Source organism: Caulobacter sp. FV1ye6ST, from assembly GCF_058681225.1.
Window position 1 is genome coordinate 2,688,518 of the sequence record NZ_CM178733.1, and the last position, 225,576, is coordinate 2,914,093.

General features: G+C 67.0%; 214 protein-coding genes, 7 tRNA genes and 5 pseudogenes (2 of these 226 only partly in view). 86 read left to right on the top strand and 140 right to left on the bottom strand.

The annotated features are described in order from the left end of the window. From ACW175_RS13080 to dnaK, 3 genes are all read left to right on the top strand, one after another. A protein-coding gene (locus ACW175_RS13080) for an NAD(P)(+) transhydrogenase (Re/Si-specific) subunit beta (protein WP_492100503.1) crosses the window boundary here: on the top strand, nt 1–761 show its 3' portion. It extends 688 nt beyond the left edge of the window; the window shows 761 of its 1,449 coding nt (coding positions 689–1,449); its start codon lies off the left edge, out of view; its stop codon occupies nt 759–761. A 52-nt stretch (nt 762–813) separates the two neighbouring features. Beyond that, nucleotides 814–1,893 (top strand): zinc-dependent alcohol dehydrogenase, encoded by a 1,080-nt coding sequence (locus ACW175_RS13085; protein WP_492100504.1) that lies wholly within the window; start codon nt 814–816, stop codon nt 1,891–1,893. A gap of 646 nt (nt 1,894–2,539) precedes the next feature. Continuing rightward, nucleotides 2,540–4,423: a molecular chaperone DnaK gene (dnaK, locus tag ACW175_RS13090; RefSeq protein WP_492104958.1), complete on the top strand. Its 1,884-nt coding sequence runs from the start codon at nt 2,540–2,542 to the stop codon at nt 4,421–4,423. Here dnaK and ACW175_RS13095 read toward each other — a convergent pair. Continuing rightward, a complete protein-coding gene (locus ACW175_RS13095; protein WP_492100505.1) occupies nt 4,420–4,971 on the bottom strand; it encodes a cation efflux transmembrane domain-containing protein in 552 nt (183 codons plus the stop codon). The two genes, dnaK and ACW175_RS13095, sit on opposite strands and share 4 nt — an antisense overlap. Next, nucleotides 4,968–9,287 (bottom strand): chemotaxis protein CheB, encoded by a 4,320-nt coding sequence (locus ACW175_RS13100; RefSeq protein ID WP_492100506.1) that lies wholly within the window; start codon nt 9,285–9,287, stop codon nt 4,968–4,970. Before ACW175_RS13100 ends, ACW175_RS13095 begins: the two co-directional genes overlap by 4 nt. A gap of 240 nt (nt 9,288–9,527) precedes the next feature. On the opposite strand from ACW175_RS13100, the gene ACW175_RS13105 reads away from it, so the two are divergent. Next, nucleotides 9,528–9,977, top strand: coding sequence for a hypothetical protein (locus ACW175_RS13105; protein WP_492100507.1), 450 nt, complete (start codon nt 9,528–9,530; stop codon nt 9,975–9,977). 225 nt (nt 9,978–10,202) lie between these two features. After that, nucleotides 10,203–10,703, top strand: a complete 501-nt coding sequence (locus tag ACW175_RS13110; RefSeq protein WP_492100508.1) for a response regulator — start codon at nt 10,203–10,205, stop codon at nt 10,701–10,703. A 335-nt stretch (nt 10,704–11,038) separates the two neighbouring features. On the opposite strand, the gene ACW175_RS13115 is transcribed toward ACW175_RS13110, so the two are convergent. Beyond that, the gene (locus tag ACW175_RS13115; protein WP_492100509.1) at nt 11,039–12,673 is read right to left on the bottom strand and encodes an oleate hydratase; all 1,635 of its coding nucleotides are present in this window, start codon (nt 12,671–12,673) and stop codon (nt 11,039–11,041) included. 116 nt (nt 12,674–12,789) lie between these two features. Then, on the bottom strand, nt 12,790–13,437 hold the full coding sequence (locus tag ACW175_RS13120; RefSeq protein WP_492100510.1) for a BON domain-containing protein: 648 nt from the start codon (nt 13,435–13,437) through the stop codon (nt 12,790–12,792). Between the two features lie 384 nt (nt 13,438–13,821). Here ACW175_RS13120 and ACW175_RS13125 point away from each other — a divergent pair, with 384 nt between their 5' ends. The 7 genes from ACW175_RS13125 (at nt 13,822) to ACW175_RS13155 (ending at nt 21,671) form a co-directional block, all read left to right on the top strand. Then, nucleotides 13,822–14,922: an Acg family FMN-binding oxidoreductase gene (locus tag ACW175_RS13125; RefSeq protein ID WP_492100511.1), complete on the top strand. Its 1,101-nt coding sequence runs from the start codon at nt 13,822–13,824 to the stop codon at nt 14,920–14,922. Continuing rightward, complete coding sequence (locus ACW175_RS13130; RefSeq protein ID WP_492100512.1) at nt 14,919–15,755, top strand: DUF6544 family protein; 837 nt, start codon at nt 14,919–14,921, stop codon at nt 15,753–15,755. The genes ACW175_RS13125 and ACW175_RS13130 overlap by 4 nt, the downstream gene beginning before the upstream one ends. Nucleotides 15,756–15,888: 133 nt before the next feature. Continuing rightward, nucleotides 15,889–16,902 (top strand): putrescine carbamoyltransferase, encoded by a 1,014-nt coding sequence (ptcA, locus tag ACW175_RS13135; RefSeq protein ID WP_492100513.1) that lies wholly within the window; start codon nt 15,889–15,891, stop codon nt 16,900–16,902. A gap of 16 nt (nt 16,903–16,918) precedes the next feature. Then, a complete protein-coding gene (locus tag ACW175_RS13140) occupies nt 16,919–18,388 on the top strand; it encodes an APC family permease (RefSeq protein ID WP_492100514.1) in 1,470 nt (489 codons plus the stop codon). After that, entirely contained in the window at nt 18,381–19,505 is a 1,125-nt protein-coding gene (gene aguA, locus ACW175_RS13145) for an agmatine deiminase (RefSeq protein WP_492100515.1), read from the top strand. Before ACW175_RS13140 ends, aguA begins: the two co-directional genes overlap by 8 nt. 2 nt (nt 19,506–19,507) lie before the next feature. Next, nucleotides 19,508–20,467, top strand: coding sequence for a carbamate kinase (gene arcC / locus ACW175_RS13150; RefSeq protein ID WP_492100516.1), 960 nt, complete (start codon nt 19,508–19,510; stop codon nt 20,465–20,467). Nucleotides 20,468–20,537: 70 nt separating this feature from the next. Continuing rightward, entirely contained in the window at nt 20,538–21,671 is a 1,134-nt protein-coding gene (locus ACW175_RS13155) for an alkene reductase (RefSeq protein ID WP_492100517.1), read from the top strand. A gap of 151 nt (nt 21,672–21,822) precedes the next feature. Here the strand turns inward: ACW175_RS13155 and trbF (ACW175_RS13160) are convergent. After that, a pseudogene (trbF, locus tag ACW175_RS13160) lies at nt 21,823–22,678 on the bottom strand (conjugal transfer protein TrbF). Between the two features lie 185 nt (nt 22,679–22,863). Next, on the bottom strand, nt 22,864–23,652 hold the full coding sequence (locus ACW175_RS13165; protein WP_492100518.1) for an enoyl-CoA hydratase/isomerase family protein: 789 nt from the start codon (nt 23,650–23,652) through the stop codon (nt 22,864–22,866). A 361-nt stretch (nt 23,653–24,013) separates the two neighbouring features. Between ACW175_RS13165 and ACW175_RS13170 the strand changes: the two genes are divergently transcribed. From ACW175_RS13170 to ACW175_RS13180, 3 genes are all read left to right on the top strand, one after another. Continuing rightward, complete coding sequence (locus ACW175_RS13170) at nt 24,014–24,826, top strand: SDR family oxidoreductase (protein WP_492100519.1); 813 nt, start codon at nt 24,014–24,016, stop codon at nt 24,824–24,826. Nucleotides 24,827–25,021: 195 nt separating this feature from the next. Continuing rightward, nucleotides 25,022–25,951: an NmrA family NAD(P)-binding protein gene (locus tag ACW175_RS13175; RefSeq protein WP_492100520.1), complete on the top strand. Its 930-nt coding sequence runs from the start codon at nt 25,022–25,024 to the stop codon at nt 25,949–25,951. Then, entirely contained in the window at nt 25,948–26,841 is an 894-nt protein-coding gene (locus tag ACW175_RS13180) for an alpha/beta hydrolase (RefSeq protein WP_492100521.1), read from the top strand. The genes ACW175_RS13175 and ACW175_RS13180 overlap by 4 nt, the downstream gene beginning before the upstream one ends. Nucleotides 26,842–27,145: 304 nt before the next feature. Here ACW175_RS13180 and ACW175_RS13185 read toward each other — a convergent pair whose 3' ends face one another. Continuing rightward, complete coding sequence (locus ACW175_RS13185; RefSeq protein ID WP_492100522.1) at nt 27,146–27,865, bottom strand: hypothetical protein; 720 nt, start codon at nt 27,863–27,865, stop codon at nt 27,146–27,148. Between the two features lie 426 nt (nt 27,866–28,291). Between ACW175_RS13185 and ACW175_RS13190 the strand changes: the two genes are divergently transcribed. After that, complete coding sequence (locus ACW175_RS13190; RefSeq protein WP_492100523.1) at nt 28,292–30,655, top strand: PAS domain-containing sensor histidine kinase; 2,364 nt, start codon at nt 28,292–28,294, stop codon at nt 30,653–30,655. A 13-nt stretch (nt 30,656–30,668) separates the two neighbouring features. On the opposite strand, the gene ACW175_RS13195 is transcribed toward ACW175_RS13190, so the two are convergent. From ACW175_RS13195 to ACW175_RS13210, 4 genes are all read right to left on the bottom strand, one after another. Continuing rightward, nucleotides 30,669–30,986: a hypothetical protein gene (locus ACW175_RS13195; RefSeq protein ID WP_492100524.1), complete on the bottom strand. Its 318-nt coding sequence runs from the start codon at nt 30,984–30,986 to the stop codon at nt 30,669–30,671. Nucleotides 30,987–31,010: 24 nt separating this feature from the next. Next, a complete protein-coding gene (locus ACW175_RS13200; protein ID WP_492100525.1) occupies nt 31,011–31,436 on the bottom strand; it encodes a DUF302 domain-containing protein in 426 nt (141 codons plus the stop codon). 155 nt (nt 31,437–31,591) lie between these two features. Further along, nucleotides 31,592–32,530: an MBL fold metallo-hydrolase gene (locus ACW175_RS13205; RefSeq protein ID WP_492100526.1), complete on the bottom strand. Its 939-nt coding sequence runs from the start codon at nt 32,528–32,530 to the stop codon at nt 31,592–31,594. Between the two features lie 217 nt (nt 32,531–32,747). Beyond that, entirely contained in the window at nt 32,748–33,158 is a 411-nt protein-coding gene (locus ACW175_RS13210; protein WP_492100527.1) for a winged helix-turn-helix transcriptional regulator, read from the bottom strand. 108 nt (nt 33,159–33,266) lie between these two features. Between ACW175_RS13210 and ACW175_RS13215 the strand changes: the two genes are divergently transcribed. Further along, a complete protein-coding gene (locus tag ACW175_RS13215; RefSeq protein WP_492100528.1) occupies nt 33,267–34,253 on the top strand; it encodes an MDR family oxidoreductase in 987 nt (328 codons plus the stop codon). A gap of 3 nt (nt 34,254–34,256) precedes the next feature. Here ACW175_RS13215 and ACW175_RS13220 read toward each other — a convergent pair whose 3' ends face one another. Both ACW175_RS13220 and tehA read right to left on the bottom strand, forming a co-directional pair. After that, nucleotides 34,257–34,673, bottom strand: a complete 417-nt coding sequence (locus ACW175_RS13220; protein ID WP_492100529.1) for a DUF983 domain-containing protein — start codon at nt 34,671–34,673, stop codon at nt 34,257–34,259. Between the two features lie 110 nt (nt 34,674–34,783). Then, on the bottom strand, nt 34,784–35,740 hold the full coding sequence (gene tehA / locus ACW175_RS13225) for a dicarboxylate transporter/tellurite-resistance protein TehA (RefSeq protein ID WP_492100530.1): 957 nt from the start codon (nt 35,738–35,740) through the stop codon (nt 34,784–34,786). 288 nt (nt 35,741–36,028) lie between these two features. Here tehA and ACW175_RS13230 point away from each other — a divergent pair, with 288 nt between their 5' ends. The 4 genes from ACW175_RS13230 to ACW175_RS13245 all read left to right on the top strand — a co-directional run bounded on the left by ACW175_RS13230 (nt 36,029) and on the right by ACW175_RS13245 (nt 41,369). Continuing rightward, nucleotides 36,029–37,633, top strand: a complete 1,605-nt coding sequence (locus ACW175_RS13230) for a serine hydrolase (protein WP_492100531.1) — start codon at nt 36,029–36,031, stop codon at nt 37,631–37,633. A 13-nt stretch (nt 37,634–37,646) separates the two neighbouring features. Beyond that, a complete protein-coding gene (tetH, locus tag ACW175_RS13235; RefSeq protein WP_492100532.1) occupies nt 37,647–38,447 on the top strand; it encodes a thiosulfate dehydrogenase in 801 nt (266 codons plus the stop codon). A 150-nt stretch (nt 38,448–38,597) separates the two neighbouring features. After that, nucleotides 38,598–39,083 (top strand): Dps family protein, encoded by a 486-nt coding sequence (locus ACW175_RS13240; RefSeq protein WP_492100533.1) that lies wholly within the window; start codon nt 38,598–38,600, stop codon nt 39,081–39,083. Between the two features lie 27 nt (nt 39,084–39,110). After that, a complete protein-coding gene (locus ACW175_RS13245; protein ID WP_492100534.1) occupies nt 39,111–41,369 on the top strand; it encodes a TonB-dependent receptor in 2,259 nt (752 codons plus the stop codon). Between the two features lie 42 nt (nt 41,370–41,411). Here ACW175_RS13245 and ACW175_RS13250 read toward each other — a convergent pair whose 3' ends face one another. Beyond that, nucleotides 41,412–42,587 (bottom strand): M48 family metalloprotease, encoded by a 1,176-nt coding sequence (locus ACW175_RS13250; RefSeq protein ID WP_492100535.1) that lies wholly within the window; start codon nt 42,585–42,587, stop codon nt 41,412–41,414. Between the two features lie 446 nt (nt 42,588–43,033). Here ACW175_RS13250 and ACW175_RS13255 point away from each other — a divergent pair, with 446 nt between their 5' ends. After that, the gene (locus ACW175_RS13255) at nt 43,034–45,022 is read left to right on the top strand and encodes a PAS domain-containing sensor histidine kinase (RefSeq protein ID WP_492100536.1); all 1,989 of its coding nucleotides are present in this window, start codon (nt 43,034–43,036) and stop codon (nt 45,020–45,022) included. A 76-nt stretch (nt 45,023–45,098) separates the two neighbouring features. On the opposite strand, the gene ACW175_RS13260 is transcribed toward ACW175_RS13255, so the two are convergent. Beyond that, a complete protein-coding gene (locus ACW175_RS13260; RefSeq protein ID WP_492100537.1) occupies nt 45,099–47,264 on the bottom strand; it encodes an ATP-binding protein in 2,166 nt (721 codons plus the stop codon). A 191-nt stretch (nt 47,265–47,455) separates the two neighbouring features. Between ACW175_RS13260 and ACW175_RS13265 the strand changes: the two genes are divergently transcribed. From ACW175_RS13265 to ACW175_RS13275, 3 genes are all read left to right on the top strand, one after another. Continuing rightward, complete coding sequence (locus ACW175_RS13265; protein ID WP_492100538.1) at nt 47,456–48,826, top strand: NAD-dependent succinate-semialdehyde dehydrogenase; 1,371 nt, start codon at nt 47,456–47,458, stop codon at nt 48,824–48,826. Nucleotides 48,827–48,919: 93 nt separating this feature from the next. Continuing rightward, nucleotides 48,920–49,639, top strand: a complete 720-nt coding sequence (locus tag ACW175_RS13270; protein WP_492100539.1) for a hypothetical protein — start codon at nt 48,920–48,922, stop codon at nt 49,637–49,639. Nucleotides 49,640–49,756: 117 nt separating this feature from the next. Continuing rightward, a complete protein-coding gene (locus tag ACW175_RS13275) occupies nt 49,757–51,352 on the top strand; it encodes an FAD-dependent oxidoreductase (protein ID WP_492100540.1) in 1,596 nt (531 codons plus the stop codon). Between the two features lie 103 nt (nt 51,353–51,455). On the opposite strand, the gene ACW175_RS13280 is transcribed toward ACW175_RS13275, so the two are convergent. The 7 genes from ACW175_RS13280 to ACW175_RS13310 form a co-directional block, all read right to left on the bottom strand. Then, on the bottom strand, nt 51,456–52,256 hold the full coding sequence (locus ACW175_RS13280) for an alpha/beta fold hydrolase (RefSeq protein ID WP_492100541.1): 801 nt from the start codon (nt 52,254–52,256) through the stop codon (nt 51,456–51,458). Nucleotides 52,257–52,497: 241 nt separating this feature from the next. Beyond that, nucleotides 52,498–52,935 carry a DsrE family protein gene (locus tag ACW175_RS13285; protein WP_492100542.1) on the bottom strand — a complete coding sequence of 146 codons (438 nt, stop codon included), beginning with the start codon at nt 52,933–52,935 and terminating at the stop codon, nt 52,498–52,500. Between the two features lie 285 nt (nt 52,936–53,220). Then, the gene (locus ACW175_RS13290; RefSeq protein ID WP_492100543.1) at nt 53,221–53,922 is read right to left on the bottom strand and encodes a response regulator transcription factor; all 702 of its coding nucleotides are present in this window, start codon (nt 53,920–53,922) and stop codon (nt 53,221–53,223) included. Between the two features lie 122 nt (nt 53,923–54,044). Continuing rightward, on the bottom strand, nt 54,045–54,605 hold the full coding sequence (locus ACW175_RS13295) for a helix-turn-helix domain-containing protein (RefSeq protein WP_492100544.1): 561 nt from the start codon (nt 54,603–54,605) through the stop codon (nt 54,045–54,047). A gap of 156 nt (nt 54,606–54,761) precedes the next feature. After that, nucleotides 54,762–55,736: an XdhC family protein gene (locus tag ACW175_RS13300; RefSeq protein ID WP_492100545.1), complete on the bottom strand. Its 975-nt coding sequence runs from the start codon at nt 55,734–55,736 to the stop codon at nt 54,762–54,764. After that, nucleotides 55,733–56,956, bottom strand: coding sequence for an ATP-binding protein (locus ACW175_RS13305; protein ID WP_492100546.1), 1,224 nt, complete (start codon nt 56,954–56,956; stop codon nt 55,733–55,735). Before ACW175_RS13305 ends, ACW175_RS13300 begins: the two co-directional genes overlap by 4 nt. 165 nt (nt 56,957–57,121) lie before the next feature. Continuing rightward, on the bottom strand, nt 57,122–57,880 hold the full coding sequence (locus ACW175_RS13310) for an SDR family oxidoreductase (RefSeq protein ID WP_492100547.1): 759 nt from the start codon (nt 57,878–57,880) through the stop codon (nt 57,122–57,124). A 355-nt stretch (nt 57,881–58,235) separates the two neighbouring features. Here ACW175_RS13310 and ACW175_RS13315 point away from each other — a divergent pair, with 355 nt between their 5' ends. Genes ACW175_RS13315 through ACW175_RS13330 form a run of 4 tightly spaced genes read left to right on the top strand, consistent with a single transcriptional unit; the run spans nt 58,236 to nt 63,313 of the window. Beyond that, the gene (locus ACW175_RS13315) at nt 58,236–58,691 is read left to right on the top strand and encodes a (2Fe-2S)-binding protein (RefSeq protein WP_492100548.1); all 456 of its coding nucleotides are present in this window, start codon (nt 58,236–58,238) and stop codon (nt 58,689–58,691) included. 10 nt (nt 58,692–58,701) lie between these two features. After that, nucleotides 58,702–60,864: a xanthine dehydrogenase family protein molybdopterin-binding subunit gene (locus ACW175_RS13320; protein WP_492100549.1), complete on the top strand. Its 2,163-nt coding sequence runs from the start codon at nt 58,702–58,704 to the stop codon at nt 60,862–60,864. Continuing rightward, entirely contained in the window at nt 60,861–62,198 is a 1,338-nt protein-coding gene (locus ACW175_RS13325; RefSeq protein ID WP_492100550.1) for a cytochrome c, read from the top strand. The genes ACW175_RS13320 and ACW175_RS13325 overlap by 4 nt, the downstream gene beginning before the upstream one ends. 26 nt (nt 62,199–62,224) lie before the next feature. After that, nucleotides 62,225–63,313: a Zn-dependent alcohol dehydrogenase gene (locus ACW175_RS13330; RefSeq protein ID WP_492100551.1), complete on the top strand. Its 1,089-nt coding sequence runs from the start codon at nt 62,225–62,227 to the stop codon at nt 63,311–63,313. A 212-nt stretch (nt 63,314–63,525) separates the two neighbouring features. On the opposite strand, the gene ACW175_RS13335 is transcribed toward ACW175_RS13330, so the two are convergent. Beyond that, nucleotides 63,526–63,939, bottom strand: a complete 414-nt coding sequence (locus ACW175_RS13335) for a response regulator transcription factor (RefSeq protein ID WP_492100552.1) — start codon at nt 63,937–63,939, stop codon at nt 63,526–63,528. A gap of 190 nt (nt 63,940–64,129) precedes the next feature. On the opposite strand from ACW175_RS13335, the gene ACW175_RS13340 reads away from it, so the two are divergent. Beyond that, on the top strand, nt 64,130–64,759 hold the full coding sequence (locus ACW175_RS13340; RefSeq protein ID WP_492100553.1) for a response regulator transcription factor: 630 nt from the start codon (nt 64,130–64,132) through the stop codon (nt 64,757–64,759). 82 nt (nt 64,760–64,841) lie between these two features. Here the strand turns inward: ACW175_RS13340 and ACW175_RS13345 are convergent, their stop codons facing one another. Then, nucleotides 64,842–65,273 (bottom strand): GlcG/HbpS family heme-binding protein, encoded by a 432-nt coding sequence (locus ACW175_RS13345; RefSeq protein WP_492100554.1) that lies wholly within the window; start codon nt 65,271–65,273, stop codon nt 64,842–64,844. A gap of 265 nt (nt 65,274–65,538) precedes the next feature. On the opposite strand from ACW175_RS13345, the gene ACW175_RS13350 reads away from it, so the two are divergent. Together ACW175_RS13350 and ACW175_RS13355 are read left to right on the top strand one after the other, a co-directional pair. Then, the gene (locus ACW175_RS13350) at nt 65,539–66,405 is read left to right on the top strand and encodes an aldo/keto reductase (protein ID WP_492100555.1); all 867 of its coding nucleotides are present in this window, start codon (nt 65,539–65,541) and stop codon (nt 66,403–66,405) included. A gap of 77 nt (nt 66,406–66,482) precedes the next feature. Then, nucleotides 66,483–67,196: an SDR family NAD(P)-dependent oxidoreductase gene (locus ACW175_RS13355; RefSeq protein ID WP_492100556.1), complete on the top strand. Its 714-nt coding sequence runs from the start codon at nt 66,483–66,485 to the stop codon at nt 67,194–67,196. 18 nt (nt 67,197–67,214) lie between these two features. Here the strand turns inward: ACW175_RS13355 and ACW175_RS13360 are convergent, their stop codons facing one another. Next, a complete protein-coding gene (locus ACW175_RS13360; protein ID WP_492100557.1) occupies nt 67,215–68,405 on the bottom strand; it encodes a sensor histidine kinase in 1,191 nt (396 codons plus the stop codon). 334 nt (nt 68,406–68,739) lie between these two features. Here ACW175_RS13360 and ACW175_RS13365 point away from each other — a divergent pair, with 334 nt between their 5' ends. The 6 genes from ACW175_RS13365 (at nt 68,740) to ACW175_RS13390 (ending at nt 73,101) form a co-directional block, all read left to right on the top strand. After that, nucleotides 68,740–69,216, top strand: a complete 477-nt coding sequence (locus tag ACW175_RS13365; RefSeq protein WP_492100558.1) for a hypothetical protein — start codon at nt 68,740–68,742, stop codon at nt 69,214–69,216. Nucleotides 69,217–69,297: 81 nt separating this feature from the next. Further along, nucleotides 69,298–69,822, top strand: a complete 525-nt coding sequence (locus ACW175_RS13370) for a cupin domain-containing protein (RefSeq protein WP_492100559.1) — start codon at nt 69,298–69,300, stop codon at nt 69,820–69,822. A 277-nt stretch (nt 69,823–70,099) separates the two neighbouring features. Continuing rightward, nucleotides 70,100–70,936 carry an alpha/beta fold hydrolase gene (locus ACW175_RS13375; RefSeq protein ID WP_492104959.1) on the top strand — a complete coding sequence of 279 codons (837 nt, stop codon included), beginning with the start codon at nt 70,100–70,102 and terminating at the stop codon, nt 70,934–70,936. A gap of 86 nt (nt 70,937–71,022) precedes the next feature. Next, nucleotides 71,023–71,814 carry an aspartyl/asparaginyl beta-hydroxylase domain-containing protein gene (locus ACW175_RS13380; protein WP_492100560.1) on the top strand — a complete coding sequence of 264 codons (792 nt, stop codon included), beginning with the start codon at nt 71,023–71,025 and terminating at the stop codon, nt 71,812–71,814. 126 nt (nt 71,815–71,940) lie between these two features. After that, nucleotides 71,941–72,705: a thiolase family protein gene (locus tag ACW175_RS13385; protein WP_492100561.1), complete on the top strand. Its 765-nt coding sequence runs from the start codon at nt 71,941–71,943 to the stop codon at nt 72,703–72,705. Nucleotides 72,706–72,735: 30 nt separating this feature from the next. Then, the gene (locus ACW175_RS13390) at nt 72,736–73,101 is read left to right on the top strand and encodes a hypothetical protein (RefSeq protein WP_492104960.1); all 366 of its coding nucleotides are present in this window, start codon (nt 72,736–72,738) and stop codon (nt 73,099–73,101) included. Nucleotides 73,102–73,177: 76 nt separating this feature from the next. On the opposite strand, the gene ACW175_RS13395 is transcribed toward ACW175_RS13390, so the two are convergent. Then, on the bottom strand, nt 73,178–74,023 hold the full coding sequence (locus tag ACW175_RS13395) for an alpha/beta fold hydrolase (RefSeq protein WP_492100562.1): 846 nt from the start codon (nt 74,021–74,023) through the stop codon (nt 73,178–73,180). 203 nt (nt 74,024–74,226) lie between these two features. On the opposite strand from ACW175_RS13395, the gene ACW175_RS13400 reads away from it, so the two are divergent. Then, nucleotides 74,227–75,060, top strand: coding sequence for an alpha/beta fold hydrolase (locus tag ACW175_RS13400; RefSeq protein ID WP_492100563.1), 834 nt, complete (start codon nt 74,227–74,229; stop codon nt 75,058–75,060). Nucleotides 75,061–75,093: 33 nt separating this feature from the next. Here the strand turns inward: ACW175_RS13400 and ACW175_RS13405 are convergent, their stop codons facing one another. The 4 genes from ACW175_RS13405 to ACW175_RS13420 all read right to left on the bottom strand — a co-directional run bounded on the left by ACW175_RS13405 (nt 75,094) and on the right by ACW175_RS13420 (nt 78,241). After that, nucleotides 75,094–75,228, bottom strand: coding sequence for a hypothetical protein (locus tag ACW175_RS13405; RefSeq protein WP_492100564.1), 135 nt, complete (start codon nt 75,226–75,228; stop codon nt 75,094–75,096). Nucleotides 75,229–75,521: 293 nt separating this feature from the next. Beyond that, the gene (locus ACW175_RS13410) at nt 75,522–76,982 is read right to left on the bottom strand and encodes a catalase (protein ID WP_492100565.1); all 1,461 of its coding nucleotides are present in this window, start codon (nt 76,980–76,982) and stop codon (nt 75,522–75,524) included. A gap of 318 nt (nt 76,983–77,300) precedes the next feature. Beyond that, nucleotides 77,301–77,891 (bottom strand): reactive chlorine resistance membrane protein RclC, encoded by a 591-nt coding sequence (rclC, locus tag ACW175_RS13415; RefSeq protein WP_492100566.1) that lies wholly within the window; start codon nt 77,889–77,891, stop codon nt 77,301–77,303. Beyond that, nucleotides 77,888–78,241, bottom strand: coding sequence for a carboxymuconolactone decarboxylase family protein (locus tag ACW175_RS13420; RefSeq protein WP_492100567.1), 354 nt, complete (start codon nt 78,239–78,241; stop codon nt 77,888–77,890). The genes rclC and ACW175_RS13420 overlap by 4 nt, the downstream gene beginning before the upstream one ends. A 108-nt stretch (nt 78,242–78,349) precedes the next feature. Here ACW175_RS13420 and ACW175_RS13425 point away from each other — a divergent pair, with 108 nt between their 5' ends. After that, the gene (locus ACW175_RS13425) at nt 78,350–79,273 is read left to right on the top strand and encodes an AraC family transcriptional regulator (protein ID WP_492100568.1); all 924 of its coding nucleotides are present in this window, start codon (nt 78,350–78,352) and stop codon (nt 79,271–79,273) included. 121 nt (nt 79,274–79,394) lie between these two features. Here the strand turns inward: ACW175_RS13425 and ACW175_RS13430 are convergent, their stop codons facing one another. The 15 genes and pseudogenes from ACW175_RS13430 to ACW175_RS13500 form a co-directional block, all read right to left on the bottom strand. Next, nucleotides 79,395–79,619 (bottom strand): DUF2274 domain-containing protein, encoded by a 225-nt coding sequence (locus tag ACW175_RS13430; RefSeq protein WP_492100569.1) that lies wholly within the window; start codon nt 79,617–79,619, stop codon nt 79,395–79,397. Next, nucleotides 79,616–79,783: pseudogene (locus ACW175_RS13435) on the bottom strand (TrbI/VirB10 family protein); the annotation flags it as partial. The gene ACW175_RS13430 and the pseudogene ACW175_RS13435, both read right to left, overlap by 4 nt. Nucleotides 79,784–79,886: 103 nt before the next feature. Then, nucleotides 79,887–79,963, bottom strand: a tRNA-Arg gene (locus tag ACW175_RS13440). 26 nt (nt 79,964–79,989) lie between these two features. Further along, nucleotides 79,990–80,295, bottom strand: coding sequence for an ETC complex I subunit (locus tag ACW175_RS13445; protein WP_125158123.1), 306 nt, complete (start codon nt 80,293–80,295; stop codon nt 79,990–79,992). A 40-nt stretch (nt 80,296–80,335) separates the two neighbouring features. Next, a tRNA-Pro gene (locus ACW175_RS13450) sits at nt 80,336–80,412 on the bottom strand. Nucleotides 80,413–80,477: 65 nt separating this feature from the next. Next, nucleotides 80,478–80,954: a DUF192 domain-containing protein gene (locus ACW175_RS13455; RefSeq protein WP_492100570.1), complete on the bottom strand. Its 477-nt coding sequence runs from the start codon at nt 80,952–80,954 to the stop codon at nt 80,478–80,480. Nucleotides 80,955–81,041: 87 nt separating this feature from the next. Next, nucleotides 81,042–81,632 (bottom strand): stationary phase survival cold shock domain protein CspD, encoded by a 591-nt coding sequence (gene cspD / locus ACW175_RS13460; RefSeq protein WP_492100571.1) that lies wholly within the window; start codon nt 81,630–81,632, stop codon nt 81,042–81,044. Between the two features lie 172 nt (nt 81,633–81,804). After that, nucleotides 81,805–81,879, bottom strand: a tRNA-Glu gene (locus ACW175_RS13465). Between the two features lie 54 nt (nt 81,880–81,933). Beyond that, nucleotides 81,934–82,008 (bottom strand) — tRNA-Glu (locus tag ACW175_RS13470). A gap of 101 nt (nt 82,009–82,109) precedes the next feature. Then, on the bottom strand, nt 82,110–83,939 hold the full coding sequence (gene recJ / locus ACW175_RS13475; RefSeq protein ID WP_492104961.1) for a single-stranded-DNA-specific exonuclease RecJ: 1,830 nt from the start codon (nt 83,937–83,939) through the stop codon (nt 82,110–82,112). A gap of 124 nt (nt 83,940–84,063) precedes the next feature. After that, nucleotides 84,064–85,041 carry a class 1 fructose-bisphosphatase gene (locus ACW175_RS13480; protein ID WP_492100572.1) on the bottom strand — a complete coding sequence of 326 codons (978 nt, stop codon included), beginning with the start codon at nt 85,039–85,041 and terminating at the stop codon, nt 84,064–84,066. A 63-nt stretch (nt 85,042–85,104) separates the two neighbouring features. Further along, on the bottom strand, nt 85,105–86,058 hold the full coding sequence (gene glpX, locus ACW175_RS13485) for a class II fructose-bisphosphatase (RefSeq protein WP_099578860.1): 954 nt from the start codon (nt 86,056–86,058) through the stop codon (nt 85,105–85,107). Nucleotides 86,059–86,134: 76 nt separating this feature from the next. Further along, nucleotides 86,135–87,424: a homoserine dehydrogenase gene (locus ACW175_RS13490; RefSeq protein ID WP_492100573.1), complete on the bottom strand. Its 1,290-nt coding sequence runs from the start codon at nt 87,422–87,424 to the stop codon at nt 86,135–86,137. Nucleotides 87,425–87,453: 29 nt separating this feature from the next. Continuing rightward, the gene (locus tag ACW175_RS13495) at nt 87,454–88,674 is read right to left on the bottom strand and encodes an LL-diaminopimelate aminotransferase (RefSeq protein WP_099578864.1); all 1,221 of its coding nucleotides are present in this window, start codon (nt 88,672–88,674) and stop codon (nt 87,454–87,456) included. 109 nt (nt 88,675–88,783) lie between these two features. Next, nucleotides 88,784–89,224: a hypothetical protein gene (locus ACW175_RS13500; RefSeq protein WP_099578866.1), complete on the bottom strand. Its 441-nt coding sequence runs from the start codon at nt 89,222–89,224 to the stop codon at nt 88,784–88,786. A gap of 82 nt (nt 89,225–89,306) precedes the next feature. On the opposite strand from ACW175_RS13500, the gene ACW175_RS13505 reads away from it, so the two are divergent. Then, nucleotides 89,307–91,319, top strand: a complete 2,013-nt coding sequence (locus tag ACW175_RS13505) for a class I poly(R)-hydroxyalkanoic acid synthase (protein ID WP_492100574.1) — start codon at nt 89,307–89,309, stop codon at nt 91,317–91,319. Between the two features lie 99 nt (nt 91,320–91,418). Then, nucleotides 91,419–92,051 carry a DUF1287 domain-containing protein gene (locus tag ACW175_RS13510; protein WP_492100575.1) on the top strand — a complete coding sequence of 211 codons (633 nt, stop codon included), beginning with the start codon at nt 91,419–91,421 and terminating at the stop codon, nt 92,049–92,051. A 9-nt stretch (nt 92,052–92,060) separates the two neighbouring features. Here ACW175_RS13510 and argC read toward each other — a convergent pair whose 3' ends face one another. From argC to ACW175_RS13535, 5 genes are all read right to left on the bottom strand, one after another. Beyond that, a complete protein-coding gene (gene argC / locus ACW175_RS13515; protein ID WP_492100576.1) occupies nt 92,061–93,014 on the bottom strand; it encodes an N-acetyl-gamma-glutamyl-phosphate reductase in 954 nt (317 codons plus the stop codon). 153 nt (nt 93,015–93,167) lie between these two features. After that, nucleotides 93,168–93,641, bottom strand: a complete 474-nt coding sequence (rpsI, locus tag ACW175_RS13520) for a 30S ribosomal protein S9 (RefSeq protein ID WP_125158114.1) — start codon at nt 93,639–93,641, stop codon at nt 93,168–93,170. 3 nt (nt 93,642–93,644) lie between these two features. Beyond that, nucleotides 93,645–94,118, bottom strand: coding sequence for a 50S ribosomal protein L13 (gene rplM / locus ACW175_RS13525; RefSeq protein WP_099578870.1), 474 nt, complete (start codon nt 94,116–94,118; stop codon nt 93,645–93,647). Between the two features lie 224 nt (nt 94,119–94,342). After that, nucleotides 94,343–95,887 (bottom strand): alkaline phosphatase, encoded by a 1,545-nt coding sequence (locus ACW175_RS13530; protein ID WP_492100577.1) that lies wholly within the window; start codon nt 95,885–95,887, stop codon nt 94,343–94,345. Nucleotides 95,888–95,969: 82 nt separating this feature from the next. Next, nucleotides 95,970–97,001, bottom strand: coding sequence for a COX15/CtaA family protein (locus ACW175_RS13535; protein WP_492100578.1), 1,032 nt, complete (start codon nt 96,999–97,001; stop codon nt 95,970–95,972). 149 nt (nt 97,002–97,150) lie between these two features. Between ACW175_RS13535 and ACW175_RS13540 the strand changes: the two genes are divergently transcribed. Then, nucleotides 97,151–97,402, top strand: coding sequence for a GlsB/YeaQ/YmgE family stress response membrane protein (locus ACW175_RS13540; RefSeq protein ID WP_099578874.1), 252 nt, complete (start codon nt 97,151–97,153; stop codon nt 97,400–97,402). Between the two features lie 8 nt (nt 97,403–97,410). Further along, nucleotides 97,411–97,650: a DUF2842 domain-containing protein gene (locus ACW175_RS13545; protein WP_492104962.1), complete on the top strand. Its 240-nt coding sequence runs from the start codon at nt 97,411–97,413 to the stop codon at nt 97,648–97,650. Between the two features lie 81 nt (nt 97,651–97,731). Here ACW175_RS13545 and ACW175_RS13550 read toward each other — a convergent pair. From ACW175_RS13550 to ACW175_RS13580, 7 genes are all read right to left on the bottom strand, one after another. Further along, a tRNA-Pro gene (locus ACW175_RS13550) sits at nt 97,732–97,808 on the bottom strand. 62 nt (nt 97,809–97,870) lie between these two features. Next, complete coding sequence (locus ACW175_RS13555) at nt 97,871–98,299, bottom strand: MerR family transcriptional regulator (protein ID WP_492100579.1); 429 nt, start codon at nt 98,297–98,299, stop codon at nt 97,871–97,873. Between the two features lie 12 nt (nt 98,300–98,311). Continuing rightward, nucleotides 98,312–98,614 (bottom strand): integration host factor subunit alpha, encoded by a 303-nt coding sequence (locus ACW175_RS13560; protein ID WP_099578878.1) that lies wholly within the window; start codon nt 98,612–98,614, stop codon nt 98,312–98,314. A gap of 257 nt (nt 98,615–98,871) precedes the next feature. Next, complete coding sequence (locus ACW175_RS13565; protein WP_492100580.1) at nt 98,872–99,849, bottom strand: beta-ketoacyl-ACP synthase III; 978 nt, start codon at nt 99,847–99,849, stop codon at nt 98,872–98,874. Beyond that, nucleotides 99,846–100,910: a phosphate acyltransferase PlsX gene (plsX, locus tag ACW175_RS13570; protein ID WP_492100581.1), complete on the bottom strand. Its 1,065-nt coding sequence runs from the start codon at nt 100,908–100,910 to the stop codon at nt 99,846–99,848. Before plsX ends, ACW175_RS13565 begins: the two co-directional genes overlap by 4 nt. A 94-nt stretch (nt 100,911–101,004) precedes the next feature. After that, complete coding sequence (locus ACW175_RS13575; RefSeq protein ID WP_492100582.1) at nt 101,005–101,541, bottom strand: YceD family protein; 537 nt, start codon at nt 101,539–101,541, stop codon at nt 101,005–101,007. Beyond that, a complete protein-coding gene (locus ACW175_RS13580; RefSeq protein ID WP_492100583.1) occupies nt 101,526–102,056 on the bottom strand; it encodes a ubiquinol-cytochrome C chaperone family protein in 531 nt (176 codons plus the stop codon). Before ACW175_RS13580 ends, ACW175_RS13575 begins: the two co-directional genes overlap by 16 nt. Before the next feature lie 119 nt (nt 102,057–102,175). On the opposite strand from ACW175_RS13580, the gene ACW175_RS13585 reads away from it, so the two are divergent. Both ACW175_RS13585 and ACW175_RS13590 read left to right on the top strand, forming a co-directional pair. Further along, a complete protein-coding gene (locus ACW175_RS13585) occupies nt 102,176–102,658 on the top strand; it encodes an outer membrane protein assembly factor BamE (RefSeq protein WP_492100584.1) in 483 nt (160 codons plus the stop codon). Nucleotides 102,659–102,921: 263 nt separating this feature from the next. Beyond that, nucleotides 102,922–103,464, top strand: coding sequence for a response regulator (locus tag ACW175_RS13590; RefSeq protein ID WP_492100585.1), 543 nt, complete (start codon nt 102,922–102,924; stop codon nt 103,462–103,464). Between the two features lie 97 nt (nt 103,465–103,561). Here the strand turns inward: ACW175_RS13590 and ACW175_RS13595 are convergent, their stop codons facing one another. From ACW175_RS13595 to glyA, 7 genes are all read right to left on the bottom strand, one after another. Beyond that, nucleotides 103,562–105,697 carry a sodium-translocating pyrophosphatase gene (locus ACW175_RS13595; RefSeq protein WP_492100586.1) on the bottom strand — a complete coding sequence of 712 codons (2,136 nt, stop codon included), beginning with the start codon at nt 105,695–105,697 and terminating at the stop codon, nt 103,562–103,564. Nucleotides 105,698–105,942: 245 nt separating this feature from the next. Continuing rightward, nucleotides 105,943–106,437 carry a hypothetical protein gene (locus ACW175_RS13600; protein WP_492100587.1) on the bottom strand — a complete coding sequence of 165 codons (495 nt, stop codon included), beginning with the start codon at nt 106,435–106,437 and terminating at the stop codon, nt 105,943–105,945. Nucleotides 106,438–106,505: 68 nt separating this feature from the next. Then, nucleotides 106,506–107,570, bottom strand: coding sequence for a thiamine-phosphate kinase (gene thiL / locus ACW175_RS13605; RefSeq protein ID WP_492100588.1), 1,065 nt, complete (start codon nt 107,568–107,570; stop codon nt 106,506–106,508). Beyond that, a complete protein-coding gene (gene nusB, locus ACW175_RS13610; protein ID WP_492100589.1) occupies nt 107,530–107,979 on the bottom strand; it encodes a transcription antitermination factor NusB in 450 nt (149 codons plus the stop codon). The genes thiL and nusB overlap by 41 nt, the downstream gene beginning before the upstream one ends. After that, a complete protein-coding gene (locus ACW175_RS13615; protein ID WP_492100590.1) occupies nt 107,976–108,440 on the bottom strand; it encodes a 6,7-dimethyl-8-ribityllumazine synthase in 465 nt (154 codons plus the stop codon). Before ACW175_RS13615 ends, nusB begins: the two co-directional genes overlap by 4 nt. A 65-nt stretch (nt 108,441–108,505) precedes the next feature. Then, a complete protein-coding gene (gene nrdR / locus ACW175_RS13620) occupies nt 108,506–108,979 on the bottom strand; it encodes a transcriptional regulator NrdR (protein WP_492100591.1) in 474 nt (157 codons plus the stop codon). Between the two features lie 31 nt (nt 108,980–109,010). Beyond that, nucleotides 109,011–110,297, bottom strand: coding sequence for a serine hydroxymethyltransferase (gene glyA, locus ACW175_RS13625; protein ID WP_492100592.1), 1,287 nt, complete (start codon nt 110,295–110,297; stop codon nt 109,011–109,013). A 164-nt stretch (nt 110,298–110,461) separates the two neighbouring features. On the opposite strand from glyA, the gene ACW175_RS13630 reads away from it, so the two are divergent. Beyond that, the gene (locus ACW175_RS13630; protein ID WP_492100593.1) at nt 110,462–110,905 is read left to right on the top strand and encodes a Ros/MucR family transcriptional regulator; all 444 of its coding nucleotides are present in this window, start codon (nt 110,462–110,464) and stop codon (nt 110,903–110,905) included. 182 nt (nt 110,906–111,087) lie between these two features. Here the strand turns inward: ACW175_RS13630 and hemA are convergent, their stop codons facing one another. The 6 genes from hemA to ACW175_RS13660 form a co-directional block, all read right to left on the bottom strand. Further along, entirely contained in the window at nt 111,088–112,314 is a 1,227-nt protein-coding gene (hemA, locus tag ACW175_RS13635) for a 5-aminolevulinate synthase (protein WP_492100594.1), read from the bottom strand. A gap of 177 nt (nt 112,315–112,491) precedes the next feature. After that, complete coding sequence (mmsB, locus tag ACW175_RS13640) at nt 112,492–113,388, bottom strand: 3-hydroxyisobutyrate dehydrogenase (RefSeq protein WP_492100595.1); 897 nt, start codon at nt 113,386–113,388, stop codon at nt 112,492–112,494. 75 nt (nt 113,389–113,463) lie between these two features. After that, nucleotides 113,464–114,267, bottom strand: a complete 804-nt coding sequence (locus ACW175_RS13645; protein ID WP_492100596.1) for a class I SAM-dependent methyltransferase — start codon at nt 114,265–114,267, stop codon at nt 113,464–113,466. A gap of 56 nt (nt 114,268–114,323) precedes the next feature. Continuing rightward, entirely contained in the window at nt 114,324–115,376 is a 1,053-nt protein-coding gene (locus tag ACW175_RS13650) for an enoyl-CoA hydratase/isomerase family protein (RefSeq protein WP_492100597.1), read from the bottom strand. A gap of 9 nt (nt 115,377–115,385) precedes the next feature. Beyond that, entirely contained in the window at nt 115,386–115,997 is a 612-nt protein-coding gene (locus ACW175_RS13655; RefSeq protein WP_492100598.1) for a histidine phosphatase family protein, read from the bottom strand. Further along, nucleotides 115,994–117,139 (bottom strand): isobutyryl-CoA dehydrogenase, encoded by a 1,146-nt coding sequence (locus tag ACW175_RS13660; protein WP_492100599.1) that lies wholly within the window; start codon nt 117,137–117,139, stop codon nt 115,994–115,996. The genes ACW175_RS13655 and ACW175_RS13660 overlap by 4 nt, the downstream gene beginning before the upstream one ends. A 276-nt stretch (nt 117,140–117,415) precedes the next feature. Here ACW175_RS13660 and ACW175_RS13665 point away from each other — a divergent pair, with 276 nt between their 5' ends. The 6 genes from ACW175_RS13665 (at nt 117,416) to ACW175_RS13690 (ending at nt 122,982) form a co-directional block, all read left to right on the top strand. Next, nucleotides 117,416–117,880 (top strand): DUF2147 domain-containing protein, encoded by a 465-nt coding sequence (locus ACW175_RS13665; protein WP_492100600.1) that lies wholly within the window; start codon nt 117,416–117,418, stop codon nt 117,878–117,880. Nucleotides 117,881–118,010: 130 nt separating this feature from the next. Next, nucleotides 118,011–119,510 (top strand): flavin-containing monooxygenase, encoded by a 1,500-nt coding sequence (locus ACW175_RS13670; RefSeq protein ID WP_492100601.1) that lies wholly within the window; start codon nt 118,011–118,013, stop codon nt 119,508–119,510. A 57-nt stretch (nt 119,511–119,567) separates the two neighbouring features. Further along, a complete protein-coding gene (gene hemB / locus ACW175_RS13675; RefSeq protein ID WP_492100602.1) occupies nt 119,568–120,569 on the top strand; it encodes a porphobilinogen synthase in 1,002 nt (333 codons plus the stop codon). Nucleotide 120,570: 1 nt separating this feature from the next. Next, the gene (locus ACW175_RS13680) at nt 120,571–121,434 is read left to right on the top strand and encodes a helix-turn-helix transcriptional regulator (RefSeq protein WP_492100603.1); all 864 of its coding nucleotides are present in this window, start codon (nt 120,571–120,573) and stop codon (nt 121,432–121,434) included. A 30-nt stretch (nt 121,435–121,464) separates the two neighbouring features. Then, the gene (locus ACW175_RS13685) at nt 121,465–122,550 is read left to right on the top strand and encodes a serine hydrolase domain-containing protein (protein WP_492100604.1); all 1,086 of its coding nucleotides are present in this window, start codon (nt 121,465–121,467) and stop codon (nt 122,548–122,550) included. A 36-nt stretch (nt 122,551–122,586) separates the two neighbouring features. Continuing rightward, nucleotides 122,587–122,982, top strand: a complete 396-nt coding sequence (locus ACW175_RS13690; protein WP_492100605.1) for an NUDIX hydrolase — start codon at nt 122,587–122,589, stop codon at nt 122,980–122,982. Here ACW175_RS13690 and ACW175_RS13695 read toward each other — a convergent pair. After that, nucleotides 122,979–123,551 carry a TetR/AcrR family transcriptional regulator gene (locus ACW175_RS13695; protein ID WP_492100606.1) on the bottom strand — a complete coding sequence of 191 codons (573 nt, stop codon included), beginning with the start codon at nt 123,549–123,551 and terminating at the stop codon, nt 122,979–122,981. The two genes, ACW175_RS13690 and ACW175_RS13695, sit on opposite strands and share 4 nt — an antisense overlap. A 106-nt stretch (nt 123,552–123,657) precedes the next feature. Here ACW175_RS13695 and ACW175_RS13700 point away from each other — a divergent pair, with 106 nt between their 5' ends. Both ACW175_RS13700 and ACW175_RS13705 read left to right on the top strand, forming a co-directional pair. After that, nucleotides 123,658–124,500 (top strand): metal-dependent hydrolase, encoded by an 843-nt coding sequence (locus ACW175_RS13700; protein WP_492100607.1) that lies wholly within the window; start codon nt 123,658–123,660, stop codon nt 124,498–124,500. 47 nt (nt 124,501–124,547) lie between these two features. Next, a complete protein-coding gene (locus tag ACW175_RS13705; protein ID WP_492104963.1) occupies nt 124,548–124,874 on the top strand; it encodes a GIY-YIG nuclease family protein in 327 nt (108 codons plus the stop codon). 156 nt (nt 124,875–125,030) lie between these two features. On the opposite strand, the gene glyS is transcribed toward ACW175_RS13705, so the two are convergent. From glyS to ACW175_RS13720, 3 genes are all read right to left on the bottom strand, one after another. Further along, complete coding sequence (glyS, locus tag ACW175_RS13710) at nt 125,031–127,139, bottom strand: glycine--tRNA ligase subunit beta (protein WP_492100608.1); 2,109 nt, start codon at nt 127,137–127,139, stop codon at nt 125,031–125,033. A 6-nt stretch (nt 127,140–127,145) separates the two neighbouring features. Next, nucleotides 127,146–128,045, bottom strand: coding sequence for a glycine--tRNA ligase subunit alpha (locus ACW175_RS13715; RefSeq protein ID WP_492100609.1), 900 nt, complete (start codon nt 128,043–128,045; stop codon nt 127,146–127,148). A gap of 85 nt (nt 128,046–128,130) precedes the next feature. Continuing rightward, complete coding sequence (locus ACW175_RS13720) at nt 128,131–129,069, bottom strand: fasciclin domain-containing protein (RefSeq protein WP_492100610.1); 939 nt, start codon at nt 129,067–129,069, stop codon at nt 128,131–128,133. Between the two features lie 386 nt (nt 129,070–129,455). Here ACW175_RS13720 and ACW175_RS13725 point away from each other — a divergent pair, with 386 nt between their 5' ends. The 4 genes from ACW175_RS13725 (at nt 129,456) to ACW175_RS13740 (ending at nt 132,726) form a co-directional block, all read left to right on the top strand. Beyond that, a complete protein-coding gene (locus ACW175_RS13725; RefSeq protein WP_004623580.1) occupies nt 129,456–129,794 on the top strand; it encodes a P-II family nitrogen regulator in 339 nt (112 codons plus the stop codon). A 26-nt stretch (nt 129,795–129,820) separates the two neighbouring features. Beyond that, the gene (locus ACW175_RS13730) at nt 129,821–131,350 is read left to right on the top strand and encodes an ammonium transporter (RefSeq protein WP_492100611.1); all 1,530 of its coding nucleotides are present in this window, start codon (nt 129,821–129,823) and stop codon (nt 131,348–131,350) included. 119 nt (nt 131,351–131,469) lie between these two features. After that, nucleotides 131,470–132,273, top strand: coding sequence for a lipid II flippase Amj family protein (locus ACW175_RS13735; RefSeq protein WP_492100612.1), 804 nt, complete (start codon nt 131,470–131,472; stop codon nt 132,271–132,273). Further along, nucleotides 132,274–132,726, top strand: coding sequence for an NUDIX hydrolase (locus ACW175_RS13740; RefSeq protein ID WP_492100613.1), 453 nt, complete (start codon nt 132,274–132,276; stop codon nt 132,724–132,726). On the opposite strand, the gene ACW175_RS13745 is transcribed toward ACW175_RS13740, so the two are convergent. From ACW175_RS13745 to ACW175_RS13760, 4 genes are all read right to left on the bottom strand, one after another. Beyond that, nucleotides 132,723–133,358 carry a peptidylprolyl isomerase gene (locus tag ACW175_RS13745; protein WP_492100614.1) on the bottom strand — a complete coding sequence of 212 codons (636 nt, stop codon included), beginning with the start codon at nt 133,356–133,358 and terminating at the stop codon, nt 132,723–132,725. The two genes, ACW175_RS13740 and ACW175_RS13745, sit on opposite strands and share 4 nt — an antisense overlap. A gap of 10 nt (nt 133,359–133,368) precedes the next feature. Continuing rightward, nucleotides 133,369–134,241, bottom strand: coding sequence for a 4-(cytidine 5'-diphospho)-2-C-methyl-D-erythritol kinase (locus tag ACW175_RS13750; RefSeq protein ID WP_492100615.1), 873 nt, complete (start codon nt 134,239–134,241; stop codon nt 133,369–133,371). Nucleotides 134,242–134,282: 41 nt separating this feature from the next. Beyond that, nucleotides 134,283–136,013 (bottom strand): tetratricopeptide repeat protein, encoded by a 1,731-nt coding sequence (locus ACW175_RS13755; protein ID WP_492100616.1) that lies wholly within the window; start codon nt 136,011–136,013, stop codon nt 134,283–134,285. 127 nt (nt 136,014–136,140) lie between these two features. After that, nucleotides 136,141–137,814 carry an electron transfer flavoprotein-ubiquinone oxidoreductase gene (locus ACW175_RS13760; RefSeq protein ID WP_492100617.1) on the bottom strand — a complete coding sequence of 558 codons (1,674 nt, stop codon included), beginning with the start codon at nt 137,812–137,814 and terminating at the stop codon, nt 136,141–136,143. Nucleotides 137,815–138,055: 241 nt separating this feature from the next. On the opposite strand from ACW175_RS13760, the gene ACW175_RS13765 reads away from it, so the two are divergent. Together ACW175_RS13765 and ACW175_RS13770 are read left to right on the top strand one after the other, a co-directional pair. Further along, nucleotides 138,056–138,877, top strand: coding sequence for a uracil-DNA glycosylase (locus tag ACW175_RS13765; RefSeq protein WP_492100618.1), 822 nt, complete (start codon nt 138,056–138,058; stop codon nt 138,875–138,877). Between the two features lie 130 nt (nt 138,878–139,007). Continuing rightward, nucleotides 139,008–140,570, top strand: a complete 1,563-nt coding sequence (locus tag ACW175_RS13770; protein WP_492104964.1) for a lytic transglycosylase domain-containing protein — start codon at nt 139,008–139,010, stop codon at nt 140,568–140,570. Nucleotides 140,571–140,576: 6 nt separating this feature from the next. Here the strand turns inward: ACW175_RS13770 and ACW175_RS13775 are convergent, their stop codons facing one another. The 8 genes from ACW175_RS13775 to ACW175_RS13810 all read right to left on the bottom strand — a co-directional run bounded on the left by ACW175_RS13775 (nt 140,577) and on the right by ACW175_RS13810 (nt 147,982). After that, the gene (locus tag ACW175_RS13775; protein WP_492100619.1) at nt 140,577–141,035 is read right to left on the bottom strand and encodes a cell wall biosynthesis glycosyltransferase; all 459 of its coding nucleotides are present in this window, start codon (nt 141,033–141,035) and stop codon (nt 140,577–140,579) included. A gap of 54 nt (nt 141,036–141,089) precedes the next feature. After that, entirely contained in the window at nt 141,090–142,172 is a 1,083-nt protein-coding gene (locus tag ACW175_RS13780; protein ID WP_492100620.1) for a PA0069 family radical SAM protein, read from the bottom strand. Nucleotides 142,173–142,265: 93 nt separating this feature from the next. Further along, entirely contained in the window at nt 142,266–142,805 is a 540-nt protein-coding gene (locus tag ACW175_RS13785; RefSeq protein WP_492100621.1) for an SRPBCC family protein, read from the bottom strand. Nucleotides 142,806–142,819: 14 nt separating this feature from the next. Further along, complete coding sequence (locus tag ACW175_RS13790) at nt 142,820–144,067, bottom strand: RNA polymerase sigma factor (RefSeq protein WP_492100622.1); 1,248 nt, start codon at nt 144,065–144,067, stop codon at nt 142,820–142,822. Continuing rightward, entirely contained in the window at nt 144,064–144,462 is a 399-nt protein-coding gene (locus ACW175_RS13795; protein ID WP_492100623.1) for a YciI family protein, read from the bottom strand. The genes ACW175_RS13790 and ACW175_RS13795 overlap by 4 nt, the downstream gene beginning before the upstream one ends. A 170-nt stretch (nt 144,463–144,632) precedes the next feature. Then, nucleotides 144,633–145,634 (bottom strand): acyltransferase family protein, encoded by a 1,002-nt coding sequence (locus tag ACW175_RS13800; RefSeq protein WP_492100624.1) that lies wholly within the window; start codon nt 145,632–145,634, stop codon nt 144,633–144,635. Nucleotides 145,635–145,656: 22 nt separating this feature from the next. Then, nucleotides 145,657–146,715, bottom strand: a complete 1,059-nt coding sequence (locus tag ACW175_RS13805; protein ID WP_492100625.1) for a class I SAM-dependent methyltransferase — start codon at nt 146,713–146,715, stop codon at nt 145,657–145,659. Nucleotides 146,716–146,734: 19 nt separating this feature from the next. Next, on the bottom strand, nt 146,735–147,982 hold the full coding sequence (locus ACW175_RS13810; protein WP_492100626.1) for a class I SAM-dependent RNA methyltransferase: 1,248 nt from the start codon (nt 147,980–147,982) through the stop codon (nt 146,735–146,737). A gap of 214 nt (nt 147,983–148,196) precedes the next feature. On the opposite strand from ACW175_RS13810, the gene ACW175_RS13815 reads away from it, so the two are divergent. Next, nucleotides 148,197–148,814, top strand: coding sequence for a hypothetical protein (locus ACW175_RS13815; protein ID WP_492100627.1), 618 nt, complete (start codon nt 148,197–148,199; stop codon nt 148,812–148,814). A 64-nt stretch (nt 148,815–148,878) separates the two neighbouring features. On the opposite strand, the gene ACW175_RS13820 is transcribed toward ACW175_RS13815, so the two are convergent. Beyond that, entirely contained in the window at nt 148,879–149,610 is a 732-nt protein-coding gene (locus ACW175_RS13820; protein WP_492100628.1) for a TlyA family RNA methyltransferase, read from the bottom strand. A 119-nt stretch (nt 149,611–149,729) separates the two neighbouring features. Here ACW175_RS13820 and ACW175_RS13825 point away from each other — a divergent pair, with 119 nt between their 5' ends. After that, complete coding sequence (locus ACW175_RS13825) at nt 149,730–151,217, top strand: amidase (protein WP_492100629.1); 1,488 nt, start codon at nt 149,730–149,732, stop codon at nt 151,215–151,217. 78 nt (nt 151,218–151,295) lie between these two features. Here ACW175_RS13825 and ACW175_RS13830 read toward each other — a convergent pair whose 3' ends face one another. Continuing rightward, complete coding sequence (locus ACW175_RS13830; RefSeq protein ID WP_492100630.1) at nt 151,296–153,047, bottom strand: class I adenylate-forming enzyme family protein; 1,752 nt, start codon at nt 153,045–153,047, stop codon at nt 151,296–151,298. A 198-nt stretch (nt 153,048–153,245) separates the two neighbouring features. On the opposite strand from ACW175_RS13830, the gene ACW175_RS13835 reads away from it, so the two are divergent. Then, on the top strand, nt 153,246–153,899 hold the full coding sequence (locus ACW175_RS13835) for an HAD-IA family hydrolase (protein ID WP_492100631.1): 654 nt from the start codon (nt 153,246–153,248) through the stop codon (nt 153,897–153,899). Here the strand turns inward: ACW175_RS13835 and ACW175_RS13840 are convergent. From ACW175_RS13840 to ACW175_RS13855, 4 genes are all read right to left on the bottom strand, one after another. Further along, the gene (locus ACW175_RS13840; RefSeq protein ID WP_492100632.1) at nt 153,896–156,616 is read right to left on the bottom strand and encodes a valine--tRNA ligase; all 2,721 of its coding nucleotides are present in this window, start codon (nt 156,614–156,616) and stop codon (nt 153,896–153,898) included. The genes ACW175_RS13835 and ACW175_RS13840 overlap by 4 nt on opposite strands. 126 nt (nt 156,617–156,742) lie before the next feature. Continuing rightward, the gene (popZ, locus tag ACW175_RS13845; protein WP_492100633.1) at nt 156,743–157,276 is read right to left on the bottom strand and encodes a pole-organizing protein PopZ; all 534 of its coding nucleotides are present in this window, start codon (nt 157,274–157,276) and stop codon (nt 156,743–156,745) included. Between the two features lie 129 nt (nt 157,277–157,405). After that, nucleotides 157,406–158,869 (bottom strand): TolC family outer membrane protein, encoded by a 1,464-nt coding sequence (locus ACW175_RS13850; RefSeq protein ID WP_492104965.1) that lies wholly within the window; start codon nt 158,867–158,869, stop codon nt 157,406–157,408. Nucleotides 158,870–158,994: 125 nt separating this feature from the next. Then, on the bottom strand, nt 158,995–159,567 hold the full coding sequence (locus ACW175_RS13855) for a protein-L-isoaspartate O-methyltransferase family protein (protein WP_492100634.1): 573 nt from the start codon (nt 159,565–159,567) through the stop codon (nt 158,995–158,997). A 294-nt stretch (nt 159,568–159,861) separates the two neighbouring features. Here ACW175_RS13855 and ACW175_RS13860 point away from each other — a divergent pair, with 294 nt between their 5' ends. The 3 genes from ACW175_RS13860 to ACW175_RS13870 all read left to right on the top strand — a co-directional run bounded on the left by ACW175_RS13860 (nt 159,862) and on the right by ACW175_RS13870 (nt 163,392). Then, nucleotides 159,862–160,041, top strand: coding sequence for a hypothetical protein (locus ACW175_RS13860; RefSeq protein WP_492100635.1), 180 nt, complete (start codon nt 159,862–159,864; stop codon nt 160,039–160,041). Between the two features lie 99 nt (nt 160,042–160,140). Next, entirely contained in the window at nt 160,141–161,214 is a 1,074-nt protein-coding gene (locus tag ACW175_RS13865; RefSeq protein WP_492100636.1) for a glycosyltransferase family 4 protein, read from the top strand. 15 nt (nt 161,215–161,229) lie between these two features. Beyond that, complete coding sequence (locus ACW175_RS13870; RefSeq protein ID WP_492100637.1) at nt 161,230–163,392, top strand: amylo-alpha-1,6-glucosidase; 2,163 nt, start codon at nt 161,230–161,232, stop codon at nt 163,390–163,392. A gap of 91 nt (nt 163,393–163,483) precedes the next feature. Here the strand turns inward: ACW175_RS13870 and ACW175_RS13875 are convergent. The 3 genes from ACW175_RS13875 to ACW175_RS13885 all read right to left on the bottom strand — a co-directional run bounded on the left by ACW175_RS13875 (nt 163,484) and on the right by ACW175_RS13885 (nt 164,716). Beyond that, nucleotides 163,484–163,558 (bottom strand) — tRNA-Asn (locus tag ACW175_RS13875). A 158-nt stretch (nt 163,559–163,716) separates the two neighbouring features. Continuing rightward, a tRNA-Asn gene (locus ACW175_RS13880) sits at nt 163,717–163,791 on the bottom strand. A 217-nt stretch (nt 163,792–164,008) separates the two neighbouring features. Continuing rightward, a complete protein-coding gene (locus tag ACW175_RS13885; protein WP_492100638.1) occupies nt 164,009–164,716 on the bottom strand; it encodes a glutathione S-transferase N-terminal domain-containing protein in 708 nt (235 codons plus the stop codon). A gap of 170 nt (nt 164,717–164,886) precedes the next feature. Here ACW175_RS13885 and ACW175_RS13890 point away from each other — a divergent pair, with 170 nt between their 5' ends. Further along, complete coding sequence (locus ACW175_RS13890) at nt 164,887–165,267, top strand: hypothetical protein (protein ID WP_492100639.1); 381 nt, start codon at nt 164,887–164,889, stop codon at nt 165,265–165,267. Nucleotides 165,268–165,270: 3 nt separating this feature from the next. On the opposite strand, the gene ACW175_RS13895 is transcribed toward ACW175_RS13890, so the two are convergent. The 3 genes from ACW175_RS13895 to ACW175_RS13905 all read right to left on the bottom strand — a co-directional run bounded on the left by ACW175_RS13895 (nt 165,271) and on the right by ACW175_RS13905 (nt 168,439). After that, nucleotides 165,271–165,708, bottom strand: coding sequence for a VOC family protein (locus ACW175_RS13895; RefSeq protein WP_492100640.1), 438 nt, complete (start codon nt 165,706–165,708; stop codon nt 165,271–165,273). Nucleotides 165,709–165,770: 62 nt separating this feature from the next. Continuing rightward, a complete protein-coding gene (locus tag ACW175_RS13900; RefSeq protein ID WP_492104966.1) occupies nt 165,771–167,699 on the bottom strand; it encodes an ABCB family ABC transporter ATP-binding protein/permease in 1,929 nt (642 codons plus the stop codon). Continuing rightward, nucleotides 167,630–168,439 carry a hypothetical protein gene (locus tag ACW175_RS13905; protein ID WP_492100641.1) on the bottom strand — a complete coding sequence of 270 codons (810 nt, stop codon included), beginning with the start codon at nt 168,437–168,439 and terminating at the stop codon, nt 167,630–167,632. Before ACW175_RS13905 ends, ACW175_RS13900 begins: the two co-directional genes overlap by 70 nt. A 60-nt stretch (nt 168,440–168,499) precedes the next feature. Between ACW175_RS13905 and ACW175_RS13910 the strand changes: the two genes are divergently transcribed. Next, nucleotides 168,500–169,108, top strand: coding sequence for an LOG family protein (locus tag ACW175_RS13910; protein WP_492100642.1), 609 nt, complete (start codon nt 168,500–168,502; stop codon nt 169,106–169,108). A gap of 100 nt (nt 169,109–169,208) precedes the next feature. Continuing rightward, nucleotides 169,209–169,523, top strand: coding sequence for a DUF8200 family protein (locus ACW175_RS13915; RefSeq protein WP_492100643.1), 315 nt, complete (start codon nt 169,209–169,211; stop codon nt 169,521–169,523). 146 nt (nt 169,524–169,669) lie between these two features. Here the strand turns inward: ACW175_RS13915 and ACW175_RS13920 are convergent, their stop codons facing one another. The 4 genes from ACW175_RS13920 to ACW175_RS13935 form a co-directional block, all read right to left on the bottom strand. After that, entirely contained in the window at nt 169,670–169,807 is a 138-nt protein-coding gene (locus tag ACW175_RS13920) for a hypothetical protein (RefSeq protein ID WP_492104967.1), read from the bottom strand. 366 nt (nt 169,808–170,173) lie between these two features. Beyond that, nucleotides 170,174–171,313 (bottom strand): acyl-CoA dehydrogenase family protein, encoded by a 1,140-nt coding sequence (locus ACW175_RS13925; RefSeq protein WP_492100644.1) that lies wholly within the window; start codon nt 171,311–171,313, stop codon nt 170,174–170,176. Nucleotides 171,314–171,382: 69 nt separating this feature from the next. Continuing rightward, the gene (locus tag ACW175_RS13930; RefSeq protein ID WP_492100645.1) at nt 171,383–172,597 is read right to left on the bottom strand and encodes an acyl-CoA dehydrogenase family protein; all 1,215 of its coding nucleotides are present in this window, start codon (nt 172,595–172,597) and stop codon (nt 171,383–171,385) included. Nucleotides 172,598–172,747: 150 nt separating this feature from the next. After that, nucleotides 172,748–173,629, bottom strand: a complete 882-nt coding sequence (locus ACW175_RS13935; RefSeq protein ID WP_492100646.1) for a nicotinate-nucleotide--dimethylbenzimidazole phosphoribosyltransferase — start codon at nt 173,627–173,629, stop codon at nt 172,748–172,750. 88 nt (nt 173,630–173,717) lie between these two features. Between ACW175_RS13935 and ACW175_RS13940 the strand changes: the two genes are divergently transcribed. Continuing rightward, a complete protein-coding gene (locus ACW175_RS13940) occupies nt 173,718–173,960 on the top strand; it encodes a DUF1289 domain-containing protein (RefSeq protein ID WP_492100647.1) in 243 nt (80 codons plus the stop codon). Nucleotides 173,961–173,969: 9 nt separating this feature from the next. Here ACW175_RS13940 and ACW175_RS13945 read toward each other — a convergent pair whose 3' ends face one another. Further along, on the bottom strand, nt 173,970–174,302 hold the full coding sequence (locus ACW175_RS13945; protein ID WP_492100648.1) for a hypothetical protein: 333 nt from the start codon (nt 174,300–174,302) through the stop codon (nt 173,970–173,972). 287 nt (nt 174,303–174,589) lie between these two features. Here ACW175_RS13945 and ACW175_RS13950 point away from each other — a divergent pair, with 287 nt between their 5' ends. Beyond that, the gene (locus ACW175_RS13950; RefSeq protein WP_492100649.1) at nt 174,590–175,099 is read left to right on the top strand and encodes a TIGR02281 family clan AA aspartic protease; all 510 of its coding nucleotides are present in this window, start codon (nt 174,590–174,592) and stop codon (nt 175,097–175,099) included. Here the strand turns inward: ACW175_RS13950 and dusA are convergent, their stop codons facing one another. After that, the gene (dusA, locus tag ACW175_RS13955; RefSeq protein WP_492100650.1) at nt 175,100–176,116 is read right to left on the bottom strand and encodes a tRNA dihydrouridine(20/20a) synthase DusA; all 1,017 of its coding nucleotides are present in this window, start codon (nt 176,114–176,116) and stop codon (nt 175,100–175,102) included. Nucleotides 176,117–176,242: 126 nt separating this feature from the next. Between dusA and ACW175_RS13960 the strand changes: the two genes are divergently transcribed. Then, the gene (locus tag ACW175_RS13960) at nt 176,243–177,298 is read left to right on the top strand and encodes a site-specific integrase (RefSeq protein ID WP_492100651.1); all 1,056 of its coding nucleotides are present in this window, start codon (nt 176,243–176,245) and stop codon (nt 177,296–177,298) included. A 358-nt stretch (nt 177,299–177,656) separates the two neighbouring features. On the opposite strand, the pseudogene ACW175_RS13965 reads toward ACW175_RS13960, so the two are convergent. Both ACW175_RS13965 and ACW175_RS13970 read right to left on the bottom strand, forming a co-directional pair. Next, nucleotides 177,657–177,785 (bottom strand): annotated as a pseudogene (locus tag ACW175_RS13965) (thioredoxin domain-containing protein); the annotation flags it as partial. 482 nt (nt 177,786–178,267) lie between these two features. Continuing rightward, nucleotides 178,268–179,188, bottom strand: a complete 921-nt coding sequence (locus ACW175_RS13970; RefSeq protein ID WP_492100652.1) for a LysR substrate-binding domain-containing protein — start codon at nt 179,186–179,188, stop codon at nt 178,268–178,270. 105 nt (nt 179,189–179,293) lie between these two features. Between ACW175_RS13970 and ACW175_RS13975 the strand changes: the two genes are divergently transcribed. Further along, the gene (locus ACW175_RS13975) at nt 179,294–179,779 is read left to right on the top strand and encodes a tautomerase family protein (RefSeq protein ID WP_492100653.1); all 486 of its coding nucleotides are present in this window, start codon (nt 179,294–179,296) and stop codon (nt 179,777–179,779) included. 98 nt (nt 179,780–179,877) lie between these two features. On the opposite strand, the gene istB is transcribed toward ACW175_RS13975, so the two are convergent. Together istB and istA are read right to left on the bottom strand one after the other, a co-directional pair. Beyond that, entirely contained in the window at nt 179,878–180,606 is a 729-nt protein-coding gene (gene istB / locus ACW175_RS13980) for an IS21-like element helper ATPase IstB (RefSeq protein ID WP_492100654.1), read from the bottom strand. Further along, entirely contained in the window at nt 180,593–182,107 is a 1,515-nt protein-coding gene (gene istA, locus ACW175_RS13985) for an IS21 family transposase (protein ID WP_492100655.1), read from the bottom strand. The genes istB and istA overlap by 14 nt, the downstream gene beginning before the upstream one ends. 658 nt (nt 182,108–182,765) lie before the next feature. Between istA and ACW175_RS13990 the strand changes: the two are divergent. Both ACW175_RS13990 and ACW175_RS13995 read left to right on the top strand, forming a co-directional pair. After that, a pseudogene (locus ACW175_RS13990) lies at nt 182,766–183,257 on the top strand (TraB/GumN family protein); the annotation flags it as partial. Nucleotides 183,258–183,291: 34 nt separating this feature from the next. Next, on the top strand, nt 183,292–183,561 hold the full coding sequence (locus ACW175_RS13995) for a TraB/GumN family protein (RefSeq protein ID WP_492100656.1): 270 nt from the start codon (nt 183,292–183,294) through the stop codon (nt 183,559–183,561). A gap of 450 nt (nt 183,562–184,011) precedes the next feature. Here the strand turns inward: ACW175_RS13995 and ACW175_RS14000 are convergent, their stop codons facing one another. The 3 genes and pseudogenes from ACW175_RS14000 to zigA form a co-directional block, all read right to left on the bottom strand. Then, nucleotides 184,012–184,401: a MerC domain-containing protein gene (locus tag ACW175_RS14000; protein WP_492104968.1), complete on the bottom strand. Its 390-nt coding sequence runs from the start codon at nt 184,399–184,401 to the stop codon at nt 184,012–184,014. A 90-nt stretch (nt 184,402–184,491) separates the two neighbouring features. Further along, nucleotides 184,492–184,614, bottom strand: a pseudogene (locus tag ACW175_RS14005) (DUF4880 domain-containing protein); the annotation flags it as partial. 253 nt (nt 184,615–184,867) lie between these two features. Next, nucleotides 184,868–186,094: a zinc metallochaperone GTPase ZigA gene (zigA, locus tag ACW175_RS14010; protein WP_492100657.1), complete on the bottom strand. Its 1,227-nt coding sequence runs from the start codon at nt 186,092–186,094 to the stop codon at nt 184,868–184,870. A gap of 121 nt (nt 186,095–186,215) precedes the next feature. Between zigA and ACW175_RS14015 the strand changes: the two genes are divergently transcribed. Next, complete coding sequence (locus ACW175_RS14015; RefSeq protein WP_492100658.1) at nt 186,216–187,799, top strand: alkaline phosphatase D family protein; 1,584 nt, start codon at nt 186,216–186,218, stop codon at nt 187,797–187,799. Nucleotides 187,800–187,874: 75 nt separating this feature from the next. On the opposite strand, the gene acpA is transcribed toward ACW175_RS14015, so the two are convergent. The 13 genes from acpA to ACW175_RS14080 form a co-directional block, all read right to left on the bottom strand. Next, nucleotides 187,875–189,560 carry an acid phosphatase gene (acpA, locus tag ACW175_RS14020; protein WP_492100659.1) on the bottom strand — a complete coding sequence of 562 codons (1,686 nt, stop codon included), beginning with the start codon at nt 189,558–189,560 and terminating at the stop codon, nt 187,875–187,877. Between the two features lie 23 nt (nt 189,561–189,583). Next, nucleotides 189,584–191,530: a M1 family metallopeptidase gene (locus ACW175_RS14025; RefSeq protein ID WP_492100660.1), complete on the bottom strand. Its 1,947-nt coding sequence runs from the start codon at nt 191,528–191,530 to the stop codon at nt 189,584–189,586. Next, nucleotides 191,530–193,617 carry a S46 family peptidase gene (locus ACW175_RS14030; RefSeq protein ID WP_492100661.1) on the bottom strand — a complete coding sequence of 696 codons (2,088 nt, stop codon included), beginning with the start codon at nt 193,615–193,617 and terminating at the stop codon, nt 191,530–191,532. Before ACW175_RS14030 ends, ACW175_RS14025 begins: the two co-directional genes overlap by 1 nt. 25 nt (nt 193,618–193,642) lie before the next feature. Continuing rightward, nucleotides 193,643–194,125, bottom strand: a complete 483-nt coding sequence (locus ACW175_RS14035) for a DUF3299 domain-containing protein (RefSeq protein WP_492100662.1) — start codon at nt 194,123–194,125, stop codon at nt 193,643–193,645. Further along, the gene (locus tag ACW175_RS14040; RefSeq protein ID WP_492100663.1) at nt 194,122–194,595 is read right to left on the bottom strand and encodes a DUF3299 domain-containing protein; all 474 of its coding nucleotides are present in this window, start codon (nt 194,593–194,595) and stop codon (nt 194,122–194,124) included. The genes ACW175_RS14035 and ACW175_RS14040 overlap by 4 nt, the downstream gene beginning before the upstream one ends. After that, nucleotides 194,592–195,065: a hypothetical protein gene (locus ACW175_RS14045; protein WP_492100664.1), complete on the bottom strand. Its 474-nt coding sequence runs from the start codon at nt 195,063–195,065 to the stop codon at nt 194,592–194,594. Before ACW175_RS14045 ends, ACW175_RS14040 begins: the two co-directional genes overlap by 4 nt. Further along, nucleotides 195,062–196,294, bottom strand: coding sequence for an ABC transporter permease (locus ACW175_RS14050; RefSeq protein WP_492100665.1), 1,233 nt, complete (start codon nt 196,292–196,294; stop codon nt 195,062–195,064). The genes ACW175_RS14045 and ACW175_RS14050 overlap by 4 nt, the downstream gene beginning before the upstream one ends. Beyond that, a complete protein-coding gene (locus ACW175_RS14055; RefSeq protein WP_492100666.1) occupies nt 196,291–196,956 on the bottom strand; it encodes an ABC transporter ATP-binding protein in 666 nt (221 codons plus the stop codon). The genes ACW175_RS14050 and ACW175_RS14055 overlap by 4 nt, the downstream gene beginning before the upstream one ends. Beyond that, nucleotides 196,947–197,741, bottom strand: coding sequence for a hypothetical protein (locus ACW175_RS14060; RefSeq protein WP_492100667.1), 795 nt, complete (start codon nt 197,739–197,741; stop codon nt 196,947–196,949). The genes ACW175_RS14055 and ACW175_RS14060 overlap by 10 nt, the downstream gene beginning before the upstream one ends. Nucleotides 197,742–197,819: 78 nt before the next feature. Then, a complete protein-coding gene (locus tag ACW175_RS14065; RefSeq protein ID WP_492100668.1) occupies nt 197,820–199,820 on the bottom strand; it encodes a TonB-dependent receptor in 2,001 nt (666 codons plus the stop codon). 190 nt (nt 199,821–200,010) lie between these two features. Next, complete coding sequence (locus ACW175_RS14070) at nt 200,011–201,369, bottom strand: DUF3526 domain-containing protein (protein WP_492100669.1); 1,359 nt, start codon at nt 201,367–201,369, stop codon at nt 200,011–200,013. After that, the gene (locus ACW175_RS14075; RefSeq protein WP_492100670.1) at nt 201,366–202,799 is read right to left on the bottom strand and encodes an ABC transporter permease; all 1,434 of its coding nucleotides are present in this window, start codon (nt 202,797–202,799) and stop codon (nt 201,366–201,368) included. The genes ACW175_RS14070 and ACW175_RS14075 overlap by 4 nt, the downstream gene beginning before the upstream one ends. Further along, the gene (locus ACW175_RS14080; RefSeq protein ID WP_492104969.1) at nt 202,796–203,524 is read right to left on the bottom strand and encodes an ABC transporter ATP-binding protein; all 729 of its coding nucleotides are present in this window, start codon (nt 203,522–203,524) and stop codon (nt 202,796–202,798) included. The genes ACW175_RS14075 and ACW175_RS14080 overlap by 4 nt, the downstream gene beginning before the upstream one ends. A gap of 250 nt (nt 203,525–203,774) precedes the next feature. On the opposite strand from ACW175_RS14080, the gene ACW175_RS14085 reads away from it, so the two are divergent. The 3 genes from ACW175_RS14085 (at nt 203,775) to ACW175_RS14095 (ending at nt 206,489) form a co-directional block, all read left to right on the top strand. Next, nucleotides 203,775–205,751 (top strand): TonB-dependent siderophore receptor, encoded by a 1,977-nt coding sequence (locus tag ACW175_RS14085; RefSeq protein WP_492100671.1) that lies wholly within the window; start codon nt 203,775–203,777, stop codon nt 205,749–205,751. Between the two features lie 169 nt (nt 205,752–205,920). Further along, nucleotides 205,921–206,256 (top strand): hypothetical protein, encoded by a 336-nt coding sequence (locus tag ACW175_RS14090; RefSeq protein ID WP_492100672.1) that lies wholly within the window; start codon nt 205,921–205,923, stop codon nt 206,254–206,256. Nucleotides 206,257–206,363: 107 nt separating this feature from the next. Next, nucleotides 206,364–206,489: a hypothetical protein gene (locus tag ACW175_RS14095; RefSeq protein ID WP_492100673.1), complete on the top strand. Its 126-nt coding sequence runs from the start codon at nt 206,364–206,366 to the stop codon at nt 206,487–206,489. Nucleotides 206,490–206,587: 98 nt separating this feature from the next. Here the strand turns inward: ACW175_RS14095 and ACW175_RS14100 are convergent, their stop codons facing one another. From ACW175_RS14100 to ACW175_RS14115, 4 genes are all read right to left on the bottom strand, one after another. Continuing rightward, nucleotides 206,588–207,118 carry an antirestriction protein ArdA gene (locus ACW175_RS14100; protein WP_492100674.1) on the bottom strand — a complete coding sequence of 177 codons (531 nt, stop codon included), beginning with the start codon at nt 207,116–207,118 and terminating at the stop codon, nt 206,588–206,590. Nucleotides 207,119–207,657: 539 nt separating this feature from the next. Beyond that, a complete protein-coding gene (locus tag ACW175_RS14105; RefSeq protein WP_492100675.1) occupies nt 207,658–207,792 on the bottom strand; it encodes a hypothetical protein in 135 nt (44 codons plus the stop codon). A 114-nt stretch (nt 207,793–207,906) separates the two neighbouring features. Further along, entirely contained in the window at nt 207,907–208,086 is a 180-nt protein-coding gene (locus tag ACW175_RS14110; RefSeq protein ID WP_492100676.1) for a hypothetical protein, read from the bottom strand. Beyond that, nucleotides 208,083–208,562: a response regulator gene (locus ACW175_RS14115; protein ID WP_492100677.1), complete on the bottom strand. Its 480-nt coding sequence runs from the start codon at nt 208,560–208,562 to the stop codon at nt 208,083–208,085. Before ACW175_RS14115 ends, ACW175_RS14110 begins: the two co-directional genes overlap by 4 nt. A gap of 575 nt (nt 208,563–209,137) precedes the next feature. Between ACW175_RS14115 and ACW175_RS14120 the strand changes: the two genes are divergently transcribed. Next, complete coding sequence (locus ACW175_RS14120) at nt 209,138–209,812, top strand: DUF6088 family protein (protein ID WP_492100678.1); 675 nt, start codon at nt 209,138–209,140, stop codon at nt 209,810–209,812. Continuing rightward, nucleotides 209,809–210,858 carry a nucleotidyl transferase AbiEii/AbiGii toxin family protein gene (locus ACW175_RS14125; protein WP_492100679.1) on the top strand — a complete coding sequence of 350 codons (1,050 nt, stop codon included), beginning with the start codon at nt 209,809–209,811 and terminating at the stop codon, nt 210,856–210,858. The genes ACW175_RS14120 and ACW175_RS14125 overlap by 4 nt, the downstream gene beginning before the upstream one ends. Before the next feature lie 119 nt (nt 210,859–210,977). Here ACW175_RS14125 and ACW175_RS14130 read toward each other — a convergent pair whose 3' ends face one another. From ACW175_RS14130 to trbB, 11 genes are all read right to left on the bottom strand, one after another. After that, nucleotides 210,978–211,202 (bottom strand): DUF2274 domain-containing protein, encoded by a 225-nt coding sequence (locus ACW175_RS14130; protein WP_492100680.1) that lies wholly within the window; start codon nt 211,200–211,202, stop codon nt 210,978–210,980. After that, the gene (locus ACW175_RS14135) at nt 211,199–212,398 is read right to left on the bottom strand and encodes a TraB/TrbI/VirB10 family type IV secretion system protein (RefSeq protein ID WP_492100681.1); all 1,200 of its coding nucleotides are present in this window, start codon (nt 212,396–212,398) and stop codon (nt 211,199–211,201) included. The genes ACW175_RS14130 and ACW175_RS14135 overlap by 4 nt, the downstream gene beginning before the upstream one ends. Next, nucleotides 212,395–213,183: a P-type conjugative transfer protein TrbG gene (gene trbG / locus ACW175_RS14140; RefSeq protein ID WP_492100682.1), complete on the bottom strand. Its 789-nt coding sequence runs from the start codon at nt 213,181–213,183 to the stop codon at nt 212,395–212,397. Before trbG ends, ACW175_RS14135 begins: the two co-directional genes overlap by 4 nt. Further along, nucleotides 213,180–213,866 (bottom strand): conjugal transfer protein TrbF, encoded by a 687-nt coding sequence (trbF, locus tag ACW175_RS14145; RefSeq protein WP_492100683.1) that lies wholly within the window; start codon nt 213,864–213,866, stop codon nt 213,180–213,182. The genes trbG and trbF (ACW175_RS14145) overlap by 4 nt, the downstream gene beginning before the upstream one ends. 1 nt (nt 213,867) lies before the next feature. Then, nucleotides 213,868–215,130, bottom strand: coding sequence for a P-type conjugative transfer protein TrbL (trbL, locus tag ACW175_RS14150; protein WP_492100684.1), 1,263 nt, complete (start codon nt 215,128–215,130; stop codon nt 213,868–213,870). After that, a complete protein-coding gene (gene trbK-alt / locus ACW175_RS14155; protein WP_492100685.1) occupies nt 215,127–215,357 on the bottom strand; it encodes a putative entry exclusion protein TrbK-alt in 231 nt (76 codons plus the stop codon). Before trbK-alt ends, trbL begins: the two co-directional genes overlap by 4 nt. Further along, on the bottom strand, nt 215,354–216,073 hold the full coding sequence (gene trbJ / locus ACW175_RS14160) for a P-type conjugative transfer protein TrbJ (RefSeq protein WP_492100686.1): 720 nt from the start codon (nt 216,071–216,073) through the stop codon (nt 215,354–215,356). Before trbJ ends, trbK-alt begins: the two co-directional genes overlap by 4 nt. Beyond that, on the bottom strand, nt 216,070–218,535 hold the full coding sequence (gene trbE, locus ACW175_RS14165; protein WP_492100687.1) for a conjugal transfer protein TrbE: 2,466 nt from the start codon (nt 218,533–218,535) through the stop codon (nt 216,070–216,072). The genes trbJ and trbE overlap by 4 nt, the downstream gene beginning before the upstream one ends. A 3-nt stretch (nt 218,536–218,538) precedes the next feature. Further along, nucleotides 218,539–218,805, bottom strand: coding sequence for a VirB3 family type IV secretion system protein (locus ACW175_RS14170; protein WP_492100688.1), 267 nt, complete (start codon nt 218,803–218,805; stop codon nt 218,539–218,541). Beyond that, complete coding sequence (locus tag ACW175_RS14175; RefSeq protein WP_492104970.1) at nt 218,805–219,083, bottom strand: TrbC/VirB2 family type IV secretion system protein; 279 nt, start codon at nt 219,081–219,083, stop codon at nt 218,805–218,807. Before ACW175_RS14175 ends, ACW175_RS14170 begins: the two co-directional genes overlap by 1 nt. 102 nt (nt 219,084–219,185) lie before the next feature. Then, nucleotides 219,186–220,091 (bottom strand): P-type conjugative transfer ATPase TrbB, encoded by a 906-nt coding sequence (trbB, locus tag ACW175_RS14180; RefSeq protein WP_492100689.1) that lies wholly within the window; start codon nt 220,089–220,091, stop codon nt 219,186–219,188. Between the two features lie 286 nt (nt 220,092–220,377). Here trbB and ACW175_RS14185 point away from each other — a divergent pair, with 286 nt between their 5' ends. Both ACW175_RS14185 and ACW175_RS14190 read left to right on the top strand, forming a co-directional pair. After that, entirely contained in the window at nt 220,378–220,716 is a 339-nt protein-coding gene (locus ACW175_RS14185) for a hypothetical protein (protein WP_492100690.1), read from the top strand. 368 nt (nt 220,717–221,084) lie between these two features. Continuing rightward, nucleotides 221,085–222,146, top strand: coding sequence for a D-alanine--D-alanine ligase family protein (locus ACW175_RS14190; protein WP_492100691.1), 1,062 nt, complete (start codon nt 221,085–221,087; stop codon nt 222,144–222,146). On the opposite strand, the gene ACW175_RS14195 is transcribed toward ACW175_RS14190, so the two are convergent. Next, entirely contained in the window at nt 222,143–223,789 is a 1,647-nt protein-coding gene (locus ACW175_RS14195) for a hypothetical protein (protein WP_492100692.1), read from the bottom strand. The two genes, ACW175_RS14190 and ACW175_RS14195, sit on opposite strands and share 4 nt — an antisense overlap. A gap of 143 nt (nt 223,790–223,932) precedes the next feature. Between ACW175_RS14195 and ACW175_RS14200 the strand changes: the two genes are divergently transcribed. Together ACW175_RS14200 and proA are read left to right on the top strand one after the other, a co-directional pair. Further along, complete coding sequence (locus ACW175_RS14200; protein WP_492100693.1) at nt 223,933–224,841, top strand: tyrosine-type recombinase/integrase; 909 nt, start codon at nt 223,933–223,935, stop codon at nt 224,839–224,841. Between the two features lie 486 nt (nt 224,842–225,327). After that, a protein-coding gene (gene proA / locus ACW175_RS14205; protein ID WP_492100694.1) for an anti-phage protein ProA crosses the window boundary here: on the top strand, nt 225,328–225,576 show its start. The gene runs 5,601 nt beyond the window's last position; 249 of the gene's 5,850 nt are visible here — the first part of the coding sequence; it begins with the start codon at nt 225,328–225,330; the stop codon falls past the right edge of the window.

Genomic DNA, 225,576 nt, shown 5'->3' on the forward strand with positions numbered 1-225,576 from the left:
TGATCTCGATCTATAACGCCCTTACCGGCCTGGCGGTCGGCCTGGAAGGCTTCGTGCTGCAAAATCCGGCCTTGATGATCGCCGGCATGGTGGTCGGCGCCGCGGGGCTGCTGCTGACCCTGCTGATGGCCAAGGCGATGAACCGCTCGGTCTCCAATGTGGTGTTCACCAATTTCGGCGAGGTTCCCAAGGAGACGCAGGGCGCCATCGCGGGCAGCCTGCGGCCGGTGCAGGCGTCCGACGCCGGCATCGCCATGCGCTACGCCAGCAAGGTCATCATCATCCCGGGCTACGGCCTGGCCGCCGCCCAAGGCCAGCAGAAGCTCTATGAGTTCGTCAAGCTGCTGCAGGCGGCGGGCGTCGACGTGAAGTTCGCCATCCATCCCGTGGCCGGACGAATGCCGGGCCAGATGGACGTTCTGCTGGCCGAAGCCGGCGTGCCCTATGACCTGATCTATCAGCTCGACGACATCAATGGCGACTTCGCCGCCGCCGACGTGGCGCTGGTCATCGGCGCCAATGACGTCGTCAACCCGGCGGCCCGGACCGAGAAATCCTCGCCGATCTACGGCATGCCGATCCTCAACGCCGACAAGGCCAAGCAGGTCTACGTGATCAAGCGCGGCGAGGGCACGGGCTATGCAGGGATCAAGAACGCCCTGTTCTACGGCGACAACTGCAACATGGTCTACGGCGACGCCGAGGCCGTGCTGGTGAAGATGATCCAGGCCGTTCGCGGCCTGGGCGCCGCCGCCGCCTGAGTCCCATCGAGGCGATTTCGCCTAAACCGATCTCCCCGAAAAGGATGCCATCATGACTTCCAAAAAGATGCAGGCCGCCGTCGTCACGGCGTTCGGAAAGCCTCTGGAGCTGCAGGAATGGGATGTGCCGACGCCGGGCCCGGGCCAGATCCTGGTCAAGACCGAGGCCTGCGGCGTCTGTCACACCGATCTGCACGCCCGCAATGGCGACTGGCCGCTGAAGCCCAGCCTGCCCTTCATCCCCGGCCATGAGGCGATCGGCCGGGTCGTCGCGCTGGGCGCGGGCGTGACTATCGTCAAGAAAGGCGACCGCGTCGGCGTGCCTTGGCTCTATTCAGCCTGCGGCCACTGCGAGCACTGCCTGGCGGCTTGGGAGACGGTCTGCGGCGAAGCCGAATTCGGCGGCTACACCCGCAACGGCGGCTTCGCCGAATATCTGATCGCCGATCCCAACTATGTCGCCCATATCCCGGACGGCCTGAGCGCCATCGAGGCCGCGCCGCTGATCTGCGCCGGGATCACGACCTACAAGGGCATCAAGGAAACCCGCGCCAAACCCGGCGAGTGGATCGCCATCTCTGGTATCGGCGGCCTGGGCCACTTAGCCGTGCAATACGCAAAGGCCATGGGCCTGCAGGTCTGCGCCGTCGATATCGACGACGGGAAGCTCGCGCACGCAGAGAAGCTGGGGGCCGATCTGGTGGTCAACGCCAAGGCCAAAGACGTCATCGCGGCCGTGAAGGCCGGAACCGGCGGCGGGGCGCACGGCGTATTGATCACCGCGCCGTCCCTGCCGGCCTTCAATCAGGGTGTCGGCATGACCCGCAAGCGCGGCACCTGCGTGCTGGTCGGCCTGCCGCCTGGTGACTTCCCTCTGCCGCTGTTCGACGTGGTGGCCAATTGCATCACCGTACGCGGCTCATTCGTCGGCACTCGCGAGGATATGGCCGAATGTCTAGCCTTCGCCGCCGCGGGCAAGATCAAGGCCGACATCGAACTGCAGCCACTCTCGGCGATCAACGATGTCTTCGAACGGCTGGAGCACGGAGACGTCCCCTCCCGCGTGGTTCTGGATTTCGCCAAGGCAGCCCCGGGGATCGGTGCGGCGCGACGCGAGCTGGAGACTGTGTGAGGCACGCGAGCTCAAGCCGATTTGAAGCCCCGCCGCCCGTGCGGCGGGGCGCGATTGGGTCGCGTTGGCGATACCAGCCGGTTGCGCACAGCCTCGGAAGGTACCCATTCGAGGCAGATTTTCTTCTCCGCAAGCCAGCTTGGATAGGGTGCGTAGTTTCCGGGCCCTGCGTCCTTGCGGGCGCGGCCCCAAGCTCTCCCCTCACCCGCCCAACCAAAGTGGTCGCGCGCCGCGGAGCGGGACGTAACCCGGAGATTGCCATGGTCGCCAAGAGCCTCACCGGCCCCACCGGTGACTTCGCCGAGACCGGCAAGGACACCCGGCCGATCACCACCTGGCCGCCGTATGCGGGATGTCGGTCCTGGACCATGTCCACTTTGCCGCCATCGTCCCGGGCATCACGGCCGAGGCGGTCGCGACCTGCCTGGACCAGGTGCGCGCCACGGCGTTTGCACAGTTCGCGACAGCGTCCTGACGGGGGCGCGCAAGCCAGCCAGCCGCTCTCTGCGTAGTTTCCGAGCCTGATAGGTCCGCCTCGTCGGCGACTAGGATGGGCTTCAAACCGGTCCGGTCGTCGGCGGCAGACAAGGTTGTCGACCGCGATATCCCGCCCCGGATTCTCGACAACCAGCAAGGCGAACGCGTCATGGGCAAGATCATCGGGATTGACCTGGGCACCACCAATTCCTGCGTGGCGGTGATGGATGGCAAGACGCCCAAGGTGGTCGAGAACGCCGAGGGCGCCCGCACCACCCCGTCGGTCGTCGCCGTGCAGGACGATGGCGAGCGACTGGTGGGCCAGTCGGCCAAACGCCAGTCGGTGACCAATCCGGCCAATACCTTCTATGCGATCAAGCGGTTGATCGGCCGCCAGTTCAATGATCCGCTGGTCGCCAAGGACAAGGGCATGGTGCCCTATGAGATCGTCGCCGGCCCCAAGGGCGACGCCTGGGTCCGCGCCAACGGCAAGGACTATTCGCCCCAGCAGATCTCGGCCTTCATCCTGCAGAAGATGAAGGAAGCGGCCGAGGCCCATCTGGGCGAGAGCGTCGATCAGGCGGTCATCACCGTGCCGGCCTATTTCAACGACGCCCAGCGTCAGGCGACCAAGGACGCAGGCAAGATCGCCGGCCTCGAAGTTCTTCGGATCATCAATGAGCCCACGGCCGCGGCCCTGGCCTATGGCATCGGCCTGACCGAGGGCAAGAAGATCGCCGTCTATGACCTAGGCGGCGGCACCTTCGATGTGTCGATCATGGAGATCGAGGATGGCGTCTTCGACGTCAAGGCCACCAATGGCGACACCTTCCTGGGCGGCGAGGATTTCGACCTGCGGATCGTCGATTACCTGATCGACGAATTCAAAAAGGAAACCAGCCTTGATCTGCGCCAGGACAAGCTGGCCCTGCAGCGTCTGCGTGAGGAGGCCGAGAAGGCCAAGAAGGAACTGAGCAGCGTCCTGCAGTACAGCGTCAACCTGCCCTTCATCTCGATGAACGCCGCCGGGCCCGTCCATCTCAACATCAAGCTGACGCGGGCCAAGCTGGTGGCCCTGGTCGAGGACCTGATCACCAAGACCATCGGGCCCTGCGAGCAGGCGCTCAAGGACTCCGGCTACAAGGTCTCGGACATCGACGAGCTGGTGCTGGTCGGCGGCATGACGCGGATGCCGCGGGTGCAGGAGGTCATCAAGGCCTTCTTCGGCCGCGAACCCCACCAGGGCGTCAATCCCGACGAGGTCGTGGCCTTGGGCGCGGCGATCCAGGCCGGCGTCCTGCAGGGCGACGTCAAGGACGTGCTGTTGCTGGATGTCGCGCCCCTGACCCTGGGGATCGAGACCCTGGGCGGGGTGTTCACGCCGCTGATCGAGCGCAACACCACCATCCCCACAAAGCGCAGCCAGACCTTCTCCACGGCGGCCGACAACCAGTCGGCGGTAACCATCCGGGTGTTCCAGGGCGAGCGACCGATCGCGGTCGACAACAAGATGCTCGGCCAGTTTGACCTGGTCGGCATTCCGCCGGCCCCGCGCGGCGTTCCGCAGGTCGAGGTCACCTTCGACATCGACGCCAACGGCATCGTCAATGTCGGGGCAAAGGACAAGGCGACCAACAAGGAGCAATCCATCCGCATCCAGGCCAATGGCGGCCTCTCGGACGGCGACATCGACAAGATGGTCAAGGACGCCGAGGCCAACAAAGCCCAGGACGACACGCGCAAGCAGGTCGTCGAGGCCAGGAACCATGCGGACGCGACCTTGCATTCCAGCGCCAAGGCCCTGGCCGAGCATGGCGACAAGGTCCCGGCGGCCGACAAGACCGCGCTCGAGACCGCGCTTGCGGAGCTGACGGCCGTCAAGGACGGGGATGACGCCGAGGTGATCCGCGCCAACACCCAGACGCTGATCGAGGCGTCGATGAAACTGGGCGAGGCGATGTATGCCGCCCAGCAGGGCCAGGCCTCAGCCCCTGGCGAGCCGGCGGCCGACGACAACGTCGTCGACGCCGAATTCGAGGAAGCCCACCCCTAGTCTTTAGCTTTGTCGTCGGCCGCCGCGCCAAGGCGCGCGCGGCGCGAGGCGCGAAACGAGAGGTCGGTCTGCGGCTTGATGAACAGCGCCACCACCTGCGGATAGGCGGCCCGAACCTTCTGCTCGACCGCGATGACCTGGGCTTCGATCTGGCCGGTGCGCATCTCGTCGGCGAACTTCAGACTAAGGGCCACAAGGATCTGGTCGGGCGCCAGTTGCACGGTGATCAAGCCGTTGGCCCCGGTCACGCCACGACAAAGCTCCAGAATAGAGCTCGCGGCCATAGCCCAGGGGATGCTCGATATCGGCCCGCCGGTCGGACCTGCGGATGCCGTAGAGCAGCAGAACTCGTTGAGCGTATCGACGAAGGAGTGAACGGCCTCGCTGGTCATGGCCGAACTGCCCGTCCAGGCCGCCGCCGCGGCCTGGGTCAGGGCGACCAGGAGGTTGGCGGCCAGCGCCGCGTATAAGACCCCCTTGGGCGAAAGCGGCGTACGCCAACGGCGTCGGACGGTAACCCCGTACGCGTCGGCTTTGGACGCTGTCATGCCGCGGCGAGCGCCAGCCTGGCCAAGGCCGGAAGCGATTTGGCTCCGGTCTTCTTCATGATCGTCGCGCGATGATTTTCGACCGTGCGCTGGCTGATGCCCAAATCGGCGGCGATGTTCTTGCTGGGGTGACCGGCCAGCACCAGGTTGAGAATCTCGTGCTGGCGCGAGGTCAGGCTGGCGATCTTGGCGCCCGCGCTGATGCGCCAGGCCGAGGAACTGGTGGCGTCGTGCGCCTGGTCCAGGGCGCGCGCCACCGCCGCCAGCAGATCCAGGCGCGCGATCGGCTTTTCGATGAACTCAGAGGCCCCCGCCTTCATCGCCTGGACAGCGATCGAGACGTCGCTGTGGCCGGTGATCATCATGGTCGGGAGATGGTGACCGGCTGCTGACAGCTGATGAAGCAGATCCAGGCCGCCCATGCCGGGCAGATAGGCGTCGACCAAGAGGCAGGCTTCACGTCCCGGCTTGAAGGCGTGCAGGAAGGCTTCGGCCGTGTGAAAGGCTTCCACGGCGATGTGCTCGTCCTCGAGCACGCTGCAGATCGCCGCGCGAACGCTATCGTCGTCGTCCACGACATAGACGACCGGGGCGTCCACGTGGTGTTCGAGCAGCTCGACCGGCTGACCCGCCGCCGCGCTGGCAAGGAAACCCTGGATCAGGCGGTTCAGTTGGTGAAGCTTGACCGGCTTGCTGAGGTGGACGCAAGCCTGCTGGGCGATGTCGCGCAGCGTGCCGGCGGAGATGTCCCCGGTCAGGATCGCCACGGCGACCTGACGATGCAGGGCGCCGCGCGCCTGAGCAGCCAGTTCCAATCCGTTCATGCCGCCCGGCAGATTGAAGTCCGACAGGACGATATCCGGCGCGATGACCCGATGCGCCAGCAGTTCGAGCGCTTCGAGCCCATCGACCGCGGCCATGACGGTGTGGCCCTCGGCTTCCAGCAACTGCCGCAGCAGTTCACGAATATCCGGATCGTCGTCGACGACCAGGATCGAGCCTATCCGCTCGGCCGTCTTGACCGGGGCGACGATGACGTCCCGCGCCGCGAGGCGACGTGTCGCTCCGGTCTGTGGCCGATCGACGTCAATGCAGAACACCGAGCCGCGCCCGGGTCGTGACTGGACCCGCACGGCATGGCCCATCAAGTCGCCCAGGCGTTTGACGATCGATAGGCCCAGCCCAAGTCCGCGGCTTCGCTCGCGGGCGGCGTTATCGATCTGGTGGTACTCATCGAAGATCGCGCCCAGTTGGCTCTCGGCGATGCCCATGCCGGAGTCCCAGACCTCGATACGGACCGTGTCGTGGCTGCGGCGGCAACCGAGCAGGACCTTGCCCTGCTTGGTATATTTGAGGGCGTTACCCAGCAGGTTGCGGATCATCTGCTCGAGCAGACGTGGATCGCTGTCGACCCAGAGCGTCGAGCGAACCTTGACCAGCTCCAGGCCCTGGGCCCTGGCCTGGTAGGAGAACTCTGCCTTCAAGCGCTCAAGGATGTCGTTGACCGGGAAGACGGCCTTATCGACCTGGAGGGTGCCCGCCTCGATCTGGTTGATGTCCAGAAGGGTGTTGAGCATCCCGGCCATGGCGCCCAGGGTTTCGTCCAGACGCGCGACGAGACCCTTGGCGCGGTCGGTCTCGACCAGCTTGGCCAGCAGCCCCTGCAGCAAGGACAGAGCTTGGAGCGGTTGGCGCAGATCGTGGCTGGCGACCGCCAGGAAGCGGGACTTGGCGCGGTTGGCGGTGTCGGCGACCTGCTTGGCCTCCTCCAGAGCGCGCGCGACATGCTTGCGCTCCGTGATGTCCGTGAAGGTGATGACGACACCCTCGACGCCGCCATCATGCGCCCGATAGGGCAGGATCCGCCGGACGAACCACAGCCCCTCTTCGGCTTCGATCTCCTGCTCGATCGGCACCAGCCCGCTGAGCACCACCTTGGCGTCGGCGAGCAACTGGTCGTCCTCGGTGTGCGACCTCAGGTCGGCCAGCGGGCGGCCGACGTCTCCGGGCAGGACGTTGAACAGGAGCTTGGTGGCCGGCGTGAAGAAGCGGATCCGCAGGTCGCGATCCAGGAACAGGGTCGCCAGATCGGTGCTGTAGAGGACGTTCTGCAGGTCATCCATGGTGGTGCGTTGGCGCTCCAGGGTCTCCTGCAGCTGGCTGTTGAGCGCCGTCAGCTCTTCGTTCAGCGACTGCAGCTCCTCCTTGGAGGTCAGCAGTTCCTCATTGGTCGACTGGAACTCCTCGTTGACCGACAAGGCGTCCTCATTGATCGCCTTTTGCTCCTCGTTGGACAACTCCAGGTCCAGGAGCGCGCCGCGCAACTCGGCCTTGGTCGCCTCAAGCTCGCGCTCCAATTCCGCCTCACGACCCGCGCTCGCCTGGCCGACAGCCCGAGCGGACACTACGGCCTCCCCCGGCTTTTCGATGAAGCAGACCAGGAACAGCGTATCCTCGCCGTTGCGCACAGGCTGGACCTCGAGCCTGAAGCGCTGGGTGCGACCGTCATGCTCGATGTGTCCGCCATCCAGACGGACGCGGGCGCCTTCCAGGCCCGCCTGGCGGATCGCCGAGCGCAGCTTCACCCGAATGCTCGTGGGAACCATGGCCAGGAGATCCTGGGTCGGGTGCCCCACCGGGACGTTCAGATAGGAGTCGATCGCGCCGGTCAGATAGAGGCACTCGTGCTTGCTGGTCACCAAGGCCGCGGCCGGCATGAAGTTGGCTAGCAGTTGCTCTTTGCAAAGCTCGGCGAGCGCGGCTTGGCGGGAGGGTGCGGCCGACGCGGTGATGTGGGTCTTGGCGAAGGTTCTATCGGCGTCTTGGAACAGGCCGCTCAGGTCGCCCGGACGCGCCACGCCGACCTGGCGATAGAGCCGCTCGGTCTTGGCGATCGGTTCGAACTGGCCCTTGGCGTAGCCGGCGGTTTCCGCCTTGCCCAGCAGCAGGACGCCGTCGCCGCGAAGTCCGAAGTGGAACAGCGATACCGTCTTGGCCTGGGCGTCGATGCCCAGATAGATCAGCACGTTGCGGCAAGACACCATGTCCAGGCGCGAAAACGGCGGGTCGCCGAGGATGTCGTGGACCGTGAAGACGATGGTGGCGCGCAGTTCGGCCGAGACCCTGTAGCCGTTGGGCTCCTTGACGAAGTAGGCCGCGAGCCGCTCGGGCGACACGTCGCTGGCGATGGAGAGCGGATAAAGCCCTTCGCGCGCGAACGCGATCGCGCCGGCGTCGATATCAGAGGCGAAGATCTGCGGCTTTGATGTCAGGCCGGCCGCCTTCAGGGCTTCGAGACACAGGACGCCGATGGAATAGGCTTCCTCGCCGGTGCTGCAGCCCGCCACCCAGACGCGAAGCGAACGATCTGGATGAGACGCCACCAGACCGGGCACCGTCGTCTTGGCCAGAAACTCGAAAACCTTGGGGTCGCGGAAGAAGCTGGTGACATGGATCAAGAGATCCTTGGCCAGGTCCTCGACCTCGGCCGGGTCGCCCTTCAGCGTCTCGAGATAGGCCTGGATCTGCGTCGGCTTCAGCGACGCCATCGCCATGCGACGCTCGATGCGCCGGGTCAGGGTGCCTGGCTTGTAGGCGCTGAAGTCATGCGGGGTCTTGCGCCGCACCAGATCGATGATCGCTTCAAAGGGGTCGGCGAGGACCGGCTTGGCGCCCGCCTGGGCCGTCTGGGGCGCGCCGTCGCGATGGGCGATCAGCGCGTCCGCCATCCCCATGATGGGCAAGACCAGATCCACCTGGCCGGTGGCGATGGCGCTGGCGGGCATGCCGTCATAGGCCGCCTCATCGTCTTGCGCGATCACCAAGCCGCCCGCCGCCTTGATGGCCCGCAGGCCCGCCGCCCCGTCCGCGCCGGTTCCGGAGAGCACGATGCAGGCCGCGCGGTCCTTGCGTTCAAGGGCGAGCGCGTGAAGCAGGAAATCGAAAGGCAAGCGCGCGCCGCGCGCGCCCGTCGGGGCGGTTATTTGAAAGAGCCCGGCCTTCAAGGCCAGGAAATCCCCGGGTGGAATGACATAGACATGGTCAGGCTGGATCGCCATGCCCTGCGCGGCCTGCTGCAGAGGCATCGGGGTGCAGCCCGCCAGCAGGTTGACCAGCAAGCTATCGTGGCTTGGGTCCAGATGCTGAACCAGGACAAACGCCATGCCCGTGTCAGCCGGCAAGGCTCTCAACAGTGCACGAAACGCCTCCAGACCGCCCGCAGACGCGCCCACGGCCACGACTAGGAAGGGCTTATGGCGCAGCGTCGAAGGCCGCGGCGGGCGGGCCGCGGTCGGTGTGGAGCGGCGACCGGGCATGATATGTCTCTGGGCGGTTGCGATATCCGATTGGACACGCACCCTGTATCTAGCGCACAGCGCCGCGATAGAGTTGCTTTAAATCAATATATCATTTTGACCGACCCGCGACACATCAAGACTTGTTCGGACGTAGTTTCCTGGGGTCGAGAACGGCCCGAAATCTGGCGTGAGTAATTTCCGAGCCTGATCGAGGCTTCTCAAAATCTTCTAGTTTGCGGTTTGAACAGGAGATCCACCATGAAATTCGCTCACCTCAGCCCTCTCGCCGCGTTCGTGGTCATGGCCGTCGCCTCGCCCACCTTCGCGGCCAAGGCGCCGGCCGCGCCGGTCAGCGCCACCGCGACCTTCACCGGCGACCTGATCGCCGTGGGCGTCGGCTATAGCTGGGGCAAGGGCGTCCTGACCTATCAGGGCAAAACCTATCCCTTCAAGGCCAAGGGCGTCACCGCGCTGGGCGCCGGCGCCGAGAAGATCACCGGTACGGCCGAGGTCTACCACCTCAAGGCCCTGACCGACTTCAACGGCGTCTACGGCTTGGCCGGCGCCGGCGGCGCGATCGGTACGGCCGGCGGCGGCACGGCGGTCCTGAAGAACAACAAGGGCGTCGAAATCCGACTGCACGCCCAGGACAAGGGCCTGGAGATCAACCTGGCGGTCAGCGGCGTCGACATCACCCTGGCCAAATAATTCGCGGTCCGTCCGTGAGGCCATCCCACCGGCCATGGCGGCATTTGGACCCGATTGGAGAGCGCTCGCCGTCGAGAAGCGGCGAGCGCCGACTTCGCCAAAAGCCGATGAGTCGACGGTAGATCGTCCAAGGATCGAGCGAGTGTTGCGCGGCGTTCTCGCCCGGCCCGCTGGCGCGACCTGCCCGTCCACGACCCGTCCACGATCGCCCCTATGAGGTCTCCCATGTCCAATACCGTTCCATCCGCCTTGCCGGAGCCGTCCGCCGTCTTCAAAATCCTCCAGGCCGCCGAGACCGTCTCGGCGCAAACCCAGGCGGCCCAGGCCTGGCTCAACGAGGGGGGCGCGGTCGGGGAGCCGGACGTCATCAATCCCTTGCGGATTCTGCTGGTCGAAGATGACGCGATCATCGCCGCCCTGACGGCGGAGACCCTGCAATCGATGGGTCATGAGGTTTGCGCGATCGCCGCGACCGAAGCGGACGCGGTCTCCGCCGCCGCCCGCGTGCGCCCGGACCTGTTGATCGTCGACGCCCATCTCAACCAGGGCAGCGGCGTGGCCGCCGTCCGCCGGCTTCTCCTCGATGGTCCTGTGCCGCACATCTTCATCAGTGGCGATGTGCTCAGCGCCCAGCAGCTGGACGCCAGCGCGATCCTCTTGCAGAAGCCGTTCCAGGAAAGAGATTTGGCCCGCGCGATTGCCCAGGCCTTCGCCCCCATCCCATGACACCGCCCTGCGCGGCAAGACCGCGAAGCCCGCAACAGGCGGGTCCTGGCTGTCGCCAAATAGCTCTCGCCCGTTTGCGCGACGCCGCAAGACAATCACGCGCGCACAAAATGCCAGCGCGATCACCTTGGCTTGGAAGGCCTTGCCAACCTTGAGCACAGGCGGGTGACGGGCTGGTTGGGCTTTTCACGGCGCTTGCGCTCGTCCCCGCGGCCGTCGCGACAGACTTGACGAGGAAACACCTTGGCTAAGGCCTTTGATGAGGTCGGCTCCTCGGTTGGCCGACAACTGGCGACGCCCCAACCGTTATCGACGGTTCATCGGGGCCGTCAGCGTCAGGCGTGCAGGTCGTGCAAAGCCCGATAGGCTTTGTAGAGCACGCGCGGATCGTACTTGCCCTGATAGACGGCGGGTGGCGTGCGATCCAGCCCCAGCAGCGCATAGACGGCCGTCTGGGCCGCGCGGATGGAATACTCCACGGTGAACACCACATCCTCGGGCAGCTCGCAGAACTGGCCAATGAAGGCCAGGTTCTGGCTGCCCTTGGGAACGACCAGGGGCCGGTCGCCCTTGGCGCGTTTCAGAAACTGGCTGGTGATGAACGGCATCATGCACGGGATGCAGGTCGAGGTCTCCAGGATCTTGGCGGACTGCGCCTCGATGCGCAGATGGCCCAAGATCTCGGTCATGATTTCCGCGCCGGTACAGGCCGACATCGGCGTCTTGACGAAATCCCCCGGCTTGTCGACCGACAGGCCGTAGCCCCAGAAGACGGCGACATCGCCCGGCTGCCCGATGAAATGGGGCTGGTGGGGGATCACGATCGAGGCCAGCCAGCTCGACTCCGGAAAGGTGATCAAGCCGCCTTCGCCCGGGACATTGCCGGTCAAATCCAGCACCAGGCGCAAGAAGGTCGGATCGCGCAGGGTCGTTGTGAAGGAGACCCACTTGGACTCGTCGATGTGGTCGGCGAAGGCCGAGGGGTTGCCAAACTCCGGCCGGCCCGCGGCCAGGGTCTCCCAAAGCCCCCAGGCGCCGCCATCGGACTTCTCGCGTAATTGTGGCGCGCGATCCATGGCTCCGAGATCCGAGCCCTCGGTCATTGAACCCAGGGTGATCAAGGCCAGGTCGCCGGCGGCCAAGGCGATCGAACCGGCTTGCCCCATGCGGTCATATTCGATGTCGGTGACGGTGATCTTGCCGCCGGCGTCGCTCAAGCCTAGGTCGGTGACGCGAGTGTTGTATTCAAAGATCACGCCCCGATCGGTGAGCCATTTCCCCAGGGGCCGCACCATCGAGTCGTACTGATTGTAGACCGTGCGCATGATCCCCTGGAGCCGGTCGAAGCCATCGACCATGTGGGCGAACCGCACCAGGTAGCGCTTGAATTCGACCGCGCTGTGCCAGGGCTGGAAGGCGAAGGTGGTGCACCACATGAACCAGAAATCGGTCTGGAAGAACGAGGGTTCGAACTGGTCGCTGATGCTGGTGTCGCGCAGCTTGCCTTCAGGCTCGAGCGCCAGGCGTTCGATCGTCAGGATGTCGGCCTCGCTCAGACCGAAGGCCGGCGCGGTCTGCCGCTTGCCATTACGCATCAAGCGCGACTTGGAGGACGTCTTCATCGTCTCGTTCCAGGCGAAAGTCTGCTGGGTGACGGTCTGGCTGTCGTCGAGGGTCGGAATCGAGGCGAAGAGATCGAAGGTGCACAGGTACTTGCTTTCCAGCATCCGGCCGCCGCGCAGGACATAGCCTTCCTTCGCCGATCCAGCCCCGTCGAGGCTGCCGCCCAGCGTGTCGGACTCCTCAAGGATCGTGATGTTGTGGCCCAGGACATCGCCATCGCGGATCAGGAACGCCGCGGCGCTGAGCGAGGCGATGCCGCCGCCGACCAGATAGGCCTTGATGGCGCTGCGATCAGCCTCCCGATCAGACGGCCCCTTGGGGGCGGCGCTATAGCTTTTGAGCGTCATGTCCGGTCGTCCTTAGGGCAGTCGTGGAAGCATCGGGTTATGCGATGCCGTCCGCCTGGCGCGAGGCGGCGCCGATCCTGCTGGCCTGAAAGCCAGGCCAGCAGGGGTCGCGGTCGTCAGGCGATGACGAGATCGTTTTCGACGACGGTCGCGCCGGGCGCGGCCCAGGCGGTGTTGCCCGCCAAGGTGCGCTCGCTCCAGGAATGGACCGTGCCGCTGAGCTTGACCTTGCCGCCGTCGGCCGTGACCTTGACGTTGGACGGGTCGAACCACGAGCGATGCAGGGCGCGGGTGATATCGCCGCTCACGTCGGCGGTGTTGACCCGCGACTTGACCTTGATCTCGTTGGTGACGCCGACCACGCCCCAGAGCTTGCGAACGTCCTGGGCGGCGGCGTCGTGCTCGAAGTGCCAGTGAACCTCGCCGGTCAGGGTGACCCAGCCGTTCTGCACGGTGGCCTTGACGCTATCCTTGGGAATGGTGGAGTCCCAAGCCAGGCGGGAGACAATGGCGGCGGCGATGTCTTCGTCCGTCCGCTTGACGTCGAAGGACAGCTTCACCTCGATCTCGTCGGCGATCGCCTTGACACCCTTGACCCGGCGCGCGGCCGCTTCGGCGGCGTACTTTTCGGCGAAGGTTTTCACGTGGCCCATCAGGCTGATCACGCCGTCGCGGGCGGTGACGCCGATGTGGGCGGCGCTGACGCTCGGCTCCCACAGCAGTTCGGCGAGAACGGATTCCTTCAAGAGGGTGTCGGTGGTCATGGCGATCTCCAAGTCCAGGGTGAGCGGGCCGTCCGGCACCTTGCCGATCGCCCCTAAGGTCCGAAGGCCCGTGGTCGCCCCAAGCACAGGACAGGCTTGCGGAGAAGCGACGGGACTGAGCCTTGATAGCGAGCCCTGTGCGATGGTCTCAGGATCGGAAATTACTCAATCCGATCGGAACCTTCGCCTTAAGCATTGAGTAACCGACGGCCAGGCGCGACGTCGGCGGTCAAGCCCGCTGGCGGTGACGCCTCCATGCCGAAGGACGGGCGCTAAGTAGTTTCCGACCCTGCCAGCGGCGCCCTCCGGCCCTAGGCTGCGCCATCGGCTCGTCCCGCGCATAGCCACCGAGAGTGCGTCATCGATGACATCGCAGAGGATAGAATGATGGACCGGCGAGGCTTGCTCAGCGCAGGTGGGGCCGTGGCATTGGCGGGGCTTGGCGGCGGATTCTATGGCCTGCACGGCATGGGCTCGATGGCGGAATATAACACCGCGGTGGCCGCCAGCCGGGCCGCCCTGCGCCAAACGCCGGCGATCGGCGACCTCATCCGTTTCGCGACCCTGGCGCCCAGCGGGCACAACACTCAGCCGTGGCGGTTCCGGCCGGGGCTCAATGAGATCGACATCCTGCCGGACTTCGCTCGCCGGACGCCGGTCGTGGATCCCGACGACCATCACCTCTTTGTCGGGCTTGGCTGCGCGGCCGAGACCCTGGCGATCGCGGCGGCGGCCAGATCTATCCCCGGCGACATCGGCTTTTCGGCCGAAAACGGCGGTTCTCTCAAATTTGCTTTCGGCGCGGGTCAACGGGCAGAGCCTGCGCTGTTCGACGCCATCGCCAAGCGACAATCGACACGCGCCGTCTACAGCGGCGAGGCGGTTTCGGTCGATGACTTGCGCGCCCTTGCCAAGGCGGCGATCGTCCCCGGAGTCGATCTTGTGATGATCACCGACCGACCGGGGATCGACCGGGTGGCGCAACTGATTGTCGCCGGCAATAGCCAACAGATGGCGGACCGGGCGTTCCTCGAAGAACTGAAGACATGGTTGCGGTTCAACCCCAGACAAGCGCTGGAGACCGGTGATGGCTTGTTCAGCGCGACAAGCGGCAGTGCGATCCTGCCAGGTTGGCTTGGGCCGAGGATGTTCGACCTGGCGTTTAAGGCCAAGTCCGAGAATGACAAATATGCCCGTCAGCTCGCCTCATCGGCCGGCGTCGCCATCTTTGTCTCGCAAGTGGAGGACAAGGCTGATTGGATCGCCGCCGGGCGCGCCTGTCAGCGCTTCGCGCTGCAGGCCACGGCGCTTGGCCTTAAGCACGCCTTCGTCAACCAGCCGGTCGAGGTCGCCAGCTTGCGTCCAGAACTGGCCAGCCTGGTGGGCCTGCCGGGCCGTCGTCCAGATTTGGTTATGCGCTTTGGTCATGGCGCCGCGCTGCCCTACGCCGCCCGCCGCGCCCCAGAACGGACGTTGGTCGCTTGAGGAGATCCAGTTCTCCCTCCCACCGCGACGTCGCAAGCCAGGAGCCCAGACGCAGCGGGGCGCCGCCGCCCTCGGCCGTCTTTGATCTGGCCTCGCGACTGGGCGCGGCCTCGCCGGACGATGCGCCAGCCGTTGAGCTCACGCAAGCCGGCCGCATGAAGGCGAAACTCGACAGCGCCGCGTGGATGGCGTTCACGGCGCGCCAAACCCTCTCGACCCAGCACTGCGCCTTCGATTGGCGGGCGAAATTTGGCCGCCTTGGCCTTCTGGCGGCGCGCGACGCCCTCGTCGCCGGAGAAGGCTGCTTCGAGCTCACGGCGCTGGGCCTCATTCGGCTTGCCCGCGCCAAGCCCTCATCCGCGCTCATACGCGGCGAGTTGATGCGCTATCTGGCGGAACTAGCTTGGGCGCCAGGGGCCCTGCTGGGCAACAGCGGCCTTCGCTGGCGGGCCAACGGCTCCGATCAGCTTATCGTCGGCGCCGGCCCCGAAGACGCTACGGTCGAAGTGACCCTAAACCTCGACGCCGAGGGGCGGATCGCCAGCGCGTTCGCGCCCGATCGCCCGCGTTCGGTCGGCGCGAGCTTCGTGCCGACGCCTTGGCGCGGTCGCTTCTTCGACTACCGCCGTCACGAGGGCCTATGGCTGCCGTTCGCGGGCGAGGTGGCCTGGATCATCGAAGACCAGGACGTCGTCTATTGGCAGGGTCGTCTCACGCAATGGCGGCGCTTCGACCCTGGAACCGATCCCCCGTCGCTTGTTCCGAAAAGGACAGAGGTCGACGGCGATTTCAGCGCCTTCCAACATGGCCCGCCAGCGCGGGACAATCGGTAACTCATGGGTAGTTTCCGAGGCTGCCGGTCGCCCTGCCCGCGCCCCTAGAACAGCCAGACCGACCCGGTGCGTTCAGGGCCTCGCGCCCCGGCCGCTGCACGTCGGCCAAAAACCCTCATGAAACGGCCCCAGCATGTTGGCTAAGCCCAGGCACTTCATCGACACCCAGGACTTCTCGCGCGCCGAGCTCCTGCGCCTGATCGATCTGATCGGGCTGCTCAAGGCCGCCGACAAGGCCGGCGCCTGTCCCAAGCTCCTGGCCGGCGCCTCGCTGGGCATGATCTTCGAAGAACCCTCGACGCGGACGCGTATCTCCTTCGAGGTGGCGATGACCAAGCTCGGCGGACATGCGCTCTATCTGAAGCCCGGCGAGATCCATCTGGGCGTTCGTGAAAGTCTGCGTGACACCGCCCAGGTCGTCAGCCGCATGGTCGATGTCATCGAGGCCCGCGTGCTCAAGCACCAGACGGTGCTGGATCTGGCCGCCAATTCCCAGGTTCCGGTGCTCAACGGCCTGAGCGACTATAATCATCCCACCCAGGTGGTCAGCGACGTCTTCACGATGATGGAGCACAGCCCGCCGGGAAAGCCGATGAGCCAGGTCAAGGTGACCTTCGTCGGCGATGCGACCAATGTCTGCTCATCGCTGATGATGATCTGCACGCAGATGGGGATGCACTTTACCCAGGCCGCTCCGGCCCGCTATCAGGCCCCTGAGGCCTGGCAAGTCATCGCCAAGGCCAACAACCAAGCCTCCGGCGGTTCGCTGCGCATCACCGACGACGTGGTCGCCGCCGTTAGCGACGCGGACTTCATCTATACCGATCTTTGGTGGTGGGTCGGCCAGGAGGCCGAAATCCCTGACCGCCGCGCGGCCTTCATGCCAACCTATCAGGTCAATGAGGCCTTGCTGGCCAAGGCCCCGCCGAGCGCCAAGTTCATGCACTGTCTGCCCGCCTCGCGCGGCGTGGAAGTCACCGACGCGGTGATGGATGGCCCGCAATCGATCATCTACGACCAGTCGGAAAATCGCCTGCACACTGAAAAAGGTTTGCTGGTCAGCTTCGTCTATCCACGCCTGCAGCCGGCGTCGCCGACCCTGGCCAACTATCACCGCGGCCTGATCGAAGACTTTCTTGTCCGCTGACCTCAAGGAGGCCAGCATGGCCACGCCGACCCCCACAACATCGGCCGCCGCGACCAAGCCAGCCGCGCCAAGGCCTCGCTTCGCCAAGGTGCTGCGCGGCCTGGACATGACCCTGTTCACGGTCTGCGCCATCCTGGTGATCGACCAGCTGGCGGCCTCGGCGGCCATCGGTGTCCAGTCAATTTTCTGGTGGCTGCTGACCCTGGTGCTGTTCTTCATCCCCTATGGCCTGATCACCGCCGAGCTGGGCAGCGCCTATCCGCAGGAGGGCGGCATCTATGCCTGGGTGCGCCGGGCGTTCGGGCCGATCTGGGCCGGGCGCACCGCCTGGCTCTGGTGGGTCAATGTCGCGGTCTGGATGCCGTCGGTCTTCATCCTGTTCGCCGGTGTCGCCGCCGAGCTGTTCATGCCGACAATGACCCTGTGGACCAAGATGGCCATCACCTTTGGCCTGATCTGGATGACCGTGGGCGTCAACATCGTGGCGCTCAATGTCAGCAAGTGGGTGCCCAACATCGGCGCGGTCTTCAAGGTGGTCATCATGTTGGCCATGGGGGTGGGCGGCGTCGCCTACGCCGTGGTCCACGGTGTCGCCAATCCGTTCACGTTAAAGTCCATGACCCCCACCTGGGGCGTCAGCCTCGCCTTCCTGCCGGTCATTCTCTACAACTTCCTGGGCTTCGAGTTGATGTCCGGGGCCGGCGAGGAGATGGAAAATCCGGCGCGCGACGTGCCCCGCGCCATCGTGCTGTCGGGCGCCACCATCTCGTTTCTCTACATCTTCGCGACCGTCGGCATCCTGTTGGCCCTGCCGGCCAGCGACATCGGCCTGATCAAGGGCCTGACCGACACCTTCCGTCGATTGTTTGGCGCAAGTTCGCTGGGCCAGGCCGCGGTGATGATCTTTGGTCTGATGGCGCTCTACACCTTCGTCGCCAACATGGTCACCTGGACCATCGGCGCCAACCGCTCGGCGGCCGAGGCGGCGGGACGCGGCGACCTGCCCAGGATCTTCGGCAAGCTGCACGGCAAGTACCAGACGCCCGCCAGCTCGGCGATCCTGGGCGGCCTGATCGGCAGCGGGGTCCTGGTGCTCTACGGCTTGCTGGCCAAGAGCGCCGAGGATCTGTTCTGGACCACCTTCGCCTTCTCGTCGGTGATCTTCCTGCTGCCCTATTTCCTGCTGTTCGCCTCGTTCCTGAAACTGCGCCGGGTCGATGACCATCTCCCGCGGCCCTACCGGGTTCCCGGCGGTCAGCCCGCGGCGATCGGGCTGAGCCTGTTGTGCATGGCCTTCATCCTGCAATCGATCGTCTTCCTGATCTACAAGCCCGGCAAGTTTGACCTGACCTATGCGCTGGCGGTCGGCGGCGGGTCGCTAGTCACCGTGCTGATCGGTGAATTCCTCGTCCGTGGCCGGCGCACGCCCGCGCCGCTCGCCGCGCTTCCCCTTGCCGCGTCCCCAAAGGCCACCTCCCATGTCTAAGCTCCTGACCACCACGCCCCGCCAGGACGGGTTTCGGATGCCGGCCGAGTGGGAGCCACATGTCGGCTGCTGGATGCTCTGGCCCGAACGGTCGGACAACTGGCGCGGCGGCGCCAAGCCGGCCCAGCACGCTTTCGCCGCGGTGGCGGCGGCGATCGTCGAGGGCGAGCCCGTCACGGTCTGCGTCTCGCCCGGCCAATATGTCGTCGCCCGCGAGATGCTCGACCCGGCCGTGCGCGTCGTCGAGATGACCAACAATGACAGCTGGATCCGCGACTGCGGCCCCACCTTCGTGGTGAACAAGGCCGGCCTTGTGCGCGGCATCGACTGGAAGTTCAACGCCTGGGGCGGCCTGCTGGGCGGCCTCTATTTCCCCTGGGACCAAGACGACCTGGTCGGCGAGAAGGTCATCGAGATGGAGGGGGATGACCGCTACGGCCCCGACTTCATCCTCGAAGGCGGGTCGATCGACGTGGACGGCGAAGGTTCTCTGCTGGTCACCGAGCAATGCCTGCTCAACATCAACCGCAACCCGACCAAGACCCGCGAACAGATCGAGCGGGAGCTTCGCGACTATCTCGGCGTCGAGGCTGTTCTCTGGCTAAAGGCCGGCGTCTATCTCGACGAGACCGACGGCCACATCGACAACTTCTGCCGCTTCATCGCGCCGGGCGAAGTGGTTCTAACCTGGACCGACGATCGCCGCGATCCGCAGTACGAGATTTCCGCCGAAGCCTTCGAGCGTCTTCAGGTCCTGCGTGACGCCCGGGGCCGCCCCCTGACGGTCCACAAGCTGCACCAGCCCAATCCGGCCCTGATCACCGCCGAGGAAGCCGCCGGCGTCGACAAGGTTCCCGGCACCCTGCCGCGTGAACCCGGCGATCGGCTGGCCGCGTCCTACGTCAATTTCTACATCGCCAATGACCGCATCGTCATGCCCGCCTTCAACGATCCTCACGATGACGCAGCCCAGGCCCTGCTTTCGAACCTCTTTCCCCTGCGCGACATCAGCACCGTGCCGGGCCGGGAAATCCTGCTCGGCGGCGGCAACATCCACTGCATCACCCAACAGGAACCGCTCGGGGCGCACGCGGCCACGGCCGTCGCCGCGGCCTGAGGGTGCGCATCGTCGTCGCCCTGGGCGGCAACGCCCTGCTCAAACGTGGCGAGCCGATGAGCGCGCGGCTGCAACGGCGCAATGTCGGCGTCGCGGCCGAGGCCTTGGCGGCCCTGGTCGCGGCCGGCCATCAGATCGTGGTCACCCACGGCAATGGTCCGCAGGTGGGCCTGATCGCCCTGCAGTCGGCGGCCGGTCCCCAGGATGGCGACTATCCGCTCGATATCCTGGGGGCCGAAAGCCAGGGCATGATCGGCTATCTGATCGAGCAGGCCCTGCGCGAGCGTCTGCCGCCAGGGACGCTGCTGGCCGCCCTGCTGACCCAGGTGCGGGTCGACGCCGCCGATCCGGCCTTCCAGCATCCCCGCAAGCCGATCGGCCCGGTTTATGACGCGGCCGAGGCCGCGGCGTTGGCGACGGCGCGCGGCTGGACGGTCGCCCCCGACGGCGACCATTGGCGCCGGGTCGTCCCCTCCCCGGAACCTCTCGAAATCCTCGGCCTTGGCGCCATCCGACTGCTCGTCGAGGCCGGTGTCGTCGTGATCAGCACCGGCGGCGGCGGCATCCCGGTCATCGCCCGCGCCGGCGCCGGCTTTGATGGCGTCGAGGCGGTCATCGACAAGGACCGCGCCAGCAACCTCCTAGCCGGCCAGATCGGCGCCGACATGCTGTTGATGCTGACCGATGTCGACGCGGTCTATGTCGATTTCGCGAAGCCGGACGCCAGGGCCATCGTGCGGGCCGGGGCCGGCAGCCTGCGGTCCGAAGATTTCGCGCAAGGCTCCATGGGACCCAAGGTCGCCGCCGCCCAGCGTTTCGCGACCCTGACGGGCAAGGTCGCCGCGATCGGCCGGATCGAAGACGCCAGCGCCATCGTGCGGCAGTCCGCCGGGACCTGGATCGAGGCCGGCGACGGCCCGTTGGTATTCACGCGCCAGGTCCCGCGCTTGTCGCCGGCCTGAGTGGAATCCGAGGCTGTCACGGCGACCGTCCCTGCCCTATCCCGTCACCTCCTCTTGCGGATGACAGATCATGAACAAGCCTCACGCTCCCCGGTCGGCCAGCGCGCTCTTCGAAACCGTGACGGTCGGCGCTTTTGATCTGGCCAATCGGATGGTCATGGCGCCGCTGACCCGCAACCGCGCCGGCCCGGGCCTGGTCCCAAGCCCTTTCGCCGCCGAATACTACGCCCAGCGCGCCTCGGCCGGCCTGATCATCGCCGAGGCGACCCAGGTTTCGGCCCAGGCGCAAGGCTATTCCGACACGCCAGGCTGCTACACCGACGCGCAGGTCGCCGGTTGGCGCGCGGTGACCGACGCCGTCCATGCCCAGGGAGGGACCATCGTCGTCCAGCTGTGGCATACCGGCCGGGTCTCCCACACCAGCTTCCAGAAGGATGGCCAGGCGCCGGTGGGGCCCTCGGCCATCCGGGCCAAGACCAAGACCTTCATCGCCGGACAGGGCTTCGTCGATACCTCCACGCCGCGGGCCCTGGAGCTGACGGAAATTCCCGGCGTCATCGAAGACTTCCGCTACGCCGCCAGCCGCGCCTTGGAGGCCGGCTTTGACGGGGTGGAGCTCCATGGCGCTCACGGCTATCTGCTCGACGCCTTCCTCAAGGATGGCGCCAACCAGCGCACCGACGCCTATGGCGGCAGCATCGAGAACCGGGCGCGCCTGCTGCTCGAGGTGACCAAGGCCGTCACCACCGAGATCGGCGCGGACCGGCTCGGCGTGAGGCTGTCGCCGGTCTCGCCGGCCAACGATTCCCATGACAGCGATCCCCAGTCGCTGTTCAACCACGTGGTCGAGGGACTCAACGGCTTTGGCCTGGCCTATGTCCATGTGGTCGAGGGCGCGACTGGCGGCGCGCGCGACTTCGCGCCCTTCGACTACGCGGCGCTGCGCGGCCGCTTCGACGGGGTCAGGATGGCCAATAACGGCTATGATCGCCAGATGGCGATCGACGCCATCGCCAGCGGCTGCGCCGACCTGATTTCCTTTGGACGGCTGTTCATCGCCAACCCCGACCTCGTCGCCCGCTTCCAAACGAACGCGTCGCTCAGTCCCTTGATGGCCGCCGAGACGCTCTATGGCGGCGGCGCCCACGGCTACACCGACTACCCCACCATGGCCCTGCCGACCGCCGCCCTAGCCGTCAGCTAAGGACCGGCCGGCGGGTCAGGCCGTCAACCCGTAACTCGCCGGTCCGGCTTGGGCGCCACGGACGGACAGCGCCCCGCGCGGGTCTCAGCGACCGTCGGCGATATCGGCCACCAGGCCCTCGAACCGTTCGCCGTTGGCGCTAGAGACGGTCTCACCCTCGCCGGCCTGACGGTGACGGGTGATCCATCTCAGGGATGATCTTCAGGACGGGCCAGACCGCAGGCGCCACCCCGCGGGCCCGCACGGTGATCCTGGCCACGGGCGTAGTGGAGAATAAACCGCCGCTGGCCCATCTGATGGCGGTGACGAAAACGCCAAGCGGATTGGCCCGCAGCCCTTCGGGGTCGCGCGGCGGCTTCAGGGTGATGGTGAGGATGGCGCTCCAGCGCTCGGTGGCGACGAGCTGTCCGTCGGCGTAGCGCCGCTCGGTCCAGGCGAGCCGGAAGCTGCTAGGTGAGGCGCGCACGACGCTGGTGATCCTGAACCTTGCCGACGTGAATGAATGGGTCGGCTCGGCGGGCGTGATCCCATAGAGCCGCCGCCCCATCGGCCTTGGTGAAGTCGTAGGTGCGCGGCCAGGCCTGGCGCATCAGCACCGGATCGGTGGACAGGGTGCGCACGTCGGTGATGAACCGCGCCAGGGTCCAGGCGATCAGGGCGTCGCTGGCCCGCGCGCCCTGGACGGCCGGGGCGGCGACGCGCGGCTCGCCCAGATGATCGACCTCGACGACCCAGGGCGTGACGCCGCCTCGAAGCGACAGGGAGACCAAGCCCGCCGACAAGCCGCCGCTGAGCGCCAGCAACCCCAGGGAGCTGCTGAGAGCGATTTCGGCGAACAACAGCGTAGAGTCGGCGGCTCGAGACGTTCGTACGCATGAACCGAAGTGGCGCGCCCTATTAGGTACAAGTGAGAGGTATTTTGAGAAAATTCTCATTGTGAAGCCGCGAAGGGGTTCTGGATATCGAGATATTGCTGGAAGATCTCGCCAACGATAGGCGCCATCCATCAGTGAGATCACACGCGAAACGAAAGGAATTAAAGCCAGACCTCTTCATGCGCCTATCCTTTCAGGCTGCAGTGCCAATGGACGCGCTCTTGGCGACGGAATTGGTAACGGCTGCTGTGGATGGAGCGATCGGGTGGTTGTTGGCGATACCTTCCCGAATGGCTTTGCCCCCACCCTGGCCTCTTCTAGCTACCCTTGAAATCGAACTGGGGCCGAGCTCGGCCCTTTGCGATCGCATCAACTGCTGCGGGGATTGCCCAGCGGGTGTCCGCGCTTTCGAAAAGCGGCATGGCGATGTCCATAAGCGCCTCATCCGCCGCGCCCCTGCCACCCAACTCCCATGCGCGTAACAAGGCTTTGTGCGCGGCATGCGCCAGGGTCGGCCCGGCTGCAGCCTTAGCGGCGAAAGCTATCCCCTCACGGAGAAGCTCAGCATCAGGGATCACGCGGTTGATGACGCCATGGTGGGCCATTTCCTCTGCAGGCACTTGTTCCGAAGTAAGGGCCCATTCCATGGCTTTGGGCCGCCCGGCTCGCTCTGCGACGCGGTAGATCCCGCCCAGCAGCGTGACGATGGCTATGCTCTGTTCAGGGTGACAGAAACGGGCCGTATCACCGGCAAAGATGACATCTGCTCGCAGCGCCAGTTCCAAGCCGCCCCCAAAACATTGACCCTGCACAAGCGCCACGGTCGGCATTGGCAATCTCTCGAACCGGTTCCACGCGGCGAGATATCGCTCGAAGAGAGTACGACGCTCGCGCTGGGTCATCGTTGGCCAGGGCTGAATGTCCCCGCCCAAGGAGAAATTCGGTCCGTCGGCACGCAGAACCAAGGCACGGGCTTCGCTCGAACTGACGGCATCGAGCGCCATATCGAATTCGGTGAGCATCTCGGGTGAAAGCCGGTTTTGCGGTGGGTTATGGAGCGTGATGATCGCCACCGCGCCCTGATTCTTCAGAGAAACTTGGGTCATGGGATCGGCTCCTCGGCGAAAATGTGCGCGCAACCCGTCGACCGCCGTGCTGCGCGCAGCCGGAATTGGTCAGATCGCAATCGAAGTGACCGCTTGATGGCGCACCCATAGCCTCCCGCCAATTCTACGATGGGACGTCCTTGCGCATACCCTCGTACAGGGTGGCCGCTGCAGATCGCGGTGGGCGTACCTAAGCGCCGCGGGCATGCAGGAATTCCCATGCAGATCGACTTGGCTCAGTCGCCGCGCGTTCAAGACTTTCCTGAAGTTCTGCAATCACCTGCTTGTGACGCGTCGGCGCATCCCGCTCGATACGCCCTAAGTCAGCCAACGACCCTGGCCTCACATCGGAGCGATCATTATGCCGAGCAAAATTTGGTTCATCACGGGAACGTCGAAAGGCTTCGGGCGCATCTGGGCCGAGGCTGCCCTGGCGCGGGGCGACCGGGTCGTAGCGACAGCCAGGGATATCAAAGCGCTCCAGGCGCTGGTCGATACCTACGGCGATCTCGTCCTGCCGCTCGCCCTCAACGTCGATGACAAGGCGGCGGTCGACGCCACTGTCGCCAAAGCGATCGCTCATTTCGGACGGATCGACGTCGCCATCAACAATGCCGGCTATGGGCAGTTCGGGACCATCGAGGAAGTCAGTGAGGCCGAAGCCCGCGCTCAGATGGAGACCAATTTTTTCGGTGCGCTTTGGGTCACCCAGGCTGTCCTGCCGCAAATGCGCGCTCAAGGCTCTGGCCACATCATCCAGGTGTCGTCGATCGGCGGCGTCAACGCCTTCGCCACGATCGGACTCTATCACGCCTCCAAATGGGCTTTGGAAGGGTTCAGCCAATCGCTGGCCGCAGAAGTCGCGCCGCTGGGCATCAAGGTCACCATCGTCGAGCCCGCCGGCTACGCCACCGACTGGAGCGGCCCCTCCGCGAAGACGGCCAAGCCGATCGAAGCGTATAGCGCGGCGCGCGAGGCGCGAGCCAAGTTCCGCAGCGCCGCAGTCCCAGGAGATCCCGAGGCCAGCGGCCCGGTGATCCTGAAGCTGGTCGACGCAGCGGAACCGCCGCTGCGGGTCTTCTTCGGCACGGCCGGCCTGCCGATGACCAAGGCCGAGTACGCCCGCAGGATCGAAACCTGGGAAACCTGGAGCCACCTCTCCGTTGAAGCCTAGGGAGACTTAGCGGCCAAGTCATCGGTTTAGCCGATGTGACGCTCGACAAGCCTTCCAGTCTCAAGTCCGTTCTGGAACGTGACCTCTCACGGTCCGGAACGGGGGGCTCAAGCCCTATACCAGCGTCTAGGAACTATCCTGACGTGATCCCAACTAGCCTCAGCTGATCTTACCAGGACCAGCGAGAAGATCGTAATGTCAGAGCGCTTTTCGAACCCCGACCGGCCTCGCATAGCCGTGGCGGGCGCCACAGGCCATGTCGGCGCCAGACTCATCGCCAACCTCGCCTCCGACCCGGTCGACGTCGTCGCGCTGACCAGAAACCCGAAAACCGAGCGCTTGGCTGTGGGCGTGGCGAGAGCCGCGGTGGACTTCGACGCCCCATCCACCTTGCTTGAGGCGCTGCGGGGCGTGGATCGACTCTTTCTCGCCCACGGCACCTCCGATCGGCAGGTGACCAACGAGATCGCGCTCATCGACGCGGCGGTCGCGTCTGGCGTCACGCACATCGTCAAGCTGTCGGCTATGGGGCCGCCTACGCGCCTCATGCCGTTCGCCTGGCATATGGAGATCGAGGCGCACCTCGCGCAGCAGGACACCAGCTATACGGTTTTGCGCCCTGGACCGTATGTCGACAGCCTTGCCGGAGCCGCGGGGTCGGTCGCCTCTGCCACATGGGGCGGAGCGGCCGGTGACGGCCTGGTCAATCTGATCGATACCCGTGATGTGGCCGATGTCGCGCGGGTGACCCTGGTCGATGACCGCTTCCTGGCCTCCCAGCGCGCTTATCATCTCACCGGGCCAAGCCGCCTTACCATGCCAGAGGTCGCCGAAGCGCTGTCGCGGGAACTGGGCCATAATGTCCAGTACAGGCGTCGCAGCCCCGCCGAGCATCGGGAAATTTTGATCCGATCCGGCGTCAGCGAAATGGCCGCTGATCTTCGGCTTGGCCTTGACCGCCTCTTCGCGGAGTCGGTGCTCGCCGAAACGACGGCCACGGTTTTGGACCTCATCGGCAAGCAACCCCGGTCGGTCGCAAGCTGGCTCTCCGACAACGTCTCGCTGTTCTCGACGCCGGTCGACCGCGCGCCCTCCCCCGTGACCCAGGACTCGAAATCGCGATGACCAAGAGGATCGACGTCTCGTTCCCCGCCGATGGCGGCGTGAACCTGCATGGCTGGCTATTTCTGCCCGACGGCCCAGGTCCGCATCCTGCGGTCACGATGACCGCCGGCCTTGGCGGTTCAATTCATCACGGCTTGGAGCCCTTCGCGAAAGCGTTCGCCGAGGCCGGTTACGCAGTACTGCTGCACGATCATCGCGGCTTCGGCGCCAGCGGCGGTGAGCCGCGGCACGACGTCGATCCCTGGCGGCAAATCGCCGACTGGCGGCGGGCCATTTCCTTTCTGGAAAGCCTCGACGAGGTCGACGCCAGCCGAATTGGTTTGTGGGGAACCAGCTATTCCGGTGGCCATGCCCTGATGCTCGGGGCGACCGATCGGCGTCTGCGCGCGGTCGTTGCGCAGGTGCCGACGATCAGCGGCTATGAACAGGCGCTTCGGCGCACACCGCCCGATCGTCTCCCCGCGGTCGACGAAGCGCTCATGCAGGATGATCGGGATCAGCTCAACGGCGCCCCGGCCTACCAAGCGTTGGTGAGCGCGGACCCTGAGGTGGCCGCCGCCTTTCGGACGCGCGACGCTGTGGACTTCATGCTTCAGCCGCTTCCTGAGGGCGTCTGGGAAAACATCGTCACGGTTCGCTCATCACTCTTTTCACGCATGTACGAGCCGGGCACGTTCATCGGCCGCATCTCGCCGACGCCCCTCCTGGTCATCGTCGCGCGTGACGACAGGACGACGCCGACGGATCTTGCGCTGTCCGCCTATGAACGGGCCCTGGAGCCTAAGCGTCTCGTGATCGCCCCCGGCGGCCACTACGACATCTATCTGGGTCAGAGCCATATCGCGATCGCCGCCGCCATCGGGTGGTTTCAAGAGCATCTCTCAGTTTGAGACCGAAACCTGCCGTCACTAAAGCGACGCATTGTCCTTGCCCCACAGCTGGTGTGGGTGTCGTGGGAAGCCGTCATTAGGCTTGATCTTAGCTCGATAGTCGTTGGGGGCGGTTGGCGGACGTCAGCCCCGTTCTGAAAACGGGTGCTAGGCGTCGATCCAGCAAACCAGGAGGTCGCCTCCTGGCGATAAATCTCCTGGCCTGCGCGTCAAACACAAACCGTCCGCGTTGGACCCAACTCAGACTGTGCTGGTTGATGCGCCGAGCGGACGGGCGACTGACAAGCAGCCGCCCGCCCCTAGATCATTCAAAACGGTAATCGGAAAGATCGACGCTGACGATCAGCGGTTCGGGCGCGACGGTGTCATCGGCCAGCCGCGGGAAGATCCGCATCTTGCCGGGCATGACGATACCCTGGACCTTCACCGGGTCGAGCAGGTATCGGGCGGCGGCGTTCTTGCCCTGGATGTCGACCTCGTAGTCGTGGCGACGCAGAAGGCCGTTGGTGTCGAAATAGAAGGTCTGGACCTTGCTGTGAGTGGCGATGCGGTCGGGGAACGTCACCCGCAGGCGCTGGAAGGTTTCACCGTTCTCGCTCCACGGGCCGATTTCCTCGGTCACGACGCCTTCCTGGCGCAGGATGAACGGCGAGGTCAGGTAGGTCCACATGGTGTAGCCGGCGAAGTAGCCGACTTGCGGCTGGCTCCAGTGGGTTTCCATCTCGTATCCCTCGAACGAGGCGCGGGGCTCGATCAGGTCCTCGACCACGCTCCCGTTCGGATCGACGATCTGCACGCGCCGCGGGGTATAGATGGAATGGTTCTGGGTGGGGGCGAACGGGCCGTGGGAAACCTGCTGTTCACGCGTCCAGACCGTCACCTCGCAGTCTTCCAGGACGGTCGGTTGCCCCTTCAGGGCCCACAGTACGCCGCCTTGATGCAGCTTGGCCTTCACACGGTTAAAGCGCCAGAAGGCCTCCATACCACCATGGGCCTCAATGGCCCGGTCCACGAGTTGGCTCATCTTGCGTCTTGCTCCATGACAAGGTCTGGAGGCTGACGTCGCGCTCAGCCTCGCGTGGAGTTTTGTCGATCGGGCCGAAGCCAAGCCATGGCGCCTGGGTCTAGGCGACCTATCCGGCGGTATGGCTCGATGGGTCTGGCCAGCGCGCTAGGCCATCGGCTGGCGGTCACCGGCCAATGGCGAACCATCGCAGCGAGGCGCCCCCTACCAGAGTATGGGTAGGCCGCAAGGCGCGCCCCGCGAGCCAATGGCGCATGTTACCGTTACTGGGTTGACGCTGGACAGCCTGCGAAAACCCGGGGAGCTTGCCGCACCGCCGGTCCGCAGCAAGGCGATTTGTCATCGGATCGCTGTAGCCGACGAGCGCGATTGTACGAGGGGCCACGCCGGATGTCCGAGCGAACGAAGGCAGTCTTATTTCTGACCTTGGCCGGGCTGTTGGCGGCGGTTGTCTTCTGCATCGACAGCATCGCGAAGTACGACTTCTCGATCGCCATCCTCTATCTGACGGTGCTCGTGCTCGTGTCCGCCGTCGGCGACGGCAAAGCCGTTGCGCGCGCCGCGGTCGCCTGCGTGGCGCTTACCGTTCTGGCCTGGACAAGCGCGCATTTTCACCAGCCGTCCCTGTCGAGCGTTCTGAGATGCCTGTTCGCGTGCGTCGTGATCAGTGTGACGGCGGCGCTGCTGATCAGTCGCAAGCGTTTGGAGACGGCCAAGCAGGATATCGAGCGTAGCCGGCACGAGGTCGAACTCTTCGCCAACTCGGTGCCTTACGTGTTGTGGCACTCCAATCCGCAGGGCGAGATCGTCTATCTGAATGAGAGCTGGACCGCCGTTACGGGTCTGGACCGTTGGAGCGTCCTGCCCGACGCGGGCTACAACAAGGTGATTCACCCGGACGACATCCCCATTCTCAACGAGACCGTGTCGAGGGCGGTTTCGACCCAGACCATCACTGACCTGAAGGTCCGTATTCGCCAGGCCGACGGCGCCTATCGCTGGATGCAAATCTACGACCGCCCGGCGCTTTCCCCGCTCACCGGCGAAGTTGAGCGCTATGGCGGCCTCTCGGATGTGCACAACGAGATCACGGCCAAGAAAGAGTTGCAGCGCGTCCGAGTCGAGCTGGAGACCAGCAAAGCCGAGCTGGAGGCCTTCACGGACTCGGTCCCCCAAATCCTCTGGCGCACAGGCACGGACGCCAAGATCGACTTCTTCAATCGCCGATACACCGAAATTACCGGTCGCGACGGCCGAGAGGCCATCGAAAACCAAGCCTATATCGAACACTTCCACCCGGAAGATCGAGAAGAGTTCCTGCGCCTGTTGGACGAGGCCTTCGCGGCGCGCACGGAGCTGCGGGCAAACTGCCGCCTGCGGCACTCGGGCGGTGACTATCGATGGATGTCGCTGGTGGGACGCCCCGTCAGCGTCGCCGACGGGTCCGACGACATTCGGTTCTATGGCGGCATCACCGACATCCACGAGGAGGTGATCGCCCACCAGAAGGTCCAGGAACTTAACGAGACCCTCGAGCAACGCGTCGCCGAACGAACCTCGGAGCTTGTGCGCACCGAGCTGCGCTATTCTGGGCTCTTCGACGTGAGCAACATGACGTTCGCCGAGATGGACTTCAGTGGGGCCGATCGCATCCTGGAGTCGATCAAGGCCGACGGTGTCACCGACCTTCGCGCCTACATGAACGAGCATCCCGACGTGCTGGCCCGCGCTTTGGCGGCGATCCAGACCACCCGCGTCAACGAAGCCCTCGCAAGGATGATGGGTTATGAGGATGTCGCCGATCTTGTCGCCAACCCTCCGGCGCAGAACGCCGAAGATGGTTCGGAGGTGCTCCTGCGACAACTCGAGATGTCCTATAACGGCGTCAAGCACATCGATGGGCGAACCGTCCTCTCGGGCAAGGGCGGCCGTCGCATACCGATCTACTTCACGGTGACCAGGCTCCCGGACGGCCTGCACCTTTCCAGCCACCTGGACTTATCGGAACAGGAACGCATCGAGGAGATCCGCCGAGCCGCCCAGGCGGAACTGGCGCGCGCCAACCGCGTGGCTACGGTGGGCGCGATGTCCGCCTCGATCGCTCACGAACTGAACCAGCCGATCGCGTCCATCCTGATCGACGCCAACACCGGCCTGCGCCTGCTCTCGCGCGACACGCCCGACATGGAGACGCTCACCCGCATCCTCCAGCGTGTCGACAAGACCGCCAAACGGGTCTCGGGCATCGTTCAGCGGACCCGGGACAACATCGTCGCCGGCCGGCGCTCGGTGCAAGCGATCGATCTTTGTCGCTTTGCGTCGGACACGCGCGACCTTTTGAATCACGATCTCAAACGGGCCGATGTCGAGCTGGAGATCCTCTGTCCGGACACCTCGCCCATCATCGATGGCGATCCCGTCGGATTGCAACAGGTCTTCGTCAACCTGGTCAGCAACGCGATCGACGCGATGCGCGACCAGCCGGGTCCTCGGCGGATCAAACTCGAGATCGCTCCGGCGGAGGACGAAGGCGCCCTGCGCGTTCGGGTGACCGACACCGGGCCAGGCATCCCCGAAGAACATATTGGCCGATTGTTCGAACCCTTCTTCACGACCAAGTCGACGGGCATTGGCATGGGCCTTCAAATCTGCCGAACGTCTATCGAGGCCATGGGCGGCCAACTGACAGTGGCCAATCAGCCCGGCGGCGGCGCCAGCTTCGCGTTCGATCTTCCGATGGCGTCCCAGGAGGCCGAAGCCCGCGAAACCACGGGTAGCCCTCAGACCTGAAGCCTGCGGCGCCTTAAGCCTCGACCACTTCCCCCATCGAGGGGCGATGTCTTTCGACCAGGTCGGCGTGCTCCTCGTCACGGCCTCTTCGCGCGACGTTGAGGCGGATATAGAGCCCGACCGCACCATAGGCGCCCACGGTCTCGGACCAGCGGTCTGCGGCCGAGGTCAAGGTGTTGACCGACCCGCAATAGACGACCTGGGCGACTTCTCCCGACCAGCGAACATGCACGAAATTGCCTGACGTGGCTGGCAGTTGGGTCGGATCGGCGATCCGGCGAAACCGGTAGCTGCCGCCCGATGCGCCTTTAAGGACGAGGATGTCTTGCATGGCTCAGGATAGTCGCGCGCGCATCTAGCGGGAAGCCTGGATCCGCGCCGCGGGGCCGCCAGCGGCAAGCGCCAAGCCCTGGAGCGCCCGGGCCATGCGCTCGGCGGGCTCGCCAGCGTCCGCAAGCCCGTGCCAGCGGGCAAGCTCGCGGGGGTCATGGTAGGCGACAGACGTCTTCGCCTGGCGCTCGAACACCATGATCTTGAGCGGCAGGTCCAGGGCGATGGTGGACTGGCGCTGCATCAGCAGGGTTCCGACGCGAGGATCGCCGAACACGAAGACGAGGGTGGGCTCAAGGTCGAGACCTGCCCGAGCGGCCGCGGCGGCATGGTCGAAACGCGCGACCGGCGTTACGCCCAGGTTCAAGAACGCCTGCTCGAGCCGCGCCACGACCGTCTCGAAGCGATCTTCGGTCTCGATGAGGACCGGTTGGGACGTCGCAGGGATCATGACTGTGCTCCAGGCGGAAGGCTGTACACCACGCCGAACAATAGGATCTGGCTCGACACTGATCGACGCCAACGAGGGCTCGAGGGCGCGCGAGACACCCGCGCGCCTTCGGTCGGTCGCCAGGCAACTGCCTGGCGACCGTTTCGACTTGAGACCTAGACGCCGCGATAGACCAGACGCGTGAAGAGTTCCGGGCTGATTATCATCTGCCCCCACTTGGCGTCGAAGGCGGCGGTGGGCTTGGCCGCGATGATCTGGTCGATGCTCTTGCCCTGCTTCTTCAGCGCCGCGACGTTACTGCGGATGGTGACCAGCATATCGCGGTATTGGATGAGCTCGGCGCGGCCGCCGACCGGCCCGTGACCGGGGATCACTATGGTCTTGGGGCCGGCCATGGCGATGTTGGCATTGGCGGCGCGGATCATCCCGTCGATGCTGCCGCCGGCGACGTAGTCGATGAACGGATAGAGGCCGTTCCACCAGGTGTCGCCCGTCAGCAGAACGTCGGCCTTGGTGAAGTAGGCCGACAGGTCGCCGTCGGTGTGGGACGGGCCATAGTAGCGCAGGCGCAGCGTGTCGCCGGCGAACGGCAGGGTCTTCTCGTCCTTGACCATCATGGCCACGCGCCCTTCGGCTGGCAGCGGCGTGAAGGTGTGACCCCACTCGACCACGCGGATGGTCTGGCCCAGGTGCTTGGCGGTGTTTTCCTGGCCGATGATGGTGGCGCCGTCGCGATGGACCCAGACATTGCCGTCGGTGTGGTCCCAGTGCCAGTGGGTATTGACGACGTAGCGGATCGGCCCCTTGCCGATCTTCTTCAGCTGGGCCTCCATCTTCGCCTTCGAGACAGCGATCCCGTCGTCGACCATCAGGATGCCGTTCGGCCCGGCGATGGCGGCCATGTTGCCACCCGAGCCTTGCAGCAGGACGACGCCGCCGCGGAGCGGTTGGGTCGTCACCGGCGAGGCCGCCGCGGCCGCGTTGATCTTGGCGTAGGGGGTCATTTCGTCGGCGTGCGCGATGGACGCGCCCAGGACGGGGAACGCGATCGCCGTCGCCATCAGGGCGAAGGCCAGGGTGTTGTTGCGTTGCACGTTGATCTCCAGGAATGGGCCGCAGCGGGCCATGTGCCTTGGGCGCTGCGCCGTCCGGAAGGATGGCCGCCCCAGGCGCCAATCTGGGCCTGTCGCCATGGCAAGGCTTGATCGCGACATTCCAGGTTGGAAGGAACGGCGACTGGAGACGCAAGGTCGCCGCCCATTTCATGCAGGGGGAAGCGGCCGCCCCTCCCCCTGATCCGCTAGACTAAGTCTATTCGGCCGCGGCGGGTCGCTCTTGGAAAGGCGCGCCGTCTTGGTCTACGGCGCACCGGCTTTCCATGCCCGGCAGCTTTTGTTGCTCGGTCCGATAACGCTCGCCCCAATCGCGCAAAGCCAGCATCAGCGGGCCGAGCGTGCGCCCCAGAGGCGTGACGTCATATTCCACCCGTGGCGGCACCTCGGGATAGACTTGGCGGGTCACCAGTCCGTCGGCCTCGAGCTCGCGCAGCTGCAAGGTCAGCATGCGTTGGGTGACGTCTGGGATAAGTCGCGCCAGCTCCATGAACCGTCGTTTGCCGACCAGGAGATGGAACAGGATCAACGGCTTCCAGACGCCGCCAATGACCGAGAGCGTCAGTTCAACGGCGCAGCCGCTCTTAGGATCAAGACGCTTGGGGCGCATGGGCGGTTACTTTCATAATTGATAGTACCGGTGATAATTGTGCGTTCTTACGGTGATGAATGCGCTTTCGTATAGCCAATGACCTCGGCCAACAAAAGGAACGCCAAAGTGTCATTCCGCGCCATTCTCGCCAGGAAATCCGCGGACGGGGCGATCACCGCCGCCGTCGAAACCCTGTCCGACAGCGATCTGATGCCCGGCGACGTGACCGTCGCCGTCGAATGGTCGAACGTGAACTACAAGGACGCCATCGCGCTCTTCACGCCGCAGATCATCCAGACCTCACCGTTGATCCCGGGCATCGACCTGGCCGGCGTGGTGGAGACCTCGGCCGATCCGCGCTTTTCGCCTGGCGACAAGGTCGTCCTGACCGGCTGGGCGCTGAGCCAGACCCACCATGGCGGGTTCGCCCAGCGGGCCCGGGTCAAGGCCGACTGGCTGGTCAGGCTGCCTGACGGCATCAGCACCCGCGACGCCATGGCCATCGGCACCGCCGGCTTGACCTCGATGCTCTCGATCCTGGCGATCGAGCACGCCGGCGCCCGCCCCGCCCGCGGCGATGTCCTGGTGACGGGCGCTTCGGGCGGGGTCGGGTCGATCGCGATCGCGCTTTTGGCCAAGCTTGGCTACCGCGTCATCGCCTCGAGCGGAAAAGCCCAGGAGACCGACTACCTTCGCCATCTCGGCGCGACCGAGGTGATCGACCGCCACACGCTGTCGGGCGAAGGTCCGCCAATGGCGGCTGAACGATGGGCCGCGGCCATCGATAGCGTCGGCGGCCAGACGCTCGCCAATGTCCTGGCCCAGACGGCCTATCGCGGCGTCGTCACCAATTGCGGCTTCGTGGGCGGCCGCGACCTGCCCACGACGGTCCTGCCCTTCATCCTGCGGGGCGTCACCCTGGCCGGCATCGACTCTGTCATGGCGCCGCAGGCCCTGCGACAGCAGGCCTGGGCGCGCCTGGCCACGGATCTTGATCTTGGCAAGCTCGGCTCGACGATCAACGAGATCGGCCTGGATGACGTACAAGCCGCCGCGGGCCGGTTGCTGAAGGGTGAGGGCCGTGGTCGCACCTTGGTCGACGTCAATCGATAGGGCCTAGATCGACGGGCGGTCGGTGTCGTCGGCTTCAGGGGCCGAAACGACATCGGCCGCGCCGGCCGCGCTCGCCTTGTGAAGATACTGTTCGGCCACGAGCCAAGCCTTGACCGGACGCAGCGTCGCCAGGCACCCGCCGATCAGGGCGGGAAACACCGTGGCGAACTGCGCCCAGACCGGCGGCTGGGCGACCACAACCCACCAGGCCCAGAGCGCGGTCACCAGGATGCCGACTCCAGTCATCACGAAGAACGCCGGGCCGTCGGCTGGCTCGGCGAAGCCGTAGTCCAGCCCGCAGCGATCACAAGTCTTGGCCAGCGCCAGGAAGCCGCAGAACAATCGCCCTTGGCCGCAGCGCGGACATCGGCACAGCAATCCGGAGCGGAGGCTGGAAGGCTCGAGATAGACGTCGGCCATCGGCCAGGTTCCTCGTCGGTTCATCGGTCGGCTTGAAGGGCGTGATGCGGTTGTCGGCCCGCCTAATCGGCGCGCGGCATGATCACTTGGAGGCTCAGGCCTAGCGGCCCTCACCCCATGGGCGGGATCGGGGCCTCCCTGGGCAGCAGGCGACGCGCCGCGCCGTAGACCGTGCGCAAGATGATGGCCCCGACCAGCAGGTTGGCCGCCACGAAAACAACCGCCGCCAGGACGTCGTCGCCGCTCTTCTGCGCCAGCCGCAGGGACGCGGTGGCCAGGGCCGTGGCGCCGAAGGTGAAGGCCCAGTAGCTCGGCGTGAACGGCTGCTGCAGGATCCATCCCGACAGCCGCGCCAGGATCAGCGCCTGCAGCAGTCCATAGCCCACCATGGCATAGGCGATGAGGTCAGCCTGGCCGCCTTTGACGCTCAGATAGGCGACCGCGCCCACGACGGGCGGCGCCAGCTGGATGCCGAGCGTGGGCCGCAGCGCCGGTGGTAGTGGCGGGCCGTTGTAGAAGCGGCGCAGCAGCACGGACTCGATCGCCAGCCAAGCAAAGAACCCCGCGCCAAACGCCAACTTGCCCCACTGCGCATAGCCCATCGCCACCGCCGTCGTGGCCATCACGAAGCAGCCGGCGACCGACGGCAGATAGAGAACCGGCGTGCTCGCCGTCTCGTCGCGTTCGCCCTGCCAGAGGCCGCCCGTGCGCCATACCGCGAACAGCCCGGTGAAGACCGCGCCAAGGAGGAACAGGGCCCGTGCGGCGGCCGGCCCATAGGGCAGGATCGCCAGGCTGACCAGCATGGTCGCCACGCCGATAAGTCCGATGAAGCAGCACTGGACAGGGTGGCGCGCCTCCTCCCGTCCCACGGCGGGGGCGATGATCCATTTGAGCGCGTAGAGCACCAGCAGGACCGCCCAGACCACGCAGGCGGTCAGCTCAAACGCTTCTCCGACGATCGCCGGCGCGCCCCAGGCCTGATGGGCCACGCGCCAGGCATTGCCCAGCCCGGCCAAACCAAGCACGGCGCCGAAATAGGCTGCGGGGATCTTCGGTGGCGACATGGATGACCCGAGGGAGCGTGAAGCGATGTGACGCTGCATGGTGAGGCTGGCTGAGGTCCTGAACCATCATACCGACGTCTAGGATGGCGCATGGAGGGTCCGCGACGTCGGCGCCACCGGCGGCGGACATACCGCCGTATAGCTCCCCCCTTCCCCCGGATGATCGACGTCTGAGCGGCAAGGCTTCTAGCGTTCGAGCCTCGACATCGCGGCCTGGGATTTCCGGGTCGCCGCCTCGTCGGCGGCCGCTCAGCCTCCGCCGGCTCCCTCCATCCAATGGAAACGACCATGTCCCGCAGACTTCTAGTGGCGCTTGGCGCCGTCGCCCTGATGAGCACCTCGGCCCTGGCGCAGACCGCCCCTCAAGGCTTGCCGATCAAGCGCGGCGACGCGGCCCTGCAGAGCCACGGCGTCTATATCGACCAGATGGTCGCCGACTTCATCGCCAAGAACCAGCTGCCGGGTCTGACGATGGCGATCGTGCAGGCGCCCTACATTCCGCGCTCGGCCGGCTACGGCAAGACCAGCCTCACGCTCGACGAACTGGCCTCGACCAAGACGATGTGGAACATCGGGCCGATCACCCAGGCCTTCACGGCTGTCGCGGTGATGCAGCTGAAGGAAGAGGGCAAGCTCACCCTGTCGGACCCGATCGGCAGGTATGTCGAGGGTCTGCCAGCGGCCTGGGCCAAGGTGACCCTGCTGCAGCTGATGCAACACAGCTCCGGCATCGCCGACTATCGCCCCAAGCTAGACAACACCAAGCGCTATGCGCCCGGCCAGCTGCTGGATCTGGTTCGCCCCGAGCCGCTGGCGTTCAAGAGCGGGACCCAGGTGCGTCTCAGCGCGACGGACTTCACGCTCCTGGCCCTGGCCATCGAGCGCGCGAGCGGCATGTCCTATCACGACTACGTCTGGAAAAATCAGATCGAGCGCGAAGGCCTGACCAGCACCATGTTCGCCGAAGACATGGCGCAGAAGGCCGCCATCGATCGGCCCGCCCCCCTGCCGACCGACGATAACCAGCACTCGCGCTTCAAGTCGCAGGTTGACTTCATCAACCCGGTGGAGCCGGCGACCGGCTACCAGGACCTCGGCGGTCAGCTGGTGGCCACGCCGACCACGGCGGCGAGCAACCTCCTGGGCTTTGGCGACCTGTGGTCCTCGGCCGAGGACATCAGCAAGTGGGACATCGGCCTGGCCGGCTCGACGTTGATCAAGGACGCCGCCGACCGTGACGTCGTCTACAAGCCCACCAAGCTCGACAACGGCACGGTGGTGGCGGCCATGGCCGGCTGGGAGTTCACCCACCACCCGGGCTTCATGGAGATCAAGGGCGATGCGCCCGGCTTCAGCGCCTATCTCTCGCGCTTCACCGAGTCTTCCGAACTGGTCTGCGTCACGCTGCTGACCAACAAGGAAGGCGTCGACCTGACGGTCCTGGCCCGCGAAATCGCCGCGGCCTATCGGGCCGACCTTGGTCCGGCGGTCGATCCCAAGGACATCGTCGCCGAGGAGAGCAAGTTTGGTCCGGCCGAAACCGTGGCTCGGATCAAGGCGGACCTGACGGCGATGAAGACGCCGATCTTCGCCACCTTCGATCACGCCCAGAACGCGACCGAGGCCGGCCAGTCCCTGCGCCCGACCACGGTCATCGTCTTCGGCAACCCCAAGGTCGGCACCAAGCTGATGCAGCAGGATCAGGCCATCGGGCTGGACCTGCCGCTGCGCCTCCTGGTCTGGCAGGACGACATGGGCCGCACCTGGGTGGGTCGCCCCAATCTCGAGACGCTGACGGCGCGCTATGGCCTCAAGGACCCGGCCACGGCTCAGGCCATGACCAAGGCCCTCGAAGGCGTGAGCCGCCGCGCGGCCAACGTCTATAGCTACTGATCGGGAGGGCCACATGTTCTCCTCATCGCAACCGGCCAGCCGCCGAGCTCTGTTTCAAGCCCTCGGCGGCGCGGCGATCCTCGCCGCGGCAGCCGATCTATCTCCCGCCAAGGCCGCCGACATGGCGAGCGCGTCAGCGATTTCGGCCGGAGGCGGTCGATTGGCCGCCCTCGCCCGGCAGCTGGCCGCCGCGCCGCGGCGGCGCGGGTTCAACAGCGTTCCGTTCATGATCGACCGGGCCGAGCTGTGGGACCACGAGGCCGCCGCCGCGCTGCTGTCCTACGCCAACGGCCCACGGCAGGTTTGGGAAGCCACCGACATCGCCGCGCCTTGGCTCAATCTCATGCGGGAGTCGGTGAACGGCCAGGTCTTCGCCCATGGTCATCCCGATTTCATCGCCGTGGCCGCGGTCCACGGCGCCGCGCACCTGTCCCTCTTCAACCAGGCGCTCTGGGACAAGTACGGTCTGGCCGGCTCGACCGGCGGCAAGTTCGCGCGCAACGAGCTGATCGTGGAAAAGCCGGGCGTCTCGCCGACCGACAATCGCCAGAACGTCGATGGCTTCTACGGGCCGACCAACAACAACATCGTCTCGCTGCAGCGTCGCGGCGTGGTCTTCGTGGCCTGCCATGACTCGGTGCACGCCATCGCCCGGGGCCTTGCGGCCAAGCCTGGCGCCCTGTCAGCGGACGCCGATCTGATCGCCGCGGACCTGACCAACGGGCTGGTTCCTGGCGCGGTGCTGGTCCCCAGCGTGGTGGCCTTCCTCGCGGAACTGCAGCGCGCCGGCTACACCTACGCCAAGGGCGCCTGACGCGGTCGGCGGTCGGGCGCGAGCCTGGCCGCCGTCACGCCGTTCAAGCGCCCGCCTAAACCGGGGCCAGGCGACAACCTATACCCCGGTCTAGTTTCGGTGGTTGGGCCGACACGGCATGTCGGACGGTAAATCCCGCAAGGAGAGACCATGTCCGCCGCCTCCCTGTCCGCGCCCGACGCGGGCTCCAACGCGCTGGCCGCCGTCTCGGCGGGCCTGAATGCGCTGCTCGCCGACACCTTCGCACTCTATCTGAAGACCAAGAATTTCCATTGGCATGTGTCGGGTCCGCACTTTCGCGACTACCACCTGCTTCTGGACGACCAGGCCACGCAAATCCTGGCCCGCACCGATGAGATCGCCGAACGTGTTCGCAAGCTCGGGGCGACGACCCTGCGCTCGATCGGCGACATCCAACGGCGTCAGCGCCTGGCCGACAACGACCTTGAGGCCCTGGGCGCGGGCGCCATGCTCGAAGCCCTGTACGCCGACAATGTCGCTTTGGTCGCCAGCCTGCGGGAGCTGAAGGGCCTGGCCGACGTGGCCGTAGACAACGCCACCTCAGGTCTGGTGGATGTCTGGACCGACGAAGCCGAGCAGCGGGCTTGGTTCCTGCGCGAGGCTCTGGCGGCCTAGCCACACAACTCGGGGGAGGTTGTCGAGATGAGACTGCGTGACCATGGCCGGCTCGCCGGCGCGGACCGCCGCTCGGGTATCGCGTGTCTCATGAGCGCGGCGGGCGTCGCCACGGTCCTGGGCGGCGCGCCTCTGGCGAGGGCCGAGGCGCTTCCAGCAGCGGATCCGATCGCCAGCGCCCTCTCCCCCTTGGTCGTCACCGCTCAAAGGCGCCCCTCGACCGTGGTGGAGACGGACGCGGCGCTCTCGGCGTTCAGTCGCGCCGATCTTGAGGCCACCAACACGCGGACCTTCGAGGATCTCGCCCGCCTGGATCCGAGCGTGCAGCTGTCGGCCTATCAAGGCGAGATGCAGATCTTCGTGCGCGGCGTGGGCGCGGTCACCTTCATCGGCGGGTTTGACACCAGCGTGTCGGTTTCGCTGGACGGGGTCTACCTGTCGCGCCCCTCCGCGGTGGGCCCAGCCTTCTTCGATCTCGATCGCGTCGAAGTTCTCAAGGGCCCGCAGGGCGTGCTCTACGGGCGCAACGCCACCGGCGGAGCGATCAATCTGGTGACGCGTGGGCCGACACGGACCTGGACACGCGACGCGGCGCTGGGCGTGGGCGCCTACGACGCCGTCGAGGCCTTCGCCGCGGTCAGCGGTCCGCTGTCGGATGACCTCGCTCTCCGGATCGCGCTCGGCGCCAATCATCGCGACGGCTACACCAAGCTGGTGATGATCGGTCCAGGCGGCGCGCGTCGGATGACGGACGCGGAGGATCGCAAGGACGTCAATGCGCGCCTGCGCCTGGACTGGGCGCCAGGTGATCGGCTGACCGCAAGTCTTTCGGCCGACTACTACCGCGCCGACGATCGAGGCGTCGTCTTCCACGTCGCCGGCGCCGGCTACGACAATAGCCCCGCCTTCTCGGCCTGGATCGGCCAGGGCCTTGTCGGCCCGTTGGGCGAGCACACGCTCAATGCTTCGGTGCTCCCCTACAATCGCCCCGAAACCTGGGGCCTGGCGGGCAAGGTGACCTACGATCTGGGCGGAGCGACCCTGACCTCCTTGACCGGGCTGCGCCGGACCGAGCCCGAAAACTACACCGACATGTCCAACAGCACCGTGTTGGGCGAGTCGCAGTTCAAGGCCGAACGCGCCCGGCAGGTCTCACAGGATCTCCAGTTGGCGTCCTCGGGCGACACCCGCCTGACCTACCTGGCCGGCGCCTCGTACTTCCAAGAGCGCAACACCGTGCGCAACGAGTTCCAGTTCCCGTTCGTCGCCAGCCAGTTTGGGCTCTCGCCGTCGGCGGACTGCTGCGTGCTCAGGGCCAATGGACAGACGCGAACAGACGCCTGGTCGGCCTTTGGGGACATCGCCTACGCCCTGACCCCGAAGTGGCGCGCGAGCCTGGGCGGCCGTTACAATCACGAGCGTCGTGGCGGCTCCAACCTGCTGGACTACAAGGGCCTGCTGTCGATCAACGCCGCGCGCTTCGCGCCGGCCACGTTCGAGGGCTTCACACCGCGCGTGGCCCTGGAATTCCGCCCTGCCGCCGACCAGCTGCTCTATGTCTCGGCGACCAGGGGGTTCAAGGCCGGCGGCTTCAACATCGGCAGCGCCCAGAACACGCCCTACAGCCCCGAGATGGTCTGGGCCTACGAGCTTGGCGGCAAGCTTTCGGCCGCCCAGGGACGCCTGCGGCTGAACCTGGCCGCCTTCCACTACGACTACGCCGACCTCCAGGTTCAGGACGTGATCGCCAACAGCGTCATGATCCGCAACGCCGCGACCGCCAAGGTGGATGGGGCGGAGGCCAGCCTTGTCGCCCGCCCGCGACCCTTCCTGGCCTTGGACGCGGCCGCGACTTGGCTGGACGCGCGCTTTGATCGCTACGACACCGTCAACACCAAGACCCCGGCGCTGGGCGTCCTGAACCTGTCAGGCAATCCCCTGCCCCAAGCGCCGCGTTTCAAGGCGCATGCCGGCGCGGAAGCCAGCTGGTCAGCCGGTCAGGCCGGGCGCTTGCGGTTGCGAGGCGACGTCAACTGGCAGGGCCGGGTCTACTTCTCCGCCTTCAAGGATCCGCGCGCCACCCAGGCTGGCTTTTGGTGGCTGAAGGCCCGCGCGACATGGAGCCCGGCCAACCGCCCCTACGAGATCGCCGCTTTCATCGACAACATCACCAACGTTCAGGTGTTCACCAACGTCTCGATCACCGGCGACCTCGACGGCTCGCGCGCGCTGGGAAACATGGCTCCGCCGAGGATCTTCGGGCTTCGCTTCAGCTACAGCCGTTGACCGGGCAAGCCGCCGCCGCGGTGCAAACGGCCCCGGCTCCCCTCAGGAGCCGCCATGTCGGACCTTCCAGTCCAAGGCGTTGGCGATCCTGTGGGCGATGCTCGGGTGATCATAGAACAGCGCCTCTTCCAGCGCCGAAGGCGAGGCGGCGCGATAGTCGGCCGATTTGAGCAGCGCGCCGATCAGGGCGTCGGGATCCCCGACCCTGGCCAGGCTGTAGTTGTCGGCGTCCATCTCGATCGCGCGCTGGATGGTGTTGACCAGGGGCGAGCCGATGAGGGTGAGACTGGCGGCCAGCGCGATGACCACCGGGTACCCCGCGGGATCGGCGAGCTTGGCGCTCGCAACACCCATCCACCGCGCCGCTGGCGCATAGAGGCGATCGATCGCCCAGAACCCCAGAGCAAATATCAAGGTCAGCGCGCCGGTCAGAATGGCCAGGTGGCCATGCTTGTAGTGGCCGATCTCATGGCCGACCACGGCGCGCACCTCCGCCAGGCTCGCGCCCTTCTGGAACATTACGTCGCTCATGGCGATCTGCTCCGTCCCGCCCAACCCCGAAACGCTGGCGGTGAAGCGGTTGGACTGTCGAGAGCCGTCATAGACCACGATGCGCGCCTGCGGCGCACCGGTCGAACGGGCCAGGTCGGCGACGGCTTGCCGGATCGGACCGGCGGGCGCGGGCTGATAGTGGTTGAAGATGGGCAGCAGCACCACGGGCGCGACCATCAACGCCACGGCGCTGAAAAGCCCGGCCAAGCCGCTCGCCCAAAGGGGCCACCAGCGGCCGGCGCGTCGCACCAATGCATAGACGCCCACGAAGAAGAGGCCGCTGAAGAGCGCTGAAATCACGGCATTAATCGCGCCCTGGCTCACCCAATCGCCATAGGACTGGCGCGACAGGCCGTAGGCGACTTCCCGCCCCCAATCGGCATAGCTCGACCACGGCAGACCCAGCAGCCAGCGCGCCAGGGAAAACAGCGCCACGATGACGAAGACGGCGAGATTGCGCCGAGGCCGCGCTGCGCCCAATCGCTGGTCCAGGCGCTCGAGCAGGCCCGAGCGGATGGTCAGCCAGCAGATCGCCAGGGTGACGAGCCAAGACCACAGCAACAGCCAGTGCCCGCCCTGGGTGTAGGCCTGGGCCTTGACCTGCAGGGCGACTGGAAGTCTCGCCAGATAGTCGGCCGTCGTGAGCGTGGCGCTTGGTGTTGGCAAATCGATCGTCCCTTGCTGCAAAGGCGCGACGCGCGGCAGCCGGCCAGACCCTCGCCTTAGGCGGCCAGCGCGCCAGGGCGAAGCCATACGATAGTATGGCCCAAGGCTCCTGGGGAGCGGCGCCCGTGCTTGTTGGGGGGAGGCTGCACAGGCGCCGCTGGGTGGTCGTCGGCGGCGGGACCAACGACGCCAGTCCATCTAGGGTTATCGCCTGCCGACCGACAACTATACGGCGGTATGCTTGGCCTGGACCGGGGTGGGTGTGGACCGGATCGAACCTTAGCTTTTCTTTCGCACGGGGGACGTGGGCGGGCTTCAGGCGCTGCCAGGTCCACGGGCGCGCGAAGGGGCGAGCGCTTGTGCTGGCGCGATTTTCGGCGCGCCGGCCTTTGCCTGCCTGACATCGGGCGCGTACCGGCCAGACGCCTCACCCTCGCGCGTCGGCGGTGGCGAACCAGCCTTCGATAAGCTCAATGCTGAAACCGTGCGTTCGCGGCGGCCTTGAGGGCAGTATTCCCGACGCCATCAACCTGGGTTATCTCGACGAGATGGATCAGCAGCCAAGCAAACTCTACTCGGCAGGCGAGACGGCGCGGCCAGCCCCCTCTCGACGTCGGCTCAGGGCGAAGCTCTTCGGACTGGTCGCGATCTTGGTCGTCGGCGCGGGTCTCATCGCCTGGATCGGGCCAGAGCGCCTTTCCCGCGGCGGGCTGGCGCAAGGCCTCGTCGCGCTGCTGGTGCTGGGGCTCGTGGCCGCGCTGGTGGCTCAGCGCCTGCATATGCGCAGGATCCAGCATGAGCTGGAGCGCAGCAAGGCCCACACCCAGCTCGTGGCCGATTCAGCGCCCCAGGTTCTCTGGCAGGGCCTGCCCGATGGCCGCGTGACCTTCATGAACCTTCGTTGGACGGAGATCACTGGCGCTTCTGTGGAGGACGGCATCGCCGACGACGGATGGGCCTGGCAGCACTGGTTCCATCCCGAAGATCGCCAGGGCCTTCTGGACGACTGGGAGCGCGCGAGGACGACGGGGCAACGGTTCGATTCCTATCGCCGCCTGCTGCATGCCGACGGCGCCTATCGCTGGCTGCAGATCACCGCGCGTCCGATCCGCTCCGCCGATGGCGACATCGTGCGCTGGTACGGCGTGTCGACCGACATCCATGCCGAGATGCAGGCCCAGCTGAGCGTGCGAGCGCTCAATCAGACCCTCGAGCAACGCGTCGAGGAACGGGCGCGCGACCTGGCGGTGAGCGAACGCCGTTACCGCTCGATCTTCAAGCAGTCGAACGTGGCCATGATCGAGCAGGACGTGTCGCAATTGCTCGCGGCGCTGAAGCAAGGCCAGGAACAACATGGCGAGCGCCTCCCCGCCTGGCTTGGCGACCACCCCGACGAAGTCGACGCCCTGCGGCACATGATCGTGGCGGTCGACGCCAACCCCGCGGCGACGCGATTGCTGCAGGAGAGCCGCGAGCGGCTGTTGTCGGATCGGCCGCCCAGCCTGATGGGGGTCGTGGCCTTCACCGATTTCCTGGTCGCCCTGATCGAAGAGCGTGTCGACGGGTGGGAACAGATGATCGAGATGCTGACGTCGAACGGGACGGTCGTGCGGGCCTTATGCAGCGCCAGTCTTCTCGAAAGCGATGAAGACCGCACGCGCATCATGTTGGCGATGGTCGATGTCACCGACCGCGAGCAGACCCGCGAGCGGCTGATGGAAGCGCATGAGGAACTGGCCCGCGCCAACCGCGCGCTGACGATGGGCGCGTTGTCGATGTCCCTGGCGCACGATCTTGGGCAACCGATCAGTGCCATTTCGATCGACGCGGTCACGGGTGAACGCTTTCTCCGGCGCGATCCGTCGAATGTCGAAGGCGCGGGTCAGGCGTTCCAGCGCATCAACGCCAACGCCCAGCGAGCGGGCGATCTGTTGCGCCGAACCCGCGAACAACTGGTCCGTCGTGAGCGGGCGATCGAAAGCGTGAACCTGCGTGAGGTCCTCGAAGACTGTGTGAGTCTGACCGAACGCGAGTTCCGCTCCAGCAACTGTCAGGTCGATGGGCTTTTCGAGGAGGCCGAGGTCTGGGTGGCTGGCGACCGCGTCGAGTTGCGGCAGGTGGTGATCAACCTGCTGCTCAACGCCTTGCATGCCGCCAGCAACGGCAACGCCAATGATCGCACGGTCACCTTGGAGCAGCGCCGCGAGGATGGCTGGACCGTGGTCGAAGTCCGCGATCGCGGCCAGGGACTCCCGGAGGGCATGGCCGAGCGCGTCTTCGAGCCGCTCGTCTCCAGCAAGCCCGGCAGCATGGGCATGGGCCTGGCGATCTGCCGCAATATCATCGAGGGCTTCGGCGGAACCCTGACCGCCCGGGACAATCCAGGCGGAGGGGCGATCTTCGCATTTCGCCTGCCGCCGGTGGCGTCGAACTAGTGTCGCGCGGGCTTGGCCAGCACGCGTCAGGTCTCAGCAGAGGGGTCGCGCAGCGCTCCAAGCCGTTTTGAGGCCCCTACTGCAGGTCGTGAGCCGGCAGCCAGATCGCGAAGCTGGCGCCGCCCGCATCCAGATTGCGCACGCTCAACTGGCCGCCATGGCGATCGACAATCGAGCGACAGACCGAAAGCCCGATACCCAGGCCATCGCTGCGGGTGGTGCGGAAACTCTCGAAGACCCGTTCCAGATCGCCCTCGTCGATGCCGGGTCCATTGTCCTCGATGATCGCGCTGACACCCTGGTCCAGAGCCCTCAAACGGATCGTCACGCGAGGCTCGGCGGTCTTGGCGCCGATCATCGCCTGCTGGGCGTTGAGCACCAGATTGAAGATGAGCTGCTGCAGCTGAACCCGGTCGCCTTCCACCGACGGTAAGGTCTTGGCCGCCGTCAGGCGCACGTCCACGCCATTGATCTCCAGTTCGTGGGAGAGGAACGCGATGGTTTCGCGGGCCACCTTGGCCAGATCGAGGACCTCGGTGTGGAAAGGCGCTCTGCGGGCCATGTCACGGACGTTCTTGACGATGCCGCCCGCGCGCTCGGCGCTTTCGATCATCCGCGCCAGGAGATCGCGGACCGTGTCGAGATCGGTGGTCTCGCGTGAGAGCCAGCGCCGCGCCGCCACGCCGCGCGTGACGATCGCGCTGATGGGCTGGGCGACTTCATGGGCCAGGGAGGCGGTAAGCTCCCCCAACATCGCCACGCGCGCGGCGTGGGCCAGTTCGGCCTGCATGGTGCGGACAGCTTCGCGGGCGCTGGCCTGCTCGGAGATGTCGATCATCCCGACGAAGCTCGTTCCCTGGAGGCGCAATTCCGGTGGCGCGATCGTGAACCACAGGCACGGCACCAGCCCACCATCCAGCCGCCCGACCAGGAGTTCGGTCTGGAAGGCCGGTTCGTTGCGGATGCCCGCTTCGAGGACGCCGCGTAGGGCCCGAACGTGATCGGGGGTCCGAACCCACTCAACGGGTCCCAGAAGATCGGCCTTGGTCGTCGCGCCCATCAACCGGACGGCGGCCTGGTTGGCGTCGACGCAGAGGATGACCTTCTTGGCTCGGTCGACGAACTCTGGATGCTCGGCGACATAGACCGCCGGGTCGTAGCCTTCAGCGCGGATCTCGGCGAACAGCCGATTGATCTCCTTGGTCTCGAAGCGGAAGAACGCCACGCCGCTGGACTCGAAAAGCGTCCGGTAGCGGTTTTCGCTCTCGGTCAGCTCCCGGATGGCGCGGTTCTGGGCGTCGATGTCGATAAATCCGACCAGGGCTCGTCCGCCGCGGCTCGTCTCGGCGGGAAAGGCGGTCGTGAAGATGACGTCGAACTCGCTGCCATCGGCCCGCCGCATCCGCGTCTCGGCGACATAGCAGGGCTTGCGGCTCATCGCCGCCAGAAGACCCTTCCAGAAATGCACGCAACTGTCGTCCGGCCAGAACCGGGAGATGTCGCTGAGGTCGGCTTTTGGATCGCCCGCGCCGAAGAGCTCGACGCTGCGGGCGTTGACCTCGACGACCTTCACCTGCCGTTGAAGCCAGCGGACATAGTCGAGATTGGCCGCGAAATAGCCGGCCATATCCTTCTCGCCCTCGGCGATTTTCTGTCGGATCGACCGGGTGACTTCGCTGAAGTCGAGATCCCAGAAGCCAACCGCCATGGCCTGGAAGAGATTGATATTGCGGTCGGAGGCTTCCTTGATGGCGGCTTGCTCGGCGGTGACATCCCGCGCGGCGTCCATGATCCAGGCTTTATCGCCTAGAACAACGCGGCTGATCTTGGCCTCGAGGGTCACGCTCGCGCCCTCGCCGTTCGAACGCGTCACCGCGCCTGTCCAGGCCTTGCCCGCGCCAAGCATCGCCTCGACGCCTGACGGCCGCACGCCCAGAATGTCTGCGGCGGATCTGTCTTCCAAGGCCCGCTCGGGGCGTCCGTACAGCGCCTGGGCCACCTGGTTACAGGCCCTTATCCGACCTTCATCGTCGCAGAGCACGACAGCTTCGCTCAAGCCCTCAAGCGCGCCGGCAAAGGCCTCTAGATCTAGCAACTCGGATTTGCTCCCTGGTGGCCGGCTCGCGACGGCAACCTCGCCCTTAGACCACAGCCAAGGGCGCGCCTCAAACGACCCGACCTCACGCCGACACGCGTCGAGCGACGGACAACCGCGGGTCCTCGCGCCCGGCCCGCCGACCACTATGCCCGCGGACGTTTGCGGTCGCCACCTAGACGCCGGGATAGGCGCCCGATCCGGGTCCGCCTGTGTAGGGGCCGGCCGTCAACCCCTACCAAGGTGGGCGTCTCCCCGCACCGTGGGCCAGCTTTCGGCGCGCGCGAGGGTGGACGACAAGGCAGGCCAGACATTTGCCCGCCCAAAGGATCCGGCTCATGGCCTATCGCTCGATCAATCCCTTCACCGAACTGCAGGTCGCCGATTTCGACACCCTGCCCGATACGGCGATCGCGCCGCTCTTGGCCCGGGCCGACCAGGCCTTTCGCCAGGATTGGAGCCTGAGATCGCTGGAAGCGCGGGCGGCGGTCTTGCACCGCGCTGCGGACGTTCTGGCCGCCCGTCGCGAGGAGATCGCCCGGATCATGACGATCGAGGTCGGCAAGCTGCTGGGCGAGAGCCTGCGGGAGGTGGATTTCTGCGCCGGGGTGTTCCGCTACTACGCCGATGCGGGCGCGGCGATGCTGGCGCCGCGTGAGGTCCAGTCCAGCCGCGGTCGCGCGGTGATCGAGACCTCGCCGCTCGGGTTGATCTTTTGCATCGAGCCCTGGAATTTTCCGATCTACCAGCTGACGCGGGTGGCCGCGCCCAACCTGATGGCGGGCAATACCCTGATCGTGAAGCACGCCTCCAACGTGCCCCAGTGCGCGCTGGTGTTCGAAACGGCCTTGCGCGACGCCGGCGTGCCGGACGGGGCCTATCTCAACGCCTTCATTTCCCAGGATCAGGCCAAGACAATCATCGCCGACAAGCGGGTGCGCGGCGTGGCCCTGACGGGCAGCGAGCGGGCCGGCGCCAGCGTGGCGGCCAGCGCGGGTCAGGCCCTGAAGAAGAGCACCATGGAGCTGGGTGGCAGCGACCCGTTCATCGTGCTCGATGACGCCGACCTGGACCTGGCGGTCAAGCTCGCCATCGGCGGGCGGATGTTCAACGCCGGTCAGGCCTGCAACGGCGCCAAGCGCTTCATCATCGCCGAGGCGCTCGCCGACGCCTTCTACGCCGCCTTCACCCAAGGGCTGGCCGCGCTGAAGCTCGGAGATCCGATGGACCCGGAGACCACCTTGGCGCCCCTGTCCAGCCAGGCGGCGCTAGACGGCGTGCTCGCCCAGATCGATCGCGCCGTCGAGGCCGGCGCGGTCCTGCAGATGGGCGGCGTGCGCGCCTGCCAACCGGGCTTCTTCCTGCAACCGACGATTCTGACCAATGTCGAGCCGGACAATCCTGCCTATCACGAAGAGTTCTTCGCGCCGGTGGCCCAGATCTTCCGTGTCCCGAACGACGAGGCGGCCATCGCCCTGGCCAACGACTCCGACTTTGGCCTTGGCGCCACGATCATCTCGTCCGACATGGCCCGCGCCAGCAAAATGGCCGCGCGCCTGGAATGCGGCATGGTCTGCATCAACGAGACGGGCGTCTCTGCGCCGGATCTGCCGTTCGGTGGGGTGAAGAACTCCGGCTACGGCCGTGAGCTTTCCGACTACGGGATCCAGGAGTTCGTGAACAAGAAGATGATCAAGTACCCGACCTGAACCGCCGGAGGAGGGAGCCCTACCTCGGTATAGTGTCGCGGCCCCCTAGGAAATCCTATCAGGACAAATCTTATCTCTTTGAGGAGCCTGGCCATGGAAGCCTTGATCAAGACCATTCTGGACGCCCATGGCGGCCTGGAACGCTGGAAGACGTTCAGCAGCCTGAGTGCGCGTCTGGCGCAGGGCGGCGCCCTGTGGAGCCTGAAGGGCAAGGCCGGCGTGCTGGACGACACGGTGGTCACCGTGGGTCTGCGCGGCGAACACGCCTCGCACCATCCCTTCGGCAGCGCGGAACGCAAATCCGATTTCACGCCGCACAAGGTCGCCCTGCTCACGCCCGACGGCCAGATCCTCGAAGAGCTGGCCCAGCCGCGCGCCTCCTTCGCCGGCCACACCCTGGAAACGCCGTGGACCGACTTGCAGCTGGCCTATTTCGCCGGCTGCGCCATGTGGACCTATCTCAACATGCCGTTCCTGCTGGCGGCACCGGGCGTGACCTCGCAGGAGCTCGCCCCGTGGACGGAGAACGGCGAGACCTGGCGCCGGCTGGCCATCACCTTCCCGGCGGACATCGCCACCCACAGCACCCGGCAGACGATCTATGTCGGCGAGGATGGTCTGCTGCGCCGCCACGACTACGACGTCGAGATCGCCGGGGACACGCCCGGCGCCCACTACATCAGCGACTACGTCGAGGTCCAGGGCCTGAAATTCCCGACCAAGCGGCGCATCTTCCCGCGCGGGCCGGACGGCCAATCGATGCCCGAGCCGTTGGTCGTGTCCATCGACCTCTCCGACATCACGCTGACCTGAGCGCGAGGGCGGCCTGTGACGCGACCCGAGGACCAAGACCCGATGGCGCCCGCCTCGCCGCCCCCGCGCCCAAGCGCGCCTCATCCGCGTGAGGCGCAGATTTTCCCGCGCCTGCCGATGGACGTCATCGCGCGCCTGAGGCCTTACGGCGTCGAGGAAACGCCAAGCGAAGGGGCGGCGCTGTTCACGCGCGGCGATCGGAGCGTGGATTTCTTCGTCGTGCTCGAAGGCGCGATCGCCCTGGAGGACCCGGACCAGGCTGGGTCTGCGGTCTTCCGCGTCTTCGAACCGGGCCAGTTTTCCGGCGAGGCGCACCTCTTCAACGACCGCGCGGTGCTGATCACCGGCCGCGCCGGTCCGGCGACCCGCGTCCTGCGCCTGCCGCGACACGACTTCCAACGGATGGTGGCCAACGAGGCCGACATCGGCGAGATGATCATGCGCTCGGTCATCCTGCGCCGCGTCGAGCTCATGGCCACCGGTTATGGCGGTACGACGTTGATCGGCGCGCCCCATGCGGCCGACACGCACAGGATCCGCGCGTTCCTGACCCGCAACCACCACCCCTACCGCCTACTCGACATTGACACCGACCCGGCCGCCGCCGCGCTCCTGGACGACCTGACCTTGGGGGTGGAGGACCTTCCCCTGGTGCTGGCGCCAGGCGGCGGGGTTTTGCGCAATCCCACCACGCCACAGCTGGCGTCCACCCTGGGTCTCGACAGCATTTTGAGCGCGGAGGCGATCTTCGATGTCGCCATCGTCGGCGGCGGACCCGCGGGCCTTGCCGCGGCCGTCTATGCCGCCTCCGAGGGATTGACGACGGTCATCGTGGAGGCCGAGGCCCCGGGCGGCCAGGCCGGGACCAGTTCGCGGATCGAGAACTATCTGGGCTTTCCAACCGGGATCAGCGGCGAGGCCCTGGCCGGCCGAGCTTTTGTGCAGGCCCAGAAGTTTGGGGCGCGGCTGGCGATCTCGCGACCCGCGACGAGCCTGGACTGTTCGTCGAGGCCGTTCGTCATCGGGCTAGGGTCCGACGGCGAGGCCATCCGCGCCAAGAGCGTGGTGGTGGCCACCGGCGCGCGATATCGCCGGTTGGCGCTCGAAGGCTATGCGGCGCTGGAAGGGCGCGGCGTCTACTATGCCGCCACGCCGATGGAAGCCCAGCTCTGCATGGACCAGGAGGTCATCGTCGTGGGCGGCGGCAATTCGGCCGGCCAGGCGGCGGTGTTCCTGTCACGGACCTGCCGGCACGTTCACGTGCTGGTCCGCGGCCCCAGCCTTGCCGCGACAATGTCCGACTATCTGGTGCAGCGCATCGCCAACAGCCCCTCGATCACCCTGCACCCTTACACCGAAGTCACGGCCGTCGAGGGCGAGGGCTATCTTTCGCACGTCACCTGGACACAGCGCCTGACGGGCCAATCCGATCGCCGCGCGGTGGGCTGCCTGTTCGTGATGATCGGCGCCGAACCCAACACCGACTGGCTTGAGGGCTGCGCGCCGCTCGACGCCCAAGGTTTCGTGCTGACCGGCCAGGCCGAGCCCGATGCGGGCCTATTTTCACCCTACGCCACCGCCTTGCCAGGGGTGTTCGCGATCGGCGACGTGCGCTCCGGCTCGGTCAAGCGCGTGGCCTCCGGCGTCGGCGAAGGCTCTGTGGTGATCTCCGCCGTGCATCGCTATCTGGCCGCCAACGACGCGGCCCTTTAGCGCCAAGCAAGCGCCCTCGCGTCTGCCTCCCCCTCCCCTCGGAGTCCGCATGCGCGTGCGTCGCGATGAACGAGCGCGACGCACGCCGCGCTCGTCGCTTCGTCTAGCTTAGGAAGCGGGAGACCTCGCCGGCGAAGGCCTCGGGATATTGGAACAGGAATGCGTGGCCGGCGTCGGGATAGAGCACCAGCCTGGCGTCGGGCGCTTCCTGGGAAATGATGTAGGAGCGGTAGGCCGGGATCATGACGTCGTGGGCGCCGTTGGCGACCAGGACCGGGAGGGTCAGCTGGGCCAGGCGATCGCGTACGCCGGGCGAAGCGCCGATCGCCCTCAGTTGCCCCAGGAACGCCGGACCGGTGACGGCCGGCACGCGCTCGCTCACGCTCGCCAGACGCGCCAGATGGGCGCGGCCGGCCGCGCGGCTGGTGTCGCTGTCGGCGAAGAACAGGAAGAGGAAGTCTTCCTCGTCGTTCTGGCGATGAGCCATGGTCTCGCGAACCTTCGGGTGCGGCTCGGGGCCTTCGGCGGCTCCACCGGGCCCTGACCCGGCGATAATCAGGCGCCGGATACGTTCGGGCGCCTTGAGGGCCAGATGCTGGGCCACAAAGCCCCCAAGCGACCACCCCATCAGGTCGACCCGCTCCAAGCCGAGCGCGTCCAGGAAGGCCAAGGCGACGTCGGCCATGCCCTCCAGATCGTCGGGAACCACGCCTTCGGATCCGCCGATGCCGGCGTTGTCGACGCGGATGACTTTGCGCTCGGCCGACAGCAGCGCGATCAGCTTGGGATCCCAGTCATCCAGGGTGCCGCGGAAGCGTTGGAGCAGCACCAGCGGGAGCCCCTCCCCGGCGCCATCGACGCGATAGGCCAGCCGGCCATGCTGTGTGTCTACATATTCAAGCATCAGGGATCTCCGGTCGATCGCGGCTGTGGATTTCAGCGCGTATCCCGATGCTGACGAACAGGCGGAGGTCTGTGCAGCTAGACGACGGTATGGGCCTAGGCGCGGCCCCTTCTGGCGCTGTCCATCGAGGTCCCCTATCTCGCCGCGGTCGCGGTTGTCGCCCTTCGAGGTCAACGCGACGCTGGCTGGCTTGCCTCGGATCGCCGGAGGGCGACCCGAGGCAAGCGCCACCGTGGGCAGGCTACTCGCTGATCTTCACGAAGCCTTGCTGCACCAGCTGGATCGTACGCGCCATCGCATCGAGGTTGATCTTGATATCGGGGAGCAGATCGGCGTTGCCCCATCCGTTGACCTTGGCGGTAGCGCCGCAGAGCTCGATCTTGGCCCCGCTGGCCATGACCCCGGCGACAAGGCCCTTGTAAGGATTGCCCGTGTCGATGTTGCGCGACCTGTTGTAGGCCTCATCGTTTAGCGTCACGTGGCCGGCGTTGGTGTGGAAGACGGCGATGATCTCGGCTTGCGCCTTCCAGTCGGCGACGTCGCCCAGGATGAGCTGTAGGTGGAAAATCGCAGCGGGAAGATCACCTTCAAACTGCAGGGCGCCGATACTGTGAACCGATTTGACGTGGTCCATGCGGACCGGAATATCGATGGTGAGGCCTTCGGGGATTTGCGGCACGATCGTGCTCCTTTTCAATCCAGCGGCCGCCGCCCCGGGAGGGCCTGACCTATTTGGTCATGCGGCGCGGATTGAAAGTCTCACGGCCCGGAAGGCGCGCGCTTGAACGCAAGGTCGTCCCTTGGTTGATATGGAGACCCACATTCGAAGCGTTCGCGAAGTATACAGCGAAGCCTACGCTTTTCGTATCTCAAGTCATTCAGGCATCGCCCACCGCGCTGCCGCGGACCTGACGCGGCCACCTGTCGCGAGGCGTTCGGCTTCAGGTGCTCGCCACGTTAGAGGTCAGAGATCCAGCAGCCTGACCGCGCGGATCATGTCGGCGACCGACCGGGTCCGGAGCTTTCGCCCAGCGCTGCTGCGGTGCATCTTGACGGTGATCTCGCTGATGCCGAGTTCAAAGGCGATCTGCTTGTTGAGCAGGCCTCGGACCACGCGCCGCAGCACGTCAATCTCCCGGGGCGTCAGCTTGGTCGCCAAGGCCTGCAACTGGTCGATCTCGTCCTGGGTCAGGCGGCGGCTCCGGTCGCGCCGCAGAGCCTCGCTCACAGCATCGAGCAGATCCTGGTCGCTGAACGGCTTGGAGAGAAAGTCGATCGCCCCGGCCTTCATGGCCCGAACCGTGGTGGGCACGTCGGCGTGGCCGGTGATGAAAACGATCGGGATGTGGATGTCCATGCGGGCCAGGGTCGCCTGCAGATCCAAGCCGCTGGCGCCGGGAAGGCGCAAATCCAGGACCAGGCAGAGCGGACGGTTGGGCAGTTCGAACGCCAGCAGCTCGTCGGTCGAGCCAAAGCTCTCCGACGCCAGGTCCACCGATAGGAACAGATCCGCCAGGGTCGAACGGACGTCGGGATCATCATCGACGATCAAAACAAGCGGGGTATCGAGCGGCACGGCGCCTTCTGGATTCGTCTCGCTTGCGCCGAGGGCGTCGGTCGGAGCGCCCTGGATGGGCGTCTCGTCGGCCGGACCGCTCCCTGTCATAGCGTCTTGCTCCTAGCGCGCCTCACGCAAACGCAGGTGTGTTGGGGCGGCAAGATCGCTCAAGGCGAGCACCGACGCGCCCCCTACAATGGTATGGGGTCGGTCGATGCGATCGCTTGGCCTTACGAGGCCAGACGATGGCCATCCACCAACGCCGTCGAACCGATCGCGCGGCGCATGCGCCGCCAGGCCGAAGGGGTCTTGCCGACGATCTGATGGAACTGGCGGGTCATGTGGGACTGATCGGCGAAGCCAGCGGCCAGGGCGATGTCGCACAGGCGTTGAGAAGTCTGCAGCATCAGCGCCTTGCTGAGCTCGACCCTTCGGCGAATGACGAAAGCCCTCGGCCCCTCGCCGAAGGCGCCTTTGAACAGACGCGCGAAATAGGACCGGCTCAGCCCGACCAGTTCGGCCAGGTCCCGGCATTCGATCTGTCCGGCAAGATTCTCGTCGATATAGCGGATGACGAGACGACGCTGCCAGAGCGGCATGACGGCGTCGGCCTGGTCGCCCAGAGCCGGCGGCGCCAGCAACGTGCTCAGCCGTTCAAGGCCGGCTTCGGCCGAGCGTCTGTCGATCCGCAGATCGCGCCGGATGATCTCGACCAGCGTCTTGGCCTCCAGCATGCGCGTCGGATCCAGAAGCTCGTGATCGGTGAGCGTTTGGGACGGGGTCGGCGTCATGGCGGCCTCCTTTTCCTCAAGGTCTTGGACACACCAAACCTGCGGTTTTGTTGGGCCTGCGGCCATTCTTCCGGCGGATAGGAGACCCTATCCCCCGGTATGCCTCTCAAGCTGGAGACGCCGTCGACACCCCGTTTTCAAGGGTGCAGCCGCTCCTCAGGCGCGACGCGCCAACGTCATTTCGGCCAAGACCGCGATGGCGACGTCGAACGGCGCCTTGCCGCCAAGATCCAGGCCGATGGGGGCATGCAGCCGCGCCAGGGCGTCTTGATCGACCCCGGCGGCGCGCAGAGCCTCCAGCCGCGGCGCGAACCGGCGCCGCGCCCCTAGCAGCCCGACATAGGCCGCCTGGCCGCCCAGGGCGGCGACCAAGGCCGAATGGTCCGCCGCGTCATCGTGTCCGCAGACGGCGACATAGGTCCAGCGATCAAGCCCGCCCAGTGCGTCGAACACCTTGGGGGGATCAAGTCTGTGGTAGGCCATCCCCTTGATCGGCGGCGGAGCCGATGGTCCCCTGGCGCGCGCGAGGTGGGTCTCGAAGCCGGCCTGGACGCCCAACTGGCCGATCGCCAGCGCGATCGGGTCGCCTCCAAAGATCACCAGGCGAGGGACCGGCGCATAGGGCCGTACGATCGTCCCGGGCCATGCCGCCGGGACGGGTTCGGCGATCAGGCAAGCGCGCCGATGACCATCGCTCACCCACCAGACGGGGCGCCGCGCCCGAGCCGAGGCGGCCAGGGCCTGTCCTGAGGCGTCATCAGGCGCGATGGCTTCGATGAAGACCTCCAGGCGCGCTCCGCAAAGCAACCGGATATCGGCCCAGGGGCTGCCTTGACCGTAGATCAACTTGCGGGGAACGCCGTCGGCGAGGCAGGCCGTGGCATGGAGCGCCAGGTCAGCCTCGACGCATCCGCCGGAAAGATAGCCGTCCAACACCCCGCGCCCGAAGACCATCTGGGTTCCAACCGGCCTGGGGCCTCCCCCCTCGATCGCGGTGATGGTGGCCAACGCGGCCGGACCGGACCGCAGGGCGCGCTCAAGCGCCGGTCGCGCTTCGTCGCTCCACCCAAACAGCGGCCAGTCGTCGAGGTCTGGGATTCCGGACCCAGCTTGGGCCAGGGCCAGGCTCATCTCGGCGGCCCGCTCGTCGCCGACGGGGCGACCAGGATCACCCTCGCACGGGCGCCGACGACCTGCGAGCGCACCTCGCGCAGCTTCCGGTCCAGGCGCTCGACCGAGCAAGGGCCATGAAGGACATCCACGCCGGACAGGAAGAACATCGACGGCTCGGCCCTCAGGGCGTGGGCGTCGAACGGCGCGGGACGCGGCGCGGTGAAGACCACGCCCAGATCGGGCCGGCGATCGCGCGCGCGACGCAGCAGGCATTGCGCCCGCACGCGCCCTGGCATGTCGAGGTCGGCGACCAGCAGGTCGAACGGCGCGCCAGCTTCGACGAGCCCCAGCGCCTCGCGGCTCGAAGCCGCCGCCAGAACACGGTAGTTGCGCGCGGCCAGCTCGGCGGCCAACCGGCGGCGCTCGGCCGTATCGGTCTTGGCCAGGAGGACCGTCAAAGCTTCGCCGTCCGCCGCCGGTTCTTGATCCGCAGCCCGAGGCAGCACGATCTCGATCTTCGTTCCCCGCCCCGGCGCGCTGTGGATCTGCAGCTGTCCGCCGGCGGCTTGGACGAACCGGTCGACCATCGCCAGGCCAAGGCCCGCGCCCTTGCCTGAAGGCTTGGTGGAAAAGAAGGGCTGAACGGCCTGCAGAGCCGTCTGCGGGCTCATGCCACAGCCAGTGTCGATCACCGCCAGACAAACCTGATCGCCGCCCGAGCAATCGGATCGCGTGTTGGCCAGGCGCAGGATAAGCACACCTTGCCCGTCCATCGCATCGCGGGCGTTGATCGTCAGATTGAGCAGGGCGTCTTCGAGTTGCGCGCGATCGGCCTGAACCCGCCAGACACCCGGCGCGACCTCCAGGCGGACCTCGACCCCCTCGCCGGCTGCCTGGCGCAGCAGCCCGACGATCTCCTCGAGCATCTGCGTCGGGTCGAAGGGCGCGGCATCGGTGTCGACGCGCCGGCCCAAGGTGAGCAACTGGCTCGCCAGCTGCCCACATCGGCGGCTGGCGGCCTGCGCGTATCCCACTTGGCGTTCGGCCCAAGCGTTGCCGGCGATGCTCGCGCCGAGCCGGTCGAGGCTGCCGTTCAGGACATGAAGCAGATTGTTGAAGTCGTGGGCGACACCGCTGGCCAGAGCGCCCAGTGCGGCCAGATCCTGCGCCCGGCGCTGGGCCAGCGCCGCCTCCTGACGGCTGTCGACGACGGTCCTGTCATGCTCATCCAGGGCCATGGCCACTTGGCGAAGCTGATCGGAGGCGCCCCGAAGATCGAACGCGCCGGCCTTGCCGCAAAGGACGTCGGGAAACGCCGACGCCGCATGAGGAATGAAGTCCTGCATGGAAGATCTCCAGGCCAGAAGCCGGGACAGTCGTTGGCCGTCCCGGTAATGAGGGGGTCAGACCGGAATGGGATGGGCGACCATGTCCTCGTTGAAGGCATGGACCATGGCGTGCTCGCCAGCGCCTGGATTGTCCCGCGCGGCTCGAACGCCCTCGACCACCACCTCTTCGACGTCGCCGGCCAGGATCGCCATGGTCTCGGCGATGAAGGCGTCGAGCGGCATGGCGCGAGGATCATCGCCCTTCTTGATCAGGTCCGTATTGACCCAGGGAGGCGCGATCTCCTGCACCCGCACGGAGGTGTCGCGCAGCATGAAGCGTTGCGACAGGCTGTAGGAGTGCAGCGCCGCCTTGCTCGCCGAATAGATCGCGTTGGTGGCGAGAGGCAGATAAGCCAGGACCGACGTGTTGTTGATGATCGTGGCGCGGGGCTGGGCCTTCAGCTGTTCGATCAACGCCGACGTCATGCGGATCGGCCCCAGGAGATTGGTCGTCAGGATGGCCTGGGCCGTCCGATCGTCGATCGGACGGCTCGGATCATCGAACGGCATGATGCCGGCGTTGTTGAAGAGGACGTTGAGGGTCGGATGTTCGGCCTTCAGGCGATGGGCGGCCGCGGCGATGCTGTCGGGATCGGCGATATCCAGCTCCAGCGCATACATGCCGGGATTGGCTTCGACGACGGCGTCCAACAGCCGAATGCGGCGCCCCGAGATGATCACCGTGTTGCCCAGCTTGTGAAAAGCCTCGGCCATGGCTCGCCCGATGCCCGACGACGCGCCGGTGATGAAGATGGTGTTGTCGGTCAGGCGCATGAGGTCTTCCTCCGAAGATCGCTGAAGGGGCGCATCGTTCGGGCGCCTTGGGCAAAGAGCCGCTGGCCTCGACGACAGGTCACGCAGCGATACCGGCGCTTCCAGCCAGCGGGCGCCTATACGCCGGTATCGCCCTCCCAGGCCGAGGGCTTCCTGCGGACCGGCGGCTGCGCCCGCGCGCCTGCCCACGCTCGCCGACGCGGGCCCGCCCGCCGCCGCGCTCAGAACCCGCCCCATACCCCGGTATGCGTTTGCCGCGCCTTTTGGCGGCGCTAGTCGTGAAGGCCGAGAGGGTTCCTGGATCCTCGACAAGACCCAGCCGGACGCGACAGCGGCGCATTCTTGGGAGACGGCGGTGACCGACCTTTCGATCAATGGCGACCATCACAGCGTGACCGTCGAACCGGACACGCCGCTGCTGTGGGTCCTACGTGATGTCCTGGGACTGACCGGCACCAAGTTCGGCTGCGGCGTGGCCCAGTGCGGGGCCTGCACCGTGCATCTGGACGGCGTCGCCGTCCGGTCCTGCCAGCTGCCCGTCGGCGTCGTCGGCCAGCGCAAGATCACGACAATCGAAGCGATCGGCGCGACGCCGGAGGGCGCGCGCGTCCAGAAGGCCTGGCTGGATCTGGAAGTTATCCAGTGCGGGTACTGCCAGTCCGGCCAGATCATGGCCGCCGCGGCCCTGCTGAAGACCACACCCCATCCGACCGACGCCGACATCGACGCGGCCATGGCCGGGAACCTGTGCCGCTGCGGCACCTATGTCCGCATCCGCCAGGGCGTGAAACACGCCGCTGGCCAGGTCTGAGGAGGGTTCGATGAGCGCGCCCTCCCCCGCCCTCGACGGCTCGCGCCGTGACATGCTGCGCGCCTTGGCGGGCGGCGGGCTGATGCTGGCCATCGGCTTACCGGCCGGTCGGCTGGCGGCGGCGCGCGAAGGCCAAACGGCGGTCTTCGCGCCAGACGCCTTCATCCGCATCGGCTCGGACGGCGCCACCACCCTGATCATGCCTCAGGTGGAAATGGGTCAGGGCATCTACACCGCGATCAGCATGCTGATCGCCGAGGAGCTCGACATCACCCTCGACCGCGTCCGTCTGGAGGCGGCCCCGCCCAGCGACGCGCTTTACGGCAATCCGATCTTCAAGGTCCAGGCGACCGGCGGCTCGACCTCGATCCGGGGCTACTGGGCGCCGATGCGCAAGACCAGCGCCGCGGCCCGGTCGATGCTGGTCGCCGCCGCCGCGCGCCGCTGGAACGTCGATCCCGGCGCGTGCGAGACCCGCGATGGCGTTGTGCGCCATCCCGCCAGCGGGCGTGAAGCCGGCTATGGATCCCTGGCGCACGCCGCCAGCAAGCTGCCGCGACCGGCCGACCCGCCGCTGAAGGACCCCAAGGCCTATCGCCTGATCGGCAAGTCGCATCGCCGGCTCGACACGCCGCCCAAGGTCGATGGCAGCTTGAAGTACGGCATCGACGCCATGCCCAAGGGGGTGCGGTTCGCCACCCTGGCCGCCAGCCCGGTGCTGGGCGGCACGATCGCGCATGTCGACGACACCCAGGCGCGGGCCGTGCCGGGCGTACGCCAGATCGTGGTGCTGGAAGACCTGGTGGCCGTGGTCGGCGATCACATGTGGGCCGCAAAGAAGGGCCTGGATGCGCTGGATGTCACCTGGAACGACGGCGCCAACGCCACCGTCTCGACCGAAACCCTGCGCGCGGGGCTCCAACAGGCGGCCACGCAGGCCGGCTTGATGGTCAAGAGCCAGGGCGCGGAGGTTCGTCCCGGCGACAAGGGCGCGATCAGCGTCCACTACGAACTGCCCGTGCTCGCCCACGCGCCGCTGGAGCCGATGAACTGCACCGTGCACGTGCGTCCTGGCGGCTGCGAGATCTGGGTGGGCACCCAGGTGATGACCATGGCCCAGCGCATAGCGGCCAAGACCTTGGGCCTGCAGCCCGAACAGGTCACCATCCACAACCACCTGATCGGCGGCGGCTTTGGGCGTCGCCTGGAAGTCGACGGGGTCGAAAAGGCGGTGCGGATCGCCCGTCATGTGGACGGACCGGTCAAGGTCGTCTGGACTCGCGAAGAGGACATCCAGAAGGCGCCCTATCGCTCGATCTATGGCGGCTGGCTGACCGCACGGCTCGAGGACGGCAAGCCGGCGGCGCTGCACCACAAGGTCGTCGGCCCATCGGTGATCTCACGCTGGCTGCCGCCGGCCGTTGTCGGCGGGGTCGACACCGACGCCATCGACGGCGCGGTCGAGCAGCCCTACGCCATCCCCGGCCACCACGTCGAATACGTCCGACATGAGCCGGTGGGCATCAGCACGGCCTTCTGGCGAGGTGTGGGCCCCAACACCAACGTGTTCGCGGTCGAGAGCTTCATCGATCGCCTGGCGCGCGAGACCCGCGCCGACCCGCTGGCCTATCGCCAGGCGCTGCTCCACGACAACCCCCGTATGTTGGCGGTGCTCAACCTGGCGGCCGAAAAGGCCGGATGGGGCGGACGGCTGCCCAGACGATCGGGACGAGGCCTTTGCGCCCAGGCGGTTTTCGGCAGCTTTCTGGCTACCGTCGCGCAGGTCGAGATCGAGGACGATGGCCAGGTGCGGGTGCGCCGCCTGGTGACGGCGGTCGACTGCGGCGTGAGCGTCAATCCCGACGGCGTGATCTCGCAAATTCAGGGCGGGCTGATTTTTGGCCTGTCGGCGGCGCTGCACGGCCAGATCACCCTCGAGAACGGCCGAGTCCAGCAAAGCAACTTCCACGACTATCGCCTCGTGCGCCTGGACGAGGCGCCGGCGATTGAGGTGCATCTGATCAAGAGCGGCGAGGCCCCCGGCGGCATCGGCGAACCCGGCACCACCACGGTCCAGCCGGCGGTCGCCAACGCCATCTACGCGGCGACGGGCGTGCAATTAACGAGGATGCCGATCGACCGGGCGCTGCTGGCCAAGGGAGCCAAGGCATGACCCCGCGCGGCATTCGAGCCAAACTTTTCCTGGCCGGCGTGCTGGTCGGGCTGGCTGGGGCGGCCGCGGTCGGCCGGATGGCCTTCCTGCCCAAGCCGCTGGCCTTCGCGGGCGGACACAAGGTCGCCCTGGCCGCCTATCAGGGACCTTCGCCGACCGGCGCGCCGCCCGAACTGGCGAGCGCGCCGCTTCTGGAGCGCGGCAAATACCTGACGCAGGCGGCCGACTGCCAAGCCTGCCACACCGCCAAGGGCGGCGTCCCGTTCGCTGGCGGGCGCCCCTTCAAGCTGCCGTTCGGCACGCTCTATACGCCCAACATCACCCCCGACGCGGAGACCGGGATCGGTCGCTGGACCGACGCCCAGTTCGTGCGGGCGGTCCATAAGGGCGTGGCGGCCAACGGTCAGCGGCTCTATCCGGCGTTCCCTTACGCCTCCTATTCGCTGATGTCCGACCAGGACGTCCTGGCGATCAAGGCCTACCTCTTCTCGCTGCAGCCCGTGCGCCAGACGACCGCGCCCAACACCTTCGCCTTCCCGTTCAACCAACGCTGGCTGATGGTGATCTGGGGCCTGTTCTTCAACCCGAATGAGCGCTTCTCGCCGATCCTCGAACGCAGCCCCGAATGGAACCGCGGCGCCTATCTCGTCGAAGGTCCCACCCACTGCGGCGAGTGCCATAGTCCGCGCACGCTCATGCAGGCCATGGACACGCGTCGCAAGTTCGCCGGCGGCGCGGCCGAGGGCTGGAACGCCTACAACATCACGCCCCACCGCGAAACCGGCATCGGCGCCTGGAGTCAGGCTGACATCGAAGCCTATCTCGCCAAGGGTCACGCGCCCGGTCGCGGGGTGGCGTCGGGTCCGATGCGCGAGGCCGTGGAGCTCAGCTTCTCCAAGCTCACGCCGTCGGATATCCGCGCCATCGCCGTCTATCTCAGGAGCGTGCCGCCTGTGCGCGCACCGCATCTTGCCGCGCCGGCCGGACCCGCGCCGGCCAGTCACGCCCAGATCCCGAGCGCCAATCTCGACGGCAAGCGCATCTTCGAGGGCGCCTGCGTCAGCTGTCATGCCTGGAGCGGTTCGGGCGCGCTGGTCGCCGAGGCCCAGCTGACCGGCAAGCGCTCGGTCAACGACCCCACCGCCGCCAACGTGGCGCTGATGGTGCTCCACGGCACAGGCCCCCAGACCGCCGGAAGTCCGTACATGCCCGGCTTCAGCCGCGCCTATAGCGACGCTGAAATCGCGGCGGTGGCCAACTACGTCACCGAGCGCTTCGGCGGCAAGCCTTCTCGCATCGCTCCCAAGGATGTCGGGCGTCTGCGCGAAGAATAGCTCCCCTCCCCCACAAGGATACGGCCATGAAAGCGGCTATCTTGAACACCAACGCCGGACGTTTCGACGTCGAGGATATTCAGATCGGCGAGCCGATCGGGCGCGAGGTACTGGTCCAGGTCAAGGCGTGCGGCCTGTGCCACTCGGATCTGCACCTGGCCGAAGCCGAATATGGCACGCCACTACCCGCAGTGCTGGGTCACGAGCTGGCCGGCATCGTCACGGCCGTGGGTCCCGACGTGCGCGACTTCGCCATCGGCGACCATGTCGTCGGCTCGCTGGTCCAGTTCTGCGGCCATTGCGATCCCTGCCTCAGCGGCCGGACCTATCAGTGCGCCCATCCGGAGGAGACGCTCCGACCCGCCAAGGACGGCCAAAGGCTGACCCGCGACGGCAAGCCGGTGACGACCGGGTTCGGCACCGCCGCGTTCGCCGAGCAGACCCTGGTCCACGAAAACCAGTTGGTGAAGATCCCCGAGGCCGTGCCGTTTCCCCAGGCCTCCCTGCTGGGCTGCAGCGTGATCACCGGCGCGGGCGGCGCGATCAACACCGCCAAGATCCGTCCGGGCGAAACCGTCGCGGTGATCGGCATCGGTGGGGTGGGCCTCAATGTCATCTCCGGCGCCAAGCTGGCCGGCGCGGCGCGCATCATCGCCATCGACACCCAGAGCCAGAAGGAGACCCTGGCGCGCAAGTTCGGTGCGACGGCGTTCCTCAATCCCAGCGACGGCGACACCGTGGCGGCCGTCCAGGCCCTGACCGGCGGCGGCGTGGACCACGCCTTCGAGGTCATCGGCATCAAGCCGACCTCCGAGCAGGCCGTTCGCATGGTCAGGAAGGGCGGCGGCGCTTATCTGATCGGCCTCCACCGCCCGGGCGGCGAGATCGACATCAACGCGCTGGGCCTGATCATCAACCAGGTGAAGGTCCAGGGGGTGTTCATGGGCTCGAGCAACATCAAGCACGACATACCGATGTACGCCGACCTCCACCTGCAGGGCCGTTTCAATCTGGATGACCTGATCTCCCAGGAGATCAATATCAGCCAGATCAACGACGCTTATGAAGAGCTTAAGCATGGCGCGGTAGCGCGCAGCGTGATCACCTCGTTCTAGACCCGACATCGTGTGAGCGGGGCGTGACGCCGGTCATGCGCCGCTCACCGCCCCCGCATGTCGGCGGATCGGCCATCGTCGTGTCGATGGGCAAGACCCTGCCTGGGACCGGATAGACCCTCGTTCAGCGTCAAGTTTGCCGCTCGGCGGCTCAAGGCCGGCCAGCGTGAAGCCTCACGTCTTTCAGCCGGCTCTTGGCCAAGGCCCGACGCCTACTCCAAGGGCGCCTTGGCGCCGGTGGCGGCTTCGATTTCGTCCAGCAGCGCTTCAGGATTGAACGGCTTTTCCAGCAGGCAATGGACGCCCGAGCGGTCGGCCTGGGCGCGCACCGCGTCGGTGGCGAAGGCGGAGATCAGGATGATGGGCGCATCGCGTCCCTGGGCGCGCAGCCGGCGCGCCAGCTCCACGCCGCTCATCCCGGCCATCTGGATGTCACTGACGATGCAGCCGCTGGCGACGGCCCTGTCATCCCCCAGAAAGGCCTCGGCGCTGTCGAAGCACTCAACCGCATAACCAATGCTGGTCAGCAGGGCGCCAAGGGCCAGACGGACATCCTTATCGTCGTCAATGATCGAAACAAGCAACGGCTGTCCCACACGGGATCCTTTTCTGTCGTCGCCGACCATACTGTCCGTGACTACCGATTGAGCTTTTAGGGCGCCGTGGCAAGCCATACCAGCGTATGGGCCAATGGCTTTTGCATGCCCCTCGCGGCTAGGCTAAGTTCGCTTTCAATACTGGTGACAGACTCAAAGCTTGGCCCAGCGTTTCCCGGGCTTTGCTCCCGCAAGCCCCTTCACTCCTGTCGAAGCGCCCATGAGCAAGCCAGAATTCCTGCAGACCGCGCCGCTGGTCATCGTCGTCGACGACGACGAGTCCATTCGCGCCAGCCTAGAAGATCTGTTCCGCTCCGTTGGCCTCCAGGTCTCGAGCTTTCCGTCGACCCGCGCCTTCCTCGACAACGGCCTACCCGACCGGGCCTGTTGCCTGATCCTGGATGTGCGCATGCCCGAGGAAAGCGGCCTGGAGCTGCAAAAGCGACTGAAAGCCGAAGGCGCGCGCCTGCCTATCATCTTCATCACCGGCCATGCCGACGTGCCCATGTCGGTCAAGGCGATGAAACTGGGCGCCACCGACTTCCTGGCCAAGCCGTTCCGCGACCAAGAGCTGCTTGACGCCGTCTGGGACGCGCTGCGCTTGGATCAGGCGCGCCGACAGACCGACGAGGAAACCGGCGAACTGCGGCGCCTGGCCGAAACCCTGACGCCGCGCGAGATCCAGGTGCTCAAGGCCGTCGACCGGGGCCTGCTCAACAAGCAGATCGCCTATGAGCTCGGGATCGCCGAGATCACGGTCAAGATGCACCGCAGCAGCGCCTTCCGGAAGCTGAAGGCCACCACGGTGACTGACATGATCCAGAAGGTCCGCTCACTGAATATCCAGTAGCGGCCAGGATCGTCAGGCGCTTGCGGTCATCCAGTCCTCTTTACGACCCGCGGTGAACCCTCGCCCTGTCTCCGACCTCGCGCTAGGCGTCTAGAGATTCCAGAAACGCCTTCTGGCCGGCCGTCGCCACCGCCTCGTCCTGATCCACCGCGCCGCCGCTGACGCCGATCGCCCCGACGACCAGGCCTTCGTCGACCAGGGGCAGTCCGCCCGGCAAGGTGAGATAGCGTCCGCTCGCCACGCTTCCGACCCCAAAGAGCGGCTCGCCAGGCTGGACCATCGGGAAAAATGCGCCGCTGGGCGCGGCAAAACCATGAGCGGCCTGGGCCTTGGCGATCGCCAGATCCATGGCGCCGGGCCAGGTCGCGTCCATGCGCTGAGCCGCGACGAGCGCGCCTCCGGCGTCGAGCACCACGATCGCGGCCTTGACGCCCAACGCACTGGCTTGCGCCTGCGCGGCGGCGACGGCTTGGAAGGCTTCTTCAAGCGATATCGTCAGGTGTCTCAGCGGCATGGCTTTATCCTTGGCCGGTGCGTGGCGGGGGCGCGACAGCAGACCCGCGCCCTTCGATCCGGACCAAGGCTAGGCCCTCATCGCCTCCCGCGGCGCCCCTACCGGCGTATGCCCGCCCGACGCCCGCCACAGGCCCCAAGCATCGTGTTCCCGGCCGATCGCCATACCCCGGTATGGATTACGGCGGCCAAGCCTGAGCGCTAAGCACTGGGTCCGGTGGCGCCGCGTCGATGCTGGCGGCCATGTTTCCTGACGGAGCGCGCTCATGACCCCTCCCAATGCCGCCCGCGCGGGCTTCTTCTCGATCGGCGGCGACATGCCCGTGGCCCGTCTGGGCTATGGCGCCATGCGCGTGACCGGCCCCGGTATCTGGGGCGACCCGGCCGATCGCGACAAGGTCCTGAAGACCTTGCGCCGTCTGCCCGAACTGGGCGTGTCGTTCATCGACACCGCCAACGCCTACGGGCCGGAAGTCTCCGAACGCCTGATCCGCGAGGCTCTGGCGCCCTATGCGGGCCTGCACGTCGCCACCAAGGCCGGCCTGACCCGCCCGGGACCGGATCAGTGGGCGCCGAAGGGCGATCCCGACTACCTGGTGGCCGAGGCCAAGGCCAGTCGTGAGCGCCTGGGCGTGGAGATCATCGACCTGTGGCAGCTGCATCGCATCGACCCGCGCGTGCCGGCCAAGGAGCAGTTCGACGCCATCAAGTCGCTGATCGACGCCAAGGTTATCCGCCACGCCGGCCTCAGCGAGGTCACCGTCGCCGAGATCAAGGCCGCCCAGCGCGTGTTCCCCGTCGCCACGGTTCAGAACCGCTACAATCTCACCGACCGCACCAGCGAGGCGGTGCTGGACTACTGCGAAGAGCAGGTCATCGGGTTCATCCCATGGTTTCCGCTGTCGTCGGGCCGGCTGACCGCGCCGGGCGGGCGTCTGGAGCAGATCGGCAAGGCCCACAACGCCACGGCCGGGCAAATCGCCCTGGCCTGGTTGCTGGCCCGCAGCCCGGTTCTCCTGCCCATCCCCGGCACCTCGAGCGTCACGCACCTGGAGGAGAATGTCGCCGCCGCCGACATCACCCTCAGCCCGGAAGAGTTCGAATTCCTTGACGCGGCTGGACGTGGTCATTAGGCGCGGGCATGTGGTCGGCGGCCTTCGGTCGCCGCCATGGGCGCTCTGAACCCATGAGGCTGTCAGGCAAGCGAGCAATGGTCACGGGCGGCGCCCGCGGCATTGGCCGGGCAATCGTCGAGCGCCTGGCCGCTGAAGGCGCCGACGTGGTCTTTACCTACCGCGCCAATACCCGGGCGGCGGACCGAACAGTCGCGGTCGCATCATCCCATGGCGCGGCCGTACATGCCGTGGTCGCCGACGCAAGCGCCCCCCAAGCTCAGACCGAGGCCGTGATCCAGGCCGTCGATCGCTTGGGCGGCCTGGACATCCTCGTGCACAACGCCGGGGTGGCCAAGGTCCCGCCCGAAGCCCGTGACGACTACGGCAATTTCCGCCAGCAGTTCTCGGTCAATGTAGACGGCGTCTTCAGCGGCACGATCGCGGCCCTGGATCGCATCAGCGATGGCGGGCGCATCATCGTGATCGGCAGCGCCGGCGCCGAGCGCATGCCCTTTCCCGGAGGCGCGGTCTATGGCGCCGGCAAGGCCGCCGTCGCGGCCATGGCGCGGGGGTGGGCGCGGGACCTGGGTCCTCGCGGCATCCTGGTCAATACGGTGCAGCCTGGACCGATCGACACCGATCTCAGTCCAGAGGTCGGACCGTTCGCCCAGGTCCTACGCCGGCACATCGCCCTGGGGCGCTTCGGCCGCCCCGAGGAGGTCGCCAAGGTTGTCGCCTTCCTGGCCAGCGACGAGGCCAGCTTCATCACCGGCGCGACCATCAACGTCGATGGCGGCTTTTCGATCTAGCCGCCGCCTCAGAGGCGGCTAGCCGCGAGAAACACGCTGGTGCGCCACAGGCAGGTCGAAGCTGAGAACCGCGCCTTGCTCGCCTGGGCCCGCCCAGAGCCGGCCGCCATGCTCATCGATGATGCGGCGGCAGATCGAAAGGCCAAGACCCAACCCCTCGGCTTTTGTCGAATAGAACGGCTCGAACACGCGTTCCAGATCCTCCAGCGCGATGCCCGAGACGGTGTCCTCGACTTGGAATGTGATCCAGCCGGGCGACCGCGCACGGGCCAGGATGCGCACCTGATGATACGCGTCACGAACGCCCGCGCTGGCCTGCAGGCCGTTGATGATCAGATTGACCACGACCTGCTGAATCTGGATCGGGTCGGCCAGCACATCCGGCAAATCGGCGGCGACGTCTATGTCCAGGCTCGCGCCGTGGCGCCTTGCCTCGAATGCCGTCAGAGCCAGGGCTTCCAGGATCATGGCGCGAGGACTCGAAGCGACGCGCTCGGTCAGGCTCCGCCGGCTGAAACGCTTGATCCGCTGAACCACCGCGCCGGCATGCTCGGCATTCTTGACGATCCGGCTAAGGCCAGTGGCGACCTCGGCCGTACGGCCTCGCGCCATCCAGCGGGAAGCGGCCGCGGCGTTGTTGGCGATCGAGCTGATCGGCTGGGCGACCTCATGGGCGAGTGAGGCGGTCAGTTCGCCGACCAGGGACAGGCGGCCAACGTGGTTGAGATTGGCGCGAGCCGCCACCAGCGCCTCCTGGGCGAGCTTCTGCTCGGACACGTCAAAGGCGAAGAAATGGAGCCGTTCGAAGCCGCGCGTCTCCTGCGGCAGGTTGGCCCGCCAGATGATCGGAACCGTCAAGCCGTCGGGCCGACGAAGAACCCGTTCGCCCTCGCAGGATCGCGCCCGGCTGGCGATCGCCCGCAGCACCTGGCCGTTGCTGGCGATATCCGCCGGCCAAAGGGTCGAGACCTGCCGTTGAAGCGATCGCAGATCGGGTACGTCGAACAGCTCCAGCGCACGACGATTAGCGTCGACGACCGCGTGGCGACGGCGCACTTCGACGACGAAATCGGGATTGCCGGCCAGGAACCCGTCGAAGTCGTCGACCCCGCTGGCCAAGACCGCCATCACCTCCGCGCGAACGCCGGACCAGTCCTCGCAAAGGATCGGAATGGGCGACAGGTCGAAGAGATCAGGGTGATGAGGCAAGTGCGTCGGTCTTCGCAAAGTTGACCGCGCAGCCGCGATCCAGACCGGGCCAAACTAGCATTTCAAAGAGCCATAGAAGTCTTTTGCCCCCCTCTACCAAGGTATGGGATCGCCTGCGTCCGGCTGATACCAGGTCCGCTTTGCGTTCGAGATCAAAGGGTTTCGGTGACGAAAGAACAACCCAAAACACCGTCAACGCCACACATCAGTCTAGACGACCTGAACGGCGGTATAGCTCTCACGATCCTCTTGGTTGGAGCACTCTGACCCAGCATTGAACATGGAAATCATGCGCAGCGCGACGCTGCGACGACTTCCTTCGCTGGAGAAAATCATGCGCTCACCCTTGATGATCGCGGCCTTGGTGGCCGCCTCGATGCTCGCCTTCACGCCGATGGCGGCTGGCGCGGCCTCTCATCGCGGGGCCGACGACGTCGTGACGACCGAAAAGGCTCCGTCTGGCCAGATCAAGCTGTCGGCGGGCGATGTCGCTGTCGGCGTCGGCTTCGTCTGGGGCGGCGGCGTCCTGACGTTTCAGGGCATGGACAAGCCGTTCACCCTGTCGGGTCTGTCGGTGATCGATATCGGCGCGGCGCACATCGACGCCGCCGGCACGGTTCACAATCTGGAACGCATCGAGGACTTTCCCGGCACCTACACCGCGCTGAGCGTCGGCGCCACGGTCGCGGGCGGCGGCAACGCGGTGATCCTGCGCAATCAGAATGGCGTGGTGATCAAGCTCAAGGGCGCCAGTGAAGGGCTGCGGCTCAACATCGCCGCCGAGGGCCTGAAGGTGAAGTTCAAGAAGTAGACCCCTCGTCGCCATGGCGCACTTGCCCATGCGGCGGGAGCGCAAGGCGCCGCCATCGCCCCAAATTTCTAGGAGGCTCCGATGCCCCTGCCCCATCCGGCCTTCGCGACCGTCTTCTCGTCGGCGCGCGCCGTCGGCGACGACGACGACAAGCAGCCGTTCGAGCTGGGGGCGCGACAAGCCTTGGTCACGATCCTGGACCGCTTGGGCGAGCAACCCGTCGAGCGTGTTTGCCCGATGATCGCGCGCCAACGTCTCGAGGGTGGCGCAAGCACCTTCACCCGCTGGGCCTTCAAAGCGGGCGCGACGTCTCCGATGCGTCGCAATCCCGGCGAGCTGATCACCTGGATCACCCAGGGACGCGTCGAGGTCCAAGCGGATGGCCACGCACTGGTGATGGGGCCGGGCGATGTGATCATCATCCCGCCCTATGCGCCGCACGCCTTGGCGTTCACCGCGGACACCGTCTGCATCGCCATTTCCACCGTCCCGCTGGGCGACGGCGAACCGCGTCCCGGGCGGCGCTTCCAAGACATCGCTCGCCGCGCCGTCGCGGCCTCGGCTGGACGGTCGTCCGGTTGCCGTAGCCCAGACCTCTCCGACTGAAACCTGCTGAGCAAGAAGACGATCGTTCCAGAGGTCGCCACCCTTTCAAGCCCTGGCGTCGCCGAAAGGCGATCCTTCTCCCCGACCCGCGCTCGTGCGTGGGCAGGCCCAACTCCAAGGACCGCCGATGAGCAGTTCCCACTCCAACGACGACGGCGCTTCGCGGCGCGACGTCCTGACCTCGGGGCTCAGCCTCGCGGCCCTGGCGACCCTGTCGCCGCTTTCTTCCGGCACGGCGCTCGCCGCGTCGGCTTCCCCCGCAAAAGGAGCGATCCGCATGAGCAGCGGCTTCATCACCACCAAGGACGGTACGCAAATCTTCTACAAGGATTGGGGACCCAAGACCGCCCAGCCGATCGTGTTCCACCACGGCTGGCCGCTGAGCGCCGACGACTGGGACGCTCAGATGATGTTCTTCCTGCTGCAGGGCTACCGCGCCATCGCCCATGACCGCCGCGGCCACGGCCGGTCGAGCCAGACCGACACCGGCAACGAGATGGACACCTACGCCGCCGACGTCGCGGCCCTGACCGACCACCTGGACCTGAAGGGCGCGGTGCACGTCGGTCACTCGACCGGCGGCGGCGAAGTCGCCCGCTATGTCGCCCGCGCCAAGCCGGGCCGGGTGGCCAAGGCGGTGCTGATCGGCGCCATTCCGCCGGTCATGCTGAAGTCGCCCAGCAACCCCAACGGCACGCCGATCGAGGTGTTCGACGGCTTCCGCGCCGCGCTCGCCGCCAACCGCGCCAAGTTCTACCGCGATGTGGCCGCCGGTCCGTTCTACGGCTTCAACCGCCCGGGCGCGACGGTCATCCCCGAGAACGCCGACAACTGGTGGCGCCAGGGCATGATGGGCGGCGCCAAGGCCCATTACGACTGCATCAAGGTGTTCTCCGAGACCGACTTCACCGAGGACATGAAGGCCATCACCGTCCCGGTGCTGCTGATGCACGGCGAGGACGACCAGGTCGTGCCGATCGACGCGGCCGCCCGCATCGGCATCAAGCTGCTGAAGAAGGGCACGCTGAAGACCTATCCTGGCTTCCCGCACGGCATGGCTACGACCCATGCGGACGTGATCAATCCGGATCTCCTGGCCTTCATCAAGGCCTAGGGCAGACGCAGGGCCGCCCGCGTCTCCCGCGGGCGGCCCTGCCGTCCTTCGCGCGCTCCTGGCGCGCCTTCCAAACGCCCTCTGAAATGACCGACATCACGTCCCCCGCCCAGGCGTCCACTGGCGAGCCGTCTTCACGCCCTTCACCCCAGCGTTCCTGGGTCGTTCGTCTGGGCAAGCGCTTGCGTCCCGGGTTCAACGCCCTGATCGCCCGCGCCTCGCTGGTGTCCAACGATCCCGTCCTCGATGTGAGCGCGTTTCCCTGGATCGCCACGCTGGAGGCCAACTGGGCGCTGATCGCCCGTGAGGCCATGACGGTTCTAGCGCATCAGGATGCTGTGCCGCCTCTCGCCGAGATCTCGGCTGACCACGCCCGGATCGCCGCCGATGGGCGCTGGCGTTCGTTCTTCCTCTACGGCTATGGCTATCGGGTCGAAGAGAACTGTGCGCGCGCCCGCTCAACGGCGGCGCTGCTGCGCTTGGCGCCGGGCCTGAACTCGGCGTTCTTCTCAATCCTGGCGCCGGGCGCCCACATTCCCCGCCACCGCGGGGTGACCAAGGGAATCCTCACCTATCACCTGGGCTTGATCGTGCCGCGCGAGCCCGAGCGTTGCCGGATGCAGGTCGAGGACCGCATGGTTTACTGGACGGCCGGCAAGGGCCTGGTGTTCGACGACAGCCAGCAGCATGAGGTGTGGAACGACACGGAAGACACCCGCGTGGTCCTCCTGGTTCAGTTCGCCCGGCCACTGCGCTGGTACGGACGATGTCTGTCCCAGCTTTTCCTGGGTTGCGTGCGGCGGAGCGCCTTCATCCAGGATGCGCGCCGAAACCTGGCGGTTTGGGACGAAGCCTATCGCCGGGCTGAACACCACTAGACCGCGCAGGCCACCGCGAGCGCCCGAGCTCGTCACGCCGCCTAGACGTCGACGAAGTCGAACGCGCGCGTCCGCTGAAATTCAATCTCGCCGGCCCGCCGGCCTTTCGAAACCAGGAGTTTCTAGATGTCCAACGTCGTCATCGCCGGCTATGTGCGGACCCCGTTCCACTTCGCCCGCAAGGGCGCCTTGGCCGATGTTCGTCCCGACGACCTGGCCGCCACGGCGCTGAGAGGCCTGGTCGACCGGCTGGACCTTGATCCGGCCAGTCTCGAGGACGTCCTGCTCGGCTGCGCCTATCCCGAAGCGTCCCAGGGCAACAACATCGCCCGCATCGCCGTCCTGCTGGCCGGTCTGCCCATCGCGCTATCGGGCATGACCGTCAATCGGTTCTGCGGCTCGTCGATGTCGGCTATTCATATCGCCGCCGGCCAGATCGCGATCGGCGCGGGCGAGGCTTTCCTCTGTGGCGGCGTGGATTCGATGTCCATGGTCCCGCAAGGCGGGTTCAACTTCTCGCCTAATCCACGCTTCCGCTCGCCAGACCGGCCCAACGCCGAACTGGCGATCGAGGCCTATATCTCCATGGGCGAAACGGCCGAGAACGTCGCGGCGCGGTATGGCGTCTCGCGCGCCGACCAGGAAAAGCTGGCCTACGCCTCGCAGAGGAAGGCCGCCGCCGCCCAGGCCGCGGGTCACCTCGCCGGCGAGATCGTCCCTGTGACGACGCCGGCGGGGGTCGTGATCGATACCGATGGCTGCCTGCGCTCCAATACCAGCCTGGAGGGTTTGGCGGGCCTGAAGCCAGCGTTCCGTCCGGACGGTTCGGTGACCGCTGGCACGGCCTCGCCGCTCACCGACGGCGCCTCGGCCACCCTGGTCTGCAGCTAGGCCTATGCTGAAGGCAACGGCCTGGAGATCCTGGCCCGCATCCGCGCGGTCGCTTCGGCCGGCTGTCCGCCCGAGATCATGGGCATGGGTCCGGTCCCGGCCACGCTCAAGGCCTTGGCGCGGGCGGGCCTGAGCGTCTCCGACATCGATGTGTGGGAGATCAACGAGGCCTTCGGCAGCCAGGCGGTGGCGTGCATCCGCGAGTTGGGCATCGACGAGGCCAGGGTCAATCTCGATGGCGGCGGCATCGCGATCGGTCATCCCCTCGGCGCGACCGGCGCGCGGATCACCGGCAAGGCCGCCCAGATCCTCAAGCGGGACGGCAAGCGGCTGGCCGTCTCCACCCAATGCATCGGCGGCGGCCAGGGCGTGGCGACGGTTCTCGAAGCCGTCTAGCGCCCTGCGCCAACAAAAGGGGCCTGGCTAAGCCAGGCCCCTTGCAAGCGCCTTCGCAGTTCGATCCCAAGCCGGTCTAGGCGTTCAGGAAAGCCGTCACATCGGCTCCGAAGGCGGCGGCGTGCTGGAAGAGGAAGCCATGGCCGGCGTCGGGATAGATGGTCAGCTGGGCGTTGGGGATCAGGCCGGCCATCAGACAGCTGAGCTTGGGCGGGATCATCGCATCGGCGTCACCATTGGCCACGAAGGTCGGCTGGGTGATCGCCTCCAGGCGCTGCAGCGCGCCGTGGTCGGGCACGCCCCATTCGCAGACGGCGTCATAGTGCGCGTCGCGCGTCTGCAAGGAGCTGACCGCATCGCGGCCTTCCGATCGGGCCATGAACCGGCCCAGATAGGCCCCGCCGGCGGCCTGGCTGGTCTTGGTGGGCTTGAAGAAGGTGTAGAGCAGCTCGGCTGCTCCCGGCTCGTCCTTGCGCACCGCGTCGGCGATGTCTTTGCGCCAGCCATGCATGGCCGGACCGCCGCGCGGGGCGGTGGCCGCCAGGATCAGCTTGCGCACCAGGCTCGGCCGGATCAGGGCCACGTCCTGGGCCACGAAGCCGCCAAGCGAGAAACCCAGCAGGTCGACGGTCTTGAGGCCCAGGGCCTCGCAGAAGGCGATCACGTCACGCGCCATCTCCGCGATCGTCGAAGGCGTCACGCCGCTGGTGCTGGCCACACCCCGGTTGTTGAAGAGGATCACCTCGCGGTCGCGCGCCCACGGATCGAGGAGATCCAAGTCCCAGGTCTCCATGTCGCCGCGGAAGCGCGGCAACAGGACGAGTGACGTGCCGCCGGTCTTGCCAAACCGCCTGTAGGCGTAGCGCACGCCATTGGCGGCTTCGATGAAATGAGTAGGCACGGTCAGGGTCGTGTCGGTCATCTGAAAGCTCCGGAAGTCCGTCTGCGCGCCGGGGTCGTCGGGCGCGGGTGCAACGGCTTGTCGGTTCACAGTTTCGGGTCAGGCGCGACCGACCGCCATCATCCCGAGTGATGGGGGACCCCATACCCCGGTTCAGGACGGTCACAGCCACGCCCATCGCTAAGAAGGGAGAAATATCGTCTGGCCTTTGGCCCGGAGCGTCCATGACCGCCCTACCCGACATCGGCCAGATCGAGCACATCGTCGTCGACGGCCTGCAAATCCGCATCGCCCGCAGCGGCCGATCGCAGGGAACGCCGATCCTCCTGACCAGCCCCTGGCCGGAGAGCATTTACGCCTTCCGCGACACGGTCCCGGCGCTTGTCGGGCTAGGACCCGTGATCGCCGTGGACCTGCCAGGCTTTGGCCGCTCGGAGGGACGCCTCGACGTGATCGCGCCCGAAGCCATGGGCCACTTCCTGATCGGTCTGATCGAGATGCTGGGCTATGACCGCGTCCACGCCATCGGTCCTGATGTCGGCACACTGGCCCTGTTGTTCGCGGCCCATCATCGGTCCGACCTGTTCGAGAGCCTGATCCTGGGCAGCGGCGCCACCGACGCGGCTCTAGCCGGACCCGAACTGCAGGCGCTGATCGACAGCGCGCCTGGATACTTCGAAGCCATGGACGGCGGCGATATCGCGGTCGGCTTCGTCACCCAGTCGGCCGCCAACCCCACGCCGGCGGCCGTCCTGGAGGACTATCGCGCCGCCTCGGCCGGTCGACGCTTCGAGGACGCCGCCAACTTCGTCCGGGCCTATCGCCAGGAACTGCCGCGCCTGCGCACCCTGCTGCCCACCATCGAGACGCCGGTCCTGGTCCAGGCCGGCCGCCATGACCCAGGCGTGCCGCCGCCCAACGGCCAGTTGCTCGCCGATAACCTGCCCCACTGCCGGCACGTGCTGCTTGAGGGCGGACACCTGGTCTGGGAAGACGCAGCCCAAGCCTATGCCGAGGGCGCGACCGAATGGATCGCCGGTGGCTACCGCGAAATCTGACTTCCGCCGGGAGAGCGCCCTCGACGCGGGGCGTTAGGAATTTGCCGCGCCCCAGATCTTGGTGGCGGTGATCATCGTGTCGTCGTCGAGCACGACCTCGGCCGAGCCAGGGCCGTGCGGAAGGGAGAGTCCGATCTCCGCACCTCTGGCGCGCGCGAAGATTTTCAAGGACGCGGCGCCTGGGACAACGCCCTGCAACGCGACCTGACCAGGGGGCGAGCGAGCTCAGCGATGCTGGTGTGGGCGATCTGATCGCCAAGCGGTTGATGGCGGAAGCGAGCGGCATTCACTCCCTGGATAGTGGCCGCGCCCGCGCCGCCGGTCTCGGCCGCTCCACGCGCGGCGGGTGAACGCGATCCGATGCCGAGCCGTCAATCCTGCCCCCGACCCCTCCGGCTCGTTGCCGGCGAACAGACCAAGGCCTGCGCCGGACGCGCGCGGCGCGTCCGGCGCCAGAGACCCTATTCGGCCGCCTGGCTTACGGGCGCCAGTCGCGCCAGCGCTTCGGCCACGCCCGCGCCATAAGCCGGGTCGGCCTTGGCGCAGTTGGCGATGTGGCGCTGCTGGACATCGACCGATGCGCCGCCGACCGAGCGGGCGGTGTTGTCGAACAGCGCCTGGCGCTGCGCGGCGTCCATCATGCGAAAGAGGTCGCCCGGCTGCTGGTAGTGATCGTCGTCGACCCGATGGTCCCAATGCGCGGCCGCCCCATCGATCGCCAGCGGGGGTTCCTGCAGGGCAGGATGATCGGCCCACGCGCCCTTGCTGTTGGGCCAGTAGTGGGTCTCGCCCCCCAGGTTGCCGTCGGTGCGCATCGCGCCGTCGCGGTGATAGGCATGGTAGGGGCACTTGGGCGCGTTGACGGGAATCAGGTTGTGATTGGCGCCCAACCGGTAGCGCGCGGCGTCGCCGTAGGAGAAGAGGCGCGCCTGCAGCATCTTGTCCGGCGAGAAACCAATGCCCGGCACGATATTGGCTGGCGAGAAGGCGGCCTGCTCGACCTCGGCGAAAACGTTCTCGGGATTGCGGTTCAGCTCCATGACCCCGACCTCGATCAGAGGGAACTCGGCCTTGGGCCAGACCTTGGTCAGGTCGAAGGGATTGAACCGGAAGGCCTTGGCCGCCTCCTCCGTCATGATCTGCACCGACATCGTCCAGCGCGGGAAGTCGCCGCGCTCGATGGCCTCGAAGAGGTCGCGTTGGCTGCTCTCGCGGTCCTTGCCGACCACGGCCTCGGCTTGCGCGTCAGTCAGGTTCTCGATCCCCTGGTGGCTGCGGAAGTGGAACTTGACCCAGACGCGCTGGTTGGCCGCGTCCAGGAAACTGTAGGTGTGACTGCCAAAGCCGTGCATGTGGCGAAAGCCCCGCGGCAGGCCCCGCTCGCTCATCACGATGGTCACCTGGTGCAAGGCCTCCGGCAGCAGGGTCCAGAAGTCCCAGTTGTTCTGCGCGCTGCGCATGCCCGTGCGCGGGTCGCGCTTGACCACGTGGTTGAGGTCGGGGAAACGCAGCGGATCGCGGAAGAAAAAGACCGGCGTGTTGTTGCCCACCAGGTCCCAGTTGCCCTCGTCCGTGTAGAACTTCAGGGCAAAGCCGCGGATGTCGCGCTCGGCGTCGGCCGCGCCACGCTCGCCGGCGACCGTCGAGAACCGGGCGAAGAGCGGGGTCTGCTTGCCGATCTCGGCGAAAACGCTGGCCTTGGTGAACCCCGTGACGTCGCCTGTAACGGTGAAGGTCCCATAGGCGCCCGAGCCCTTGGCGTGCATGCGCCGCTCCGGGATCACCTCGCGATCGAAGTGGGCCAGCTTTTCGATCAGCCAGATATCCTGCAGGAGGGCGGGTCCGCGCGGGCCGGCGGTTTCGATATTGACGTTGTCGACGACGGGCGCGCCGTTGGCGCGGGTGAAACGGACGTCTGACATGGAAGGCTCCAGGAAAAGGTCTTTCCCGCAGCTTGGCCTTTCGATCACCCTGTTGGCTTGAAGGTTTGGCGCTTAAGTCTGGCGCGGGCCTAGCCGCTGCCCTCGCGCCAGACATGGCACGGTCGCTTCGACGACCGACAGCCTCTCGCGCCGGGGTCAAGGGCGTCTCGCAAGCGGGCGCACAACTCATCGACGCGCCGGCCAAGACCTGCATTGGCCTTGGCCGGCGTCTCGACACCCCGCCGAGCACCCGGCTTTGCGGGCCGCCGCGGCGCCAGGCGCCTAACGCGAAAGCGTCTTTCCGCTGTTGCAGAACACCTAAGCGCCGCCTTCCTGATTGAGCGTCAGAAGACGCCGCGCTGTATCGGCCAGGACTAGCCAGGCGCCGGCCATGATGGCCGTATCCTTCAGCACCAACCGGCCCGCGCCCGACAGAAACGGAAAGCCGTGCTGAGCGTCGCCCAGGGCCGGAACCCAGGCCTCCGGTGTGGTGATCAGGAACGACAGGGTGACCACCGGCGTCAGGAAGGCCAGGCCCGCGCCGACAAAGCCCAGCCGCCTGGAAAACAGGCCCGCCAGGGTCAGGCCGCCGATGACGAGCTCGACCGCACCCAGGCCGTTCGAGAAGCCATAGGTGTTGTTGGCCGCCTGCCAGGCCCGTTCGGCCGGCTTCAACTGGCCCTCGTGGGTCAGGTGCGGTTTGTACTGATCGGGGTGCTCGTAGAAGAACGACATGACGGGGCTGTTGGCCACGAACGGCGTGATGCTGTCGGCCTCGTAGGGCGCGAACTTCAGCGCCCCGATCCACAGGAAGATCACGGCGATGGCGATCTTCATCGCGCCGATACCGACGCGATGCGATCGGGAGCCGGCGATGACGCCGAGCCCCTGACGAACGAGCGCCCTCACGAGGCGGCCTTCACGGCTTCGGAGAACGCGTCGAGCGCGCGGGTCGTGTAGACGAGGCTGGCCCCGGCGCCGATGGCCACCGCCACGCCCAGCGCCTCGGCGATCTCGTCCTTCGACGCGCCCAGCTTGCGGGCTTCCTCGGCATGGACGGTGATACAGCCGTCGCAGCGCAGCGAAACCGCCGCCGCCAGCGCGATCAGCTCGCGAGTCTTGGCGTCCAAGAGATTGGTCTTGCCGCCGGCCTGGCTGAGGGCGACATAGCCCTGCACCGTTCCCGGGCTGAGCTTGCCGACTTCGCCGACGCCAGCGCCGATCTGCTTGCGATATCCATTCCAGTCATGCATGGCCATGGGGGCCTCCTCTTGCTGTGACGGAAAGCTAAGCTCGGCCGGCTCCCGGGTTGATGCCCGCGCGGCGCGTCCTTATGACCGTGCGGATCATTCGGGCGGAGATCCTCGATGAGCGACGCCTTGAGCGACCTGGCCTTGCTGCTGCGGGTTCGGCCCGAGCTGGAGGACTACTGCCGGTTCGGCGGTGACTGGCGCGTGACGCATGAGGCCACGCCCGCCGCGCAGTTCCACATCGTCGCCAAGGGTCAGGCGGCGATCGAACGCCCTGGCCGCGAGACCCTGCTGCTGAGCGCCGGCGACATCCTGCTCCTGCCACACGGCGACGCCCACGTCCTGCGCCCGCGGATCACCGCCGACCAGGCCACGCGGCCTGTCTCAACCCGCTACCACAACGCCATCCGCATCAAGGAGACCGGCGACGCCGCGCCCGACACCGAGCTGATCTGCGGCCTCCTGCACTTCGAGGCCTCGGCCGCGCAGCTGCCGGTCTCGGCCCTGCCGGACGTCATCGTGCTGCGCGCGGGCCAGGACGCCTCGCAGCCGCGGTTCGCCGGCCTCGTCGCCGCCATGCATGACGAGATCGACCAGGCCCGTCCCGGCGCGCTGGCCATCGCCACGGATCTAGCCAGCGCCCTCTTCGTGATGTTCCTGCGCGCCCATCTCGACGCCGATCCGCCGGCCGAGGGGCTCCTGGCCTTGCTCGCCCAGCGCTCCACGGCGGCCGCCACGCTCGCCATGCTGAGAGATCCCGCCACAGACTGGAGCCTGGACGCCCTGGCCGAGCTTTCGGCGACCTCGCGCGCCACTCTGGTGCGGCGGTTTCGCGACACCGCCGGCCAGTCGCCGCTAGGACTCCTGAGCGAACTGCGACTGAACCTCGGCCGCCAGCGCCTCGAACGGGGTGACCAGCCAATCGCCCGCATCGCCGTCGGCCTGGGCTATCAATCCGAAAGCGCCTTCAGCCGCGCCATCCATCGCCGCTTTGGCGTACGGCCAGGGGCGTTGCGCCAAAAGGGGCTGAACGCCTCCTGACGAGAAATCTTCGACCAAGCGGTCTTTCAGGAGCTTCACCGGCCCTGACGGGTGACGGCAAGCGCTTTGCCGGGTGAGACTGGAACCCCGCCCGCCACCGCGGGGCTCCCCGCCCCCCACCTCAGTGGCCACGGGACTTGCGGCCGCGCGTGAAGCCGCGATCGCTGTCCATGAACCGGCCAACCATCGGCACGATCAGCTTGCCGGGCTCGGCGACCTTGGAATTGGTCTCGGCCGCCAGCTGCTTGCCGTATTCGAGGAGGCCCCGGTGCAGGGCCGCCGGCAATTCCACCGTGACCTTCACGGGGGTGTCGTCCTCGATGGGACCCAGTTTCAGCTTGCTCATCGGCGGCGCTCCGCGGCGTAGGGTTCAAGGACGAGATCGCGGGTCAGCAGCACGCGTAGCGGCGCGCCGGGGTGAAGAGTCAGGGTCGGGGTCAGGGACAGGCCGCGACCGACGATCTGCTGACCCACATCGCTGGCCTTCTGGCTCGCGCCCCGACGCACCGCGCGGCGCGCCTCGAAGTCCGCACTTCCCGCCCAGCTTCACGAGTCATACGAGTGGAAGGGAAACTTTGAGAACGTGCGAGAACGTCCAGAAATCAAAAAGAACTGGCGCGCCCTGCTGGATTCGAACCAGCGACCGCTCGCTTAGAAGGCGAGTGCTCTATCCAGCTGAGCTAAGGGCGCGCGGGCCGGCCTAGTCCGCGAGAGTCCTAGTGGGTCCAGGGCTGCTTGCGGTTGGCGGCGAAGTTGTCGGCATAGGCCTTGATGATCCGCTTGGGCGTCTTCGGCTCGAAGAGCTGGAAGGCGATCTCGTGGCGCTGGGCGTAGGCCACCGCCTCGTCGCGCGTCTCGAAGGTCAGGCGGATCTGGCCGTTCATGTCGCTGGACGTGGTCCAGCCCATCAGCGGGTCGGGCTTGCGGGCCGAGGCCGGTTCGAACTCCAGCACCCAGTCCTTGGTCTTGGCCTTGCCGGACTGCATGGCGTTCTTGGCGGGGCGATAGATGCGGGCCAGCATGGACCTCTCCCAGAGTACCTTACCGAGAATACCTTGCCGATGGTCGGAGCGGCAGGATTTGAACCTGCGACATCCTGGTCCCAAACCAGGCGCGCTACCAGACTGCGCTACGCTCCGAAACATCGGCAGGCGCGTGCTCTACAGGGGTTCGAAGCGCGGATCAACGATCCGAACGCCTCAATTCACCCCTTCGGGAAGATTCGATGCAGCACCCGGTCGCCGGGCAGGATCCCCAGCTGCGCCGCGCGACCGCCAGCCAGCTCCAGAACGCCCAGCACCAGGCCGCCCGAGGCCAGCGGAGTTTCGTCGTGCGGACGAGCGTTGCGAGCGATCGACAGGATCTTGCCGCTCGGCGCGATATAGATGATGTCGAGCGGAATCAGGGTGTTCTTCATCCAGTAGGCCACGCGCTGGGGCCTGGCGTAGGTGAAGAGCATCCCGTGGTCGGGCGCCAGGCTCTTGCGGAACATCAGCCCCCGCTCCTGCTGGGCGCGGGTTGCGGCGATCTCGACCTGGAAGCTCTGGCGGCCGCGCAGGGTGACGATCTCGACCGCCTCCAGCTTGCCGCTTGCCGACTTGCCTTGAGGCGCGGCCCAGGCGTTGACGCCCGCGCCGACGCCAAGCATCAGCCCGGCCAGCAGCGCCCGCCTTCCGATCATCCGTTCCGCCACGCATCACCTCGGTGAAAGCCAATCTCCACGGAGACTAGCCTTCCCCCCGAGGCGGCGAAAGCGAGGCGGCGAAAGTCAGGCGTCGCCGGCGGTGATTTCCGCGACCACCAGGCCTTTGGGCCCGCGCGCGAACCGCACCAGGACGTCGTCGCCCGGCTGCAGGTCCTCCAGCCCCCCTCGACGCAGCGTCTCTATATGCACGAAGATGTCGCCCGGCTCGGCGTCACGAATGACAAAGCCGTAGCCCTTGGTGCGGTTGAACCACTTGACCTTGGCGTGCTCGGCCGGCCCCTCGGGCTCCAGGGCGTGACGCCCATGGCCTTCCCGCATCGGATCGCGGCGCGGCGGCCCCTCGGCGAACGTCCGTCTCTGCCGCTCGAGCGGCGCGGCGGCGCCGCTTTCGTCAAGATTGACGACCTCGCACACTTGCCAGCCTTTCGGCCTTCGCACCACGTCACACACGATCACCGCCCCCTCCATGGCGGTTTCGCGGCCGCAGTTACGCAGCGATGTCACATGTAGAAGCACGTCCTTGAGCCCGGTCTGGCCCGGATCATCCGGTACGATGAACCCGTAACCCTTGCCGGCGTCGAACCACTTCACCTTGCCGCTGATGCGCACGAACTCTTCGTGCGCCGCAGCGTCCTCAAAATCGAAACCAGACATCCCACCCCTCTGGCTCGCCCAATCAGCCCATCGGAGCGAGCACTACAAGAACAGTGTTCTCGCGTGAGGAGAGCCGTCAATGACGAATTCACGTCAAAACGGCGCGCAAAGGCGATCCGCGACATTTCGTCGCAGATACATCATAGAAACAATTCTGAAATACAGCTGAAGGTGGCAGTCCCTAGGGGAGTCGAACCCCTCTCTCCAGATTGAAAATCTGGCGTCCTAACCGATAGACGAAGGGACCACGTCGCCGCAAAAGCGGAACACAGCCTATATATAACCTATATAACCTCGCGGGTGGCAGTCCCTAGGGGAGTCGAACCCCTCTCTCCAGATTGAAAATCTGGCGTCCTAACCGATAGACGAAGGGACCACGGCCCCGCGAGGAAGCGGGTGTATAGCCGCGACCTTGGGGGTGCGCAAGCGGGCGAAAGTCATTTTTTCGGTCCACCCACAACGCCCGCGGCAAGGCGGCTAATCCGAGTACCTCGCGCGAGGATCATGAGCGTCCTCGATCTCGAGTTGGACGCCGTTGCGGCCCATGTAATCGTCCGGCTTCAGCTTGCCGACAACATCCAGCGCGCCGCCGCCGGCCAGCAAACGCTGGCCGAGCGGCGTCTCGGCGCTGCGCCAGCTGATGGCCTTGATACGGTCGCCGGTCGGACCGACGAGGTCCATGCGGACATGCCCCCCCTTCAGGGCCGAGACGCGGTCGGGACGGACCTGGGTGAGCGCGAACATCGGCTCTGGATTGCCGGGTCCGAACGGCGCCAGACGCTGGAAGTCGTCGAGCAGCGCCCGATTCGCCGCGCGCGGCTGCACCAGGGCGTCGATCTCGACCGATTCTATACCCACGGCCTCCATCTCCCCGGCCAAACGCTCCTCCAGGAAGGCGCGGAACTCGGGAATCATCTCGGGACGGATCGACAGGCCCGCCGCCATGGCGTGGCCGCCGCCGGCCATCAGCAGGCCGGCCTCGAAGGCGGCCTGGATGGCGCGGCCCAGGTTGACGCCGGGCTGCGAGCGGCCAGAGCCCTTGCCGACATTGGCGGCGCGGTCGATGCCGATGACCACCACAGGCTTGCGATAGCGCTCGCGCAGGCGACCGGCGACGATGCCGATGACGCCCGGATGCCAGTCCTCACCGGCCACCACGATGACCGGCGCGTCGGTGTTGAAATTGCCGCGCTCCAGCATGGCGGCGGCCTCTTCAACCACGGCGGCCTCGACGGCCTTGCGCTCGGTGTTTAGGCCATCCAGCTCCTCGGCCAGGGCGGCGGCCTCAAGCGGATCGTCGGTCGAAAGCAGCATGGCGCCCAGGTCCGAACGCCCGATGCGGCCACCGGCGTTGATACGCGGCCCCAGGATAAAGCCGGCGTGAAATACCGATGGCTCGCCCGAGCCCTTGCCCACCTCGAACAAGGCCTTCAGCCCCGGATTGGCCCAGGCGCCCATGGTCCGCAGACCCAGCGCCGTCAGGGCGCGGTTGAAGCCGACCAGTTGGGTGACGTCGCAGACCTCGCCCAGGGCCACCAGATCGAGCCACTGGCGCAGGTCCGGTTGTGGCCGCTCGTCGGTGAACAGGCCGCGCTTGCGGGCCTCGCGGTTCAAGGCGGCCAGCAGCACGAAGGTCACCCCGGCGGCGGCCAGAACCCCCTGCCCGCTCTGGCAGCCCGGACGGTTGGGATTGACCACGGCGGCGGCGGCCGGCGGGTCCTCGCGCATCAGGTGATGGTCGATGACCACGACCTCCAGGCCGATCTCGCCGGCGCTGGCGATAGCGTCATAGGCCGCCGCCCCGCAATCCAGGGTCACGACAAGTTCGGCCCCACCATCGCGGATCGTCTTGAACGCCGCCGGGCTGGGGCCGTAGCCCTCGGTCAGACGGTCGGGAATGTAGATGGGCAGTTCGACGCCCATGTAGCGGAACCAGCGGACCAACTGGGCGGCGCTGGTGGCCCCGTCGACGTCATAGTCGGCGAAGACCATGGTCGGCCGGCCTTGCTCCAGGGCGTCGATCAGGATCTCGGCCGCCCGGTCCATGTCGGTGAAGCTGGACGGATCGGGGAACAGCGCCTTCAGGGTCGGACGCAGATAGTGCTCGGCCTGTTCCAGGGAAACGCCACGCGAGGCCAGGGCCCGGGCCAAAGGCTCGGTCAGGCCGTGTCGCTGCTGGATGTCGCGCACCACGGCCATGTCGGCCGGCCGCTCGCGCCAGGCGCGGCCGCTGAGCGAGCGTTCGACGCCCAGAAACGCGCTGGGCGAAGCGCTGGCGGAAATATCGGTGACACCATCGGCGGGCATCGCTGGACAGTAGCTGGTCACGTGGATTCGGACCATGTGGCGTCGAGACGACAGTCCCGGACGCAGGGAGCCTTTTCTTGGCGCGCGTTGGCCGCCGAAACCGGCGACCACTTTCGGCTATCGCTTAGCCCGCCTGAACCTCGGTGCGTACCGCCTCGACCTCGTTGGCCGAACCCAGCACCACAGGCACGCGCTGGTGCAGCTTGGTCGGCTGGATGTCGAGGATGTCGGTGACGCCCTCGATCGACTTGCCGCCCGCCCGCTCGATCAGCAGGCTCATCGGGTTGGCCTCGTACATCAGGCGCAGCTTGCCGGGTTTGGCCGGCTCGCGGGCGTCCCACGGGTACATGAAGATCCCGCCGCGCATCAGGATGCGGTGGACGTCGGCGACCATCGAGGCCACCCAGCGCATGTTGAAGTTCTTGCCCCGCGGGCCGTCCTTGCCGGCCAGGCAACCGTCGATGTAGCGGCGCACGGGCGGCGCCCAGTGGCGCTGGTTGGACATGTTGATCGCGAACTCGGCCGTGTCGGCCTTGATCGCCAGGTTCGGGTGGGTCAGCAGCCACTGGCCGTCGGCGCTCAGCGTGAAGCCATCGACCCCGCCCGACAGGGTCAGGACCAGCATGGTCTGCGGACCATAGACGGCGTAACCGGCGGCGACCTGGCCACGACCAGCCTGAAGGAAGTCGGCCTCGGTCGGCGCATGGCCAGCCGGCGCGGGCAGCACCGAGAAGATCGTCCCGACCGAGACGTTGACGTCGATATTGCTGGAGCCGTCAAGCGGGTCGAAGGTCACCAGATAGCCGCCGACACGGCCGGTCGGCTCGACCTCTTCCAGTTCTTCCGAGGCCAGGCCAGCGACGGCGGCGCAGGCTTTCAGGGCGTCGCTCAACATGTCGTTGGTGATGACGTCGAGCTTCTTCTGCTCCTCGTCCTGGACGTTGGTGCTGCCGGCCGCGCCAAGGCTGCCCGACAAGGCGCCGGAGGCGACGACGCGGCTGATCTCCGCGCACGTCGCGGCGATCGTCTGGACGACGTCCTTGAGCGCGGCGTCGGCCGGCTCGGCCGCGAGCCGGGCGGCCAGGTCGACAAAGGCAGTCATCTATAATCCTCGAAACCGGAACCAGATCGGCCGCCTCTACACGGCGGCCGTGACAGGAAGATCCTAGACCTTCCGCTTCATGCGGACCTCGCGGACAGTGCCCGTCGAGGAGTTCATCACCAGGGTATGGGTGTGGACGCAGCCATCGCGGAAGACGACGCCGTCCAGCAGTCCGCCGCGGGTCACGCCGGTGGCGGCGAAGATCGCCTCGTCCCGAACGATCTCGTGCAGGTCGTACTTCTTGTCGAGTTCGGTGATGCCCCACTTGGAGGCGCGCGCCCGCTCGTCGTTGTTGCGAAACAGCAGTCGCCCCTGGAACTGGCCGCCGACGCACTTCAGCGCCGCGCAGGCCAGGACGCCTTCCGGCGCGCCGCCCGAGCCCAGATAGAGGTCGATGCCGGTCGAAGGATCGGTGGTGTTGATCACCCCTGCCACGTCGCCGTCCGTGATCAGATGGATGCGGGCGCCGGCGGCGCGGACCTTGGCGATGATGTCGGCGTGACGCGGACGATCCAGCACGCAGACGGTGATCTCGGTCTCGGCCACGCCCTTCGCGTCGGCGATCGCCTTGATGTTCTCGGCTGGCGAGCGATCCAGGTCGATCACCCCGGCGGGCAAGCCCGGGCCGCAGGCGATCTTGTCCATATAGGTGTCGGGCGCGTTCAGCAGCGTCCCCTTCGGCGCCCAGGCCATCACCGTCAAGGCGTTTGGCTGGGCCTTGGCCGCAAGGGTCGTGCCTTCCAGCGGGTCCAGGGCGATGTCGACCTTAGGCCCTTTGCCCGTACCGACCTTCTCGCCAATGTACAGCATCGGCGCTTCGTCCCGCTCGCCTTCGCCGATGACGATCTCGCCGTCGATATCCAGCGTGTTCAAGGCGTTGCGCATCGCGTCGACGGCGGCCTGGTCGGCGGCCATCTCGTCGCCACGACCGAGCATCGTCCACGAGGCGATGGCGGCGGCTTCGGTTACGCGAACGGCGTCCAGGACCAGCGAGCGGTCCAGGGTGTTCGAACTCATCCGTCTCTCCCGACCTCCCGGGACGCGGAAGGCCTTGTTCCCAATGTCGCCTTCGACGCCGAGTTTTCTCGGTCGTCTAGATACGCGCGACGCGCAGAAGGCGGGGACGCTCTAGCACGGTCTCAAGCTTTTCGATGCGGCTAATCGCGTCCAGAAGTTTCGATTCCGGCGTCGCATGGGTAACGAGCACGATCGGCACGCCACCTGCGCCTTCGACAGGCTTTTGCAGGAAGCTGTCGATCGAAACGCCGCATTCGGCCAGGGTTTCGGAGATGGCGGCGATCACGCCCGGCCGGTCCTGGACCATCACGCGCAGATAGGCCTTGCCCACCGCGCGGGCCGGATCGATGGCGATGAACGGGGCCAGGTCGCCGGCCGGAGCCTGGAACACCGGACGCACGGCCTTGGTCATGACGTCGGCGATGTCGGCGGCCACGGCGGCGGCGGTGGGACCCGCGCCCGCGCCGGGCCCCTGGATGAAGATCCGGCCGATGCGCTTGCCCTCGATGAACAGCGCGTTGAGCGCGCCGCCCGCCTGGGCCAGCGGATGCTCCAGCGGGGTCAGCGACGGATGCACCTTCACGGCCACCCCATCATCGGTCTTGGCGGCGCTGGCCACCAGCTTGATGCGATAGCCCAGATCCTTGGCCAGCTTGATGTCGAGCAGTTCGACGTCGCTGATGCCCTCGATCTCGGCGGCCGCGAAGTTCGGGGCGCAGCCAAAGGCCAGGGCGGCCAGGATGCTGATCTTGTGGCCGGCGTCGAAACCGCCGACGTCGGTGGTCGGATCGGCCTCGGCATAGCCAAGACCTTGGGCTTCGCGCAGCACGTCGGCGAACGAGCGACCGGTCTTCTCCATCTCGGTGAGGATGAAGTTGCAGGTGCCGTTGAGGATGCCCGCGACCGAGACCACGTCGTCGCCGACCATGGCCTCGCGCAGCATCTTCACCGCCGGGGTGCCGCCCATCACGGCGGCCTCGAACAGCAGCGGCACGCCCTGGGATTCAGCCAGGGCGGCCAGCTCGGCGCCGTGCACGGCGATCAGGGCCTTGTTGGCCGTGACCACCGGCTTGCCGGCCTTCAGAGCGGTCTCGACGGCGACCTTGGCTGGGCCGTCGGAACCGCCGACCAGTTCGACGAACAGATCGATGTCCGGGGAGCCTGCGAGAGCGACCGGATCATCGAACCAGGCCAGATTCGAGATGTCGACCGTGCGCGCGCGCGACTTGTTGCGGGCCGAAACGGCGGTGATCACCGCCCGATCGCCGGCCGGCGCGAAATCCGGGCGCTCGGCCAGGAACTGCAGCAGGCCGCCGCCGACGGTGCCCAGGCCCGCGACGCCGATGCGCCAGGTCTTCTTCGTCATCTTCGAATCCTTGGAGGCAGAACCAGCCCTCAGGCCTGTTCCATCTTGTTGTGGGCCTTGGCCAGGATGGAGTCGGCGTTGGCGATGAATTTCTTCACGTTGCGCGCGGCCTGGCGGATGCGGTGCTCGTTCTCGACCAGACCGATCCGCACATAGCCCTCGCCGTATTCGCCAAAGCCGATGCCGGGGGCGACGGCGACGCCGGCCTCCTCGATGAGCAGGCGCGAGAACAGCATCGAGCCCGCTTCGCGATAGGCCTCGGGGATCTTGGCCCAGGCGAACATCGAGGCCGGCGGATTGGGGATGTCCCAGCCGGCGCCCTTCATCGACTTGATCAGGGTGTCGCGACGGCTCTTGTAGATCCCGCGGATCTCGTCGACGCAGTCTTGCGGGCCGTTCAGCGCCGCGGCCGCGGCCACCTGCACCGGCGTATAGGCGCCGTAGTCGAGATACGACTTCACCCGGGCGAGCGCCGCGCAGATGCGGGCGTTGCCGACAACCATGCCCACGCGCCAGCCGGCCATGGCGTAGGTCTTCGACAGCGAATTGACCTCGACCGCGATGTCCTTGGCCCCGTCGACCTGCAGGATCGACGGCGGCGGGTTGTTGTCGAAATAGATCTCGCCGTAGGCCACGTCGCTGATCACCAGCAGATCGTGCTTCTTCGCCAGGGCGACGGCGTCCTTATAGAAGTCGAGATCCACCCACTGGGCGGTCGGGTTCGACGGATAGGACAGGATCAGCACGGAGGGCGGCGGCACCGAGTGCTTCACCGCGCGGCTGATGTTGGAGAGGTACTCCTCGGGGGACAGGGCCGGTACGTGACGGATGATGCCGCCGGCCATGATGAAGCCGAAGGCGTGGATCGGATAGGCCGGGTTCGGGCAGATGATCACGTCGCCCGGACCGGTCAGGGCCTGGGCCAGGTTGGCGAAGCCTTCCTTCGACCCGAGCGTGGCGATCACTTCGGTGTCGGGGTTCAGCTTGACGCCGAAGCGACGGCCGTAATAGCCGGCCATGGCCTTGCGCAGGCCGGGTATGCCCTTGGAGGCCGAATAGCGGCCCGCCTTGGGGTCGCGCGCCGTCTCGATCAGCTTGTCGACGATATGCTGGGGCGTGGGCATGTCCGGATTGCCCATGCCGAAGTCAATGATGTCGGTCCCCTCGGCGCGGAGGCGCGCCTTGATCTTGTTGACCTCTTCGAAGACGTACGGCGGCAGGCGGCGGATACGGTGAAAATCGGTGCTCATGAGGGCTCTGTGCGCCGCTTCGGCGCTCTGGGAGCTGAAAGTCGGGCATGGATAGACCCCGAGCGGGGCCGCGCCAAGCCAGTTCAAGGAAGATTATGCCTCCGTCGCCCTATTTGGGCTGGGACGGAGGCGCGCTAGCTCGGCCGCGTGCGTCACGGGCGAAGGCTTCGGTGGCCGCGCGGTCGGCGTCGGTCGGGGCTTCAAAGGCCGGCGGCTTGGCGTCGCGACGGGCCTTGGACGCGTAGGTTTCGCTGTCCTTGAGTTCCCAGGTGCTGGGCGCGGTGGCGGCGGTCAGGGCATCGCCGGCGCGTTGCTGCTGCACCACCGCCGCGCGGACCTGGTCGGCGGTCGGCACGTCTGTGGGGATCGCCGGGATGTCCGAGAACTTGCGGCGCTCGCCCTTGGCCTTGGCCGCGGCGGTGGCGCGGGCGGCGACCGGCGAGCTGGGATCGACCTTGGCGGTCGAGAACGGCGTCGCGCACGCGGCTACGCCGGCCGTCAGGCCGACGATCAGAGCGACACTTACGATTTTGCGGGTTTCGCCGTTCATTGGTTCTGGTCTTATGCGATGATCGCGACGAGCGAAAGGCGTTCGACGCCGCTTTTCGCGAACACAACAGGCGGAGGAACTCATGGCCACGGCGAAGGCGGCTCCCAAGGCCCGGAAGAAGGCTTCTTCCAAGGACGAGACCGCCGAAACGAAGGCCAAGGCCGCGCCGAAGACCGTCAAGGCGAAGGCCGAGGCGAAGAAACCAGAACCGCCGCCGAAGACCGAATCGGCTGGCAAGGCGTCTGGCGCCTTCCAGCGCGGCCCCCAAGGCGGCCACACGCCCCCGCCCTTCCCGCCATTCGAGAACGTGCTCTCCGCCGACCAGCTGAAGATGGTCGAGACCCTGTCGGCCAACCTGGCCCGCGCCGCCGTCACCGCCCAGGGCGCGATCGCCGAGGCCGCCCTGAGGCAGGCCGACCGTCCGGCGGCCCTGACCCCGGATCCGTTCCATGTCGCTCCGGCCCTGAACGAGGTGATGACCCGCCTGGCCGCCCAACCCGACCGCCTGATGCGGGCTCAGGCAGATCTGTTCAGCCAGTACATGGATCTCTGGCAGTCGACCGCCCGCCGCGCCGCCGGCGAAGCCGTCTCCCCCGTGGTCGCCCCGGCCGCCGGCGACAAACGCTTCAACGACCCGGACTGGGCCTCCAACCCGATGTTCGACCTGATGAAGCAGTCCTACCTGCTGTCATCGAACTGGCTGAACGGCCTGATCGCCGAGGTCGAGGGCGTCGAGCCGGGCGCCAAGCGCCGGGTCGAGTTCTTCACCAAGATGCTGACCGACGCCTTCTCGCCGTCGAACTTCCTGATCTCCAACCCCGCCGCCCTGCGCGAGGTAGTCCAGACCCAGGGCCAGAGCCTGGTGCGCGGCATGGAGAACTTCGCCGCCGACCTGGAGCGCGGCGGCGGCCAGCTGGCGATCAGCCAGACGGATCTGGCCAAGTTCAAGGTCGGCGAGAACGTCGCCACCGCCCCCGGCAAGGTCGTCTATCAGAACGACATCCTGCAGCTGCTACAGTTCGATCCGACCACGGAAACGGTCCGCGAGATCCCGCTGCTGATCTTCCCGCCGTGGATCAACAAGTTCTACATCATGGATCTGCGGCCCGAGAACTCGATGATCCGCTGGCTGACCGGCCAGGGCTTCACGGTATTCGTCGCCTCGTGGGTCAATCCGGACCAGACGCTCGCCGCCAAGACCTTCGAGGACTACATGTTCGAAGGCATCTACGACGCCACTCAGCAGGTCATGACCCAGTGCGGCGTCGACCGCGTCAACACCGTCGGCTACTGCATAGGCGGCACCCTGCTGTCGGTCGCCCTGGCCCACATGGCCGCGCGCGGCGACAAGCGGATCAATTCGGCCACCTTCTTCGCCGCCCAGCAGGACTTCGCCGAGGCCGGCGACCTTCTGCTGTTCACCAATGAAGAGTGGCTGCAGTCGATCGAGCAGCAGATGGACCAGGCCGGCGGCTTCCTGCCCAGCCAGTCGATGGCCGACACCTTCAACGCCCTGCGCGGCAACGACCTGATCTGGTCGTTCTTCGTCAGCAACTATCTGATGGGCAAGGAGCCACGGCCGTTCGACCTGCTGTTCTGGAACGCCGACCAGACGCGGATGCCCAAAGCCCTGCACCTGTTCTATCTGCGCAATTTCTACAAGGACAACGCCCTGACCACCGGCAAGCTGTCGCTGGGCGGCGAGCATCTGGACCTCTCGAAGGTCAAGATTCCGATCTACGTGCAATCGTCCAAGGACGACCACATCGCGCCCTATCGCAGCGTCTATCGCGGGGCGAAGGCGTTCGGCGGCCCGGTGACCTTCACCATGGCTGGCTCGGGCCACATCGCCGGGGTCATCAACCACCCGGACGCCAAGAAGTACCAGCACTGGACCAACGAAAGCCTGCCCGGCGATGTCGGTGAATGGATCGCTGGCGCGCAAGAGCATCCAGGCTCGTGGTGGCCGCACTGGTCAGCCTGGCTGAAGTCTCGCTCGGGCGACCAGGTCCCGGCTCGCGACCCCGCCAAGGGCAAGCTGAAGCCGCTTGAGGATGCGCCGGGGTCGTTCGTACTGGTCCGGTCGAGCGACTAAATTCAAAATTGCAGGCGCTCGCGCTTTGATTGTCCGCAAAGGCCTGCAAGACCCATGTTCGCCCAAATGCCGCCCCGATCGTGGCGGAGCTTCCGCGCCATGCTCACGCTTGATCGCAGAACTGTTCTTGGAATGGCCATAGCCGCGCCCTTCGCGGCCATGGGCGGCCCCAGCCGCGCCGTGATCCCGGACTCCGGGCGCAAGCTGGCCGCGGCCGCTCGCCAGCAGGTCGGGATCACGGTCGACTACGATCCCAGCTACCGAAACATCGGCTATCCGAACGGCGACGTACTGCGCACCAGCGGCGTTTGCTCCGACGTGCTCGTCCGCGCCGCCCGCGACGCCTGGGACATCGACCTGCAACAGCGGGTGCACGAAGACATGCTCAAGGCCTTTTCGGCCTATCCGTCACGCCGCGAGTGGGGCCTGTCCAAGCCAGACGCCAATATCGATCACCGGCGGGTGCTGAACCTGGAGACCTTCCTGGCGCGGCAAGGCGCCAGCCTGGCCCTGCCCGCCCGGCGGCCGTTCGGCGGCGACGGCTTCGACGCGCCGCGCCCCGGCGACGTCCTGACCTGGAGGCTCTCCGGGGGGCGGCCGCACCTTGGCGTCGTGGTCGAGGGCCCCCAGCACGTACGGGTGGCGCACAATATCGGCGAGGGCGTCCGCGAAGAACCCCTCTGGATGTTCAAGCTGCACAAGCCCGCCGGACATTACCGCTGGCGGGTCTGAAGTCGGGCCTTAGAGGCCCGCGTCTTCCTTCAGGCCAAGGGCGATATTCATGTTCTGAACGGCCGCGCCCGAAGCGCCCTTGCCCAGATTGTCCAGCAGCGCCACCAGACGCGCCTGGCCGCTGCTGTCCGAGCCGAACACGAACAGCTTCAGGCGATTGGTGCCGTTCAGGCCTTCCGGGTCCAGGGTTGTCAGGCTCTTGGCTTCGTCGAGCGAGGCGACCTCCACGAACGGCTCGCCCTTGTAGTGCTTCGCCAGCACGCTGTGGATGTCGCCCAGCGACGGCGCGCCGTTCAAGGTCGAGAAATGCAGCGGCATCTCGACGATCATGCCCTGGAGATAGCGGCCCACGGCCGGCATGAAGATCGGACGGCTCAGCAGGCCGCCGTGCATCTGCATTTCCGGCACGTGCTTGTGGCCCATCGACAGGCCGTAGATCCGGTAAGGGACCTTGGTGAAGTTTGCGGCGCTCTCGTCCTCGAACTCGGCGATCATGGCCTTGCCGCCGCCGCTGTAGCCCGAGACGGCGTTGTACGAGACTGGCAGCTCCGGCGGCAGGACGCCGGCGCTGACCAGCGGCCGCGTCAGGGCGATGGCGCCGGTCGGATAACAGCCCGGGTTTGAGATACGCTTGGCCTTGGCGATCTTGCCGCGCTGTTCCTTGTCCAGCTCGGCGAAGCCGTAGGTCCAGCCCTCGGCGGTGCGATAGGCGGTCGAGGCGTCGATGATCACCGTGTTCGGGTTGATGACCAGCGCCACGGCTTCCTTGGCCGCGTCGTCGGGCAGGCACAGGATCACGGCGTCGGCGCTGTTCAGCATCTCGGCGCGGGCGTCCGCGTCCTTGCGCTTTTCAGGATCGATGGAAAGCAGTTGCAGGTCGGTGCGGCCGATCAGGCGCTCGCGGATCTGCAGGCCGGTGGTGCCGGCTTCGCCGTCGATGAAGACCTTGGGCGCGCTCGCCATGCTGCTACTCCTCGATCTGGACAGGGGCGTCCAGTCTTTCAACGTCGTGTGACGGATGTCGTGGCGGGCCGTGATCGACCCAAGAGGAAGTCCAAAAGAAAAAGGGCGCTTCGGATGACCGAAGCGCCCTCTTCCAAACGCGTGCGACCGCGCTTAGCGCTTCGAGAACTGGAAGCTGCGGCGGGCCTTGGCCTTGCCGTACTTCTTACGCTCGACGACGCGGCTGTCGCGGGTCAGGAAGCCGTGCGGCTTCAGGACCGGGCGCAGGCCGGGTTCGTAGTAGGTCAGGGCCTTGGACAGGCCGTGACGGATGGCGCCGGCCTGACCCGACAGACCCGAGCCTTCGACGGTCACGATGACGTCGAATTGGCCCAGACGATCGGTCACTTCCAGCGGCTGGGCGATCATCATGCGCAACACCGGACGCGCGAAGTAAACTTCCTGGTCGCGGCCGTTGATGGTGATGGAACCCTTGCCCGGCTTGATCCAGACGCGAGCGATCGCGTTCTTGCGCTTGCCGGTCGCGTACGAGCGGCCTTGGGCGTCGATCTTCGGTTCGGCCGGAGCGGCAGCTTCCGGGTTGCTGGACAGGCTGGCCAGCGCTTCAAAGCCTTGTGCGTCGGTCATGGCTTAGAGGCTCCGGGTGTTCTTGGCGTTGCGGGCCGCGAAGTCGATGACTTCGGGGCTTTGCGCTTGGTGCGGGTGCTCGCCGTTGTTGTAGATGAGCAGGTGCGTCAGCTGCTTGCGAGCCAGCGGGCTCTCCTTCGGCAGCATGCGCTCGACGGCCTTTTCCAGAACGCGTTCCGGGAACTTGCCGCCCAGCACCTTGCGCGGGGTGGTCGACTTGACGCCGCCCGGGTGACCGGTGTGGCGGTAGTAAACCTTGTCGTCCATCTTCTTGCCGGTGAACTTCACCTTGTCGGCGTTGATGACGACGACGAAGTCACCGCAATCGACGTGCGGGGTGTAGTCGGGACGGTGCTTGCCGCGAAGACGCATGGCGATGAACGTCGCCAGACGACCGACAACGGCGTCCTGGGCGTCGACCACGATCCACTTCTTCTCGACCTCGGCCGGCTTCAACGAAGCCGTGATCTTTTGCATGGGATTGATCCGTAATTTCTAGGCGTCCGACCCCGAGAAATCCGGTTTCGTCCGTGTGAGGCGCGGCTAGTACGGGAGGCTTCGCGGACTGTCAACAACAGTGACGCAAAAAACTTATAAACCCAAGCAAAATCAACGCGATAAACGATAAGGTATTATAATACCTTATTAGTGCTCGCGCCGTGGCCTGGCGGCCGCCAGAACCTGACGACCGCCCGCCCGACCTAGAAGCGCCAGGGCTTCTTCTTGGCCTTGGGCGCATCGGCCGTCGCGGCCGTCGCGGGAGCGTCGAAGCCGAAGGCGTGGCGCATGACCTGGAAGATGTAGCTTTCCTCGACGACGCCGCGCAGCAGGAAGGCCTGCGGCCCGTCGGCGAACACGCCGACATCCTCGCCGGCGTGGGCGGCGCTGGGGAGGTTCACGACCGCCTGCTGGTGGTAGTCGACGTCGTCCAGGTCTTCCTTGGCCGGATCGGCCCGGGTGTCGGCGCCAAGCGGACCGCCGGGACCCGTGGCGAACATCAGGGTCGTATAGGTCTTGCCGTCGGCGGCGATGGCGGGTTCGCCCTCATTGCCCGAAACGCCCAGGATCGGGGAATTGCGCGGCGCGTAGCCCGAGATCACCAGGCCGTGGCTGTGGTCGGCGGTGACGACGACCAGGGTGTCCTTCAGGTCGACCTTGGCCAGCACGGCGGCTATGGCCTTGGAGAACTCGACCGTCTCGCTGAGCGTGCGCCTGGCGTTGCCCAGGTGGCTGCCCATGTCGATCTTGCCGCCCTCGACCATCAGGAAGTAGCCGTTCGGGTTCCTGGACAGGACGTCGACCGCCGAGGTCGCCATCTCGGCCAGGGTCGGGACGCCTTGCCCCAGCACCGCGCGCTCGACCTCGTACGGCAGGTGCTCGGGCGCGAAGAGGCCCAGCACGTGCTTGGTGTCGGCCGGGATGGCCTTCAGCTGGTCGACGGTGGTGACATAGGCCGAGCCCGCGCCCTCGGCTTTCAGCCACTCGGCGGTCAGGTCGCGGCCGTCGGCCCGCTTGCCCACGTCCTTGCCATCGGGAAGGAAGCGAGAGCGCCCGCCGCCCATGACCACATCCAGGCGCAGGTTGTCAGGCGCCTCGATCAGTTGGCGGGCGATGTCCTTGCAGCCGGCCTCCAGAGCCTCGACCGGCATGTCCCCGTCGCCTTCCCAGTCGCGATAGGCGGTGTGGGCGTAGGCGCCGGCCGGGGTGGCGTGGGTGACGCGGGTGGTGGTGACGACGCCGGCGGCCTTGCCTCGAGCCTTGGCGAGCTCGGCCAGCGTGTCGACGCCGTTACCCTTCTCGGTCTCGCACTTCTCGCCCAGCGCCGCGCCCGTCAGGCCGATGATCTTGTTGCGGGTCTTCACGCCGGTCATGATCGCCGTGATGCCGGCGGCGCTGTCGGTGACCTGGGTGTCGTGACTGTAGGTCTTGGACAGCGCCGAATAGGACAGCGCCTCGAAGGCCAGCGAATTGGACTCGCCGTCGACGCCCTTCAACTGGCCATCATAGATGCGGCCGGCGGTGACCGTCGAAATGCCCATGCCGTCACCCAGGAACAGGATGACGTTCTTGGCCTTGCCCGTGTTCGGAACCACGGCCATCCGCTTGGCCAACGCGGCCTCGCCGGCCTTGTAATAGGCGTCAGCGGCGCTGACGGCGGCGTTCGGGGTCTCGATAGGCTTCTGAGCGAAAGCGAGAGCGGGAACGGCGACGGACGCGACCAGCGCGAGAACAAGGGGGCGGATCAAGGCCAAGCTCCATGAGGAATCGGCCCGATTTGCGCCTGGCGTGTGACAGTTGTTCGGGGACTCTGCTTCAGCCTCTGAAAATTCAGGGCCTGCGCACCCGCCACGCGAAGATGGTCGCCGTCGCCAGCAGCACGGCCGCTCCCGCCTGGTGCAGCACGCCCAGGACGATCGGCACGCTGGCCATCAGCGTCCAGATCCCCAGGCCCGCCTGCAGGGTGACCACGATCGCCACCGCCAAGGCCACGGCCTTGCTGCCCGCCGCCAGCGGACGGTCGCGCCGCGCCAGGAAGGCGATCGCCAGGCCCGCCGCGAACAAGGCGTAGGCTGTCAAGCGATGGTGCAACTGCACGGCGCCCTGGCTGTGGGCCAACGTGCCCCAGAAGCCCTTGCCAAGATATTCGGCCGGGAAGAAATCGCCGTTCATCAGCGGCCAGTCGTTATAGACGAGGCCGGCGTCATTGCCGGCGACCAGCGCGCCCAGCAGGCTCTGGAAGAACACCGCGCCCAGGAAGGCCAGCGCCCAGCCGCGCCAGGCCGAGCGCTCCTCGACGCGCGGCGAACCGCTCCAGGCGTCCAGCGCGGTCCAGATCAGGGTGACGAACAGGGCCAGCGCCAGCCCCAGGTGGGTCATCAGCCGCTCGGGCGCGACCGAGACCCGCTCGGAAAGACCGCTGGAGACCATCCACCAGCCGACCAGACCTTGCAAACCGCCCAGGCCCAGCATGACGGCGCAGCGCCAGATCAGGCGGCGCGGGATGTCGCGGCGGATCAGGAAGACGACGAACGGGATGGCGAACACCACGCCCACGGTCCGGCCCAGCAAGCGGTGCGCCCATTCCCACCAGAAGATGCCCTTGTACCCTTCCAGGGTCATGTCGGGGTTCACCAGCTGGAACTGGGGTATTTTCTTGTAGAGCTCGAAACTCTCGCGCCAGGCCTGCTCGGACAGAGGCGGCAGCGCGCCCATGATCGGCTTCCACTGGGTGATCGAAAGGCCCGAGTCGGTCAGGCGGGTCGCGCCGCCCACGACGACCATGGCGAACACCATGGCGGCGACGATGAAGAGCCAGATCGCGACGGGGCGCGAACGGTCGGAACGCAGGAAGGACGTCATGGGGTCTGAAAAGCGTCACTACTGGGCCGAAATGCGGCGAGACCTCCCTACGCCCGACGCCGGCTCGCATCAATGTTTCTGTGGCTCAGCATGACGGCGCCGCGACTTCGTGCGAAAAGCAGCGATCTCGCGCGGGGCGGAACAAGACAATGAGCGGCATGGGCGTATTCGCGGCGGCGGTGATCGGCATCCTGGCCGGCTGGATCGCCGACATCGTGCTGGGTCGCCGCCACTCGCTGTTCATCAAGCTCTTGATCGGCGTGATCGGCTCGTTCATCGGAGCCTTCATCGCCTCGCGCATCGATCTGCACCTGGTCGGCTTCGTCGGCGAACTGATCGTCTCCAGCGTGGGCGCGATCCTGTTCCTGGCCGTGCTCGGCCTTTTCCGGAGAACCGCGTGAGCGATCCCATGATTCCGGCCCGCCAGATCCCCGCGAGACTGCGCAAGCTGATCGGCTCGTTCGCCGTGATGGCGGTGCTGTTCGCCTGGATCTGGGCCTTCACCAGCCTGTACGACCACCTGCCGCGGAACCGCTTCGTGCATCTGGTCTACTTCGTGGCCCTGGGGATGGGCTGGGTGCTGCCCGTGATTCCGCTGATCACGTGGATGGGCAAGGCCGACAAGCCCCTGGACGTCGGCCAAAGATAATCGCGACCAGCGCTGCTCCCGAGAATGAAAAAGGCCGCCCCGAAGGGCGGCCTTTCGTCTTCCGTTCTTTCCCGAAGGAAATGGTCGGAGCGACAGGATTTGAACCTGCGACCCCTTGACCCCCAGTCAAGTGCGCTACCAGGCTGCGCCACGCTCCGACGGAAGAGGCGCTCTTATAGGCGCCGCTCCCGCGTTGGGCAACAGCGATTTCGGACGAAATTCAGCCCCTGACGAGAAGACCGTCCAGGCGCGATTTGATGGCCGTCAGGTCGTCCAGCGCGAAGGCCAGACGGTCGCGCGCGTGCGCATCCAGACGCTTGGCGGGCGCGTCCGAAATCTTGTAGTCGAAATTGGGATCCAGGCTGGCCGAGCCGTTCGAGCCAAGGCCGGCGGCGATCACCTGGGCCAGGCCCTGGTCGCGGTGCAGCTTCTGCACGCCTTTGATGGTCAGGCCTTCGCTGTGCAGCAGGGTGCGGACGCCGTTCAGCACGGCGACGTCCTGCGGGCGATAGAAGCGCCGCCCGCCCGCCCGCTTCATGGGGCGGATGAAGGAGAACTTGGTTTCCCAGAAACGCAGGACGTGCTGCGGCACGCCCAGCTCGTCGGCGGCCTCGGAGATCGTGCGGAAGGCGTTAGGCCCCTTCGCCACCGCATCGAACTCCTAGTCGCCGAGGGCGCGGTCGATTCGCGCCTTCATGACCTGGGAAGCGCGGAATCCGATCACCCGACGGGGTTCGATCTCGGCCGGCTCGCCGGTTTTCGGATTACGCCCCATGCGGGCGCGCTTGGCGCGGACCTGGAAGACGCCGAAACCGGAAAGCTTGACCGTCTCGCCCTCTTCGAGCGCCTCGGCCACGAGATCCAGGGTGCGTTCCACGAGCCCGGCGCAGTCCTGACGGGTCAAACCGACCTCTTCATGGACCGCCTCGCACAGGTCGGCCCGGGTCAAAGTAGCGCCCTTCATGCAACCCCCTTCACGCGTATCTTGGCGGTCCGACAGACCACCTCCGATGGAGTACTCGCGGCGAACCTGGGTAAGCCGCGACCGCCCTCAACAGGTCGCGCCCAAATTCACCGACGACCTCATGCCGTGATTATCGCATGAAGTCAAAGGCTCAACACCAACAGTTCAGGCCGGGCGAGAACTCCGGGCAAGTTGCGCTTTAAAAGCGCGATAGCCCAAAGTGGATGCCGGTTTCGGCGACCATCGCGCGTAAAGCCCTAAAGCCGCAAAACGCAGGCGCCCCAGGTCAGGCCGCCGCCCATGGCTTCCAGCAGCAGCAGGTCGCCTTTCTTGATGCGACCGTCCTTCACGCCGTGCGCGAACGCCAGCGGAATCGAGGCGGCCGAGGTGTTCGCATGGATGGCGACCGTCGAGATCACCTTCTCCTCATCGATACCGCAGCGATGAGCCACGCCGGCGAGGATGCGCTGGTTGGCCTGGTGCGGGATGAACCAGTCGACATCCGCGACCTCGACGCCCGCCTTGGCGGCGGCCGCGTGGATGGCCTCGGAAATATTGACCACGGCGTGCTTGAAGACCTGGTTGCCCAGCATCCGCAGCTTGCCGACCGTGCCGGTCGTCGAAACGCCGCCGTCGACATAGAGGAGATCCTGCTTGGTCCCGTCGGCGCGCAGGGCGAAGCCCAGCATGCCCTGATCCTCGGTGGTCCCCTCGCCGGTCTTCGGCTCCAGCACGACCGCGCCGGCCCCGTCGCCGAACAGCACGCAGGTGCCGCGGTCGCTCCAGTCCATCAGGCGGGTCATGGTCTCGGCGCCGATCACCAGGGCGCACTTGGCGTGGCCGCGCGCCACGAAGCCGTCGGCGACGCTCAGCGCGTAGACGAAGCCCGAGCAGACGGCCTGGATGTCGAAGGCGATGCCGACCGGCGCGCCCAGCTTGCGCTGAACCATGGTGGCGACGGCGGGAAAGGTCAGGTCGGCGGTGGTGGTGGCCACGATGATCAGATCAACGTCGGCGGCGGTCTTGCCGGCGGCTTCCAGAGCCTCCTTGGCCGCCTCGACCGCCAGATCCGAGACCGGCTGGTCGTCGGCGGCCTGGTGGCGCTGGCGGATGCCCGTGCGCTCGATGATCCAGGCGTCGCTGGTGTCGACGAACTTGGCCAAGTCGTCATTCGTCACGATCTTCGGCGGCAGGTACGCGCCGACGCCAGTCACTGCACTGCGAGTTACGCTCACTCGGCCGCTCCCTGCCCCTGCTCCGGGGCTTCGCTCTTGGCCGCGACAGCGGTCAGACGCTTCAGATTTCTGTCGATCTCGGCGCGGAAATCGCTGCGCGCGAGGTTGGTCGCGACCCGGATGGCCGACTCGAAACCGTTGGCGTCCGCGCCGCCGTGGCTCTTCACCACGATTCCGTTCAGGCCCAGCAGCGGCGCCCCGTTCACCCGGCTCGGGTCCAGCCGCTTGCGCATCTTCGAGAGCGCGCCCGACGCGATCGCCGCGCCCAGCATGGCCAGCGGGCCCGAGGTCAGGGTCGACTTGATCTCGTTGGTGAAGAACCGCGCCAGGCCTTCGGCCGTCTTCAGGGCGACATTGCCGGTAAAGCCGTCGGTGACGACCACATCGACCGTGCCATAGGCGATGTCATTGCCCTCGACGAAGCCATGATAGTCGAAGTCCAGCTTGGTCTCGCGCAGGATGGCGTGCGCCTCGCGGACCTCTTCATGGCCCTTCTGATCTTCGGAGCCCACGTTCAGCAGGCCAACCGTCGGGCGCTTGGCGCCGTGCACGGCGTGATGGTAGGCGGCGCCCATGATCGCGAACTCGACCAGCTGGGCCGCGTCGCTCTCGACATTGGCGCCGACGTCCAGGACGGTGGTCACGCCCTTCATGCTGGGCCAGTTGGCGACGATGGCCGGACGCTCCAGGTCCGCCCCCATGCGCAGGATCAGCTTGGAGATCGCCATCAGAGCGCCGGTATTGCCGGCCGAGACGCAGGCCTGGGCCTGGTTCTCGCGCAGGGCCTCGATGGCGTTCCACATCGACGAGCCCTTGCCCCGGCGCATGGCCTGGGCGGGCTTTTCGTCCATGCCGATGGCCTTGTCGGTGTGGCGCACCTCGCTGACGGCCTTCGCCGCCGGATGCCTGGCCAGCTCGGCCTCGATCTTCGCGCCGTCGCCATGCAGCAGGAACCGCACCTCCGGATGCGCCTTGGCCGCTTGCGCGACACCGGGCACGACGACGGAGGGGCCGTGGTCGCCGCCCATGGCGTCGACCGAAATGACTACGGATTTGGACACGTGGCGCTGTGAGCTCCGAGAGGCGGTCTCGCCGGGCGGCGGACGATACATCCGCGTGAATATCACGCAAGCGGTCGAGTCGGGCGCTTGCGCCCTACTCGCTCTTGCCTTTCAGGCTCTTCAGCGCCGCGAACGGGGACAATTCGACCGGCTCGGGCGGCTGGACGAACACCGCGCCCGGCTTGCGGGGGAACGGATCCAGCTCCAGGGCCAAGTGTTCGATGACGTAACCCGAGACGTCGATCTTGTCGCCTTCCAGCACGTCCGGCGGATCATCGGCGTCCGGGTCGACACCCAGGTCGCCGCTGTCCTCGTCCTGCGGCGCGTTCTTGCTGTTGCCCGGCAGCACGCGCAGGTCGAAGCGCGCGTCGATCGGCGTTTCGAAGTCGTCGGCCGTCGCGCCGCAGGTCTGGACGACCCGGGCGCGCAAGATTCCCGAGACCTCGGCCCCGTCCAGCCACGAGGTCAGGAACACCTCGGCGCTCAGCTCTTCCAGGCTGACCAGATCCAGTTGCTTGGCGATCGCCTGGCGCTGTTCGGCCGACGGCTCCAGGCGCAGCTTGACGGCGCCACGGTCCACCTGGGCCAGCGGGATTTCACACGGCCAGGGCGCGGTCACGGGTTCGGCCACGTCACGTCTCCTTGCAGCAGGGTCTCCAGCGGCTGTTCCACCAGGGCCTCCCGCGTCTTGATCACATAGGCGGCCAGGGCCGCCGTGTCGCCCTCGCCGCGCTCCTCGAACGCGGTGCGGGCCAGGAAGTCGGCCACGCCCGCCCGTTCAGGCAGAGTGGCGACGGCTTCGTCATAAGCCTTCAGGCGGCCGTAGAAGGCGCCCGCAAGCTTCTTCATCTTCTTGCCGACCGCTGTGTCGGAGACGCCGATCTCGCGGAATGCGTCGTCCAGGCCCTTCACATATGAGTCGAACACCGCCTGCGAGGTCTCGGCCGCCGCGTCGCCCTGCCCCTTGAATCGCTCGATCAGGAAAATCACGTGCAGGCTGAACAGTTCGAACCGGCCTTCCAGCGAGTCGCGGACGCCAAGATCGCGATAAAAGGCCGCGGACCGCGCCTGCGCCACCGCGCCAGCATACAGCTTGGCTCCCGCCGCCTTGGCGGGCCTGGGCTTGAGCCACCGATCCAGAAACATGAAACGCCTCGATTTCGCCGCGACATCCCGCTAGACGCAGGGTCCGCTTTCACGCGGGCATTGAACTAAGCTCCCGCGGGCGATAGGTCAAAGTCTGCATTTTCCGGTTCGGAGCCTTGATGTCTCGCCCCGCCGTTTTCGCCGCCGCCATTCTGGGCCTGGCGATCGCCACCTCCGCCTGTACGCCGCTGACCAGCTACTCCGGCTTTCAGGCCATCGAGGCCAAGCCCACCGACATGAAGGTCGGCGAGGACAGCAAGTCGACCCTGATGGAAAAGCTGGGTTCGCCGTCGGCGGTTTCGACCTTCGACAACAACACCTGGTACTACATCTCGCAGACAACCGACCGCGTGGCCTTCTACAGGCCGCGCGTTATCAAGCGCGATGTCGTGGCCATCAAGTTCAGCCCGGCCGACGAGAAGGTCGCTTCGGTGAACACCTATACGCTGAAGGACGGCAAGGTCATCGCCTACAACGGCCGCGAGACCCCGACCCGTGGCCGCGAGATGACCATCCTTGAACAGCTGCTCGGCAACGTCGGTCGCGGCGGCATGCTCCCACAGGACGACGAGGCTCCAGGCCAGCGTCCGGGCGGCCGCTAGACCAAGGTCGACAACACGACAGATCACAGGAGCCGTCCACCGCAAGGTGGGCGGCTTTTTCGTGCGCCGCTTACATCGCCACGCCCGCCACAATCAGCGCGGCGAGTAAATCCAGACGATTTACTCTGAATTCTATATTCACCATCTCAATTCAGAGATGGAACCCAACCATCAACACTTCATAAACCGGAAATGGGTCACGATCGACTCAAGCCACCCAAGTCGTGGCGCGATGAATTCACGGCGACGTTGGGAGACGCACTGTGGAGGGCATGGACCTTCGTGACGTATCTGTGCTTCTGGTCGACGACAACGCGAACATGCGCAAGCTCGTGGGCGAAATACTCAAGGCCGCCGGCGTTCGCAGAATCCGCGAGGCCGGTGACGGCCTCGACGGGCTCAAGATCTTTCAGACGCAAGAGATCGACATTGTCTTCACCGACCTGATGATGTCGCCCGTCGACGGCCTGGCGTTCATTCGCTGGATCCGCACCTCGAGCGCCAGTCCCAATCCGTATGTGCCGATCATCATGATGACTGGCCACGCCACTCAACGCACGCTGACCGCCGCGCGCATGGCCGGCGTCACGGAGTTCCTGGCCAAGCCGCTGACCGCGCGCGGCGTCATGCACCGGATCAATGAGATCGTGAACAATCCCCGACCCTTCGTTCGGGCCACCGCGTATTTCGGACCCTGCCGGCGCCGCCGGATCGACCACGAGTTCTCCGGCGTCGAACGCCGTGGAGACCCGTCGGTCGAGATCACCGACGCCCTGGCGCAGATGGATCACGAGGACGTCTACTGATCTCTCGGCGACGCCTCCCTTTCACTGAATGGCCCGAAAACAAAACGCCCCGGAGGAAACTCCGGGGCGTTCCAGTTTCAGGCCTGCTCCCGAGGGATCAGCCGTGGGCCAGCACCGCCAGCAGCAGCAGGGCCACGATGTTGGTGATCTTGATCATCGGGTTCACGGCCGGACCCGAAGTGTCCTTGTAGGGGTCGCCGACGGTGTCGCCGGTGACGGCGGCCTTGTGAGCCTCCGAACCCTTGCTGTGCAGGACGCCGTCCTTGTCGGTGAAGCCTTCCTCGATCACCTTCTTGGCGTTGTCCCAGGCGCCGCCGCCGCTGGTCATCGAGATGGCGACGAACAGGCCTGTGACGATCACGCCCATCAGCATCGCGCCGAGCGAGGCGAAGGCGTCGACCTTTCCGGCGATGGCCTTGATTACGAAGAACAGCACCACGGGGGAAACGACCGGCAGCAGCGACGGCACGATCATTTCGCGGATCGCGGCCTTGGTGAGGATGTCGACCGCCTTGCCGTACTCGGGCTTGACCTCATAGGTCATGATGCCCGGGTTCTCGCGGAACTGACGACGAACCTCCGCCACCACGGCCTCGGCCGCCCGGCCCACGGCCGTCATCGACATGCCGCCGAACAGGAAAGGCAGCAGCCCCCCGAACAGCAAGCCGACCACGACATAGGGGTTGGACAGGTCGAAGGTCACCGTACCCATGCCCTCGAAGAAGCTGCCCGGCGCGGCGTTGGCGGAGAAGAACTTCAGGTCCTCGGTATAGGCGGCGAACAGCACCAGGGCGCCCAGGCCGGCCGAACCGATGGCGTAGCCCTTGGTCACGGCCTTGGTGGTGTTGCCCACGGCGTCGAGGGCGTCGGTGGTGACGCGGACCTCCTTGGGCAGGCCGGCCATTTCGGCGATGCCGCCGGCGTTGTCGGTGACCGGACCGAAGGCGTCCAGAGCGACGATGAAGCCGGCCAGGGACAGCATGGTGGTCGTGGCGATGGCGATGCCGAACAGGCCCGCCAGATTATAGGTCACCACGATGCCGACGATGATGGTCAGGGCCGGCAGGGCCGTGGATTCCAGCGACATGGCAAGGCCCTGGATCACGTTCGTGCCGTGACCCGAGACCGAGGCTTGCGCCACCGACTTCACCGGGCGGAAGTTGGTGCCCGTGTAGTACTCGGTGATCATGACGATCGCGGCGGTGACCGCCAGACCGACGAGGCCGCAATAGAACAGGCCATCGGCGGTATAGGTGCGCACGGCCGTCACGACCGGGGTCGGGATAAGGTCGTGCAGCACGTACCAGACGGCCGGGATCGACAGCACGCCGGTCACGATCAGGCCCTTGTAGAGGGCGCCCATGATGTTCTGGCTCTTGCCCAGGCGGACGAAGAACGCGCCGATGATCGACGTGACGATGCAGACCGCGCAGATCGCCAGCGGCAGCAGCATCATCGCGCCCACGGCCTCTGTGCCGCGGAAGAAGATGGCGGCCAGGACCATGGTGGCGACGGTGGTCACCGCATAGGTCTCGAACAAGTCGGCGGCCATGCCGGCGCAGTCGCCGACATTGTCGCCGACGTTGTCGGCGATGGTGGCGGCGTTGCGGGGGTCATCCTCCGGGATACCGGCTTCCACCTTGCCCACCAGGTCGCCGCCCACGTCGGCGCCCTTGGTGAAGATGCCGCCGCCCAGACGGGCGAAGATCGAGATCAGCGAGGCGCCGAAGCCCAGGGCCACCAGGGCGTCGACGACGCCGCGGCCGGTGGGCTCCAGGCCCAGCGGACCTGTCAGCAGCCAGTAGTAGCCCGCGACGCCCAGCAGCGCGAAGCCGGCCACCAGCATGCCGGTGATGGCGCCGGAGGTGAACGCCAGCGACAGGCCCTTGGCCAGGCCTTCAGACGCGGCCTGGGCCGTGCGGACGTTGGCGCGGACCGAGATCAGCATGCCGGCGAAGCCGGCCGCCCCCGAAAGCACCGCGCCGACAAGGAAGCCCAGGGCGGCCCACTGGCCGATCAGCAGATAGACGACGACCAGGATGACCGCGCCGACGATCGAAATGGTGAGATATTGCCGACGCAGATAGGCCTGGGCCCCTTCTTGGATCGCCGCGGCGATCTCCTGCATCTTCGCATTGCCGGGCGACGCCCGCATCAGACTGGCCGTCTGCACGGCGCCGTAAAGCACCGCCAGCAGCCCGGCCCCGATGGCCAGATAAAGCCAAAGACTCATTAGGTTCTTCGCCCCTTCGCGCTTCCAATCACGAGGGGGATGCCGGTCCCGGCGGCTGGAGGTAATGACGCACGTCAAACCACCGCCCGGATCGACGGGCGGGCCTTTGGCCTCGTGCCCCCTCGATGCTCCCAAAATGACAGCCGAACGGCGTCATCCGAAAGAGACTGTCAGATGGCCGGGAGGCGCGCAACCCGCGTCGGCGCAAGCCTTTGCCGCGGCAAGACTTGGCGCTTCGGATGGAATCAGGGGTGCAGATCGCCCTGGCTGGGCGGCTGGATGCTGGACTTGGGCGGCATCAACTGCTGGCGGGGGATCTGCTTGACGATCTCCACCGAAGCGACCTTGCCCTTGCCCAGAAGCACGCCGCATTGGCTGAGAACGAAGTTGGTCAGCCGCGGACCATCCACTTCCTTCCAGGTGTCGGCGCGGGTGAACGGGGTCTTGTAGGCCGCGCGGACGATGGCGTCGCGCAACATCGGCTCCTGATCCTTCAGCGCCGCGGCGTCAGCGCCCTCCTTCAGCTTCAGGGTCATGGCCACGAAGACGTAGTTGACGATCCGGCCGTTGGCGATGATCGGGATGGTCATGGAGCCTAGTTTGTAGGTGGGGTCGAGCGCCTGGCCCTCGCCCTCCTTCTTCTCCTCCTTCTTGCCGCTGCTGGCGAAGGCGGGCGCGGACACGGCCGCGAAGGCGGCGGCGAGCAGGAGACGGCGGGAGGGCGTGACGAGACGGGTCATGGCATCGTCCATAACCGACAGGGCTTGAGATTAACCTAATCGGCGCCTTCCCCGCGCCTTGGTCGGGATCAGCCGTGGAGCCAGCCCAGGCGCGAGGGCGTGACGTCGCGACCCTTGTAGTAGGCCGAGACCCCCTCGCCCTCCACGAACTCGCCGATCTCGCTGACCTTCACGCCAGCGGCGGCCGCGGCGATCCGGAAGTTCCAGGCCTCGTTCGGATCGACGGCGCAGATGATCTCGTAGTCGTCGCCGCCCGAAGCCAGGGAGATGCGGCCCTCGACCTGCTCGGGCTGCTGCTCCAGCCAGGCCTGGCCGCCAGGCGACAGCGGCAGGCGCTCCAGGTCGACCCGCACCCGGCAGCCGCTGGCCTTTGCGATATGGGCGCTGTCGGCCAGCAACCCGTCGGAGACGTCGGCGGCGGCCTTGGCGTGGACGCGCATGGCGTCGCGCAGGGTGACGCGCGGCTCGGGTTGGCGATAGCGCCGCAGCATGGCGCCGTCGGCGTCCATCACCTCGCCCCACTGGGCCAGAAGACCCAGCCAACCGTCGCCGATCGTGCCGGAAACCATCAGGCGATCGCCCGGCTTGGCGCCCCGGCGCAGAATGGCGCCGCCTTCCGGAACCCAACCCAGCAGCGTGGCCGAGACGACCAGCGGACCCGAGGTGGTGACCGTGTCGCCGCCCAGCAGCGACATGTCGAACAGAGCGCCGTCCTCGGCGAGCCCCCGGGCGAACGTCTCGCGCGAGGCGACGTCGGAGCCGGACGGCCAACCGACCGCCAGGAAGTAGCCGTAGGGCTCGGCCGCCTTGGCCGCCAAGTCGGAAAGATTGGTTCGCAGCAGCTTGCGGGCGACGACGTCCAGGGCCTCGTCCGCCAGGAAGTGCACGCCAGCGACCATGGCGTCCTTGGTGATGACCAGATCATAGCCGGGGCGCGACGGCAGCACGGCCGCGTCGTCCAGCAGGTCCAGGGCCACCGGGTCGCCGCGGGTCAGCGGGCGCAGCAGCCGCGCGATATGATCGAATTCAGTCGGCGCCGCCTCCGCCGCGGCGGGCGCCGCGGCGTCGTCTTCCGCGAACCAGTCGTCTTCGTCAGTCTCGTGCATCACGGGCGATCGCGTCGAGGGCGCCATTGATGAAGCCTGACTCGGGACCCTCAAAAAAGGATTTAGCGATCTCGACATACTCATTGATGACGACTTCGGTCGGAACGTCCGGCCTGTACATCAATTCGTAGGCGCCCGCGCGCAGCACGGCGCGGGCCGTGGCGTCCAGGCGCTCCAGTCGCCAGCCCGAGGCCAGCCGCTTGACGATGCCCTGGTCGATCTTGGACTGGTTTGTCACCACGCCCTTGGCCAGTTCGGCGAAGAAGGTCTCGTCGGCGGCGGCCAGACGCTCGCCCTCGACGTCGCGGTCGAAACGATGCTCAGCGAACTCCCGGACCACGGAATCGACGCCCGCGCCCGAGACTTCCATCTGGTACAGGGCCTGGACGGCGGCGAGACGCGCCACCGAGCGCGGTTGGATGCGGTTGCCGCTCATCGGGCCTGTCCCAGCAGTTGACGCTTCAGCGCGATGGTCTCGAGGCAGGCCTTGGCGGCTGAGCCGCCGCGGTCGCCTTCGCTGACCCGCGCCCGCGTCCAGGCCTGGTCCTCGTCATCGACGGCCAAGACGCCGAAGCCGATCGCCAACCGCTTGCCGATGCCCAGATCCTGCAGGCCGCGAGCGGTTTCGTTGGCGACCAGTTCGAAATGGTAGGTTTCGCCCCGGATGACCGCGCCAAGCGCGACATAGCCCTCGTAGCGCACGCCCACGGGGCGGTGACCGGCTTCCTCGGCCATGGCGATCACCGTCGGGATCTGCAGGGCGCTTGAGACCGTGATCACGTCGTATTCCGCGCCCTGGGCCTCGATCGCCTGCACGGCTCCGCGCAGCAGTTCGTCGGAGATCCCCGAATGACTTCGGCCCTCCACGATCAGCAAGCGGATGTTGTCTTGAACCATCTAGCTTCGAATCTCCACGGCCGCGCTGGCGGCGCGCACACAAACACACATCAGGGATTAACGGACTATAGCTCTTCTTCGACCGCGTCGCTCAGACCTTCTTCGGTCAGGAACTTGGCGAAGTCGCTGGTTTCCTTGAAATCCCTGTAGACTGAGGCGTAGCGGACATAGGCGACGTCATCGAGCGATTTCAACGCCTTCATGACCATTTCGCCCACCGACGACGACGGAAGTTCGGTCTCGCCCATGCTTTCGAGCTGCCGGACGATGCCGTTGATCATGCGCTCGACACGCTCGCCCTCCACGGGACGCTTCTGAGTGGCCAGCGCGATCGAGCGCACCAACTTGTCGCGATCGAAAGGCGACCGGCGGCCCGAACGCTTCAGGATGATCAGTTCGCGCAACTGCACGCGCTCGAAGGTGGTGAACCGGCCACCGCACTCGGGGCACATGCGACGACGTCGGATCGCCGCGCCGTCTTCCGACGGCCGGCTGTCCTTGACCTGGCTTTCGGCATGGCCGCAGAAGGGGCAACGCATGATGTGGCCCCTCCCGCGGCGCCGTTTCCCATTAGTTGTAGATCGGGAACCGAGCCGTCAAGGCCAGCACTTCCTCACGGACCTTGGCCTCGACCTCGGCATTGCCTTCCGGACCGTTGGCGGCGAGGCCGTTGACCACTTCGCCGATCAGCTCGCCCACGCGGGTGAACTCGGCTTCCTTGAAGCCGCGCGTGGTGCCCGCCGGCGTGCCCAGACGAATGCCCGAGGTGATCGTGAACGGCGCGGTGTCGAACGGCACGCCGTTCTTGTTGCAGGTCATGTTGGCGCGCTCGAGGCTGTGCTCGGCGTCGCGACCGGTCACGCCCTTGGGGCGCAGGTCCACCAGCATCAGGTGGCTGTCGGTGCCGCCCGAGACGATGTTGACGCCCGACTTGCCCAGCGCCTCCGCCAGGGCCTTGGCGTTGGCGACGATCTGACGCGCATAGTCCTTGAACGCCGGCTGCAGCGCTTCACCGAAGGCCACGGCCTTGGCGGCGATGACATGCTCCAGCGGACCGCCCTGCAGGCCCGGGAAGACGGCCGAGTTGACCTTCTTGATGATCGCCTCGTCGTTGGTCAGCACCATGCCGCCGCGCGGACCGCGCAAGGTCTTGTGGGTAGTGGTGGTGACGACGTGGGCGTGCGGGATGGGGCTCGGGAACACGCCGCCGGCCACTAGGCCCGCGAAGTGGGCCATGTCGACCATCAGATAGGCGCCGACGCTGTCGGCGATCTGGCGGAAGCGGGCGAAGTCGATCTCGCGGCTGTAGGCGCTGCCACCGGCGATGATCAGCTTGGGCTTCTCGCGCTCGGCCACCTCGGCGACATTGTCGTAGTCGATCAGCTGGTCTTGCTGGCGCACGGTGTAGGACACCGGCTTGAACCACTTGCCCGACTGGTTGGCGGGGCTGCCATGCGTCAAATGGCCGCCCGCGGCGAGGTCCATGCCCAGGAAGCCGTCGCCCGGCTGCAGCAGGGCCATGAACACCGCCTGGTTGGCCTGCGAGCCCGAGTGCGGCTGGACGTTGGCGAAGCCGGCGCCGAACAGCTGCTTGGCGCGCTCGATCGCGATCGTCTCGATCTCGTCGACATATTCGCAGCCGCCGTAATAGCGCTTGCCGGGATAACCCTCGGCATACTTGTTGGTCAGGATCGAGCCCTGGGCCTCCAGCACGGCCTTCGAGACGATGTTCTCGGACGCGATCAGCTCGATCTGGTTCTGCTGACGGTCCAGCTCACGACCGATGCGGTCGAAGATGTCCTTGTCCGCGGTGGCGAGGTCCGCGCCGAAAAAGGCGCTGGTGTTGGCTTGGGTCATTTCGCTCTCCGGGCGTTTGGGGGAGTCGGCAGAGGCGCCCTCTTTAACGGGATAGGCGCGGCGATCAATCTCGGAACCACATGTCGCGTTTCGCGTTGCCGTCCTGCAGGGCGGTGCTCACCCCCGGCGAGGTTCAAGCGACAACAACGGTAATGGGGTATCTCATGGCGTCTCAGGGCGGCGGCACCGACACGGCGAACGACAATGACGTCGATATCCTGGGGCTCAGCGCCGAGATCGTGGCGGCCTATGTAGGTCAGAACACAGTCTCTCAGACGGCCATTCCGGACCTGATCCGTACGGTCCATCACGCTCTCGCCTCGCTCAACAATGGCGGCGAAGCCCCTCAATCCGTCGAAAAGGCCAAGCCGGCCGTGCCGGTGAGCCGCTCCGTGCAGCACGACTACATCGTGTGCCTGGAGGACGGGAAGAAACTCAAGATGCTGAAGCGCTATCTGCGTTCGCACTACGACATCAGTCCCGAGGAATACCGCCGCAAGTGGGGCCTGCCTCCCGACTATCCGATGGTGGCGCCAGCCTATGCGGCCCGGCGCTCGGACTTCGCCAAGAAGATCGGCCTGGGCAAGGGTGTGCGGCGCGGCAGCTAGCCGCATAGAGATTTCGAGACACGCGAACGCCGCCGGGCTCCGGCGGCGTTTTTCGTTTCGGTGATGAGCGGTTCGGTCGAAGCTGAAAGTGCGTTCGTTCCCCTGAACGTGGCGAAGGCCAGGTTCAAAATGTTTGGGATAGAGCCTGTCCGTTTCGGATGGACATCCGAAACGGACAGGCTCTACGCCGCGTGGCCGCCCATGCGGGCTACGTTGCAGTGCGCCCACAACTTTTCCATCGCCGCGACCAGCTTGCGCATCATGTCGTCGGTGTGGAACGGGGTCGGGGTGAAGCGCAGGCGCTCCGTGCCGCGCGGCACGGTCGGATAGTTGATCGGCTGCACGTAGACGCCGTGATCGGCCAGCAGCATGTCGCTGATCAGCTTGGTGTGGACCGGATCGCCGACCAGCACCGGCACGATGTGGCTGTCGTTTTCCATGACCGGCAGACCCGCGGCCTTGAACATGGCCTTCAGGGTCTTGGCGCGTTCCTGGTGGATCTCGCGCACTTCCGGGTGCTGCTTCAGCCAGCGGACGCTGGCCAAAGCCCCCGCGACGAGCGCGGGAGGAAGAGAGGTGGTGAAGATGAAGCCGGCGGCCATCAGGCGGATGGCGTCTATCACTTCGGCGTCGCCGGTGATGTAGCCGCCCATGACGCCGAACGCCTTGCCCAGCGTGCCTTCGATGATGTCGATCTCGCCCATCAGGCCTTCGCGCTCGGCGACGCCGCCGCCGCGCGGGCCGTACATGCCGACCGCGTGGACCTCGTCCAGATAGGTCATGGCGCCATACTTCTTGGCCAGAGCCGCCGTGGCGCGGATGTCGGCGATATCGCCGTCCATCGAATAGACGCTCTCAAAGGCGACAAGCTTGGGCGCGTCGGCCGGGGCGGCCGCCAGCAGCTCTTCAAGATGCGCCAGATCGTTGTGGCGGAACACCTTGCGCGGACCCCCGCCGTTGCGAATGCCGGCGATCATCGATGCGTGGTTCAGCTCGTCCGAGAAGATGATCAGGCCGGGCAGGATCTTCTGCACCACCGACAGGCTGGCCTCGTTCGAGACATAGCCCGAGGTGAACAGCAGCGCGCCTTCCTTGCCGTGCAGGTCGGCCAGTTCCTGCTCCAGCAGGACGTGATCGTGGTTTGTGCCCGAGATGTTGCGGGTGCCGCCCGAGCCCGAGCCATGCGCGTCGACGGCGGCCTTCATGGCGTCCATGACGACCGCGTTCTGGCCCTGGCCGAGATAGTCGTTGCTGCACCAGACCACGACTTCGCGTTCCGAGCCGTCCTGGCGGGTCCAGGTGGCGCGCGGGAACTGCCCACGCTGTCGCTTCAGGTCGGCGAAGACCCGGTAACGGCCCTCTTCGCGGATCTGGTCGACGGCGCTGCGGAACGCGGCTTTGTAGTCCATTTCGGCCTCTAAACCATCCGGCCCGATGGTCCGGAGGTCCCCTTATTCATGGTGCGGTTTTTCGCACCAAGCGCCATCAGTGTCTATCTAAGGACGTTTACCTAGCAAATTGAATTGCGCGATTGGCCGCATCGACTTGCTCGATGGGCTGTCTCGCGACGCGGCGTCTTGGACGATTCACGTAAGCCGCGCCAGCTTTCCGCGCAGCAGCTCGATGATGGCCGAGAAGTCCTTGCCGCCGAAACCGTTGCCGTCGAACAGCGCGTACAGAGCCTCGGCCTGTGCGCCCATCGGCGTGCTGGCGCCGGCCTTGGCGGCCGCTTCCTGCGATAGCTTCAGGTCCTTCAGCATCATGGCGGTGGCGAAACCGCCCTCATAGTGGCGGTCGGCGGGGGTCTGCGGACCGACGCCCGGGACCGGGCAATAGCTGGTCACCGACCAGCACTGCCCCGAGGACTTGCTGGCGATCTCGAAGAAGCGATCAGCGGCCAAACCCAACTTGTCCGCCAGAACGAAGGCCTCGCAGGTCCCCAGCATCGAGACGCCCAGCAGCATGTTGTTGCAGATCTTGGCCGCCTGCCCGGCGCCGTGGTCGCCGGCGTGAATGATCACGCGCGACATAGGGGTCAGCGCGGCCTCGATCGCCGGGAAATCGCCGGTCGCGCAGCCGACCATGAAGGCCAGGGCGCCGGCCTCCGCGGCCATGACGCCGCCCGACACCGGCGCGTCGGCGAAGCGGAAACCGGCCTCGGCCGCCTGTCCGGCCACGACGCGGGCGCTTTCGACGTCGATGGTCGAGCAATCGATCAGCAGGGCCGACTTGGCCGCGCTCTTCAGAATCTGGTCGCCATACACCGAGCGGACGTGCGGACCGGCCGGAAGCATGGTGATCACCACCTCGGCGTCCGCCACCGCCTCGGCCACGGAGGCCGCCGCCTGGCAGCCGGCCGCCACCGCCCGCTCGACCGCCGCCGCCGACAGGTCGAAGGCGCGGACGGCGTGGCCAGCCCTGGCCTGATTGGCGGCCATGCCGCCGCCCATGTTGCCGAGGCCGATGAAGGCGATGCGGGTCATTGTAGAGCTCCCTGCAAATGCGAACCGCGCCTCATGGGCGCGGTTCTTATCGTTGAGTATCGTTGGCCTTTCGGCTCAGCGCGCCGTGGCCGGCTTGCGGAACTTGTAGATGAACTGGTCGGTCTTGCCGCGAATGCCGGGGTCGTAGACGTTGGCCGAGCGCGGGTCGCGAGCGTTGCGCAAAACAGTGCTCTCGCCTTCGAAGATGAAGCCGGCGGCCGTGACCTCGGCCCGAACCACCGCCGGATCGATCCGGTGCAGGGTCTCGGTGTCGCGCAGACCCGAGCCCGCCTCGGCCGCGTGGTCGAGGACCAGATAGACCCCGCCGGGCTTCAAGGCGCGGAACACCTGACGGTTCACGACGGCCAGGTCGGCGGGGCCCATGAACTTGTCGTGCATATCGTGATAGTTTTGCGCCGTGAACACCAGGTCCAGCTTCTCGGGCGCGGCGAAGTTCGGAAGCGTGTTCAGGACCACCGACACATTCGAATAGGCCGGATCGCGGGCGATGGCGTTGACCGCCGGCTCCCGCTTGGCCAGCTTTGTCAGCTCGTCCGGCACGTAGGCGTAGACGTGGCCCCTGGGACCGACGGCCTTGGCGAAGATGCGGGTGAAATAGCCGCCGCCGGGGATCAGGTCGGCGACCTTTGCGCCCGGACGCACGCCGGCGAAGGCCAGGACGTCGGCGGGACGGCGGTCGGCGTCGCGGATCATGTCGGCGGCCGGACGCGACGGATCGCTCAGGGCCGAAACGATGTTGGGCGGAATCTGCGCGACGACGTGGCCGGACGGCGGCGGGGGCGGAGGTCCCATCATCGGCTGGGTGGCGCAGGCCGCGAGGCCCAGCACGGCGACGAGACTGAGAAGCGGTTTACGCATGGCAATCCTTCCGAACCGACGTGTTCTTGTTGTGCGACCCTAGCCTAGCGTGACGGCTACGTCAGCGGCCTCCATTCTTCCCCGCGGGGAAGCGGCGCGAAAATCTCCTCGAGCATGGCGTCCGTGACACCCTCTAGGGTCGCGGGATTCCACTTCGGGGCGTTGTCCTTATCGATGATCACGGCCCGGACGCCCTCGATGAAGTCGTGCTTCATCACGACCCGAGAACCGATCCGATATTCCATGACCATGTTGTCGGCGAAGTCGGTCATGGCCGCGCCGCGCTTCAATTGCTTGAAGGCGACCTTCAACGTCTGGGGCGACTTGGTCTTCATGACCTCGAGCTGGGCCTTGCCCCAGTCGCTGGAGTCGAGGGTCAGGAATTCGACGATCTGCTCGACGCTCTCGCCGACGAACAGGCGGTTGAGATCCTGCTCGAAGCCCAGCAACGCGGCCTTGCCGGCGTCCGCGCGATACTTCTTGAGGATCTCTTCGATGCGGCGGGGATCCGCGACGATTGCTTTCTTCAGCCCCGCGACGGCGCCGAACTCGACGAAGTGGGTGGCGATGCCCAGGCGCATGCAGTCCGCGCCCTTGATCCGCGCGCCGGTCAGGGCCAGCCAAAGCCCCGCCTTGCCGGGCAGGCGCGGCAGGTACCAGCCGCCGCCCACGTCCGGGAACAGGCCGATGCCGGTCTCGGGCATGGCGAAGGTGGTGCGTTCGGTGGCGATTCGAATGTGGGCCGGCATCGAGATGCCGACGCCTCCGCCCATGACGATGCCGTCCATCACCGCCACCACCGGCGTGTCATAGGTGAACAGCAGGTGGTTCAGCTGGTACTCGGTGTGGAAGAACCGCCGCGCCTCGACGCCGTCCCTGGCCCCGCTGTCGGCCAACATGCGGATGTCGCCGCCGGCGCAGAAGCCACGTTCGCCCGTATGGTCGATCAGGACCATGTAGACCTCGGGATCGTCCTGCCAGTCCAGCAGCGCGCCGATCATGGTCTCGCACATCCCCTGGGTCAGGGCGTGCAAGGCCTTGGGGCGATTGAGCGTGATGCGGCCGACGTTCTTCTCGACGCGGATCAGGACTTCGGGTTCGTCGGTCATCGATAGGTCCTAGACGGGTTCGTCGATGGGGGCGCAGTCGAAGCGATCGACCTGGCCGGCCATCAGGCGATAGACGGCGTCCTGCGGGATGTCCTGACGCAGCGTGTCGTCTCGCGACAGGCCGGCATAGGCGCCGCGCAGCAGCCGGCCGGCGACGCCGTGGCTGACCACGATCAGCCGGCGATCTGGCTCGGCGGCCTGTTCGTCCAGCCAGTGGGTAATGCGGGCCATCATGGCCTCGTAGGTCTCGCCGCCCGGCGCGTGGAAGCCCCAGGCGTCGTCGCCGCGCAGATGCGGGTTTTCGCCCCTCACCTCCTCGCGCAGCCGGTTGGACCATTCGCCGACGTCGATCTCGACCAGGCGTTCGTCGGTCGCGACCGGCAGACCCAGGCGCGCGCCGATGGTCTCGGCCGTGTCCCGCGCCCGGCGCAGCGGGCTGGCGACGATGCGCCACTCACTCAGGGGGCCGGCGGGCGGGTCGCGGCGGACCAGGTCGAACAGCAGGTCGCCCATGGCGCTCGCCTGGGCGCGGCCCAGCGGCGTCAGGTCCGACTCCGACCGCCCCTGCAGGCGGCCTTCGCGATTGTGGAAGGTCTCCCCGTGGCGACAGAGATAGATCACTGCCTGAACATCTCGCGGGCGATGATGACGCGCATGATCTCGTTGGTCCCTTCCAGGATCTGGTGCACCCGCAGGTCGCGGACGACGCGCTCCAGCGGATAGTCCTGGAGGTAGCCGTAGCCGCCGTGCAGCTGCAAGGCGTCATTGGCCACCTGGAAGCCGGCGTCGGTGGCGAAGCGCTTGGCCATGGCGCACAGTTTGGTCGCCTCGGGATGCTTGCTGTCCAGCGCATGGGCGGCGCGGCGCACCATCAGGCGGGCGGCCTCAAGCTCGGTGGCCATGTCGGCCAGCTTGAACTGCAGGGCCTGGAAGTCCTTCAGCGCTTTGCCGAACTGGTTGCGGGTCTCCATGTAGGCCTGGGCCGTATCGAGCGCGAACTGGGCGCCGCCCAGCGAGCACGAGGCGATGTTCAGGCGTCCGCCATCCAGGCCCATCATGGCGAAGCGGAAGCCCTCGCCTTCCTGGCCGATGCGGTTGGCGGCCGGCACGCGGCAATTGTCGAAATTCACCTGCGCCGTCGGCTGGGCGTTCCAGCCCATCTTGCGTTCGTTGGCGCCGAAGCTGAGCCCTTCCGTCCCTTTCTCGACCACGAAGGCCGAGACGCCCTTGGCGCCGTCGCCGCCCGTGCGGGCCATGACGACATAGATGTCCGAGACGCCGCCGCCCGAAATGAAGGCCTTGCCGCCATTCAGGACATAGTGGTCGCCGTCCAGCCTGGCGCTGGTGCGCATGTTGGCTGCGTCCGAGCCCGAGCCCGGCTCGGTCAGGCAGTAGCTGGCGATCAGCTCCATGGTGGTCAGGCGCGGCAGGTAGCGCTTGCGCAGATCCTCCGAGCCGAAGCGGTCGATCATCCACGACGCCATGTTGTGGATCGTCAGATAGGCGGCGGTAGGCACGTCGCCGTAGCTGAGCGCCTCGAAAATGATCGAAGCGTCCAGGCGCGACAGGCCGCTGCCTCCGACATCCTCGTTCACATAGATGCCCGCGAAGCCCAGTTGGGCGGCCTGGCGTAGAGTCGCGACGGGGAAGTGCTTCTTCTCGTCCCACTCAGCCGAGAACGGGGCAAGCTGTCCCTCGGCGAAGGCGCGAGCGGCCTCCCGGATTGCGACTTGATCTTCGTTCAGAGCGAAATCCATGCGCACTTCCTCCCATTCATGGCACAACAACCCCGCCCCTGTTGGGGCTTTCTTGCCGGCTGACGTGCCGCGCGGCGGTCCGCCTGTCAATCGCGCGAGGCCTCGATGTCAGGCCGCCGATACACGTTTCTATCCGCCACCGGACGGTGTGGCCTGAAATCCTCCGTTACACGGTGTGAATCGGCAAAGGAGCCACACCCACTTGATAACCATGGTCATTCGCTCCAAATGCCGTGTCACGGGGATGGCGTCCTCCAACTCTTTTTTACTGCTCAGAACACAATGCGTTTCGTGAAACTTGCACTGGCCGCTCTCGTGGCTGCCCTTGGGATAGCCGCGGTCTCCGCTCCGGCCTATGCGGCGGAGGGCGGCGACATCGCGCGCAGCTACGGCGTGTGGCGTAACCCGCACAATACCGTGCATCTGGAAATCAAGGACTGCGGCCCCAGCACCTGCGGCGTCGTCGTGTGGGCCAGCGCCAAGGCCGAGGCCGACGCGCGCAAGGCTGGCGCGGACACCTTGATCGGCAAGCAACTGCTGCGTGACTTCGAAAGCCAGCGCGACGGTTCGCTGAAGGGCCGCGTCTGGGTCCCGACCCTCAAGGTCACCCTGGTGGGCTCGGCCGACATCATCGACCCCAAGACCATGCGCGCCAGGGGCTGCGTGATCGGCAACTTCCTGTGCAAGTCGCAGCTGTGGACCCGTATCGACGGCCCCTCGATGCTGGCCTCGCGCGCCGCTCCCTGATCCCTCGTCAAATCGCCCCCTTGATTCAGCGCAAAGGGCGCGCGAACCTCTAAGTGTACGTTGATAACCCAGGCGTCCGAAGAGACGCCGGGCAACTTGGCCGTCTATCGGCCAGCACGGGAGGAACGGCATGACCGAGGCGGGGACGCTTTCCGGGACCGCGCCAGGCGCGGCAGCGCGGCATTTCGACGTGATCATCGTGGGCGCGGGCATTTCCGGGATCGGGAGCGCCTATCACCTCGGCGCGCAAAGACCGGGCACGACCTTCACGGTGCTGGAGGCGCTCGAGAGTTTTGGCGGCACCTGGCTGACGCACACCTACCCCGGCATCCGCTCGGACAGCGATCTCTACACCTTCGGCTATCGCTTCAAGCCCTGGGTCGGCCCGCCGATCGCCACCGCCGCGGAAATTCTCGACTACATGGGCGAGGTGATCGCCGAGAACGACCTGGCGCGCCACATCCGCTATCGGCGACGGATCGCCACCGCCAGTTGGTCGTCCGCCGACAAGCTCTGGACCCTGGAGGTGACGGGCCCGGACGGCGCCGAGCGCTACACCACCAGCTTCCTATGGATGTGCCAGGGCTATTACCGCCACGCGGTGGGCTATACGCCCGACTGGCCCGGCATGTCGGACTACAAGGGCCGGATCGTGCATCCGCAAACCTGGCCCGACGACCTCGACTTGAAGACCAAGCGTGTGGTGGTGATCGGCTCGGGCGCGACGGCCGCGACCTTGGTTCCCAACATCGCCGGCGACTGCACCCATGTCACGGTGCTGCAGCGCTCGCCGACCTACTTCGTGCCTGGCCGCAACGAGAACGAGCTGGCCAATGTCCTGCGCCAGCTGGAGATCGACGAGACCTGGATCCACGAGATCGTTCGCCGCAAGGTGCTGTTCGACCAGAACGAATTCACCCGGCGCTCGATCGAAGAGCCCGAGGTGGTCAAGGCCGAGCTGCTGGAGGGCGTGAAGGCGTTCCTGGGTCCGGACTTCGACATTCAGAGCCATTTCACGCCGCGCTATCGCCCGTGGCGGCAGCGCATCGCCTTCGTGCCCGACGGCGACCTCTTCCAGGGGATCGCCTCAGGCAAGGCCTCGGTCGTGACCGACGAGATCGACCGCTTCACCGAGACGGGCCTGCTGCTCAAGTCCGGCGAGACGCTGGACGCGGACGTCGTCGTCACGGCGACGGGCTTCGACCTCAGCGTCCTGGGCGACATCGCGTTCGCGGTAGACGGCAAGCCGCTCGACTTCGGCAAGACGGTCACCTACCGGGGCATGATGTTCACGGGCCTGCCGAACCTCGTCTGGGTCTTCGGCTATTTCCGGGCAAGCTGGACCTTGCGCGCGGACCTGATCGGCGACTTCGTATGCCGCCTGCTGGCCCACATGGAGGCGAAAGGCGCCCGACAGGTCGAGGTCGCCCTACGGCCGCAGGACGCGGACATGAAGATCGGCGACTGGATCGACCCCGAGGACTTCAACCCCGGCTATCTGATGCGCAACATGCATCTTCTGCCCAAGGCGGGCGACAAGCCGGAATGGCGGCACACCCAGGACTACTGGACCGAGAAGGACCTCTTCCCGGCCCTCGACCTGGACGATCCGGCGTTCCGCTATTCTTGAGCCGCTTAAGGGCCCCATGAACTTGCCTAGAGGGGCGGCGCGGTCCAAATCAACGCCATGACCGTTCCGTCCCTCGCCCCCTACCCCGCCACCCGTCTGCGCCGCGTGCGCCAGGCCGACTGGACCCGCCGCCTCGTCCGCGAGACCGAGGTCCGACCGTCCGACCTGATCTGGTCGATGGTGGTGCACGAGGGTGAAGGCGTGATCCCGGTGGCTTCAATGCCGGGCGTCGAGCGCCTCTCCGTCAAGGAAGCCGCCAAGGCGGCTGTCCGCGCCCGCGACCTGGGCATCCCCGCCATCGCCATCTTCCCGCACATCGACGGCGGCCGGAAAGACGCGACCGGCTCGATCGCCGCCGATCCGGACGGCGTCATCCCGCGCGCCGTCAAGGCGATGAAGGACGCAGCCCCCGAGGTCGGCATCATGTGCGACGTCGCCCTGGACCCCTTCACCGACCACGGCCACGACGGCGTGATCGAAGGCGGCAGGATCCTCAACGACCCGACCATCGAGCGCCTGATCGAACAGGGCCTGATGCAGGCGGAAGCCGGCGCCGACATCCTGGCCCCGTCCGACATGATGGACGGGCGCATCGGCAAGCTGCGCGCGGCCCTGGAAGGCGCGAACTTCCAGGACACGATGATCATGTCCTACGCCGCCAAGTACGCTTCGGCCTTCTACGGCCCGTACCGCGACGCCATTGGCTCCGCCAAGCTGGCCGGTGGCCAGGGTGACAAGAAGACCTACCAGATGGACCCGGCCAACACCGAGGAAGCCCTCCGCGAGGTCGCGCTCGACATCGCCGAGGGAGCCGACATGGTCATGGTCAAGCCGGGCATGCCGTATCTGGACATCCTGCGCCGCCTGGTCGACGAATTCCGCATGCCGACCTACGCGTTCCAGGTGTCGGGCGAGTACGCGATGATCAAGGCCGCCGGCCAGAACGGCTGGATCGACGAGGACCGCGCCATTCTCGAAAGCCTGACAGCCTTCAAACGCGCCGGCGCGGCGGGGATCATTACCTATTTCGCCCCCTGGGCCGCCGAGAAGCTGGGTTAGGATGGCCTCGTCGAGAACCGCCTTCAGCCAAGGCCGGTTCTACGGCGCGCCGACTGTCGAGCGTCAGCTGCCCGGCGTGCGCCTCGCGCACCTGGAAGCCACCAAGCGCGCCGAGCACGTCGACGAGCACAGCCACGACGACGCCCACTTCGTGCTCGCCACTCATGGTCGCTACCTGACCACCGCCGCCGGTCCCGAAACCGAGGGGCCGGTGCTGGTCTTCAACCCGCCCGGCGTCGTCCACCGCGATCGCTTCGTGGATGTCGGCGGCTATTTCCTGGCCGTCAGCTTCGCCCCCACCGACTGGCGGAGCCTGGCCGACACCGGACGCGGCGCGGCGATCGACGCCCTGCGGCTGACCGGCCCCGCCGCCCGCCGCGCGGCCCTGCGCCTGACCCGCTCGCTGCTCGCCCGCGACGCCGAAACGCTTTCGCTGGAGGGCCTGAGCCTGGAGCTGGCCGCCCAGGCGCTGACGCCGGCCTCGGACGGCGACAAGCGCCCCCCGTGGCTGGACCGCGCCGAGAGCTATCTGGCGGATGTGTTCGATCAGCCGATCAGCGTCGCGGATCTGGCCGAGATCGCCGGTGTGCATCCGGTCCATCTGGCGCGCGGGTATCGCCGCTGGCTGGGCGCGGCGCCGGGCGACCGACTGCGCACGCGCCGGCTGGAGCGGGCCGCCGACCTGCTGATGCGCGGTCGCGACCCGATCGGCGAAATCGCCCTGGCCTCCGGCTTCTGCGACCAGAGCCACCTCAATCGCCAGTTCCTCAAGGCTTATGGCGTCACGCCCGGCGAGTTCGCCCGGCTGTGCGGTCGCCGGCCGGGTGTTGCAAGCGTCCAAGACGAGACGGCCGACGCGGCATAGACGGCAGAGGTTCCTTTTGGAGTTCCCGCCTTGAAAGCCTTCGCGTTCGCAGCCGCCCTCGTCCTGGCGCCACTCTCCGTTCACGCCGCCGACTGGCCCACGGCCGCGCCCGCCGCCGAAGGCCTTTCCGCCGCCAAGCTCGACGCGATGTCCGCCGCCATCAAGGCCGGACAGTTCCAGCAGATCACCAGCGTCCTGATCGCCCGCCACGGCAAGCTGGTGTTCGAAGCCTATTACGACGCTGATCAGAAGGACGGCGGCCCCGAAGCCCGGCGCAACACCCGCTCCACCACCAAGACGGTCACCGCCATGCTGGCCGGGGCCGCGATCGCACGCGGCGCCCTGCCTAGCGTCAATGCGCCGATCAAGGCCTATCTGAAGGGCCGCCCGCCGGTCGCCAATCCCGACCCGCGCAAGGACAAGGTCACGGTCGAGGACCTGCTGACCATGAGCTCGATCGCCGAGTGCGACGACGACAACGAGTTCTCGCGCGGCAACGAAGAGCGGATGTACCTGATCGAGGACTGGGTCGGCTTCTATCTCGACCTGCCGGTGCGTGGCTTCCCCGACTGGATGCCCAAGCCGGAGGCTTCGCCCTACGGACGCAGCTTCAGCTACTGCACCGCCGGCGTCACGACGCTGGGCGCGGTGATCCAGAGCGCCGTGAAGAAGCCCCTGCCCGCCTTCGCCGACGAGGCGCTGTTCAAGCCGCTGGGGATCGAGAACCCGCACTGGCAAAAGTCGCCGCTGGGCCTGGCCCAGGGCGGCGGCGGCCTGGGCCTGCGCAGCCGTGACCTGCTGAAGCTGGGCCAGCTCTACGCCAATGGCGGTCAGTGGGAGGGCAAGCAGGTGCTGCCGGCCGACTTCGTCAAGGCCGCCGTCGCGCCGCACGCCAACGCCCGCGAAGACACCGATTACGGCTACCTGATCTGGCTGCAGACCTTCAGCGGTCACAAGGCCTGGGTGATGAGCGGCACGGGCGGCCAGAAGGTCGCCGTCGTGCCGGACCTCGATCTCGTCGCCGTGATCACCACCACCAACTTCGGTGTCCGCCAGCCGCACGTCATCGCCGAGAAGCTGCTGACCGAGCACGTCCTGGCGGCGGTCGAGAAGTAGCGACGCGAATCTGGAGGGCGCGGCTATCCTGATGGGATGAGCCGCGTCCTCGACATCGTCACCGCCGTGATCCGCGACCGGCACGGCCGCATGCTGCTGGTCCGCAAGCGCGGCACGACCGCCTTCATGAAGCCTGGCGGCAAGCGCGACGCCGGCGAGGACGACCTGACCACCCTGGCCCGCGAACTCGATGAGGAGCTGGGCTGCCGGCTGGTCCACGCCGAACTGCTGGGCCATTTCTCGGCCCCTGCCGCCAACGAGGCCGGCTTCACCGTCCAGTCGGCGACCTATCTGGCGACGGTCGAGGGCGAGATCGCGCCGCGCGCCGAGATCGAGGAACTGACCTGGATCGACCCGGCCGCGCCGGGCGATCTGCGTCTCGCGCCCTTGCTGACCGAGCAGGTCCTGCCGGCCCTATTGCTCCGCGCCTAGGCCTTGCTGCCCATGGCGGTGATCCGCCCGGCGACCATCTCCAGCGCCAGTTCGCGCGCTCGGTCCGCCGGACGGCCGAGGAGTTCGCTCAGCGTCGGCCCGAACAGGCCCACCCCGATCGCCAGCACGATATTCAGCAGGATGAAGTCGATGATCTTCTCCCGCTCGACCCCGACGTCGCGGGCCAGTCGGGTCTGAACCACCGCGTCGACGACCTCGCGCACCAGGGTCATGCGCCGCCCTTCCCCGGTCAGCTCCAGCCACGCCGCCAGCCGCGCCACGCCCTTGGCCTCGAAGGCGTCGAACAGGGCCTGGGCGCCGAAGCCGGGCGAGGCGTTCTGCGCGTTGAAGCCGACGATGATCTTGTCGGCCAGCTGCCGGATCATCCGCTCCATCAGCGCCGTCTCGACCCCGGCGATCGAGCCGAAGTGGTGGATGACATTGGCGTGGACCACCCCGGCGGCCTTGGCGACATCGGCCAGCTTGATCGCCTGCGGGCCGTGCTCGACCAGCAGAACCTCGGCGGCGGCGAGGATGTTTTCGCGCGCGGCCTCGGGCTTGCGGCGCACGCGCGTCTTCGGGGCTGAAGCCTCTATTGACATTTTTGTCAGTACAACTCACTCTGCGCCCATCGAGAGGCTTAGACAGCCCTAAACCGGCGGAGCGCAGAACGCCATGATCGACACCAAAACCACACCGGCCGACCTTGACGTCACGCCGCGCGACATCCGCTTCGAGCTCGCCGACGCCCAGAAGGGCCACTGGCTGGGCGGCGATCCCGTCGGCACGGCGGTGTTCAACGCCCTGTCCCTGACCTTCCCGGACGGCGAGCGCCTGTTCATGGACGCGGTGCGCAACTACCGCCACCTGCTGACCGGCAAGCTGCTGGACGACGCCCGGAACTTCATCGCTCAGGAAGCCATCCACTCGCGCGAGCACCACCAGCTGAACAGCCTGATCGACCGCGACCGCTATCCGGTCGCCGAGATCGAGGAGACCGTGCGCGGCCGCGTGAAGATGGCCCGCGAGCGCGGCAAGATGGCCATGCTGCTGTCGACCATCGCCCTGGAACACTTCACGGCGATGATGGCCGAGATGCACGTGCGCCATCAGGACCTGTTCGACAACGCCCATCCCGAGGTCGAGAAGCTGTGGCGCTGGCACGCCATGGAAGAGACCGAGCACAAGGCCGTCGCCTATGACGTCTTCATGGTCGCCACCAAGGACTGGCCGCCGCGTCGTCGCTACATGATGCGCTGCCGGGCGATGTTCTTCGTGACCATCATGTTCACCCGCAACATCAGCCGCTACGCCGCCCGCCTGCTGGAAGCCGACGGCTATTCGCCCAAGGCCGCGCTGAAGGCGGTCAAGGCGTACGTGTGGGGCAATCCCGGCATCTTCCGCCGAGGCTGGAAGACCTATTTCGCCTGGTACCGTCCCGGCTTCCACCCCTGGGACCAGGACGACCGCGCGGCGTTCGCCGGCTGGAAAGCCGAGTTCGACGCGGCTGTGGCTTAACTCGACCCATAGTTGATTTACTGCGAGCCATGCCTCAGCTTTGGGGCATGGTCCCGCGCGACGCTTCCATCGCCGTCTACATGATGGCCAGCAAGCCCTACGGCACGCTCTACATCGGCGTGACGAGCCTGTTCGAGGCGCGGATCGTTCAGCACCGCGAGAAGCTGATCAAAGGCTTCACGCAGAAATACGGGCTCACGCGGCTCGTCTGGTACGAGACCCATGAAGACATGACCGTCGCCATCCATCGCGAGAAGCGGCTGAAGGAATGGCCTAGGCAGTGGAAGATCAATCTGATCGAGCGGGACAACCCGCGCTGGGATGATCTGTACGATCAGGTGATGAACTGGACGCCTGTGCCGCGTCAGTTTTAGCACCCGACCAACCCCGTCATCCCGCGCTTTATGCGCGGGACCCATGGTTCAGCTTCCGCGTGAGAGCCTAGGCCCGCACTTCACTTGCGGCGGGCAAATGGGTCCCGCGCATAAAGCGCGGGATGACGGTGCTTGTTGTTGGAATGGAGCTAAAAGCTACCCCGCGATCAAGCCGAAGTCCGCCACTTGGCCCATCGCATCCCGCACGGCCGCCAGCGTCTTCAGGCGGTTGTCGCGGTGCTCGGGCTCGTTGACGAAGACGCCGTCCAGATAGGCGTCGACCGGGCCGCGAAGCTCGGCCAGCTGGGTCATGGCGCCGGTGAAGTCCTCGGCGTCCAGGGCATCCTTCAGCGGCTTGGCCAGCAGGCGCAGGGCGTTGTAGAGGCCCACCTCGGCGTCGCTGTCGGCGGCCGGCTCCTCGGGCGCCCCGACCGGCAGAGCGCCCTTCTTCTCCTCGGCCTTGAGGATGTTGGAGGCGCGCTTGTAGCCGGCCATCAGGCTCTTGCCGTCGTCGGTCTTCAGGAAGCCGTCCAGGGCCTCGACCCGCGCGACAATGCGCGCCAGGTCGTCGTCACCCAGGGCGAAGACGGCGTCGACGAGGTCGTGGCGCTTGCCTTGGTCGCGGAGCGTGACTTTCAGACGGTCGGCGAAAAAGGCGACTAGGTCGGAAATGACTTCCAGCTTCAGCCGAACCGCGCGGCCATTTTCGAGGCCGCCATCATCCGCAACATCGAACAGCCACTTCTTAGCATTGGCGGCTTCGTGCACGCGCTCGTGAGCCGCCTTGAGGACTTCACCAAGAGCTAACCGCTTCTTTCCTTCCAAGATGATCCGGATCACCCCCAACGCCGCGCGACGCAACGCATAGGGATCCTTGCTGCCCGTCGGCTTCTCATCGATCGCGAAGAACCCGACCAGCGTATCCAGCTTGTCCGCCAGCGCCACGGCGACGCTCACCGGCGCGGTCGGCACGGAGTCGCCCGGCCCCTGCGGCTTGTAGTGGTCGCGCACGGCGTCGGCGATCTCGCTGTCCAGGCCGAAGGTGCGGGCGTAGTAGCCGCCCATGATCCCTTGCAGCTCCGGGAACTCCCCGACCATCTGCGAGGCGAGATCGGCCTTGGCCAGGCGCGCGGCTTCCTTGGTCTTCTCGACATCGGCGCCAACCAGCGGCGCGATTTCACCCGCCAACGCGATAATGCGCTGAACCCGCTCCGCCATCGTCCCCAGCTTGGCGTGGAACGTCACGCCGTTCAGCTTCTCCAGCCACGGCTCGAAGCCGACCTTGACGTCCTCGTCCCAGAAGAAGCGGGCGTCGGACAGGCGCGAGGACAGCACCTTGGCGTTGCCGGCCGCGATCACCGCGCCGCCGTCGGCCGCCTGGATGTTGGCGATGGTGATGAAGTGCGGGGCCAGGCCTTCTTCACCGGCCTTGCGGACGGCGAAGTACTTCTGGTGCGTGCGCATCGAGGTGCGGATCACCTCGGGCGGCAGGCTGAGGAACACCGGATCCATGTCGCCCAGCACCGGGGTCGGCCATTCGGCCAGGCCGGCGACTTCTTCCAGCAGGCCCTGATCCTCGACCAGTTCGAGGTGACGCGCGAAGCACAGGGTCTTGCAGCCCTCAAGGATGCGCTGCTTGCGCTCCTCGACATCGAGCACGACGTAATGGGCTTCCAGGCCGGCGGCGTATTCGTCGAAGTCGCGCGCCGTGAACGGCTGGGCGTCGCCCATGAAGCGGTGGCCTTCGGAGATGTCGCCGCTCGGGATGCCTTCGATCGAGAACGGCACGATCTCGCGGTCCAGCACGCACAGGATGCGCTTCAGCGGACGCACCCAGCGCAGCTTCTTGGTCCCCCAGATCATCGACTTGGGCCAGGGGAAGCCGCGCACGATGGCCTCGACCATCTCGGCGACGATCTCCGGCGTCGGGCGGCCCTTCTTCTCGATGAAGGCCATATAGACGCCGTCGCGCTCGACCAGCTGGTCCTGCGTCAGGCCAGCCTTGCGCAGGAAGCCTTCCATGGCCTGCGGCGGGGCGCCGACGCGCGGGCCCTTCAGCTCTTCCTTGCGGTCGGCCTGGGCCAGCGGCAGGCCTTCGACCACCAGGGTCAGGCGGCGCGGGCCGGCGAAGGTCTTCAGGGCCTCGGGCAGGAAGCCGGCGGCGGCCAGGTGCTCGCGCGCCATGCGCTCCAGGTCCTTGGCGGCCTGGGCCTGCATGCGGGCGGGGATCTCTTCCGAGAACAGTTCGAGGAGAAGTTGGGGCATCGGGACTTACGCGGCTTCCTGCTGATCGACCCAGGCGTTGGCGCAGAGCTTACAAAGGTCGCGGATGCGGCCGATGTAGCTGGCGCGCTCGGCGACGGCGATCGCGCCGCGGGCGTTCATCAGGTTGAAAAGGTGGCTGGCCTTGAGGACCATGTCGTAGGCGGGCAGCACCAGGGCCTTGCCCTGGTACGAGCGGGCCAGCATCAGCGGCACCTGCTCCTCCATCTGCTCGAACTGCTGCTTGAGCACGGCGACGTCGTAGCCGTGGAAGTTGGCTTCCGACTGCTGGCGCTCGTTCTCCAGGAACACGTCGCCATAGGTCGTCGCGCCCAGCGGCGAGTCCGGGTCGTTGAACGGCAGGTCGTAGACGTTGTCGACGCCGAACACGTACATGGCCAGGCGTTCCAGGCCGTAGGTCAGCTCGCCGGCCACCGGCGAGACCTCCAGGCCGCCGACCTGCTGGAAGTAGGTGTACTGCGACACTTCCATGCCGTCGCACCAGACCTCCCAACCCAGGCCCCAGGCTCCGACGGTCGGGTTCTCCCAGTCGTCCTCGACGAAACGGATGTCATGGGTGCGCAAATCGAGGCCGATCGCTTCCAGCGAGCCGAGATACAGGTCCTGCATGTTCTCGGGGTTCGGCTTCAGGATCACCTGATACTGATAGTAGTGCTGCAGGCGGTTGGGGTTCTCGCCATAGCGGCCGTCCCCCGGACGGCGCGAGGGCTGCACATAGGCGGCGTTCCACGGCTTGGGACCCAGGGCGCGCAGCACCGTGGCCGGGTGCAGGGTCCCCGCCCCCACTTCCACGTCATGCGGCTGTAGGATGATACAGCCCTGCCGGCTCCAATAGTCATGGAGCGTCAGGATCAGGCTTTGGAAGGACTTGGGTTTTTCGCGCGACATGTATCGAAGCAGGCCTAGAAAAAAGTCGGCGGACCATAGGGCCCGCCGACTGCTGCTTCAAGCGATGTCAGAGGCTGTGAAAGCCTTAGTTGCCCTTGGGCGTGGTGCGCTTGCCGGCGTTCGAGTCCGGCTTGCCGTACTTGGCGCGGTTGGCGACGGTGTCGGCGACCGGCGGGTTGGACACCACATTGGCGTCACCGGCCTTCAGCGAGGCCTGAGCCTCCGGCGACTGAGACGACACCGGCACGACGCCCGAGGTGTTCACCGCGGCGTCCGGCGCCGCCGTGGCCGCCGGCATGGCGGGGCTGGCGGCCGGATCCGAGGCCATGTCGGTCGTGGCGGCGGGCGCCGGCGTCGTGGCCTGCGGGGCCATCGAGTCGGCGGGCGGCGTCATGGCCTGGCCCGCCGGCGCTACCTGCTCGTTGGCGGCGACCTGCATGGTCGCATTGGCGTCGGTCGCCGAAGCGGCGGCCTGCAGGCCGGGGACGTCCTTGGGGATCAGCACCTTGTCGACCACGTGCAGCACGCCGTTGGTGGCCATCACGTCGGTCTGGGTGATCGTGGCGGTGTCGACCATCGGCGCCGCGCCCGAGCCGTCCAGCAGCAGCGGCGAGCCCTCGACGCTCTTCACTTCGCCCTTGGAGCCCTTGATCTTGGTGGAGTCCACCTTGGCGTTGATCAGATGGTAGGTCAGCACCTTCTGCAGCATCGGCCCGTTCTCGGGCAGCATCAGCTTGTCCAGCTCACCGGCCGGCAGGGCCGCGAACGCCGCGTCGGTCGGGGCGAACAGGGTCAGGTTTTGGTTTGTCTTCAGGACGCTGGTCAGGTTCACAGCGCCGACCGCCTTCAGGAAGGTGGTGAACTGTCCCGAGGCCTCGGCGGTCTGAATCAAATCGCCCTTGGCGACGACGGGCGAGGACGCGGCCGGCGCTGGCGCGGCGGGCGCGGCGGCGTCCTGGGCGTGGGCGAAGCCGGTCATCAGGGCGACCGCGGCGGCGGCGGTCAGAAGACGCTGAGTAATCATGATCGAGTTCCTCTCGGTTCGAGCGGAGTACGCCCGGACCGGGGAGTCGGTTCCGTAATCACGGGCACGTGATCGCCGGAACGGAGCGACTAGGGTCCTCGAGAGCCGGGACAAGCTGGCCATGGGCGCCGAACCCTCCCGTCAGGACACATCGCCGGTTTTTGACGCACCGGTTGCGCAACCTGCAAGGAATTTGGGCGCCTTGCCTATTTCCTTTCCAAAACCTTGCCCACGCCGCCCGTCACGGAACCGTCGCCGATAGCGTAGCCACGCCGGGGAACGATGCAGCGCGTGAAGGCGGCGTCGGCGGTGATTTCCGGGGGCGGGAACGCTTCCGAACAACCAAGCAAAGCAAGCCCGTAGCTCAACGGGTCGGAGCAAGGCTGATGAAACTGATCATAGCGGTCGTCAAACCCTTCAAGCTGGACGAGGTGCGCGAAGCGCTCGTCGCCGCCGGCGTCGAAGGTCTGACGGTTTCGGAAGTGAAGGGCTACGGCCGTCAGAAAGGGCAGACCGAGATCTACCGGGGCGCCGAGTACCAGGTGAATTTCGTGCCGAAAGTGAAGCTGGAAGCGGTCGTCGACGACGCGTCCGCCGCCAAGGCCGTCGAAGCCGTCAAGGCCGCCGCGGCCACCGGCAAGATCGGCGACGGCAAAATCTTCGTCCTGAACGTCGAAGAAGCCGTCCGCATCCGCACCGGCGAAACCGGCTCGGCCGCTCTGTAACGCATCGGGAAAAGGGGATACCGACGATGAAACTCACCTTCAAACCGCTGGCCGGGCTGTTGCTCGCCGCGACCCTGGCGGGGGCTCCGCTGGGGGCGACCGCCTTCGCCCAGGAGGCCGCGCCCGCGCCGGCCGCCGCCATGACCGCCGCCGCGCCCGCCGAGGCCGCGCCCGCCGCCACGCCGGCTCCCGCCCCGGCCGCCGCGGCCACCATCGTCGACAAGAACGACAAGGGTGACAATGCGTGGATGCTGACGTCCTCGCTGCTGGTCCTGCTGATGATCATCCCGGGCCTGGCCCTGTTCTACGGCGGCCTGGTGCGCGCCAAGAACATGCTGTCGGTGATGATGCAGGTCTCGACCGTCGCCCTGATCGGCTTCGTCGCCTGGGTGCTGTGGGGCTACAGCTTCGCCTTCACCGACGGCGGCAGCTGGGACAGCTTCGTCGGCGGCCTCGGTCGTCTCTTCCTGAAGGATGTGACCCCGGCCAGCAACGTCGCGACGTTCTCGACCGGCGTGGTGATCCCCGAGTTCACCTTCATCTCGTTCCAGTCGACCTTCGCGGCCATCACCGCCGCCCTCGTGGTCGGTTCGCTGGTCGAGCGCATGAAGTTCGCCGCCATCGTCGCCTTCGCCGTCCTGTGGCCGCTGCTGTCGTACTATCCGATGGCGCACATGGTCTGGTGGTGGCCGGGTCCTGACGCGATCGCCCTGGCCCCGACCGCTCCAATCAAGTCGGGCCTGATCTGGGGCTTCGGCGCCCTGGACTTCGCCGGCGGCACCGTCGTCCACATCAACGCGGGTATTGCCGCCCTGGTCGGCGCCCTGATCCTCGGCAAGCGTCAAGGCTACGGCAAGGAGCCGATGCCTCCGCACTCGCTGACCCTGACCCTGGTCGGCGCCGGCCTGCTGTGGGTGGGCTGGTTCGGCTTCAACGCCGGCTCGAACCTCGAGTCGAACGGCTACGCCTCGCTGGCCATGATCAACACCTTCGTCGCCACCGCCGCCGCCGGTCTGTCGTGGATCGTCGTCGAGTGGGTCACCCGCAAGAAGCCGTCGGCCCTGGGCCTGGCCTCGGGCATCGTCGCCGGCCTCGTCGCCGTCACCCCGGCGGCCGGCTTCGCCGGTCCGATGGGTTCGGTGATCCTGGGTCTGGTCGTCTCGCCGATCTGCATCTTCTTCTGCTCGGTCGTGAAGAACGCCTTCAAGTATGACGACAGCCTGGACGCCTTCGGCATCCACGGCATCGGCGGCATCGTCGGCGCCATCGGCACAGGCCTGCTGGTCAACCCCGCCTGGGGCGGCGCCGGCATCGTCGACTACACGAGCTGCGCCAAGGACGGCGACCTGTCGACCTGCGACAACGCCGTCTATAGCCTGGGCACGCAAGTGATCGCCCAGCTGAAGGCCGTCGGCGTCACGGTCGTCTGGTCGCTGGTGGCCTCGCTGATCGTCTTCTTCGTGATCAAGCTGGTCATCGGCCTGAAGGCTTCGCCGGAAGCCGAAGAAGAAGGCCTGGACATCTCGGAACACGGCGAACGCGCCTACCACAGCTAAGGCTGGCGTAAGCACCTCGTCGAAGGGCGCGGAGGGCAACCTCCGCGCCCTTTCTCTTTGGCCCTTTCCAAACAGGGAAGCGATCGGCCAAGCTCGCCGAGCCCCGCCTGGAGACCGCCGTGGACGCCCAACTGTTCCTGCTCTGCGTCCTGACCTTCGTGATCCACCTGATCGGAGCCCTGGCCTACGCGGTGCGCATCGCGGGCGTCCGCACGCGGCGGATCGCGATGTCGTTCGCGCTGTTCAACGTGCTGGTGCTGCTGTCGCGCGCCTCGAACGCCTTCCAGGGCCCATTCCTGTCCAAGCGGATCGAGAGCGACCTGCTGCACGGCACGGGTCAGAACCTCCTGGCCGACTTCCAATGGCTAATGGCCAGCGCCAGCCTGGCGGCGATCATTGGAGCGCTGGCGATCCCGACCGCCCAACGCCTGTTCACCCGCGCGGTCGCCCACTTCCAGATCCACCGTTCCGTGCCCAAGCTCCTGATGCACGCTTTCGCCAAGGGCGGGGTTGGCTATATCCGCGACGCGGTCGCCCTGCCTTCGCCGCGCCACCTCGACGGGCTGAGGCAGAAGATCGACATCCCCGCCCGGGTGATCGTGCTGAATGTCCTGGCCCAGGCCCTGCTGACCGTCGGGGTCTTCGCCTCGCTCTACGCCGGCTACTTGGACCCTCGGTTCCGGGTCACGGCCGTCAGTCTGTCGTCGGTGATCAACGGCGTGGCGACGATCCTGCTTTTCGTCCTGATCGACCCTGCCCTGTCGATCATGACCGACGACGTGATGGACGGCCGGGTAAGCGAGCCAGCCTTCCGCCGCGCCGTGGTCTGGTTCGCCGGCAGCCGCGTGGCGGGCACGGTCTTGGCCCAGTTGCTGTTGGTCCCCGCGGCCAGCGCCGTCGTGTTCTTGGCGCGGCTGATCTAGATGACCCTCGCCGCTATCCGTCAGCGTCAAGCCGCCCGGGTCATCCTGCTCGACGAGATCGATCGCGTCCTGTTGATCCGCTTCGAGATCACCCAGCAAGGCGGCGATGTCGTCTTCTGGGCGACGCCGGGCGGCGGACTGGAAGGCGACGAGGATCCGTTCAAGGCGGCCCGGCGCGAGTTGATGGAAGAGCTAGGCCTGGACCTGGCTCTTACCGGACCGATCCACGAGGCCACCGCCGTCTTCGAACACGAAGGCGCCGCGCTGGAGAACACCGACGTCTTCTTCGCCCGCTGTGCGGCGTCCGCGCCGCGCCTCGACGGCGTCGACGAGGCCGAGCGCCAAGTGATGCGCGCTATCCGCTGGTGGAGCGCGGACGAGGTCGCCGGCGGCACCGAAGCCATCTTCCCGGCCGACTTGGCCGAGGTGGTCCGGCGCGTCGGCTCCGTCTAGAGCCGCCGCGCCGTGACGATCGGCACGACCGGCTCGAGCATCTGCCCCTTCATGACCGGATTGATCGCCTCGCCCGGCGTCGGCAGGTTCAGGATCTCGCGGACGATCTCCATGCCCTTGACCACCTGGCCGAAGGCGGCGAAGCCCAGATTGTCGCCGTCCGCCGCCGGATTGGCGTCCAGGTAAGGTGCGTCACCGGCGCAGATGAAGAAGTCGCTGTCGCCGCTGCCCGGCTCGCGTCGGGCAAGGGACAGCGTGCCGTCGACGTGGCGAAGGCCCGTCTGGGTGGTCGGCTCGTGGGCGACGGGTTTCAGCACCTTCTTCGGATCGCCGGCCAGGCCGCCTTCGATCAGGCCGTAGTCGACCGAGCCCGGCGCCTTGGCCGCGCGCCAGAAACTGGCCCCGTCATAGAGCTTGCCGTCGACATACTGGAGGAAGTTGGCCGTGGTCAGCGGCGCCTGTTTGGCCTTCAGGGCGATGATGATGGCGCCCAGGCTGGTGTCCAGGCTGACCACGATGTCGCCGGCGCCGGGCACGATCGGCGTCGGAGCTAGATTCAGTATCTGGGCATTGGCGCGGCCAGGCGCGGCGGCCAATCCTCCGAGGGCGGCGAGAACGTCACGGCGCTTCATGTCCATTTCCTCAGTTCAGGCGGCAGCGCCGCACCCACCAGTCCGGCCGCATCGCCTCCAGGCGGTCGACAAGCCCCTCGGCCTCTATATCGCCGGCGCAGAGGGCGAAACAGGTCGCCCCGGAGCCGGACATCCGAACCAGGAGACTTTCGGGCTCATCACGCAAGACATCCAGCACCTCGGCGATGCGCGGCTCCAGGGCCACGGCCGGCGCCTCCAGGTCGTTGCGAGTGGCGACGGAAAGCCAGGCTGCGACTTCCTCGACACTTTCCAGGTCGGACGGCATGAACGGGCGCTCGGCGCCGTCCGGATGCACGGCGGCGTCATAGGCGCGATAGACCGCGCCGGTCGGTGACGGGACGCCGGGATTGACCAGCACCGCGTGCAACTCCGGCAAGGCCGGGGCCGGCGACAGGATCTCCCCTCGCCCCTCGGCCATCAGGGCCGTGGCCCGCAGGCAGGCCGCGCCATCCGCGCCCAGGCTGGCGGCCAGCGGCTCCAGGTCGTCGTCGGACAGGCTCGGGGCCAGGGCGTCGCGCAACAGCTTCAGGGCCGCGCCCGCGTCGCTGGAGCCGCCGCCCAGGCCGGCCGCGATCGGCAGGTGCTTCTCGAGGATCAGCCGGTACGGCGGGATCGGCCCGCCCAGCTGGGAGTGGAAGGCCCGCGCCGCGCGGACCACCAGGTTGTCGCCGTTGGCCGGTATCGCGCCGCCGAACGGACCCGAGGTCTCGAAGTCCGGGGCGTCGCTGGGCTGGATCATCACCTGGTCGCCGACATCGGCGAAGACCATCAGGCTGGATATCGGATGATAGCCCTCCGCCTCCGGCCCGCCCACATGCAGGAACAGATTGACCTTGGCCGGCGCGAAAGCGGAAAGCCGCATGATCTCTGGACTCAAGCGAAAAGGTACGGAAGCCCGATAGCCTAGTTGTGGGCCACCGTCGACGCGGTCGCCGCCGCGCCAGTCGCGGCCAGACCGTTCTTCAGCTTGGCTTCGGACTCTGCCTTCTGCTTTTCGTCGGGCTCCAGGCTGAGGACGCGCTGCCATTGGAACTGAGCCTCGGTCTTGCGACCGACCCGCCAATAGGCGTCGCCCAGGTGGCCATTGACGTCCGGATCGCCGGGCTCCAGTTCGACAGCGCCTTCCAGCTTCTCGACGGCGTTCTTGTAGTCGCCGAGCCGGTAATAGGCCCAGCCCAGGCTGTCGAGCATGGCGCCGGACTGCGGTCTGGCCGCGACGGCCTTCTGAACCATGGCCAAGGCCTCGGGCAGGTGCTCGTTGCGGTCGATCCAGCTGTAGCCGAGGAAGTTCAGCAGTTCCGGCTCATTGGGATTGGTCTTCAGGGCCGCCTGCAGGTCGCGCTCGGCCTCGGGCCAGCGCTTGGCCTGCTCCAGGGAGACGGCGCGCAGATAGAGCACGCGCCAGTCGGGGGTGGCGCTCTCGCGCTCGACCACCTTGTCCAGCACCGCCACCGACTCGTTCCACTGGCTGCCCGACCGCAGCAGGTCGGCCAGGGCCAGTTGCGCGTCGCGCTCGTTGGGCGCGGCGGTGGCGGCGGCGCGGGCCACGTCCAGCGCCTTGGCCTTGTCGCCGAGATCGTTCCAGGCCCAGGCGATCTTGCTCTGGGCCGAGGCGTAGTGCGGCGAGCCCGAGGGCACGTGGCCATAGGCCTCGATCGCGCCCTGCGGATCCTCGCCCTGATTCAGCAGGTCGCCGACCAGAACCCACGCCTCGTCGCGGGCGGGATCCAGGCGCAGGGCCAGGCGCAGATAGGCCAGGGCGAACTGAGCCTGGTGCTCGCCGGCGAAGGTGGCGGCGCAAGCCACCAACCCCTCGGCCGCGCCCTGGCGCAGGGTCGGCATCGGCGGCGGCGCGCCCTTGGCGGCGGCGCGGGCGCGGGCCCGCAGCAGGCCCGTATCGTTGGGCGCGGCGCGTAGAGCCGTGTCGTAGAGGGCGACGGCGTCATCGTGGCGCTTGCGGCGCTCCAGGAACGCGCCGTAGTCGATGGTGAAGATGCTGGCCGTGGCGGCGTTGCCGGTAAGGGCCTTGTAGTCGGTCTCGGCCTCGTCATAGCGCTTGGCCCGCTCATAGAGGCGCGCCTGGCCCTGCTGGCCGAAATACTGCACCAGCCTGTCGGTGCGCAGGGTCGGCTGGACGATCGCGCCCTCGTTGTCGCCGGCGGCAGCGGCGGCCCAAGGCGTCAGCAGCGCGGCGGCCTGCTGGTGCGGGAAGCCGAGCGGCTCGGCCTTCAGCAGCGCCTGGGCGTCCTTGCCCTTGTTGGTGGCCAGCGCCTCGACCACGCGGGTGAGCACGCCCATGCGCTGGACGGCCTCGGTGGCGTCCGGACCGGTCGGGGCCGCGGCGGCGGCGCGGGTGATCTCACCGGCCAGCAGCAGGGCCGAGAACGAGCGCTCGCCGATCACGCCAGGGTCGTCGCCCAGCACCGCCGCCGTGCCGAAATAGGTGGCCGCTTCCTTGGACTTGCCGTCGCGCAGGGCCGCCTGGCCCGCCAGGAACTGGCCGTACGAGGAGCGGGTGTCGAACAGCGGCGAGCCCGCCACGGGGCCTCGCAGCGTGACCGTGCTGGGTCCCTGGGCGCAGGCCGCCAGGGCCGAAACGGAAACGCAGGCGAGGAGGACTTTGAAACGCGTCATCCCGCCACCCTCGGCGGTTTCGAGGTCGCTCGCAAGAAAAAGCCTCCCAGCCAAGGGCCGGGAGGCGGCAAGCGTGACAGCCGAAAGTGGATGCCGGTTTCGGCGGCCGTCACGCGCCCAATAAAAGTTACATGTTCGGATAGTTCGGTCCGCCGCCGCCTTCCGGCGTGGTCCAGACGATGTTCTGCGACGGATCCTTGATGTCGCAGGTCTTGCAGTGGACGCAGTTCTGGGCGTTGATCTGGAAGCGCGGATCGGTCCCTTGCTCGTTGTAGAGCACCTCGTACACGCCCGCCGGGCAGTAGAGGCGCGCCGGCTCGCCGTACTTGGGCAGGTTGACCGAGATCGGGATCGACGGATCCTTCAGCTTCAGGTGCGCCGGCTGGTCTTCCTCGTGATTGGTGGCCGACAGGAACACCGAGCTCAGCTTGTCGAAGCTGATCACGCCATCGGGCTTGGGATAGACGATCGGCTGATAGTCCTTGGCCAGACCGGTCGATGCCGCGTCGGTCTTCTCGTGCTTCATGGTGCCGAAGAAGGAGAAGCCGCCCAGCAGGTGGGTGCACCACATGTCGAACATGCTGACCGCGCCGCCCAGGGCGGTGCCGAACTTGCCCAGCATCGGCTTGGCGTTGCGGACGACCTTCAGCTCCTTAGCCACCCAAGACTTGTCATAGGCGGTCTGGTAGCCGGTCAGGTCGTCGCTGGCGCGGCCCGCCTGGACGGCCTCATAGGCGGCCTCCGCGGCCATCATGCCGGTCTTGACCGCGTTGTGGCTGCCCTTGATGCGCGGCACGTTGACGAAGCCGGCCGAGCAGCCGATCAGCACGCCGCCCGGGAAGGTCAGCTTGGGCACCGACTGGTAGCCGCCCTCGGTGATGGCCCGCGCGCCATAGGCGATGCGCTTGCCGCCTTCCAGATAGGGCTTCACGCCCGGATGCTGCTTGAAGCGCTGGAACTCGTCGAACGGCGAGATCCACGGGTTCTTGTAGTTCAGGTGCACGACGTAGCCGATGGCCACGTAGTTGTCCCCGAAGTGGTACATGAAGCTGCCGCCGCCGGTCTGGTTGTCCAGTGGCCAGCCGGTGGTGTGCTCGGCCAGGCCGGGCTGGTGCTTCTCGGGAGGGACCTGCCACAGCTCCTTGATGCCGAGACCGTACTTCTGCGGCGACTTGCCGGCCGAGAGGTCGAACTTCTCGATCAGTTGCTTGGCCAGCGAGCCGCGCACGCCCTCGGCGATGAAGACGTACTTGCCGTGAAGTTCCATGCCCGGCTGGAAGTCCGGCTTGTGATGGCCGTCCTTGGCGATGCCGACGACGCCGACGACGACGCCCTTGACCGAGCCGTCTTCGTTCCAGACCAGGTCCGAAGCGGCGAAGCCCGGATAAATCTCGACACCCAGTTCCTCGGCCTTGCCGGCCAGCCAGCGGGTCAGGTTGCCGAGCGAGGCGATATAGCAGCCGTGGTTGTGCATGAACGGCGGCATGGCGAACATCGGCAGGGACAACTCGCCCTGCGGGCCCAGCAGCTTGAAGCGGTCCTTGGTGACCGGCGTTTCCAGCGGCGCGCCTTCTTCCTTCCAGTTCGGGAAGAGTTCTGCCAGGCCCTTGGGATCGATCACCGCGCCGGACAGGATGTGGGCGCCGACTTCCGAGCCCTTTTCCAGCAAGGCCACGGAAATCTCGGTCCCGGCCTCGGCGGCCAGTTGCTTCAGACGGATGGCCGCGGAAAGGCCCGCGGGACCACCGCCGACGATGACGACGTCGTATTCCATCGACTCGCGTTCGAGGTCTTCGCTCATGGGGTCTCCCGGTAAAGGGGGCTCGGCCGCCCGTCTTATGACTGTTTGAATCAGAGCTTATCCGAACGTGACGCAGTGGCGGTCAAGCGCCTAGCGCCTCTTTTTTGCTGCATCGCAACGTGGAGGCTGGCGATCTTCCGCGCCGAAGCCCGCCAAAGGCAGGCTCGATCCGATACTTTTTGAGCGTGGCGGGCGCCAAAACCGCTCACACTTTTGGCCGCCACGCTCTAATTACGATCTCATGAGCCTCGCCGTCGATCAACGCGCCGTCGAAAGCCTGCTGGCCTTCTGGGCCGATGCGGGTGTCGACACGTCCTACGCGGACGCGCCGATCGACCGTCTTGCCGAGGGCGCGGCGATGCTGCGGGCTCGCAGCCAGCCGCCGCCCCCCCCGTCGCCCGTCGCCCGTCCGGGCCTGGCCCTGGCGCGCGGCCCCGATGTCGGTACCGCCGTCGCCGCCGCCAAGGCCGCCGCGGCGGCCTGCAACGACCTGGAAAGCCTGGCGGCCGCCATCGCCGCGTTCGACGGCTGCCCGCTGAAGATGCAGGGCGCGAAGCAGGCCGTGTTCTCGCGCGGCGTCGGCGACGCACCGCTGATGATCATCGGCGAAGGCCCCGGCGCCGACGAGGACGCCGAAGGCCAGCCGTTCGTCGGCCGGGCGGGCAAGCTGCTGGACCGCATGCTGCGGGCCGCCGGCCTGGAAGGCCGCGTCTTCATCACCAACACCGTCTTCTGGCGTCCGCCAGGCAACCGCACGCCGACACCCCAGGAGCAGGCGACGTGCGCTCCGTTCGTCGAGCGCGCCATCGCCCTGGTGAAGCCGAAGATGCTGCTGTTGGCCGGCGGGGCCTCGGCGAAAGCCATGCTGAAGCGCGAGGAAGGCATCCTGTCCATGCGCGGCCGCTGGTTCGAATGGCTGTCCGAGGACAAGTCCGTCGAGCTGCCGGCCATGCCGACCCTGCACCCGGCCTTTCTGCTGCGCACGCCCGCCCAGAAGAAGAAGGCCTGGCAAGATCTTCTGACGCTGACCGAGCGACTTGATCGTCCGGACCGCCCGCACTAGAACTGCGTTCGACCAATCGGAACGGGGGACGCGCGCCTGCGGGGGAGCGCGGAAACGGTTTTTGCGGATTTTGGCTCGTCCTTTGGCCGTGTTCTCGGCCCTGTTCCTGTGCGCGACGGCCTTCCTCGCAATGGGGGGCGTGGCGCATGCGGGCGCCCTTGACCCCTTGTCTCCGGAAGATGTTCGCGCCTATCGCGCGGCCTTCGCCGCCACCGACCGGGGCGATTTCGACGCCGCCGCCGCGGCCATCGCCAACGCCCATGATCGCAGCCTGGCCGGCCGCCTGGCCTTCGCCAAGGTCATGCACCCCACCCGTTTTTCGGCCAGCTATGACGACCTGACCCGCTGGCTGCGCGCCTATGCCGACGAAGCGGGCGCCGACCGCGTCTACGCCCTGGCCCTGAAGCGCAAACCGGCCCGCAAGCGCGTCGCCGCCCCGCCCGTGCCCGAACTGTTCATCGGCGACGAGACGGCGCCGCCGCCCGCCGACAAGGGCCGCGCCGCCCGCGAGTCCTATTATTCCGGCGACGTCCAGAAGGCCCTGGGCCTGGCCGTGGCCGGCGGCGAGACCTGGATCGCGGGCCTGTCGGCCTATCGCCTGGGCGACTACCGCACCGCCCAGACCTATTTCGAGCAGGTCGCCCACGACGAACACGAGGACGAGTGGCTGCGAGCCGCCGGGGCCTTCTGGGCGGCCCGCGTGGCCAGCCAGGCCGGCCACGGCCGCGACGCCCAAGCCTTGCTGAGCGAGGCCGCGCGCTCGCCGCACACCTTCTACGGCATGATCGCGATGCGGCAGCTGGCCATGGCGGGCGTCACCCTCGCCGAAGACAACTATGACCCGATCGCCAGCTTGCTGACCCGCGCCAGCTATGTCGGTCCTGACACCGCCTCGCTGGAACAGCTCGTGAAGAACGATCCGCGCGCCCGTCGCGCCACCGCCCTGGCCCAGGTCGGCCGCTGGCGCGAGGCGGGGATGGAGCTGCGCGCGGGCCTGTCCTTGGCCGATACCCAGGAGCTTCGCGACGACTGGACCGCCCTGGCCCTGGCGCTGAACGCCAACGCCCCGCTAAACGCTGGCCGACCGGTGCGCCGGGTGGGCGGCGAGGACTATCCCCTGCCCCCGCTGGATCCGGTCGGAGGCTTCACCATCGACAAGGCCATGGTCTATGCCCTGGTGCGCCAGGAGAGCCGCTTTGACCCGATGGCCGTCTCGGCCGCCGGCGCCATGGGGCTGATGCAGGTGCGCCCGTCCTCGGCCGCCGACGTGGTGGGCGACGACAAGCTGCTGGCCGACAACAGCCCGCTGTTCGATCCCGCCTACAACCTGCGGGCCGGCCAGGACTATTTCACCTGGCTGATGGATCGCGGCGTCAAGAGCCCCGACCTGCTCCGCACCGTCGCCGCCTATAACGGCGGGCCGGCGACCTTGAACCGCACGGCGGCCCAGTTGGGCGCGGACTGCGACACCCTGCTGCTGATCGAGAGCCTGCCGTTCAAGGAGACCCGCAACTACGTCGAGAAGGTGATGGCCAGCTACTGGACCTATCGCCGGCTGATGGGCGCGGAGAACAAGACCCTGGACGCCGTGGCCAGCGGCGCGCGGACGGTGGACTTCCGCCTGGACCCGCAGGTCGCCGCCCCGACGTCGATCGACCAGTTGATGACGCAGTTGGCGCAGGTTCAGCCCTAGGCTTCCCTAGTAGTCCAGCCGTTTCGCCTTCAGCGTCTTGGCCAGAGCCCTTTCGTCACCGCCGCCCGGAGGCCAGTCGAGCCGCCGGACAAGCACCCCATGCAGGCGCGGCGAGAGCTTGCTGAACAGGCCGCCCGGAGCCGTCAGAACCGCGGCGGCGCCCGCCCCGCCAGCCAAGTGCTTCTCGACCGGCTCACGCCAACCTTCGCGCAGAAGCGGCGTCGCGCGCAGGGTCAGGATCCAGTCGCCGCGCACCGCCGCCGCCCCGGCGGACAGGCGGTCGCCGGAGGCCGTCACCAGCCGTGCGCCGCTGTCCTCGGCAAGGGCCTCGACACCCGGCTCGCCCTCCCCAGTCACCAGCACCACCTCCTTGACCAGCCCATCCACGGCGGCGGGCACCAGCATCGCCATCTGGGCGGCCAGGCCGGAAAGGTCTTCGGAGGCGACAAGGACGACGGAGATCATGGCCTTGCTTGGCCACCCGGGGGCTATGCGGTCAAGGCCTTCCTAATCAGAGCGCTACCCGAACAAATCCATCTGCACGCTCGGCTTCCTCGGCGGCGTGAACTGGGTCGCGTCCAGCGGCCCCCACGGCTGGTCCAGCCCGAACTTCTTGACCGCCAGGTGGAAGCGCTGGCGCAGCACCTCGGCCACCGGACCGTCGCCGACCATCCGCTCGCCCCAACTGGCGCTGTAGGTCTCGCCCTTGCGGATCTGGCGAACCAGCGACATCACCTTTCTGGCCCGATCCGGATGGTCGGTCTCCAGCCACTCCTGGAACAGCTGAGCGATCTCGCGCGGCAGGCGCAGGGCGACATAGCCCGCGCCGCGCGCGCCAGCCTTGGCCGCCGCCTCCAGCACCGCCTCGCACTCATGGTCGTTCAAGCCCGGAATGGCCGGCGCGAACATCACCGTCACCGGCACGCCGGCCTCGGTCAGCCGTCGCACCGCCTCGATCCGCTTGCCCGGCGTTGCCGCGCGCGGCTCCATGCTGCGGGCCAGATGCCGGTCAAGGCTCGTGATCGAGATCGCCACCCGCGCCAGCCTGCGCTCGGCCATGCGGCTCAGCACGTCGAGGTCGCGCAGGATCAGGGCCGACTTGGTGATGATCGTGAACGGGTGGCTGACGCGGTCCAGCACCTCGATGATCTGTCGCGTCACCCGAAGTTGCTTCTCGTCGGGCTGGTAGGGATCGGTGTCGCCGCCGATGTGAATGGTCGCCGGCTTGTACGAAGCCTTGGCCAGTTCCTTCTCCAGCAGTTCGCCCGCATGTGGCTTGAAGAAAATCTTGCTCTCGAAATCGAGGCCGGGCGACAGGCCCAGATAGGCGTGGGCTGGCCGGGCGTAGCAGTAGATGCACCCGTGGCTGCAGCCACGATAAGGGTTGATCGAGCGATCGAAGCCGACGTCCGGGCTCTGGTTGCGGGCGATGATCGTCCGCGACTTCATCGGCTGCAGCTCGGTCTTCAACTGGGCAGGCTCTTCCTCCTCGCCCCAGCCATCGTCGAACGTCTCGCGCGTCTGGGCTTCGAACCGTCCGGTTTGATTTGACTTCGCGCCCCGTCCGCGCGGGGCGGGGACTCGTTTCGCTGCCTCGGCCATGGCGCGATCATGCGCCGTCGATCAGAACATAACAAGAACAGTTTTGCTCGAGACAAAAACGCCCAGCTCGATCAAGCTTGACCATGCGCCGGATCAGGCGGGCCTTTCAGCCTCGGCCTTCATGTTGGCCAGACCCGCTTCGAAGTCCTTGCCGACCACCTTGTCCATATCGAAGACCAGGCCCATGACCTTGGCCATGAACGGGCTCGCGCCCTCCATCGACCATGTGACCAGCGTGGAGTCGCCCGCCGGCTCGAAGGTGAAGCGCCCCACATTGTCGGCCTTGAACGGCTTGATGAAATGCAGGTCGAACGCGACCTCGCGGCCCGGCGTGACTTGCGTGATCGCCATGTCGCCAGTGCCGACCTTGGCGCTGCCGACCCAGGCATAGGTCGCGCCGACGCCCTTGTCGGGACCGCCATAGGCGCGGGTCATGTCGGGATCGATCTTCTCCCAGGGCGACCACAGCCGCCATTGGCGGAAATCCTCGACCAGGGCCGACAGCGCCTCGGGCCGAGCCTTGATGGTCGCGGCGCGCTTGACCGTGAATCTGTCCGGCCGCGTGGCGGCCAGGCCCAGCAGCGCGATGACGGCGATCGCGATCAGTCCCAGAACGATCTTCAGAACCAGCATATGCCCCTCTCCCTCTACCCCGCCTCGGCCGCGACGCGGTCGAGATATTGGCGGATATTGGCGGCCTCGGCCGCGGTGTTGGCCAGCGAAATCGCGCGATCGAACGCTTCCCGCGCCTCGGCCTTGCGCCCGGCCTGCAGCAGGAAGGCGCCGCGCGCGCCGTGATAGTGAAAATAGGCGTCCAGCCGCGCGCCCAGCGGTTCGATCATCGCCAGCGCCGCCCGCGGGCCGCGAACCTTCGCCGTCGCCACCGCGCGGTTCAGCGTGACCACCGGCGAAGGCTGCATGATCTCCAGCGTTGCGTAGAGCGCGTCGATGCCGAGCCAGTCGGTGTCGCTGGCCGTGGCGGCGCGGGCATGCAGGGCGGCGATGGCGGCCTGGACCTGGTACGGCCCCGGATCGCGCTTGAGCATCGCCTTGTCGATCAAGGCGAGTCCCTCGCCGATCATCTTGCGGTTCCAGAGGCTTCGATCCTGATCCTCCAGCAGGATCGCCGCGCCGTCGGCGGCGAAGCGCGCGTCGGCGCGGGCATGCTGCAGCAGGAGCAGCGCGGTCAGGCCCATCATCTCCGGCTCGGCCGGGAACAGGCGCAGCAGCAGGCGCGCTAGCCGTATGGCCTCGTCGCACAGCCCGCCCTTGGCCTCGACCGCCTGGCCGCTGGCCGAATAGCCTTCGTTGAAGACGAGATAGAGCATCGCCGCCACGGTCGCGAAGCGCTCGGCGCGCTCGACCGGGCCCGGCGCTTCAAAGGTCGCCTCGCCAGCCCCGATGCGAGCCTTGGCCCGAGTGATCCGCTGCTCCATCGCAGCCTCGCTGACCACGAAGGCGCGGGCGATCTCGCGCACCGACAGACCCGAGACGATGCGCAGGGCCAGGGCGATCTGTTGAGTGGCCGGCAGGTCGGGATGGCAGCAGATGAACAGCAGCCGCAGCACGTCGTCACGATAGTGCGAGCCGTCCAGCCGCTCGGCGGCCTGCGCCTCCGCGTCCTCCAGGTCGGACAGCAGCTCTTCCGGCGGGAGGACCACATGGCGGCGGGTCTTGCGGACGGCGTCGATGGCGGCGTTGCGGCCGACCATGATCAGCCAGGCGGTCGAGTCGCGGGGCGGACCGTTCTTGGGCCAGGCCTTCAGGGCGCGCAGGCAGGCGTCCTGGAACGCCTCTTCGGCCGCGTCCATGTCCCGGAAGTAGCGCAGCAGCGCCGCGATCGCCTGGGGCCTAGCGGCGCCGATCGCCCCTTCGATCCAACCGAGGTCGGTCACGTCTTGCCAGGCTCCTGGCCGGCGAACGCCGGGTTCGGGGTCGGATTGAACAGCGCGATCGGACGGATCTCGTAGGAGCCGCCGGGATTGGCCTTGCCCAGCTCCTTGGCGATGTCGAGCGCGCCGTCCAGGCTGTCGCAGTCCACGACGTAGAAGCCCAGAAGCTGTTCCTTGGTCTCGGCGAACGGTCCGTCCAGCACCAGCGGCGGCTCGCGATCCTTGCGCAGGGTGGTGGCGGCCGTGGTCGGCATCAGACGGGCGACGGGCCCCAGGCGGCCTTCGCGCGCCAGCCTCTCCTGGACGACGCCCAGTTTCTCCATGACGCCGTGCTCATGCGCCTTGGACCAGCCGCAGATCACGTCTTCCTGATTGTAGCAGAGTATGGCGTAGAGCATGGCGATCCTCGTCTCCGGTCCCTAGGACGGTGAACTATGCCCGCATCCGACACGAGGTCGAAAATTCTCTAGAGCATTTTCCGATCGGACTGGATCGGTGAAATGCTCTAGCCCTTTGTTTTAACGCATTTTCTGACGACGAACCGGTGTCCACTTCGTCGGAAAATGCTCTAGAGGCGCCGCAGCCGGCGGCGAACGGGCTCGTCGTAGAGCTTCAGCACCGTCCAGGCGAAGGCCAGGATCACCGGGATCGCCACGGCCGCGAAGCCCAGCGGATAGCCATGGCCGCCCAGCGCCCGGAACAGCCGCAGCATCAGTTCCCATCCAAGCCAGTGCAGCGCGTAGAGTGGGTACGAGATCGCGCCCGAGACACGGGCCGCCACGCCCAGGCGCCCGTCCGGATCCCGCCGCCCGGCCAGCACCATCAGCGGGAACACCACGCTCATGCAGACATAGTCGTAGAGCCAGTTCAGCGGGGTCCACGGGAAGCACAGGATCGCCGTCAGGATCAGCGCCAACAGCCAGGCGGGCGCCGTAAAGCCGGTGAACGGCTGGATGCGGTAGCAGCCCCAGCCCAGCAGGAACGAGAACACCGTCCGCAGGAAACTGATCACGAAGGTCGCCCGGTCCCAGCCGGTCAGCACCCCGCCCATGCCGTGAGCGACATAGGCCATGACCGGGATCAGGAGCACGATCATCAGCACGTGACCCAGCAGGCCCAGCCGCCGGATCGGGAACCAAAGGGCGCCGACGACCAGCTCGAAGAACAGCGACCAGGCCGGTGGATTCAAAGGAAAAATCGGCGCGAAGCCCGGCTCCTCGGCCCAGAGGCGCGGGATCATCAGCAGGCCCAGGCCCAGCCACTCGGGCACGCGCTCGCGATGCTGGATGATCACGGTCGCGCCGGCCAGCATGGTCAGGGCGATCAGCGGCCACAGCCGCGTCAGCCGCTGGCGCAGGAAGCCCCGCCAGCCGATCTCACGCCGGCCATAGGCATGGGCCAGGACGAAGCCCGAGAGGCAGAAAAAGAAGTCGACGGCGAGGTAGCCGTGGCTGACCAGCCAGGGCCGGCCGGTCCAGCCGCCAACGTGGTAGAGCATGACGCCGACGGCCGCGACGCCGCGCAGCCCGTCCAGCGCCTCGTACCGTCGTCCCGACTCGTAAGCCTGCAAAACGCCGTCCCCCCATCCTTGCTTAGCTGAGGGGCTTCTCCAGCAGCAAGGCCTTGGTCAGGAAGGCGCGGTCCTCGCAGATCAGCTTCAGGCCCGCCTCGGCGAATAAGGCCACCAGATCGGTCTCGGCATAGCTGCCGTAGTACGGCTCATGGAAATAGACGGGGAAGGCCTCCAGCAGCCGCGCCAGGTCCGGCGTGTCGGAGGGCTGCACGGAGTCGACGAAGACCAGCACGCCGCCGGGCTTGAGCACCCGCGCCAAGCTGGCCGCCACGACGGGCCGCACGCGCGGCGGCAACTCGTGGAAGAGATAGACGCAACTCACGGCATCCAGAGAAGAATCCGCGAATGGCAAAGTTTCAACATTAGCTTTGATCCCACCGGCGCCGGTGCGCTTGCGGGCCCGCGCCAGATAGGCCTCGGAGAGGTCCAGTCCAGCGATGGCCGCGCGCGGGAACGCCGCCTTCAGGTCCTTGAGGAAAGCGCCCGAACCGCAGGCCATATCGAGGATCTTGGCGTCACGGTGATCGCGGCCGCGCCAGTGCTTCGCTAGAAGCGACAGGCCGCGCCGCCGCATGGCTCCCGCCGTGCCGGAGAACAGCGCCTCGACCTGGGCGTCGTAGCGACGCGCGCTTTCCGGCGTGAACCAGCCGCCCGACTGAAAGTGGAAGTTCTGGCGATAATAGTTTGGATAGACTTGACTATTGGTCTCGTCGCGCACCTCGACGCCGTCGCCGCGGCGGCGACGCTGGTCGACCTCGAAAGCGTCGGCGATGAAGTCGGCGGCCTCGCGCACGGCGGCCGAGGCGCGGACCGGAGCGTCCTCGATGGCGGGATAGAGGCCGGCGGCGACGTCGCGGGCGTCCTTTTCGAACGCCTCCAGATAGGCGCGGCGCAGGCCGCCCTTGGCCGGCGGCGCGGCCTTAGGCTCGAAGCTTCGCGCCTGCTCGCCCTGGGTCGGTCGGGTCATGGAGCGCGCCAGCGAGCCCGTCGCCGTCCACCAGGCCGCCTTCATCGCCGCCCTGGCGCGCTGGCCTACCGCGTCGACCGCGAAGGCGGCTCTGCTGCGTCGCTCGTCCATCCTGGGTTCCCCGTGGGCTTCAGCGCGTGAAGACCCCGACCAGCTCAATATGGGGCGACCAGACGAACTGGTCCACCGGCAGCACCTTCTCCAGCCGGAAGCCGGCGTCGACCAGGGCGCGGGCGTCCTTGGCGAAGGTGCCGGGGTTGCACGAGACGCTGACCACCTTGGCGACCTTGGACTTGGCGATCTCGACCGTCTGCTCGGCGGCGCCGGCGCGCGGCGGGTCGATGACCACGACGTCGGTCTTGGCCAGCTCGGTGCTCAGCGTCGGGCGTTTCACCAGATCACGCGCCTCGGCGGTGATCGGCTTCAGGCCCGGCGCGGCGCCGATCGCGGCTTTCAAGGCGGCGATGGACGGCGCGCTCACCTCGGCGGCGTAGACCGCGCCGACCTCGGCCAGGCGGAACGTGAAGGTGCCGACACCGCAATAGAGGTCGGCGATCTTTGATGCACCCTGCGCCTGGGCGACGGCGAATTCGACCATGGCGCGCTCGGCGGCCGGCACGGCCTGCAGGAAGCTGCCTGGCGGCAGGGCGACCACGGCGGGACCCAACTTCACCATCGGCTGGCGCGCGCCATAGACGGTCTCGCCCGCCAGGGTGACACGGGCGAAATCGCCCTCGCTGGCCGCCATGGCCGCGCGCATCCGAGCGTCGGCCGACAGCCCGCCGCTCTTGCGCTCGACGCCGGTGACATCGATGTCGAGGCCGGTCGCCGTCAGGGTGACGTGCAGGGTCGGGGCCGATTTCGGATGCTCCAGAAACGGTTCGGCCAACCGCGCCAGGGCCGGAAAAGCCGCCACCAGACGCGGATCGGTGACCGGACATTCGTCGATCGGCACGAGATTCCAGGAGCGCCGTTCCTTGAAGCCCAGCAACGCGCCCTGCCCCTTGGCGCCCTTGCGGGCGTGCAACGCCACGCGGCGGCGCGAGGCCGGCGGCGACGCAAAGGTCGGCAGGATCTCGGCCTCCAGGCCTTCCATCGACAACTGGATACGGATCTGCTCGGCCTTCCAGCCGAGATAGGGCGCGGCCGCCCAGTGCTGCAGGGCGCAGCCGCCGCAATGGCCGAAATACTTGCAGGGCGGCGTCACCCGGTCGGCGCTGGCGGTCAGGATCTCCACGATCTCGCCGCGCGCGCCCTCCATCCGCGCCCGCACGGTTTCGCCCGGCAGGGTTAGAGGCACGAAGGCCGGCTTGCCGTCGTCGAAGCGGGCGAGTCCGTCGCCTTGCGCGCCGATGGCGCTGATCGTCATGTCTTGCATGAAGTGTCCATACCCCAAAATCGGGGCTTGAGCGCGCGCGACGAACGATTTTCGGTGCGGTTCAACGAAGCTGAATATTCCCGTCAGCGATCGTTCATGTTGGCGATGTCACACCTACATCAACGGATGGGCCTCGGCGGCCAGGCGAGAGCCGGACGCCCACAAAAAGACAAGCTCTCTCATGACCATGATCGCCTCAACGAGCAGGACTCCGATGATCAAGACCGTTCTGGGCGTCACCGCCGCCCTCGTCTGTGGCGTGCTGACGCCGCCCCTGGCCTCGGCCCAGGCCTACGGCTCACAGCCGTATGGCGGCGGCGCCTACGGCAACCAGGGCTACTACTACGACCAATGCCAACGCTCGACGGCCAACCGCACTACCGGCGGGGCCCTCACGGGCGGCGCGATTGGCATGGCCCTGGGCAGCGGCATCGCCGCCCGAGGCCACCGCACAGACGGCTCGGTTGTTGGCGGCCTGCTGGGCGCCGTGGTCGGCGGCATGGCCGGCAAGAGCTCCGCGGCCTGCACCCCGGGCAGCAACATCGCCCCGCCGCCGCCTCCCCCGCCGCCGCGCGCCTATAATGACGGCTATGACGACGATTACCGCCCGGTCCCGTACGAGCAGGTCCGTCGCGACGCTCAACGCGACAGCTACTACGAGCAATCGTATGAGCATCGCGACGGCTACCGTGTGAACAACCGCGGCGGCCAGGCCGACGTCAACGGCTGCACCTTGGCCGAGAGCCCGATCTACCTGCCGGACGGCCGCGTCCAGAAGCGCTTCGTGCGCGTCTGCCCTGACGGCAACGGCAAGTATCAGGTCGTCGACTAAGTCCCCAACCTAGCTTGTGTGGAAGACCATCGGCCGCCCCCTAAACGGGGCGGCCGATTTCGTTTCAGGCCTTGGTCGCCCAGACCAGCCGCTCGACCTGGCCGTCGCCGCCCGTGATCGGGCTTTCGGTCAGGCCGTTGACCGTCCAGCCGGAGGCTTCAAGAAATTCCGCGACCTCGCGCTCGCAACGGGCGATGATCTCGGGATCCTTCACCAGCCCGCCCTTACCGACGAAGTCGCGGCCGGCCTCGAACTGGGGCTTGATCAGCGCCACCAGCTCGGCGCCCGGCGCCGCCAGGCCCAGCGCCATCGGCAGGGCCTTTGTCAGGGCGATGAAGCTGACGTCGCTGACCACCAGGGTCGGCGCGGTCGAGATCACCGTCTCGTCCAGCGTCCGGGCGTCGACGCCTGACAGATCGATCACGCGCGGATCGTCCCTCAGCTTGGCGTGCAGCTGATCGCGGCCAACATCGACAGCGAACACCGTTTCCGCCCCGCGCGACAGCAGGACTTCGGTGAACCCGCCCGTGGAGGCGCCGACGTCGAGGGCCACGCGGCCCTCCACGACCACCGGCCACAGGTCCAGCGCGTGGAGCAGCTTCAGCGCCCCGCGTCCGACCCACGGATGGGCGGCTTCGGCGACGATCTCGGCATGCTGGTCCACCGTATCGGCGGGCTTGGTGATCACCTTGCCATTGACGGTGACCAGTCCGGCCTCGACGGCCGCGCGGGCCTTGGCGCGGCTGTCGACGACGCCCCGCTCGACGAGCAACAGATCGATACGCTTGCGGGCCACGCGGCCTCCTCGAAAGTTCAGACCGCCGTCTAGCACAGGGTTGCGGCTAAGGTCTCTTCGGGTTCAACTGAACGCCGATCACCGGCGCGCCAAGACGCCGACCTAGGGGAGAGAAACCGATGCGATTCACTCGTCGCGGCCTGCTGGCCGCATCCGCCGCCATGGCGGCCGCATCTTCAGTGGAGGCAAAGCCCAAATCGATGTCAGCACCCGCGCCCTGGACTCCCGACGCCACCGAGCTGGCTGGCCGCATCCGTCGCAAGGAGGTCAGCGCCGCCGAGGTGGTCGAGGACGCCATTCGCAAGGCCGAAGCCCTGCAGCCCCAGGTCGGCGCGATCGTCACCTCGGATTTCGACCGCGCCCTGGCCAAGGCCAAGGCCGGCCAGCTGACGGGTCCGTTCGCGGGCGTGCCCTTCATGGTCAAGGACCTGGATCCCTATAAGGGCCTGCCAACCCGCAACGGATCGCGTAGCGGCCTGCGCGCCCCGCCCGAGACCACCCAGACGAAATATGTCGACGCCTTCGACGCGGCCGGCTTCGTGGTGATCGGCAAGTCGGCGACGCCGGAGTACGGCTTCCTGCCGACCACCGAGCCGATGGGCTTCCAGCCCACCCGCAATCCCTGGAACACGGCCCGCTCGTCGGGCGGTTCCTCGGGCGGCGCGGCGGCGGCCGTGGCCTCGGGCATGATCCCGATGGCCCACGCCACCGACGGCGGCGGCTCCATCCGCATCCCCGCCAGCAACTGCGGCCTGTTCGGCCTGAAGCCCTCGCGCGGCCGGATGCTGGAAGGGCGCCCCGTCGCGCGCGGGCTCGACATCTCGGTCGCTCACTGCGTCTCGCACAGCGTCCGCGACTCTGCAGCCCTGTTCGCCGCCACTGAACGCACCGGCGCCGACGCGGTGTTCAAGCCGGTGGGCGTGGTCTCTGAACCACTGAAGCGGAAGCTGAAGATCGGCCTGCTCATGGCCACCGGCACGGGCGTGACGCCCGATCCGGAAGTGCAGACCGCCGTCAACAACGCCGCCAAGCTGCTGGAGAGCCTGGGTCACAAGGTCGAGCCGACCGCCTGGCCGATGGACGGCGCCCAGTTCGGCCAGGACTTCACCGTACTGTGGGCCAGCGGCGCGGCCGAACTGGTCGCGGGCATCGGCAAGGCCATCGGCCACAAGCCCGACTCCAGCGTGCTGGAGCCCTTCAGCCTGGGCATGGCCGAACTGGTCGGCCAGCTTCCCGCCGGCGCCCTGCCCGCCGCCATCACGCGGCTGAACGACAATACGAAAGCCTATGACGCCTGGCTGACCAAGTACGACATCATCCTGTCGCCGGTGCTGGGCAAGCCGCCGGTCGAGCTGGGCTATGTCGCCGGCTGGGTTCCGTTCCAGGATCTGCAGGCCCGGCTGACGAGCTATGTCGGCTACACCCCGGTTCAGAACGTCGCCGGCGCGCCGTCGATGAGCGTGCCCCTGCACTGGACGCCGGACGGCCTGCCGGTAGGCGTCCAGTTGGCCGGTCGCGCCGGCGGCGAAGCGCTGCTGTTCCAGCTGGCCTATCAGCTGGAGGAAGCCCAACCCTGGGCGCACCGCAAGCCGCCAGTGAGCCTCTGAACGAACGGTAAGCCTCTAAACGAAAAGGGCCCGCATCAACCGATGCGGGCCCGTTCTGTCTCGCGGCGGACGGCGAGGTCAGCCCTCGACGAACACCTTCTTCAGTTCGTTCTTCATGATCTTGCCATTGGCGTTGCGCGGCAAGGTCTCGTGCCAGAAGACGATCTTCACCGGCACCTTGAAAGCAGCGAGACGATCGGCGACGAAGGCGCGCAGTTCGGCCTCGGTGGCCTCCGCGCCCGACTTCAGGGTGACGACGGCCGCCGGCTCCTCGCCCAGGGTCTTGTGCGGGATGCCGACCAGGGCCGCGTCCATCACCGCCGGGTGGTCGTAGAGACAGTTCTCGACCTCGATGCAGTAGATGTTCTCGCCGCCGCGGATCAGCATGTCCTTGGCGCGGTCGATGATGAAGCAGAAGCCCTCGGCGTCGAGACGCGCCAGGTCGCCCGTGCGCACCCAGCCGTCGACGAAGGTTTCGGCGCTGGCCTCGGGCTTGTTCCAGTAGCCGCGCACGACCTGCGGACCCCGGCACCACAGCTCGCCGACGTCGCCGATCGCCAGCTCGCGATAGGGCTTCTCGACGGTCATGATCTTCAGGTCCGTGACCGGCACGGCGGGACCGCAGCTGTCGGGACGGTTCTCGTAGTCTTCCGCCGAGTTGGAGGTCGCGGTCGCCGAGGTCTCGGTCATGCCCCAGCCATTGCCCGGCGAGGACTTGGGCCAGAGTTCCTTGATCTTGCGCACCAGCTCCGGCGCCGAGGGCGCGCCGCCATAGGCGACGGCCTCCAGCGACGACAGGTCGTAGTTGGGACGCGAGGGATGCTCGATGATCTGCCAGGCGATGGTCGGGACGCCGCCCATCTGGGTCAGCTTCTCGTCCTGGATCAGCTGCATGGCCTTTTCCGGATCCCACTTGCGGATCATGGCCAGCTTGGCCCCGCCGAACAGCGAGGGGTTCAGCACCGCGAAGCAGCCCGTGGCGTGGAAGAACGGCACCGACAGCAGCGAGCCCTTCTGCGGCAGGCTGGGATCGGGCTGGGGCGGCGCCTCGCCACGGCGAAGGAAGGCGCGCGCGCCGGCGGCGGCGGCGGCGAAGATGTTGCTGTTGACGTTGCGATGGGTGCCGATGGCGCCCTTGGGTTTTCCCGTGGTGCCCGAGGTGTAGAAGATCGTCGCGTCGTCGTCGGGCGCGATCGCGACGGTCGGCAGCGGCTTCTCGTCCAGCTTGGCCCAGTCGTTGGCGCCGCCGATCACCCCTTCGAGATGGATGACATAGGGATGGGCGATCTCCTCGGGCGAGCGGCTGACATAGACCCGCTTCAGCTCCGGACAATTGTGTAGGTGTTCGGCCAGGCGCTCGTAGCGCTCGACGTCGACGATGGCGACCTTGGCGCCCGAGTCGACAAGGCCATATTCCAGCTCAGGACCGGTCCACCAAGCGTTCAGCGGCGTGACGATCGCGCCCAGCGACGCGGCCGCGTAGAAAGCCACCGGCCATTCGGGCAGGTTGCGCATGACGATCGCGACCCGGTCGCCCTTCTCGACGCCGAACGCCTGAAGCTCGGCGGCCATGTGGGTCACGGCGCGGTAGAAGGCCTCGAAGCTGACCCGCTCGTCCTCATGCACAAGGAAGATCTTTTCGCCGTGCGCGCGGCCCATCAGCAGCGTGTCGCGCAGGGTCGGGGGAGCGTTCTTCCACACCCGGGTCTTCACGCCCCGGATCTCGATCTCCTCCATCTCGCCGGGCGTCCCGGCCTGGGTGATCAAGGCATAGGCCTGCTGGACGGACATCGCCGGCCACGGAACGGGCTTGGAAGCGGCCTGGGTCATTTTTACTCTCCCGGTATTGGTGTCGCGCCCTGTTTGATCGAGCGCGTTCGACGACCAGAGAGCACAGCCGCCAGCCGGATGCAAACGTCCGTTTGACGCTAGGAGAACATTGATAACCTAGACACCCCACGGATGCCTGGACACTGTGCAGTCGAAGGTCGATGACCTAGCGTCATTTCCCTAGTCCGGAGCGCCGCCTTGGCCGAATCCCTGCTCTTTCCCGATCGGCAATTCGCCGCCTTCCTGTTCGACATGGACGGCACGGTCCTGACCTCGATCGTCGCCAGCGAGCGGGTCTGGGGCGCCTGGGCGCGAAGGCGCGACCTCGATGTCGAGGCGGTGCTGAAATGCATCCACGGCCGGCGGGCGATCGAGACGGTGCGCAGCTTCGACATCCCCGACGTCGACGAAGCGGCCGAGGTCCAGTGGCTGATGGAGGGCGAGATCGCCGATGTCGAGGGCATCGACGCCATCGAGGGCGCGGCCGTCTTCCTGAGCGCCCTGCCCGCCGATCGCTGGGCCGTCGTCACTTCAGCCCCACGCGAACTGGCCAAGGTGCGGCTGGCGGCGGCGGGCCTGCCCCTCCCCGCCGTGCTTGTCACGGCCGAGGACGTCGAGCACGGCAAGCCGGCGCCCGATTGCTTCCTGCTGGCGGCGAAGCGCCTGGGCCATCCGATCGAGGACTGCCTGGTGTTCGAGGACGCCCCGGCGGGCATCGCCGCGGCCGAGGCGGCCGGGGCCAGCATCGTGGTGATCACCGCCACGCACAGCCATCCGCTGGAGACGCCGCATCCGGGCGTCTCCAGCTATGGTCTTCTCAAGTCGACGCCCGAAGGCGCGCTGAGCTTTTAGCCCACCGACTCCAGCCGTGACAGCGCCGCCTCTAGCTTGGCCTTGGCGGCCTCGGCCTCGGCCAGGCGTTCGCGGTTTTCCTCGACGACCTCTTCCTTGGCGCGGGCCAGGAAGTCGGGGTTGCCGAGCTTCTTGTTGACCTTGTCGATCTCGCCGGCGTGGCCGGCGATTTCCTTGGTCAGGCGCGCCTTCTCGGCCGTCAGGTCGATGAAGTCGGCGATCGCCAGGGCGCCGGTCGCCTCGCCCATGACGATCGGCACAGAGCCGGCCGGAGCCGCCTCGGCTTCGCGCACGCTGTCCAGGCGGGCCAGGGTCAGCAGCAGGTCGCGGTGACGGGCCAGACGAGCCTTGGTCTCCGCGCCGGCGCCGATGATGCTGAGCGCCGGCTTGGCCGACGGCGGCACGTTCATCTCGGCGCGGATCGAGCGGATCTCGCCGACCGTCTCGACCAGCCAGCCGATCTCGGCCTCGGCCTCGGCGTCGATCCACTCGGCGGGCAGGTCCGGCCACTGGGCCGAGATCAGCATGCTGTCGCGAGCTGGTCCGAACACAGCGGTCTTCTGCCACAGTTCCTCGGTGATGAACGGCATCACCGGGTGCAGCAGCTTCAGGATCACGTCCAGCGCCCAGGCGGCGGTGGCGCGGGTCTCGGCCTTGGCGGCGGCGTCATCGCCGTTCAGGATCGGCTTGGCCAGCTCCAGGTACCAGTCGCAGAACACGTTCCAGACGAAGCGGTAGAGGGCGCCGGCGGCCTCGTCGAACGCCGGGGCTTCCAGGGCCTTGGTGACCTCGGCCACGGTCTTGACCGTCTCGCCGCGGATCCACTTGTTGATCGGCTGCGCAACGCTTGCCGGATCGAAGCCCTCGATGCGGACACACTCGTTCATCTGGGCGAAGCGCGAGGCGTTCCAAAGCTTGGTGCCGAAGTTGCGATAGCCTTCGATGCGCTGCTTGGAGAGCTTGATGTCGCGCGCCTGGCCCGACATGGCCGTCATGGTGAAGCGCACCGCGTCGCAGCCCAGTTCGTCGATCAGGATCAGCGGATCCATCACGTTGCCCTTGGACTTGCTCATCTTGGCGCCCTTCTCGTCACGGACGAGGGCGTTGATGAACACCTGCTTGAACGGCGCCTCACCCATGAAGTGGATGCCCATCATCATCATCCGAGCGACCCAGAAGAAGATGATGTCGAAGCCGGTGACCAGGGTGCTGGTCGGGTAGAAGCGCGCCAGGTCGGCGGTCTTTTCCGGCCAGCCGAGGGTCGAGAACGGCCACAGGGCCGAGCTGAACCAGGTATCGAGGACGTCTTCGTCCTGGCTCAGTTGGACGTCGGCGCCGAACTGGGCGCGGGCGGCGGCGTAGGCGGCCTCCTCGGTCTCCTCAACGAAGATCGAGCCTTCTGGCCCGAACCAGGCCGGGATGCGGTGACCCCACCAGAGCTGGCGCGAGACGCACCAGGGCTCGATGTTGCGCAGCCATTCGAAGTAGGTCTTTTCCCAGTGCTTGGGTTCGAAGACCGTCTCGCCCTCTTCGACGGCCTTAAGGGCCGGCTGGGCCAGGGTCTTGGCGTCGACGTACCACTGGTCGGTCAGGAAGGGCTCGATGACCACGCCCGAACGGTCGCCGTGCGGGACCATGTGCCTGGTCTTCTCGATCTCCTTCAGCCAGCTCTCTTCTTCGGCGCGGGCGACGATGGCCTTGCGCGCGGCGAAGCGGTCCATGCCGACGAATTCGGCCGGAACCGAGTCGTTCAGCTTGGCCTCGGCGGTCAGGATGTTGATGGCTTCCAGCCCCGCGCGCTTTCCGACCTGGAAGTCGTTGAAATCGTGGGCCGGGGTGATCTTCACAGCGCCCGAGCCCTTGGTCGGGTCGGCATAGTCGTCGGCGACGATCGGGATGCGGCGGCCGACGATCGGCAGGGTGACGAACTTGCCGACCAGGCCCTTGTAGCGTTCGTCGTCAGGGTGAACCGCGACGCCGGTGTCGCCCAGCATGGTTTCCGGACGGGTCGTGGCCACGACGATGTAGTCGCGGGTCTCGAATTCAGTCGCCTTGCCCTCGTCGTCGAAGGCGATCGGGTGCTGGTAGGTGACGCCGTCGGCCAGCGGATAGGCGAAGTGCCAATAGGCGCCGTCGACCTCCTTCTGCTCGACCTCGAGATCGGAGATCGCGGTCTGAAACTGCGGGTCCCAGTTGACCAGGCGCTTGTCGCGGTACAGCAGGTTCTGCTTGTAGAGCTGGACGAACACCTTGCGGACGGCGGCCGACAGGCCCTCGTCCAGGGTGAAGCGCTCACGCGACCAGTCGCAGCTGGCGCCCAGACGGCGCAGCTGGTTGGTGATGGTCCCGCCGCTCTCGGCCTTCCATTCCCAGACCTTGGCCACGAAGGCCTCGCGGCCCATGTCGCGGCGGCCCATATTGCCGGCCGCGGCCAGTTGGCGCTCGACCACCATCTGGGTGGCGATGCCCGCGTGGTCGGTGCCCGGCAGCCACAGGGCGGCCTTGCCGCGCATGCGGTGGAAGCGCGTCAGCACGTCCTGCAGCGTGTTGTTCAGCGCGTGGCCGATGTGCAGGCTGCCGGTGACGTTCGGCGGCGGGATCACGATGACGAACGGCTCTGCGTTCGGATCCTCGCTCGGCTTGAAGGCCCCGGAGGCCTCCCAGGCGGCGTACAGGCGGGGTTCGACGGACTTGGGATCGAAGGTCTTTTCAAGCATGGCGGAGCGGATATGCCATCTGCGGCCCGCGCGGGAAACCGGCGGGCCTGGATTTGTGGGGGAATTCACAACGAAAAAAGGCGGCCGCCGCGGCGACCGCCTCGATTTTTCGAGAATCGAGCGCGCTTAGCCGCGACCGCGAGCGATGCGCTGTACTTCTTCCTCGACCTTGGTCTCGACGATGCGCGGCAGGTTCTGGTCCAGCCACTCCTTGAGCAGCGGGCGCAGCAGCTCGCGCACGACGTCCTCCAGTGTGCGGCCGTCCTTGGGCATCAGCAGGGCCGAGCTCAGGCTGCCGAAGGCGCTGGCGGCCGCCGAGGCGGCGTGGTCGCCGACCAGGTTTTCGGCCATTTCGTCACGGTTGAACGCCGGCGCCGAGGGCGGAGGACTATAGGCCGGCTCGGGCGCGGGCTCCGGCGGCGAATAGACGTCGATGTCGCCGACGGTCTCCAGCGGCGGCAGCTCGGGCTCCGGCTCCGCGATGATCGGATCGGTCAGCTCGAGGATGTCGTCGTCGAACGATTCGGGCTCGGGCTCCGGCGGCGGAGGCGGCGCTGCCTCGGCCGCGGGCTCCGCCGGCGCGTCATCCTCGGAGATGATGCGTCGGATGGAGGCGAGGATCTCCTCCATCGTCGGTTCTTGAGAGCTCTGATCGGACATGTGCGGGGGCCGTCGTAAAGGGTACGAATCCTTGCGCGCCCTAGGACGCGCTTGGCGGCGATGGTGCAGACTTACGCGTGTTAAGCAAGCGCAAGTCCACGCCTGAGCGGAATCGACGCGGGGTTAAGGCTACTTGGAGGCCGCCACGCCGCTGGAGGATGACCTCGTCGAGGGCGCGCCGACCTTGTCGATCGCCTGGACCACCGGCTCCCACGGCACCCAGCCCACGCTGTGCGTCACGCGATTGTAGGAGGCCTTGGGGTCGTAGGCGGTCGTGCCCGTCGACAGCTTGTTGACGTCCAGCTGGCCCATGGCCTGCAGGACGACGGCGCTGGCCACGTATTCGTCGCGACGGGCGCTGACCAAGGCCAGCTCGGCGTTCGACAGTTCCAGCTGGGCGTTCAGCACGTCCAGCGTGGTGCGCAGGCCGACCTGCTGCTCCTGGCGCACGCCCTCGAAGGCGATGCGGGTGGCGCGGACCTGTTCCTCGTTCGACCCCAGCTGGGCGCGCGAGGCCAGCAGATTGCTCCAGGCGTTGGAGACCTGCTGGATCGCCGTGCGCTTGGCGCTTTCCGTGGCGCCGCGGGCGGCGTTCTCGCGCTCGGTGGCGGCGCGGACCTGCGAGGTCGTCAGGCCGCCGGCGAAGATCGGCACCGTGGCGGTGACCGCGCCTGAAACCGTGCGTGAATAGTCGTCGAACTGGCTGCCGACGCCCGATGTGCGGCCGGCGTCGAAGCCGATGCCCGCGCGGGCCGAGATCGTCGGACGATAGCCGGCCTTGGCCACGGCCACGCGGGCGGCGGCGGCCTCTTCGTTGTACCTGGCCGAGGTTACGCCGGGATTGGTCGTCTGAGCGGCTTCGAAGGCCTGGTCGACCGAAGCGGGCAGCAAGCTGGCCAGGGTCGGCTCCGGGGCCAGGTCGCCGGCGGTCTGGCCGACGACGGCGGCGTAACCGGCGCGGCTGACTTCCAGCTGGGCCTGGGCGCCCGAGAGACCGGCCTTGGCGGCGGCCAGGCGCGCCTGCGACTGGGCGACGTCGGTGCGGGTGATCTCGCCCACGTCGAAGCGGGCGTTGGATTCGTCGAGCTGACGCTGCAGGACCGCGACGTTCTCCTTGGCGATGCGCAGGCGTTCCTGGTCGCGGCGGACGTCGACATACGCCTGAACGACGTTGACGAGCACATTCTGTTCGACCGAGCGCAGGCTTTCGCGGGCCGACAGAACGTCGGCCTCGGCGGCGCTGAGCGTCGCGCTGGCGCGGCCGCCGGTGTAGAGCGGCTGGGTCACCGAGACCGTGGCGCTGCTGCCCGAGGACTTGATCGTGGCGCCGGAGCCGGCCGGGTTGACGTTCGCGCCGGTCACGTCGAGCACGGCGCCGACCGTCGGGCGGAAGCCCGACTTGGCCTGCACGACGCCCTCGTCGGTGATGCGGGCGCTGGCGCGCTGCTGCTGCAGCGTCGGATTGGTCTGATAGGCCAGGGCGATCGCGTCGGCCAACGTGTCAGCGTGAGCAGCGGAAAACGCGCCGGCCAGCAGGCTGGCGCAGCAAGCGGCGGCCAGGAGCCCGGCCCGTCGACGGTTCGACATCAAAATTCTATCCCCAATCCCCGCGCAGCGCGCGCTCGCCACAATATGACCGCGTGTAAGTCCAGCCGCCAGAAGCCGCTAGTTAAGCTTTTTTCACGCAGACGTTGCGGCAGGCTATCGCCCAAGGGTGTTTAGAAGCTGAACCCGGTCTCGACCTCGAAACCGGCCAGCATCGGCGGCGAGGCGTCGAAGGCTTGGCGACGGCCAACGCCGTCCTCGGCGCGCAGATAAATAGCCGCCCGGCCGACCGGGCCGGTGCGCTCGACGACGCCCAGGCGGCCGCCAAGGGCCAGGGCGTCCCGCCAGGCCTTCGGAGCCGCCGCGACCGCGCCTTCGCAGATGATCACGTCATAGGAACCGGCCGGCACGGCCGTCAGGTCGTCGCCCTCAAGGCGGGTGACGGCCAGACCCATGGTCTCGAGCACGGTCGCCGCGTAGGGCGCGGCGATGGCCAGGGCCTTTTCGCCTTCGCGGGGCTTGAGCGTCTGCAGCAACTTGCCCAATTCACGGGGGCGCAGCAGCCACCGGCCGGGCGCGTACTCGATGTCGGCGTCGGCATAGGCCAGATAGCCCTTCGAAGCCGGCACGACGCTTTCGCGCGCCACCACCCGCAGGGCGTCCTGCAGCGGCAGGTCAGTGACGTCGGCGGTGCGAATTTGGCTCTCGACCATGTTCAGCCGCGCGGCGGCGAAGTCGGTGCTCATGGAATCCCTCGAAGGACTGGACTTTCGAGCAGGCTTATAGGTCCGCGCCCGGCCGAAACGCAATGCGATCGGAGGCCGCGTCGTCACAGCTATCCTCCTGTGAGCGCCTTAAAAGCGACATAGCCCTCGGAAGACATGGCCGAAAAGATCAAAAGGCGGTCATCAGAACGAATGACGGCGACTGTCACGTAACCTTGATTGATCAGCCTCGCCGTATGGTAAATATGCGGCCATCGAAGGCGCCGCCGTCGATTGGGGAGGAAGCCTGAACACTAGGCTTCGTAGGAAACCGCCATGCTGAGTGCGCCCGTTGTGATCGTGGCGACGATCTGTGCCCTGATCGTGATCTATTTCCTGCCCCGCCTGGCTTCGGTCGGCCGCAAGCTCTATGGCCGCTATCGCCGCCGGCAGCGGAACCAGCGGCTGGAACGCGAACGCCAGGCGCAACCGCAGAAACGCGCTCAACCCCATTGAGGCCGGAAAAGGGCGAGCTGCGGAACCAATAGCGGCGATCGGAACTGATCTGGGGCGGACTCGCGCCGCGTTCCAGTTCCCCCCGTCAAGGTTCGCGCCATGAAGATCGCCCAAGTCACTCCCCTGTACGAGGCTGTTCCGCCGCGCCTCTACGGCGGCACCGAGAGGGTCGTCGCCCACCTGACCGACGCCCTCGTCGATCTCGGCCACGAGGTCACGCTGTTCGCAAGCGCCGAGGCCCAGACCAAGGCCCGGCTGATCGCCGTCCGCGACCAGGCCATTCGGCTCGACCCCGCCCCCCTCAAGTCCGATCTCGCCGCCCACCTGACCCAGCTGGCGGAGGTGCGGGCCCTGGCCGATCAGTTCGACATCGTCCACTTCCATACCGACATGGTGCAGTTCCCGTTCTTCGCCGACCGCGCCAAGAACACACTGACCACCCTGCACGGCCGGCTGGACCTCAAGGACTTGCCCGCCGTCTACAAGCGCTGGCCGCAGTTTCCGCTGGTCTCGATCAGCGACGACCAACGCCGCCCCCTGCCCTTCGCCAACTGGGCCGGCACCGTCCATCACGGCATGAACGCCGACATCTACGCCTTCTCGGAAAAGAGCGAGGGATACCTGGCCTTCCTGGGCCGCATCTCGCCCGAGAAGCGTCCCGACCGCGCCATCAACCTGGCCAGGCGCCTGGGCAAGCGCCTGAAGATCGCCGCCAAGGTCGATCCCGCCGACCGCGCCTACTACGACGAGGTCATCGCGCCGATGATCAAGGACGAGCCGTTGATCGAGTTCGTCGGCGAGATTGGCGACGGCGACAAGTCGGCCTTCCTGGGCGGGGCGGACGCCCTGCTCTTCCCGATCGACTGGCCCGAGCCCTTCGGCCTGGTGATGATCGAGGCCATGGCCTGCGGCACGCCCGTGGTCGCCTATGCCTGCGGATCGGTGCCAGAGGTCATCGAAGACGGCCTTACCGGCTTCATCGTCAACAATGACGACGAGGCCGCCGACGCCATTCTTCGCGCCGAAAAGCTGGATCGAAAGCGTGTCCGCGCGCGTTTCGAGGAACGGTTCTCGTCCGAGGCGATGGCCCGCCGCTACGTCGCCCTTTACGAGCGGCTGTGTGGCGGCGCGGCTGTTTATCCGTCCTTGGTCGATATGGCGGCTAGCGCATGAATTGAAGGAGGGGCCATGGAGAGTCTTGCACCGGCCATGGAGGCGCCGGTCGACTACGGCGTGACGGCGGAGGTCCGCGCGCCGCAAAATCTCTATGCGCTCAAGGATAAGGATACCTTCATCGTCGCCGACGAGTTCGGCGACATCGCCGGCCAGGGCGATGGGCTGTTCCACAACGACACCCGCATCCTGTCGCTCTACCGGCTGACCCTGGGCGGCCGCTTGCCGTCGCTGCTTTCGGCCGCGGTCGCTCACGATAACGTCTTCTTCACCTGCAACAGCACCAACCAGGCCCTGCCCTATCCCGGCGAACGGATGGGGCCTCCCGGCGTGCTGCACATCGAGCGCAAGCGCTTCCTGTGGGGCGAGCGCCTGTTCGAGCGCATTCGCTGCGTCAACTACAGTCGCGACACCGTGCTGTTGCCGATGACCATCGAGTTCGACGCCGACTTCCGCGACATGTTCGAGGTGCGCGGCAGCCATCGCGCCAAGCGGGGGATCAAGCGACCGCCGCACGTCGACGGCCGGAGAGTCGCCTTCAGCTATCTCGGGCTTGACGACGTCGTACGAACCTCATTCATCGCCTTCTCGGACGCGCCCTTCCGCCTCTCGGCCCGCAAGGCCGAGTTCATGTTCTCGCTGCACGCCGAGGGCCAGACCGAGCTCTATATCGAGATCGGCGTCGTCGACGGCCATATTCCCAGCCGGGAGCGATTCCGCGACGCCGCCGCCCGCGCCCGCTGGGACATGCGCGCCCGCCGCCGCCATGGCGCGCGGCTGAACAGCTCCGGTCGCCTGTTCAATGAATGGCTGGGCAAGTCGCGAGCGGATCTCGCCCTGCTGACTACCCGGATGGAGACCGGCCCATACCCCTATGCCGGCATCCCCTGGTTCTCGACCGCCTTCGGGCGCGACGCGATCATCACCGCCTGGCAGATCCTGTGGTTCGAGCCGTCCCTGGCCAAGGGCGTCCTGCGCTATCTGGCCGCCCACCAGGCTCAGGAGCGCTCGACCTTCCGCGACAGCGCGCCCGGCAAGATCATGCACGAGACCCGCAAGGGCGAGATGCCCGCGCTGGGCGAGGTGCCGTTCGGCCGATACTACGGCGGGGTCGACACCACGCCGCTGTTCGTGGCCCTGGCCGGCGCCTACCAGGAGCGGACCGGCGACGACGCCCTGATCGACGAACTGTGGCCGGCGCTCGAAAAGGCCATGCACTGGATCGAGAACGACGGCGATAGCGACGGCGACGGCCTCATCGACTACGCCCGCGGCCAGGATAGCGGCCTCTCCAACCAGGGCTGGAAGGACAGCGAAGACTCCGTCTTCCACACCGACGGTCGATATCCCACGGGCCCGATCGCTCTGGTCGAGGTTCAGGGCTATGCCTTCGCGGCCTATCGCGGGATGGCCCGCCTGGCTGAACGCCGCAACGAAATCGGCCAGGCCGCGCTCTGGAGGCAAAAGGCCGAAACCCTTCGCGAGAAGGTCGAAAAGCTGTTCTGGATGGACGAGCGCGGCTTCTACGGCATCGCCGTCGACGGCCAGGGCCAGTTGTGCCGGACGCTGTCGTCCAATCCGGGCCATCTGCTGTTCTGCGGCCTGCCCTCGCCCGAGCGGGCCCGCAAGGTCAGCGACCAGCTGCTGTCGGCCAGCTTCAACTCCGGCTGGGGCGTGCGGACGCTGGCGACCGGCGAGGCCCGGTTCAATCCGATCAGCTACCACAACGGCTCGGTCTGGCCGCACGATACGGCTCTGTGCGTCATGGGCCTGTCCCGCTACGGCGAGCGCGATGGCGTGGTCAACCTGACGGCGGACCTCTTCGAGACCGCCAGCCGTATGGGCATGCGCCTGCCTGAACTCTTCTGTGGCTTCCCGCGCTCGCCGGGCGAGCCGCCGGTGGCCTATCCGGTCGCCTGCCTGCCCCAGGCCTGGGCGGCGGGCTCGGTGTTCATGATGCTCCAGGCCTGCCTGGGGATCACGATCGACGCCAATCGCGGCGAGATCGTCCTGGTCGACCCGCGCCTGCCGATCGGCATCGACCGCCTCGCCGTCGAACGCCTGCGCGTGGGCGCCCTGACCGTCGACCTGATCTTCGAGCGCCAGGGCGAACGCGTTGCCGTGCGCACGGAAGGTGACGTGCCGTTGATCATCCGATCCAAACCGTCTTGGGATTGAACCCAAGGGCTAAAGCTCAAGCTTTGGAAAGTCTTCGGAGCGCCTCTCGACTTGCAACGGCGGAACTTCGCCGTTCGCAAGTCCGAGAGAGTGGCTCCGCGGGTAGGACTCGAACCTACGACCAGCCGGTTAACAGCCGGCTGCTCTACCACTGAGCTACCGCGGAACAGGTCGCTCTCAAGAAGAGGCCGGTTGATAGCCGCCTCGTCGAGTCGACGCAAGCGGCGAAATCGCTAACGCTTCGATCAAGAAGCGCATGGCGAAAAGCCACCGACGCGACACTATTCAGATGTGGGAAATCTTCGACCGAGCGAGGAAGAAGAGTGGCTCCGCGGGTAGGACTCGAACCTACGACCAGCCGGTTAACAGCCGGCTGCTCTACCACTGAGCTACCGCGGAACAGGTCGCTCTCAAGAAGAGGCCGCGTGATAGCCGCCTCACCGCACCGATGCAAGCACCGAATTTCAAAAAAGCAGCCCGGCTTGTGGCCGGGCTGTTGAAAGTCAGTGATGGTGATGCGCCTTCCAAAGAAGACGCCCCGAAACTCGGACTTTATGGTTAATCAGACCTTAATTTCAGGCGCACCCGCCATTTGGTCGCAGGCGTCGCGCCCCGATCATCCGGGGCGCTTGGGGATCTCCAGGCCGCGCTGGACGGCCGGCCGAGCCAGGCCCGCCTCCAGCCAGCGCGGCACATGCTTCAGCGACGCCCAATCGACCAGTTCGCCCGCTCCGTAGAAGCCCACGAGATTGCGCACCCAGCCCAAGGTGGCGATGTCGGCGATGGTGTAGTCGTCGCCCATGATCCAGGCGCGGGTCGCCAGGCGATCCTCCAGCACACCCAGCAGGCGCTTGCTCTCGGCGACGTAGCGATCGCGCGGCCGCTTGTCCTCGTAGTCCTTGCCGGCGAAGCGGTGGAAGAACCCCAGTTGGCCGAACATCGGGCCGATCGCCGCCATCTGGAACATCACCCACTGCAGGGTCTCGTAGCGCGCCGCCGGATCGGCGGGCAGGAACTTGCCGGTCTTCTCGGCGAGATAGACCAGGATCGCGCCGCTTTCGAACAGGCCCAGCGGCTCGCCCCCGGGGCCGTGCGGATCGATGATCGCCGGGATCTTGCCGTTCGGGTTCAGCGACAGGTATTCCGGCCCCCAGGTCTCGTTGGCGCCGATGTCGATCAGATGCGGCTCATAGGCCAGGCCGGTCTCCTCCAGCATGATCGACACCTTCACCCCGTTGGGCGTCGGCAGCGAATAGAGCTGGATCCGGTCGGGATGCTGGGCCGGCCAGCGCTGAGTGATCTTGAAGGCGGACAGATCCGACATCGGAAACCTCGTTCACAGCGCTCGTAACGGCGCCGGTTGCATTTGGGCGCCGCCGCGCCGGTTTTCCAGAGGCAACTCAAAACGAGGAAGCGATGCTTTGGGCCATTTGACCCGATCGCGAACATCGCTATCCGAGAGCGCGAAACACGCTCGGGGGGGCGAACTTCACCATGACGACCGCCGATGATCACTGGCCGACCACCTTGGAACGCGTGGCGGGGACGCTGGACTTCGACCTCGCGCCCAGCGGCGGCGTGCGCGCCAAGCCGCGCGGCGACATCAGCCAACTGCCGGCCCTGGTGAACCTGGCCGTCCACGCGGCGATCGAACTCGACAAGCGGGTCGCGGCCTCCGACACCAACGCCCCGGTCGACCGCAAGGCCATCCTGGCCCGAAAGGACCTCAGCCGCGCCCTGACGGACGGCGTGGCCTCGATGTTCGTCACCGGCTACGCCACCGCCTATCGCCTGGAGCTGGCCCGCATCCTGTGGACAGGCATCGCCGACGCCCCGCGCCGGCGACTGGAAGAGATGGCCAGGACCCGGGCGTAGAGTCTACCAGGCGCCGGTGTTGGGCATCGAGGCCCAAGGCTCGGCGGCGGGCAGGTTGCCGTCCTGCAGCAGCTCGATCGAGATGCCGTCCGGCGAGCGGACAAAGGCCATGTGACCGTCGCGCGGCGGGCGGTTGATGGTCACGCCCATATCCATCAGGCGCTGGCAGGTCTCGTAGATGTCGTCGACGCGATAGGCCAGGTGGCCGAAGTTGCGACCGCCCGTATACGCTTCGTCGTCCCAATTGTAGGTCAGCTCGACCAGCGGAGCCTTGCGCTCCTTGGCCAGCTCGACGTCCTCGGGCGCGGCCAGGAACACCAGCGTGAAGCGGCCCTTCTCGTTCTCCATCCGGTAGGCTTCCTGGAGGCCCAGGCCGTCGCGATAGAACCGCAGCGAGGCGTCAAGATCGCGGACGCGGACCATGGTGTGCAGATAGCGCAAAGCGAAGCTCCTTCAGAGAAACCGGTGTCGATATAGACCTCGGTCCGCGCCGACGAAATCCACTAAACGGGCTCGCGCTCTCGGGTCTGGCGACGCCATAGGGCGGCGTACTCGCCCCCGGCCTCCAGCAAGCCCTCGTGGCGGCCGCGCTCGACGATCTTGCCCCGGCGCAACACCACGATCTCGTCGGCGTCGGCGATGGTCGACAGCCTGTGGGCCACGACCAGGGTGGTGCGCCCTGCCCTGGCCTTGCGCAGGGTCGCCTGGATCGCCGCCTCGGTGCGGCTGTCCAAGGCGCTGGTGGCCTCGTCCAGGATCAGCACGCGCGGCTCGGCCAGCAGGGCCCGGGCGATGCCGACCCGCTGGCGCTCGCCGCCGGAGAGCTTCAGGCCGCGCTCGCCGACCTTGGTGTCCATGCCCTCGGGCAGGCCGCGGATGAACTCGCCCAGTTCCGCGGCCTCCGCCGCCGCCCAGACCTCGGCCTCGCCGGCGCCGGGCCGCGCGAAGGCGATGTTGGCGGCGAGGGTGTCGTTGAACAAAGCCACGTCCTGCGGGACCAGGGCCACGGCGCGGCGCAGCGAAGCCTGCTTGAGATCGCGCAGGTCGTGGCCGTCCAGGGTGACGCGGCCCTCCTGCGGATCGATCATCCGAAGCGCCAGGCGCACCAGGGTGGTCTTGCCCGCGCCCGACGGCCCGACAATGGCCACCGTGGCGCCCGGCGCGACGGTCAGGGAGACGTCGGACAATCCCTCGGACCGCGCACCATGGCGGAACGAGACGTTCTCGAAGGCCACCGCCCCGCCGCGCTGATCGGCGCAGGGCGGCAGATCCTGGGCGTCGGGCGAGTCGGCGACGTCGGCGGTCTGGCGCCGCAGCTCCAGCATCGCCTCCATGTCGATCAGCGACTGGCGGATCTCGCGATACGCGAAGCCCAGGATGTTCAGCGGGGCGTAGAGGTTGATCAGGATCAGCACGGCGGCGGTCACGTCGCCTGGCCCGATCTTCCCGGCGGCGGCCTGAGCGCCGGCCAGCACGGCCATGCCGCCCAGCCCCACGCTCATCACCGCCGACTGCACGACGTTCAGCAGGTTCAGCGAATTGGTCGACTTGATCTGGGCGTCGCCATAGACGTCCAGCGCCTTGCCGTAGCCCGCCACGGCCCGTGTTTCGCCGCCGAACGACTTGACGGTCTCATAGTTGAGCAGCGCGTCGACCGCCCGGCCGGCGGCCTCGGCGTCGGCCTCGTTCAGCACCCTGCGGTGGCCGATCCGCCAGTCGGAGATGGCGAAGGTCGCATAGCCATAGATCGCCACGGTCAGCAGGGCCACGGCGGCGAACCGCCAGTCGTAGGCCTTGGCCAGGACGATGGCCGCCATGACCAGCTCCACCCCGGTCGGGGCGACGTTGAACACCAGGCCGCGCAGCAGAAAGTCCATCGACCGCGCGCCGCGATCGATCGTTCGCGACAGAGCGCCGGTTCGCTTGGACTGGTGGAAGTCGATCGACAGCGACAGGGCGTGGGCGAAGGTCTCGACCGCCGCGCGATTCTGCGCGGCCTGGGCCACCGGGGTGAAGACCGCGTCGCGCGCCTGGGGCGCGGCGGCGGAGATGAAGCGCACCAGAGCCCAGCCACACGCCAGGCCCGCGAAGGCCCAGGTCACGGACACGACCGCGCTCTGCCCCGCAGAGAGTTGATTGACCGCCTTGCCCAGCATCAGCGGGGCCAGCACGCCCAGCGCCTTGCCGGTGAGGGTCAGCAGCAGGGCGACGGTGACGCGCCAGTGCAGACCCGGAGCCTCGGAGCGCAGCACCAACCGCACGAGGTCGCCCATGGCGCGCCAGAAGCGGACCGGCTGGTCGGCCTTGGCGACCGCGCCGGGGACGGCTGTTCGGCCCGCGGAGGGCGGCCCACCCAGACCCCTCATCGCGAACCACCGATCAGGTAGGTGGTCTGGATGCCGCCGCCCGGCGTCAGCCAGTCGATCCGCCAGCCCGCCGCCGTACGGTCGGCGCGGACAGGGCCGTAGACCAGGGGGGCGGCCGGCGTGATGGCCACGGCGATAGCGGTCTCGCCGCCCTCCCCGGCCACCTGGATATCGTGAACGCCTGGCGTCAGCGCGTCGGTCAGCGAAATGTCGAAACGGCCCTCATCGTCGGTGCGAGCGCCGCCGCGGGTGACACGGTCGACGCGGACGTTCAGCCCCGCGCCCGGGGCGGCGACGCCCGACACCATGGCGCCGCCCTCGCGGTCGACATCGACGGTCAGGATACGTGGCGAACTGGATTCGGCGGCCAGGCGGCGCGCGCCGGCCCCGGCTCTGAGCAGCGCGACCTCGCCGCCGTCGGCGACCATCACATAGCCCTCGGCCTGGACGGTGCGGCCGTCGAGGACGGACGACAGGCCAAACAGGCGCACGCCCGCTTCGTTGGGCACCGTGACGCTCCACTGGCCCAGGGCGTCGACCTTGCCCATCATCACCTCGCCCGTCGGCGAGCCCAGGCGCAGATCGGCGTCCGGCGCGCCCTGGCCCGAGATGACGACGCCGTTGGGGCCGCGCCGCGCCGCCTCCAGGGTCGGCGGGGCCAGATAGCCCGCCTCGGCGCTGTCAGGCTTGTCGGCCGCCGCCTTCGACGCCACCGGCGCGCCGGGCTCGCAGGCCGCCAGCAGCAGAGCAGCCAGGCTCACGCTGAGGACCGGCGACTTGAAAGCCTGGAGACGAATCCTGATCATGCGGCCTTAAATAGGAACGGGCGCGCGAAACCGCGCGCCTTTTTTGTGGAGTGGACGACGATGCCCAACGAGTCTAGCCGCCTGGGGTCCGTCTGCGTCTACTGCGGATCCTCCAACGACGCCGATCCGCGCTACATCACCGACGCCTTCACGATCGGCGAGAGCTTCGCCCGCGCGGGGCTGAAGCTGGTCTATGGCGGCGGCGGCGTGGGCCTGATGGGCGCGACCGCCCGGGGGGCGCACTCCGCCGGCGGGGCGGTGCTGGGCGTCATCCCGACCTTCCTGCGCGGTCGCGAGCAACCGTTCGACGACGTCGAGACCGTGATCGTCGACAACATGCACGAGCGCAAAATGATGATGTACGAGCAGGCGGATTCGTTCGTCGTACTGCCCGGCGGCATCGGCACCCTGGAAGAAATTGTCGAATTGCTATCTTGGCGCCGTTTAGATCTTCACCAGAAGCCGATTGTGTTCCATAACCCCGGCGGTTTCTGGGATCCGTTCTTCGCGCTGATCCGCCACACGATCGAAGCGCGCCTGACCCCGCCCTCGCTGATCGACGCCTGGCGTTCGGTCGAGAAAGCCGAGGACGTCACGCCGGCCCTGCTGGCCTGGAACGAAGAAACCTACCAGATCGGCGCTCCAGCCACGCTTCGCCCATTGACTTAGTTTTCAAAAGAAACGCACTATGGGGTTGAGACACCGTTCGCCGAACGGCGCGCTCGTGCGTCGGAACTCCCATCCGGCGCGGGGATAGGAGACCAAGGATATGCGTACCGCTGTTTTCGCGGGCCTGACGGCCTGCGCCCTGATGTTCGCGGGTTCGGCCAACGCCGCCGACACCCAGAGCGCCTCGCTGAAGCTGAAGACCGCAGCGACCACCGAACAGTTCATCCACGAGGGTTCGGTCTGGCGCTGCAAGGAGGACGCCTGCTCGTCGCTTACCGTGCCGTCGCTGCCGATCGCCCGCGCCTGTCGCCGCCTGGCCGGCCAGGTGGGCGAGCTGACCGCGTTCAGCTATCGCGGCAAGTCGCTGGACGAAGCCGGCCTCGCCGACTGCAACACCGCCGCCAAGAAGAGCTGAGGCCTTCACGGGGCGTTGAAAAGCAAAGGCCTCCGTCGGCGAACCGGCGGAGGCCTTTTTCTTGAGGGTGTGGGACCCGCTACGCGCGTGACAGCCGAAAGTGGGCGCCGGTTTCGGCGACCGTCACGCGCCAACGCTTCAAGCGCTTACTTCCGTCCGGACTTCGTGGACGTCGACTTGGGCGGCTTCGAACTCGGCCGACCTCCGACCAGCATGCCGCCCATCAGGGCGAACGAAAACATGGCGTGGTTCATCTTCGATACATTCATGGCGGCGTCTCCCAGACATTAGCCGTTAGGACCAGGAGACGCGCGCGGCTTACAGGGGTTCTCACCCTCCTAGTCGTCAGCGCGTCGACGACAAAGGTGGCCCCCACAGCAGCATTCGCAAGCGATTTTTATCCGTATAAGGATCATATCAGCGTGCGGACAAACCGCTTTTCGGCGCCTCGGATTTAGTCTTTATACAGATAAATATCGCCCACCTCCTTACGTGCAAAGCCTTTGCGTACAAGGGCTAGCACGGCCAGCCGTTTTTCCAGGATGCGACGCGACGAACAGAGCGGCGCATAAAAAAATCGCCCGCGTCGGCGTGACGCAGGCGATTTTCATCAGTTCGGCCGATCGTCCGTGGGCGTCGCCGCCCGGGGCTTACGCCGCGGCGTCGAACGACAGCGATTCATAGCGCTTCAGGTGGTGATCGACCGAGCCGAACAGGCCCTCGATCAGGCTGGCGCGCTTGAAATAGTGGCCGATGGCCAGCTCGTCGGTCATGCCCATGCCGCCATGGATCTGTATGGCGTTCTGGCCCACGAACTTGCAGGCGCGGCCGATGCGGACCTTCATGGCCGACACGGCCTTGGCGCGCTTCTCGGCGCTCTCGTCGACCTTGATGGTCGCCATGTAGATCATCGACACCGATTGCTCGACCTCGATGAACATGTCGACCATCCGGTGCTGCAGCACCTGGAAGTTGGCGATCGAGGTGCCGAACTGCTTGCGCTGCTTGGCGTAGTCCAACGTGCCTTCATGCAGCTTGCGCAGCACGCCCACGGCCTCGGCGCCGACAGCGGCGGTGGCCTCGTCGATCACCTGGTTGACCAGACCCAGGCCATCCTCGGAGATCAGCGCGTCGGCCGGGACCGAGACGTTCTCGAAATAGACTTCCGAGGCGCGGTTGCCATCGACGGTCGGGTAATCGCGAGTGACGACACCCGGCAGGTTTTTGTCGATCAAGAACACGCCGACGCCACCAGCGTCGCGCTGGGCGCCGCCCGTGCGGGCCGTGACGATCAGGTGCGAGGCGAACGGCGCGCCGACGACCACGGCCTTGTGGCCGTTGAGGACCCAGCCCGAGCCGTCCTTCTTGGCCGTCGTCTTCAGGTCCTGCCAGGTGTAGCGGGCTTGCGGCTCGGCATAGGCGAAAGCGATGGTCGTGGTTCCGCCGACGATGCCCTCGATCACCGAGGCCGCGCCCGCATAGCCCGAGTGCTTCATGAAGCCGCCGCCGATCACCACCGAGCCGAGATAGGGCTCGATGACCAGCGCCTTACCGAACTCCTCCATGATGATCATGTTGTCGACGGCGCCGCCGCCCAGGCCGCCCAGCTCTTCGCTGAACGAGGCGCCCAGGATGCCCAGCTCCTCGGCGAAGGCCTTCCAGTAGTCAGCGCGCCAGCCGCTCTCGGAGGCGACGATCTTGCGGCGGGTCTCGAAGTCGTACTTGTCCTGCAGGAAGCTCGCGACCGTGTCGCGGACCATCGACTGCTCTTCGGTGAAGTTGAAATCCATCCCTGAGTTTCCTCTATTCTTCTGTGACCGTCTCCCCTCCCCCTCGCGGGGAGGGGGGCTTGGTTGAACTCAGAGCCCCAGCACCATCTTGGCGATGATGTTGCGCTGGATCTCGTTGGAGCCGCCGTAGATCGACGTCTTGCGGACGTTGAAATAGGTCGGCGCCGCGCGGTGGGCGAAGTCCGGGCCGATCGGATGGGCGTTGTCGCCGTCCTTCGGGAAGCCCCGGAAGTAAGGCGCGCCGTAGTGGCCGGCGGCCTCCAGCACCAGTTCGGTGATCCGTTGCTGGATCTCGGTGCCCTTGATCTTCAGGACGCTCGACTCCGGACCGGGGCCCTTGCCGGCCGCTTCACCGGCAAGCGTGCGCAGCTCGGTATATTCCAGCGCCGTCAGGTCGATCTCCAGCTCAGCGACCTTGCGCTTGAACATCGGATCCTTGATCAGCGCGTCGCCGTCATCCGAAAGCTCGGCCGAGGCGATCTGACGGATGCGCTCGATGCCGCGCTTGGAGCGCGCGACGCCGGCGATGCCGCTACGCTCGTGGGCCAGTAGGAACTTGGCGCAGGTCCAGCCCTTGTTCTCGTCGTAGATGCGGTTCTCGACCGGCACCTTGACGTTCTCGAGCCAGACCTCGTTGACCTCGTGCTCGCCGCCCAGGGTGATGATCGGCCGCACGGTCACGCCCGGCGACTTCATGTCGATCAGCAGGAACGAGATGCCTTCCTGGATCTTGGCGGTCGGGTCGGTGCGGACCAGGCAGAAGATCCAGTCGCCGTGCTGGGCCAGGGTGGTCCAGGTCTTCTGGCCGTTGACCAGGTAGTATTCCTTGCCGTCGTCGCCGGCGAAGCGCTCGGCCTTGGTCTTGAGGCTGGCCAGGTCCGAACCGGCGCCCGGCTCGCTGTAGCCTTGCGACCACCAGATGTCCCCCGACAGGGTCGGCGGCAGGAAGCGTTCCTTCTGCTCGGGCGTGCCGAACGTGTAGATCACCGGGCCGACCATGTTGATGCCGAACGGCAGGATCGGCACGCAGTCGGCGCGGGCGGTCTCTTCCGACCAGATGTAGCGCTGAACCGAGGTCCAGCCCGGACCGCCGTACTTCTCCGGCCAGGCCGGGGCGACCCAACCCTTCTTGGCGAGGGTGCGATGCCAGGAGAGGAAGTCCTCCTTGGCCATCTCCTCGCCCTCTTCCTGCTTTTCGCGCAGGCCCGCCGGGTAGTTCTCGGCGATAAAGGCGCGCACCTCGTCGCGGAAGGCGAGGTCCTCGGGCGAGAAGTCCAGATTCATGGCGGGCTCCCGTTCAATCGGCCCCTCTGCGGGAGGCCGTTATTGCGTTTCAGGCGCCACGATAGATGTCGAACGAACGTTTGGAAAGATGACGTTAGCGTCAACGGAAGTGAATGTTATCCGCGTTCACCTAAGCCACCCGCGATCCGCTTAGCGGACCTCGCAGGCCAGCTTGACGAGGGCCAGGGCCGAGGCGCCGCCGACCCCTTCCTCGTCCCGCGTATCGAGCTCCAGAAGCGGACGCTTGTCGAGGACTTCGAGCAGTCGGGCGTGACCCTTGGCCGGGCTGACATGGGCGGCCAAACAGTGGTCGATGGCGCCGGGCTCGACGGCGCGGACAATGGCGGCGGCGGCGCAGGCGGCGTAGCCATCCAGCAGAACCGGCACCTTCTGCACGCGGGCGGCCAGGATGGCGCCGACGACCGCGGCGGTCTCGCGGCCGCCCAGCTGGCGCAGGATCTCCAGCGGATCGTCGCCCATGCCTTCGGCCTTGGCGCGCGCCACGGCGACGGCGACGGGCTCGGGATCATCCGACCAGTCCGAGGCCTCGCCGCCGAACAGGGCCAGACACACGGCGGCGGCCGTGCGGGCGGCCTCGGCGACGATGACGCCGGGGATCAGCAAGTCGGGCTGCTTGGCGAGGGCCTCCATGCCGAACGCCATGGTGGCGGCGGCCTCCTTCTCGCTCATCGAGGCCTGGCCGATGAAGTCCGGCGAAGGGCGGTCGATGGCCAGGTCGAAGGCTTCCAGGCCCGCGCCCTGCACGCCAGCCAGGCGCGAGACCGTGGCTCCGCCCGAGGCGATGGCCTCCAGGCGGTCGCGGGCGTAGCCGCGCGGCCCAACACCCTGGCGCGCGCCGGCATAGAGCGCCACGACCGGGCGATTGACGGCCGGCGGGCTCTTGCCGCTCCAGGCGGTCAGCCAGCCGGCGATCTCGGCCAGGCGGCCGCCCTGCTCCAGCGCCGGAGACGGCCCCGGCGCGGGCGGCGAGACGGCGAGCTGTCGGATGTCGGCGAAGGGAGAAGCGGTCATGGTCGCGGACTTAAACCCGTCCACGGCCAAAGCAACCCCCGAGCGCCACGCTTGCGCGCCGCCGCCAGAGCGGGGATGCTGGAAAAGAATGAGCACCGACGCCCCGATAGGTACGCCAGCGCGACCGCCCCGCCCGATCGCGACGCCCTGCGTCAAGGTCTGCGCGGTCGACGGCGCCAGCGGCTATTGCCTGGGATGCCGCCGGACTCTGCCGGAAATCGCCGGCTGGGCGAGGCTCTCAGACAGGGAAAGGGCGGCCATCATGGCCGCCCTCCCCGATCGTCTGGATCCGATGATCGCCCTGATGGCGGCGACCGCGGTTCGATCTTAGCGGCCGACCTCAGCGCGAAGCCTGGGTCGCGCCGATGAACGGCGCGCAGACCTGATCACGTTCGGCGATCAGCTTCAGCTTGGCGTTGCCGTCGGCCGAGTCGGCCTTCTTGCGGGTGTTGTTCATCTTGGTGATGGCGTCGATGCGGACCGAAGCCTTGCGGTCGGCCGACTCCGCACGCAAGAACGCGTCGACCGCGGAGGTGTCCAGCTTGCCCAGGTTTTCCGAGGCGGCCAGAGCGCTGCAGCGCGAGGCTTCGACGAACTGCTTGTCGGTGGCGCCGGCGTGAGCAACGCCCGCGATGGAGCCCGCGGCGACGAGCGCGATAAGGACGGCTTTCATGGCGATAATCCCTCTATAGCCATTTGTTCTGTGGCCTACAGAGATAACGCTGGGCGAAAGTTTTCCGAAGTTAATTCCAGGACATGAAAAGCATTACACAGGCGTAATGAAGAATATTAAATCGATGTAATATGAACAATGCTCAGCACAGGAATATACTTGTTACCCTATTAGTAACCATGGCGCGAAAATCGCTTTGCCGATTCACGCCTTGAAAACGCCTGCCCGCTAATGATTAGGCATCGGCCGCAGAAGCGGTCTCACAGCCGATACGGCAGGGTGTCTTGATGTTGAGGTTCGCGGCGATCGCACTCGTGGGAGCCCTGTCAGCGGTGGGCGCGGCCAAGGCCGTCGTCTCCCTCGACGATCTGCGCCATCCGGAGCTGCGCGCGCCTTCGGCCGCGACGGCCACGCTCGGCGGCGCCGAAGGCGGCGCGGCCCAACTGACCAAGGACCGCGACGGCCACTTCTGGGCGCAAGGCAATGTCGACGGCAAGGCCGTTCGCTTCCTGGTCGACACCGGCGCCACCGCCGTCTCGCTCAGCATGGCCGACGCCCAGCGTCTGGGCATCGACACCAGCAAGCTGAACTACGACTACAACGTCATCACCGCCGACGGCCGCACCCGCGCCGCCTCGGTCAAGCTGGCCACGGTCGCCATCGCCGGCGCCAAGGTCCGCGACGTCGACGCCCTGGTCATCGAGAAGGGTCTCGAGACCTCGCTGCTGGGCATGAGCTATCTGGGCCGGCTTTCGCGCTTCGAAGCGACGCCGACCTCGCTTATCCTGCACCCCTAGCTAGGCGGGGAGTTCCACCCGCTCCTCGCGCGCCGCCAAGGCCGCGCGCACGGCGTCCAGCGCCCTATCCACCACATCCAGACCAGCGCCGGCCTTGACGCCCTCGACCGTCAGGATGCGCCGCCACGCCCGCGCGCCCGGCAGGCCGTGGAACAGGCCCAGCATATGCCGGCTCATCGCCGCCAGATGCGTTCCCGCCGCCAGTTCACGCGCCAGATGCGGCTTGTAGCGCTCGACCGCCTCGAAGCTGTCGACATCGGCGACATCCATGCCGAACACCCGCCGGTCGACCTCGCCCAGCAGGCCGGCCTCATGATAGGCCGCGCGGCCCAGCATCACCCCGTCGACGCCATTGGCCAGATGCTCCAGCGCGGCGTCGACGGAGGGCACCCCACCATTGATGGCGATGGTCAGGTTCGGCCGCTCACGCTTGAGCCTATAGACAAGCTCGTAGTCCAGCGGCGGGATGTCCCTGTTTTCCTTTGGCGACAGGCCCTTCAGCCAGGCCTTGCGGGCATGGACGACGAAGCTCTCGACCCCAGCCGCCGCGCTGGCGTCGACCAGGGCGAACAGCGCCGCTTCCGGGTCCTGGTCGTCGACGCCGATCCGGCACTTGACCGTCGCCGGGACCTTCACCGCGCTCTTGATGGCGGCCATGCAATCGGCCACGAGGTCCGGCTCGCGCATCAGGCAGGCCCCGAAACGGCCGCTCTGCACGCGGTCGGACGGGCAGCCGACGTTCAGATTGATCTCGTCATAGCCGTAGTCCTCGGCGATCCGCGCCGCCCGCGCCAACTCGGCGGGATCCGACCCACCCAGCTGCAGCGCCACCGGATGCTGCTCCGTATCATAACCCAGCAGCTTCTCGCGATCGCCATGCACGACGGCGCCGCTGGTCACCATCTCGGTATACAGCAGCGCCCGGCCCGACAGGACGCGGTGCAGCGACCGGCAATGCCGATCCGTCCAGTCCATCATAGGTGCAATAGAGAATCTATGTGCTTGAAATTGCTGCATTTTTAGAACATAATCAAAGGGCTAGATGGTCGGCGTGTACACCGAAAATACGACGGAATACGCCACTTTTCGCCACGGTACGACGCGTCACTGTACACAGGGAGTACACGAAAATTGGCCACGTTCGTGCGGCTCCCATCCGGGTCTTGGCGCGCCGTCGTTCGACGCAAGGGCGCCTATATAAGCGAGACCTTCCACCAGCGCGAGGACGCGCGGCGTTGGGCCACGGGCGCCGAACGCGCCATCGATCTGGGCAGCAAGCCCAAGACCACGCGCATCGTAGACAAAAGAACCCTGGCCGATCTCGTGGACCTCCACATCGAGGACTTGCAATCGGTGGGCAAGAAGATCGGCCGCTCAAAGCTGGCCATGCTCGAAATGTTGAAGACCGACCCGATCGGGAAAACAAAATTCGCCGAACTCGACCGGCTGAAGCTCATCGCTTTCGGCAAGCGCCGCGCCAGGAGCGGGGCCGGCCCCGTAACGGTCGGCATGTATATCGGCACGATCAAGACCGTCCTGATCACCATCGCGGCGTTGCATGACATCGAGACCCGGCCCGACCAGGTCGACGTGGCTCGCGTCGCCCTGGTTCACCTGGGCCTGATCGGCAAGAGCAATGAGCGCGACCGTCGCCCCACCGACGAGGAACTGGAGCGCCTGTTCCACTACTTCGACACGAAGGAACGCCTGATCTTGCCGATGTCGCGGATCATGAAGTTCGCGATCGCCACGGCCATGCGTCAGGACGAGATCTGCCGGGTCGTTTGGGACGACTACCTGCCGCGCACGAAGATGCTGATCATTCGAGACCGGAAGGACCCCCGAAACAAAGCCGGCAACGACCAGAAAATCCCGCTTCTGGCCGCCGCAGGTTTCGACGCGGTGGCCTTGATCGAGGTGCAGCGGCAACTACGGCGCAACGCCGAACAACGCATCTTTCCCTATAATGGCAAGTCGGTCAGCGCCGCCTTTACGCGGGCTTGCGCCAAGCTGGCGATCGTCGATCTCCACTTCCACGATCTACGCCACGAGGGCACCAGCCGGTTGTTTGAGCTGGGCCTGCGGATCGAACAAGCCGCTTTGGTCAGCGGCCACAAGGATTGGAAGATGCTGAAGCGCTACACCCACCTTCGCCCGGAATCGATCCATGATCTTCTTGCCGGCAGAACGGCCGCATAAGGCCGACTCAAGCGGCGGCAGCCCCCTTCTCGGCGTCGAGTGCTAGCTGAACCGCAGGCCTAGCCATGACCCGCGCGGCGTGCGCGCAGATGTTGGGAAACGGCGAGAGATCGAAGCCTGTGAACGCTCTCCCCACCGCTGGATCACGAAAAGATAAGCGCCGGGGAGCGTGAAGGCCGAACCGGTCAGGAACGCCCGCCCATCTGCGAGCTCCTGCTCGATCAACGCAAATCTGCGATTCAGGTAAGCTGTGGTCGAGGCGCGAGCGTCCGGGGTCAACTCTGGATCGAACAGCCGCCCGAACGGCTTGTGCAACTCGGTGCTGAGGTAGGCCAAATAACTGTTGGCCCGTGCCCGCTCAATCGTGCCGGAGAGCGCCAGGCGCGTATCTGTCGACGAGATACTGCGTAGTCGCAGGACCTTCGGTTAGAACCTCCCCGTCATCGAGCTCCAGCGCGGGCGCGTAGCCTTTCGGATTGATCGCAAGATAGTCGTTTCCCGACTCGCTTGGTCACCGGATCGACGCGGTCGAGCGTGAAGGGCAGATCGAGTTCGCGCAGCACGATGTGCGGCGACAATGAGCATGAGGAGGGAGAGTAGAACAGCTTCACTGGATGTACTTTCTATAGAAATATTAGAAAAGCTTCATGGAGTGTCGCTTCTGTCAGGCGAATATCGTCCGGCTGGTGGATGAGGTGTCCTGCCGTCGTGCGCGGCGGCGCGGATCGCTTCCATCGCCTCAGGCGCGTGAGTGCATCGGTGTACGAACCGACCGCACGGAACCGCTTCACACCGGATCACGGCATCCCTGTTTCGGCCGGCAAGCCCCTTTGCACGATCGGCGTAAACTGACGCTGTGACAGCGCCCAACGGGCGGAAGCGGTCTCTGAGCTGACCCAGGAAGTGGACATTTAGGCTCCTAGGTCGAAGCTCGTAGGCGCGCTTGATGGATAGCGCCCGACCCGGTGTCTATCGAACCTGATTTTGAGTCGTCAGGGGAGCGGGCATGGCCGCCGCTTCGGTGGTGAGCCATTGGCAGAAACGCTCGACCTTTGGGCTGGACGGGAAGCGGGGCTTGGCCACGTAAAGATAACCGCTCTCCACGAAGCCGAAAGGCGCGACAAGCCGGCCGGACGTGATGTCTCCGGCCACCAGATGCCAGGGCGCTACGCAGACGCCCAGGCCGGCGCTCGCCGCTTCCAGCGTGAAGGCATAGTGCTCAAAGATCGCGCCGGTCGGCTCGACAGCTGGAGCTTGGGCCTCAGCCACGTCGCGCCACATTGACCAGGCATTCAGGCGGGTCTTGGTTTGGAGCAGCAAGTCGGCCGAGAACGCGTGGGACGGCTGTCGCTGTATCCGCCGCGCCAACTCAGGCGTGGCGACCGGACCCAGCCATTCCTTGAACAGGCTGTGGACCTGTTGGCGGCCGGCTGGCCTTGGCCCCGGCTCCTCCACCGTAATAACCAGGTCAGACTGTTCGCGCCGAGCGACGGTGGAGTCGTTCTCTGCCCGGAGGCGGACGTCTATCTCCGGATGCAATTGGCGGAAACGGTGCAGCCGAGGAATGAGCCAGCGCATCAGGAACGTGCTCAGGCACGAGACGTCAAGACTCAAATCCTCGGCTGGGGTGATAGACCGCGCCGCCATTTCGATCTGGTCGAGCGCGGAGGACAGCGCCGGGAGGAGCGTGCGGCCCGCCGGGGTGAGCTGTGGCTTGGTGCGCGGCCCCGCGAACAGGTCCACACCCAGCACCAGTTCCAGGTGCTGAATTTGCCTGCTGATCGCGCCGGGGGTGACGGACAGCTCCTCGGCCGCAGCCGTCATGCGGCCGAGCCGGCCGGCGGCTTCGAAGGCGCGCACCGCCGTCAAAGGAATGGGGCGTCGTTTCATCTTTTGAGAATAACACACATAAAATTGGACGAAATCTCGATTTCATCCGCCCGAATGCTCGAGGACAATGGTTTCATTACAACGAAAAATTAGCGGAGATTAGCGATGCCGTTTGTCCGGACATCTATCCTAAAAGGCACAAGTCAAGATCGCAAGAACCAGATCGTGGAAGGCGTGCACGGGGCGCTGGTAGAGGCCATCGGCATGCCGCAAGACGAGCTCTTCAACCTCGTTTCCGAGTACGATCCAGGGGACTTCTTTTATGATCGCAGGTTCAACGGGATCGCGCGGTCGGATAGCCTCGTGATGATTGAGATCACCATGCGTCGCGGGCGGAGCGACGCCATGAAGCGAACACTCTATTCCCTGATCGGCGCGCGGCTGAGCGGCGTGGGGGTGTCGCCGAAGGACGTATTCGTCTTCATGCACGAGAACGACTATTCCGACTGGTCGGTCGGCAATGGAGTCTTCGCAATGGCCCTTGTCCAGCATGTCAAACGGCGTTCAAAACTGACCCCCGATCGGCGTCCAATATTGACCCCTTTAGCCTCTGTTCCCGGACCGGCGGCGAGGCGCGTAGCGGTCAGCTAGCGCAGCGCGTCGCCGCCTAGTGAGCCACTGATCGTTCAGCCGCCCGGAGGGGGTCTGGGGGAGGTTGAACAAGTTGTGGATGACGCTGGGCGCGCCGGTCAGGCGCGGTTCCTGAGCCGCCAGCTGTCGTTGCCGGTCTCGACGATATCGCAGTGATGGGTCAGGCGGTCGAGCAGCGCCGTGGTCATCTTGGCGTCGCCGAAGACGGTGGGCCACTCCCCGAAGGTTAGGTTGGTGGTGATGATCACCGAGGTGCGCTCGTAGAGCTTGCTGACCAGGTGGAACAGGCGCTGGCCGCCGGACTGGGCGAACGGCAGATAGCCCAGCTCGTCTAGCACCACGACGTCCAGACGTGAGAGCTGGGCGGCCAGGGCGCCGGTCTTGCCGCGCCGGGCCTCGTCCTCGAGGCGGTTCACCAGATCGACGGTGTTGAAGTAGCGACCGCGCGCGCCGGCCCGCACAACGTTGGCGGTGATGGCGATGGCCAGGTGGGTCTTGCCGGTGCCCGTGCCGCCGACCAGGACGATGTTGCGGTGATCGGCCAGGAACGAGCCGGCATGCAGGGCGCGGACCAGGCCCTCGTTGATCGGCGAGCCGTCGAAGGTGAAGCGCGCCAGATCCTTCATCGCCGGCAGCTTGGCGGCTGTGATCCGGTAGCGGATGGAGGCGGCCTGGCGGTGCGCGGTCTCGGCCTTGAGCAGGTCGGCCAGCATCTCCAAGGCGGTGCGATTGCGCTGCAGGCCCGTGGTCACCGCGTCGTCGAACGCGGCGGCCATGCCCTTCAGGCCCAGTTGGCCCAGGGCCTCGATCATCTCATGCCGCTGCACGGGGACCTCGCAGCAGGTCGTAGCGGGCGCAGTCGGCGATCGGCGGGTGGCGCAAGGCCAGGGCCTGGGAGGTGGTGATCGCCTCGGGCCTGGGCGGCTCGCGCCGGCGGGCCAGGATGTTGAGGATCACCTCGTCGCTGGCGGCGCCGGCGTCGAGAGCTTCGCGGACCGCGTCGTCCACGGCATCCAGGCCGTCATCGAGGATGCTGGCCAGCACCCGAACGAAGCGCCGATCGGCCTCGTCACCCGAGCCCAGCCGCTTGCGCAGCCGGGTCAGGGCGGGCGGAAGAGACCAGTCCTGGAACGGCGCGCCGTTGCGCAGCGCCCCGGGCTTGCGGGCCAGGACCGGCAGGTAGTGCCAGGGATCGTAGACGGTGTGGTCGCGGCCAAAGCCGCGGGGATGATCGGCCACCACCTCGCCGTCGCACAGGACCATGACCCGGTCGGCATAGGCGCGGATCTGCACCGCGCGCCGCGCCGCCCTGGCCTCCACCGAGTAGCGGTTGCGGTCGAAGTTGATCAGGCAGGTGGCCTGGGCGACGGCCTCGACCTGGTGGAAGCCGTCGAAGGGACCTACGAACGGCGCCAGGAACGGCCGCTCGGCCTCGAACACCTCCTGGACCGTGCGGTCGCGATACTCGGGGTGACGATCGTTGCGGGCCCGGCGCTCGCACTCGGCTTCCAGCCAGCCGTTCAGCTCCTCCAGGGTCCTGAACCGAGGGCGCGGCTTGAAGATGTTGTCGCGGGCGTAGCCGACCTGGTTCTCCACCTGGCCCTTCTCCCAGCCCGAGGCCGGGGTGCAGGCCACCGGCTCGATCAGGTAGTGGGAGCACATCTGCTCGAAGCGCCGGTTGAAGCGCCGGGTCTTGCCGGCGAACACCGCCTCCACGGCGGTCTTCATGTTGTCGTAGATGCCTCGCCGGGTGACGCCGCCGAACAGCGCAAAGGCCCGGGCATGGGCGTCGAACACCATCTCCTGGGTCTCGCGTGGATAGGCCCGGATGTAGAAGCGGCGGCTGTGGCTGAGCCGCAGGTGGGCCACCTTCACCGTCAGCGGCGTGCCACCGATCTCCACCTGATCGTGGCTCCAGTCGAACTGATAGGCGTCGCCCGGCGCGAAGCTCAGGGGCACGAAAGCCTCGACCGGCGAGCTGACGCCCCGGCGCTGATCGGCCCAGCGCCCCGCGTAGCGCCGCACGGCGTCGTAGCCGCCGTCATAACCCTCGCGGCTCAGCAGGTCGGCGATCCGCGTCAGGGTCAGTCGGTCCTTGCGGGCCCCGGACGCATTGGCCTCCAGCATGCCCTCCAAGCGGTCGATGAAGGTCCCCAACTTGGGATGCGGCTGCTCGCGCCGCTCGTACTCCAGCGAGGTCTCTCCCGACCTCAGAACCTTGCGCACCGTGTTGCGCGCCAGGCCCATCTCCCGCGCGATCGTCTTCACGCCCTTGCCCCGCGCGAAGTGCTCGCGCCGGATCTTCGCCACCGTCTCCAATACCAACATCCCCGTCTCGATCCGCGACTACACAAGCCGCCGATCTGGCCATCAAAGCCTCAAGGACAGGGGGTCATTTTTGGACGCCGATATCCCCGAGAAGGGGGTCACTTTTGCAAGCCGAAACACATCCAGCAGCCAGGGAGTGACGCCTGACTCCTGATGGCGGGCGACGATCAACATTCGGCCCCTTGGTGACGATAACCAAGCACTCAGGCGGGCCGCAGCACGCCACCCCGTGTCCCTTGCGGCGGAGCCGATGGGCAAGCGTAGGGTGCGGGGCCCGCCTGAGCCGACACAAACTCTCCGTGGCGATCTAGGATCAGAAGCGGACGCTCCAGGACTCAGCCAGGGATAGCAAACAGATAGCCAAATACTGAGAAAGGTGGAAAGCCGGTCCTTCAGACTGGCCTTTTCGAGCGACCGCCCTGCGCCAGGAGCCGCCGTTGCATGAACTAAACTTAAGGTGATGCGAAGACCGGCGCATGCGAAAGCCGTCTTAGACTGGAACGGGAGTACTGAGGGCATGAAGTAACCGAGTGCGCCGCTGACCGAGCTTGCCTACCCGACAAGTATCGATGTCCAGTTGCCGGAAATCCAGCGCACGCGACGCCAGTTCCTTAACTATGGCATCCCTGCGGCTTGCGTTGCTCTAGCTCCAAGATCGGTGCTTGCGGCCCCCAAGGCACCGCTCTGGACTGTCAAGAAGGGCGGCAAGCGCATCTATGTTCTAGGCGAAACCCTGCCCCGCCCCGTTGATTGGCGCGTGCCTGAGATCGTGGCCTTGCTGGAGCGTTGCGGCCGTCTGTGGACCGAGACGAACCAGATCTACCGGCGTCCCGGTGGAGAACTCATCAAGCAGTTTGGCATGTCGACGTCGCCCTCGCCTCTGGAGCTACTGTCGCCGGAGCATTTGGCCCGTTTGAAGACGGCAATGGCTCTGAGCGCGGTATCTATGAGCGATCTAGCTGGCGCGCGGCCGTGGCTGATCGGCGCTACGATTGAGGACGCGGGTTACAAAGCCGCAGGCCTGACCGGGAAATCGGCCAATGCCGTTCTCAGCGCACGGGCCACCGAAATTGGGATTCCAGTCTCGAGCGAGTTCGAGGTGAAGGACGACGTCTTTGCCTGGTTCGCCAGCATGACCCCGAAACAGGAAGCGCAGTTCCTTTGGCTACGCCGTCGATGGCGCGTTGCTGGGCCGCGAAGGTTCCGAACGGATATCGACAGACTGGCTCGCGGGCCGACAGGCGACGGCGGCGGATTTTGTCGATCACGAACGTCGCGATTATCCGGAGCTTTATGCCAAGCTCACGGTCGAACGGAACCGCGCCTGGGTTCCGCGCTTCGAGACGATGCTGAACGATCCGAAGCCGACGCTGGTCGCTGTTGGTCTCGATCACCTTGTCGGCCCGGAAAGCATGCTGGTCCAGTTGCGGCGCGCCGGATTTGAGGTCAGCTGAGGGCCAATCGTGCGCGGGCTCATTGGCTCTCGAGATCTACTCTTCGCCCATCCAGAGCTTGAGGAGTCCGCTAGCCTGGGCGGCGCGCCTGGCGGCGGCCAGGCCCGAGCCGTCGGCCATCACGTTGCGCGCCCAGATCGAATTGGCGGCGTTCACCTGCGCGGTTGTGGCGCGCGAAGGCCTGCCCCCCCGGGGCGTCATGCTCCAGTAACCGGCTTCCAGATTATGCCCCCCGGCTCGACGTGGAAATGGTTGGGCACTTGCTCGACATGCGGAAATCATCCCATCAAGGTTGTGGCCAAGCGGGACCGATCGACTGCGGCTTGGCAAGACTGAAACACGGTCAACCGCGCGCCAGCGTCGCCGCGACCACGGATGAGGCAGCCAGGGGCGAAGGCCGAAGCCGCCGCCTGCCTGCGGACCTAAAAAGTCATGTGTTGCGGCAGCAGGTCACGGACACGCATGGTGATCGCCGTGACGGCGGCGCCAATTGAAGATGTGGGCCGTGGCCAGGGTGAGCCCGCCAATCACCGTCAGCGGACGCTCCCACCCGGCCGACGGAACCTCAAGGGCGCCGGCCAACATCAAGCCAAGGCCCAGGGCCGCCATGGCGACAAGCGCCCAGGCGTGCGGTCGAAACGCCCGCCAGTCCATCAGCGCCATCAACGCGATCGGCGCCGCGGCGCAAATGAACACCACATGCACCCATTCGGCATGGGCCCAGACGCCCAGGAACGGCAGGACCAGGGCCAGCACCGGCAAGGCCAGGCAATGGACGAGGCACAGGGCCGACAGGCCGATCGCCGAGGCGTCCATGGCGCGCGCCAGGGTCATTTTCATCGCAGGCCTTCCTTTCAATTCAAAAGCATCGCCCCGCGTCACGTCTTCGGCGCAGGCGTCGTCCAGGGCTGTCCACGTCGCCCGCACCCGGCGATAGGCTTGCCGGTTGGCGTCGAGCGCGAGCCAGGTTTGGAACGCCGCCGCGTCCGCTCGCCCAAGACCTCGCGAATCCCGGCGAACGATCCAGTAGGCGGCGGCCTCGCTGGGTTTCATGCGCCTCAGGCGTCGCGCTCGGCTCCAGCCGAGCAGACCGCTCGCCTCGAAGACGGCCCGCAGGGTCACAGCGACTCGCAAAAATAGACCCGCCGGGGTTCCTCGCCCGGCTCACCCGCTCCAAAGGCGTGTGGCGGGGCGAACCGGTAGAGGACCAGCAGCCATTCGGCATCCTCCAGACTGAGCCCCAAGACCGACGCCACCCAGGCCGGGCTCGGCTCCCGATCGTCCAGCATAAGGACAGGGTAAGCGGCTAGTCCCATGACGGGAAAGGATCCGGCAGCTTGGTCCAAGCCTTGGGCCCAAAGCCGAACTGTAGGTCCGACAACAGGCAGTCGTTGAAGCAGCGCGTCAGGGCCTCGTGGTCCATGTCCTGACCGATCAGGACGATCTCCTGGCGCCGATCGCCGTGCTTGGGCTTCCAGACCTTCTCGATCGCGCCCCGCCAGGCCGGATCGTCGGGCCACTGCTCGCGCGGCGCCGTCGCCCACCAACGCCCGTGAGGACCATGCTGGGTGACCGCGCCAGCCTGGCTCCAGCCGCCGACCCGGTCATATCGCGTGGCCAGCCAGAAGAAGCCCTTGGAGCGGATCACCCCGGGCCATTCCCGATCCAGCCACGCCTTGAGCTTCTCTGGATGGAACGGCTTGGCCGCCCGGTAAACGAAATGGCCGATGCCGTATTCCTGCGTCTCGGGCAGGACCTCGCCCATCAGGGCCTTTTGCCAACCGGCCGCACCTTGGGCGCGTTCATAGCTGAAGAGGCCGGTGTCGAGAACGGCGTCCAGCGCCACCGCGCCGTGCTCGGCGTCGACGATCTGGGCGTCGGGATTGAACGTGGCGATGATGCCGCGCAACCGCCCAAGGTCCTCAGGGGAGACCAGGTCGGTCTTGTTCAGCACGATGACGTCGGCGAACTCGACCTGCTCGACCAGCAGGTCCACGACCGTGCGATCATCGCCCTGCCCCGCCGTCTCGCCGCGATCGGCCAAGCGGTCGCGCGAGGCGTAGTCGCGCAGGAAGTTGAAGGCGTCGACCACCGTGACCATGGTGTCCAGCCGCGCCACGTCGGCCAGACTGTCGCCGGCCTCGTCGCGGAAGTCGAAGGTGGCGGCCACCGGCATCGGCTCGGAGACGCCCGTGGACTCGATCAGCAGGTAGTCGAAGCGGCGCTCGGCGGCCAGGCGGCGAACCTCCTGCAACAGGTCGTCGCGCAGGGTGCAGCAGATGCAGCCGTTGGACATTTCCACCAGCGTCTCGTCGGTGCGCGACAGATCGGCTCGCCCCTCAGCGATCAGCGTGGCGTCGATATTGACCTCGCTCATGTCGTTGACGATCACCGCGACCTTCTTGCCCTCGCGGTTGCCCAGCACGTGGTTCAACAAGGTGGTCTTGCCCGCGCCCAGGAACCCCGACAGCACGGTGACCGGCAGGCGCTTGTCGATCCGGCCGGGCCGCGGCGCAGTTGAAACCTCGATCATCGGGACACCTGAGAATGTTATACTATAACACCTATACCCAGCACCCCTCGGTGCGGCAAGCGCTATTGTTATAACATAACACCCATGCTTAAGCGGCCGGGTCTCGCCGCGAGGAGTCTCGATGCCCTCCCCCCTCATCGATCGCCGCCAGTTGCTCGTATTCGGCGGCGGCGCGCTCCTCGCGGCGGGCGCTCCGGCCTTGGCGCGCGAAGGCCCGACCGCAGCCAAGACCCCCTTCACCCTAGGCGTGGCCAGCGGCGATCCCGCCCCGGACGGCTTTGTGATCTGGACACGGCTGGCGCCCGAGCCCCTGGCGCCTGACGGCCGAGGAGGCTTGGCCGCACCCGTGTCGGTGCTCTGGGAAGTCGCCGCCGACGAGGCCATGCGCCAGGTCGTGCGGGCTGGCCGCGCCACGGCCGATGCGCGGCTGGCCCACGCGGTGCATGTCGAGGTCGGCGGCCTGTCTCCGGGGCGGCCCTACTGGTATCGCTTCACCGCCCAGGGTCACCAAAGCCAGATCGGCCAGGCGCGGACAGCCCCCGCGCCCGGCGAGCACCTGGAGCGGCTGACCGTGGCGATGGCCACTTGCGCCCACTGGGAGTTGGGCTGGTTCTCGGCCTATCGCCACATCGCGCAGGAGCGCCCGGACCTGGTGCTGTTCCTGGGCGACTACATCTACGAGTACAGCTATCGCGGCGACCGGGCCAAGGGACGAACCGTCCGCGCCCATGATCGCCAGGACGAGGTGGTCGACCTGGCCGGCTATCGCAATCGCTACGCCCTCTACAAGACCGATCCCGACCTGCAGGCCCTGCACGCGGTCGCCCCCTGCCTGATGACCTGGGACGACCACGAGGTTCAGAACGACTATTCGAACCAATGGTCCCAGGACGTAGCGACTGCGACGGCCGACTTCCTCAAGCGCCGCGCGGCCGCCTATCGCGCCTTCTACGAGCACATGCCGCTGCGCCGACGCTCAGCGCCGCACGGGCCCGACATGCGGATCTACGACCGCCTGCGCTATGGCGACCTGGCAGAGTTCACGGTGCTGGACGGCCGGCAATATCGCACCATCCAGCCTTGCGCCCTTCCCGACACCCGCCGCGGCCGCGTCGCGCCGGAAACCTGCGCCGATCTGGCCGATCCCAGCCGCACCATGCTGGGCGCCAAGCAGGAGCGCTGGCTCTACGACGGCTTTCGGCGCGCGGACGCCCGCTGGACGATGATCGTCCAGGACCTGCTGGTGGCGCCGCTCAGGCAAGCCGGCAAGGACGGCCTGATGGGTCATTTCACCGACGGCTGGGACGGCTATGAGGCCAACCGCGCACGCATGCTCGGCGCCCTGAGCGCCTCCAAGGCGCCCAATCCGGTGTTCCTGGGCGGGGACATTCATTCGTTCTGGGCCACCGACCTGAAGACCGACTTCGACAATCCCGCTGGCGCTCCAGTGGCCAGCGAGTTCGTCGCCGCCGCGATCAGCCAAGAGGGACCGCCCAGGACAGCCTTTGCCGACGCACAGCGGCTCAATCCCCATGTCCGGTTCGTCGACCTGGAGACCAACGGCTATGCGAGCTTGACCCTGACCCACGCCCATATCGAAACGCGCTTCCAGGCGATTTCCGATCGCAAGGATCCCAAGGCCGCGCTGCGCACCCTGCAAACCTTCGCCGTCGAGGCCGGGCGGCCGGGCGTGCAACTGACCTGACGCCCGAACGCCTCGGCCAGGGATATCGACGATGAACGCCAGGCGCGGGCGATCAGGCGGTCAGGTCGAGGACGGTCACAGGGCCAGGGCGGCGGTCAGGTCGCCCGGCGCGACGCCGCCCGCCGCGACCATGGCTTGGTCACGCGCGACGACGCCCGGCAGCGGCTCCAGGCCAAAGCGGCGATTGAGGAACCTCTGGATCGAGCCGGTGTCATAGAGGGTGTGATCGACGTGGCCCTTCCTGGCATGGGGCGAGACGATCACCGCGGGAATACGGGTGCCAGGCCCCCAGCGATCGCCCTTGGGCGGGGCGACGTGGTCCCACCAGCCGCCGTTCTCGTCGAAGGTGACGATGACAAGCATCTTGTCCCATTGCGGCCCGCTCCTGAGGGCGTCGATGGCGCGGGCGATGTGGCGATCGCCGGCGTCCACGTCCGAATAGCCGGCGTGCATGTTGAGGTCGCCCTGCGGCTTGTAGAACGACACCGCCGGCAGGCGCCCGGCCGCGGCGTCGGCCAGGAAGCGGTTGGTGCGCGGACTATCGCCCAGGCCGCCGTCACGCAGTCGCCTGGCGCGCTCGGCAGACCCCGGCGCGAAGCTCTTAAAGTAGTTCAGCGGCTGGTGGTGGGCCTGGAAGTTCGGCTTGGCCGGAAACAGCGCGCCCTCCTCCTGGCCGCCCGCAAGGGCTGCGTCCCAGGCTCCGGCGTACCAAGCCCAGTCGACGCCCTTGGCGCTCAGGCGGTCGCCGATCGTGGCGTGAACCTGCGGCGCCAGGGTCATCGGCTGCGAGGCGTCGGCCAGGTCCGGGTCGATCTTGTCCCGGCTCCAACTGGGCGCATAGGGCGGGGCCATGGTGTTGACCGCCCAGAAGTCGGGCGTCAGCGTGCTGGGGCCAAACCTTGGCCGCCCGTCCAAGGCGCTGGCGGGCGAATCCGCCAGGGGCCTTAGCCGCGCGCCCCTGGGATCGTCGCCCTCGACCTGGGCGATGACGGCCCCGGCCGGGCTGCTGGCGGCGTCCGGATAGAACGGCGGCTGGGCGGCGACCAGGTACTGGTGGTTCAGGAACGAGCCGCCGAACGCGCCCATGAAGAAGTTGTCGCAGAGGGTATATTGCTCGGCCAGCCGCCACAGGCGCAGGTTCACAGCCGCGTCGCCATAGTGGCCCATGACCATTGCGCCGCTGTCGCCCCAGGCCACGAACTGGTCGTTGCGCCCGCCGTTGATCTGCATCTGGTTCTGGTAGAAGGCATGGACCAGGTCGCGCGTGACCACCCCGTGAGGCAACGGATCGCCGTCCTTGGTCCTGAGGACGAACGGCGCATTGGCCTGCGGCGGCAGATCGGCCTCGGCGATGTGATAGCGGCCGTGCTCGACGACCTGCTCGTGCGGAACCAGGCCGCCCCAGATCGGTGGCAATCGGTCCAGCACCCGGCCATCCCGGTCGCGTTGCAGCGCCCGTTCCGGGGCAAGGTCCTCCAGCGGCTGCTGAACCTTAGGAAAGCCGGCGAACAGGTTGTTGAAGCTGCGGTTCTCGGCATAGATCACCACGACCGTGTCGATGGCCTTGGCCAAACGACGATCGATCTCACGGGCCGAGGCGCGCCCAAGGCCGAAGACGGCGGCGTTAGCGCCCTCTGCGCCGAGGGCCGCGCCCGCGAGGCCGGCCCCAGCCACCGCTCCGAACAGACGACGACGGGACGGGTCGGCGGGCGTGGACGCCGCGTCGCCCGCGCGATCGGGATCGCCGGGTTTCTTGCTCATGGAAGTCTCCTAGCGCGCGGGGGTCAGGCCGCCGGCGCGCGCCGCAGGCTGTTGTTGGTGCGATCGCGATCGGGCGTGCGGTGATCCGGATCGATTACCGCCCAGGCCACCGGCGAGGCGGTGTCGATCGCGAACACGTGCGAGCCTGACTGCATCCAGGTCTCGACCGGCACGCGGATGTCCCGCCGGCTTCCGTCCTCGAAGGTCATCCGAAGGGTGGCCGGCAGGACCAGTTGTCCTTTGTTCTCCACGGTCACGCGCGCGCCCTTGGCCAGATCGCTGTCCTGGGTGATGTCGCTGACGCCCATGTCGAGCGTCCAGTTGTTGGCGTACCAGCCGCGCCAGAACCACCCGAGGTCCTCGCCGCCGGCGCTCTCCATGGCCCGGAAGAAGTCGCTGGGCTTGGGATGCTTGAACGCCCAGTCGGCGATGAACTTGCGGAAGGCTGGATCGAACCGATCCGGGCCCAGGATGTCCTCGCGCAGCAGGGTCAGGCCGAACGCCGATTTGAAGTAGGTGATCGGGTGGCGGTACTTCTCCTTGATCGTGTCGGCGCGCGACAGGATCGGCGGGGCGGCGGCGTCCTCAAGGATGGCGGCCATCTGGTCGGCCGGCGCCCCTTCGCCAGGCGCGTATTCGGAATCGCGCTTGGGGCCGTAGACGCCGTTCTGGAAGGCGTCGGACTCGTAGACGTCGATGAAGGTGTTGAAGCCCTCGTCCATCCAGGCGTCGCGGCGCTCGTCGAAGCCGACGATCATCGGAAACCAGCTGTGGCCGATCTCGTGGGCGCTGATCCAGAACAGGGTCTTGCCCTCATCGTCGATCCCGTCGAACACGATGCCTGGATATTCCATGCCGGTGGCGGGACCGGCCACGTTGATGGCGTTGGGCCAGGGATAGGGATACCAGCGAGTCGAGAACTGCTCGACCGCGTGCTTCATGTATTCGGTCGAGCGGCTCCAGGCGCCCTCGCCCACGCTCTCGGGCGGATAGACCGACTGGGCCATGGCCGTCTTGCCGCCAGGCAGGTTGATGCGGGCCGCGTCCCAGACAAAGCCGCGCGAGGCGGTGAAGGCCACGTCCCGGGTGTCGCTCATGTGGAAGCGCCAGGTCTTGGTCGCCTTGGCCGGCCCCGTCGCGGCGACCTCCTCAGGCGTGCGGATCACCACGGTCTTGTCGCTGCGGGCGGCCTGCGCCAGGCGCGCCTGCTGCTGGGCGGTCAGCACGTCCTTGGGGTTGGTCAGCGCGCCCGAACCGGCGACAATCATGTCGTCGGGCACGGTCACGGCATAGTCGATGTCGCCGTATTCCAGATAGAACTCGTTGGCCAGGTACGGCAGCGTGTCCCAACCGCGGAGGTCGTCATAGACGGCCATGCGTGGATACCACTGGGCGATGTCGTAGATCTCGCCGCCGCTGGAGGTCCCCCAGGCGGTGCGTCCGCCAAACAGGCCCGGCACGGTGTAGTGATATCGGACCTTCAGCTTCAGTTGAGCGCCGGGCTTCAGTGGCTTGGGCAGGGTCACGCGCATGCGGGTGTCGTCGACCAGGTGCGCGACCGATCCTGCGCCCTCGACCTCGACCGCCTCAATCGCGTAGCCGTCGGTGAAGGCCTTGCGCGGACGGCCGGCCTGCGCCGTCGCCCGCGCGTCCGGACGATAGACGTTCTGGTCCAACTGCAGCCATAGGATGTCGAGGCTGTCTGGGCTGTTGTTGGCATAGGTGATCGTCTCTTCGCCGGTCAGGGTCTTGGCCGCCGGATCAAGCTTGGCGTCGATCCTGTAGTCGACGCGGTTCTGCCAGTGCGCCGACCCCGGCGCGCCCGAAGCCGAGCGTTGGGCGCTGGGCGGCGTCGGCATGGAGAACGGCGCGAAGGTCTTCAGCGGCGCATAGGCGCTCTCCTCCGCCCGGGCGGCCGTAACCGCCAGGACGCCGACGGCGACCGTCGCCAGAAGCTTGAACCGGCTCATCAACGCGCGCCCTTCACCGACTTGCCCAACAGTTCGTCAACCAGCGCCTGTCGGCCATAGACCTTGACGAAGGCCTCGGTCGCCGCCGCGGTCGAGGCCACGACGGTGCGATTGATCGCGCCATCATAGGCGAAGCTGCCACCCAGCGAGTGGATGTTGCCGTCGAAGGCCGCGCCGATCACCTCGCCCTTGGCGTTCAGCACCGGCGAGCCGGAATTGCCGCCGGTGATGTCGTTGGTGGTGACGAAGTCGAAAACGGTATCGTCGTTCAGCTTGCCCCGGGCGGCTTCCCAGCGCGGCGCCAGGGCGAACGGGTCCTGGCCGGTGGCCCGCTCCCACAAGCCCTTGAAGGTGGTGGCGTACGGGATCGCCTGGCCGCGATAGGTCCAGCCGGCGACCTTGCCGTAGCTGAGGCGCGGCGAGAACGTCGCGTCCGGATAGACCTTGTCGCCGTAGACCGCAAAGCGCGCGGCGGCGATCTTCTGGGCGGCTTGGCCGCTGGGGCCGAGCACCCGCTCCTCATAGGCCTTGCGCGCGGCGCGGGCGGCGGCGTCGGTCGCCAGCACGTACTGGATCAGCGGGTCCTTCGAGGCCTGGATGGCCGGCAGGCCGCCGTCCCACAGCGCCTTGCGCACGGCCGGATCGGCCAGGGTCGACCCCGCCAGGCGCGTGGCGATCGTCTCCGGCGAGTCCTTGCCCAGCAGGAGCTTGGTCTGCGGCGCGTCGGCGGTCAGGACTTCACGCACCTTCAGCAGCCAAAATTCCATCTGCAGCTCATTGAGGTCCCGATCGACCGGCTTGGCGTCGGTGAGCGTCTTTTCCAGCAGCGGCAGGCGCGCGTCGGCAAATTCGGGCAGGCGTTCGGTGTTCGGCTTGGCCCGTTCCTGGGCGGCGCGGACCAGATCGACGGCGTAGTGATAGAGCTCCGAGGTGTAGCCGGCCCGGCCCTCCAGCATGATGTAAGGCGCGTAGAGCCCGGCGCGCTCGGTCTGGACCGCCGCGATCTTCGCCCAAGGATCGCCGATCGCCGCCGAGAGCTTCGGATCGGCCGCGACCTTGGCCTTCAGCTCGGCGTCGGCCTTGCGCTTGGCGTCCAGGAAGCCTGGGCCCGACAGAGCCTGCAGTTGGCCGACATAGACCTTGTAGCTGTTTTCGATGCCGAACAGTTCGTGCCCGGCCAACCGCTGCTGCTCGGGACCGCGCTTGCCAAACTCGATCAGCCGCCCGCGCAGTTCGGAAAACTGGGTCAGGGTCAGCGGGAACGAGACATCGCGCAGGAAGTCCAGCTGCTCGGCGGTCAGCAAGCGGCTGGTTGTGCCGGGGTTACCGGCCACGATGGTCAGCTCGCCCTCCTTGGGCGCCGCCGCGTTCCACACCAGGTGACCCGGCGTGGCGACCGCCTTGCCGTTCTCGTAGAGGCGCACGAACGACATATCCAGGTCGTAGCGCGGGAAGTTGAAGTTGTCCGGATCGCCGCCAAAGAAGGCCGTCGCCAGCTCCGGGGCGAAGACCAGGCGCACGTCGGCGTACTTCTTGAAGGTGTAGAGCTTGTACTGGCCGTCCTGGTAGAGGTTGACCACCTGGCAGGTCTGCACCTGTTCCCTGCCCGCGCAGTTGGTGCGCTCGAGGTCGGCGATGGCGGCATTGCGGGCCTTGACGAACTCGCCGCCCGACTTGCCGGCGGCCGCCCCCTTCACGGTGTCGGTGACGTCCTTGATCGACAGCAGCACCTCGGCCTGCATGCCCGGGCACGTGCGCTCTTCATCACGGCCGTCGGTCAGGAAGCCGGTCTTCAGGTGATCATTGGCGGCGGTCGACAGGTCCTGGGCGCAGTCGGCGACGCAGTGATGGTTGGTCAGCACCAGCCCCTGCCCCGACACGATCGAGGCCGAGCAGCCGGTCGACAGGCGCACGGCATTGGCCTGCACGTGGTCCAGCCAGGCCTTGTCCAGCGTCACGCCATAGGTCGCCTTGACCTGGGCGGCCGGAAAGTTGTCGTAGGTCCACATGCCCTCATCGGCCTGGGCCGCGCCCGCGCCGAAGGCCAGCAGGCAGGCGGCGCTGGCGCCGGTCAGCAGATTGCGCATCTTCAAAATCCTCATGGCGGGCGGCTCAGCCGCCCTGGTCGAGGCGGAAGAACAGGCCCTTCTCGCCATTGTTGGTCAAAGTCATGCGGCCCGACAGGGTGACCAGGCCGCCGGTCAGCTTGACGCCCGGACGACTGATCACCTCGACGACCTCGTTGGGCTCGCCGGGCGGGCAGAAGAAGCAGACGGGCGTGTAGCGCGCGAGCAGGAAGTGCTTGGACTTCTGGGCCGTATCCATAGGCAGCATGAAGCCCGACAGCGTCACCTGGGTCCCGTCGAGCGCCTTGACCTCCGGCGGAAAGTTCGCCGTGTAGAGGCCCCGCTTGGCGTCCTCGCCGATCCTGGTCTTGCGCAGCGTCGTCCACAGTGGCGCGGTCGACTTGGGCAGACGCAGCTGGGCGTTGCGCTCGCCGGGCGCCTGGCCAAAGCCCGACTGCGCCTGGAGCGGCCCCGCCAGCGCCAGGACGGCCAGCAGGCTCGCAAAGCCAACGGCGTGAGGAAGGCTCATCGGATTTCCGCCCGGTCCAGCTGGAAGAACATGCCCTGCTGGCCGTTGTCCTGCAGCCCGAACCGGCCGTGGACGGTGATCGGCTCGCTGGTCGGCCGGACATATTGGTCGAGATTGACCTCGATCACCTCGTTGGGCTCGCCCGGCGGGCAGAAGGCGCAGACCGGCGTGTTGCGGGTCAGCAGGAAGTGACTGAACATCGGTGACGGATCGAGCGGCAGCATGAAGCCGGTGACGTCGAGTTCCCGGCCCGCCAGCGCCTTGACCTGCGGCGGCGGAGCGGCGGTGAACACCCCGCGCGCCAGGTCGGCCTTGACAGGCGTCTGACGCAACAGCGCCCAGACCGGGTCGGACGAGACCGGCATCAGGGCCTGGCGCGCGCGCTCGGCCGGCGGCTGGACCGGCAAGGCGGCCTGAACCGGGCCTGCCGCGGTCAACATCAAAAGGCCAAGGACCAACGCGCGGCTCATGGCTGGGTCGCCTCATCCAGCCGATAGAACATGCCCTCTGCACTCGACGAGACCAACTTCAGGCGGCCGGTGAAGGTCACCTCGGCTTGGGTGTAGGCGACCGGCTTCCTGGCGAAAACCTCGACGGCCTCGCCGATCTCGTTGGGCGGACAGAACGGGCAGCCGGTGTTGCGCCGGGTGACCACGAAATGCCGAAAGGGCGAGGTCGCTTCCAGCGGCAGGAGGTAGCCGCTGATCGTGAACGGCCTGCCCTCGGCGGCCTGGACGGGCTTGTCGAAACTGGCGATGTAGAGCCCCTTGGCCGCGTCGATCTTGAACCGCGTGCTGGTCTTCAGCAGCATCCAGATGGGCGCGTCGTCATGATCGGGGATCAGCCCTTGCGGCGGCGCCTCGCGGGTCATGGCCGTCAGGCCGAGACAGGCGACGGCGGCCGCGATCTGCAGGATCCTGGCGGGCGGAAGCATGGTCATGACCTCAAGGTCTGGGCGGGTTGCACCCGGCCGGCGACGATGGCTGGGGCGAGGCCGGCGACCACGCTGAGCAGCAAGGCGCCGGCCAGCAGGGCCGCATCACCCAGGCCCGGCGATGGCAGGGTGATGGCCAGGCCGCCATCGGCGGCCGCCTGGGCCGCGGCGAAGGCGGCCGCGGCGCGGCCCAGGCCCCATCCCGCCAAGCCGCCGATCAGTCCCAGGGCCAAGGCTTCCAGGCAGACCAGGCCAAACAACAGGCCCCGCCCTCCGCCGAGGGCCCGCAGCAGGGCCAGTTCCCGGCGCCGCTGGCTGACCGCCGAGAACAGAGCCACGAAGAAGCCAAGCGCCGACAGGGCCAGGAGGCCGGCGCCAAAGCCGCTCAGCACGCCCGCGCCCGTCCCGAGCATCTGGTTCAGCCGCGCGGTCTCGATGGCGGGCACGGCCGTCTGCAGGTTCGGCTGGGCTTGCAGCAGCCGGGGCAGCATCAGCGCGCCCATGGCCGAGCGATAGGTGACCAGAACCGCGGTGACCTGGCGGCCGCTGGGCGAGTGGTCGATGTCGGTCGGATCGACCGCCTGGCCCGCCGCCAGGGCCTGCGCATGCTCGGCGTTCTCCCGTTCGTGGACCTTCCAGACGCTGGCGGTGTCGGTCAGCACCAGCCGGTCGATCACCGCGCCGGTCGGCTTGAGGATCCCGACCACGCGATACGGGCTGTCCTTGTGGGTCTCGCCGCCGGGCGAGAGGCCATGGTCGCCGACGAAAGTGTCGCCGACGCGAAGTCCCAGGCGTTCGGCCGCCTGCGCGCCCAGCACCGCCTCCATGGACCCCGCCCACCACCCGCCCTGGGCCAGGCGTGCGTCATAGATCGCGCCATAGGCGGGGCTGGTGCCAACGATCCGCAGGCCCCCGACATTGTCGCCCAGCGAGATCGGTACGGCCCTGCGGACCATCATGTTGCGCGACAGCGTCTGAGCGGTTTCGAGGGGGATGTTCCCGGTCGGCGCCTCGATCTGGTAGATAGAGCTGAGGATCAGTTGCAGCGGCGCGCCCTTCGCCCCCACCACCAGGTTTATGTCGGCCAGATCGCGGGTGAAGCGGTTGTCGAGCCCCTGCCCCAGGGCGAGCACGGCGGTCACCACGGCCACGCCCAGCGCGAGGGTCAGGGCGTGGAAAGCCCAGGTCAGCGGCTTTTGGCGCACGAAGGCCAGCATCAGCTTCAAGATCGTCATGCGCTGGTCTCCAGGCGCACGGGCGTGCCGACCGAAGCGGCCTGGACCGACAGATCGATCCTGGCCTTCAGGCGCTGATCGTGGGTGGCGATCAGCAAGGCCGCGCCGGTGTCCCGGGCCGCCGACAGCAAAAGATCGCAGACCCGGTCGCAGGCCGCGTCGTCGAGGCTGGCGGTCGGCTCGTCGGCGAGGATCAGCTTGGGCCGCAGCAACATGGCGCGGGCGATGGCCACCCTCTGGGCCTGGCCGCGACTCAGGCGCTCGGCCGGGCGATCGGCGTGGGCGGCAAGCCCCAGGCGGTCCAGCAACGACAGCGCCGCGCCGCGATCCTGGGGCAGGCCAGCGGCGAACGGCGCCAGCAGGACATTGTCGAGCACGCCAAGGCCGCCGATCAGGTGCAGGTCCTGGAAGATCAGCCCGACATGCCGGCCGCGAAACCGGTCGCAGGCGGCCCGCGACAGGCCGGCGAGATCGACGCCGGCGAGTTCGACGACGCCGGCATGAATGCGCGCCAGCCCGGCTATGGCCAACAGCAGGCTGGTCTTGCCCGAGCCCGAAGCGCCGAGCAGCAAAGCGGCCTGGCCCGGTTCGACCCGCAACCAAGGCAAACGGGCGACGGGCCCGGCCTCATAGCCGGCGGCGAGATCCTGGACTAGGAGCATGCGCGGGCCCAGTTGCGGACCTGATCGACGCCGAGCAGACCGATGCGCAGACCGCAAGGCCGGCCTGCGGAGTCGTAGGCGGCGCTCAACGGCAGGCGCGGCGCGCCGTGTCCGAGCGCCGACAAGGTGTCGGCCGGATCGTTCCGCAATCGCCAGGCATGGCGCGGGGCCAAGCCCATGGCCTTGAGCTTGGCCCGGGCGGTCGGCGCGTCGTCCAGGGCCACAAGGGCCAGTCGCGCGCGGCCGCTCGCCGCCTCCAACTGTCGCAAATGGCCAAGCTCGATGAGGCACGGCGCGCAGTCGGCGCGCCAGAACACGAGGATGGTTGGCTGACCCAGAAAACTCGGCGTCGCCTTTCCATCCAAGCGATCGAGCTTGATCGCTGGGACGCCGGCCTCGGCCCTGCCGTGACTGGACGGGGCCAGCAACGAGAACAGGACGACGAAAGCAGCGAGCGCCGTCAGGCGCCAAGGCGTCTTGTCAGCGCGATCGGTTCCGTTTGCCGTCAGGGCGTCCGCCCCGCGTGGTCCGGTCAGGACTTCGACGTGAGCCTCAGCGTCCATGGCCAGGAGCAATCGTCCCGCCGCCTTCAACGTCATGTTCCGCGGATCCGATAGCCATTCGTGAACCTGCGGCCGCGAGACGCCCAGCGCAGCGGCGAGATCGGCTTGGCGAAGTCCCTCGGCGGCCTTGAGATGCTCGAAGCGCGCCACGACGCCGCGCCACATCTCCGCCTGCGTCCTGCTGACGGCATGGGCTTGTTCCTCCGAACCGAAATGCCGCACGCGCCGTCCCAATCGAGGACTCCCTCATCAAAAGGGGTGTCACGGGAGGCGAACTGGCCGGCCCGTGACACCGATCGGTCAGAACTTGGCGCTGAGCACCAGACGGATGTCGCGACCCGGCATGACGACAGCGTCCTTGTTGAGCGCGGTGGCGTTGCGGATCGTCTCGTCGGCGAGGTTATGGCCGACCAGCATCAGGGAGATCCCGGGCTTGGCGCTGAACGGCTTCCAGCGGACCTGCGCGTCGACGGAGGTGTAGCCGTCAGTCGCCGGGTCGGCCACGCCAACATGGTCTTGGGACGACACCGCCAGCACCAGGAAGCTGGCGTCGATGATGTCGTTGTCCCAGTCCAGGCCACCGCCGAACCGGCCCGGCTGGATGCGCGGCACGTCGCCGCCGCCGCCGGTGAACTTGGCGCGGACATAGTCGCCCAGCACCTGGCCCGACAGCTTGCCGCCACCCACCGAGGCCAGTGGGAAGAAGGCCTTGGCCTCCACGCCCCAGAACTTGGCGTCCCGCTGGCCGTAGTTTAGCTCTTTCAGTTCACCGTCGCCGCCGACCGCGCAGACGCCGTCCTCATCGCACAACCGCCCGGTCAAGGCGCCGTAGATATAGTTGTCGAACCGCGCGCCCCACACCGAGGCCTCGATGCGGCCAGCCGAGCCGATCTTGTAGCGCGCCGTCGCCTCCAGGGAGTTGGCGCGCTCGATCTTCAGGTCCGGGTCGCCGGTCTCGAAGGTCGCCGGGCCGTCGTGCGGGCCGATGGCGAAGAGCTCGGTCTGGGCCGGAGCCCGGGCCGCCGAGGCGGCGGTCAGGCCCAGTCGCAAGGCGTCGGAGGCCTCATAGGTGAAGCCCGCCGACACGCTGAACGGGGTGTATTTCGCCCGCGTCTCAATGCCTGAAGCCGGCGTGCCGTCGATGCGGACATGCTCCACGCGCGCCGCGCCCTGGAACTGCAACGCACCGATCGGCGCCTCGACGAAGGCAAAGCCGGCGACGCTCTGGGTGTGCGTGGGCAGGAGATAGTCAGCGCCCTCGCCCAGGGCGCTGAACTTGCGGTCCTGGACCTGGACGCCGAGCGCCGAGGCCGACAGGGGCCCGGTCGCGCCAAACAGCGCCTCAGCCCGTCCGTCCCATTCCTTGTTGTTGAAGGTCGAGAGAACCTCGTTGCCTTCCGGGTCGATCTCGCTGTGAGTGTAGTCGGCGTAGCCAGCGTCGATATTGATCCGCTGCAGGGGGCCTTGGTCGAGCTTGAACGAGGATCCGAACGCGCCCTTGTCCTGCTTCATGCGGATGAAGGTGTCGTCCGACGGGATGCCATACTTGGCCTCGTAGTGGGTGCCGCTTGCGCCGACGCGGCTGTCATCGCCATCGCCGAAGAAGTAGGAGGCGCCGCCCGAATAGCCGTTACCCCGGAAGAACGAGTTGGGCTGCACGCCGTCGGGAATGTCGTAGTTGCTCGCGCGGCGCCCGAAGCCGTCCAGGTGGACAGCGAAGGGGCCCTGGCCGGCGTCAAGGCTGACCGTGCCCTCGCCGGTCTTGGCGGCGGACGAATAGGCGGTCGTGGCCTCGCCTTCGATGCCGTCGATCGGCTTCATCGGAATGCGGTTGTTGATGATGTTGACCACGCCGCCGATCGCCTGGCTGCCATAGCGCAGGGTGGCCGCGCCGCGCACCACCTCGATGTCCTGGGCGGCCAGGGGGTCGATCGGCACGCCGTGGTCGGGGCCGACGTCCGAGACGTCCGAACTGGACAGGCCGTTTTCAGCGAGCTTGACGCGCTGGGCGTCCATGCCGCGGATCACCGGGCGGCTGGCGCCGGCGGCAAAGCCCGTGCCCGCCACGCCCGGGACGTTGCGCAGCGCATCGGCGATGCTGGCGCCGCCGTTGCTCAGCACCTGGTCGCGGCTGACCTGCTCGACGATCGTGGCGAAGCGGTCCGGATCGCCGCTGAGCGGCGAGGCGGTGATCACCACCTCCGAGACCGAATGGCCCAGGTCCTGGGCCTGGGCGCAAGCGCCCCACGCCAACAGCACCCCGGCGCTGGACGCCGTCAACAACATCGAACGCAGCCGCATGTGGCCTCTCCAAAAAAAGCGAACTACAGCTTCGTATGTTATATCGTAACATCATCCAAGCGAGATTGTTGGCGCGGCGCTAAGATCGGACAGGTGATGTATTTGGATCACGGAACCGACCAGCGCGCCGCCTCGCCGATCAGACGCGTGCGGACGCCACAAGCCATTTGCGACACCGGGGCTCCCCAACTCAGCCTCTCGTCCGACGCGCGGTCTGCGCGGCGCCTGCCCAGACGGCCGCTGTCAGAACCAGGAGCGCCAGCAGCGGAACGATCGGCGTCGATCCGGACGGTTCGCGCGGCGCGTAGGCGGGCAAGCGGTCGAAGTCCGCGCGCTGGAAGGCGCGTTCGTTGAAGAGATAAGGATAGTAGAAGTCCTGCAGGCGACGGTGGAACACCGTGACGCTGTCCTGATAGGCCAGGTGGGCCGGCAGGTCGCTGTCGGCGATACGGTGGACAAGGCTCTGGGTCCCGGCCGCCGGCGACAACCACCCCAGCCGTTCCGTCCAGGCCTGGCGAGCGGCCAGGCTAGCGCGGTAGGCGGCAACCTGCCCGGCCACGCTGTCGTCGCCCATCTCGTGCATGGCGTAGTACCATTTCCAGTGGAAGCGACCGCCGACCGGCGGCGTGCTCTTCCACTCAGGATGCTTGGCGACGAACGGATCCATCACCGCCGCTCGCGGGACGTCCCAGGCATGGTGCACAGCCTCGCGCTGGGCCAGGGTCAGGTCGACGCCGCGCCCGACCGGAACGGCGCGCGACAGCACCGCATTGCCCAGGGCGGGCACCAGCAGCACAAGCACGATCCAACAGCCGACCAGGGCCGCGGCGTTGAAGGCCGAGCGGCGGCCCCAGGCGCCGACCAGCAGGCCAAGGCCGGTCCAGAAGGCGACATAGAGCACCGCGACCAGACACAGGATCGCCACGCCCCCGACAGGCGCTCGGGCGATGATCGCGCCGATCAGGAACGGCGCCAGCAGGGCCAGCAGCACCAGGGTCAGCCTCAAGGCCGAACGCTGCAGCCACACGGCGCCGGGCGCGGCGGGCAAGGCGCTGAGCAGCCGCAGGCGGCCGGCCTCCCGCTCGCCCGAGACCAGGTCGTGCATCAGCACGATCACCGCCAGCGGCGCGAGATAGATCAGCACGAAGGCGAAATCGAACGGCCCCGGCAGGGCAAGCTCGGGATTGATCGTCTCGGTTTCATAGAGCTGCGCCTGGAGACCCAGGGCGCGCACGCGCAGCACATAGGGCTGGATGTCGCGCTGCCCCATGGCCGCGAAGGCGAGGCTGGACGGACGATCCGAGGTCAGATGAAAGGTGTAGTAGGCCGCATTTCCCGCCTCGCCGTCGGGCTTGCCATACTGCTTGGCGACGGCGGCCAGATCGCGTCCTTGCGCGACCGCGACGCGATCGATGGTCGCGTTCTGGCGGGCGGTGGCGGCAAGACCGGCCCACACCGCCACCAGCGACAGCACGAGCAGCAGCACCAGGGCGGCGGCGCTGACCTTCGAGCGAAGCAGCAGGCGCAGTTCGTATCGGAGGCGGGTCATCGGGCGTCCTTGCGAAGGCGGCGGGCGATGGGCGCGGCGAGCGCCAGCAGCACGACCAGCCAAGCGGTCAGAATGGCGAGATTGGCGGCGACGCGGCCGCCGGCCAGGCGCAGGACATCCGGCGCGACATAGGAAAAGCTGGGCACGCGTTTCCAGTTGTCGGCGGAGATACGGGGATCGTCCCCGGCGTTCTGGTTGGGGATCTGCTCGACCTGCATGCGGTTGAGCGCCTGGACGAAGGCGTAGCGATAACGCTCCACCTGATCGAGGAAATCCTGGTGGCTCTCGATGTCGGTCCCCGCCAGGCTCATCGAGGCCTGCCGCAGGGCGATCACCGGGCTGACCACGCCAAAACCACGCACGAAGCTGTTCTGGGCCTGCTCACGCGTGAAGGCCTCTCGGGCGTAGCGGTCAAAGAGCTGGCTGGTCAGGCGCTCGCCCTCCATGCCGACCAGGCCGCTCCATTGCACCGGCAGATCCTCGACCCGCCGGACCCCATATCTGGCCAGCGTCCTGGCCTTGAAGGCCGAGAAATAGGGATCGTCGGGATTGTGGCTGTCGCCGATCTTGGCCAGATCGGCGTGGATGGCGATGTCGGTTTCGATCTTGGTCGGCGTCTGGAGGCGCTCGGCGATCTCCGGCAGGGTGCGCGGGACCAGCACCACCAGGACCATCCAGATCGAGACCAGCACGACCAGGGCGTCGCGCGAGCGGCGCGCCAGCGCCGAGACCAGCACCGCGCCCACCGCCCAGATCGCCAGGTAGAGCCCGTAGATCAGCAACAGCAAAAGCGCCGGCCCGGGCGGCGCCCAGCCGACCAGGGCGGCCGTCAGCAACGCCAGGGCCGCTGGCGCCAGGATCAGGCCGACCACAACACCATGAGCCGCCAGTTTGCCCAGCAGCATCTGACTCGGCGCCAGGCCCTGGGCGGCCATCAGGCGCAGCGTGCCGCGCTCCCGCTCGCCGGCCACCGCGCCATAGGCCAGGAAGATCACCAGCAACGGCGCCAGGGTCTGCAGCACGAAGGCCGGCGTCAATTCGCCAAACCGCAGCAGCAGCGACGACTGCCGGGCCTCGCTGAAATTGGCGCTATTCTGACGGTGGCCTTCCAGGAACACGGTGTGGCCCGTGAAGCTGTCGACGCCCCGGTCGAAAAACGCCAGGGCCGATAGCGGCCGAAAGACGAACTGGCCGTAGTGGACCATGCGATGCGGATGCCGGGCGGGCTGGGCGTCGAACTGCTGGTCGGAACGGGCTTGATAGCGCTCGCGGGCCGTCTCGATGGCGTTGCGTTGCTCCACGCCCAGCAAGGCGGCGCTGACCAGGAGGGCGGCCAGGATGACGCCGGCCACCACGGCGACGCGATTGCGCGCCAGGGCGCGCCATTCCTCACGCGCCACCCGGCCGATCAGGTTTGGACGCCCGCTCACGCGGCCTCTCCAACCTGGACATAGCGCTGATGAAGAGCGCGCACGTCGAAGCGCTCCGGGCCTTCGGCGGCGAGTTCGACCTCCAGGCGGCCGTCGGCCAGGAAACCGATGCGGTCGGCGACCTCGCTCGCGCCCAGCAGGTCATGGGTCACCATCAGGGTCGCTACGCCGCGGGCGCGCGCGGTCTGGAGCAGCCGATTGAAATCGGCCGTGGCCCTCGGATCCAGGCCCGAGGTCGGTTCGTCCAGCAGCAGCACCGGCACGCGGCGGGCGATGGCCAGGGCGGTGGCCACCTTCTGGCGCATACCCTTGGAGAAGCCCGAGAGCCGGCGGTCCCAGGCGTCGCGCACCAAGCCGACGGCGTCGAGCGCTTCGGCGATCACCGCCGGATTGGTGTCGGCCCGCGCCAGGGTCAGCAGGTAGTCGATGTTCTCCCGAGCGGTCAGGTGCTCATAGAGCGCGACATTCTCGGGCACATAGGCGATGCGCGAGCGCGCCGCCGTCGGGTCCGCCCCGACCTCGACGCCACAGACCCGCACGGAACCGGCGGTGGGGCTGGCTAGGCCGAGGAACAGGTTCAGGGTCGTGGACTTGCCCGCGCCATTGCCGCCAAGCAGGGCGTAGATCTCCCCTGCCCGCACTGAGAAAGTCAGCCCCCGAAGAATGGACTGGCCGCCATAGCGCTGCTCCAGCTCCACGGCTTCCAACGCCGCGGTCGATGTCATGGTCAAGATCACGTTCCCTCGTTCGAAGCCGCGTGGGCGCTTGCAAAGTCGAGCTCAACTCGACTAGGACGTTATAACGTAACATCACTGTTGCGAGTCAATCGCGGATGACCGCGGTTGCGGGAATTCGGGGGACAAGATGGGTTTGAGGGATTTTCGGGTGGCGATGCTGGCTGGTTGCGCGGCGTTCGGAATCTCGACGACCGCCACTGCGGCGGAGGCGGATGTGGAGGACACGCGCGTTGAGGATGTGACCGTCACCGCGCGCCGGGCCAACGCCAGCATCAACGGCCTGAACGTTGATCCCCTGCGCCTGCCGCAAAGCGTCCGCGTCCTGGATCGTGAGCTGATCGACCAGACGGGCCTGGCCAACCTGTCGGACCTGTTCGATCTGGCCGGCGGCACGGCGCGCCAAAACAGCTTTGGCGGCGCGTGGGACGCCTATGCCATTCGGGGCTTCTCGGGCGACATCAACCAGGGGCCCGATCTCCTGGTCAACCGTTTCACGGCCAATCGCGGCTTCAACCCGCGCCGCGACACCGCCACGGTCGAGACCTTCCAGGTGCTCAAGGGCCCCGCCTCGGCCCTGTCGGGCAAGGGCGAGCCCGGCGGCTCGATCAACATCGTCACCAAGGCGCCCCTGCGCCACGCCCACGCCTCGGCCGAGTTAGGCTATGGCAGCTTCGACACCTGGCGCGCCGTCGGCGACGTTGGCGGTCCGGTCAGCGACACGGTCTCGGCCCGCCTGGTCGGCGCCTACCAGACCACAGAAGGATTCCGCGACCATGTCGGAAGCGACCGGTTGGTGCTGGCCCCGTCCGTGGCCTGGGATCCCACCGACAGGGCGCACCTGCTCTACCAGTTCGAGGCGATGGACGTTCACTTCGTCCACGATCGCGGCTTGGTGGCCGTGAACGGCGACGGAAAGGCCCTCCCGCGCGAGCGGTTCCTGGGCGAAGCCAATGACGGCAAGATCCACCAACGGAGCCTGCAGCACCAAGCCTCGGGCGTCTTCGAACTTGCCCAGGGCCTGTCGCTGGAGGGCGGCGTCCAATACCGCGACGGTGTCTTCAAGGGCCAGTCCACCCACAATTCGGCGCTGGTCGGAAACCAGCTTCGCCGCCAACTGCGCGTCCACGACTATGACTGGCAGGACCTGTCGGGTCGCATCGAACTGAGCGTGGACCGTCAATGGAGGGGGCTCGAACACCAGCTTCGCGTCGGCGGCGACGCCTTCACCTACGACCAGCGCCGCGTTTTCCTGCGCTATAGCCCGACCGCCGCGGCGCCCTACGCCATCGACATCTTCAATCCGGTCTACGGCCAGCCCAAACCCGTCGCCACGCCGAACCAGGATCTGCTGGAGGAACTGCGCGGCCAAAGCCTCTATACGCAGGATCTGGTGATTGCCGGTCGGTTCACCGCCCTGCTCGGCCTGCGCCACGACTGGATTCAGCAGACCACGACCAACTATCGCAACAATGGCGTCAGCAAGCAGAGCCCGGCCCGGACTTCCCCCCGCGCGGCGCTGACCTGGGCGGCGTCCGACCAATGGTCAGCCTATGTCAGCTGGGGTCAGTCGTTCCGCTACAATCAGGGCGTCGACGCGGCCGGCCTGGCCTTCGCGCCGGAGGAAGGCGAGGCGCTGGAGGGCGGGTTCAAATACGCCCTGCGTGATGGCCGCCTGACCGGAACCCTGTCAGCGTTCCGGATCGACAAGACAAACATCCTAGTCAACGACGGGGCCAACAGCGGTTTCTTCATCGCGATGGGGCAAGCCCGCAGCCGGGGCGTGGAGGCCGACGCCAACCTGCGGGTCAATGACCAATTGACCCTGACCGGCGTCTACGCCTTCACCGACACGGACATCACCAAGGACTCTCGGCCAGGATTCGTCGGCAGCGCACTGAGCAACATTCCGCGCCATTCCGGTGCGATCTACGCCCATTGGCGTTCGACCCAAACCGGTCCGGGCGCCGTCGGCGTGGGCGGCGGCCTCGTCTATGTCGGCAAGCGTCCGGGCGACGACGTCAATTCCGGCTTCGAGCTGCCCGGCTATGTCACCGCACGGCTGAACCTCAGCTACCAGGCGACGCAACGACTGTCATTGCACCTCGACGCCGAGAACCTGCTGGACGCCTATTACCTGGAAAGCTCCTACAGCAACGTCTGGATCACGCCCGGTGCGCCCAGGTTGATCACGATCCGGGCGAAATGGGCGATGTGAAAACAAGCGCCTGGCGACCTGAGCCGTCCCGATCATGACCGGCGCCTGGTTATAGACAGGCGCCGGTCTGCGGCGGAGAGGCGCCAACGCCCCTCCTGGCCCCGACACAGTCAGAAGCGGTAGCTGATCGTGGTCCTGCGCCTCTGCATTGGCATGGCGGGACTCTGGGATGGCCTGGTACGGCAACCGGCCGCCCAAGACCCTGGCGCTGATCGCCGTCGTCGCCGGCCGGGTCTCCAACTGGTCGCTGGCGCCGAGTGGTCTGGTCCATGCCGGGCCGTGGATCTTCGCCTCGATCCCGGTGGCGGCCATCGGCGGCAGCCTTGCGGTCCTGGCGGGGGCCGCGGCGACGATCGGCCAATGCCTGTCGCTGCGGACCTTCTCCGATTTCCAGCAGGCGACACGCAGCCGCTCCGCGCCTGGCCCGGTGTCGGACCGCGAGCACTTGCGCCGCCTGGGCCGCGACCTGATCGGCTCGGCCCTGCCTTCGCCCAAAGGCATCTGATTGGTCGGCGTGACGGTGTCCAATTTCGAAGCCCCGCCCGCCAAGCGCCTGGCCCAACCGGCGCTGATCGGCTAGCGCGCCGCTCCGCCCTGCTCTAGGTTCACGCCATGCCCCCCCGCCTTCGCCCCACCGCCCGCCTTCTGACCCCCGCCGGTTGGGCCAGCCTCCTGGCCATGGCGCTGATTGTCGGCGCGGGAGCCTGGGCGCTGATCGTCGCCCTGCCCGGCGCCTAGAGCGTTTTCCGACCCGATTGCATCGGGCCGGGACTCTAAATTTTTGTTTTGGCGCATTTTCTTCACGCGAACCGGAAGCCACTTCGCTCGAAAATGCTCTAGCGCGACCAGAACACATGAACCTCATCGTGGGCGGTCTCCACGGTGAAGACCTCGCCGTTTAGCCGCGCGTCCCGCGCCATGGCGTCCCAATCGATATAGAGGCGCAGGGTCTCCGGAATGGTCAGGGTCTCCTCGGTCATCTCCTGATAGCAATCGGCGAGGCTCTCAAAGAGGCCGTGATAATCCTCGTCCAGGGCGCGCTCCGCCGCGTCCAGATCGCCGCAGAAATGCTCCAGCACCAAGGCGCCTAGCAAGCCGCGCTCCCGCAAGAAACGGGCGATCGCCACCACCTTGTCGATCCAGGCGTATTCGGCGATCTCCACCCCGCCAAAGCCCTCATGATCGTGAATGGCCCACTCCTCGGCCCCCGCCACGGGCGAGGCGTTCAGGATCGCGGCGATGGTCCGCCGCACGTCGTCGGCGTCGTCATCCACCGCGATCCAGCCGCCATGCAGCCAACCATTGTTATAGGCCGCCAGGCAGGCGACATAGATGCGAGGCTCCAGCTTTTCAACAGCTTGTCCCATTTTCCTCATCCTCAAAGCAGGGGTTCAGCATGAACCCTTGCCCGTCGGCGAGACCGGGGGTGCAAGCGGAGGGGCGGCTTCGCGGGGACCCAGCTGGCAGGCCGGCAAAGCCGGCCGAAGCTGGGCGGAAGACGATCCGAAGCGCGCCGGGGGCGGAGCCCCAAGCCCGGGGCCGCATTGGCGGCTTCCTTCACAAAAGAGGGTTCTGTAGGCAGGCCGCCGCAGGGTGGCTTTGAGACGAGGGGCGAGGAATCAGTTCCGCGGCGCTCGCGGCTCGAAGGGCTCGAAATCATCATAGCCCCTGGCGCGAGCTTCGTGGCGCGAGAAGATGGCGTCTTCCATCGCGCGGGTCACGGCCACGCGCACACCCCGATAGTGGGTTCCCTTGAGAATATTGACGCACGCCATTCCGGACTCCAGGCCAATGGCGCTGCGACTCGTCGGCGAAAGGGTGATCAGGCGCTACTCGCAGGACCGTCCGACGTCCCAGTCGCGGGCGCATTGGCCCGCCATCTGGGCGGGGTCGTCGGTAGATTTTGTCAGCGCGGCCGGATATGCCGCTCGGCTGCGTCCTGCCACTCCGCCATCGTCGCGATGCCCCGCCAGGTTTTCGCGAGATCGAGGAATTCGGCCTCCAACTCACAGGTGGGGCAGCTTTCGGCCTTGCGCTCCATCTCACACGCCATGGCGCGGCACTCGAAGGAAGTTCGCATGATCATCTGGTCCACTAGAGCCTGAAATGACTGCGTTCCGTTGCAGCCGAGCGATAGAGCCTCCGCAGAGCCATCTCATACGGCCCGCTGAAAGGTGACGGTCACGCCGTCGAAAAGGGATCTGTCCGGATTCTTGGCGTGAAACTGATCGCACGCGGCCCGGACCAGGGTATTGACCTCGCCGTAGCATCCCAGCTGCAGCCGGCAGTCGGCGAGCGTGATCTCGCCTTCCGCGAAGGTCACGTGAACGATCACGGCATGGTCTCCGCCGTCGTTGGCGCTCGGTCGGCGGGCGGGTCCGGCTGCGCCTTGTTCACCCTGGCCCAAACCCCGTTCGGGGTGGCCGTGTCCAGCATGGACAAGACGCTCTCCACCTGAACGATGCGATGGAGCGCGTCGATGATTTGCTGGGCGTGGAAAGGCTTGGCGATGAAGTCGGCGCCTTTGAGACCTTCCAACGAAACGCGCGCCGCCGCCGCTGAAACATAGATGACCGGAAGGCCCGGATAGGCCGACCGTGCATGACGCGCGACCTCGAAACCGTCCGCGCCGTCGCCGAGGTTGATGTCCGTCACCAAGGCCGCGAGGGGATCGTGTCGATCGATCACCGCCGCCGCCTCGGTGGCGCAGCAGGCTTCGACCACGTCGAATCCACCCCCTCGAATAACTTCCGAATTTTCCAAGCTACACAACAGATCATCTTCAACGTACAAAATGCACTCGCGAGCCATTTTCTAAAATTCCCATGGACCGAACAAACCCATGGGATGAAAATTGTTTCCAACTCTCCACAACTTTAAATCACAATAACCTTCACCACTCGACATCATTACAAAATTATTTGGATATTTCGTCGCAACGACGCCGCAGCTACGCGCGAGTGCGCGTGGAGTCTCATCTGCCGCTCAGCGCGGGCTTGCTTTCGCCCGGCCCGCAGCGGCCAACTTTTGCCATTCATCCGTCTGTCGTGGACAACTCGCGGTCAACGACGCCCTCACGGCGAGGCGCGTATCTGGAACCTTTAGATCGCCACGCCAAGCACATGCCGGGTTGAGAAATCGCACGGCCTTGCGCCTAGCAAACCTCGATTTTCACGCTGAGAGCAGATCTGCCGAGTGCCTTTTCGGAATAGTTTTAGACTTTGACGCCCCGTCGAAAAGCTGGCGCTGAGTATTCTTGCACGTCGCGAGAGCCTCAATCTTAGGGGCGCTCACAAGCTCAACATCGAGGGCATGTCCGAAAAATGTAGACAAATTCCGGACAATCACTTTGCGCAACGTCAGAAAAACGACTACACACTTCGGACATGACGACCGCGAACCTCACCGCCACGCTCGACGCCCGGATCTCCCAGGGGGCCAGCCGACGCGTCTGGACGCCTTCGGACTTCCTGGACCTGGGCGGCCGCGACGCGGTCGACAAGGCCCTGCAGCGCAAGGTGGCGCGCGGCCTCCTGCGCCGCATCGACCGCGGCCTCTACGATCAGCCCAAGCACAACAGCCTGACCCAGGCGCAAAGCCCGCCCGATCCCCGAGCGGTGATCGACGCGGTCGCGCGTCGCGACCAGATCCGGGTCTTGGTCGACGGCATGACCGCGGCCAACGACCTGGGGTTCACCAACGCCGTACCGGCCAAGATCGTGGTCCATGCCGACGCGCGGCTGCGGCCGATCCGCCTGGGGGCCATGGACATCACCTTCCGGCCGACGGCCGCCAGCAAGCTCCATTGGGCCGGCCGCCCGGCCATGCGGCTGGTCCAGGCCCTGCACTGGGTTCGCGACACCCTGGGTCAGGACGACGACGGAGTCGACCGCTACGACCAGCGCGTGCGCGCCTTGCTCGCCGATCCGGCGCAAGGCCCGGCGCTGCGGGCCGACCTGGCGTCGGGCTTCACCGCCCTGCCCGCCTGGATGCAGGACCTCCTGCGTCCCTATCTCGCGCGGGACCTGGCCGCCCAGCCGGCCGGGCCGGCGAGCGCATGAACCCCGCCTTCGACCAGATCATCGCCGCCGAGAACGAAGAGCGCGCGGGCCTGTTTACCGCCACGGCCCAAAGGCTGGGGTCGACGCCGCAAAACACCGAGAAGGATTTCTGGGTGTGCTGGGTGCTGGACGCCTTGTTCAACGGCCGGCCCGACAGCGCGCCTCGGCTGCTTTTCAAGGGCGGCACCTCGCTGTCCAAGGGCTTTGGCCTGATCAAGCGCTTCTCCGAGGACATCGACGTGACGGTGTTCCGCGACGATATTGGCGAGCCGACCTCGGTGGCGGACCTGCGGGCGATGAGCGGCAAGAAACGCAAAGCCGCCCTGGAGGCGATCGAGGCGGCCGGCGCGGCCTATATCCAGGGCGATCTGCGCGAGGCGCTGCAGGCGGCCATCGCCCAGACCGCCGCGCGGACGGGCCTGGCGGCCGAGCGCTTCCGACTGGAAACCGCCCCGGACGACGCCCAGACCCTGCTGCTGAGCTACCCGTCGGCGACGCCGGCGGACGACTATGTCCGCAGCACGGTGAAGATCGAATCCGGGGCCAAGTCGGCGCTGGATCCGCACACGACCAGGACCATCCGCCCCTATGTCGATGACGACGCGCCGGGCCTGGATCTCTCCGTGGCCAATGTGGTCACGGTCGACGCCGAGCGGACCTTCTGGGACAAGGTGGTCATCCTCCATGGCCTGCGGCGCTGGTACGATCGCAGGGCGGCCTTGCGCGGCGGCGGCCAGCGGATCTCGCGCCATTTCTACGACCTGCACATGCTGATGCAGGGCGCGGTGGGCCAGGCGGCCATGGCGGACACGGCCCTCGGCGCCGACTGCGTGGCCCATGCGCGGATGTTCTTCGACCGGCCCGATTTCGACCTGGCCAGCGCCAGGCCGCCGACCTTCGCCCTGTCGCCGGAGGGGCCGATGTACGACGACCTGCGCCGCGACTACGCGCTGATGCGGCCGATGATCTTCGGCGAAGCTCCAAGCTTCGAAACCGTCCTGGAAAGCGTCTTCGCCCTCGAACGCCGGCTCAACGGCCAGGATTAGATCGCCACAGAGCGAGGCTTGAAGATCGCCGCCCAACGACCGATCGGCGCCGCTGGCGCGTCTTGGTCCCTCGCTTTGACGCCGTGCTTGGTTCAGCCCGACGCGGCTGGCGAGATTGCCTAGTCGCCCCGCCCCCGCCGCCCGCGCACGAACGCCCGGTCGGTGGCCATGAACCGCGCCAACATCGGGGCGACCAGCCGCGCCGGCTCGGCCGCCTTGCCCCCGTTCTCGGCGGCATGGGCCTGGGCGTAGGCGACCAGATCACGATGGATGGCGGCCGGCAGATCCAGGGTCAGCTTGACGGGGGTCTCATCTTCCAGCGCGCCCAGCTTCAACTTGCTCATCGCGTCTCCTTCTCAAAGGGGCGGTTGTCGTCATAGGGCTCGAGCACCAGGTCGCGGGTCAGCAGCACCCGCAACGGCGCGCCGGGCCGGATGGTCAGGGTCGGGGCCAGATCCAGGCTTTTGCCGACCATCTGCTGGCCAACGGTGCTGGCGGTGTCGGCGCCGGCCCGGCGCACGGCGCGGGCCAAGTCGGACTCCTCGCTCGATGACCCGGCCTCGGCGCCGATGGCCAGCAGGGTGCTGAGCCCGGCGGCGGCCAGGACGCGGCCGCCATGGCGATCCACGCCATCCTGCAGACCCGCCATGCCTTGCGCGTCGGCGCCGGGTAGCTTGTCCAGCACGATCGACCGCCCCGAGGGCAGGATCAGCCGCGTCCAGACGACCCTTAGCCGGCTCTGGCCGCTCTGGACCTGGGCGTCATAGTCACCGACCAAGCGTGACCCCGCCGGGATCAGCAGCACGCCGCCGCCCAGACTGTCGAACACGTCCTGGGTGACCTGGGCGATGGCGACGCCCGGGGCGTCCGAGCGCAAGCCGGTGACCAGGGCGGCGGGAATGATCGCGCCAGCCTGAAGGATATAGGGCGAGATCGGCGCTTGCAGCCGCTCGGCGCTGGTGGTCCGAGGATCGCCCGCCTGCCCGCCCTCGTCCGCCGTGGAAGGATCCAGCGCTCCTGAACCACTCCCCTGCCCCTGCCCAGGCGTCGTGTCACGCCGGGCCGAGGCCGCTACGAAAAGACCGCTCTGGATCGCGGCGCGCCGGGCCTCCCGCGCGGCCTCAACCTGGGGATCGACCGCCACAGAAACGGCCGGAGCCATAGCGGGGCGTTCAAGCTCGCCGACCGGTAAGGCCGTCAGCTCGCCAGCCTGACGCGCCCGCGCCGCGCTCAAGATCGGCCGACCAAGGTCACCTGGCAATGGCGGGCCGAGAGCCGGCACGCTGGCCGGACCGACATAGCCGCGCGGCAAGGCGGTGACGCGTTCGGGCGGCGGCGATGGCGTGTAGGTCGCCTCGACCGCCGCCGGCTTGCGCTTGTCCATCAGCGACCAGCTCACCGCCCCGGCCACGCCGGCGATCAGCACCGCGCCGACTATGAGCAGGGCGCGACGCGAGACCTGGGCCACCGGCGCGGGCGTGCCGCGCAGTCGCAAGGTCTTGGCGATGGCTTTTTCGGCCTCTTGGGGATCCTGGCTCATCGGGAAGCCTCCGTCAGCGGGGTCAGACGGGTCAGGCGAACGGCCTGGGCCTGGCGCTTGCCGCCGAGCCGCAGCTCACTCCGATCGAACAGGCGGTCGACGACCAGCCGGCGCGCCTCCACGTGGTAATTGATCAGCTCGGCCGTCTTGCCGTCGGACCCGACGCGGTAGAGCGGCGGCAGGTCGCTGAGGTCGATGGACGGCGCAAATTCGATGAAGACCCGCCGTCCGTCGTCGAACACCCGCGCCGGCCGCCAGAGCGGATGGTCGCCGCTGATGCGGTAGGCCAAGTTCAGCGGCCCGGTCGGCGCGTCCACGACGGCGGGGATCGACATCGACGCTGGCGGCGCCGCGACCAGGACCGGCGCGGAAGCCGCCTCGTATCGCCAGGACACCTGGGACAGCCAGGTGCGGGACGAGGCGCGCAGCTCCAGGTGATAGGTGCGCCGGTCGGTGTTGATGATCAGGTTGGTGGCCAGTCCCGCCGCGGTCGGCTTGATCATCACATGGACGCGGCGCTGCTCGCCCGCGCCGCTGATGGTGTCGCCGATCACCCAGCGCGCGGTGTCGCCGGCCGCCACAGGGCCGGACCCGACCAAACTCTCGCCCGCCTCCAGGACGATATCGGTGATCCGACCAGGCATGGTGATCACCGGAAACACCGCTTCATCGGCAAAGACGAAACGCTTTGCGCCGCCGGGAACCGCCAGCTGGCCGGACGGCTGGCCCAGCGACACGCCCGGAAGAACCAGGCCGACCATCAGACTTGCGACCAGGCGGGTCATGCGCCGAACTCCTTGGACCAAGACAGGCCCGAGACGAAGACACCCAGCGGGTTGACCCGCAGGCCCTCGGGCGTGCGCGGCGGCTTGACCACCAGGGTCAGGATGGCGGTCCAGCGCTCGGTCCCGGCCAGCTGGCCGTCGGCATAGCGCTGCTCGGTCCAGGCCACCCGAAAGCTGCTCGGGGTCGCGCGCACGACGCTGGACACGGTGACCACCACCTGGGCCCGGCCGACCTGGGCGAAGGGATCGTTGCGCCGGGCATAGTCGGACAGGGCCGCCGCGCCGTCCGCGTCGGTGAAGTCGTAAGCCCGCAGCCAGGCCTGGCGCATGACCACCGGGTCGGTGGAGACCGCCCGCACGTCGGTGATGAAGCGCGCCAGGGTCCAGGCGATCATCGGATCGGTCGCCCGCGCGCCCTGCACCGCCGGCGCGACGACCCGCGGCTCGCCCAGACGATCGACCTCGACGACCCAGGGCGTGACCCCGCCGCGCAAGGCGAGGCCAACCAAGCCCGCCGACAACCCGCCCGACAGCGCCAACAAGCTCAAGGCCATCAGCCGCCAGTTGGCCGCCTGGACCCTGGCCGCGCCCATCCGCTCGTCCCAGGCCTGGCCGGCCCGCTGGTAGGGCGTCTCCGGCCGCGGCGTCGCGCCATAGCGCGCCGATCCCTTCAAGGGGTTCATCTCAGTCCTCCTTCAGGCTGGGTGCGGCGCCGCCGCTGTGATCGTCGCCGCTGCCGGCGGCGTGGATGGCCATGCTCGCGCCATGGGCCAGGGCTTGCTTGTGCTGGAGGTCACGGGCCCAGGCCGGCGGAGCCGACGCGCCGCCTTCGCCGCCACCGCTGCCGCCACCCTCGCCGCCGCCACTATCCTGCTCGCGCGGCTTGGGCGTAGGCGCCGCCGTGGCCGCGCCACCGCCACCAGTCCCGCCGCCGGGCGATGAGGGTCCAGAAGGCGGTGATCCTTCGGGTCCGCCGCCCGGTCCGCCCGGCGGAAGCCGGCCGCCCGCCGCCCCGCTGGCGGCGCTGCTGGCTCCACCGCCGGCCAGGCTTGAGCCCGCACCGACTGCAATCTGGGCGGCCGCCGCTCCGGCCATGGCCATGCCGCCGACCATCAGGCCGGTGCCGACCGCCGCGCCGGCGCCCAACTGCGGCGCGCCGGAAACCAGCCCAGAGGCGACGCCGGGGCCAAAGATCGACAGGCCCAGCAAGGTCAGGGCGGCCAGGGCCATGGCCAGGACCTCTTCGAGGGTCGGCTGGCCAGAGGCGGCGCTGGTGAATTCCGAAAATAGCGACGAGCCGATGCCGACGATCACCGCCAGGACCATGACCTTGACGCCCGAGGCGATGACGTTGCCCAGCACCTTCTCGGCCAGGAACGCGGTGCGTCCGAAGAGCCCGAAGGGCACCAGGACAAAGCCCGCCAGGCTGACGAGCTTGAACTCGATCAGCACCACAAAGACCTGCACGGCCATGATGAAAAAGGCGACGATGACGAACAAAGCCACGATCAGCAGGATCACGATCTGGACGATGTTCTCAAAGAAGCCGGGAAAGCCGCCCAGGTCGCTGGCCGCCTGCAGGATCGGCTTGCAGGCCGAGAGGCCCAGCGCCGCCAGCTTGCCCGGCCGCAGGAAGTCGTCGGCCGATACCCCTGCCCCGCTGGCTTTTAGGCCAAGGCCGGAGAAGCTCTTGAGGACGATCCCCGTCAGGCTGTGGAAGTTGCCGATCAGGAAGGCGAAGAACCCGACATAGAGGGTCTTCTTGACCAGCCGGGCGATGACGTCTTCGCCCGACGCCCAGGCCCAAAACAGCGCCGCCAAGGTGACGTCGATAGCCACCAGGGTGGTCGACAGGAAGGCGACCTCGCCGCCCAGCAGGCCAAAGCCGCTGTCGATGTAGCGGGTGAAGACGTCGAAGAAGCGATCGATGACGCCGGTGTCGCTCATGGCCGGCCGCCATCGAAAAACCGCGCGCGGGCCGTCGCCCACGCGGCGCGGCAGCTCTCATCGGCCTGCGCCGCCTCGCCAAGATCGCGGCAGCGCGCCAGGTCAGGATCGCGCGCGGCAGCGGAAGGCCGCGGCGACGCGTTTGGCGCTTGGGACGCTGTAACCGCCAAGCCAGCGGCCCCAAGCAAGATGATCGTTACGGTCCCCCAGACGAGGGCCCGGGTCATGGCTGGGACGCGTCCCCCATGAACTTGGAGAACCGGGCCTTGGCGTCGGCGCGGGCTGCGGCGCGATCGGCCGCCTCTAAAGCCTGGGCGCGACCTTGGGCGGCGCTCAGCGCGATCAGGTCGGCCAATTGCTGGGCATGAAGGGCGAGCAACTGATTGCCGGCCTGGGCCGCCTGCAGCCCGCCGACCGCGCCTTGACTGGCGCCCACCAGACTGGTGAGCTGGTCGCGACTAGCGCCCAGGCCGCCGACCACGCCCGCCTGGACCTTGAGCGCATCCTCGAACCCGGCGACGGCCGCGGTCCAGCGGGCGTCGGCCCGTCCGGTCAGAGTCGCATCGCTGACGCCGAGATCGACCGCACCATAGTTGGCGCGGAAAGCCTGCTGGATCTGCGAAACGTCATAGGCCAGGGCCTGGGCCTGTCCGAGCAGCTCCCGCGTGCGGTCAACCTGCGCCTGGAGCGCGGCCAGGGACGAGTAAGGCAAGCTGGCCAGGGTCTTGGCTTGACCGATCAGCATCTGGGCCTGGTTCTGCAGCGAGGTGATCTGGTTGTTGATCGTCTGCAGGGCGCGGGCGGCGGTCAGGACGTTCTGGGCGTAGTTGCTGGGGTCGAAGACGGTCCATTGGGCCTGAGCGGCCTGAGGCGCGAGCACGAGACCGGCCAGGGCCGGGCCGGCCAGAAGCGCCGCCGCCAGACGGCGTCGGGTCAGGGTCATGACAGTCTCTCCGATGAGGGGTTTGGATGGGGATCAGGCGCGCGCGAGGCGTCGGCCGAAGGGCCGACCAGCAGGTCGGCGGCCCAGGGCAAGCCTCGGCGACGCAGCCAGGCGGCGGCGAAGCCTTCGGGGCCATGGGCGGCCAGGACCTCGCCGATCGCGGCCTGGTCGGCCTTGGACGAGGCGGCGCAGAAGGCCAGGGCCACGGGTCCCAGCCCCAGGTCGAACAGGCGGTCGCCGACGCGCGATTGCAGGTAGTAGTCGCGGGTCGGCGTGGCGCGGGCGAGGATTTCGATCTGGCGATCGTTGAGCCCAAACCGGGCATAGGCCGCCGCCCCTTGCGGCTCCAGGGCGCGCGGGTTGGGCAGGAAGATCCGGGTTGGGCAGCTCTCGACGATCGACGCGGCGATCGGACTTTCGACGACGTCGGCCAGCGACTGGGTGGCGAAGATCACCGAGGCGTTCTTCTTGCGCAGGGTCTTGAGCCACTCGCGCAGCTGGGCGCCGAAGGCCGGGTCGTCGAGCGCCAACCAGCCCTCATCGATCAGGATAAGGGTCGGCCGACCATCCAGCCGCCGCCCGATGCGATGGAAGAGATAGGCCAGAACCGCCGGGGCGGCCGCGCCGCGCGCCAGGCCCTCGGTTTCGAAAACTTGGACGCTGGCTTTCCCAAAGGCTTCGCCCGCGCCGTCAAGCAACCGGCCGAACGGTCCGCCCAGGATGAAGGGCCCGAGCGCCGCCTTGAGCGCCGGGTTCGACAACAGGGCCACAAGGCCGGTCAGGGTGCGCTCGGCGACCGGCGCGCTGGCCAGGCTCGCCAACGCCGCCCAGAGGTGGTCGCGCACGGCCGGCGTGATGACCACGCCCTCACGTGCGAGCACGGCGGCGAGCCATCCGGCCGCCCAGGCCCGCTCGTCGGCCTCGTCGATCCGCGCCAGGGGCTGCAGGGTCAGGGCCGGCCCGCCGTCGCCTGAGAGATCGTGGAACGCCCCGCCCATGCCCAGCACGGCGGCCCGGCTTGAGGCGCCGAAGTCGAACGCGAAGACCTGGGCCTGCGGATAGCGGCGAAACTGCAGGGCCAAGAGGGCCAGCAGCACGCTCTTGCCGGCCCCGGTCGGCCCGACGATCAGGGTGTGCCCGACATCGCCGACATGCAGGCTGAGCCGAAACGGGGTCGAGCCGGCGGTCTTGGCGATCAGCAGCGGCGGACCGTCCAGATGGGTGTTGCGCGCCGGCCCGGCCCAAACCGCCGACATCGGGGCGATGTGGGCCAGATTCAGGGTCGAGAGCGGCGGCTGGCGGACATTGGCGTAGGCGTGACCTGGGAGGGTGCCCAGCCAGGCCTCCACGGCGTTGACGCTCTCGCGGATGACGGTGAAGTCGCGGCCCTGGATGACCTTCTCGGCCAGGGCCAGTTTGGCGGCGGCCAGTCCTGCGTCCTCGTCCCAGACCACCAGGCTGGCGGTGACATAGGCATAGGCTACCGCGTCGCCGCCAAGGTCCTGCAGGGCCAGATCGGCGTCGGCGGCCTTGTTGGCCGCATCGTTGTCGACGAGCGGCGACGGCTCCTGGGTCAGGGCCTCGCGCAACAGGACCAGCACCGACTTGCGCTTGGCGAACCACTGGCGCCGGATCTTGCCCAGCAGGCTGGCCGCGTCGGTCTTGTCCAGGCAGATGGCCCGGGTAGTCCAGCGATAAGCCATGCCCAGGCGATTGAGCTCGTCGAGCAGACCGGGAACGGTCACGGCTGGGAAGCCCACCACGGTCAGGACCCGCAGATGCGCAGGGCCCAGGCGAGGCTCGAGACCAGCCGTCAGGGCCTGCGTCGCCAGCAGGGCGTCCAGGTGCATGGGCGTCGTGGGAACACCCACCGCCTGGCGGATGGTGGAGACCGCGCCGTGCAGGAAACTCAAGGTCGCCGCATCGGCCAGCCAGTCGGCCTTGGGCATTAGGCCGTCGAGCAAGGCTAGAAGCCGATCGGAGCGATCGACGAAGCCAGCCAGTTCGGCGCGCCAATCGCCCCCCGCCCCGGCTCGGCCTTCGACGAACAGGCCCTCGATGCGGCCGCGGCGATCGGCCGGCGGCAGATAGGTCAGGGTCAGGAAGTAGCGGCTCTCGAAGTGATCGCCGGTCTGGACGAAGGCCGCCTTGCGCTCCTCCTCGACCAGGGCCGAGACCGGATCGGGAAAGGTGCTGACCGGATAGGCCTGGGCTGGATCGCGCCGCGCCTCGACAAACAGCGCCCACCCCGAGCCCAGGCGACGCAAGGCGCCGTTGAGGCGGGCGGCGACCGCAGCGACCTCCCCGTCGGTGGCCGAGTCCAGGTCCGGCCCCCGAAACTCGGCGGTGCGCTGGAAGGACCCGTCCTTGTTCAGCACCACGCCCGGCGCGACCAGGGCGGCCCAGGGTAGGTAGTCGGCCAAGTGCGCGGGCCAGCGGCGATATTCGCGGAGATCGAGCATGGCTCAGACCTCCAGGTGGGCGGGCAGCCGGACATGCCGGCGACCGACGTCGAAGATCTGCGAGTCACGTCGGGCGGCCCAGACGGCCAGCCCATGACCGACCAGCCACACGGCAAGACAGACGACCCACAGTCGTAGCCCCACCCCGAGTGCGGCAGCCAAGGTGCCGTTGACCAAGGCGATCGCGCGCGGGGCGCCGGCCAGGAGCATCGGCTCAAGCAGGGCCCGATGGACGGGCGCGGCGAACCCCATCGCGCGATCGCCGGCCATCAGAGCAGCGCTCCGCCGCCGAACGAGAAGAACGACAGGAAGAAGCTCGACGCGGCAAACGCGATGCTGAGACCGAAGACGATCTGGATCAGCTTGCGCGAGCCGCCGGAGGTCTCGCCAAAGGCCAGGGTCAGGCCGGTGACGATGATGATGATCACCGCGATGATCTTGGCGACGGGGCCCTCGATCGACTCGAGGATGCGCTGCAGCGGTTCTTCCCAGGGCATGGAGGAGCCGGCGGCCTGGGCGCTGCTGGCCACGAGCAGCGAGGCCAGCATCAAGCCGCTGAGCAGCGGACGCGGGTCAGGGTTGGCGCACGGCGAGGCCGCCGCGCGATGTCGGGAAAACATTGGAAAACTCCGGGGTTTAGGGGCGGGATCTCAGGCGGGGCTGAGCTGGTAGGCGCCGTCGGGGCCCAGGCCCTCCAGGCGCGCGAGGTCCGCCAGGCGGCGCTGTCGCCCTCGCCCGGAGAGGACCGCGATCAGATCGATGGTTTCGGCGATCAGGGCGCGCGGCACGGTGACCACGGCTTCCTGGATCAATTGCTCCAGCCGCAACAGCGCGCCCAGCGACGAGCCGGCGTGAAGCGTGCCGACGCCGCCGGGGTGCCCGGTCCCCCAGGCCTTGATCAGGTCCAGGGCTTCTGCCCCCCGCACCTCGCCGATGATGATGCGGTCGGGCCGCAGGCGCAGGGCCGAGCGCACCAGGTCGGTCAGGCTCACCACGCCTTCGCGCGTGCGCAAGGCGACGACATTGTCCGCCGCGCACTGCAGTTCGCGCAGATCCTCGCAGAGGATCAGCCGGTCACCGGTCTGGACGACTTGGGCCAGCAGCGCATTGACCAGGGTGGTCTTGCCGCTGGAGGTTGGACCGGCCACCAGGATGTTGGCGCGCTCGCGTACGGCGGTGGCCAGCACCTGGCCTTCCCGCTGCGTCATGACCCCAGCGCGGACGTAGTCGTCCAGGCTGAACACCAGGCTGGCGGGCTTGCGGATGGCGAAGGACGGCGCGGCCACGATCGGCGATAGCCAGCCCTCGAAGCGTTCACCCGTGCCGGGAAGTTCGGCCGACAGCCTTGGCTGTTCTGCGGAGATCTCAGTAGCCACATGGTGGGCCACCAGGCGCAGAATCCGCTCGGCCTCGGCCGGCGACATCGTCAGCTCGGCGTCGACTAGGCCAACATCGAAGCGGTCGATCCAGAGCCGCCCATCGGGGTTGAGCATGACCTCGGCCACGCCAGGGTCTTCCAGCCGCGCGAGCAAAGGGCCAAGGGCGGTGCGCAGCATCTGACGGCTGCGCTCACGTCCAAGATCGCGTTCGGCGGTTTGAGGTTGGGAATGGTCCACGGCGGGTCCCCGTTGCTTACGGGGATGAGTAAGAAGACCGGCTTTCGCCCGATCTCAACAGCCAAATCGGCGGATCGTACCTTGGCGTGCAAAGACAGGCGGACGGCGGCCCGGGTCACCGTTGCGGCCATGTCACGCGTGCGCCGGATAAGCCTCTTAACCGCAAAACGCGCTTGGCGCGGCCCGCTGGCGCGGGCAGCGTGGGTCCAACCTAGAGGGTCGGATCATGACACTCCTCCAACGCCGCGCGCCTGCGTCCGCTGTTACGCAAGTTTCCGCAGGTTTGGCCGCCTTGACCCTGGGCGCACTGGCCCTGGTGGTCGCGATCGGCGTTGTCGTCTTCCTGGGAACCATGCCGGCATCCGGGTCCGTTGAACGCCTCGTCGCCTTCTGGCCTGAGCCCGCCGGCCATGCGCGGATCGACAACCGTCGTTCCGATCCGACGGGCTCGCCAAACCCCGCCTGCAAAGCCGCGATCAAACGCGCCAAGATCAGCCGCGGCCTTCCTCCGGATGAAGCCATCGCCGCATCCACCGCCATGCTTCGGATCTGCAACGTTCAATAGCGATCATCCAGAACGCCTAGACCGCGCGAGCCCGGCGGGGCCCCAGGCCGACACTGCACCGTCGGCAAGCGACCGCAAGAACACGCAGGTCCCTTCCTCCCGGGCGCCCGCCACATCGGCCTCCCGGCCGTCCGGGACAGCCTTATCGTCTGAGCATGACGCCGCCGTTCGGTCGGTCTTGCTGCTCGTCACCTCGCCCACCGCCCGAAGCAACAAGACGATGTCGCCATCGCGGCGCGCGATGAGACCGCCCAGCGCAAGCCTAGCGGCACGCGCAGTTGTCGTCGCCCATGCTCCGCCGGCGCCATCGGACCCGACGCTCTTCGCCGCTAGTCCGCGCGGGACCGACGGCACGATAATTCTGGATTATGGATAGCGAGGGGCTCCATCCCGGCGATTTCATCGCGCAATTGAGAGACAAGCGATTTGCCCTCGTCTACAGCGACCGTTTTCAAGGTTCCCTGGAAGAAACTTGGTATCATCGCTGGAAAACTAACGTCATCGCGCTGTTTTCGTATGGTGTTGAGGCGCTGCAGGGTGTTCCGACGTTCTTTAACGTCGATCAGATCGTCTCGCACTTTTCGCATCAGCAGGAAGCGGAAAACGTTGATTACATCCTTAATCTAAATGCGGGAAATCGCTTTCTAGACAACTGGGCCTTGGTCCCCGCTCTGGGCAGATGGCGGCGCGTGCCGGTGTTTCCTTGCGACGCGATCACGGTTTTGATGGGAGAGCGCAAAGACACCGCCAAAAGCTTGGCGGCGCTGAACGGCTGGCGGGTTCCAGCTTCTGCCGGATCCATCACTGATCCGGAAATGGACATCATCGAAAAACCGATGACCTTTGGAAGCAGTGTGGGCCTGCGACGGCTCTCGCTTCGGGACTACTGGGCCCACAGCCCACGCCCCGACGCGCTGGCCGAGGCCTTTGTCCCAGGATACGACGCCACGATCGTGATCCTCTATTCCATGGTCCATCAGGCGCTCGTTTGCGCTGGCGCCATGATCCATGTCCCTGATCGCGCCGATCCGGAGGAGTGGATCTACGACGCCTATGAAAAGCGCCATCCCGGGGTGCGCACCCAAGTTGAACAACGCTTTTGCGCCGTAACGCCCGAACTGGCCGCGATGACGGTCAAGCTGGTTAAAGCGTTTCATGTCACGGCCGTGGCGCGCGTCGATGTTCGGCTTGATCGGCTGCCCATGGCTGGCGAACCCGTTGATCTGGCCGCCTGCACATTCCTCGAAATCAACCCTATGCCCACGATCGCACCCGGGACTTCGGTCATGGCCTTCGCCAAAGACTACCTCAACGCCAACAAGGTCGCTCCGGAGCTCTCGGGGATCATCAATGCGCCCGCCGATGACGACGCCAAAGCCGCCGCTTACCTCATCGCCGCAGGGCTATTTTCTCGGCTTGGCGTCAACTAGCTCCACATGAATTGAGCGAGCGGAAGAAGCCCGTGGCGATCGACGAACTCGCCGCGCGCGCCGCGGAACCGCGCGCCTTGAGAGACCCACGAGAAGTTTGACGCCAGGTAGCCAAAAAGCGCCGCCTGATCCACATCCTCGTCGATATAGTCCATAAATCGCTGCTGCTTTAGCAGCTGCTGAATTTCGCCTCGAAGGTCCGCGCCCGCCAGGGCCGCGAGGTTGGCGTATAGGTAGGTGTGGTGATAGCTCAGCTTGGTCGACATCCGCGCTTGGGTTATCGCCGCGCAGATACGGGCTAAATGAGCGTCACGCCCTGTTTCGCCCGCCAGCCTGAGCGCGATTTCCTCATTCACCTGCGCGCTGATCTGATGAAGTCGCCCCCCGTTGGCGCGCGACGCGCGGCGAAAATAATCCGCCGCATCTTCCAACCGGTTTGAAAGCAGAAACGAGATCCCAACGACGTTCAGCACTGAACTCAGGCGATCGGCATAGGGCGTCCATTCTAAGGCGAACTCGGCCAGGGCCGCGGTCTCGCCTAGGTCCCACCGTGGCGACGAAGCGTGGGCGGCCGTGAGCACCGCGTTCGCTCGGGTCGACACGAATTCTCCCAGTCGCCCGGCTGCCAGGAGACGGGCTGCGGCGACGCCGAGTTGCTCGAGCGCAAAGGGGCTGACCCCAGCGGTAAAGTTGGCAAAGCGAAGCGCGAAGGCCTCAAGAAGCTCGTCACCTAGATAGCGTGCCAGGGTCAAAGCATGTTCGACCGGCGAGGCAGACTCCTCAAGGACGTACGCCCGGTCCAGCAAGGTGAACACCAGGGCCTCTGCGAACCAGGCCACATCGCCACGCCTCTTGTCCTCAAGGACTGTCAGGAGGAAGGATTCCAGCTCGCGAAGATCGGCTTCCGCGTCAAAGCGCCGATCGCATCCCTTCTTGGCCTGCACCCGCTGATAAAGCGCCGCTACATATCGGCGCTGCAGGCTGCCGGCCGCGCCTGGCTCGGGCCGCACCAATGCAAGCTCGGCGCAGGACGAGTAGGCCCTGCCAAGGCAGAGATCGGCGAACCGGTCTGAAGTGGCGGAACGTTTCGGCAGGACAAGTTCAGAGACGCCATCTGTTGCGGGCGTGAACACGCGCGCGGCGTCTCGCGCCCAAGACAGGGTCTCCACCGCGTCGCCAATCTCGCCTTGCGCATCGAAGACGATCTTGGGGCGGATGTCCGGGGGCAGCGGTTTGAATGCGCTGAGAAACCGGCTGACGGTGTGGCCGAACATCGAGTCGCGCCGCAGGAGGTAGACTTGGTCCAACTTGGCTTCGGACGCGCCGAACCCCTGCAGCACGCCAAGTTTGAAGCTCACATCGACGCCTTCAGGCACGACGGCGACATTGAAAAGGTTATTGAGCAGGTCGGATGCCCCGCGTCGGAGCCCGGAGTACTTTAGATCTCGCTCCAGCGAGGAACAGCGAGCGACCAGCTGGGCCTCGGTGTCGATAACCTCAAGAGAACCCCGCCGGTTGAAGCTGGCGATCTCGCCTTCCAGTCTTGCGCCGACAGCCGGAAGCGCCAGCAGATCGACGCCCGCGGCGTCAGGCGCTTTGCGAATAAACGATCGCAATGCGCCGAGTGCGCCCTCTTGATCCATAATCCAGAATTATCCAGCCAACCCTTACCGGTTGTATCGCACCACTCCTTTCGCTGAAAGGTGAAGCTTTTGGGACGGAACCGAAATTAGCGCCGCCAGTGGTGCGGTTCTTGCGCTCGTCGCCCCAATCTAGGGAGATGAGCATGATCGTTACAATGGAACTTGCGGAAACCTATCTGGAGCGCCTGAAGGCGCGCCGCGATCCGTCCGAGCATACGGTCAGGGCCTATCGTTCGGATTTGAAGAACTATGCCGCCTTTACTCAAGCCAGGGCGGCTCTTGCGCCTGTTCCGCAAGACGGGATGGAAGAGGCGTCGCCGATCCTGGCCTACGTCCGCTACCTGACGACCGATCGTCGCATGGCGATCCGCACGACGCGCCGGCGCTTGGCCTGCCTGCGCGGTTTCTTTTCCGACTTGGTGCGAACAAAGGCGATAGACTCGTCACCATTCCAAGGCCTCGACATCGGCCTACCGAGGGCCAAGTCCCTGCCCCGTTGCCTGACTCGTGACGACGCCGCCAAGCTGGCCAGAGCGGCCCGGCTGGCGTCGTCAAGCGCCAGCGGAGACGCCCAGGAACTGGCGATCGCCGTCCTGTTGCTGCTGTCCGTGGGCTTGCGAGTGGGAGAGCTCGTCCAGCTGCGCCCCTCCGACTTCGATCTGGACGGCAGCCTGCATATCCGTGGCAAGGGTCAGCGTGAGCGGCGGGTTCCTGTGGTCGAGCCGGTTTTGCGCCAACGCCTCGCCTCGCTCCTGCGACCCGCCGCCCCGACCCTGTTCAAGGCGTCGGGCGGCGGATGGACGACGCAAGTGTTTCGCCAGCGCCTGCGCCTGTTTGCCAAAGCCGCAGGGGTCGCGCGCCGAGTGACGCCACACATGTTGCGCCATACCTGTGCGACCCTGCTGCTGGAGGACGGCGTTGACCTGCTCTTCCTGCAACGGCTGCTTGGGCATGAGAACATCGCTACGACCGCGCTCTATGCCCATGTCGGCGATGCGAGTCTGAAGCGAGCGTTGGAGCGCGCCTGTCTTCTGACAAGCTTGGCGGCTTAGCGCCTCACTGCGCCGCGGCCCAGCGATCACGAGGTTCGCTCCCCCAATCGGCGAGACCGGGAGTGCAAATGGAGGCGCCAGCTTCGCAGGGACCCGACTGCAGGACGGAGAAGGGCTGGCCGAAGCCGGTCTAAAGCACTCCGGGAGCGGAGCCGCAAGCTCGCCGGCCATGTTGCGCCAAATGCGGACATTGGCTTCGCTCCAGACTCTGGACATTCGATCTGCCTTAGGATCGAGCTTCAGGACGAATTCTCGTCCCTTCACGTCATCCAGCCTAACGTTAAGGCGTTGATTGATTAGCTCGGCGATGACGGCCATCTGCCGCTAAAGGCGGCCGCTATCGTGTTGGCCTTCCGCGGTCGAGGCCGATAGTCAGGTAGACGCGACCGGCCCAATGCACCCGATTACCGCGCTGTCGTTGCGCGGAGCCACCCATAGTTGACCTAAGCTGGGCCGTCGGGTGTATGTCTCTGAGTGGGGGAAACAATGCAGACATCCGTGCGGGTGCTGGCGAGCATCGCCAGCAAAGTCACCTTTGCTTCGCACCAGAACAGCGCCCCCGTGCTGCTGGATCTGGAGCTGGAACAGGCCGGCGAAACGACACTGGAAAACTTGACGGTCGAATTGACCTCCGAGCCAGGATTTCTGACGCCTAAGACCTGGCGCATCGATCGACTGGAGCCGCAGGTCCGTACCCGCATTCTTGATCGCAAGATCGAGCTGAACGCCGGCCTA

Coding starts and splice junctions, on each gene's coding strand:
- ACW175_RS14135 (WP_492100681.1), bottom strand. CDS start 212,398: ATGAGCCAGGATCCCCAAGAGGCCGAAAAAGCCATCGCCAAGACCTTG.
- ACW175_RS13220 (WP_492100529.1), bottom strand. CDS start 34,673: ATGGCCGACGTCTATCTCGAGCCTTCCAGCCTCCGCTCCGGATTGCTG.
- ACW175_RS14050 (WP_492100665.1), bottom strand. CDS start 196,294: ATGACGATCTTGAAGCTGATGCTGGCCTTCGTGCGCCAAAAGCCGCTG.
- cspD (WP_492100571.1), bottom strand. CDS start 81,632: ATGTCTGGTTTCGATTTTGAGGACGCTGCGGCGCACGAAGAGTTCGTG.
- ACW175_RS14025 (WP_492100660.1), bottom strand. CDS start 191,530: ATGAGCCGGTTCAAGCTTCTGGCGACGGTCGCCGTCGGCGTCCTGGCG.
- ACW175_RS13915 (WP_492100643.1), top strand. CDS start 169,209: ATGCGTACCGCTGTTTTCGCGGGCCTGACGGCCTGCGCCCTGATGTTC.
- ACW175_RS13445 (WP_125158123.1), bottom strand. CDS start 80,295: ATGCTGGCCCGCATCTATCGCCCCGCCAAGAACGCCATGCAGTCCGGC.
- ACW175_RS13105 (WP_492100507.1), top strand. CDS start 9,528: ATGAAATTCGCTCACCTCAGCCCTCTCGCCGCGTTCGTGGTCATGGCC.
- ACW175_RS13320 (WP_492100549.1), top strand. CDS start 58,702: ATGAGCGCGCCCTCCCCCGCCCTCGACGGCTCGCGCCGTGACATGCTG.
- ACW175_RS14105 (WP_492100675.1), bottom strand. CDS start 207,792: ATGGAGCGCAAGGCCGAAAGCTGCCCCACCTGTGAGTTGGAGGCCGAA.
- ACW175_RS13085 (WP_492100504.1), top strand. CDS start 814: ATGACTTCCAAAAAGATGCAGGCCGCCGTCGTCACGGCGTTCGGAAAG.
- ACW175_RS14070 (WP_492100669.1), bottom strand. CDS start 201,369: ATGACCCGCCTCCGATACGAACTGCGCCTGCTGCTTCGCTCGAAGGTC.
- ACW175_RS13210 (WP_492100527.1), bottom strand. CDS start 33,158: ATGCGCCCCAAGCGTCTTGATCCTAAGAGCGGCTGCGCCGTTGAACTG.
- ACW175_RS13270 (WP_492100539.1), top strand. CDS start 48,920: ATGGAAGCCTTGATCAAGACCATTCTGGACGCCCATGGCGGCCTGGAA.
- ACW175_RS13355 (WP_492100556.1), top strand. CDS start 66,483: ATGGTCACGGGCGGCGCCCGCGGCATTGGCCGGGCAATCGTCGAGCGC.
- ACW175_RS13765 (WP_492100618.1), top strand. CDS start 138,056: ATGAGCCTCGCCGTCGATCAACGCGCCGTCGAAAGCCTGCTGGCCTTC.
- ACW175_RS13560 (WP_099578878.1), bottom strand. CDS start 98,614: ATGAAGGGCGCTACTTTGACCCGGGCCGACCTGTGCGAGGCGGTCCAT.
- ACW175_RS13175 (WP_492100520.1), top strand. CDS start 25,022: ATGTCAGAGCGCTTTTCGAACCCCGACCGGCCTCGCATAGCCGTGGCG.
- glyA (WP_492100592.1), bottom strand. CDS start 110,297: ATGACCCAAGCCAACACCAGCGCCTTTTTCGGCGCGGACCTCGCCACC.
- ACW175_RS14040 (WP_492100663.1), bottom strand. CDS start 194,595: ATGAGCCGCGCGTTGGTCCTTGGCCTTTTGATGTTGACCGCGGCAGGC.
- ACW175_RS13545 (WP_492104962.1), top strand. CDS start 97,411: ATGATTCCGGCCCGCCAGATCCCCGCGAGACTGCGCAAGCTGATCGGC.
- ACW175_RS13715 (WP_492100609.1), bottom strand. CDS start 128,045: ATGTCGCGCGAAAAACCCAAGTCCTTCCAAAGCCTGATCCTGACGCTC.
- trbE (WP_492100687.1), bottom strand. CDS start 218,535: ATGCTCGATCTCCGCGAATATCGCCGCTGGCCCGCGCACTTGGCCGAC.
- ACW175_RS13630 (WP_492100593.1), top strand. CDS start 110,462: ATGGCGTCTCAGGGCGGCGGCACCGACACGGCGAACGACAATGACGTC.
- ACW175_RS13300 (WP_492100545.1), bottom strand. CDS start 55,736: ATGAGCCTGGCCCTGGCCCAAGCTGGGTCCGGAATCCCAGACCTCGAC.
- ACW175_RS14015 (WP_492100658.1), top strand. CDS start 186,216: ATGCCCTCCCCCCTCATCGATCGCCGCCAGTTGCTCGTATTCGGCGGC.
- ACW175_RS13825 (WP_492100629.1), top strand. CDS start 149,730: ATGCGATTCACTCGTCGCGGCCTGCTGGCCGCATCCGCCGCCATGGCG.
- ACW175_RS13165 (WP_492100518.1), bottom strand. CDS start 23,652: ATGACCCAAGTTTCTCTGAAGAATCAGGGCGCGGTGGCGATCATCACG.
- glpX (WP_099578860.1), bottom strand. CDS start 86,058: ATGAGTTCGAACACCCTGGACCGCTCGCTGGTCCTGGACGCCGTTCGC.
- ACW175_RS13885 (WP_492100638.1), bottom strand. CDS start 164,716: ATGTCGGATCTGTCCGCCTTCAAGATCACTCAGCGCTGGCCGGCCCAG.
- ACW175_RS14030 (WP_492100661.1), bottom strand. CDS start 193,617: ATGCGCAATCTGCTGACCGGCGCCAGCGCCGCCTGCCTGCTGGCCTTC.
- ACW175_RS13975 (WP_492100653.1), top strand. CDS start 179,294: ATGCCGTTTGTCCGGACATCTATCCTAAAAGGCACAAGTCAAGATCGC.
- ACW175_RS13325 (WP_492100550.1), top strand. CDS start 60,861: ATGACCCCGCGCGGCATTCGAGCCAAACTTTTCCTGGCCGGCGTGCTG.
- popZ (WP_492100633.1), bottom strand. CDS start 157,276: ATGTCCGATCAGAGCTCTCAAGAACCGACGATGGAGGAGATCCTCGCC.
- ACW175_RS13310 (WP_492100547.1), bottom strand. CDS start 57,880: ATGCGCCTGACCGACAACACCATCTTCATCACCGGCGCGTCGTCGGGC.
- ACW175_RS13535 (WP_492100578.1), bottom strand. CDS start 97,001: ATGACGTCCTTCCTGCGTTCCGACCGTTCGCGCCCCGTCGCGATCTGG.
- ACW175_RS13395 (WP_492100562.1), bottom strand. CDS start 74,023: ATGACCGACACGACCCTGACCGTGCCTACTCATTTCATCGAAGCCGCC.
- tetH (WP_492100532.1), top strand. CDS start 37,647: ATGTTCTCCTCATCGCAACCGGCCAGCCGCCGAGCTCTGTTTCAAGCC.
- ACW175_RS13615 (WP_492100590.1), bottom strand. CDS start 108,440: ATGGTTCAAGACAACATCCGCTTGCTGATCGTGGAGGGCCGAAGTCAT.
- ACW175_RS14045 (WP_492100664.1), bottom strand. CDS start 195,065: ATGACCATGCTTCCGCCCGCCAGGATCCTGCAGATCGCGGCCGCCGTC.
- ACW175_RS13645 (WP_492100596.1), bottom strand. CDS start 114,267: ATGCGTAAACCGCTTCTCAGTCTCGTCGCCGTGCTGGGCCTCGCGGCC.
- ACW175_RS13155 (WP_492100517.1), top strand. CDS start 20,538: ATGAACAAGCCTCACGCTCCCCGGTCGGCCAGCGCGCTCTTCGAAACC.
- aguA (WP_492100515.1), top strand. CDS start 18,381: ATGTCTAAGCTCCTGACCACCACGCCCCGCCAGGACGGGTTTCGGATG.
- recJ (WP_492104961.1), bottom strand. CDS start 83,939: ATGCCCGCCGATGGTGTCACCGATATTTCCGCCAGCGCTTCGCCCAGC.
- dusA (WP_492100650.1), bottom strand. CDS start 176,116: ATGCAGCAATTTCAAGCACATAGATTCTCTATTGCACCTATGATGGAC.
- ACW175_RS14095 (WP_492100673.1), top strand. CDS start 206,364: ATGCCCCCCCGCCTTCGCCCCACCGCCCGCCTTCTGACCCCCGCCGGT.
- ACW175_RS14000 (WP_492104968.1), bottom strand. CDS start 184,401: ATGAAAATGACCCTGGCGCGCGCCATGGACGCCTCGGCGATCGGCCTG.
- ACW175_RS14115 (WP_492100677.1), bottom strand. CDS start 208,562: ATGGCTCGCGAGTGCATTTTGTACGTTGAAGATGATCTGTTGTGTAGC.
- ACW175_RS13420 (WP_492100567.1), bottom strand. CDS start 78,241: ATGGCCATGCATGACTGGAATGGATATCGCAAGCAGATCGGCGCTGGC.
- ACW175_RS13230 (WP_492100531.1), top strand. CDS start 36,029: ATGTCCCGCAGACTTCTAGTGGCGCTTGGCGCCGTCGCCCTGATGAGC.
- ACW175_RS13120 (WP_492100510.1), bottom strand. CDS start 13,437: ATGACCACCGACACCCTCTTGAAGGAATCCGTTCTCGCCGAACTGCTG.
- ACW175_RS13095 (WP_492100505.1), bottom strand. CDS start 4,971: ATGACAGCGTCCAAAGCCGACGCGTACGGGGTTACCGTCCGACGCCGT.
- ACW175_RS13750 (WP_492100615.1), bottom strand. CDS start 134,241: ATGCGGCTTTCCGCTTTCGCGCCGGCCAAGGTCAATCTGTTCCTGCAT.
- dnaK (WP_492104958.1), top strand. CDS start 2,540: ATGGGCAAGATCATCGGGATTGACCTGGGCACCACCAATTCCTGCGTG.
- trbL (WP_492100684.1), bottom strand. CDS start 215,130: ATGAGCGACACCGGCGTCATCGATCGCTTCTTCGACGTCTTCACCCGC.
- ACW175_RS13370 (WP_492100559.1), top strand. CDS start 69,298: ATGCCCCTGCCCCATCCGGCCTTCGCGACCGTCTTCTCGTCGGCGCGC.
- argC (WP_492100576.1), bottom strand. CDS start 93,014: ATGGCGAGCGCGCCCAAGGTCTTCATCGACGGCGAAGCCGGCACCACC.
- ACW175_RS14185 (WP_492100690.1), top strand. CDS start 220,378: ATGACACTCCTCCAACGCCGCGCGCCTGCGTCCGCTGTTACGCAAGTT.
- ACW175_RS13115 (WP_492100509.1), bottom strand. CDS start 12,673: ATGACGCTCAAAAGCTATAGCGCCGCCCCCAAGGGGCCGTCTGATCGG.
- ACW175_RS13345 (WP_492100554.1), bottom strand. CDS start 65,273: ATGCCGCTGAGACACCTGACGATATCGCTTGAAGAAGCCTTCCAAGCC.
- ACW175_RS13700 (WP_492100607.1), top strand. CDS start 123,658: ATGATCGACACCAAAACCACACCGGCCGACCTTGACGTCACGCCGCGC.
- zigA (WP_492100657.1), bottom strand. CDS start 186,094: ATGATCGAGGTTTCAACTGCGCCGCGGCCCGGCCGGATCGACAAGCGC.
- ACW175_RS13970 (WP_492100652.1), bottom strand. CDS start 179,188: ATGAAACGACGCCCCATTCCTTTGACGGCGGTGCGCGCCTTCGAAGCC.
- ACW175_RS14175 (WP_492104970.1), bottom strand. CDS start 219,083: ATGCTGGCCTCGCTGCTCGTGGCCAGCAGCGCCCAGGCCGCCGGCTCC.
- ACW175_RS13185 (WP_492100522.1), bottom strand. CDS start 27,865: ATGAGCCAACTCGTGGACCGGGCCATTGAGGCCCATGGTGGTATGGAG.
- ACW175_RS13335 (WP_492100552.1), bottom strand. CDS start 63,939: ATGGTCGGCGACGACAGAAAAGGATCCCGTGTGGGACAGCCGTTGCTT.
- nusB (WP_492100589.1), bottom strand. CDS start 107,979: ATGAGCGGCAACCGCATCCAACCGCGCTCGGTGGCGCGTCTCGCCGCC.
- ACW175_RS13890 (WP_492100639.1), top strand. CDS start 164,887: ATGACGACCGCCGATGATCACTGGCCGACCACCTTGGAACGCGTGGCG.
- trbK-alt (WP_492100685.1), bottom strand. CDS start 215,357: ATGACCCGGGCCCTCGTCTGGGGGACCGTAACGATCATCTTGCTTGGG.
- ACW175_RS13730 (WP_492100611.1), top strand. CDS start 129,821: ATGAAACTCACCTTCAAACCGCTGGCCGGGCTGTTGCTCGCCGCGACC.
- ACW175_RS13780 (WP_492100620.1), bottom strand. CDS start 142,172: ATGGCCGAGGCAGCGAAACGAGTCCCCGCCCCGCGCGGACGGGGCGCG.
- ACW175_RS13580 (WP_492100583.1), bottom strand. CDS start 102,056: ATGTTTCTGGATCGGTGGCTCAAGCCCAGGCCCGCCAAGGCGGCGGGA.
- ACW175_RS13650 (WP_492100597.1), bottom strand. CDS start 115,376: ATGACCGACGAACCCGAAGTCCTGATCCGCGTCGAGAAGAACGTCGGC.
- ACW175_RS13950 (WP_492100649.1), top strand. CDS start 174,590: ATGTTGAGGTTCGCGGCGATCGCACTCGTGGGAGCCCTGTCAGCGGTG.
- ACW175_RS13295 (WP_492100544.1), bottom strand. CDS start 54,605: ATGACGCCGACCCCGTCCCAAACGCTCACCGATCACGAGCTTCTGGAT.
- ACW175_RS13815 (WP_492100627.1), top strand. CDS start 148,197: ATGATCAAGACCGTTCTGGGCGTCACCGCCGCCCTCGTCTGTGGCGTG.
- ACW175_RS13265 (WP_492100538.1), top strand. CDS start 47,456: ATGGCCTATCGCTCGATCAATCCCTTCACCGAACTGCAGGTCGCCGAT.
- rplM (WP_099578870.1), bottom strand. CDS start 94,118: ATGCAAAAGATCACGGCTTCGTTGAAGCCGGCCGAGGTCGAGAAGAAG.
- ACW175_RS13785 (WP_492100621.1), bottom strand. CDS start 142,805: ATGCTGGTTCTGAAGATCGTTCTGGGACTGATCGCGATCGCCGTCATC.
- ptcA (WP_492100513.1), top strand. CDS start 15,889: ATGTTGGCTAAGCCCAGGCACTTCATCGACACCCAGGACTTCTCGCGC.
- ACW175_RS13745 (WP_492100614.1), bottom strand. CDS start 133,358: ATGAAGCGCCGTGACGTTCTCGCCGCCCTCGGAGGATTGGCCGCCGCG.
- ACW175_RS13720 (WP_492100610.1), bottom strand. CDS start 129,069: ATGATTACTCAGCGTCTTCTGACCGCCGCCGCCGCGGTCGCCCTGATG.
- ACW175_RS14035 (WP_492100662.1), bottom strand. CDS start 194,125: ATGAGCCTTCCTCACGCCGTTGGCTTTGCGAGCCTGCTGGCCGTCCTG.
- ACW175_RS13490 (WP_492100573.1), bottom strand. CDS start 87,424: ATGACGAAGAAGACCTGGCGCATCGGCGTCGCGGGCCTGGGCACCGTC.
- ACW175_RS13500 (WP_099578866.1), bottom strand. CDS start 89,224: ATGAACGGCGAAACCCGCAAAATCGTAAGTGTCGCTCTGATCGTCGGC.
- hemB (WP_492100602.1), top strand. CDS start 119,568: ATGACCGTTCCGTCCCTCGCCCCCTACCCCGCCACCCGTCTGCGCCGC.
- ACW175_RS13480 (WP_492100572.1), bottom strand. CDS start 85,041: ATGACTGCCTTTGTCGACCTGGCCGCCCGGCTCGCGGCCGAGCCGGCC.
- ACW175_RS13770 (WP_492104964.1), top strand. CDS start 139,008: ATGGGGGGCGTGGCGCATGCGGGCGCCCTTGACCCCTTGTCTCCGGAA.
- ACW175_RS13240 (WP_492100533.1), top strand. CDS start 38,598: ATGTCCGCCGCCTCCCTGTCCGCGCCCGACGCGGGCTCCAACGCGCTG.
- ACW175_RS13855 (WP_492100634.1), bottom strand. CDS start 159,567: ATGAGCACCGACTTCGCCGCCGCGCGGCTGAACATGGTCGAGAGCCAA.
- ACW175_RS13425 (WP_492100568.1), top strand. CDS start 78,350: ATGAGCGACGCCTTGAGCGACCTGGCCTTGCTGCTGCGGGTTCGGCCC.
- ACW175_RS14080 (WP_492104969.1), bottom strand. CDS start 203,524: ATGACATCGACCGCGGCGTTGGAAGCCGTGGAGCTGGAGCAGCGCTAT.
- glyS (WP_492100608.1), bottom strand. CDS start 127,139: ATGCCCCAACTTCTCCTCGAACTGTTCTCGGAAGAGATCCCCGCCCGC.
- mmsB (WP_492100595.1), bottom strand. CDS start 113,388: ATGACCCGCATCGCCTTCATCGGCCTCGGCAACATGGGCGGCGGCATG.
- ACW175_RS13840 (WP_492100632.1), bottom strand. CDS start 156,616: ATGCTTGAAAAGACCTTCGATCCCAAGTCCGTCGAACCCCGCCTGTAC.
- ACW175_RS13905 (WP_492100641.1), bottom strand. CDS start 168,439: ATGATCAGGATTCGTCTCCAGGCTTTCAAGTCGCCGGTCCTCAGCGTG.
- ACW175_RS13375 (WP_492104959.1), top strand. CDS start 70,100: ATGAGCAGCGGCTTCATCACCACCAAGGACGGTACGCAAATCTTCTAC.
- ACW175_RS13775 (WP_492100619.1), bottom strand. CDS start 141,035: ATGATCTCCGTCGTCCTTGTCGCCTCCGAAGACCTTTCCGGCCTGGCC.
- rpsI (WP_125158114.1), bottom strand. CDS start 93,641: ATGACCGACGCACAAGGCTTTGAAGCGCTGGCCAGCCTGTCCAGCAAC.
- ACW175_RS13410 (WP_492100565.1), bottom strand. CDS start 76,982: ATGTCAGACGTCCGTTTCACCCGCGCCAACGGCGCGCCCGTCGTCGAC.
- ACW175_RS14065 (WP_492100668.1), bottom strand. CDS start 199,820: ATGCGGCTGCGTTCGATGTTGTTGACGGCGTCCAGCGCCGGGGTGCTG.
- ACW175_RS13705 (WP_492104963.1), top strand. CDS start 124,548: ATGGTCCCGCGCGACGCTTCCATCGCCGTCTACATGATGGCCAGCAAG.
- ACW175_RS13670 (WP_492100601.1), top strand. CDS start 118,011: ATGACCGAGGCGGGGACGCTTTCCGGGACCGCGCCAGGCGCGGCAGCG.
- ACW175_RS13870 (WP_492100637.1), top strand. CDS start 161,230: ATGGAGAGTCTTGCACCGGCCATGGAGGCGCCGGTCGACTACGGCGTG.
- ACW175_RS13760 (WP_492100617.1), bottom strand. CDS start 137,814: ATGAGCGAAGACCTCGAACGCGAGTCGATGGAATACGACGTCGTCATC.
- ACW175_RS13740 (WP_492100613.1), top strand. CDS start 132,274: ATGACCCTCGCCGCTATCCGTCAGCGTCAAGCCGCCCGGGTCATCCTG.
- ACW175_RS13585 (WP_492100584.1), top strand. CDS start 102,176: ATGTCTCGCCCCGCCGTTTTCGCCGCCGCCATTCTGGGCCTGGCGATC.
- ACW175_RS14130 (WP_492100680.1), bottom strand. CDS start 211,202: ATGAGCAAGTTGAAGCTGGGCGCGCTGGAAGATGAGACCCCCGTCAAG.
- acpA (WP_492100659.1), bottom strand. CDS start 189,560: ATGAGCAAGAAACCCGGCGATCCCGATCGCGCGGGCGACGCGGCGTCC.
- ACW175_RS13280 (WP_492100541.1), bottom strand. CDS start 52,256: ATGCTTGAATATGTAGACACACAGCATGGCCGGCTGGCCTATCGCGTC.
- ACW175_RS14055 (WP_492100666.1), bottom strand. CDS start 196,956: ATGCTCCTAGTCCAGGATCTCGCCGCCGGCTATGAGGCCGGGCCCGTC.
- ACW175_RS13540 (WP_099578874.1), top strand. CDS start 97,151: ATGAGCGGCATGGGCGTATTCGCGGCGGCGGTGATCGGCATCCTGGCC.
- ACW175_RS13945 (WP_492100648.1), bottom strand. CDS start 174,302: ATGAAAGCCGTCCTTATCGCGCTCGTCGCCGCGGGCTCCATCGCGGGC.
- ACW175_RS14120 (WP_492100678.1), top strand. CDS start 209,138: ATGACGACCGCGAACCTCACCGCCACGCTCGACGCCCGGATCTCCCAG.
- ACW175_RS13830 (WP_492100630.1), bottom strand. CDS start 153,047: ATGACCCAGGCCGCTTCCAAGCCCGTTCCGTGGCCGGCGATGTCCGTC.
- ACW175_RS14200 (WP_492100693.1), top strand. CDS start 223,933: ATGATCGTTACAATGGAACTTGCGGAAACCTATCTGGAGCGCCTGAAG.
- ACW175_RS13680 (WP_492100603.1), top strand. CDS start 120,571: ATGGCCTCGTCGAGAACCGCCTTCAGCCAAGGCCGGTTCTACGGCGCG.
- ACW175_RS13195 (WP_492100524.1), bottom strand. CDS start 30,986: ATGCAAGACATCCTCGTCCTTAAAGGCGCATCGGGCGGCAGCTACCGG.
- ACW175_RS13865 (WP_492100636.1), top strand. CDS start 160,141: ATGAAGATCGCCCAAGTCACTCCCCTGTACGAGGCTGTTCCGCCGCGC.
- ACW175_RS13665 (WP_492100600.1), top strand. CDS start 117,416: ATGCGTTTCGTGAAACTTGCACTGGCCGCTCTCGTGGCTGCCCTTGGG.
- ACW175_RS13380 (WP_492100560.1), top strand. CDS start 71,023: ATGACCGACATCACGTCCCCCGCCCAGGCGTCCACTGGCGAGCCGTCT.
- ACW175_RS13400 (WP_492100563.1), top strand. CDS start 74,227: ATGACCGCCCTACCCGACATCGGCCAGATCGAGCACATCGTCGTCGAC.
- ACW175_RS13430 (WP_492100569.1), bottom strand. CDS start 79,619: ATGAGCAAGCTGAAACTGGGTCCCATCGAGGACGACACCCCCGTGAAG.
- ACW175_RS13340 (WP_492100553.1), top strand. CDS start 64,130: ATGAGCAAGCCAGAATTCCTGCAGACCGCGCCGCTGGTCATCGTCGTC.
- ACW175_RS13365 (WP_492100558.1), top strand. CDS start 68,740: ATGCGCTCACCCTTGATGATCGCGGCCTTGGTGGCCGCCTCGATGCTC.
- ACW175_RS13925 (WP_492100644.1), bottom strand. CDS start 171,313: ATGGATTTCAACTTCACCGAAGAGCAGTCGATGGTCCGCGACACGGTC.
- ACW175_RS13125 (WP_492100511.1), top strand. CDS start 13,822: ATGATGGACCGGCGAGGCTTGCTCAGCGCAGGTGGGGCCGTGGCATTG.
- ACW175_RS13690 (WP_492100605.1), top strand. CDS start 122,587: ATGAGCCGCGTCCTCGACATCGTCACCGCCGTGATCCGCGACCGGCAC.
- ACW175_RS13910 (WP_492100642.1), top strand. CDS start 168,500: ATGCCCAACGAGTCTAGCCGCCTGGGGTCCGTCTGCGTCTACTGCGGA.
- trbG (WP_492100682.1), bottom strand. CDS start 213,183: ATGACCCGCCTGGTCGCAAGTCTGATGGTCGGCCTGGTTCTTCCGGGC.
- ACW175_RS13140 (WP_492100514.1), top strand. CDS start 16,919: ATGGCCACGCCGACCCCCACAACATCGGCCGCCGCGACCAAGCCAGCC.
- ACW175_RS13725 (WP_004623580.1), top strand. CDS start 129,456: ATGAAACTGATCATAGCGGTCGTCAAACCCTTCAAGCTGGACGAGGTG.
- ACW175_RS13110 (WP_492100508.1), top strand. CDS start 10,203: ATGTCCAATACCGTTCCATCCGCCTTGCCGGAGCCGTCCGCCGTCTTC.
- trbJ (WP_492100686.1), bottom strand. CDS start 216,073: ATGACCCTGACCCGACGCCGTCTGGCGGCGGCGCTTCTGGCCGGCCCG.
- ACW175_RS13495 (WP_099578864.1), bottom strand. CDS start 88,674: ATGAGCACCGATTTTCACCGTATCCGCCGCCTGCCGCCGTACGTCTTC.
- ACW175_RS13200 (WP_492100525.1), bottom strand. CDS start 31,436: ATGATCCCTGCGACGTCCCAACCGGTCCTCATCGAGACCGAAGATCGC.
- ACW175_RS14125 (WP_492100679.1), top strand. CDS start 209,809: ATGAACCCCGCCTTCGACCAGATCATCGCCGCCGAGAACGAAGAGCGC.
- istA (WP_492100655.1), bottom strand. CDS start 182,107: ATGTTGGTATTGGAGACGGTGGCGAAGATCCGGCGCGAGCACTTCGCG.
- trbB (WP_492100689.1), bottom strand. CDS start 220,091: ATGCTGCGCACCGCCCTTGGCCCTTTGCTCGCGCGGCTGGAAGACCCT.
- ACW175_RS13170 (WP_492100519.1), top strand. CDS start 24,014: ATGCCGAGCAAAATTTGGTTCATCACGGGAACGTCGAAAGGCTTCGGG.
- tehA (WP_492100530.1), bottom strand. CDS start 35,740: ATGTCGCCACCGAAGATCCCCGCAGCCTATTTCGGCGCCGTGCTTGGT.
- ACW175_RS13595 (WP_492100586.1), bottom strand. CDS start 105,697: ATGAGTCTTTGGCTTTATCTGGCCATCGGGGCCGGGCTGCTGGCGGTG.
- ACW175_RS13930 (WP_492100645.1), bottom strand. CDS start 172,597: ATGAATCTGGACTTCTCGCCCGAGGACCTCGCCTTCCGCGACGAGGTG.
- ACW175_RS13180 (WP_492100521.1), top strand. CDS start 25,948: ATGACCAAGAGGATCGACGTCTCGTTCCCCGCCGATGGCGGCGTGAAC.
- ACW175_RS13275 (WP_492100540.1), top strand. CDS start 49,757: ATGGACGTCATCGCGCGCCTGAGGCCTTACGGCGTCGAGGAAACGCCA.
- ACW175_RS14090 (WP_492100672.1), top strand. CDS start 205,921: ATGGCCTGGTACGGCAACCGGCCGCCCAAGACCCTGGCGCTGATCGCC.
- ACW175_RS13100 (WP_492100506.1), bottom strand. CDS start 9,287: ATGCCCGGTCGCCGCTCCACACCGACCGCGGCCCGCCCGCCGCGGCCT.
- ACW175_RS13810 (WP_492100626.1), bottom strand. CDS start 147,982: ATGCAAGACATGACGATCAGCGCCATCGGCGCGCAAGGCGACGGACTC.
- ACW175_RS13600 (WP_492100587.1), bottom strand. CDS start 106,437: ATGACCCGTCTCGTCACGCCCTCCCGCCGTCTCCTGCTCGCCGCCGCC.
- ACW175_RS13505 (WP_492100574.1), top strand. CDS start 89,307: ATGGCCACGGCGAAGGCGGCTCCCAAGGCCCGGAAGAAGGCTTCTTCC.
- ACW175_RS13330 (WP_492100551.1), top strand. CDS start 62,225: ATGAAAGCGGCTATCTTGAACACCAACGCCGGACGTTTCGACGTCGAG.
- ACW175_RS13935 (WP_492100646.1), bottom strand. CDS start 173,629: ATGACCGCTTCTCCCTTCGCCGACATCCGACAGCTCGCCGTCTCGCCG.
- ACW175_RS14100 (WP_492100674.1), bottom strand. CDS start 207,118: ATGGGACAAGCTGTTGAAAAGCTGGAGCCTCGCATCTATGTCGCCTGC.
- hemA (WP_492100594.1), bottom strand. CDS start 112,314: ATGGACTACAAAGCCGCGTTCCGCAGCGCCGTCGACCAGATCCGCGAA.
- ACW175_RS13350 (WP_492100555.1), top strand. CDS start 65,539: ATGACCCCTCCCAATGCCGCCCGCGCGGGCTTCTTCTCGATCGGCGGC.
- ACW175_RS14190 (WP_492100691.1), top strand. CDS start 221,085: ATGGATAGCGAGGGGCTCCATCCCGGCGATTTCATCGCGCAATTGAGA.
- ACW175_RS13805 (WP_492100625.1), bottom strand. CDS start 146,715: ATGGACGAGCGACGCAGCAGAGCCGCCTTCGCGGTCGACGCGGTAGGC.
- ACW175_RS13755 (WP_492100616.1), bottom strand. CDS start 136,013: ATGACGCGTTTCAAAGTCCTCCTCGCCTGCGTTTCCGTTTCGGCCCTG.
- ACW175_RS13385 (WP_492100561.1), top strand. CDS start 71,941: ATGTCCAACGTCGTCATCGCCGGCTATGTGCGGACCCCGTTCCACTTC.
- ACW175_RS13860 (WP_492100635.1), top strand. CDS start 159,862: ATGCTGAGTGCGCCCGTTGTGATCGTGGCGACGATCTGTGCCCTGATC.
- ACW175_RS14195 (WP_492100692.1), bottom strand. CDS start 223,789: ATGGATCAAGAGGGCGCACTCGGCGCATTGCGATCGTTTATTCGCAAA.
- ACW175_RS13795 (WP_492100623.1), bottom strand. CDS start 144,462: ATGCTCTACGCCATACTCTGCTACAATCAGGAAGACGTGATCTGCGGC.
- ACW175_RS13455 (WP_492100570.1), bottom strand. CDS start 80,954: ATGATCGGAAGGCGGGCGCTGCTGGCCGGGCTGATGCTTGGCGTCGGC.
- ACW175_RS13510 (WP_492100575.1), top strand. CDS start 91,419: ATGCTCACGCTTGATCGCAGAACTGTTCTTGGAATGGCCATAGCCGCG.
- ACW175_RS13940 (WP_492100647.1), top strand. CDS start 173,718: ATGAGCACCGACGCCCCGATAGGTACGCCAGCGCGACCGCCCCGCCCG.
- trbF (WP_492100683.1), bottom strand. CDS start 213,866: ATGAACCCCTTGAAGGGATCGGCGCGCTATGGCGCGACGCCGCGGCCG.
- ACW175_RS13245 (WP_492100534.1), top strand. CDS start 39,111: ATGAGACTGCGTGACCATGGCCGGCTCGCCGGCGCGGACCGCCGCTCG.
- thiL (WP_492100588.1), bottom strand. CDS start 107,570: ATGGCGCCCTCGACGCGATCGCCCGTGATGCACGAGACTGACGAAGAC.
- ACW175_RS13290 (WP_492100543.1), bottom strand. CDS start 53,922: ATGACAGGGAGCGGTCCGGCCGACGAGACGCCCATCCAGGGCGCTCCG.
- ACW175_RS13305 (WP_492100546.1), bottom strand. CDS start 56,956: ATGGCCCTGGATGAGCATGACAGGACCGTCGTCGACAGCCGTCAGGAG.
- nrdR (WP_492100591.1), bottom strand. CDS start 108,979: ATGCGTTGCCCCTTCTGCGGCCATGCCGAAAGCCAGGTCAAGGACAGC.
- ACW175_RS14170 (WP_492100688.1), bottom strand. CDS start 218,805: ATGGCCGGCGATCGCGCGATGGGGTTCGCCGCGCCCGTCCATCGGGCC.